This window comes from Desulfoconvexum algidum, assembly GCF_055382125.1.
The window spans coordinates 5,763,840-5,994,525 of sequence record NZ_AP042394.1 but is presented as its reverse complement, the minus strand read 5'-3'; the positions used below and the strand labels follow the sequence as shown (position 1 = coordinate 5,994,525).

Here is a 230,686-nt window from a genome sequence, read left to right as displayed (position 1 = left end):
TCAAATTATATTCAAAGCATGTTCGGAAGGCGGAGATTGAAGCCATTGCCGCTGAAACGAGCGCCCAGATCGTTTATCTGCCTGAGCATGGTACCGGTAAAAAGGATGGTTCCCGCTAACCGATACGATCCGGCAGGAGGTTATAACCTCCTGCCGGCCATGGGCATTCTATTTGTAAATAATCGTGCCGACGTGTTTTCCTTCCAAGGCATCCCGAATGAATTCCGGATGGTCCAGGGCATTTATGATCTGAAGTTCTTTCAAACATTTAGTTTGTTTAAACATTTTTAAAATGGGACGTTCTATTATCAGATCATCCAAGTCCAGTTCAATGAGCTCATCAACGGAAATTTTATCATAAAATTTCAAATCCTTGGCCTTGTCTCCCGCCTTTTTGGGATCACTCTCAAAAAGCCCTCGTTCATCTTTCAGATAAATAAGGGATCTGGCACCAATGTTTTCTGCTAAAAGGAAGGCGCCGCAATCTGTTCTATGGGGAGGAATGGAACCAAATTCAGCCGGATGTTCAAAAAAACCATAGGGTGGTATCCCAAAGGTGATGGGAAGATACCCTTCCTTGCAGAACATGGTTAATTGTTCAAGATGGTCCCCATGGCCGATTTTTACGCCCCCATGTTTTGCCAGAAGAACCGAAAGCATTTCTGCATTCTGCCAGGAAACCTTATCCCCTAATTTGGATAAAACACCAGTGGGCATGCCCAGGTCCACGCCGATATTATATACATGGCGGGCCCTTGTTCCACCGCCGGTCATCAACAGCAATTTATAGTCATCCTTGAGTTTGATCAGTTCATCTAAAATAGGAAAGATGGCTTTTGCACCTCGGTCCATGATGCTTTGCCCCCCTATTTTCAGGATATTGATATCCGGGTGCATTCTGAAATATTCTTTGGATTCGGTTGTTTTTAATAATTTTTTGCTCACAAGAGATTCCCCCATAAGAGGGGTATCAATATGCAATCTACCCTTGTCATCATCTTCTTTAATTAAGTTTCCCATGGATGGCTCCTTTGAAAATTATGTTGGACGGTTAACTGGTTTGATTTTAACGGGATTTATTCTTCAGTTTGCATTGTTATAGGATAATCGTCAAGGAAAGAATCCCCTCTGGAGCATTTTTTATCTCTCCCCATTTTCAAGTCCCTGAATTGATTTTTTCTCTTTTTGTGTTTTATTAAGGGGAAACCGATATTTTAATTGCCAAAAGATTGGTTTTATTTTAAAGGGTTCCCATGAAAGGCAGATCCCTGGAAAAGGGAACATTTAAATTGCAGATGGTGGTATGTGCGCTTGTCACGGCATCTTTTACCAATATCTATATCACTCAGCCCATTTTACCGGTTCTCCAGACGGAATTTGGGGTGACCACGGTCCAGGTTTCTTTGACCGTGTCTGCTGTCATCCTGGGCATCGTGATATCCAATCTGTTTTTCGGATATTTGTCGGACAAGGCCCCCCTTCACCCCATTTTGCTCACCGGCGGCATCTGTGTTGCCGCGGCAGGGATAGTTTGTGGGGTTACCCATGATTTCAGGGTGTTGGTGGGCGCCCGATTTGTCCAGGGCTTGTTCCTGCCGGCTTTGACCACTAGTCTTGCGGCCTGGCTGTCCAAAACCCTGCCCAAAAAACGATTGTCCGTGATCATGGGAACCTATGTGGCAGCAACGGTTTTAGGCGGGCTTGGGGGACGGCTGTTGGGGGGCTGGATCCATCCGCCGCTGCATTGGCGGTATGCCTTTTTTTCCGCCTCTTGTCTGATTTTGGTTACCACCCTTGTGGCAGTTTTCGTCCTGCCCGGTCAAACCCCTGAACAAAAAGCCGCTAATCATAAAACAGAATCTTTTTTGACCCTGGTGAAACGAAAAGATTTGTTTTTATTGTATTGCTGCGGGGCCTCTGGCCTGCTCATGTTTTCCCCTATTTTTAATTTTCTGCCCTTTCGTCTGGCAGGTCCGCCCTTTAATTTTTCCACGGAAATGATCACCTTGATTTACCTGGTCTATGTGATGGGGATTTTTCTGGGCCCGGTTTCAGGCCGGATCAGCAACCGGTTTGGCGGGGGCAATACCCTGGTGGCAGGAAGTTTCATCCTGGGGGTCTCTTTTCTTTTGCTGCTTATTCCCTCGGTGACGGCAGTCATTGCCGGACTTTTGGGGGTTTGTGCGGGATTTTTTACCATCCATTCAACGGCGGTGGGCCTGTTGAACCGGAAACTTGCCAACAGTCAGGGCCGGGCCAATTCCCTGTATGTGTTGTTTTATTATGCCGGCGGCTGGCTGGGGATTACCGGTGCCGGGTTCGGGTTTGAGTACGGCGGGTGGAATGGGGTGATCTATTGTGTGGCCGGGTTTTTGGCTGTCCCTATTTTTACGGGGATAGTTGAGCTTCGGGCAGCAAAAAAAAGATAAGGGGTCCTCAAAAAGCCGGGTGGGGTCAGAGTTGAATTTGATATTTGAAAAAATCTCGAAACTCATCCTGGCGGTGGCTGACATAGAGGAGGGTGCTGACCTTTTCCTGTGCCACCTGTTCCAGAAAATCCAGCACGGCCTTTCGGTTTAATTCGTCCAGTCCCTGGGTGGGTTCGTCCAGGATCAGCAGCCGGGGCATTTTGATCAGGGCACGGGCAATGAGGACCAGTCGCTGGTTGGCATAACTGAGCTGGCGAAACGGGGTTTGGGCTTCTTGAATAAGTCCTGTTCGCTCCAGCCATTTTATGGCCTGGTGTTCGTCTTGGCGGGTATATTTCTGGTAGATGCCAATGGAATCAAAGAGGCCTGAGATAATACAATGCAGGGTACTGCCCGGCACAAGGTAGTTCCGGTGAAGGTCCGGGCTGACAATACCCATCTCTCGTTTTAGCTCCCAGATGGATTCGCCGGTCCCCCTTTGGGTACCGAATATGCGCAGATCATTTTGATAGCAGGCCGGGTGGTCTCCGGTGATAAGCTGGAGCAGGGTGGATTTTCCGCAGCCATTGGGGCCTGTCACCAGGGTGTGGTCGTTGGTGTGGATCTTAAGATTTAAACCCGTGAAGATGGGCTTGCCCCCATACCCGGCAGACCCGTTTTTCAAACGAACCAGTTCAGTTGCGACGCTGGCCTTTTCTTTTGACCCGAACCCGGGGCTTTCACCGAGGGTTTGAGCAATATTCTGGTCCTGGATTAATTCTTTTACAGATACCTGAAAATCCGGGTCTTCCTGGCCTATACTTTTTTCCATGGCCGCCAGGGTATTTTCTCTGGGTCCCATGAGGTCCAGGCGGCCATGGGCAATCAGACCCACATGGGTGCAAAAGTTTGGGATGTCCCCTCTGTTATTCACGGTGATAAGAATCCCGATGCCTTGTTGGTGCAATAGGGCCAGTGCCCTGTTAAGTTCCCTGCAGCTGACTGGGTCCAGCCCTTCATAGGGGGCCTGGATTGCCAGATGGTCGACCCCCCGGGTGATCTGGGCCAGGAGCATGAGTTTTCTGGATTGGCCCGTGCTCAATTGTCGGTATCCCTTGTCCATGGAATCGGTCATGTTCAGGGCGTTGATCAGGTCGGCATGGCGTTCAGCATTTTTCAGGAATGAAGCAGCCGGGGTGCCGGGGTCTATTTTGTCCAGAAAATCGGTATCATTTTTTTTTAGCTCTTCCTCAAACACCTCCTGCTGGCGACTGAAAGAAATAATCCCTAAGGCTTGGGGCAGTTCCACCAGGTCGGCATGGATGTCCCGATTTTTCTCGTCCAGAAAGGTGAAAAAGTCTTCAATTCCGGAGCGGTTGCTTCCCACAAGACACCAGGCCTCCTGGGCCGTGGCCATAAACCGGTCAACACTGAGGTGCTTTGATCTTGCATTGATAATTTTCATGGCCCGCATTCAAACAGGTTGGGCTTGCTAAGGCAAGAAAAAAACGAAACAAACCCTTTTTTTACCGCGAATGGGAAGGCGTATGATACTGGAAAAAATTGGAATAAAACAATGAAAACCCTCGGCCGGGAGTTTATTCGTTTCATGAATGGGGTATCCTTTTAACAGGATGCCGTGTATCATTATACGTTCACTATAGGTTACGGCTGTTGCCAGGACATATCAGGATCGCTACTCGGTGATGGGTCAGGAAGCCTTTTGCTTCCCTCGCTAAAATAAAAATAGAGTGTGGATCAACCTGTTGGTATTTTTTAGGAGGTATGAATGAATAAGCGGTACGATTTTTCAGATCGCACGGATATTGTCATTGTTTTGTCCGGTGAGGCAGGGCAGGGCATTATGACATTGGAATATGTGCTTACCCGGCTTTTGAAAAAACAGGGTCTGAATGTTTTTAGCTGCAAAGAATTTATGTCCAGAGTTCGGGGAGGACTCAATTCCATTCAAATAAGGATATCACCCCGAAAAGTTGACGCGTGGGTGGATCGGATTGATATCCTGATTCCTATCAGCCCCGATCTTTCACGCCTTGATCATCGTATCAGCAGCAAAACTATGATTATCGGAGAAAAAGAGAAAATAATCACGAAACAGCCTGTTATTGATTTTTCGTTTCAGGCCGCTGCCGTGGCAGCCGGCAGTAAAAAATATTCCAATACGGTTGCATCCGGCCTGATTCTTTCGCTGTTGCATATCGATCCTTCCCTGCTTGATACCTATCTGGGCCAAAAATTTGTTCATAAATCGCAAGCGATTATTGATGGAAATATTGAGGCGGCCAAACGGGGGGTTGAAAAAGGCAGGGACCTGGTTGAAAAGGGTATCATCAAAATTGAGATGGACCCTGTTTCACCTCTTGTTGAAAAAATTTTGGTGGACGGTTCGGCAGCTGTTGGCATGGGAGCCATTGCCGGCGGATGTGATTTTGTAGGCAGTTATCCCATGTCTCCTGCCACTGGAGTCCTGGAATTTCTTGCGGAACAATCCAATGGGTTTTCTGTTGTCGTGGAACAGGCGGAAGATGAAATTGCGGCCCTGAATATGGTGCTGGGCGCCTGGTATGCAGGTGCGCGCGGCTTTGCAACCACTTCCGGCGGCGGCTTTGCCCTGATGGGGGAGGCCATGAGCCTGGCTGGGATAACCGAATCGCCTGCCGTCGTTCACATTGCACAGCGCCCGGGCCCGGCAACAGGGCTTCCCACCCGAACGGAGCAGGGGGATCTTAATCTGGCACTTTATTCGGGACACGGTGACTTTGTCAGGGCCATCTTTGCACCCGGCAATCTTGATCAGGCCTTTTATTTGACGGCAGACGCCTTCAACCTGGCGGATGCGTATCAGATTCCGGTGTTGATTCTGACCGATCAATATCTTATGGATTCTGCCTATACCATTCCGGCATGGGATCTGGGGCGTGTGTCTGTTAAAAAACGATTCGTAAAGACAGATTCGGATTACTGCCGCTACCGCTATACCCGGAATGGTATTTCTCCCCGCGGCGTTCCCGGATACGGTAAGGGACTTGTGTGTGTAGACAGTGACGAGCATGATGAACGAGGGCGGATAACCGAAGATTGGAAGACGCGTGAAAAAATGATGAAAAAGCGGATGAAGCGGCTTGATCTCCTGGAAAAAAAAGCGTTGATGCCTTCGGTACATGGTAACCCGGACGGTGATATTGTCGTCGTCGCCTGGGGTTCTTCGCATAATATGGTCTTGTCGGCTGTAGAGAATGCGGGCAATCCCCGTATTAAATATCTCCATTTTTCACAGGTTTATCCGCTGAATCCTTGTATCCGGGAGGTGATTGAAAGCGCTAAAAAACTGGTGCTGGTGGAAAATAATTATTCCGGACAGTTTGGTGATTTGCTGTTTAAAACCTTTGGACGCAGGATGAATGAAAAAATTTTATTGTCAAACGGATTTCCGTTCAGCACTGAATTCCTTACCCGTAAATTTGAAAAGATACAGGGGGATTAAATGAGTAAATATGAACTTCCTTTTGATATAGACATGGCCTGGTGCCCGGGGTGTGGCAATTTTCAGATCCGGAAAAGTATCATTTCTGCCCTGGACGAGCTAGGGCAGGTCCATCAAAAAGATGTTGTTTTTGTTTCCGGAATAGGGCAGGCAGCCAAGATGCCCCAGTATCTGAATGTCAATTATTTCAACGGCCTGCACGGCCGGGCGCTTCCGGTCGCCCTTGCCGTAAAGGCGGCAAACCCTTCTCTTACCGTCATTGCTGAAGGGGGGGATGGCGATATGTACGGCGAAGGCGGCAATCATTTTCTTCACAACATCCGCCGGAATATCGACATTACCCATATTGTGCATAATAATATGGTGTACGGCCTGACAAAGGGTCAGGCGTCTCCAACAAGCCAGCCGGGAATGAAAACAGGGGTGCAGGTAAACGGTGTTGCAAACGAACCCTTTAATCCGCTGGCCGTGGCAATCTCTCTGGGAGCCAGCTTTGTGGCACGGGCCTATTCCGGAGAAATGGAGCAGACAAAGGAAATCATCAAAATGGCGGTTAACCATAAGGGGTATGCCATGATTGATCTGCTTCACCCCTGTGTTTCCTTCAACAAGATAAACACCTTTAAATGGTATGAGCAGAACACATATACGATTGAGGCCCATGACGAAACAGACCGTAGTAAAGCATGGGAGCTGACCATGAAGCCTGGCAAACTGGGACTGGGCGTTTATTACAAAAAAGGAGGGGGCAAGACATTTACCGATTCTTTACCCTGCTATCAAAAGGATATGTCCCCCCTTCACACGCGGGAGCGGAAACAAAAAAAACTTGCCGAGCTTATTCATTCCCATGTATAGATGAGGAAGGGTTCACAGGCCAGTCAGTGACGACATCAATAGGGAGACAGCAACATGCAGCGAGATTTTCTTCTCAAACGACTCGAGCAAAAACCGGATAAGCAATGGGATATTGTTGTCATCGGAGGCGGGGCAACTGGCCTTGGTATTGCCGTTGATGCAGCATCCAGGGGATATAAAACCGTACTTTTCGAACAATCGGATTTTGCCAAAGGGACTTCCAGCAGGAGCACCAAGCTGGTTCACGGCGGTGTCCGCTACCTTGCCCAGGGAGATATCTCACTTGTGCTCGAAGCATTGCGCGAGCGGGGATTGCTGCGCCAGAACGCACCCCACCTTGTGAAAAACCAGGCCTTTATCATCCCGAATTACGACTGGTGGGAGGGACCCTTTTACAATGTCGGCATGAAGGTCTATGACATGATGGCCGGCCGGCTGGGGCTGGGGCCATCTGAGAAAATTTCCAGGGAAGAGACCCTGAAGGCTATTCCCAACCTGGATGAACATCAACTGAACGGCGGTATCATCTATTATGACGGTCAGTTTGATGACAGCCGGCTGGCCGTCAACCTCGCCCAGACAGCTGTGGAAAATGAGGCGATTGTGCTCAATTACATGCCGGTCACAGGACTTCTCAAAGACAGGGGAAATCTTGTCTGTGGTGTTGAAGTGACGGACACGGAATCCGGAGAAACTCACCGGGTCCACTCCCGTGTGGTCATTAATGCCACCGGTGTTTTTGTTGACACTATTCTTTCCATGGATGATGCCGGGACAGAGCCTCTGGTAAGGCCGAGCCAGGGCATCCACTTTGTCCTGGACAAGTCCTTTCTCCAGGGAGAGTCCGCCATTATGATTCCAAAAACATCGGACGGCAGGGTCCTGTTCGCCGTTCCCTGGCATGGCAAGGTGGTGGTCGGGACAACAGACACCCCTTTGGAAATAGCGGATATCCATCTTGAGCCCAGGGCCCTGGAAGAAGAAATCGAATTTATACTGACAACCGCAGCCCAGTATCTTAAAAAAGATCCCCAAAAAAAAGATGTGCTCAGCGTGTTTGCGGGACTTCGGCCCCTGGCGGCCCAGCAGGACAGCTCAAGCCGAAGTACCAAGGAAATTTCTCGAAGTCACCGGCTCATGGTTTCCCTGTCCGGCCTGATTACCATTACCGGGGGCAAGTGGACCACCTACCGGAAGATGGCCGAAGACACTGTCAACAAAGCCTGGATGGTGGGAGGGCTGCCGGAAAGAAAGTGTGTTACCGAAACCATGCCCATCCACGGGTATGTAAAAAACACCCGTTTTGATTCCCCGGGTTATTTTTACGGCGCTGACCGGACCGCCATCAACTCCCTGATCCAGGCCGAACCGGATCTCGGCCAACTGCTGCATCCGGATTACGAATATACCCGGGCCCAGGTGGTCTGGGCTGTCCGCCATGAAATGGCCCGGACCGTGGAAGATTTTTTGTCCAGAAGGATAAGGATGCTCCTGCTGGATGCCAGAATCAGCATGGTCATGGCAACCGAGGTGGCAACTATCATGGCCCGGGAACTCAAACGCGATCCTGGGTGGATACAATCCCAGGTGACAGACTACCAGACCCTGGCCAAAGGGTATATTTTAAGCTGAAATCTTGTGTTTGGGGATTAAACAGAGGCTGGCGATGAATTTAAAAACTTGCAGAGTCTTTATGGTATTAACAATGTTCCTTGTGATTCAAGGATGAGAGAAATAAACGATACCATTAACCCCAAAGAATACATAGCTCCGGTATTCAAAGCTATTTTTCGTCAACTGCAGCGTGGAAAGGCTCTTGAACCAATGGTTTTTTATAAAGGATGCTATATTTTAAATTTAGATGGTACAGGTATCTTTTCCTCTAAAAAGCTTACGGCACCTTTTTGTATGGAGAAAAAAAATAAAAAAACAGGGCAGATCACTTATTACACCCAGATGCTGGGAGCTTCAATTGTCCATCCAGATTTCAAAGAAGTTATTCCCTTGTGCCCTGAAATGATAATCAAACATTCAACACGCTTAAAAATCAAGGGTATCATTTTGAGCATAATTTTGGACTTGGAAAAGAATATTTAGCTGAAGTTTTTACAATGCTCATGATGTTAGCCTTTCTTGTAGATCAAACTCAACAACTTTGCTGTCCTTTATTTCAAGCCGTATTGGCTAAGTTGAAATATAAAAAAACATTTTGGCATAGAATTAGATCTATTTTTGATTGTGAATCTATGGAAATAATTTACAAAGCATTGCTTTGGGGATTCAAGGTCAACAAACCTATCATCCTTGATGATTCTGCATAAAAGCACACATAGTCGTTTGATTTATTTTAATAAAAATTTCGAACAAGGGGATCGATCAATAAAAATGTATCCAGCCTTAAGATCAAGGGATCCGTTTATGCTTTATTCTTTAATAAGGTTTTATAAAACGATAATTGATAGTTCCTCTTACATTTTATAGATAAAAAAAGCTATATCAGAGCAAAACTGTTCGTTAAAATGATTAATTTTGACGAACAAGACGATTACTATATTCTATATAAAATGGCGGCGGGAATTGCTGCTACTGGAGTATTAAATGACAGATTTTGATGCAGATACAATTGTTATTGGTTCTGGCTCAGGCGGTTTGACCTCAGCACTTGCTTTGGCACGGGCCGGGCAAAAGGTTATCGTTCTCGAGCAGCACTATGTCTTGGGCGGTTGGTGCCATAATTTTACCAGGGGGGGCTTTACTTTCAACCCTGGTGTCCACTATATGGGCCGGTTGGGTCCAGGCGGTGAAGCCAGGGGTATTTATGAAGGTCTTGGCACGGCCAACGACCTTATTTTTTTTGAACAAAATCCTGAGCACTATGAGCATTGCCATATTGGCGGGGTAAAATTTGACTACCATGCCCATCTTCCCTCAATGACACAGCGTCTTTTGGAAAGATTTCCCAAGGAACAAAAGGGCATCGGGAAGTATATGGAGCTTCTGCAAAATCTTGTCCACCAGTTTCCCTTGATATTTGAAATCAACACCATTAAAGATGTCATACTGATGCCATATCGGACCAGACATATCGGTCGCTATGGTCTCTACAGTTTAAAACGGATTCTTGAGGGCTGGATAGCAGATCCTGTTGTCCGTGGGATTCTCTCTGCGCAGTGTGGTGATCAGGGCCTACCCCCATCTAAAACAATGATGCTACTTCATGCTTCAGTGGTCCGGCACTATGAGCATGGCGGCTATTATCCCCATGGAGGGGGAGGGGCAATTGCCGAAGCCCTTGTTAAAGCCATTCGGCGCACTGGAAACGAAGTAAGGATGACAGCAAACGTTGATAAAATAATAACTGAATCAAACGGCAGAAGACGTCATGTTCTGGGTGTTAAGCTTTCAGATGGTCAAGAGCTCAGGGCAAGGCATGTCATATCAAATGCAGATCCGCACAAGACTTTTTATGGCATGGTGGGAGAAGAAAACCTGAGCAGGAAGCTTAAAAAACGGTTAAACAAAACCCGTTACTCGTTAACCTCTCTTATTTTATTTTTAGCGGTTGATATGGATATAAAGGCGGCTGGCCTGGATTCCGGAAATATTTGGTATTCAAAAGAACCTGATTTTGACAAAGTATTTATCAAGGCTCATGATCCCGGACTCTATAAAAAAGACTCTTTTGAGTCGCTGTTTATTTCAGCTCCGACTCAAAAGGATCCAACTCTTTATAACGGTAAGGGCCATACTCTAGAGGTTATTACGTATATCGGATATGAGGTTTTCAGAAAGTTTGAAGGTAGTGAATATGGCGCCAGAACAAAAGAATATGAAGCTCTAAAACAAAAAATTATTAAAATGTTTTTAACAACCCTGGAGAAAATCATTCCGGGTATTACCAAGCATATTCTATTTTGTGAGCTGGGAACGCCCCTTACTAACGCCCATTACATAAATTGTACAGATGGATCTGTATATGGTACAGAAAAAAATTACACACAAATTGGTCCCCTTGCATATCGGGTCAGAACCGAAATTGAGGGGTTAAGATTAGCGGGCGCAAGTACTGTATCCCATGGGGTTACAGGAGCAGCCCTATCAGGATTATACGCAGCAGCGTCTATCATGGATTGCAAGTTGCCTGAGCTGCTTAATCCCGAAGGCCAGCAATTAAGAACCTATCCGTCTGAGGATCAAAGCAGATGGCCTGAATGGCTTAAGGAAAAAATACGGTAAAAAGGTGCACTTATGAACCGACCCTGAATTTTAGGCTTTTTATAATTTTCTCAGCAACAATGACGCTTTTTATTAGTCTATTTTTCATTGCGTACTTCTATTTGCTGAAACAGCCGGCATACCCGACAAGCATGATGCCTTTAACGTTCCTGGATCGGCTTATCGGTTTTCAACCCACTATACCTCTCTTTGTGGATCTATGTTTCCCTTCCCCCGGCCTTGCTGGAGACGCGACGGGAGTTATCTGGCTATGCCCTATCCATGGCTGGCACCTGCCTTGCGGGGTTGCTGGTATTCTACGTCTGGCCCACAGTTATGCCTGTGGCGGACATTGACTGGGCGCAGTATCCGGATGTGAATTTCCTGATTCTCCTGCCTGATCCGTGTCGATTCAGCTGAATCTGTGCACTCGTCCACCCTTTATATGGGGTTGATTTTCAAGATTTTGGAATCTCTTTAAGTTTTAATTCCATCCTGGTTACGATCGGTACCCGGTAAAGATGAGGTCCGGATATTTGATTTGTGATTATGGCCGATGCCTGGTAAAGTTCAATATTCTCTCTGTCGGTAGAATTGGGCAGCTAAGAAACTTTGACGGTACTTTTAAATTATGTGGATTGTAACATGCTGAAAAAACATATCTATATTGATATAGATGATGTGGTATCAAAAACCACAGATACCTATGCGGGTATTGTTGAACGGGAATTCGGGAAACAGGTTTTGTTTGAACAGATTGTTACCTTTGATCTGAGGGTATCCTTTGGTCTGACCGAGAATGAGTTCCATTATTTTTTTGATTTGATTCACCAGCCCGACCATCTTCTCGGGTTTGAACCGGTGGAGGGATCTGTTGCGGTCCTTTTAAAATGGGCCCATGCTGGCCATTGCATTGAAATTGTCACCGGCCGTCCCACTTCCGCCCTGGAGGTCTCTCTGGAATGGCTTGAAAAACAAGGGGTCCCCTTTGATTCTTTTACCATGGTGGACAAGTACAATAGGCCGGGAAATGATCCTGCCATTGCCATATCAAAGGAAGAACTGTGCCGGCGAACCTATGATTTGGCCGTTGAAGATTCCTGGGAAATGGCCCTTTTTATAGCCAATACCATGGGGGTACCCGTTGCATTGTATGACCGGCCCTGGAACGCTCAACCCATCAACCATGAACGGGTGGTGCGGTGTGCCTCCTGGCAGGAAATCGGAGAACAGCTCCCCAGGGTTGGGCAGACCCCTGTTTGAATCTGTTTTTAAGGTACCAGGCGGATCAGGGCCCAGGCTCCAAAGCCCAGAAGAACCAACCCCGCAGCTCGATTTGTCCCTTCAAGGGCCCTTGCATTCAGTCGTTGTTTCAGTTGCCCCACTCCCAAGGTCAGTATCATCCACCAGAGGCATGACCCCAGGAAAACACCTATCACCAGGGAGAGTGCACCCGCATGCCCATTTGGGGCAGCACTAAGGCCCAGTTCTGCGAAAATGGCCATAAAGGCCATGATGGTCATGGGATTGGTCAGGGTTAGAAAAAAAGCGGATAAATAAGAGGGTATATATCCCTTGAACTTGGGAGTGTCCTTCGCTTGTTCAGGGGATTTTTGTTTCAGTGTTGAAATGCCTAAGCCGCATAAAAACAGGCCGCCTGCAAGGAGGAGCCAGGTTTGAAATCCCAGGAGTAGATTGGAAATAACAACTATGCCAAAGCCTGCCACACAGCCGTAAACCGCATCGGCCGTGGCGGCGCCCAGACCTGTGATAAATCCTGCCCCGGGGCCGTGATCAAGGCTTCTTTTGATGGTCAAGATGCCAATGGGCCCAACCGGGGCTGCAATGGAGAAGCCGATCACAATTCCTTTGATAAAAAAGTTGATTAAAAATTCAAATTCTATGTATAGTTCCTTGTGCTGCAATTGTGTTGTTTATAGGAGCCCTATTTTATCTGATCCGAGGGGGGAAAGTACATGGGGAAATCCTGTTTTTTAAGGGCAAAAAGTTTAAAAATAAAGGAAAATTTCCAATGGACTTTAAACTTGAAAAGTCGCTGGACAAAATCGGTCGCGCAATTGTCCGGGAGCTTGTGAAAAATGCACGGATTTCCTTTAGCGAATTGGGCCGGGTGGTGGGCCTTTCCACGCCGGCGGTGACAGAACGGGTGAGAAAGCTGGAAGCGGCCGGAATTATCACAGGGTACCACGCTGCCGTCAATGGGGATTTGCTGGGGGAAAAGGTGATTGCCTTTATCCAGCTGGATACCCAGGCTGCTTGTTACGATCGGGTGAAGGCGCGGGCAAGGCAATTGATCCAGGTGTTGGAGTGCCATCACATCAGTGGGGAAAGTGCCTTTATTCTCAAGGTCATGGTGGCATCTGTGGCCGATCTGGAAACCCTTGTGGCAAGGTTCAGCCCCTTTGGCCTTACCAAAACCACCATTGTGTTGTCTTCCTTAAATGAAAAAAGTCCCCTACCGGTTATTTTCCCCGGGGATCGGGTGCCGGGATAACCATTTTCCAGAACAGGATAAAAAAATCATCAAAGTTTGCCGTCAGCTTCCAGGTCATGCCTTGATAATACCAATTATGGATGTACCGGTGACAGACCATGTAATAGGCATCCATGATCTGGGAAAATGAGAGATTTGAATCAATTTTTCCCTGTTCAACAGCCCTTTTAATATGTTCTTTGAGCAGGATCAGGTCATCTTTTCGGCGATAGCTTTTGTCCTTCATCCAGGTGCGCATGGGGACCGTTATAAAAGCGGTTACCGCCAGCCCGGGATTCTTATCGTAAAAATCAAAGGTGACCCAGAATACTTTTCTGAAAATTTCTTTGATACTGTCCATGCCGGCAATGTGGCGTTCCATGGTCTGGCCGATCCGGGAGATTTTTTCATCCAGGATGGCAAAGATTAACTGCTCCTTGGACCTGAAATATTTGTAGAGGGTGCCAGAGCTGATGCCGCTTTTCAGGCTTATTTCCCGGATATTGACCCCGTGGAAATCGTGGCTTGAAAAAAGGTCGAGCACCACGGGGTAGAGTCGGTCCTTGAGTTTTTCCGGCATCACCGGTTTCGGCATCACCGTCACTGGCATTTGGGGATGGCCTGGAGTATTATTCGGTCTGGCCGCCATCCCATTTCCCCTGTTGTCTTAAGTTTTCTATGATGGCAGCAGCTTTTTCCATGAGGCGGATTTTATCCACCTTGGTACTCCGGGTCAAGGGAAATTCTTCGCCAATAGGCCAGATTTCCACATGCAAGGGGCGCTTATAGGCGGCAATGGACTTGCAATGGGCCAGGACAGCCTCCATGGTCAGGGCATGCCCGGGTTTGGGCCGGACAAAGGCAAAGATGGCTTCGTCAAACAGATAATGTTTCATGCCCACCACATCCACCAGATCCACCCCGTCCATGGCGGCAATATGGTCTTCCACCTCTCCGGGAAAGACATTATAGCCTTTTTGTTTGACCATGAATTTTTTCCGGCCGGATAAATACAATGCCCGATACCCGTCCATCTGTCGGAAATATCCCAGATCCCCGGTGTAGAGAATTCCTTCGGTGGAGACAGCTTTTCTTGTTTCTTCGGGCTGATTAAAATAACCCAGAAAAACAACCGGCGGGTGGTAGCAGATTTCACCGGCTTCGTTGTCCGGCAGTTCTTCGCCTGCGGATCCGTCTTCTCGCATGGGGGCTCGAACCGTGACACGGGCAAGGTCATCAAAGGCTTGGCCCACCTGTCCGGCCATCTCTTCCATGGAAATGCCCGGTGGGGTAAATGTGGCAAACCCGGCATTCTCCGTCATGCCGAGGCCGGTGCCGAATTTGGGAGCCATGGTGGCCAGTCGTTCAAGGAATTTTACGTCCACGGCAGCACCGGCATAGGCCACAAATTCAAGGCTGGACAGGTCAAAGGAATTGTATTCCGGTAGGTTCCAGAGCATCCGGAACATGGTGGGGATTTGCCCCATGACGGTCACCTTGTGGCGCTCCACGGCCTCAAGGCTGGTTTTGGCGTCAAATATCCGCAGCAGAACCGCCTTGCCGCCCAGGTACATGGTGGTCATAAAGGTTTCAGTGACGCATCCCACATGGCTGGGGGGCAAATTGACCAGGCAGGTAAAGGTGTCATTGGCAACATCAGAGCCAAACCCCTTTGCCAGTATCTGGTTCTGGACAATGATATTTTCATGGCAGAGAACGGCGGGTTTGGGTTCGCCCGTGGTACCCGTGGTGTATATGATCAGGGCCGGTGTTCTTGTTTCCACTTGGGCATAGGCTTTTTTCAGACCGCCTGTGAAAAAATCGGCAACCTTGAGCCAGAGCAATCGTTTTTTGTCCATGAGGGCGGTGATGCTCATAGCCTTGTCAATAATATCGCCGGCCTTGGGATCCGGTGTGAACTGGACCAGGTGTTCAACACAAGAGCATCCCTTTTGAACTGCCGTTCCCACTTTTCTGAAATCTTTTACCGGTGTATTGCCCAAAAAGAAAAAGGCCTTTGGCTCGATTTTGTCGATGTCCCGGACCACTTCGGTCTCTGTTAATCTTAGATCCAGAGGCGCGAAGATGGCGCCAATTTTAAAACAGGCATACATGAGCATGAGATGTTCCGGCACCAGAACCAGCTGGGTGGCCACCCGGTCCCCCTTTTGGATGCCCATGTCCAGCAGTTTCAGGGCAAAAAAGTCAATCAGGGAGTAAAATTTTTTGTAGGTAAAACTTCGGTTGTCCTCGTGCTGGATCATGGCCACATGGTCCGGCCTTTCTTTGGCCCATTTTTCAATATAATCGTTTACTGTTGCAAGTCGTGGGGTCATGCTGGCTCCTTTTTTATTTTAAGGTATCCGGATCGAAGGGCTTGTTTATTGTCTGCGTTGAGTACGTTAAAAAAGATATCCCTGTGATGGAAATGTTCCTTGTATCCAAGGCAATTGATTTCAATGCTTGTTCCCGGTTTTACCATGCCGGTAAAATTGCAGGCAATCTGAGAAATCCGATCGGGATCGCCGCCTGCTTCCCGGTTGACGAGCGCTTGGACTGCCAGGGCCAGGGTGGCGGTTCCTTGGAGGATAATTCCGGGCAGCCCCACTTCTCGGGCAAATTTAGGGGAGGTATGAATGGGAAATTCAATGTGGGTGCATCCGTCATAGACATAGGGGAGCCATCGCTCAATTTTGCGTTTACAATTCCATACCGGGGCGCCAGGAGGATCGGGTGGGTCAAATTTCGGCAGGGTGGGCAGTTGTTGTCTGCCCGTTTCCCCCAGGCATTCAACCCCCCGGAGCATGGCCCCGATATATTCGGTAAAAACCGGGTTTTTCTCCTTGTCTGTGGCGGTGAGTTCAATCACGGCGTGGGTTCCTGCCCGGTGGGGCAGGAGGGCTGCAATCTGACCGGTCAAGTCCAGGGAATCCCCGGGCCGGACCAATCGGTGGAGGATGAGGTGTTCGGTGTAGTGGACCTGGGTAAACAGAACCTCTTTTGGGAACTCCCTTGAATCAATATACCGGCCCAGGTTGCTCAGAATGGGCCAGGTCACGGCCACGGGAAAGGTGGGAGGGGCAACAAGTCCGCTTTTTTTTGTGTCATCGAAATAAAGGGGATTGTCATCCTGGATTGCTGCAGCAAAATTGGTGGTCTCCTGCCAGGTGATTTTGGCATTGTGGGGAGCCAGTCGAGTTCCGGCAAGCTTGCTGTCCAGTTTCATTGTTCATGTCTCCACTGCTGAAGTAAGCTTAAAAAAAATGTTTGTACTGATAGCTAAATCATAGTTTTAATTATATGTCAAAAAGAAAACGATGTTTTAATTGTGTCAGTAATAGATAAGAAATGTCCTGGTTTTTTTTGTTAAAACTGGTATCTTTTAAAAAAAGCAGATATAAATAAAATTTTTATGGAAAATTGTTCAATCGTTTTGGGAGGATAGAAAGATGAAAAAAGTTGGATTGGTCGGCTGGAGGGGAATGGTGGGGTCTGTTCTTATGGAAAGAATGATGGCGGAAGATGATTTTAAAAAATTTACTCCGATTTTCTTTACCACCTCCCAGGCAGGCCAGCGAGCACCCTCTGTGGGGGTGGATGCCCCAGCCCTGATTGATGCCCACAATGTGGATGCCCTCATGGAGATGGATATTATTCTCTCCTGCCAGGGCGGCTCCTATACCAAGACGGTGCGTCCCAAACTTGAAGAGAACGATTGGAAGGGATACTGGATTGATGCGGCCTCCACCCTGCGCATGGATAAACAGAGCATTATTGCCCTGGATCCGGTCAACAATGGCCTGATAGAAGAAGGCCTTGCCCGGGGGATTAAAAATTATATCGGGGGAAATTGTACGGTTTCCCTCATGCTCATGGCCCTGGGAGGCCTGTTTGAAAACGATGCAGTGGAGTGGCTTACCTCCATGACCTACCAGGCCGCTTCTGGGGCCGGTGCCAAAAATATGGAAGAACTGGTCGCCCAGATGCGATATATCGGGGACAAAGCCGCCGGTATCCTGGACAATCCTGCCTCGGCCATCCTGGATTTGGACAGAAATGTTACCGACACCATCCGATCCAAGGGATTTCCCGTGGACAATTGGGCTGTGCCCCTGGGGGCCAGCCTTATTCCCTGGATTGACCGGGCCATGGACAACGGCCAGACCCGGGAAGAATGGAAGGGGTTGGTGGAGACCAACAAAATTTTGGGCCGGTCCGACAATCCTGTGCCCATTGACGGACAATGCGTACGCATCAGCTCCATGCGCTGCCACAGCCAGGCCTTTACCATTAAGTTGAAAAAGAATCTGCCTTTAGATGAGATCAATGCCATGCTGGCAGACAATAATGACTGGGTAAAGGTAATCCCCAACCTTAAGGAAGAGACCATCCATCAACTGACGCCGGCTGCTGTCACCGGCACCCTCACCGTGCCCGTGGGCCGGATCCGGAAGATGAACCTGGGGGATGATTTTTTAACCGCATTTTCTGTGGGGGACCAGCTCCTGTGGGGAGCGGCAGAGCCTTTACGCCGGGTTCTAAACATCATTCTTTAACACGACTTAAGAGTACCGGATTGATATCCAACTCATTGATGTTTCCTTGTACCAGGGGGTGTGGAATGCCGCCACGGATATCTGTCTGTCCAAACGAAAATTTGACCAAAAGGGTATCCCCCAACCAGAGTATTTGGAACGGCTGGAAATTTTATAGGTCAGATTTTATAAATCAACTATTATCGTTCAGGGCAGGCGGATCTCAAAGGTCAGGCCTCTCTTGGTATTCCGGGCTATTATATTCCCCTTGCACCTTGTTACCTGTTTCTTTGTAATGGTCAGTCCAAGGCCCGAGCCGGGGGCTGTATTTCCCCGGGTCCTGTAAAAGGGTTTGAATATCATTTTAAGCTCTTTGTCGTCCAGGGGGGGGCAGGTATTGGCCACTGTGAAACCCACGCCCCGCCTATACCCAGGAAGGGGTTCGATTAAGATGGTTCCGTTTTCAGGAGTGTATTTTACGGCATTGTCCAACAGGTTGGAGAGAATGGATTTGAGAACGGACTTGTCCTGGTTTGCCCGCATTGTGTCAGGAAATTTATGGGCTATTCCAATGTTTTTTTGCAGGAGCAAGGAATGGTATTGGTTCAGCACTTTGTCCAGGAACTCTTTAAAATTAAAGCTTTCCAGGGCGAGGTCGGATTCCTGGTAATCAATTTTAGACAGCTTGAGTACCTGGTCAATCAGGGTGTCCAGACTCTGAATGTCAGATTCCATGTTTTGGAGATACCGGTGTATGTCTTGTTTGGCCATTTCTTTGTCCAATTTGTCTATTTTGTCAAAAATCAGTTCCCTGGATACCTGGATTCTGGTAAGGGGGCTGCGAAGTTCATGGGATACATTGGCGGACAATTCCTTGCTTCCCTGGATCATTTTTTCCATTTTGTCTGCCATGAAATTAAAGGAATGGCCCAGCTTGGCAATCTCGTCATTGCCTTTGATATCTGTCCTGTAGGACAGGTTGCCATTGGCAAATTCAAGGGCGGATCGATTCAGCTGATTGACCCTTCGTGTGATCCGCCTGGCAAGGGGAATGATTAAAAGGGCCACCAACCCGCCGATGATCAATATGCCGACAAAGAAAATGCCTTCCGGCTGATTTGGATTCCGGGTATCATAATAAAGATGCAGTCGCAACTCGTTGTTCCCCTCCTTTATGGGGAGAATGGCATAATATTGGTTCCGCTTCCGAATAAAATGATAGAGGGTAATGCCGTTTTGATGATGGATCTGGCGTTGAAATCCTTTTTGGGCAATATTGACAGGGTCTTTAAATGTTTTTATCTGGATTCCTTTTTCAGGATCACTGATCCAGATTTTTAAATCAAAAAGAGAGGAAAAGGTGTCCAGCTGTTTTTTCAAATCCAGGTTCCGGGCAACGGGCAGCAAGGGATGATCGTCGATTTTTTCCTGGACCATTTCCTGGAAAATCTCAAGCTTGGGAAAGGCTTTTCGATCAAGATAATCCCGAAAGGATCTCCCCCCCAGGGTAATAAACAGGATAAGGATCAGGGTCAGGGTAACAAAAAGGACCATCAAAAAGGAGAGAAGGATTTTTAGATACAGGCGCTTGATTTTCATGGAATGTCCACAAACATATAACCGGTTCCCCAGATGGTTTTGATCCTTTTGGGGGATCCGGGGGCTGTTTCAATTTTTGCCCGCAGCCTGCTGATATGAATATCGATGCTCCTGTCAAAGACCATGAAATCCCTTCCCTGGGCAAGATTCATGATCTGGTCCCGGCTGAGGACGGTATTGGGGCTTTTCATCAATACTTCCAGGATATTGAATTCTGTGGTGGACAGGTCAACCACTTTTTTGTCGACTTCAATGGTGTGAGCCGCTCGGTTTAAGATCATGTTATGGCACCGGATGAGAAGATCTTCGCAGGAATCCTGTGTTGTCAAAAGATCCTGGCGTCGGAGAATTGCCTTGATCCTGGCCAGAAGTTCCCTGGGGTTAAAGGGCTTGGGCAGGTAGTCGTCTGCTCCCAGTTCCAGGCCGATGATCTTGTCTGTGTCATCCCCTTTGGCTGTCAGCATGATCACAGGAAGAGAGTGAGCCTTGCGGATATCTTTTAATACTTCAAGGCCGTCTTTGCCCGGCAGCATGATATCCAGAATGATCAGATCCGGGGCGTTTGCTTTTATCTCATCCACGGCATGATCGCCTTCAAGTGCATGGGATACCCTAAAGTTATTTTCTTCCAGATATTCTTTCAGCAGGTGAATTAACTTGATATCATCATCAATGATCAAAATTTTACGGGTCATGGTCTTGTTTCTCTCTTTATTATTTTTGGGGTACAATAACACCCCTTTAGGCCCTGTGCAAGAAATGTCCATTGTCTTGCTTGACTTTTTCCAGGGGTTTGAATATCAATGATTTATGCAGTGTTTATCTTATTGGATGTTGAGACGGATTTATGAAATTTGACGTGCACGGGAAATATGAGTTTGAAGTACGGGGTGAGATTTTTATCCTTCGCTTTTATCAAAATTGGAATGAAGAGTGTGCCAGGGATTTTTTTGCGGCTTATAAATCCCTGGTTCTTGAAAAAAAAATAAAACAATTCGGGGTGCTGGCAGACTTTCGAAAATTTGAAGGGGGCACACCCAAAGCCATTCAATATTTTGAAAAAATTCTCCACTGGGCCATGGCCCAGGGGCAGATTGCCAGGGCCCAGATCATCAACTCCATCCTCAAAGAATATATTGTCAATAAACCTTCCCAGGGACAAGATGTCTTTCCCATCCAGACCTTTAAAGACGAATCATCAGCCCTGGCCTGGCTTGAAGATCAGGGCCTGGCAATAAAATAAAATTATTTGTTGGGCTCGGCCCCCTCCTATTGCTGCGGCCAGAGATCGTAAAAATGGTGGACCGGGCCATGGCCTCGTCCGGTCTGATACGCTGCCCCCGCTGAAAGCGCACCGATAATATAGGCTTTGGCATTTTTTACAGCCATTTCCAGCTCAATCCCCCTGGCCAGATTTGCTGCAATGGCTGAGGACAGGGTGCAGCCTGTGCCGTGGGTGTTGGGAGTATGGATCCGCTTTCCAAAAAATTCTGTCATGGTCTTGTTTTTGTTTTGATACAGGAGGTCGCAGCTGTCGTCACCCATGAGATGCCCTCCCTTCACAAGAACATTGGCAGATCCAAAATCGGCAAGGTCCCGGGCCGCTCTGTCCATGTCTTCCTTCTTCTCAACGGGCCGGCCCAATAACACAGAAGCCTCGGGAAGGTTGGGGGTGATAAGGGTGGCCAGGGGAAGAAGACACTCTTTGAGAGCCTGGACTGCATCGTCCTGGAGAAGTTTGTCCCCGCTTTTTGAAATCATCACCGGGTCCACCACAATATTGGGGCATTTCCAATCGGTCAGTTTTTGGGCCACGATTTCGATGACCGCCGGAGAATGGAGCATACCGATCTTTACAGCATCCACCCCAATGTCCTCCATGACAGCATCGATCTGTTGGCCGATAAATTCCGGTGGTGCTGGGAAAATACCGGTCACCACCCGGGTATTCTGTGCGGTAAGGGCGGTGATGGCGGACATGCCAAAGCAGCCCAGGGCTGAAAAAGTTTTTAGATCTGCCTGGATGCCGGCACCGCCGCTGCTGTCCGAGCCCGCTATGGTGAGTGCTCTGAAATAGGTTTTCATGATGGATCTCCTGTGAAGGCCTGGTGGTTTGTGGCCGGGTAAACGTCTTTCATCCTCATCCCTCCCCCCTAAAGCCGCAAATAATCTTGAATATGGGTTTCAGACAATTGGTACAGGGTGTCAATGAAATTGAGCTGGAGGCTGGCAGGCCCATGTGCATCTTCGGCGGCTATCTGCCCTGTAATACCCATGACGGCCATTGTATGGGCAGCTGCCAGGTGATAGTCGGGATTCACGGCGGCAAAGGCGCCGCAAAGGGCAGAGGCAGTGCATCCTAAGCCGGTTACCCTTGTCATCATGGCATCTCCGTTTTTTACACGGGTCATTTTTCCTTTGGAGACAATATAGTCGGTTTTTCCGGTGATGCAGACCACGGCACCAAATTCTTTGTTCAATGCCCTGGCAGATTCAATGGCCAGATCCGAGGCAGAGCTGGAGTCAACACCCTTGGTGGCCACTCCTACTTTGTCCAGGTTTGGTTCGCACAGGGCCATGATTTCAGATCCGTTCCCCCGGATGATGGACGGGGATGCCGTCTGGAGAAGTTCCCTTGCCGTGCGGGTCCTGTATTCGGTGGCGCCCGCGCCAACCGGATCCAGGATAATGGGGATGTTGCGTTCCTTTGCCCGGGCTCCTGCCGTTGCCATGGCCCGGATCCAGGGATCGCTCAGGGTGCCGATGTTGATGACCAGGGCATTGGCAATATTTACCATGTCGCAAACTTCCGCTTCGGCATGGGCCATGACAGGGGAGGCGCCCAGGGCCAGCAGGGCATTGGCGGTATTGTTCATTGCCACATAGTTGGTGATATTATGGACCAGGGGGCTTTTTTCCCGGATCTGCTCCAGATCTTTCCATATACCGGTTGGGGTGATAGTCATTGGGCTTCTCCTTATGGGTTTAGGGTTACCAGGTATGAATCAGGTCTTTTGCAACCACTTTATTCTTGATGAGTCCGTGTTCAAGGGCAAAGTCGGCAAAGGCCTGCCATTTGACAGGATCATGGGCCAAGGTTGAGGCAAAATAGGGCCGGGTCAGTTCAAAAGCCTGGGTTTCAATCGTTTTATCTGCCTGGGGCAGGGCTGCAAGATACAGGGCAAGGGCTCGTTCCGGGTGGGCCTTGGTAAAGACCTGGGCCTTTTCAACAGCCTTGACAAATCCGTGGATTGCCGAAGATTTTTCCTTTAACGCCTTTGGACCGCAGACAAAGATCAACTCTTCATAATCCGGGATCCCGTATTTTTCCAGCTCAAAAAATCGGGCTTTATACCCGTGCTGGGCCATGCCCACGGTTTCATAGGTTTTAAAGGGACCCATGACGGCATCCACCTGGTTGGAGACCAGGGCGGGTAAAATGGTAAACCCCACATTTACCGGGGTATAGTCTTGTATCTGGTTGATGGCGGCAAAGGCTTCCAGCATGACATCCATGAGTCCGGGCACGGTATACCCGATTTTTTTGCCGGAAAGGTCGGCAGGGGTCTGGATGTTTTTGGTGTCAAGAAAGAGCAGGGTGGTCAGGGGATGGACCACCAGCGGAGCGATGGCTTTGATATCAAGGCCCTGGTCTGCGGCAATAATGGTCTGGGGCTGGTAGGAAACGGCAATGTCCATGTTGCCGGAAGCTGCGAGTTTTAATGCATCCGAGGTTTCAGACGGACTGACGATATCCACTTCAATCTGGTTGTCGGCAAAATATCCCAACTCCTGTGCCACGTAAACGGGTAAATGGTCCACATTGGGGAACCAGTCCAGCATCAGGGTGAGTTTTTCCCCTGCCCACAAGGGGGAGACGAACAAAAGAGAGCTGGCCAGAAGCACATTGAGAATAAGTACAGAGAGAATACGTTTTTTCATGGTTTTTTCCTTGAAGAAATAATTGTTGTATTAGATTGGAGCCCCTTATGGGTTCCGATTATGGTTTCCATTTTATACTCTTTTTTTCCAGGATTCCGACGATAATCCACATACCAAGCCCCATGGCCGTCAGCCAGAGAATGGCGGCAAACACCAGGTCCACCTGGAGGCGGGCATTGGACTGGATCATGAGAAACCCAAGTCCCTGCTGGGCCCCCACCCATTCTCCTATGACCGCCCCGATGGTGGCCACGGTGACCCCCACTCGGAGCCCTGCAAAAAAATGGGGCAGAGCCCAGGGCCAGTAGAGCAGGATCAATGTGTCATAGAACGAGGCCCCCATAAGCTTGAACATGACCCGAAATTCAGGGTCACAGCTTTTAAGCCCTGCCAGCAGGCTGATGGTAATGGGGAAAAAAATAATGATCCAGGCCATGAATACCTTGGAGGCAATCCCGTATCCCATCCAGATCACCAGCAACGGTGCAATGGCAAACACCGGGATGGCCTGGGAGGCCACCAGAAACGGGGCCAGTCCTTTTTCCAGGCTGGGGTTTGCAAACATGGCAATGGCAAGGGGGATGGCGGTTGCCAGGGCCAAAATTATTCCCAGGATGATTTCAGACAGGGTGGTTGCAGCATGGGGCAGGATCAAAGGGGCCTTGAGGATGGCCGTAGCAAAGATACTCGATGGGGGCGGTAAAATGAAAACCGGTATCGCAAGCAGATGGGTGGCCGCCTCCCAGCAACCCAGGATCAGGATTACCAGGGCCGGGGCAATTAAGTTAGCCAGCTTCACAGGTGGGTTCTCCCTCAAGCTGTGCCAGCATATATTCTTTTATTTTCAACAGATCGGGATCATTGAAATGCCGGGGCTTTGGCTGGTTCAGGACAAACCGCTCCTTGATGGCCATGGGCTGGGGGCTGAGCAGGTATACTTCATCGGCCAACAGCAGTGCTTCTTCAATATCATGGGTGATCATGAGGATGGTTTTGTTGAATTCGGTCTGGAGTAGCAATAACAAAGATTGCAGGCGTCGTCTGGTAATGGCGTCCAGGGCGGATAAGGGTTCGTCCAGCAGGATCAGGTCCCGGTTGAACATAAGGGTCCTGACCAGGGCGCATCGCTGGCGCATGCCCCCGGAGACCTCATGGGGATGATGGGACTCATACCCTTTTAATCCCAGGCGGATAAAAAGTTTGTTTGCCCTTGATTTCATCCTGGTCATGTCCATTTTTCCGGTTCTGGCCGGCAACAGGGCGTTGTCCATCAGGGAAAACCAGGGAAGGAGCAGGTCCTTTTGCTGCATATAGGCGGCATGGCGCCCCAGGTGGGCGAGGGCGTGACCCTTCCATGATATTTCGCCCCGATCCAGGGCCATGACCCCTGTCAGCCCGTCAAACAGGGTGCTTTTGCCACATCCGGAAGGTCCCACCAGTACCTTAAACTGCCCCGGGGAAACCGACAGATCTAAATTGGAAAAGACTGTCTGGCCGTTATAAATTTTTGTGGCGCCTGATAACTGGAGCATATCCATACAACTCTTTGTTTAAATATTTAAGGTAGAATACTGCCTTAAACTTTATTTTTAATGCCAAGCAAAATAGATGGATACAATCGGCGGATAAACCCCTCAGGAAAAAAGACAGAATGACTTTCCTTCGCCAGAATTATCTGGGGCAGGTTCCAGGGGTCGAAACGTATTATAGTCTCCTCTCAGCCGATCCTTATCGACTCCCCCAGCCGACCACTGCATTTTGCACTGGTTTCTTGGGAGAAAGTACCATGGGGGGGAAGCGCTTGTCAATCATTGCCGCCGGAATCTTTAGGGTGAATCCCCTTTATTGGATGGTAATTTCAAAGGTATTCAACAAGGTCAAGGCTTCGGGCAAAGAAAGGGTTGCCCGTCTGATATTGTTTTTGAGCGGGTCGATATTGTAGTTGATGCAATTTGTTAAATCTGCCTTGAATAGATTTGTATTGTGGAAGAGTGACCCTGAAAAATCTGCTTTGGAAAGGTTGGTTTCTGAAAGATCGGTATTAACAAAATCGCATTCAATTAACGCTGATTTGCATAGGCTGGATTTCTTCAGGCAAAGACCCGAAAAAATGCAGCCCCTTATCTTGCACTCTTCCATGGAAAAATCGATCATAGGCGTGTCACATTTTGTAAAATCGATTCCCAGAATTTTGCAGCCGTTAAACAGACCCCCTATAATCTGTGTTTTGGACATTTTAGACAAAGAAAAGTTACAATTGAAAAATGAGCAGCCTTCAAAAAGGGTTGATTCAAAATCAGTATATGAAAAATTACAGTTTCGAAATTCGCAGTCAAAAAACAGGTTGTTGGCAATCTTTTGATTTTCCAAGTTTAGATGGCCGAACAGTTCATTCTGGAATTCATTTGCGTTGTCAAATTGTTTCATGCCGTTCTTTATATTAAAAAATCATCTCCAAGTAAATCTTTTGGGAAAAGACAATTAAACATACTTCCTTTTTATTGAGTTCAGTAGGTCAGCAAATAATTCATTATTGTTTCAGATATTAAATCAAGGTCGAGCGAGCTTTACTGGCTTTATGTTGCGAGTTGCCATAATTGGCTATAATAATGGCCTTCCACGATTAAAAAAGCCCCCCAGACTTTCTCTGTGATTCCGGACGCTTTTCAAACACACTATGTAGCAGATCTGACTTTTTTAATTTAAAAATAGGAGTTTTCCCTGTCCAAAATGCTTATAATTACAACAGATATTCTTGATACTTTAAAGTATAGGTTAAGGCCATGAATTGGATAAATACCTGATAATTTTCAATGAATCAAAAATTATATACAAAATTTGGCATATGAAAGCTCAAAACCCACCCATAAAGTCTTCTGGGGTCATAGCAAGCCTTTTTTGCTGAAAGTGGGTGCTGAGCCGAACCACTTGTGGAGGCAGTAATCTACAATGTGAAAGAATTTTATTGTCAGAAAAAAAATCCCAGGCGTTACCGTCAAAAACTTTTTCCCCGTTCTGAAGACAAAGGATGCGTGTTATGTTTTCCGCAACAAAATCCATGTCATGGGTAATGATCAGAACTGTTTTTTCTTCATTTTTCAATCTTTCCAAAACTGTGATAAAAAGTTTGATTTCATGTGAATCAAATCCTGCAGTTGGCTCGTCAAAAACGATAATGGGAGTATCCATTGCTACAATAGATGCCAGAGCAACTCTTTTACGTTCACTAAACCCTAAATCATGTGGATTCATTTTTTGGAAGGGCAATAAATCAAAATTTGATAGAGCCTTATTTACTAACTGGTCTATTTTTTTTTCAGGGTATCCTAAATTTTTGGGACCGAATGCAACCTCATCCCTGACAACGCGCCTGCAAATTTGATCATCCGGATTTTGAAACAATAAAGCTACTCTTTTCGCCAATTGGGAGACGCTTTGAGTTGATGAATCAATCCCTTGTATCCATGCTTTACCTGTGGACGGAATCAGCAGGCCGTTAAGGTGCTTGGCAAGAGTACTTTTACCTGAACCATTGTGCCCGACTAAAGCAACACGCTCTCCGGCAGTCAAATTGAGATATATTTTTTTTAACGCGGTTATATTTTCTGAATATTTAAATGTCAGGTTATCAGCACGAACTTGAAAGCCTTTTTTGTTCATTTGGTCACTATCCCTTCGACAGTGGCGGAAAAAGATGCGGATAACGGTTTCCCATCTGACCAAAGAGCCTTTTTTCTGGCTAAAATAGCCACCTGTGTATACCGTGTCCATTCCAGATTGATCTTTTTTAAAACTGATGAGGTTAAGATATCTTGAGGAATCCCGTCCAAAACCACCTTTCCGTTCTCGAGAGCGATTACCCGATCTGCATATTCTGCTATGAATTCCAGTCTTTGCTCTGCAATGACGATGGTTACACCTTGTTTGTTGAGTTTGCGCAAGAGTTTAAACACCTCTTTTGTCCCCATTGGATCAAGGAAGGTAGTGGGTTCATCCAGCACCAAAATGGATGGTTCCAAGGCGATAGCGGCTGCTAAAATCAATCGCTGCTGTTGCCCCCCGGACAGTTGGTAAGGGGATCGTTCTGCCAGGTCTTCTAACCCTGTCATCAGCAAAACCCATTTAACTCGCTCTATGATTTTATCCCTTTTCATTCCTTGATTTTCAAGCCCAAACGCCACTTCCTCAAATACGGTATAATGGAAACCGGATAATTGATTTCTGGGTATCTGCATGACCATTCCAACATCCCGGGCGATATCACTTACACCCATGGTGGAGATATCAGTTCCCTCAACCCTGATAATGCCTTGTATCCGGCCATGATACAAATGGGGGATGATACCGGATATTGCACAGCAAAGGGTTGACTTACCTGAATTATTTGCACCGATGATCGCAGTAAATTCCCCTTTTGGAATTTTAAGTGAGATATCTTTCAGCGAAGCATTGTCTGTGCCAGGATAATGATAGGTAAGTTTTTCGATCTTGATTCCGGTCATCATCACCCCACAACACTATAGCCGATAATACAGATTGTAAGGGCCAGCATCAATCGTCTCACACGTTTTTGCAGGATTGAATCAAAGACTGTCCTGACAAAGGTCTTCGGGCAAGCCGAATTAAATCCACGCAATTCAAGGGCAACCGACCGCTGTTCTATTTCGATGAGAGATCCAAGAACCAGGGGGATAAGCAGTGGAAACAATCCGTAAAACCGTTTGAGAAGATTTCCTTGTGTATCAAGTCCCCTTGATCGCTGGGCTGACTGAATGGTCACAATCCGTTCACGCATGGCCGGAAGTAAAAGCAGCGGGCTGCCGATAAGATAAGCGAGAGTCGGTGATCCGGCAGTCTGAGATATGGTGCTGATAAGATCTGCCGGGTGGGTTGTGAACACAAAAAGCAGCGAAGCAATCAATAAAATCAATAGTTGCAAAAGTGTATTAAATGCGAACAGCAATCCTTCCTGGTAGACATTGAACCATTGGAGGCTGATCAGTACCGTATGGTTCTCTGGATAAAGAATCCCGTGAATCGGTACCATGAAAAGTATCAGCGGCAGCATGGTTTTCCAGATAAGTTTCCAGGAAGATTTAAAAATGCCGGCGGTAATTAAAAATCCCAGGTTGATCAGAAGCAAAACAATATCAGTCAGCCATTTCCCGGGCAGTAAATAAACAGATACGCCAATGAAAAGGATATAGCATAGCTTATTAAACGGATGAATCCGGTGAAGCCATGAATCTTTTTCAATAAACAATGTGGGGTAGGATGTGCGGGTTTGCATATTTAAAGATCTGCTCCATTCCTTGCCATGGTTATATCAATAAGGTCGGATCGGAGCAGATTTTTCAATTGTGAAATTCCATTAATTCTTAAGCGTAACAGCATTGACGCGGGGCAATCGGCCAGCAGTCCTTTCCGGCAAGGCTTTGATAATTCCCCAGGACAATACAGCCGTCACAACCTTATCGATAAGATTGGATGTAAAAACACTGATAACCACAGACCCAAAAAGGCCTTTACCAAGGGCAAGCATATAGGATGTTATAAAATCAGCGCCCGAACCTGTAATTCCGCCGAACAGGTACAATTTGATTGGCACTGCAACAACAGCATTGAAAAAAGTGATAATCACACCACTGATGATTGCCAGCCACCAGGTTCTGAAAAGTCCGTATTTAGCGCACAAACCGGCTGCTATGCCTATGGCCATGGCTACGGGTGAAAAAGCCGCAGCTACAGGCGAGGAGATCATTCCCCAGATTAAATTGGTCAGCAATCCTGTCAGACCTCCTGCCCAGGGGCCGGCCATGATACCAACGAGAACAGTGCCTATAGAATCCAGAAAAATCGGAAGTTTAAGCATGGATACCAATTGACCGGCTGCAATATTTATAACAATGGCAACAGCCATGAGGACCATGACGGTGGTGGTAAAATCTTTTTTAATTTTTTCAGAAAAACTCATTATTATTTTCCTTTTCCTTCTTCTATTTTGAATAAACGATTTTAAGTTCAGGATATCCGGTCTGTGGATCAAACTTTCTCAAAAAGCTGTAATCAGGTATGATACCAATGACAACCTCAGCAGTTGTATATATGATACAGCCATCCATCAGGTGGGCTCCAAAAGTTGTGCCCCTTTTGTCTGCAATGGCTATATGGCAGTGAGAGCCATCTTTTGACAATATGCCTGTAAGCGAAACGATTTCGAAATGTCCTTTCAGCTCTTCAGGATTTTCCTGGTTGGCAAAACGCAGCATTGCCCGTGTTAAACTACCAACGCAGGTTAATATACATGCCGCTTTGATGCTCTGATTTTCTATAAGCCGATCAATTTCTTTTTTAAGATCCTGACCGGGATGCAACCGAACAACAATCTGATCCAATTTTTTATCCTTTGTTTTTAAAAATTGTATAAATGAGCTATCAATATGAGGAACCCATACCCATGTCAAAGTGATTATATGGATGGGTAATCCGTATCAGAATTGATATTTTCAATACTTAACGTCTTCCAGCGAATCATGTGTTTGGGAAAAGGAACCAGTGATTCGATCAAAGATAGAATTTATGACCTGACAAGGTGTTGAATAATGGTATCATGATTGACGAGTAAAATTTCGAGATTAAAAATCTGATTTTGCGGGTTAATTTTCAATCTGGTTGGTATGAAAATTTACATAATTGGACAATAATCATTCCCGGTAGAAAAAAGTAACAGGAGAACTTATTGCCATGATAAGGTTTCCGCGTAAGAATCAAAGCATAACTTGCATCCGTTAAAATTGTTCAAAGGTTTAACAATTCAAATTGTATCTATAAAAATTCCAAATTAGGTTGACAAGCGTCCTGGTCCATACTAGATTCTTGTCCATGACAATCCAGAATTTACATCATATCATGAATCCTGTGTCCATTGCCGTGGTCGGTGCCAGCGAAAAAAAAGGAAGTGTCGGGGCCTGTATCATGGACAACCTTGTATCCGGTGGGTTTAAGGGGGAACTTTTCCCGGTGAATCCAAAATACAGCCGGGTATCGGGCTTTGATGCCGTTGCCCGGGTGGAAGACCTTGAGGCCCCTGTGGATATGGCCGTGATTGCTGTTCCCATGCAAGATGTCCCCGGGGTTGTGGCTGAGTGCGGTCAAAAAAAAATGCAAGGGTGTGTGGTGATCTCTGCCGGCCCTGTAAGACCGGGAGATCCTGAAAATAAAATCTGGTCCTCCATACGACAGGTTGCACGGGATACGGGCATCAGAATTATCGGGCCGGATTCCGTGGGCATTATCAATACCCGGGCAGGTTTGAATGCAAGCTTCATGCACACCCTTCCCCTGCCCGGAAAAGTTGCATTTTTATCCCAGAGCGGGGCGGTTTCTACTGCGGTTTTGGACCTTGCCCTCCGGGAGAAGGTGGGCTTTAGTCATTTTGTTAATCTCGGGTCCGGGCTGGATGTGGATTTTGCAGATATGATCGATTATCTGGGGTCTTTAAGCGAGGTGGAGTCCATTGTCATGTATGTGGAATCCCTGACCAATGCCCGTAAATTTATGAGTGCTGCCCGGGCCGTTTCCAGGGTGAAACCCATTATCGTATTGAAGTCCAGCCGGGCAGGGGTTGGATTTGATCCCTGTGAAGATGAAGTCTATGATGCCATGTTCCAGCGGGCGGGGATTTTAAGGGTTCATGGCTTTGACGCCCTGTTTGATTGTGCCGAATTCCTGGCCAAGCAGAAACGCCCTCGGGGGGGGAGATTGGCAATTGTATCCAATGCCGGCGGGATAGGAATGATGGCCCTTGATTCCCTGGCCGGGAGTGGTATCAAACCGGCGGATTTAACCCCTTCCACCATTCATGCCCTGGATGGCCTGCTCGAGGATCGATGGCGGCGGACCAACCCCATCGAAGTATTACAGGAAACCTCTCCTGAAAAATATATTGAGGTGGTTAAAATCTGTATTAAGGCCGATGAAATAGACGGGCTGTTACTCCTGAGTTCTCCCGTGGGCACCTATGATTCCACAGCCCTTGCAAGCCCCCTGGTAAAATTGTTGAAAACCACTCCTTTTCCTGTATTTACGGCATGGATGGGGGGGGTGAATTCTGACAGATCCCGGGCGATTTTTAATCGGGAGGGGATTATTACCTATGAAACCCCGGAACGGGCTGTCCAGGCCTTTTTAAATCTCTACCAATATGGCCGCAATATTCAGATGCTCCAGGAGATTCCCGACAGGACCGATAAACGGCTGGATATCGACAGGTCAGCGGCCGCAGGGGCTGTCAAACGAGGGTTGGCTTCCCACCCCCCTTCTGATACCTGGCTTGCCGGAAAATTGTTGGCAGCCTATGGAATCGTGGTGGCACCGGACAAGGGATTTGCACGTCCTGATTATGAACTTCAGATTTCCATGGTGAACCATCCGCTTTTTGGCCCGGTGCTTCAATTTGGGATGGGGGGGGCTTTGAGTGAGGTGGTCCGGGATACGGCCATGGCCCTGCCGCCGCTGAACCGGATTCTGGCAGGAAGGGTCATGGAAGCCACAAGAATTTCAAGGGTTTTTGACGGGTATAAACAGATCTCCCCTGTGGACATTGCCCTGCTGGAAGAGATGCTGATCCGGATTAGCCGAATGGTTTCGGATTTTCCCGAGATCAAGAGCCTTACGGTCAATCCCATCCAGGTCAAAGAAGGTCGGGTGGTGGTGGCAAATGCCAGGGCTAAGGTGGAAAAAACATTGGTTCAAGCGGCCGGTCATTTGATCATCAGCCCCTATCCCTGGTGGCAGGAATCAGAGTTTGTCACCCGGGACAAAGAGAAAATTTTCATGCGACCGGTTCGCCCTGGTGATGCCGAGCAGATAATCGGTCTTTTTTCAGACCTGTCTCCTGAAACTGTTTATCTGCGGTTTTTTTCCCCCATCAAGCGCATCTCCAAGACCCTTCTCATTCGCCTGACCCAGATTGATTATGACCGGGAAATTGCCTTGATGGCCCTGGCGGGAAAAGGCGAACAAAAAAAGATAGTGGGGGTGGCCCGGATTATTTTCCACCCTGCCGGGGAACGAGGGGAATTTGCCCTGGTCCTGGCCGATGATTGGCAGGGCAAGGGGATTGGCAGGGTGTTGTTGAAGCGGGCCCTGGTGAGTGCTCAAAAATATGGGCTTAAACATATCTACGGTCCGGTCATTTCCAGCAACACAGCCATGCTGGCCCTGGGACAAAAGCTGGGTTTCGCTGTTAAACGGGACCCCGAATCCTCCGAATACAAACTGGAAATAAACCTTAAAGATCTGGATCAGGCAGGTAGATAAATCAATGAGAATCATACACACCAAAATAGATTTAATTTGCCTTGTTTGATTATGTTTTATATCCTATGAAAATTGTTGAAGAGAATTGGAAGGTTGTCTTCAGGCTTTTGAGCGTTTGGGAGTGAAACCAGGTTTGGAATAAACAGATGAGGTCGGTTATATGGGAATCCATCCATGATGCGGCTTAAAAGGGGGCTTGTTCCGCTCTTTTGCTTGACCGTTGCCGTCGCCCTGTTGTTTGGAAGAGGGTTTATCCCCTATGGGAGGGGCTTGCCTGCTTTTTCTGCCATGAAAAAACCTGCCGAGGGGGAGATGATTACCCTCCATTATCACGAGAGACCTCCCTATTATATGACGGGTCCTCTGGGGGTTTATGGGATTTGTGTTGATCCGGTTAAACTGGCATTTAGCCGGGCGAAAATCCCTTTCCGATGGGAAAAAACGCCGGCAAAGCGCCAGCTTGATATTGTAAAGAGCAACCAATCAAAAGATTGCCTCATTGGCTGGTTTAAAAATCCGGAACGGGAAAAATTTGCCAAGTACAGCCATTTTATTTACCAGGACAAACCCACCATTGCCTTGGCCCGGGCGGACAATGATAAGATCATTTCCAATGGACCCCTGGACAGGACCCTTTTAAATTCGGACCTGGTATTATTAAGAAAGAATGGTTACTCCTACGGTCCGTTCATCGATACAAAGATTACCCTGACCCCCCGGCAGGAAATGACAAATGCGGAAAATATTGGGATGCTCAAGATGATTCATTCCAAGGGAGCGGATTATTTCTTTATTTCAGAGGAAGAAGCCACTGCGCTGATCACCACCTCCGGGCTTTTGGAGACAGACTTCAAATTTATAAGATTTACCGATATCCCAAAGGGCAACAAACGGTATCTTCTTTTCAGTAAACAAGTGGCGGATGAAGTGATTGGAAAAATTAATTTTGCTTTAAAGCAATTGGCCACGACGACTCCTGGGTCTACGGAAAACTATGAATAAAAGTTTGAAGTATCAGAAAATTACATCCATCACAGCCGTCCTGTTTTTGGCCCTGTTTTGTGTGTTTGTGATTTTTTATGAACAATATACCCGCAAAAAAGCCCGGTTTCAAATTCAAAAACATGGGCAGATCATCTCAGACGCCCTTTGGAATTCCAATCCCCAGGGGGCATCAGAGTATCTGTCCCTTGCCTGCAAATCTCAAAGCTATCGACAGATAATTGTCACAGATACCCGGGGAACCGTATTTCAAAGTGCAATGGGGGATGCCTTGGATTGGTGGGCGCATATCCTTAAATCCCTTCATCTTATCCACGATGTGGGCCTGATCTCAGCGGTAACCCATGATGGGAAACCCATCGGTTTTATCGAGGCGATTTGGGAATGCGATACCATATATTTAGAGGGATTTGTCCTGCTTGCCCTGGTGATGACATATGTGATTTTTCTGCTGACCCTTCGCCTGTTGTTGGCCAAAAAAGTACTTGAGGACAGGGTTTTGGCGCGAACCAGCGAACTGTCCACCTTGAATGCCTCACTTCAACTTGAAGCTGAAGAACATCTCCGGGCAAGGCAGGCCCTGTTTAAAAGTGAAGAGCGGTATCGGTTGATCGCTGAAAATGTTGCAGATGTGATATGGGTTTTTGATATGGACTTTGTGTTTACCTATGTCAGTCCTTCGGTTTATCAACAACGGGGGTATACGGTTGAGGAGATGATGGCAAAATCTTTGGAGGAACTGATATCCCCTGGTGGGCTCGAAACACTAATGACGCTTTATGGTGAAAAATTAAGGCTTATCCAGGCGGGTGATCCAGATGGATGGGAGCCTGTTATGGTCGAGATAGAACAATATTGTAAAGACGGCAGTGTCGTCTGGACCAGCAACAATGCCAGAATGCTCAAAGGGCCAAACAATCAGCCCGAAGGGATTCTTGGGGTTACCCGCGACATTACGCGGCAAAAACGTGCAGAAAAAGAAAAATTAAAAGCGCAACGACATGCGGGCGAGCAGGAAAAACAGGCCCTGGTCGGTCAGATTGCCGGGAAGATGGCCCATGATTTTAATAATATTTTAGGGGTTATCATGGGAAATACCGAACTTTCGCTTTTAGACTGCAAGGATGGGGATATAAAAGAGACCCTTGAGTTGATATATGGACAAACCCTGCGGGGTAAAAATTTAACCAAAAATCTGGTTGCCTTTGCCAAGGACCAGGAACCCAAACAGGACTTTTTCAGTCTTGCAGAGAAAATTGATCTGGTGCTGTCTCTTTTGAAAAAGGATCTGGAAGGAATTGAACAGGTAAAGGAAGATGCTCCCGACATGCCTGATTTGTTGGCGGACCCCGGGATGATCGAACATGCACTGGTAAACTTTATCCAAAATTCAATCCATGCCTTGGGAATGGCGAAACATCCAAGAATCATTATCAGAACCTATTGTTCTGATGGAAATATTTGCTTTGAAATTGAGGATAACGGGTGTGGAATTCCCAAAGAACATTTGGACAATATCTATGAACCGGCGTTTACCTTGAAGGGAAGTCAGGATGTGACGGGGTCCTATAAACCCCATATCAAGGGAACCGGCTATGGAATGGCCAATATAAAAAAATATGTCGAACAGCACAAGGGGCGGATTATCGTTGACTCAAAATTTGGATCGGGTGCAAAATTTATCATCCGCCTGCCTGTCATTGAGAAAGAATTAACCCGGGAAGAGAAGATTGAAATTCTCAAATCAAAACCCCAGGTTGAAAAACAGATTCTCCATGTAGAGGATGAACGGGCAATATCAGATGTCCATTACAGAGTGTTGACCCAGGCGCCTTGCAACCATAAAGTTGACAGGGCTTATAACGGGCAGGAGGCCATGGCGTTGTTTGACAAGAATGAATATGATTTTGTGAGCCTGGATTATATCCTTCCCGGAGAGTTTAACGGGATGGATGTATATCATCATATCCGGAAAACAAACACAAGTGTTCCCATCTTGTTTGTCTCGGGCAATATAGAATTTTTAGAGTCAATAAAAGAGCTGAAACAAAAAGATCCCCTTATCGATCATTTGTCCAAGCCTTGTCAGAATAAAGAATATGTGAATCGCATCAACGGGTTATTGGGGAAGGGACGGTCGGGACACTAGGTTGTGAGCTATTGTTGGTTTGAATCTGGAATAAATTGGAGCGGGTATGAGATTATTAAAAATTTTAGGGGTTGCCGTGGTGGTCTTGGGGGTGTCGGCATTTGCCGGGTATAATGACCAATAAACCACTGCGAATCATACACACCTCGGACTGGCATTTGGGCCAGCATTTCATGGGAAAAAGCCGGGAAGAGGAGCACAGGGCGTTTCTGGACTGGTTGCGGTCCTATATTATCCAATCCAAGGCCGACGTTCTGGTGGTGGCCGGGGATATTTTTGATACCGGCACCCCGCCCAGCTATGCAAGAACCCTGTACAATGATTTTATTGTGTCCCTCCAAAACACCGGGTGCGCCATGACCGTTATCCTGGGGGGCAACCATGATTCCGCCGCCACCCTGAACGAGGCCCGGGAGCTTCTGGCCTGCCTCAATACCCGGGTAATCGGAAGTATTACCCCTGTTTTTAAAGACCATGTTCTGGTGTTAAAGGATGCGGATGGCCATGCTGGGGCCATTTTGTGTGCGATTCCCTTTATCCGGCCCAGGGATCTTGTCATGAGCCTTGCCGGTCAATCCGGCCAGGACAAAAAACAGGTTCTGGTTGAAGGGATTGCAGCATTTTACAAGGGGGTTTTCGAGGCTGCCTGTGATGTGCGGGATGAATTGGGCTGTGACATCCCTTTGCCCATCATTGCCACCGGCCATTTAACCATTGTGGGGGGTAAATCTTCAGAATCGGTGAGAGAGATTTATATCGGGTCTCTGGATGCATTTCCCGCCACTAAATTTCCCTTGGCCGATTATATTGCCCTGGGCCATCTTCATAAAGGCCAGACCCTTAAAGGGGCCGACCATATAAGGTATTCAGGCTCCCCCATTCCCCTGAGCTTTGACGAGGGGAAGCATGCCAAACAGATACTCCAGGTGGATTTTGATGAGGGTGAACTAAAGAAAATTGAGGCGGTGCCAATTCCCTGTTTCAGAACCCTTGCCTGCCTGGAGGGAAATCTGGAACAGATCGAAACGGGCATAAAAGAGCTGCCCCAGCCTGCCTGTGGGAGATCTCTCTGGCTTGAGGTGGCGGTGGTAACCGATGATTATCTGACAGACCTTGGGACTCGGATTCAGGCCATGATTGATGCTCGGGAGGAGAAAAACCCCATTGAACTGCTGCGCATCCGCAGGTGCCGGAAAACAGGTGATTCGGATCTGGCAACGGCAGCAAAGGAAAAACTCGAGGAGCTCAAACCCATTGATGTCTTTTTGCGGCGCCTGGGGCAAGAGGAGATGAATGATCCGGAAAAGGATGAATTAGCGGCCCTGTTTAAGGAAATCTTGGGTCAGGTGGAACAGGGGGAACCATGAAGATTTTAAGCCTTCGGTTCAAGAATATCAATTCCCTGAAAGGGGAATGGAAAATTGATTTTACCTCTCCGGAATTTGCGGACCAGGGTCTTTTTGCCATTACAGGCCCCACCGGTGCCGGCAAAACCTCCATTTTGGATGCCATCTGCCTGGCCCTCTACCACCGGACGCCACGGTTGGCTGTTTCTTCGGGGAGCAATGAACTCATGACCCGGCACACCGGGGACTGCCTGGCAGAGGTGGAATTTTCCGTGCAGGGAAAAAGTTACCGGGCCTTTTGGGCCCAGCGCCGGGCCTATAATCGACCGGACGGGAAACTGGGCAATCCCCAGGTCGAGCTGGCCCATGGATCCGGTGTCATTATTTCAAGTCAGAGCAAGGACAAACTCAAGCAGATCAAAGAGATTACCGGCCTTGATTTTGGCCGGTTTACCAAGTCTATTCTCCTGGCCCAGGGGGGATTTGCCGCCTTTTTAAATGCCACTGCCAATGACAGGGCAGAGCTTTTGGAAGAGCTGACTGAGACGAAAATTTACGGGGAGATTTCCCGGCAGGTTTATTTGCGCATGACCGAGGAGAAAAATCCCCTGGAAATTCTTTGTGCCAAGGCCGATGGGGTGGAATTGCTGGATACCAAAACCAAGGAAACCCTATCCTGTGAACTTGCAGCCCTTGAAGTCCGGGAACGAGAGGTTTTAGAGCAGGGCCAGGCCCTAAGGGAGAAACAGCAGTGGCTGACCCAGACGGCTGCCCTGGAACGAGAATCCATTGAAGCGGCAAAGGGGGTGGAAACGGCCCTGGCACAGATAGAAAAGCACCGGGAAAAACTGGACCGGCTGGCCGCTTCCCTGCCGGCCCTGGAGATCAAGCCGAAATTTGATGCCATTGAACAGGCCGCCAAGGATCACCGGGCCAGAATCCTTGACCTTGAGGGGTTGAAAGCAGATCTGAATGCCCGGGAAGTGCTGCTGGTAAAGGTTGAAGCAGCGCAAAAAAGTTGCCAGAAAAAAGCAGATGACCTGAAAGAAGAACAAAAAAAGAGTGAAACCCTGATCACAGACAGGGTGCTGCCCCTGGACAACCAGATTGTCGGGCATAAAGAACAGATAGCTCCCCTGGAAACACAGCAAAAGGGAATTATCCTCGGTCTGGAAAAAATTTTGCAGCAAGCCCGTGCCGGGGCAGCCCGGCAAAAACAGACCCAGATACTTCTGGAAACCGCCACTGCCTATATTGCCCGGCACAGCTCCCATGAAACTCTGGGGGAAAGGTTGCCGGTTCTTGGGGCCTTGTTTGACCAGCGCGCTGGTTTGGTAGGCAAATCAGCTGCAACCGGTATAAAATCCCGGGCGAACAGAGACCAGACCCTTGCCCTGGAAAAGCAGCTTGATACGCTTTCCAAAACAGGGGCAGACCAGCAAGATGGGGTAGGGCAGATGGAAGATCGCCTTGCCCTGTTTACTCTTTCACAACTTGATATCCTGGGGCCGGAAACCCAAGTGGCCTGGCAGGGGCGCCTTGAACGAATGCTGGCGGCCATTCCCCTGCGCTCGGATCTTCGGGGGATCTCCCAACAATTTGAAACAGCAAAGGGGAGCCGATCTGAGCTTGAAGATCAGTTCAAGCAGTTTTCAATCACCCTGGAACGAGAAAAAAAACAGGTGGATGAACTGACCTTGTCAGTGACCTTGGCCAGGGAGCAGGTGTCGGACATCGAAATTATTCTGGCCCAGGAAGAGCGAATCGTCAGCCTCGCCCGGCACAGGGACCGGCTGGTAAGAGGAGAGGCCTGTCCCTTGTGCGGGTCCGAGGAGCACCCGGCCATTGAGACCTACAAGGGCCTGGACGTTTCTGAAACCCGCTCTCGGAAATTAAAAAAAGAAAAAGAGACGGCAGGATTAACACTATTGCTGCAAAGGGCCGGCCAGGATATGGCCCGCACAGAAGCCCGGCTGACCTCTTGTGACCTTCAGCGGCAGGCATTTGAAAAGAGGATTGAAGCCTTTCAGGATGCCTGGAAAAAGGTCTGTGGTCAATTGAACATTGCCATGGAGCTGGACCATGTGGAAGAGATCAAAACCTGGCTCAATGGTGAAGAACGCCGTACCCTGGAGATCAAGGAGGTCCTTGCCCGTTTGGAAAAAAATCGCGGCCAAATTCAAATTTTGGAGACAAAATTGCAGCAGGCCCGGGAAAAGGAAAAAGAGACCCGCCATTTGATGGAGATGGGAAAAAAGCAACAAGAGCGTCTGGGTCAAACAGCCGGGGAGATCCAGGCGGCAAAAAGGGAGACAGACCAGGAGATCCAGACTTTGGAAGCAAGGTTAAAAAAAGTAGTGGACCCCCTGGGCAGCCCTCTGCCGGATCCGGACCAACAGATTCCCTGGCTTGACCGGCACAGGGCTCTCTGGGAGGCATGGAAAACAGCCCGTACCCAAAGGGAAGCGGCTGAAAAAGAAGAGGGACTCATCCGGGGGGAACTCTCGCTTCTTGAAAAGGAAAAGAGCCTGGTTCTGGTTCAGCAGTCAGAACTTGCCGATAAGATCCTGGGTCTGCAAACACGGGTGTCAGACCTTTTAACCCAGCGCAAACAGGTGTTTGGGGAAAAATCGGTTAAAAAAGAACGGGAGCGTCTTGCCCGGGATCTGGGCCTGGCTGAAGTTTCCCTGGCCAGGGCACAAAAAGAAAAAATGCAGGTCCAAAATGGGGTGAACCAGGTCCGTGGGGGGATTGAAGAACTGGAAAAAACAATCTTGAACCTGATCCTGGCAGAAGAAGGCGCAAAAAAAGCCTGGGCTGCCTGCCTGGGGGAAAGCGATTTTAAAGACCAGGAAGGGTTTGAGGCTGCCCTGATAACCCCCCTGGAACGAAAAGAACTTGAATCTCTGAAAGAGGCTATTTCCAAGGGCGAAACCCGTGCCCGTGCCCTGGCAGAAAAAATTACAAAAGAGCTGGCCCTGCTTCATGCATCTGCCTTGACACAAGAACCCATGGAGACACTCCTTAAGTCCCTCGGAAAAAATCAGGAAGAACTTAAGTCCATTGGCAAGCACCAGGGTGAGATTTCCCAGCGGATCCAGGATGACCGGGAAAAACGGGCGAGCCATGCTGCTTTGTGTGATGCGATTGATCAGCAAAGGGCGATTTATGACCGCTGGGTCCGCTTGTCCAGCCTGATCGGGTCAAGGGATGGGGATAAGTTCCGGCGGTTTGCCCAGGGCTTGACCCTGGATCATTTGCTTTTTCTTGCCAACAAGCGGCTGCACCATCTCCATGGCCGGTACCTGCTCCAGCGAAAAATGAATGAAGACCTGAGCCTTGAGGTGGTGGACACCTGGCAGGCCGATATCGTCCGGGATACCAAAACCCTGTCCGGCGGGGAAAGTTTTCTGGTGAGCCTGGCCCTGGCCCTGGCATTGTCAGACCTGGTCTCCAACCAGACCAGCATTGACTCCCTGTTTTTGGACGAAGGATTTGGCACCCTGGATAATGAGACACTTGAAACGGCTCTGGACGCCTTGGACAGCCTTAATTCCGCCGGGAAAATGATCGGGGTAATTTCCCACGTGGAGACATTTAAAGAACGGATTGCCACCCAGATCGCCGTGGAAAAAAAGAGCGGGCTGGGGATCAGCCAGCTGGATTCACGATTTCGCCTCTGAGAATCTGGATAAAAAATAAGCTTAAAAAAAGGATGACATCCGGGCTCTGGTGGTGGTATTACATATTTGAGTATTTTGAATAAATTCAATGTTTAAATGCTGTTGATCCAAACGAAATTAGCGATATTCCAAAACGTTTTCCCCAAATTTAAGGGAGTGCAGATGAATATTTTTACCCTGTTTACGCCGATAACCTATTGGGCCCTGATCGCCATGTGGTCTTTTATCCTGATCTTTTACCTGAAAAAACTCAGGTCGCCCCTGGTGAAAGATCGGCTGCTGTTTCTCCTGTTGATTATTTTAGCCATTGATGCCTTTCGGACCTTGTTTGAAAGTTTTTATTTCGGGGCTTGGTACACCGCTGTGGCCGGTTTTTTACCAGAAGGGGTTTATACATTTTTGGTTCGCCCGGAAATGGTGTTTATCCCTAAAATTTTAAATGTGGGTGCCGCTGTTCTAATCATCGTGCTCCTGCTGTTCCGGTGGCTGCCCAGGGAAGCAGCGGAAAAAGAGCACCTGGCAAGATTAATCGACCAGCAAACCCGGGACGTGAGGCAACAAAATGAGATGCTTGAAAAAGAAATACAGGAAAGAAAACTGTCGGAAACGGAATTGAAAAAAAGCGAACGCTGTCATCGGATTATCTTTGAAAATTCTCCCCTGGGGATGATTTTCTTTGATGCCCAGGGGACCATGGTCAATTTTAATGATCAGTTCGTCAACCTGATGGGATCCACCCGGGAAAAATTAATGGACTTTAATACGGCCCAACAGAGCACCCCGAAAATGCAGGCGACCATCAAGCAGGCTCTGGCCGGGAATGTCGCGGTGTTCGAAGATAAATATGAGTCTGTCACAGGCCAAAAGGAACGGTATATCCGTGTTGTTTTCAATCCGGTCAACCCGGGGCAATCTCCCACCGAAGTAATTGCCACCCTGGAAGATATCACCCAGCGAAAATTGATTGAAAAGCGGCTGCGGCATGCCCAGAAAATAGAAGCCATCGGGACGCTTTCCGGTGGGATTGCCCATGATTTTAACAATATTCTTTCCCCTTTGCTGGGATTTGCTGAATTGATGAAGGCGGATCTGCCGGCGGACAGCCCCTTGATGGAGAATGTTGATGAGATCCTTAGGGCTGCCATGCGGGCAAAGGAGTTGGTCAAGCAAATTTTAATTTTCAGCCGCCAGGACGACCAGAATAAAACGCCGATCTTGCTTCAGCCTGTCCTGGAAGACGCCTTAAAATTGCTCCGCGCCACCATTCCCACCACCATTGATATTCACCAGGAGATCTCTGTGGAGGGGATCACGGTATTTGCAGATCCCACTCAAATTCATCAGATTGTCGTGAATCTTGTCACCAACGCCTTTCATGCCATGGAAGATGCAGGCGGTGAGCTAAAACTTATGCTCGACACGGTCCATCTGGGGCCGGATATTATCGACTTTCAGGAATTACCCGCAGGTGAATATGCCCGGCTGATTGTTTCGGATACCGGCATCGGAATTCCTCTCCCCAATCTGGACAAGATATTTGATCCCTATTTTACGACAAAACAGGTGGGAAAGGGCACAGGACTCGGGCTGTCCGTGGTCCAGGGAATTGTGAAAAGCAATCAGGGGGCCATCAGGGTGTATAGTGAGCCCGGGCAGGGGACAATGGTCCATGTCTATATTCCCCTCGTTGAACAGCATCTCATGACACAAAACATCACAGAGCGGGGCCCCATTGCAGGGGGAAAGGAACATATCTTGCTGGTGGATGATGAAACAGCCATTGTCCGCATGGAAAAAAAGGTGCTTGAACGATTGGGGTATCATGTCACCGCACGGTCAGACAGTGTTGAAGCTTTTGAGCTGTTTAAAACCTCACCCCACTCCTTTGATCTTGTGATCAGTGACATGACCATGCCCGGCATGAACGGTATCCAGCTGGTCCGGGCGCTAAAGGAGATCAGGCCAGATGTTCCTGTGGTGATCTGCTCCGGATTCAGTGAACAGATTGATGAAGAAAAAAGTCGGGAACTGGGAATCCAGAGCTATATCATGAAACCCTTTGTCCATCGGGAGATGGCAGCAGCCATCCGTAGCGCTATTGACAAAACCTGATTTAATCTCATCATTGGTATTTAATTTGCCAGTATAGGGGAGATGGGATCAGAATGAATTTAACTGACCAGAAGGACAAAAAGGACACCAGCAGATCCTGGATCATTGGTGCTGCCCTTTTGGCATTGTTTCTGGGGGCCCTGGATGCCCTGGTCATGTCTGCTGCCATGCCCACCATCATCACAGAACTTGGCGGGCTTCACCTCTATGCCTGGGTGTATTCGGCCTATTTTCTCGCCCGGGCAGTCTCGTTGCCGGTATTTGGAAAGCTCTCGGATCTTTATCCCACCAAACGCTTGTTTTTGATCTCAATCGGCCTTTTTGTCGTCGCCTCGGTGGCTGCAGGGGCATCGCCTTCCATGGGATTTCTGGTGGTTGCACGGGTTTTCCAGGGAATCGGTGCCGGGGGAATTTTTGCCCTGGTCTATGTGGTATTGTCCGATGTTTCCCCTCTTGGCAAGCGGGCAAAGACCCTCTCCCTTGCAAGTTCTGTCTGGGGAATCTCAAGCCTCATCGGTCCTACCCTTGGGGGGTTTATTGTTACTTTTTTTTCCTGGCGCTGGATTTTTTTAATGAACCTGCCCCTGGGAATTTTTTCCCTTCTGGGCATCTTTTATTTTTTCAAGGAGTTTCGGGAAAAACCCGGCCAGGTCCACCTGGACTGGGCCGGGGTCTTTTGTCTGACCGGCTTTATCCTGGGACTTTTGATCCTGGTGATGGTGGGGGGGCGCGAGTTGCCCTGGGATTCGTTTCGGCTGATCCTTCTTGCTTTTTGTACCCTCCTTTTGGGGGTCGGGTTCTATCTGGCGGAAAAAAGTGCAAAGGATCCTATCTTAAATTTTAAATTTTTTAAAATTCCCGGGTTTGCCCTTGGCAACATCATTGGTTTTTGTGCCAGTTTTTCGACTTTTTCCCTGTTCGCCTATGCGCCTTTGTTTCTCCAGGGCGCCCTTGGCGCTACCCCCCTCCAGGTGGGATATGCCATGCTGTCCTTGAGTCTTGGCTGGTCCCTGGGGTCCCTTCTTATCGGCCGGGTTATGCATCTGGTGGGCCAGAAGCGGGCCACCCTGGCCGGGGTATTGCTCATGGTGCTGGGTACCGGCCTGACCCTTGGGTTTTCCCGGGAAACCTCCATGACCCAGTGTTTTCTGGTCTTCCAGGTGGTGGGATTCGGCATGGGGTTCATCATCCTTTCCACTCTGCTCATTGTCCAGGACAGCCTGAAACCGGAAAATTTGGGGGTTGCCACCTCCTTTCATCAATTTTCAAGAACCCTGGGGGGAACTATCGGGGTGGGTCTTTGCGGGGGAATGGTCACCTCCCGGTTAATGGATGGCCTTGAAGCCGCCGGCAGCCAATTGCCCCAAGCCATTGTGTATAGGTTAAACCAGAGCATGGAAAATCTGTTCCAGGCCGATTTCCAGGCCCTGATCCCCCAAGGGGCTGCCAAAATCCTCCAGGAAGCCGTTGCAAACGGGGTTTATTCAGCCTTTGCCATTGTTTTTACCGTTTCCCTGGTCAGTCTGTGCCTTGTGGCTTTTTTGCCCGGCAAATCCGCCTAATCCATATTCAGCATTTTTTTGCCCATGGCCAGACGTTCCGGGGTTTTGTCGTCTTCCAGGTCCTGGACCGCCATCTCCAGGAAATCGGGAATTGCAATTCCCTGGGGGCACTTGTCCAGGCACTCCCCGCATTGGACGCACTGGGAGGCATATCCGGTTTCTCCCCGGTTGAAAATTCCGCCGCAGCGGATGGCGTACATGAATTTGGCTTCGGCTTCATTTTTGAACAAATGGAGCTTGTTCAACACTTCAAAGACCGCTGATATATTGACGCCGGACGGACAGGGCTTGCAATATTCACATCCGGTGCAGTTGACCTTCATCAATCGTTTGTAGGTATCTGCGGCTCGTTTGATCAGGCCATGTTCCTGGGGGGTCAGGGAATTGGCCGGGGCAGCAGCTGCAATCTTCAGGTTTTCTTCAATGTGGGCCTCTTCATTCATGCCGGACAATACCACCGTGACCTGTGGGTGGTCCCAGACCCAGCGCAATGCCCACTCAACCGGTGTTCGGGTGACCGGGGCCTCCTGCCAGATCGCCTTCACCTCCGGAGGGGGCTCAGGCGCGCCCAGGTTTCCGCCCCGAAGCGGTTCCATGATGATGATGCCCAGGTTTTTTTGGGCGGCATACTCAAGTCCCTGGGTTCCGGCCTGGTGAAATTCATCCAGGTAGTTGTACTGGATCTGGCAAAATTCCCAAGGATAGTCATCCACAATGGTTTGAAAATCATCCACCCGGCCATGGAAGGAAAATCCGGCATATTTGATTTTGCCGCTTTGTTTGGCCCGGTCGAGAAATTCCAGGACCTGTATTTGTTTTAACCTGTCCCACATGGGGCCGGCCAGGTTGTGAATCAAATAATAGTCAATTTGATCTGTTTGCAGCAGTTTGAGCTGGGCATCGAGAAACTTGTCCATGTGGGCCCGATCTCGGACCATCCAGGATGGCAATTTGGTGGCAATATAGGCCTTGTCCCGGTATCCATCGCAAAGGGCTTTCCCTACAAGGGGTTCGCTCTGCCCGCCATGGTAGGGCCAGGCCGTATCAATATAATTAACCCCCTGGTCGATGGCGTGGCGAATCTGGGCAATGGCTCTTTTTTCATCTATCTTACCGTCGGTGAGCACGGGCAGGCGCATGCACCCAAATCCAAGGGCAGACAGTCGTTCATTTGTCTTTGGCATTTTTCTATAAAGCATGGAATTTCTCCGTCATATGATTTTGTAAGGTTTACAGGCAAGGATAAAAAAAGTTTGCTCCCAAGTCAATGCAGTATATATGACGCGGTACCCTCGATGGCATTATTTATGCATTTATTAATTTTGAAGGATGACAAGAATATTTGTAAAAATTTAACCTTTAAAAGGAGATTTTTCATGGAAAAAAGTGTTTACAAAATAATTGAAGTCGTAGGGTTTTCTGAAACTTCCTGGGAAGATGCTGCTAAGGTTGCTATTGCAACAGTTGACAAAACTGTTCATGATATTCGTGTGGCTGAGGTTGTCATGATGGATATGCGCCTGGAGGCTAACCGAATTATTGGTTACCGTACCAAATTAAAAGTCTCATTTAAACTTGAATAATGAATAAATCAGGTATTGCTTTTGGCAGTAGCACCTTTTATTTATCATCTTGTAAAAAAAGCTGTCACTTCTTGTAATCAAATAGTGATTGATCCGTCTTTGAAAAAAGCATCAACCCAAAACTTTTTGAATGCTTTTTTCAAGGCGGCTGTAAAAAATTTCAGCCTGGTCTTTATCCCGGGAGATAAAGGGCATCAATGCAGAGGGTGACATGGCCGGAAAAATTAATTGTGGAATGGGACAGACGCCGACAATCATGGAAAAAGCCACCCGCTCCTCCCATGTACTGAAAGACTGCTTTGTGTTCTGGGGAATAATTTGTGGCAGTGCACCGCCAAAACGCTGATAGGTATCAATGGATATGCCAGGGGGCAATGGTTCGTTTGCCTGTTTGATCCTTGTCCGTTCGTCCATCTTCTCTGCCAAAGCCAATGGATCCACCCCCATGGCCAAGGCTTTTTTCATCAGGATATGGGCATCTTTTGGATGGTTTTGAGCCAGAGTTGAAAAGCCCTGATGATCAAGGATAAAAACGCCCCGGGAATCAACCTGTTCAGTGCCAATTTTCGTGTCAGGCGTTTTTAAAAAATTAATACACCCCACAGGGCAATGAAAACAGGCATGGGAATGAAGGAAATATTTTTTTACCAATTTTCTGGCAGAATCACTGCCCATGATTTTTCCCAATACCGCCAAAGACCTTCTTCTGGGCAATTGGTTGTGAACCTGACCGGTTAAAACCAGATCCGTCTCAAGATCCTTGTCAGCAAAAGAAATCTCGCCCCCGCCGTTGATAACAATGGCTCGAATGTTTTTGGATGCCATATAACCGGCCAGGCCGCACCGGTCAAAGCCACCAAACACAGAAGTAAAAGCAGAATGATGCCTGCTGGAAGAATGGGCATCCGGCCCGGTCACCAGGACAATTTCTTTCATACCCCTGGCTTTTAATCGTTTCACCGTTGCGGGAATGCTCATTCCTGCAAGGTCATATGCTGTTTCAACCTGGATATTTCCCTTTGAAATGACCACCACACAGGGCCGGGGAGCCTTGCCTGTAAATACGACAAAATCTAGCCCGGAAAGCTTGAGCATCGGCCCGGATTTAATGACCACCGGAACATGGCAAATCCCCTTGTCCTTTGAAGGAAAAGATGCAGCCATCAGGCAGGATGCCGGTGCAAACCCGCCGGTAAGGGGACCGGTTCCCAGAACCAGGGGCATCTGCTTGCTGTATTTTTCCAGCAAAAGGGTATTCACCGCAGCCCCGCCTATGAAATCGGTCATTTCTGCTGTTAGTGTTGTCTGTAGGATGGATGTTTTTTCAAGATCCACAGTCGCAATACGTCTGTTCATAAGCCCGCCCGAAAGATTCATATTTTTCCTCCTGTGGGAGCACTCTTTTGCCACCTGAACCTGATCTTGGCACCCCCGTAGCTGCAGGCATCGATGCAGCGCATGCACATGATGCATTCGGACATGGGGATTATGGGTGAAATTCCCTGTCGCAAAGCCTCTTTGTCGATAATTCCCATGGGGCAGACATCCGCACATTTCATGCAGGAAAATTTTTTGCACTGCTGGGCTCCAATCACAATTTTGATAAACCCAATCTTTGCTGCAAAGGCCAGGACAGCCCCCACCGGACAAAAATATCGGCACCAGGACCTTTTTTCTCCTATTTCAAGAGCGGCAACAACCGGAATTATTCCCATCTGAAATCCTTTGAGCATGCCGTTGGGGCCATAGGACCGGCAAAGGCTTCCAATGGGACAGACCGTACAGAACGACTGGCCACCCAGACCCGCGCTGGTAGCTACTGCCCCGGCCAGAATACCGTATTTGATCAGCCGTCCCTTTAAAAATCGGGGCAGGCCCAACTTTGGTGTTATCTTTCCCACAAGATCCAGAACAAAACCGAAAGGGCAGATAAAGCCGCAGAAAATTCGCCCGAAAAAAAGGGTCAGCAAAATGAGCACCGATGCAGAAGCAAGGTTTGTCAGTATCAGCATCTTTGTTGAGGCAAGATTTTGTAAAAAGCCAGCAGGACATGCCAGAGACACATATCCGGCTTTAAAATAGCAAAAGGTGCCGGCCAGAACCATCACCAGCATAAAAAATGCCAGGGTCTGAACCGGCCATCGGATCCATCGAATCCAGCCCAGCCGTTTGCCCCGGGTAAAGGTAAGGGCACCTTCCGGGCAGTGTTTTACGCAAGCTGGATCACCGTCACACAGGTCACATTTTCTGACGGTTCCGTCAGGGGAGATCATGGGGGCAGCCTCCGGGCAAACCAGGGCACAGATACCGCATCCCGTGCACAGATCAGGGTTAATCCGGACAATCCCGTCTTCTCCCTTTTCAATGGCACGGACCGGACAGGCCGGAATACACAGGGGGTCCTTACAATGGAGGCACAGCAGGGTAAAATTATTGCCCCGCTCTTCAGAGCGAAGGTTTTTAACGGCTGCCGATGACGGCGCAATGGCATGAACCTGTCGTGCTGAACAGACCATTTCACAGGTCCCGCATCCGGTGCATAGAGAAGGGTTAAAAACAATTGTTGGCGGATGTTTTATGGATTTTACCTTGCCAGGCAAAGGCCGTATGTCATCGATACTCAACTGAATAGATTCCGGCATTTTAAATTCCAACTCACATTATGGTAAAAGGATAGGGCAAAAACGTTTCCCTGCATTATCCCAGCGTATTTCTTTCCATGTAGACCTGCTGCCGGCAGGCCGGACAAAGGTTCAGCATTATTTTTTTTCCGGTCAGTTTTTTTTGAATATAATCAGACACCGGCAGTGTGGTCACCATGGCGCCACAGCGACTGCACGACTGAATTTTGCCATTCAAATTTTGCTTTAGCGCTGCATTTCGAAGCCCTTTGATCAATTCTCTGCAATTGACGCCTTCCGGACAGACCTGGGCGCCTGCATTACACCCAACACAACACCACAGACCCGCATCCTCAAGGATATTTTCTCGCCTGAGCGCTTTTTGAATAATTCCCCGGGGTGAGATATCCACGGAAAAATCCTGATACATTTCAGCCATGGGGCACACGGCCACGCATTTTCCGCAATCCACACAAAAAACAGCTCCAGAGTCTTCAAGAATCTTGTTTATCAACATTTTTTTCCTTTTCAAGTCTTGCCGCACAAGCCTTGAACTCTGGAATCTTTGAGACCGGGTCCAGTGCTTCATGGGTCAGGGCATTGGCCGGGGCCTCTGCAAAATGGAACGGCACAAACAAGGACCCCGGCCTGACATCCTCTGTCAGCATTGCAAACAAAACAATGCTGCCCCTCCGGGTGGAGACCCGGACACTATCATCTTGTAATATGCCGAACACCTGCGCATCCTGTGGATGAATCTGTACAAATGGCGTTGCTGACTCCTGGCAGAGGGTCCTAGACCGACGGGTCATTGTACCGGTATGGTAATGGCAGAACATCCGTCCTGTTACCAGGGCAAACGGATAGTCCGGGTCAGGCATCTCCCTGGGCGGGTTGTAATCGGGCACCACAAAAAGCCCTCGGCCCCGGGAAAAAGTCTGTTTATGCAAATAGGGCGTACCGGGATGATCCTGGGACGGACAGGGCCATTGCAGTCCATGGGATGCCAGTCGGGAAAATGTTATTCCCCCGTAAATGGGGGTCAGACCGGCAAGCTCATCCATGACCTCGCCCGGATTTTTATAATTAAAATCAAGCCCCAGCCCATTGCCCATACGACAGAGAATGGAAAAATCATCCAGAGCCTCACCCGGGGGAGAAACCGCCTTTCTCAAAACCTGAACCCTACGTTCTGTATTGGTAAAGGTTCCTGTTTTTTCGGCAAAACAGGCGCCGGGTAGAACCAGATCCGCCAAACGGGCGGTTTCGGTCAAAAAAATATCCTGAACCATGAGAAAATCAAGTTTTCCCAGACGCTTTTTCACATGATGGATATCCGGGTCACTCATCATGGGATTTTCCCCCATAATGTAAAGCGCCCGCACCGTCTTTCCAGCGCTGGCCGTCATTTCTGTAACGGTCAGACCTGGCGTGGCAGATAAAGAAGATCCCCAGGCGGCCTGGAATTTTGACCTGACCCCAGGAGTTGTCACGCTCTGATAGCCGGGCAAAAAGTCCGGCAAAGCGCCCATATCACAGGCGCCCTGGACATTGTTCTGTCCTCTCAAAGGGTTGATCCCGCAAAACGGTCGACCCAATTGCCCACAGAGCATGGCCAGATTGCAGACGGCATGAACATTGGCCGTGCCACAGCTGTGCTGGGTAAGCCCCATACAAAAGACAATCGAGGCATTTTTGGCCCGTGCATAGCATTCTGCCGCCTTTGCGATTGTTTCCGGCGCAATACCCGATATTTGGGCTGCCCGTTCCATGGGCCATGATGCAAGTTCTTTCTTCATGACCTCAAAATCCTGGGTACGCTGGGAAATAAACGACCGGTCTTCAAGACCACAGTCCAGTATATGCCGCATCATTCCGTTAATCAGGGGAATATCCGCACCAAAATTTACAGGTAGATGAAAGTCTGCATTTTTTGCAGGCTCAGTGGTCCTGGGATCCACCACGATGAGGGCTGCATTATTTGCACAGGCTTTATAAATCTGGCCCATGATGATGGGATGGGTTTCGGCTGCATTGGAGCCGAACATGATGATGCAGTCCGCCCCGGCAAGATCATCAATGGAGTTGGTCATGGCACCGCTTCCAAAGGCCCGGGCCATGGCCGCAGCTGTGGGCCCGTGGCAGAGCCGGGCGCAATGATCGACATTATTGGTATGGAAACCCGCCCGGATCAATTTTTGAAAAAGATAATTTTCTTCATTGCTGCACCTTGCCGAACTCAACCCTGCCACAGCATCTGGCCCGTAGGTATCCGCCGCCGCTTGAAATTTTTCCATGGCAAGTGTTATGGCGTCATCCCAGGAAATTTTTTGAAATCCATTTTTCCCCTTTAAAAGGGGAGAGGTCAGCCGTTCCGGGTGATGGACAAATTCATGGGCGTTCCAGCCTTTCATACAAAGATGACCCTTTGAAACTGGATGATCCCTGTCTGGCCTGGTTTTTACGATAACGCCATCCGCCACCTCAAGGATCAGGCCGCAGCCGCATCCGCAATAGGGGCAAATGGTTTTTATAAATTCAATTTTCATGGTCTGTTTCCCGTGAATCTGTCCAGGCTGGCAGGTTTAAACCAACACTAGGTTCTTTGGTCAGGTTGGAAAAAAGGGGGGATCGCTGTTTCTTGTCTGAACCGGCACAATACCCATAATCCTCGTCAAGGGCTCTGCGCATGGGCAACTGCAGCAGTGTCAGGGGAATCCCCACAGGGCAGGCATCCTGGCATGCTCCGCAGCCCACGCAGATATCGGCTAGGTGAAACGCCCGGATCAGGTGAAAAGAAATAGGGTCTGCGGGTATCTTCCCCTGGCTGCCCCAGAGCGCATCTGCCAGTTTACAGTCCGAACAATTGCACAAAGGGCAGGCATTGCGGCAGCCATAACACTTGATGCATTTTGCAAATTCCTTTTGCCAAAGTGTTCTTCGCACCTGAATATCCCCTTCAATAAAGGCTCTGGCATGAGGATCCGCCCAGGGATCAACCCCTTTGACAGGGGTGCCGATATCCACAAAAGAGGGGGTAGGGGCAGTGCACAGGCAGGCTTTTGCCTGGTCCTCATCACAGGCCATGCCAATGATGTTCAGCCGTGTCCCATCCACCTGGTTGCGTTTAATCAGCTCGTTGAGTGCCCGCTCATCACATCCCCGACAAATCACCGAAAGTTTGTAATCATGGGGCAGCCGTTCAAGAAGTGAGGATGCAATTTTGGCCAAAATCCACTTTGGAGAAAGAACAAGAGAGTCAACATCTCGTTCATCTTCAAAAAGATGGGGACTAATCCCGCTTTCCGATTGGATCAGGCCGAGGATGCCATTGCTATTACCGGATTCAATAAGAGCGTTCACAATTTTTTTTGCATGTTCAAGCATATTCATACCTGTTGCCCGGCTTGACCGGGGTGTTCACATCGTTGACCGGATTGGCCATTCTTCTGGTCCGACCGGGCGGATAAAAGGCTTGGCAGCTTTTCCAGTACGGTTGCAAATCCATGGATCAGGCCGGCAAATTGATGTGCCTCGTGGGCCTTACCATAGCTTACCAAAAGCCTCTTGGAATCAATGCCCACCGTGTCAAGAAGGGTAGCAAGCAATTTCATCTGTTTTGCGCTTCTATGATTGGCATCATTATATCTGCATCCGCCCAGATGGCAGCCCAGTACAGCCACCCCGTCAATCCCCAGGGAAAATGCCCGGATCACTGCATCCGGTTCCACCCTGGAAATACATTCCACAGAAATCACCCTGAAATTTTCCTGGATATCAAGTTTTTGCCGGCCGGCTTCTTCTGCTCCGATTAAGGGGCAGTATCGGCAGGCAAAAATCAGGATCTTCGGGCCCAATTTTTCTCTGGTAATCTTGTCTGTTATTTTTTCCGGCGCTTGTCTGCTCATTTTTCAATTTTCCTGCCAGTTCCGGCGGCAGGCCTTTTCTGGTTTTTCAATATGTCGGTGCTGTTTTCTTTAACTCGTGTATTTTCTTCCCCAAAAGCCGTCAGAAGCATGGCGCCAATGGCCTGGGATGTCTGCTCGGGCAATTGAATACTGTTGTTGGGGCACACCGACACGCAGGTGCCGCACCCGGTGCAGCGAAATGGATTGACCCGGCAATGGAGCCGGCCTTCTTTGGGCTCAAGACTGCAGGCTTCAAACGGACAGGCCGCAACACAGTTCCCACACCCTGAACATCTGTCTGTGTTTACCCTGGCAATGGCAAACTTGGATTCTTGAAACCGACTCTCCACTCCTTTCCCGGCAAGAAATGTTAAGGCTTTCATGGCGGCCGCTTCCCCCTGGGTTGCTGCCGGGTCAGCCAGAACAGGCCACCGTGCAGACCCGCAGACCATGACCCCGGGCACATCTGTCTGTACAGGGTTCATGAGCGGTTTTACACTGAAAAAATCCTGGGAGCCTTCATCCTTTTGAGTCTGTCTGGCAAGGGTAATTTTATTAAATACCCCATTGGTATCTGGATGCGGGGCAAGACCTGTGCTCAACACGATGGTTTTTGCCGGAACCCTTATTCCCCGGCCCTTGGTATCAAGGCATTCAACTTGTTCAACCATTTTTTCCCCAAGGACAACAGGGGGCGCGCTTTCATCAAACCGGATAAAAACAATCCCAAGGCCCCTTGCCCTGCGATAATACTGCTCAAGTTCAACCCCGGGACACATCATATCCCTGTGGAAAACAATGACCCGGGTTTCAGGATGGTCTGTTTTAATTTGAATGGCGTTTTTCAAGGTCACAGGACAGCAGATGGCTGAACAATACGGCCGGGTTTCATTCCTGACCCCCACGCATTGAATAAACACCACAGGCCCCTGTATGGTGGCACCTTTTTTAAGATTACGCTCCAGTTCCATGGCCGAGATAACGCCGGCAAGTTCCCGGTATCGATACTCAGTTCGGGGCAGGATAGCCCTTGCACCCATGGCCAGAATCACAGCGCCGGCATTGACAGCAACCTCCTTCTGGTCAAGGGTCATCCGTGCGGTAAAGCATCCTGCATCGCCATCAATGGAAATCAGCTTTGCAGACAGATACACGGTAATCAACGGATTATTTTCAATGGCCTCAACATAGCCGGAAAGATAGGCTTCAGGGGAGACATTGCCCGGTCCCACTGTGTGAATCAACCTGAGCATGCCCCCGGTTTGACGGGTTTTTTCAACCAGATGAACCCGGATTCCGGATTCAGCCAGCGCTCTTGCTGCAGCAAGTCCGGCAGGCCCTGCCCCCACCACAAGCACCGAAGTTTGTAGGGGGGGGCCGGGAAAAGAAGAAATTTCCTGTTCAGCCAGGGATACAATGGCCATTTTAACCAGGTCACAGGCTTTTTCAAAGGCAAAATTATCGCCGGCCGGATGGATCCATGCACACCCCTCCCGGATATCTGCAAATTCAATTATGGCGTCCACCTGTTTTTTCAGTCCTGTCCTGATTTCATCAACTTTTGATGCACAGGCACAGATCAAAACCTTTGATACGCCGCAGTCTTGAATCTGCCTGGCCATCTCAAAAAAATCTTGATCCAGGCAAAGGGAGTCAAAAATTTTCACTTGTTTCACAAAGGGGTATCCGGCCAGAACCCTTGCTTTTACAAGTTCAAGATTAATTTGTTTTTCTGTTTGATTAAACTCTTTATACCCGGAATCAATCTCTCCATGACACCGGCATAAAAAGCAGATCATTTGTTTATTTTGTTCCATTGATCCCGTTCCCTATATATGCCTGCATGGCGGCAGAAGAGGCTTGAATAACCGACATCTCTACGTCTGCCGGTGCCTTGCAGAATCCACATGCCAGGGTCTGATTCTGATCCGGCATATTGCCGACAAACCCGTTATCATCTGTCAATGACGAGAAAAAAGGTCCTTTATCCTTTTTCTGGCAGGGCTCCAGTGCCCCGTTCAAGACAACCAGATCAAACTGCTGAATATCCAATTGTCCGGTAAGGGTATTTTCATACCGCACAGCAAGGCCAGCCCCCGACGGCAGCGGACAAATCAGCCCTGGCCTGCTCCGGATCAGGGTAATGGATTGTTCCTGAACTGCTTTCCGATAATAATCGTAATAATGACGGCCCTGGGTGCGCATGTCCGTGAAAAAAATTACGCAATCCATGTCAGGATCTCGTTGCTTAACCCATCGGGCCTGTTTAAGGGCATGCATGCAGCACACAGCAGAACAATACGCCAGGTTTCTTTGATCCCGTGCGCCGGCACATTGGACAAATGCGATACGGCAAGGAACCTTTCCTTCAGGTGTTAAAACATGTCCCCTGCCCGGGCCTGATTCAGACAGCAGGGCTTCAAATTCCAGGGCTGTCATGATGTTGGGGTGACTGCCATAGCCCAGTTCCGGCAGAGCCAAAATATTGGAATCCGTAAATCCCGTTGCCCAGATAATGTTTTGAGCTAAAATTTTTATTTTATCTTGTTTCCTTTCCATATCAATGGCATGGGTGGGACAGGCCGCTACGCATTTGCCGCATCCTGTACAGGCATCGACATCCACAAGAAAAGTTCTTGGCAGGGCATGGGCAATTGTGGGAGAGACAGCCCCTTCAGGACAGACTTTTTCACACCGGCTGCACAAGATACAACGCCCTGGATCAATCCGGTTCAAATCACGGCGGATAACGGCTTGAATCTGTTCTTGTCCCTGGGTCACAGCCTCGACACAAGAATGGGTATGCACGGTAATCAAAGGATGTCCAAGACAAAGCCTTGCCTGGGTCCACACCGGACAAAACCCACAATGATCCGTGGGATACAATTTATCAAGCCTTGCCACCTGACCGCCTAAAACCGCAGTTTTTTCGATCAGATGGACCGGGCGACCGGCACGGGCAAGATCAAGAGCTGCGGTGAGACCTGCTACGCCTCCCCCCACCACGATTACAGAAAAATGTTCATCTGTTTTTCCCTTCATTGATCTTCCTTTTCAGCCATTGTCAACCCATGGTTTTTACCAATTTTTGTAATTCGTTTTTTCAGCCAGGTACCAAAATCATCCGGAGCAAATTCATAGGGTGCCACACGATTTTCCAGACAAAGGGCAAAATGAGACGCGTCGGCAGGATACCGTTCGGCCTGATCATATTTTATTTCAAGTGTTCCAGCAACCGCCGGGCACCGTTGGACACAAAGCCCGCAGCCGTTGCATTTGTCTGCTATGATCTCAGGATACCGTCGTTTTTTTAATTTAATGGCTTTTGATTTGCACGCACGGTAGCAGTCCTTGCACCGTTTTTTTTTCTGCCAGGCCAGACAGGAGTCCGTATTGATAACCGCCTTGCCCAGAACAATTTCCTGTTTGGGAATTTTCTTAATAGCAGGGGTCGGACATATCCTGACACACTCCATGCACAAAATACATTTGGGACCGTCCAGAACCGGTGTTCCAATGTTGGTAATACCATCCAGAATCGAAGCCGGGTGAAGGGCATCGGCCGGGCAGACATCAATGCATTGATGACACCGGGTGCAGAATTTTAAGAAATCATCCTCTACAAGGGCTGCCGGTGGTCTTGCAAGCGCCCTGGCCGGACTGGCCTTGAACAGTGTAAACACTGACCCTGACACAAAAGCACCGACCAAAAATTGAATAAAATTCCTTCGGGAATTTTCCATTGGGATTCTCCAGGATATCGCAGATGGACAGAGATTAACTATTAGCTGAAAATCAAATCCCGGCTTATAGTTAATTTCTGTTTCATCATTTTTCTATCTGTCAGGCCATTGAACGTTTAACCGAGTCAATGGCAAATTCAAGCCCCAGGGATTTGAGGGTTGCTTCAGTGGGGATACCGTTTGCATCCCATCCAAAATAGGCATAATAATCATCTTGCACCTTTTTCATTTCTTCAGGTGAGAATAAAACCCCTTTTTTAGGTCCCTCGGGCAGTTTTTCCGTCAGCATCCGTTTGGGAAGGGTGTCATCCTTGCGGCTGATTCCTTCCCGGACGTTAAAACATCGCTCCAGAGTCCGGATTCGTTTGCCTGTGGTCCAGAAATCTGCCTCGGACATATTCCACCCGCACAGGGGATTGAGCAGATCCGTAAACATTTTTGGCGACCAGTATCCGCCAACAAAAGAACAGATAACAAGGGAATTGTGCATACACCTTGCCGCCTGACCTTTTGGGCTGCTGCCTTCATGGTGATCTCCGCCACAGGTTCCCATGGCATAACTGACACCCCGGGGCTTGTCTCCTCGTGGATCATGGGCGGCCATTTCCTTTCCCTTGACAATACAGGCATAGTCCATGGCGTCACCGCCGATTTCTTCGGCCATTTTTTTGACACCCTTGGATAGCAGTTGACCGACCTTGCCTTCTTTAAACGCAATCTTTTTGATGACTTCCACAACCGCTTCACCATCTCCCCATTCAAGGGTCATTCCGTCCAGGTCCCTGGCCGTGAGGATTTCCCGCTGGAAAAGCTCCATGGTAAACCCAATGGACCCGCCAGTGGATATGGCATCCAGGCCCATGGCATCACACATTTCTATGGCGGCCATCATGAGATCAAAGTCGGCAATACCCAGGTTGCTGCCCAGAAGACCACCGGTTTCGTATTCAGGACCTTCTGCAATGAGGCCGTCATACTTCCCGCCGCGGATTACCCCCAGTTTCATACAATGGTTCGGGCAATTGTAACAGGCCGTGTGCCGCTTCCAGAAACGCCGATTGGCTTCTTCGGCACCGATTTCTTCGATATCCGGATACCAGGTGGTTTGAAAATTCTTGGTAATCAACGAACCGGTCACATGATGTTTGAGTTCGAGCAGACCTGCGGTCCCCCAGCGCTTCATGCCCTGCCAGCCTTCGTGTTCAATTGAAAACTGCTTATTGGCGGCAGCATTCTTGTGAAAAAGTTCCCGGTCCGCCACTGGAACAAATTTGGTCCCCCGGACAGCAATGGCTTTGAGCTTTTTATTTCCCATGAGAGCCCCTGTACCGGTCCGGGCCGCCGCCCTGAACCGCTCGACCTGCACGCAGGCGTAGGGCACTTCATTTTCACCACCAGGCCCGATGCAGGCCACCTTGGTGCCGGAATCAAGACTGTCTTCAATAATGGTTTCCTCGGTTACATGGGTATCTTTTCCCCACAGCTTACCCGCATCTTTGAACGTGACCCTGTCATCCTGGATCAGCAGATAAACCGGTTTTTTTGATTTGCCCGTGATCATGATGCCGTCCCATCCGGTCCATTTAATTTCGTTGCCAAAAAATCCACCAACTTCGGCATGGCTTAACAAGCCCGTATAAGGACTTTTATTGACAAAACTGCACCGGGTGGAAGCGCAGGCTGTGCCGGTGAGAGGCCCTCCACCGATAAAGATAGGGCTATTTTCAGCAGTGGGATCCTGTTTTGTCTCAAGCTGGTTAAAAAGGAAGTGTGTCCCCAGGCCGCAACCGCCCATATATTGTTTACAGGTATCTGAATCAATATTTACAGTCTTGGTTTTCTGATGGGTCAGGTCGATTTCCAGTATTTTTCCGAAATGTCCGCCTTTTGAATTGGCCATGATTAATCTCTCCTTTCTCCGTCTTCATTAGGATAAAACATATTCTGGAGCAAATCAGCCCCAGCATCTTCCGGGGTGACATTTCGATATGCCATATTTACCCCGAATCCAACCTTTCCCGTCATCAGGCAGGGCCCCAGTGGATTGCCTGACTGTGCAATGCAGGCCTTTACACATTCAGGGTCTCCGTCACACAGATCACACATGAGCGGCATGCCGTTATCCGGGCTTCGCCGGATAAACTGACTCGGGCAGGCTTCAATGCATTTGTTGCACTTGGCACCAATACAAAGGTTTGCGTTAAGCTTGATCCCATTGGTTTTTGGATCTTTCTCAATGGCTTTGGGTGTGGTGGGACAGGCTTTGATACAGGGGGCATCATCACAATGCCAGCAAATCACCGGGACATCCACGACTCCCTTGTACCGGAGCACATGGATACGGGACATGGACGGGCGGACCACGCCTTCATGGTGAAGACTGCAGGCGTATTCACACGCCCTGCACCCGGTACAGTTTATCCGTTCTGCAAACAAATATTTCATGACCGGTTTGGCAGCAGGTTTTTCAGCCGCCGTTGCAGGCGCCGTCACCTTGCCGGTGGCAGCCACCACGGCAACACCCGCGGCTGCTGTACCTATTTTTTTTAGAAAACTGCGGCGAGACGTTTTTTCTTCCAGCAGATCTTGACTGATTTCATCGTCTTTTTTCTTCATTAATTTTCTCCTTGATTTTGATCATGGGAAGCCAAAGCCAGGATATCAGGCCAGGGAAATTCCCTTGTTTTTCAAATCTTCTGCCACCTCACCTAGACCCAGTTCTTTGAATCGTTTTTCCGACGGCAGTCCGGTTTTGCTGTCATAACCGGCAGCCTTATAATAGTCGCCCACGTCTTTCTCGACGTTGGCCACCTTTTTAATCTTTGATTTTCCTTTGCTAAATTGCTGCAGTTCCTTGGGCACATTGACCATGATAGGCTCCTTGGTAAACCGATCGGGCAACGTGTCATCCTTGGCAGTCAATCCGTTACGGGCGTTGAAGGCACGCATCAGTGTGATGAGCATCTCAGCCTTTTCAAGAAGTTTCTGGCCGCTCATTTCGATACCCGTGGCCGCTGAAAAAAGTTCCCCGGCCGTGCTGGGAAGGGTCTGGAGGTCAATGACCGTAAAGGCACAGGTGCCCAGAATATCCGCCAGCTTGGTATATTTTTTCAGCCGGAAGACATCCCCGGTGTCCCCGCTTTCATAGGGGTTGAGCTGCCGGGGCATGCCGGCCTCCTTGTTGGTATAGCCGTAGGCGTCAAGGGAGGGAGCATAGGGGTCCATGTGATGACCGCCGCGCTCATTCATGGCATACATAACGGAGACGCATTTTGAGGTACGCGGACTCGCTGCGCTGATCTCCAGGCCTTTTACCTGCATGGCATATGCTTGTGTTCCTTTACCGATCTTGTTTGATGCCCGCAGGGTCCCTTCCGCCAGAAGATCTCCCAGGCCTTCTCTGTTTCCGATTTTCTCCACAAGGTTCACCATCGCATCGATATTGCCGAAATACAGCTCCTCGCCATCGGTTTCCTCGACGGTCAGCAGTCCCCGTTCGGCACACTCCATGGCCCAGGCGATGGTGCTTCCGCATGAAATCGTATCGATGCCATACTGTGCGCACAGTTCTGTCGCCTTGGCCACCGCCTGGATATTACGGATGCCGCACCGGGCACCTAACCCTGCTGCGGTTTCATATTCCACTGCTCCGCTGCTGGTTCCGGCGTATTTCCCTTCCTGGAGGGTCGGCGTATAATGACTGCAGGTCAGCGGGCAGTTGAAACAAGCATAGGGCCTGATCTTGAGTTTTTTGACATAGGCCTTTTCATCGAGCCCGCTGGCAATGGAATCGCTGTGGTTTTCCTGGAAATTTTTTACCGGCAGCATGCCATAGTAATTAACCGCGCTCATCCAACCGGCGGTGCCCACCTTCGGCATGCTGTTCCACGACCATTCGTCTCTTTCCTTGAGATCTTTCATGTTCTGGGCAACGGCCCGTTTAAACCGTTTCGGATCGGCCACAGTAAGGCTTTTGCTGCCTCTTATGCCGACGGCCTTGAAGTTTTTGGAGCCCATGACCGCCCCAGGCCCGCCCCTTCCAAACACGCGGTCCACATTGCAGTTGATAGTGGCAATCCGTACTTTATTCTCACCGGCCGGGCCGATAATCATGGTTTCGATATCCTCATCGCCCACAATGCCCTTGATGGCTTCGTCAGTTTCCTCTACCAGCCGTCCCCAAAGATTCCTGGCATCCCTGAGTTCGACCTTGTCATCGTCGATCCATAACCAGACCGGTTTTTTCGCCTTGCCGGTAATCATGATATAATCATACCCGGCAAATTTGAGTTCCGGTCCCAGGTGCCCTCCGGCCCGTCCGGCGACAAAGGTGCTCAAAGGCGATTTGGTATGGCAGGTGATGCTCGCTGCCGTGGGAGCCGTGGTACCGGTCAGGGGACCCGTGCAGAAGATCAGGGGATTTCCCGGGTCAAAGGCATCGGTTCCTGGTTTGTAGTTATCATACAAGAGTTTCATGCCCAGAAGATAACCGCCCACATAGGATTTGGCAGCGCTTTTGCTGAATTTTTCCTTGATAATTTCACCGGTTGACAGGTTTATTCTCAACCCGGTTCCTGCATATGCTTTAGCCATTGTTTGCACCTCCTGATTCTCCCTGATACCAAATGGGTGCCTTCAGGTTCAACGCACCCATCGGGCATTCTGCTACACATTGAGGGTCTCCTCCGCACAGATCACACTTAAACGCCTTTTTGGTCACTTTGCGGATTTTTATCATGTTGAATGGACAGACTTTCACACAGTCGCCGCACCCGTCGCATTTTTTGGCATCAATCACCACCGCACCGGTTTTTTTGTCCCGATCCAGCGCGTCTTTGGGGCAGACGCTCAGGCATGGGGCCTCCGCGCACTGATGACAGGTATGGGTCTGTACCCAGGGGGCGGCACCGCCGTATTTACGTTCCACCCGGATGGCACTGAGCTTGGGATTGAATACACCAAAAAGGTGCTCGCTGCAGACCAACTCACAATGCCGGCAACCGGAACATTTTTCTGGATCCACGACAATATGGTTCAGCGTCTGGTTATAGGTTTTCCCCTCTACCTGTTTAAGCCTGGGATCTGCATTGCCGGTTTTTTGTGAGGTCACACACCCCGCAGTGGCTATTGCAAGCGCTCCACCGGCTGCCGCAACCGCAGTTTTTTTCAAAAATCCCCGCCGGGTGCTGCCCTTGTCCAGAGATTCAGGAATATTCTTTTTGACCCTTTCTTTTTCCATTCCCCCTCCTTATCTATTTCAGATATTTATCAAAAAATCTTTTATACGCCTTGGCAATTCTTTCTATTGTGCTATAGATTTTTTAACAGGATAAGAACGGTTAAACAATTGGGGGAAATACCCAATTTCATATGGGTATTTATACCTAATTTTGAAATCATCAGGGAGGAGAGGCTAATCTTGGAATACTGGGTATACCTTACTCGATGGGAATACCCTGAAATAAAATTTGCGGTTCTAAGATGGGGGAGGGGGTTATTCGTCTGAGGTATATCCTTCACGAATGGCGTATTTGATCAGATCTGCAAGTGTTCTCAAGCTAAGCCTTTTCATGATGCTGGCCCTATGGTGCTCAACGGTTCGGGTACTGATACACAGAATGTCGGCAATTTTTTTGTTGGATTCACCTTCGGCAAGGAGCGTGAGCACTTCTTCTTCCCGGGAAGAAAGTGGTTTACCTGGAGAATTAAACCCATTTTTAACAATATCGGTCAGGATATCAGGCATTTCCTTGATAAGAATAGAAGAAAGAAATGCCTTGCCCGCAAGGATGGTATCCATGGCAGTCAAAATTTCAGTATCGGTATCTTCCTTGAGCAAATACCCGTTGGCACCGGCGGAAAAAGCATGATAGAGATATTCCTTTCTTTTGTGCATGGAAAGAAACAAGATCTTGATATCTGGATAGGCCGTTCGTATCTCCCTTGCCGCTTCAATCCCTCTCATTCTGGGCATGGAAATGTCCAGAATCACAAGGTCAGCCGGCCGGGTGCTCAAAAGGTTCAGCAACTCAAGTCCGTCACCAGCCTCCCCCACCACAGATACCCCTTCCTTTGTTTCAATGATCTGGCAAATCCCCCTGCGCAGCATGGCATGATCATCTGCAATTACCACCCGGCAAGTGTTCATGGTTCAGGTTCCCCGTGACAATCTGGTATTTCAAACCAAAGCCGTGTGCCGCGGCTCCTGCGATTTTCAATTCGCAATTGCCCCCCCAGCATCCTGACCCGTTCATTCATGGCGGTCAGCCCCATGCCGGAATCTTTCAGGTTACCCTGCAGGCCATTGAGGTCAAATCCGGTTCCATTGTCTTGTATGTCGAACCGATACCGGTGATTGTGCTTGGCCACACAAACCCATATCTGGTCTGCCTTAGCATGTCTGACAATATTGGTAAACGCTTCCTGAAAGATCCGGTAAATAAGAATTTTTGACTCCTGGGCAAGCCACTTGTCCATATCTCCCATATCTATCTGGATGTGAACATTGAAATACCGGGAAAAATCTTCAAACAGGCATTGCAATGCAACCGACAGTCCCAGGTCCTTGAGGACTGACGGGGTCAGGCTGTGGGAAATTTCCCTGACAGTTTCAATGGTTTTTGAAATATTTTCCATGGCAAGCCGGCAGTCGGCCTTTGCCCCATTGCCATCCTTTTCGATTTTCATTTTAATGGCGCTGATCTGCAGTTTTAAAAGGGTCAGGGATTGCCCGAGATCGTCATGGAGCATATATGCCACTTTTTTGCGTTCCTCCTCCTGGGCGGTTAAAAGATGGGAGGATAAGAATTGCAATCTTTTTTCAGAATTTTTCAGCACCGTTCTTGCCGTTTCCTGTTCTACAACAGATGCAAGAATGTGGGCCACTGACTGAAGAAAAATAATATCATTTTTTTTGAATTTACGTGTTTTTGATGAATGCACCCCCAGGATTCCAAAGACCTTACCGGGTTTGCCGATCAAAACGCTTACCCCGCTGACGACACAATGGTTACACAGCCCGGGTAGAGGGCTTTTAAATCGGGTTTCCGTCTGAAGGGCTTCCACCAACACAGGTTTGCCTGAAAGCAGGGTAAAGCCGGACTGGGATTCAGTGCCCCCCTTGATCCGTTTCCGGCCCACCAGGCCTTTTTTCCAGCCCCGGGCAGACCGGATCGAAAATTGGCCGCAGTCGGGGAGCCATTCAAGGACCTCGCCTATCTCCAGTCTCAGGGTATCCAATACGCTTGCCAGGGCCTTATCCAACAAAGAGATGAATTTTTCACCCGCCAGGGCCAGTCGACCCAGTTCAGTGACAACCTGTTGCTGGGATTCACTGATTTCAAGGGCAGATTCTGTCCTCCGCCTTTGGGTAATATCCCACAGAGTGGTTCGAATCCGTCTGTCTTTGTTGGCTATTTCCGGTTCGGCAACACTTTCCAGCCGGCCGAAAAAACATTGGTTTTGGCAGGGCAAAAGCTTTAAATCACAGGTCTGCCGTGTTCCTCGTTCAATTACCCGTTTGCAATGATTCAAAAAAACAGATTTAAACTCCGGCAGGACAAATTTTATAAATTGCATCCCCGGCAAGTCTCTTTTGCGGGTATTCAGCAAATTTGCCCCGGTGGTATTGGACTCGTAGATGAACCCCTCGTCTGACAGGGTAAAATAACCCACCGGCGCATTTTCATAGATCTGGATGTATCGTTCCATGAGCACCCGGTTATTGGCGGACAAATTTTGAGGTGAGTCTATTCCTGAATTTAAAGGAAGCTTCAAGCTGGGACTCCAAAGGCTTTCAGGGTCCATTGTACCCGGCAGACACGTCAAATCTTGTATTTTTTCCACCTGAAATGGCATAGTTCAACCCATTGAAAAAAATATTATACGGTCCTTAGAGATATTCCACAGCCAAGGGCCGTAATAAAACTGTCACTATTATGGGACAAAAATCAAAGCAAAGACAACCCTTTATCTTTGAGTACAAAATAGGTACTTTTAATACCCGGTTTAAAGGGACTCAAGATAGGTTCTCAAGTTTATTTTTTTTTGGGTGATACCCAGTTTTTTTCTTATGTTGCGGCGCTGGGTTTCAATGGTTTTGCTGGACAAAAAAAGAAGGTCTGCCATCTCCTTGCTGGACTTGCCCTGTCGGATAAAATTGGCAATTTTTACCTGGGCCGGTGTCAGCTTCACAAGACTTGATGTTAATTTTCTGGAAAAAGGTGCAGTCATTTCCTGCAGATTGGACCGGATAATACCCAGGCAAGACCTTTGAAGATCGCTTAAAGGACTGGTTTCAATTTTATCAAGAAAGGGAAGAACCTGGACTTCGATATTGGTCAGAAGATTTTGCTGAAGTTCTTTTTTATCGACGTTATTTTTTTCCATCAACACCTGAAGTGCGTTATTGACCTCTTCCAGGTGAAGGGATTTATTTCTCAATTCCTGCTGAGACTTGATCAGGGATGACTCTTTCTTCTTGAGTTTCAGTGTTCTTTTTTCCACAAGCTTTTCCAGCTTTGAATTAAGATACTTGATCTCCTGTTCCATCGCCATTCTCCGGGTAATATCGGTCTTGGTGCCGATCATCCGAAGCGCTTTGCCATTGATGTCTCTTTCCACTACCTTGCCGGTATCCAGCAGCCATTTCCATTGTCCGGTTTTACACTTGAGCCGATGTTGGGTCTGATATCTTTGTGTAAGCCCGTGCAAATGATCATAAAATTGTTTCATCACCCGGTCTCGGTCATCCGGATGGATCAAATTTTCCCAGAAACTGATGCTAGAATCCACTTCATCGGGTGTATATCCCAATATTGCACACCATTCGTCACTGAGTAACAATTGGTCGCTGTCAATATTCCAGTCCCAGAGTCCGGCATCCGTGGCAAAAATAGCCAATTCCAATCTTTCTTTGCTTTTACGCAGTTCCGACTCCACAAGCCTGAATTCAGAAATATCCTGGACATGCATGACCAAAAACTTTTTTGATAACAGGGAAAAGGTGAACCTGAAATATTTTATCCTGCCATCAACCTGGGTGAAAAGAAGTTCTCTTTTTAAATTTCTTTCTTTTGAAAAACAGGTGTCAATATCCGTCACAATTTGTGGAATAGTTTTGAAAATTTCCCCGGTGGCCTGCCCCGGTTCACAGATAGCGATTTTTTTTGAAGCCTCATTTCGATCTGCAAGAACAATATCTCCCCTGTGGGCATGAAAAATAAACAGGGGGATGGAAATGGTCTCAAACAAATTTTCCATCATCTTGTCATCGTCCATACCCCGGTCCTCCTGATTCAATCCTTGAATTTATCGGTTCCCTTCAAAAAACGATGGCAGTACAAAAACATGAGTTTTTTATACTTTCCCTAAGGTTATAACAAAATCATTTGTATGACAATGACCCTATGTCGAAACCCGGGAAAGTATAATGGTTTTTTTTATAATTATTCCAATATGCCGCTATCCCTTTTGGGGACGCATATCCGCCTTGTCAATTCCTGCAACTGCAACAGGGGTTGTCATGGCATCCCGGCGGAAGGGTTCGCCCAGTTCCATATTGGTCAGCACCTCAATGAAAGTGGTCTTTCCTTCTTCCTGAGCCTTAACAGCCGCACAAAGTTTTTCGGTCAGATCCTCCATGGAGGTTGCCTGGACGCCTTCAATACCGCAGGCTTTTGCAATCTTTGCATAGTTAACATCCCGGTTCAGCTCTGTTCCAACAAAGTTGTCGGAATACCAGAGCGTGGTGTTTCGTTTTTCAGCCCCCCAATGGTAGTTGCGGAAGATGATCATGGTAATGGCAGGCCAATCGCCACGACCGCAGGAAACCATTTCATTCATTGAGATACCAAAGGCACCGTCACCGGCAAAGCCTACAACGGGAACATTGGGCTGGGCGATTTTAGCACCGCAGATGGCAGGGAAACTGTATCCGCAAGGCCCGAACATACCGGGAGCCAGATATTTACGACCCTCTTCAAAGGTGGGGTATGCAGCGCCCAGGGCACAAGAATTTCCGATGTCAGAAGAGATGATGGCGTTTTCCGGTAATGCCTTCTGTATGGCTCGCCATGCCATGCGGGAGGTGATTTTATCAGGATCTTGTTTGCGGGCACGTTCGTTCCATGTTGTGCCGGCATCATCTGCTTCATGATCCATGCCGGCAAGGTCTGTGGACCAGTGGGCTTTGATTTTTTCAATGGTTGCCTTGCGATCCTTGCGGTCTGCATCCCCGGCAGTGGCGGATAGCTTTGCCAGGATACCCTTGGCAACTTTTTTGGCGTCACCAACGATTCCTACGGTTACCGGTTTTGTCAGGCCGATGCGGTCGGTGTTGATGTCAACCTGGATGATGGATGCAGTTGTCGGCCAATAGTTAAGGCCGTAGCCGGGCAGGGTGGAAAAGGGGTTTAAGCGGGTTCCCAGGGCCAGAACAACATCGGCCTTGGCAATCAGCTCCATGCTGGCCCTTGAACCATTGTAACCCAGGGTTCCCGTGTACAGGGGATGGCTTCCGGGGAAGGCATCGTTGTGCTGGTAACCGCAGCAAACCGGGGCATCTAATTTTTCGGCCAACGCCATTGACTCTTTGATGGCACCACCGATCACAACACCGCCCCCATTAAGGATGACAGGAAATTTTGCATCTGACAAAAGCGCTGCTGCCTTGGCAATGGCTTGCTCACCACCGGCGGGCAGTTCAAACTCCACAATGGCCGGCAGTTCAATATCAATCACCTGGGTCCAGAAATCACGGGGTACATTGATTTGGGCCGGAGCAGATGCGCGTTTCGCGTGCATGATCACCCGGTTGAGAACTTCGGCAATGCGGGCCGGATGACGAACCTCTTCCTGGTAAGCCACCATGTCTTCGAAAACAGACATCTGGGGAACTTCCTGGAATCCGCCCTGACCCATGGCCATGTTTGTTGCCTGGGGGGTTACCAAAAGCAGGGGTGTGTGGTTCCAATATGCAGTTTTTACAGGGGTCACAAAGTTTGTGATACCGGGGCCGTTCTGGCCCACCATCATGGACATTTTGCCGGAAGCCCGGGTGTAACCGTCTGCCATCATGCCGGCATTGCCTTCATGGGCGCAATCCCAGAAAGTGATGCCTGCCTTGGGGAATAGATCGGAAATGGGCATCATCGCCGAACCAATAATACCGAATGCATGTTCGATCCCATGCATTTGGAGAACTTTTACAAAGGCTTCTTCTGTGGTCATTTTCATTGTACTACCTCCATTATTGATTGTTTTTTTCCCATATAAAGGGGATTCTGCAGTACTTCACAGACTAATATTGAGTATATCTATTGAGTTTGTTTTTATTTTTTCATTTTTTCGATTCTCCAAGGGGCTCTTCATTTTTATTTTTTTTGATTCGGGTGAAAATAAATACAGTTGTAAGCCCTGCTATAATATGCCAAATTCCCCACCAGGCGACTACAATGGCCATTCCACCGAGGCCATCGAAAAAATTAAAGACCAGTACCAACCCCAGGGCGGAATTTTGGATCCCTACCTCAATACAGACAGCCCGGCAATCCCTTTCCGGAAGCCCGACAATTCTGGCGGACCAATAGCCTAGGTTCAATGCCATGGCATTGTGTAGCAGGACGGCAAAGACCACAAATCCGATATATGTGAGAAAATTTTGCCAATTGGCAGCCAGGGCACCACAGACAATTATGATGAAAAAAACCAGAGAAAATATTTTAAAGGGTTTTCTCACCTTTTCGGCAAGAGCAGGATAATAATGGCCCAGGGTCATACCCACAATCAGGGGAATCCCAAGGATAAGAAAAACCGTTACAAACACATCTGCCGGGTTAAGACTGACCTGTTTCATAATAGCACTGGTGGCAGGTGTCATTCCTCCCCAAAAAGAAATATTCAAGGGCGTCATGACAATGGCGGCAACCGTTGAAATAGCCGTCATGCTGATGGAAACAGCCGAGTTTCCCTGGGCCAAGTAAGTAATAATATTGGATAGATTCCCTCCGGGACAGGCAGCCACCAACATCATGCCAAGAGCTATGGAGGGATAGGGCTTGATAATGAGCACCAGAAGAAAAGTAAAGGCCGGTAATAACAAGAACTGGGCAACCAGGCCTATCAATGGCGCTTTTGGGTTTGTGATTATTCGCTTAAAATCTTCCAGCTTCAAGTCAAGGGCGACACCCAGCATCATTAATCCAATGGCCACATTAATGATAGCAATTCCCGTTGGGTTGAAATTTAATCTCACCTGATCCAATGTGACAGGATTCATATGCGTGTCCCCCTTTCTTTATAAAATATTTTTTTAAAAGTTTTGAGTGGTGAGCGTTTCTCTCAAAACTCACCACTCAAAACTCACCACTCTATGCTTTGTATGCGCCAATATTGGCCAGAGCCATACTACCCGGGCTCACGGTGGTCGGATCCACCATCACATTGATGCAACAGACCTTACCCGAGGCAAAGGCCTTTTCCAGGGCAGGTTTTATATCCTTGGGATCTTCCACCAGGTATCCTTTCCCCCCGATGGCTTCCACCATTTTATGGTAATCCACACGACCGATAAAAGTGCCGCCCTCTATGGCATGTCCGATTCTGATTTCCTGACTGTGACGGATCATTCCCCAGCCAAGGTCATTGGAAATGACCACCACAATGGGTCTTTTTTTTCGGATAGCGGTTTCAAACTCCATGAAATTAAATCCCACAGACCCATCTCCGGTCATAAGAAGAACCCGGCTGTCCGGATACAATAACTTGGCGGCATTGGTATAGGGCAACCCAACCGCAAGGGATCCAAAAATCCCATAGTCCAGATAGGTGCCGCCAACTTTTAAGGTTCGTGTCATGCCAAGCCATGTGGTGGTATCCCCGCCGTCTGCCACCACCACATCGTCTTCTTTGTCCATGAATTCATTGATCTCCCGCGCAAGGCGCATGGGATGGATGGGGATATTCTCAGAGCCCCAGTCCTTTTGGGCAAGTGATTTGCCTTGTTCATGGGCAGTGTTTACTGTTTTAATCCAGGGTGAAAATTTTTGAGTTAAAGAATTGCTTAATTTTTTTGATTCAATAATCGCATTGCACTGGGTTAAAAACGCTTTGATATCACTGGCAATGGGCAGGTCGACTGTCCTGTTCCGGCCGATCTCTTCGGGCATAATATCCACCTGGGCAATCTTGGCGGCTGGATTGAAAACATCCCCGAACATAAAAAAAAGGGAGATACGGGTACCCAGAATAATAACAAGATCGGTTTCAATATAGGCGGCAAACCCGCCGCCGGGACGAATGGCCAAAGCCCCCTCAAAACAAAGGGGATGGGTATCAGATAAAATCCCCCGGCCGGACAGGGAAGTGAATAGAGGGATACCCGTGGCTTCAATAAAGGTTTTAAGTTCAGTTTCTGCATGGGATTGCCAGGCACCGGTTCCTGCGATCACCAGGGGTTTTTGGGCAGCCTGAATCATGTCCATCAATTCCTTTGCCTTGTCCGGATCTGACGGGTGGGAAACGACACAGGTCTTGGTTCGCCGCACCTTTTCCTTGTCAACCGACGCATTGAGCACATCAATGGGAAATTCCAGATACACAGGTCCCGGCCTGCCACTTTCTGCAATCCGAAAGGCCATATCCACGTATTCAATTACCCGCTCCGGCCGCTGACAAACCAGGGCTTTTTTTACCATGGGCTTGATAACCGCTTCCTGGGGCATGTCCTGGAGATCCAGTTTTTCCTTGTTGTCCATTCCCACACATCCTGCGATCAATACCAGAGGGGTGTTGGAAAAATGGGCACTGGCCACGCCAGTCAATGAATTGGTAAACCCGGGACCTGCCGTAACCATTGCAACACCGGCTGTTCGGGTCATCTTTCCCCATGCTTCTGCCATAAATAAGGCTGACTGCTCATGGCGGGTATCGTAAATTTTCACATCAGTGCCTTCAAGATGTTGATAAATCGGGGTAATATGCCCGCCGCTCAGAGAAAAAATATGCTTTATTTTTCTGTCAATTAATGCCTGTGCTACCAGTTCTGCACCTGTAATTGTTTCCATACCGACTCCTTTTTTTATACTTAAGCTTGTATCGTTTGATTTTTTTATTAAAGCTCCATGAGCTGTCCACCACAGATATTCAAAGCCTGCCCTGTGACATAGCTTGAGGCATCCGATGCCAGAAAAACAGCCATATCCGCCACCTCGGAAGGGGTGCCGATCCGTCCCAGGGGAATCGTCTGGCACATTTTTTCTTCCTGTTCCGCAACGGTGGTATTGAGAAACTGAGCTTCCAGGCCAAACCGCCATCGTTCAAGGTCGGTCGAGATCTGGCCGGGACAGATGGCATTAACCCGGATCTTAAATCCAGATAGTTCCTTGGCCATGACCTTGGTGAGCATGATGACACCGGCCTTGGATACGGCATAGGCCCCGTTAAATAAAGGCGGTACTTTGCCGGCTCTGGATGCGGTGTTGATAATACTGCCTCCTTTTTCAGACATCAGCGGTATAATGGCTTTGGAGACACGAAAAACCCCGTGGAGGTTTACATCTACCGTTTTTATCCAGGCGGTCTCATCATAGGTATTGACCCCGTTGGGCACACCGAAGGTGGCACCGGCATTGTTGCACAGGATATCAACCTGACCAAATTTTTCTTTAACCGTTTTGGCCATTGCTTCAACCAGATCCGTATTTGTCACATCCAGATTCACAGCCAGGGTTTTGATGCCGAACTCGGCGGCAAGCTCTGTAGCAATAGTATCCATCTCAGACATGGAACCTGTTCCCACATCCGCATTAAACCCCTGGGCATTTCCAAAATCTGCAATAATGATATGGGCGCCCATGGAAGCCATCTTTCTGGCCATGGCATATCCGATACCTGATTTTTTTCCTGAACCGGTAATCAATGCAATTTTCTTTTCCAATGAATTCAAATTTCCTCCTTTAGATGACAGAGATCACTCCCTGATGTCTCCTGTATCAATAGTAATATTGAAACTTGTTTGTTTTTAGAACACCATTCTATATATAATGATAATAAGCAATTAATATACCATTCAGCAAAATATTTTTCCTGCCCGGAAACCAGTCTGTCAGTCGCCCAAAATTTTCCTATAAACAGGCAACTAAAAACAAAACCCGGGCATCATATAAAAAACAACACGGCGATGAATAGTCACTGCACACAACCTTTAAGCTGATTTCTTGTTTTATTTAAGAAGGCTTTATGTTGAGGTGTCCCCCAACGAAACCAAACCGGATGAAATGATCCTGAATGAGCCGGAGCTAACAAGTAATCTGTTTACATATTGTAATAGATCCTGACATGGTTGCCCAAGTCTTTCAGTTTTACAGAAAAAAAATATATCTAATAAGTGTCGACATTGTTGTTCTTTCAACGGTTCCTCCTTTGGAGTTAAAGATAGTAATATTTATTATCGGTATTGGTATGATAATTGCCTTATAAAATCTTCAGATATCAGTTTTATGAAACTTATAATGTAACGCGGAGCAGTAAGAAAATGTAGGGATACTAATTGATTTTTTAAATCAATGGAGGGATATGTATGGGGACTAAAAAGATAAATTTTTTTTCATTTTTTTTCATTGGCCTGCTTTTGTTTTTTCCGGGGATGCATCCTCCTTCACTCGATGCAGGAGAAGCCCCCCCCGTGAATCTTATAAAAAATAATCTGTTTTCATCCGCCATCCTTTCTTCAGAAGAAATTGTACTCGTGGGAGAGGGCGGCAAGATTTTTCTGAGTAACGATGCCGGCCATAATTGGAAGGCTATTCGCAGTGGCACCAGCCCCCTATTCTCAGTCAGTTTTCCCACAGCCAAAAGTGGATGGGTTTCCGGCAGGAACGGAACCATACTGAACTCCAGAGATGGCGGAAACACTTGGCAACCCCAGAAAAGCGGGGTGGGCAAACACCTTTTCTCTATTGATTTTCTGGACCAGGACCATGGCGCTGCCGTGGGAGACTGGGGTAAAATTGTCATGACCGATGATGGTGGTGCTTTTTGGCAAGAACTGTCTTTGGAAGAGGACATCATTCTTTACGGAGTCGTCAGACTGACGACCCAAAGCGCATGTGTTGTGGGTGAAATGGGTCGGATTTTTAATACCAGGGACAAGGGGATAACCTGGCAGGAGGTTGCATCTCCGGTGGACTCAACACTTTTTTGTCTGTGCCATGAAGGGTCTACTCTTTGTGCCGCAGGCCTGGACGGCGTCATCATTTATTCAAAGGACAATGGGTTGAGTTGGCAACGTTCAAAAACCATTGGTACCGCAGCCATCTACGGTATTTCCATCTGTGGAGATACTGCCTTGGCCGTAGGAGATGCCGGTACCGTCCTTGGCTCCATGGATGCAGGTTTCAGTTGGAATGAACTTGGCAGGTCCCGGGAAATGCTGCCATTCTGGATGGGGACTGTATCCTGTAGCAGATCAGGGGATGGCAATCTTACCGGAATAATAGGCGGTGCAAGGGGTATGACGGCCTGGCTGGGAAATGACACCCTTCATTGGCAAAAAAAAATTATTAAAAATGGAGAGGAGGATCCCAGATGAATAAAATTATGAGATCCGAGTCCACCTGGACCCGGTTTATACTGCAGCACCGTATCTGGCTTCTGGCTGTTTTTTTACTCGCTACCGTATTTTTTGGGTACCAGCTTCCTAACCTTGGGATCAGCAAAGATGTCAGCGTATTATTTCCTCCCCACCATCCCAACATGGTGCTTACCAAAAAATTTAAAACCATGCTTGCGACGCCGGACAAGCTCATCTGCATCCTGGAGGTAAAAAACGGCGATATTTATACCCAGGAGGCAATTTCCATGATTCAGGGTCTAACCCAATCTGTCCTGCACCTTCCCGGCTGTGATGCGTCGGATATCAAATCCATTACCGAAACAAGTGTCAAGCACATGGAGGCAACGGCATGGGGGGTGGAAACCAATCCGGTGATTTTTCCGGACATGCCGAAAACCCCGGAAGATTTTGCCCGGCTGCGCAAACGTGTGGAAACAGATGTCGGTATCCGGGGGGTGTTTGTCTCCTATGACGGCACCGCTGCAACCATCATGGCAAAATGGAAAAAAGGCGACAACCTGGGACAATTATACAAGGATATCCAGGATCTTGCCCAAACAAACACCACTGAACAGTATAAGGTACACTTTGCCGGGGCACCTGCCCTTGGGGCCCATCTGATTCATCTCACAGGCCAGTTCAAAACCGCGGGGATATGGATGGTGGGGGCCCTGGTGGTCATTCTCACGATTTATCTGGGCAGCATTACCGGGGTTTTATTGTCCATGACAAGCGTAATCCTCAGCATTGTGTGGGCTTTTGGTCTGGCATCCATCCTGAAGATTCCCATCAGCTTTCTGGCCCTTGCCTGGGTGTTGTTTTCTTGTGGTGTCTCGGCTGGTTTTTCAGCTTTTTGTTTCAGCCGTTATCGCAGTGGGTATCTGGAGATTCCGGAAAAACATCGGGCAGTGGAACTGGCACTTGGAAATCTTCTGGCCCCTGTGGCAATCGGGCTTACCCTCCTTGGGCTTACCAGCCTTACCCTTTCAACTTCAGATCTGCCGCTGCTCTCCCAGACCGGATATCTGGGGGGGTGCTGGGCCGTGACAAGTTTTTTCATTGTAGGGGTGGCCAATCCCATTTTTCTGTGGTTTCTGCCGGTCCCCAAAGCGTGTACGCCCGGGAACAGATCCGTATCGGTCCTGGGGGTTTCCCCTGTTCTGGTTGTCTTGCTGATCCTTGCCCTGCTGATAGGCGGCGGCGTTGGTGTGAGCCGGCTCAATATTGGTGACAATGAGCCAGGATCTGCTTTTTTCTTTCCAGATGCCCCTTACAACCAGGCATTTTCCTTTTTTAATAAAAAATTTATCGGTGCCTATAACATGACCATTATGGTTGAGGGCCGGGAGAAAGGTGCATTAAACGATTTCAAAACCATGGAATTGATCAATGAATTTCAAAGGTATCTGGAAAATGAAACCGACGCCAGGGCCTGCATCTCCATTGCCATGATGATAAAGCTTCTGGCCCGGGTATACCATGAGGGAAATCCCAAATGGGCATTGATTCCTGTGGATGAGCAGGACCGATCTGCCCTGGGGGGGGCCATTAAAATGGGGGGAACCGCCGGCCAGTGGATAGATGACACATGGACCAACGGATCCATCCAGGCCATGTACGGCGACGACACAAACCAATTGATAAAAAAGCGGTTGTCCAAAGCCAAAGCCTTTATCCTTGACCATCCGTCGGACCGGGTCGACTTCAGACTTTTTGCTGGATTCCTGGGGGTTATTGCCGCCATGGACCATGCCGGTAACAAGGCCTATTGGGGCTGCCTTTGGGGCGCATTGATCCTTGTCTTTTTTGTGTGTCTCCTCGTGTTCCGGGCAGTGGGACCTGCCCTGGTCATTTTGCTCAGCACCATCATTGCCCAGGCAATGACATGGATGTTTATGGCCTTCCAGGGCATCTGTATCAGCATCCACAGCGCGCCGGCAGCCCCCCTTTCCATTGGGTTTGGCGCAGCACTGGGTATTTGTCTGGTGGTGTGCGCCCGGAAGCAGTTTCCTTTATTTCCCGAAACTATCAGGGGCCGAAAACTGGCTGTTAAGTCCCTGATTCGCCCCGTCGTCGGATTCGGCCTGATCCCAGCGGTCATGCTGCTGCCATGGGCCCTGTTGGATTTTAAGTTTATGGCAGACGCCTGCGCCTTGATTGCCTTTTCGGTTTTTGCACAAATATTCAGTATGATCATTATCCTCCCTTTCCTTGCAGATCTTTGTAAATGGAAACGGATTCAAAATCTAAATTCACCAAATTCATAAAGGAGACAAAATGAAACTTTATAAAACGATTAAATGGTTATGGCTTACTTTTGGCGTGTGTATATTTTATTCTGCCAATGTGTGGTCCATGGCGCTGAATGATTCCGGAACCCTGAATCTCAACGGAAAGTTGGAAACCAGAAATACCGTCAGAATAGAGGATTCGGATAACAACCGGTGGCCCCAGGCGGAAGCCGGGGACATGGTACAGCAGCGAAATACCCTGCAATTGGAGCTGGACCATGACCTGGGCGAAATAGGGGATTCAAAAATTTTAATTAAATACCACCTTGTGGGCAGGGCCTGGTACGACGGGATCTTTGATTATGGGCCATCGGTCTGGCAAGATGCCCGGGAAACCAGTCCTGCTGTCAAAGAGGGGATTGACGACTACAAATGGGATGTCGCTCTTCGGGAAGGTTATATGGATTTTTCAAAGGGGCCGGGATTTTTGAGAATAGGCCGCCAGAATCTGGCCTGGGGTGAAACCGATGCCAAACGTCTGCTGGACGGGATCAACCCTCTGGACGGTACAACCCCGTTTCTTAAGCTGGATGACCGGCGTATTCCTTTGTGGATGTTGCGCGGGAGCTACAACCTGGGTAATCACGGGTTTCTTTCCAGCCTCAATATCGAAAGTTTCGTCTCCCCTTGTTTTGGCAATAACGATGACAAAGTGGGGCCGGCCACACCGGTTGGTTCTCCCTATTCCTTTGCCGAAAACGAACCTTCTTCGGAATTGCTGGCCGGTTCAGGTATCCCCCTTAACTCGTATCGGGATACGCCCAGTTCCGATCTCAAAGACGCCCGCTGGGGATTTCGTCTGGGAGGCATCCTGGGTGACAATCTGGGCTTTACCCTGGCCCATTACAAAAGTTACCAGGACAATGCCCTGCCGGTACTCAAGCGCAATGACAAACGAACATTTGTAAATTCAAGCAATCAGGCAGCATATGCCAGTGTTATTTCAGGCTCCACAGACGCTGCTGTGGTGGGTGCCACAGCCACAGCCCTTGCCGGTGGTTCGCCTGCTGGCCTGTCCCCCCTCCAGACAGCCCAGCTCAATGCCATTGGCGGCATGAGTATTTTCCCGGAAAGTTTCAGTCAGGAGATGGTTTACAATGATATCCAGGTCACCGGCGGCAGCATCAACTATTGGGTGGAACCCCTGGACTTTGTTCTTCGCAGTGAAGTGGCCTATTTCCATGACGAGGCGTTTTTCACCGAGGATGACAACCTTAACATGATACTGGATGAGGAAAACCTGGTTTCAACCCTGTCCGAGGACGGCCAACTGCCCACCTCTGATGTGATTCGGTTTGCCGTGGGCATGGACAAGATGTTCTGGATTCGGGCGTTGAATCCCAATGTGAGGTTTACCCTCATTGCCCAATACTTCGGCGCCTATATACGAGATTATGACGATGATTTCTGCCTGCCGCTGACCAACCCGGACACCCTTGTCTATGATTCGGTCAAGCGGTATGAACAGGCCATGACGCTGAATCTGCAGACCACATACCGCAGCGGCACCGTGAAACCAGAGCTATCAATACAATACGATCCCAGGGGAAACTGGGCGATTCAACCTTCCTGTGAACTGGAAAAACAAATGTGGCGTTTCAAGCTTGAAGCCACCATTGGCACGGCCAATTCCATGACCGGTACGGGTGCTGCAAGGGATCGGGATGAAATTGCCTTTACCGTCAGCTATTTACTTCGATAGGCCGGGGCGCTGAAATCCTGGGCGAGTTGTAACATATTTTTGAGGAAACTTTATCAAACCTAAGGAGATAGACTTATGAAGCATTTGAAGAAAAACGTATGGATATTGGTACTGATTATGGGCCTTGCCCTGTTTCCGGGTCTTGCCATGACCGATGAAGTCATTACAGCCGAGAATTGGCAGAAAATAGAGGGCTTGGTTCCTGACAGGGTTCTGGCATGGGTAAAAAAAGGAGATACCACCATCACCATAGTGGACCAGCTGGGGTTTGACACAACAAAGATCATGAAAGTCCCTGGATTTGTGGCTGAAAACGAACAAAATAAGGGAAAATATGCCATAAAAGAGGGGGCCATCGTTGATGCCGGGACTACCCAGACCGCAGGCTTTATTTCGGGTCTCCCGTTTCCTGAAAAATTGGATCCCATGGATCCAGATGCATTTTATAAGCTCTGCTACAACCGGTATTACAACATTCACCGAATCGGCAGCATCCGTTTTGTTTTCCTGGGCGAACTGATTGGCCGGAAAACCGGATTGGAAAAAAAGGTGCTGGGCAATTTTCTTAATTATTCGTTTGACGGTTACGCACCGCAAAAAGCGGTTCCCAATCCCAATGATATCATGTTCATGTCCATCAACAACATCACCTCTCCCTATGATATGAAAGGCGTGGCATCCATGATGTGGCGTTACCGGGGAAGCAAAAAGGACATGTGTTACAATTACCTGCCCGGCATCCGGAGGGTTCGGCGCGGCAGCCCTGCCGGTCGGTCCGATTCTTTTGCCGGATCTGATCTGACTCTGGACGATCAGGGAGGATACCAGGGTCAGATGGCTGCCATGAAAACCCGGGTGATTCAAGAAAAAATAGCCCTGGTTCCCTGGATAGATGACAAGCCTGTTCCGGTTTATAAAAATGAAGCAGGCGAATGGGTTACGGGAAAAGATTCCCCCCTGTTGGACATTGGCTTTAGGAAATCCGGTTGGACGGGAGCGCCCTGGGCCATGCCCGGACTTAAATATGTTAAACGCATGGTATGGATCGGGGAAATGATTTCAAAGGATCCCAGTTACAACTATGGGCTTACCCATATGTGGTGTGACAAGGAAACTGGAATGGCCTGCTATAAAATTAATTATGACCGGAAAAAGGAATACTGGAAAACAATGGTCCTTGGCCTGGCTGCCTTTGCTGCAAAGGATGATCCTGAAAAGACCTGGTTTGAAAATGGATCCACCCTGATAGTGGACGACAGGGCAGACCATGGCACTGTCATCGAGCAGGTGACCCCGGAGTATCCCTTTGTCTTTTATGCGAAAAATGAACTCAACGATTTTTCCCTGGGAGGGTTTAATAAATATTGTAAATAAAGTATAGGAGCAGGTTCTGCGTCTTTCATCATGCCCAAAATCTTTGCGGTTGATGCGATGGCCAGGACCTGCGCTGTTTATGCCGTGGCGTTGCCAATTCACTTAAATTTTTTTATAGGGCCATGAATTTTAGCTCAAATTGTAGGTTTGTTCCAATTTTTTCGAAAAGATGGGTTAACCGATAATATTAAAAAAAAATCGTCGTCGGCGCAAATAAGTCTCGTCTTTGAGCAAACTTTCTATTATTGTGTGCTTTTTTACCTTTAGGCTTTGCCGCCTATATTTTCTGGCGACCAGGTTTAAAGGGGTATTGCTGTTGAGTCCATTGAGAAAAGGCTGATGGCAATTGCTATCAACAATATTTTCATGGAGAGGATGACCATGACCCAATATCAGCTGAACTTTGAAGAAAGCCGAGAGCTCTTAAACCGCTATCACATAGAACCCATGGGCAGGCAGGTTTACTCTGTTTCCCAGGCCCTTGGGGCTGCCACAAACCTGGGCTATCCCCTTGTTGTAAAACCCGTATCCCGGAAAATTATTCATAAATCCGACCAGGGTGCTGTGTTTTTGAATCTTAAAACTGCCGGGGATCTTGAATCCGCCTGCAATTCCATTGAAAAAATGATGGGCAGATTTTCCAAAGAAGAGGGAGAGGGACTGCTGATTCAGAAAATGGCAGACAAGGGATTTGAACTTCTTGTGGGGGCCAAGCAGGACCCTGGATTCGGCCCGGTGACAATGGTGGGAATCGGCGGTATTTTTGTGGAACTTTATTCCGATGCAGCCATGGGAATCGGTGTTTTGTCACGGCGTGATGTGGAACGGATGCTTGAGGATACCCGTGCCGGGAAGGTGCTCCAGGGTTTCAGGGGGCAGACCTATGACAGAGAGGCTGTGATTGATCTTGCCATGGGTATTTCAAAACTCATGGCAGAAAATCCGGATATTGTTGAGCTGGACCTGAACCCGGTCATTGTATATGAAAAGGGATTTGCTGTTGTGGATGCACGGCTGATCCGGGATACTGAGCATGTTGCCCCCCTGTCTGAAGCTGTCAGGGACTGGAAGAAAAAAAGTGTGGATGCCATTTTCAATGCCCAGTCTGTTGCTGTGATCGGCGCCTCAAGACCCGGAACCCAGGGCGGAGTTATCCTTAAAAACTGCATGGGAATCCAACGGCTCTATCCGGTTCATCCCAAACTTAAAACCATCCATGGTTTGACCTGTTATTCCTCCCTTGAAGAATTGCCGGAAGTCCCTGATGTCTGTGTCTTTGCCGTCAGTCCTGAACGGACCGTGACCATCTTTGAGACCTTCTGCAAACTGGGGGGAAAGGGGGCCATTATCTTTTCAGACGGGTTTGCAGAAATGGGACGTCAGGATCTTGAGGACCGGCTGGTGCAATTGAGTAATACTTACGAGGTGGGCTTTATCGGCCCTAACTGCATGGGGGTGATTGATAATTTTTCAGGTCTGAACACCAACTATATTCCGGTACAGCGGTCTGTTCCCCCCACCCCATCCAATTGCGTTGGCGTCATCACCCAGAGCGGGGGGATCGGTCTGGAACTTCTGGAAATGTTCGGGGCGGACAACCAGAACCTGGGCAAGTGGGTTTCCATTGGCAATGCTGCCACCACAGGGGTTCCTGAGGTGTTGGCCCATATGGGGGATGACCCCAGGATTAAAATCATTGCCATTTACCTGGAAGGGGTGGCAGATGGTCTCAAGCTCATGGGGGTGGGCAAAGAGGTGGCCAAAAAGAAACCGGTTCTTATCATCAAGGGGGGGATGGGCGGCGGTGCCCAGGCAGCGCTGTCCCACACGGCATCCCTTGCCGGTAGCCATGAGGCATTCAAAGCCTGCTGTGCCCAGGCCGGTTTTTATCTGGTGGAAGAGCTTACCGAAGATCCTAAAATCCTGGTCAATGTGCTTTCCATTCTCACCAGCCAGCCCAGAACCGACGGCAGCCGTATCGCCGTGGTCAGCGTTGGAGGCGGTGCCGGAATTCTTCTGGCTGACCAGGTTACCGAAGAGGGCATGACCCTTTCGGAATTTGCACCGGGAACCAAACAACAGATGCAACAACTCATCGAAAAAGACCTGAAGCCCGAACAGCTGGCCATCAAAGACAAGGTCCTTAAAAATGTGGGCAACAATCCCATTGATCTTTTCGGGAACTGCGGCGACGACCGGCTTCTGGAATCCCTTCGCATTGTGGACCAGGATCCCAATACAGATGTGATCATTGCGGCCATTTATCTCCAGGTGCCCCTTCTTTCTGAGTACCTTCCAGAACGGTTGGTGGAGCTGAATCAGGAGATGACCAAACCCCTGATTATTTCACCCAGAGGGTTTTCAGAATATGTGGATCGATGCAGGACCTATATGGCCCAAAAAAAGCTCCACACCTACACCGTTCCCATGATAAAGCCGTTGCGAATTGCCCTGAGCATCTGGAAAAAATATGATATTTCTTTTTTGGGGATAGCGTCTCCTGATTCTAAGTGACAATAAAAAGCGTTACAAGCTAAAGGGCCCATCCACTTGCAGAGTCCGGATGCGAAAAAAAGCGGCATAGAGAACAGGAACAGCCACCAGTGTCAAAACAGTGCCGAATGTCACCCCCCCCCATTATGGCAGAGCCAATGGGGGGGGCTGGTATCCCCTGCGGATGGTTTTTTCAAGGCTGTCAGTGACCTCCTGCTCCACCTCAAGTGCAGATGAACCTGGGTACTGGGTGACAACAAGGGGGGCTGGAACCTGAAACGCCAGTTTTATCTCCCTGGCAGGGTTCACCACGCCGGGATAAGCCCTGGTTTTAGAGATGGTTTTTTTTGATACGGTATACACCTTTACCGGCAGAACTGGGCACGCCTGATCCAGAAAGTGGATGCAGTTGATCTTTTGCTCTGTCCAAAATGCCAGGGCACCATGAAAAGCATCCGTTTTATTGAAGACCTGGACATCATCGAAATATTACGTCATCTGGATATTTGGGATCGCAATCATGATCCACCAGAACCTGAACCCGAGCATATCTCTGAATTATCTTAGGACTATTCAATTCTTGCAATCTTAAACAATACGGCGTAAACCTTCATTCTTATAAAATTTTTAAGCTGGAAGCAAAAATGAAACTGGAAAATAAAGTGGCCATTGTCACCGGGGCAGGCAAGGGGATTGGAAAGGCTGTGGCCATTGCCCTAGCAAAGGCCGGGGCAGATGTCCTGGTCAATGACCTGAATCTTGAAAATGCAAATAAGACCCTGGCAGAAATAGAGAGCCTGGGCCAAAAAGGCCTGGCTGTCAGTGCTGATATCAGCCAGCATGACCAGGCCAAAGCCATGGTGGAAGCGGCCAGGGATACCCTGGGAAGTGTGGATATTCTCATCAACAATGCCGGGGTGTCCAAACCCTCCATGCTGGTGAACATGAAAGAGGATGACTGGGATCTGGTGGTAAATGTTCATCTCAAGGGCATATTCAACACCTCCCAGGCCGCTGCCAGAATTATGAAATCCCAAGGCTGGGGCAGGATCATCAATGTGGTCTCCACCGCCGGGATTTTCGGCACCATAGGACAAATCAATTACGCCTCTGCCAAGGCAGGGGTGGTTGGGTTTACCAAATCTGCAGCCAGGGAACTGGGCAGAAACGGGATCAATGTCAATGCGGTGTGCCCGGGAATTACGAAAACAGATATGACCCAAAAACTCCAGGAAGACCAGGCACTTTGCGATCTGTATAAATCCAGAATTCAGCTGGGCCGATTTGCTGAAATAGAAGAGATTGTACCCATCTTTGTCTTCCTGGCTTCGGATAATGCCGGGTATATCACAGGGCAGGTCCTTGGGGTGGACGGCGGTTATATCGGGTAAATCATCGGAGAATCCGCCGGGTAACATGGGTTCAGGACCTGATTTCATCCACCACAAAGGGGGCGGATCGCCCCCCTCCACTGCGTTTTTTCATCCAGATTCGGGCCATGGGAACAGCCTTGCCGTCAATGTTCGTCATATTGGACAGTTCCTCGGCAAATCCGATATTCTTTATTTTGAATTCATAAGAGCCTCTTGCAGAGATAAAAAAAAATAATTTTTCAAATTAAGAGGCTCTTGCCGAACCATCTTTTTCATGGTTTTCTTGACAAAACCCCGTTCTTTCCCTACTGATGTATGAGGATGAATCATCATCTCTTGATGGAGGCGTTTATGCAGATGGAAACAGAAAGAAAAGCGGTTGTACATTTTGGACTTAAAATGGTTGAATCCGGTCTGACCACCGGCACTGGAGGCAATCTGAGTATAATTGACCGAAAATCCGGACGGGTGGCTGTCAGCCCCAGCGGCATTGAGTATGCTGCCTTACAGCCTGAAGATGTTGTCCTCACCGATCTGGACGGAAATATTCAGGAGGGAGACTGCAAGCCATCAAGTGAGCTGGGGTTTCATCTGTCCGTTTATCGTCAGCGGCAGGATGTTCAGGCCGTGGTGCACACCCATTCTCCCTATGCCACCACCATCGCCTGCCTGGGATGGGAAATCCCGGCGGTTCATTATTTGGTGGGCTTTGCAGGGAAAAAAGTGCCCATAGCACCCTATGCCACTTTCGGAACCCCGGAGCTGGCCCGGAATGTGGCGCAAAACATCGGGCAGTACAACGCGTTGCTTCTTGCCAACCATGGTCTGGTGGCTGTCGGCCAGAATATCGACGCCGCTTTTGCGGCTGCTGAAGAGATCGAATTTGTCGCCCGGATTTATTACCAGACCCAAAGTATCGGCAAACCGGTTATTCTGTCGGAGGGAGAGATGGAAACAGTGCTTGAAAAATTCAAGACCTACGGGCAAAAGAAAATGAGTTGAATCAACTGGTATACTGTTTTGCCATAAATCTACCGGGCATAAACTATGGTCGGCAGCCAGGTGGCGATTTTTGGCCAGAACACCACGATTAAAAGTCCCAGCAGCTGAATCAGCACAAAGGGAATAATTCCCCGATAAATATGCCCGGTTTTAATTTCGGGCGGCGTCACGGCTTTCAGGTAAAAAAGAGAGAAGCCAAACGGAGGCGTCATAAAGGATGTCTGGAGGTTTACAGCTAGTAACACACAGATCCAGAGAGGGTCAAATCCAAAATCTCTGACAAGGATCGGTACCAGGACCGGTACATGAATAAAAATTATCTCAATAAAATCAAGGACAAACCCGACAAGGAAAATAACGCCCATGACAATGGCCAATACCACCCATTTGTCATGTGTCTCGGCAATGGTAAATAAAAAATTTCGGACCAGTTCGTCTCCTTCCAGTTCGCGAAATGTAAGTCCAAATGCATTGGCCCCCACCAGGATAATAAAAACCATACAGGTCAACCGGGTTGTTGTAGAAGAAACCTCCTTGAGGATATCAAGATTGAATCTGCGGTTCCATGCTGCCAGTAATACAGCGCCCACACATCCGACAGACGCCGCCTCGGTTGGCGAGGCGATCCCGGCAAAAATCGATCCCAGAACGGCTATCATGAGAAAAAGCGGGGGGAATAACGCACGAAAAATTTTTTTAAACAATTGTTTTCTATCCAGGCCTTCGTCATCTTCCATGGTGACGGGAGGGGCGTTTTCAGGCTTGATCAGGGAAATAATGAAGATATAGCTGATATAAAGGGTTACGAGCATCAGTCCTGGCAGTAGGGCGGCCATGAACAGGTCCCCGACGGGAATCTGCACGATGGTGGCCAAAAGCACCAGTACGATGGAAGGCGGAATAATCTGCCCCAGGGTTCCGGACGCACATACTGTCCCTGTTGCAAGTTCAGGCTGGTATCCATGGCGCAGCATGGTGGGAACAGCCAAAAGTCCCATGGTGACAACAGTGGCACCCACAATGCCGGTGGATGCCCCAAGGAGGGCGCCGACAACAACCGTACTGATGGCAAGTCCTCCCCTGATGCGCCGAAACAGTTTTCCCATTGTTTCCAGCAATTCTTCAGCCAGGCCTGATTTTTCAAGGGTCACCCCCATAAACACAAACAATGGAACTGCAATCAGGACAACATTGTTCATCGCCCCCCATATTCGAAGGGGTAAGAGTTCAAAAAATTCCCACCCGGATCCGATTCCCCCGAAAATCATGGCCGTACCGATAAGGGTAAATGTGACAGGGAAACCCGCCATGAGAAGAATCGTCAATGCAAGAAACATCCATGCTGCCAGATATTCAGATCCCATCAGTTCACTGTCTCCTGCTTTTTATCGGGTTGAATCCCCAGGATGATATTCACGTTATGAATAAACATGGAAATCCCCTGCAAAAAGAACAATACAAATCCCACCGGAATGCATCCTTTTATAATAAATCGAAAAGGAATTCCGCCCGGATTAGGAGAACCTTCCAGAAATTTCATAGATTCCCAGGTAAAAACCGAAGAGGTATAGATAATTAAAATAATTCCCGGGAAAAGGAAAAAAACGCAGCCGAATAGATTGACCCATGCCTGTGCTTTTGTTGAAAGACGCTGATAAATCACGTCCACACGGACATGCTGATCGTATAAAAGGGTATAGCCGGCTCCCATCAAAAAAATAAATCCAAACAGATGCCATTCCAGTTCCTGGGCAAACACAAAACTTGTATTCAAGGCATACCGCATGACAACATCAATGAACACGACTGCAACAAGAAGCGTTACAACCCAGGAAACCAATCGCCCAACCCGTTCATTGAGTGCATCAATTTTGTCTGCAATTTTGTTAAAAAACGACCATACCCCCATACCATACTCCCTTTTCTTTCAAGCCATGACAAATCCATTGCCAAGGATCCGTCATGGCTTGAGTTGCAATTAAGACTTAAACGTATACGTATCGGCCAAGGTATTGTAATACGGCTTTTCTGATACTTCCCCCCAGGCTCCGATAATTTTCTTAAAGCGCTCAAAACTTTCATTCACCTTTTTAGCCATGGGGTCCTTGGCTGCAATATCGGCAACGGCATCTTTTGCATGGGATTTTAGTTCAGACAGCACGGAATCAGGAAATTTCATCAACTTGACGTTGTGCTGGTTGATCAATTCGTCAAGGGCCTGGCCGTTGCCGGCATTAAATCCTTGTGTTGTCCAGCTGCTGACCTGGGCACAGGCGGCATCTAAAATTGCCTGGTATTCAAGGGGCAGGGCTTCATATTCTTTTTTGTTAAAAATAAACTCTACAAACGGACCGGGTTCATGCCAACCGGGATAATAATAATATTTAGCAATTTTATAAAATCCCATTAATTTGTCATGGAGGGGGCCGATCCATTCCGTGGCATCAATAACACCACGTTCCAGGTTGGTAAAAATCTCACTGGCAGGGCAGAGGATAACGGTTGATCCCAGTTTCGCCATTACCTTCCCCCCCAGGCCGGGAATTCTCATTTTAAGGCCTTTAAAATCATCTATTGTTTCAATTTTTTTATTAAACCATCCTGCCATCTGGGGCCCAGTGGTACCGCCCGGGCGGGGGATCACATTAAATGGTGCATAGACCTCTTCCCAAAGCTTGAGTCCGCCGCCAAACTCATACCAGGCCGCCATGCCGGATCCGTTAAGCCCAAAGGGCACCGCTGCAAACCATTGGGCGGCAGGTGCTTTGCCTGCCTGGTAATACCCAACGCCTGACCCGGCCTGGACAGAGCCGCCCTTGCTGACCGAATCAAACGTCTGCAAGGGCGGTACCAGCTCACCGCCTGCGAAAACTTTGATTTTAAAAAGACCGCCGGTCATGAGCTCTACCTTTTTGGCAAGCAGTTCTGCCGCATCCTGCAAATAGGGAAGATTCGGCGGCCAGGTGGTGACCATTTTCCATTTAATTTTCTTTTGGGCATGTACTGCCGGGGCATTCATCATTCCGCTTGAGGCAACCGCTGCTACTGTACCGACTGCAGCTTTTTGTAAGAATTGTCTTCTTTCCATGGGATCTCCTTTCGTTTATGGTAAAATGAATTATACCGTACTATAGAAACGGGCATCCTGTGATTTGTTAAATATAGACCTATGATAGCTATATTTAAACTATTCTATAGCTATCGTAATTTTTCAAGTCAATGAAAAATTTAAAAAATTAACCGGGGAGGATGCAATGACGATTGAGTCAACCATCGTTTTTTTTTCTGGCCAATCCCGGCGGTTCATTACCTGGTGGGCTTTGCAGGGGAAAAATTACCCATAGCGCCCTATTCCACTTTTGCGGCTGCGGAAGAGATGGAAACGGTGCTTGAAAAATTCAAGACCTATGGGCAAAAAAAATGAGTTAAATCAGCTATTATACTGTTTTGCCATAAAAATACCGGGCAGGCTGAATTTTGTGAAATCATTACACAATTGTTTGTTGTTTGCAATGGCATCTGCTGCCATAATCCCGCTTTTAATGGCAGCATGGATACCTTCTCCCATATCCAGAGTGGATACCCCGGCAGCATCTCCGATGACAAACACATTGTCCCTGCGAAAGGCTGGATTTTTATGAAAAAGATAATAATTGTGCCCCCTGGGGTTGTGAGGCGCTTGTTTTATAAGGGAAAGGGTTATCAGCTTTTTAACAAAATCATGCCAGTGGTCCATGATGGTCCTGCCTTGGTTTTTTAATTTTAATAATTTACCACCGATCCCGATATTCAACCAGCCATTTCCCTTTGGCAGATACCAGGCATACCCCGGCAGCCGATTTTCAAAATACCAGATGTGGCATCTATCATCGGGTATATCGCATTGATATTCCTTTTCAACTGCACAAATCATAGCCGTTTCAGGCCTTTTATGGGGGGTGTTAAAAAAGTTTTTATACACCGGGCAATGGGTGCCGCCGGCACCCACCAGGTATCTGCATTGATAGGTATCATCGATGATGAATTCTTCCTTGTGTGCCCTGATATGCCTGACTATATGGGTGTGAACCGGGACATGGGCACGCAGGATCATCCACTCATCAAACTCATATCTTCTGATGGCATACTGGCAGGTTTTGACGGGAAATTCCATTCCGAACATATGGAAATGAATTCGCTCAAATCGGTTCAGGGTATGGGGATATGTTTTTGGATGGATATTCAGGGTATTGAATACGCCTGGAGTCACCCAGCCAGCACAGATTTTTTGGCGTGGAAAGGGTTTTTTGTCGAGAATTAAGGTCTCAAGGCCTGACCTTCTCAAGGCCCTTGCACATGCAGCCCCTGCTGGTCCTCCGCCAATGACAATTATTTTTGATCGTATCATTTTTATACGGCTTTATGAAATCCGGCAATCCGGCCTGGTCTTTCCGGGCTTGGTCATGACGATCTGCCACAACTGCATCTGTCTGGATCGAAATCCCCCGGCAGCGGTTAAAAGATAGTACTCCCACATCCTGAAAAACCTATTTCCGTATTTTTGTTTCAGTTCCGGCCATGCCTGTTTGAAATTTTTGTACCAGGCCATCAGGGTTTTATCATAATCTTCCCCAAAATTTTGCCAGTCTTCCATGACAAAGATCCCTTCCATGGCCTTTCCAATCTGGGCAATGGAAGGCAGCATTGAATTGGGAAAAATATATTTTGTGGTCCATGGATTACATATCCTGCAGCTGGTATTGCTTCCAATAGTATGAACAAAGGCGATCCCGTCATCTTTTAACAAGTGATTTGTCAGTTTCATATAGGTTCGGTAATTTTTATACCCCACATGTTCTATCATCCCGATGGAAACAATCCGGTCATAAAGGCCGGGTGCCTTTCTGTAATCATCGAGCCGAATGTTAACCGGCAGACCTTTGCACAGTTCTTTTGCAAATTTGGCCTGTTTTTCCGACACGGTAAACCCTGTTACACTGACACCATATTTTTGGGCTGCATATTTTGCAAATCCGCCAAACCCACACCCCAGCTCGAGAATCTCCATACCCGGTGTCAGGTCCAGTTTTTTGCAAATCATGTCAAGCTTGGCTTCCTGTGCCCTGTCAAGGCTCTGAGCATCCTCCCAAAACCCGCAGGTATACTGCATTCGTTTGTCCAACATTTTCAAATAAAGTTCATTGCCGATATCATAATGAATTTTACCAATCGTAAAAGCACGCCTGGTATTCTGTAAATTAAAAATTTTTGCTTTAAGAAGATTCCATGTTGTTGCCCAGTCCTGTTTGACCCTGCTCAACAGATCCACACGCAACACCTTTTCAATGAACCGGTCAAGCGCCCTGCAGTCCCACCACTTGTCCATATAGGATTCCCCTAATCCCAGCACGGTTTGCTGCACCACCCGTTCATAAAATTTGTCATTATGGATACAGATATCATAGGGTTTATCCCCGTTGACTGTAATCCCTGCCATCTCCATTAAATTTAAAACGGTTTCCTTTTCTTTCTTTTGATTCATACCCTCCACCTATCTTTGATCATAAATTGAATAAAAATAAGCTACATGTCCTCATTTTTTTAAAACCTATTATCTCATAGATAATTTTGCAATTTCCATACCTAAAAATAAAGAAAGTGTATTACCCGAAAAGCGGATTTGCAAAATATTGAATAAGCAATGCCTCCCTGTAAAAATGCTGTTTGGCTGTATCCTTTGACCCTTTAAAAGGGGGTGTTAAAAAAGACAATAGTGTCAGGGTTTTTTACAGGAAGGAAAAAGATTTGCTGACCTTCTGCCCAGGATAGGCGTTGTTTCTTAGAATTTGGTTAAGTGCATATTTTTATCAGGGTGTGATCCCACTAGAGGCTGCTTTATTGGTGGGTCAGTGCGTCGACGGCTGCCGTGCAGACCGCCACAGATGATTGCGGATCGTCGGCAAAAAATTTTTTTCCATCTTTGAGAAAAATAGCACGCCACCGGGTCTCGTACTGGCTTTTGGGGCAGAGGTCTTTAAGCTGAAAGGAAAATCCGCGGGCCTTCAGAATTTCAGATAGATCCAGAGCCGCGTGAATGTCATGGACGGCGTGAGCGGGAACTGCCTCGCCGAGGTGATGTTTGAGTTGTTTTTCCAGTATTTCGGGTATAGATTCGGACATTATAGTCTCCAATATGATGGTTTTGTGTGGGCGCACAAAGTCAACGCCCCCCGAGGACATTCAACCACTGAATGCGATCCGGGTCAATCCTTTTTAGACGATGGATATTATGGAGCCCTTGATGTTAGATTTATTGAAATGTAAACTTTTGGCGGGATCATCTGTAACAATTTGTATAAGCTTGAGAAATTTGTCGAATTTACGCAGGGACCAAACAACCGCTTTTTTTAGATTTGGTCCGGAACTAGTGCATCGTTGATCTGCATACTCTCTCAAAAACCCAGTTGATCTACCCTATTCGTTTTCATAATTTTGAAGAAGCTGAAAGAATTACCTTTAAATATATTGAAGTTTATTATAACCAAAGAAGTAAACATTCATCCAATGCCTGGAAAACGCCTGTTCACGTGAGCAGGAATGGTATAATATAAAAAAAGTGGCTTAACTCTGTTTCCAATTCTTTGGGAGAGGATCAACAATTCGTTATGAGAAGATTGACAACGTTAATAATGATAACTTTGTTACTGGCTATATTGGGCAGTTGCGGTTCACTGCCTGTCAAAACCGGAGAAGTCTCACTTCAAAGAGAGGACCATCCGGAAGGATCGAAATTGACCAGAATCTTCGACAGGGTTGCCGGGCCCGATTTTTCATACTCAGGTTTTATCCTTTTAAGAAACGGTGATCGCGCTTTGTACGAGCGTGTTGCTCTTGCCGATATGGCGGAGCATACGATAGATGCTCAATATTACATATGGAACGGCGACAAGAGCGGCAGATTTTTGACCCAGAAACTTGTTGACGCAGCAGATCGAGGCGTTTTGGTACGGATTCTCCTCGACGACTTCAATATCGGTGACCGCAATCAGCAGCTTCTGACACTAAACAGCCATCCGAACTTGGAGGTTCGTGTTAACAACCCGTTTATCAAGCGATCCGGAATAGCCAGATGGTTCAATTTTGCGGTTGATTTTAAGCGGCTCAACCGGCGCATGCACAATAAAACCTATACGGTAGATGGTATAGCTGCCATTGTCGGGGGCCGCAATATCGGAGACGAATATTTCAATCATAACGAGAATTTGAACTTCAGGGACCTTGATTTGTTCACCGTGGGGCCTGTTGTCGCAGAGGTTTCACGAGAGTTCCAGGAGTACTGGGATAGTCCGTGGTCGATCCCTATTGACCTGATCGTGAGTGCAGAACCGGATCAGACAAAGAGAGAATCGCTGGCCGAACTTGTGGGAAAAACCAGAGTGGCGTCTTTAGATTTCCTATTCCCTGGTAAGGCGGATTCATTGGAAACACATTTCAGCCGGATAGTTGATGAACTCGTTTGGGCACCGGCGATGTTTGTGTATGATCAACCGGGTGGCTATGGTGAGAAAGCATATACTGAAGGTCCCAAGCGGGTCGCCGCCCATCTCTTGCAGATGGCCGGTAACAGCGAGAAGGAAATTCTCATCGAATCTGCTTATTTTGTCCTTGATGATATTGGACTGGAACTGGCCGGGCAGTTGCGTGAAAAAGGGGTCAGTATGCGTGTATTCACCAACTCGATGGCGTCCAACGACGTGTTGCCCAACCATGCAAGTTATGCAATGGTCAGAAAAGCTATTCTTGAAAACGGGATCGAACTTTATGAACTGAGGCCGGATGCTTCATCATGCGTTGAGTCAGTCGGCAGAGAAGCATTTTGTGACGGGGACAGCTTATTCGGCTTGCACGCGAAGGCGGCAGTGTTCGATAGAAAAATTGTCTATGTCGGGTCCTGCAATTTGAATCTGCGTTCCGCCTATCTGAACACCGAAGTCGGTATGTTTGTGGATAGCCTGGCTCTGGCCCAAAAACTCATCGGGCAGATAGAGGTGAACCTGAAACCCGAGAATAGCTGGCAGCCGATAATTAAGGACCACAATGTTGTGTGGATCACAAAAAATAACGGTGCAGAAGAAATTGTGTCCAACGAACCCCAGACAAGCTTTGCTGAGCGTTTTAAGAAGGGCGTCCTGACGCTGGTGCCTGGATCTGAATATTATTGATGGCATTTTTCTCCACCCCTTCAGACCTGGGGGCTGAAAATAATCCATAGGCCTGGGGAGACAAGGAGGTAATCCTGACAAGGGCCTCATGGCCTGATACCGTCCCGGTCACCTGGACCACCTTCCCGTAAAATTCTCCCCCGTTCTTGTGATCCCATGAGAAATTTGAATCGGCCTTTTCAATGGAGTCGGGCAGATACACCCGAATATCCTCCCACTGGTCAATGGGTTTAGGGGATTCAGGAAACAGGATAACAGCAGATATCCGTGAGGTGTGGGTAATCATTGCCCGGACTCCCTCGGTGTTCACAATTTTCTGGCTGAGACGACGGATGGTAACCTTCATGGGTGGAACCATGGCAATGGGGATCTCATCTTGCTGGGGCAAAACAATGTTATGGTAACCTTTCATCCCCTGGATATCATAGAGATTCACCTTGCCGGGGATGCCCTTCATTTGAAGGTTCAGGATTTTTTTAACCATCACATGGGGGGTCACCTTTTCGTGGGTGGCCTCACTGATGAGCACCTGCCCACCCACGGTATAGGATTCCATCCGGCCGGTAAAGTTCACGTCTGACCCCACAACCCCATATTTAGACCGTTTTTCAGACCCGATATTGCCCACCACCACCGTACCTGTATGGACGGCCACTCCCATTTCCAGATGGGCAAGCCCGTCCATCTCATTCATTTTGTTGATTTCAGCCATGGCCGCCTGCATTTCCAGGGCACAGGCCACGGCCCTTAAGGCGTTATCCTCCATGGGTTCCGGCGCACCGAAAAACGCCAGGATGCCGTCTCCAATGATTTCATCAATCACCCCTCTGTGGGCCATGAGAATATCCACCATTCGGCCCAGATATCGGTTCAAGAAGGAAATCACAGCTTCCGGCGGCATATGGGCTGTCAGGGCAGTAAACCCCCTTAAATCAGACATCATCAGGGTGATTTCCCTGGCTTCTCCCCCAAGTTTCAACCCATCCTCGGATTCGAGCAGATTGGCCACCACCTCCTTGGTCAAATAGCGCCCAAAGGTGTCCCGGATAAACTCCTTTTGTTTCAACCCTTCCACCATTTCCCCCAGGGAAATAGCAAGTTGCCCCACCTCATCTGTCCGGTTGATATGGGACAGGTCCACGGACAAATCTCCCTTGGCAATCTGATCGGTAACACCGGCCATGGAAATAAGGGGTCGGGCCATGGATCTGGCCAGAAAAAAGCTCATGACAAGCAGTGCAATCATTCCGATCACGGCCAGCACAATTGTTTTCTGGTGAAGACGGTCCAATTGAGCAAACAATTCGCTTTTGACCAGCACCACCCCAAGGGACCACCCCGTGGAAGGAATTTTGGCATAGGCTATAAATGCCTCTTCTCCTGCCAATTGCAACCCGATGGGCAAAAAGCCTTCCTGGTTGCGAACCATTCTCCTGCCAATGGCCCGAAGCTCCTTGTGGTTGAGTTTATCAGCAATGGAAAATATGGATTCTTGCATGATCCGATCTTCATTGGGATGGGAGACAAAAATACCGGTATCGGAAATAATAAAACCAAACCCAAGGTTTCCCGCGTGAATCGTTGCCACAAGTTCGGTGAGCCATTTTAAAGAGATATCCGCCGTAACAACCCCCATGAAATCCGCCCCGTTCCCGGCGCCGGGACGGAAAAGGGGAACGGCATAGGTGACCATGAGAATATTCCCGCCACCGGTATCAAAATAGGGATCACTCCAATGGGGCTGGTTTATCCCCCGGGGAATATAATAAAAATCTTTTAAAAAATAATCATACGCCGGCGAGGCCAACTGACGATAATGGATATCATTGTCCCTCCGGTAATAAAAGGGTGCCCAGGCATCCCGTTTCTTTGAAAACCCACCGGGCTCAAAAAATATCCCGCTGCCAAATATTTCAAAATTTTTCGCCACACCGGTGCGAAGCAGGGAAAGCAAGATAGTCTCATCTGATGTGGGCCATGTATAAAGATAATTTGCCAGGCCCTGGGGCACTTTTTCAACAGCCCTGAATTCCTGTTCAATTCGCCGGGCAACCGAAATAGCCTCGGTTCTGGCATTTTTTTCCGCCGATTCCAGGATCATCCTGCGGGAGGAATTGTAATTAAAGACCTGGACCAGGGCCATGACCACCACGGTACTGCCCAGCACCAACAGGGTCATTTTAAAAACAATGCTCTTTTTTATGCGTGCCACCATGTTTATTCTCTCCTGTATTGGTGCTAGGTCTCCTGCTTCATGGAAAGGGAGATCCGTTTTCGGGTCACATCCACCTCAAGCACCCACACCCGCACCTGCTGCCGGACTGGAACAATCTGGCTGGGGCTTCGATGTCAAATCGGCCTTTTTTCTCATCCCCCGGGATTTGTTCGAATATCAGCCGTAATACCTCACCGTCTGTTTATACCGGCCGGGAAAAATGTGATCCCCATCGGCTTATATATAGTGCGGTTTCCCAATAAAATACTCTGTTGCACCAAAATCAGGTGCAACAGATATTTTAATTATGATAGACGGGTGAACTTACTCTGAGAGTGCGTTCAGTTCTACCAGCGTTTCAAATGCTGAGGGCCTTGTGCTTGAGAACTCGCTGAACCATTTATCATAGAGTGTCAGCATTTGTTCTGATCGGCACAGGCCTGATATGACGCGATCTGCAACCAGACGAAAGGCGGCATCATTTCTCCGTACCGCCAGTGCAAGCGGTTCATAGGAGAACAAAGCAGGCATTATCGAAAATTTGCCGGGATCATCCGAATTTAACGCCAGTCCGATCAGGATAATCTGATCTGCGGCAAAGGCATCTATTTTGTCCTCTTCCAGGGCCTTTCGTCCCTCAAGGGTCGATTTTACAAAGACAATGGTTGTGTCCATTTTTGTCTCTTTAAGCAGCTTTTTTAACTCGATTTCAGTGGTTGTCTCTTTTATCACCCCAATCTTTTTCCCGGCAAAATTTCCCCTGATGTCATTCCCGGCTTGGGTCATAAAAGAAGCCCCGGTGACAAATATAATTTGCGTAAAATCAACAACTTCACTGCGGGATAAGGTCTTGGTCGTTGCACCGCACAACAGATCAATCTTTTTGTTAACCAATGCAGGAAATCTTCCTTCAGACGTCACAGGAATATAGTCTATCTGTATAGTATGCCCTATTTTTTTTTGTATCCCTGATACAATTTCTTTACAAATATCAATGGAATAACCGGTCGGGATACCATTCTCATCCAAAAAAGACAGCGGCGGGTAAAACTGACGATACCCCACTTTTATTTTCCCAGACGTTTTAATCTGTTGAAGTGTTCCGGATAATTCCTGAGCTGACAGGGATGTGATGAAAAATGAAAAAAATAAAATGGCGGTGATGATACCTCTCATGTTGTGTCTCTCCAAAATAGGGGTTGGTTATTCCGGGGCTCTAAACTCAAACAGCGTGATGAATTTGACAGATACGTAGCAATATTTTCAGTGACTGTAAAGGGAATATAAATAAATAAATCATTTTGTAAATGACTGAAATGAAGCGGGTTTTGTCGCATTTATTTTGGTGAATATCAGTATTATTTACTCCATCTTCTCCCTGTCTTTTCTGGATAACATCCTGTACAAACATAGGAATAGAAAATTAATAAAGTCGTTTATTTGATATCCGGCAATTAAATTCCGGAATTGAAAGAAGTTGGGGGAAAGGGCTTTCATTAATCAAAATGAAGAATAGTGGGCTGCCTGTTCCCGATGGATTTGTATTAACCGTTGCTTTTTTTCAGCCATGGTTTGATGAATTGGAGAACACTGATGAATGGCGATTATTTCAATCGGCGGAACTATAGAGAAACCATCGGACAAAAAAGAAGAGATAAGTCTCTGTGAAAAACAGTTACGGGCCCTGACCCTGGGGATTCAGGGAATTCATGAACCCATATCCATTATGGGCAATGATTGGCTGAACTCTCTGTTTTCGACATTTCCCTGTGAAGTTTTCGGGGAAGATCTTATTACAGACCCGGAATCGTTGAAATGGGGTTAGCGATATACCAGCTTTCACGGATACTTCCGGCCAATGAATTGGATTCTTCAGAAAAACTGCTGGAAAAAATAGAGAGTCGTCAATTGCCGGAAGCGTTTCTTCATGCCTGGGATGAATTTATGGAGAACTATGGATTTGGAGGATACCGTGAATCACATAAATACAATCTGATTCTGGGAAACGATCTGATTCGCCGTGAAATTCTAAAGAGGGGTGAAAAATTAGTTTCTGACGGCCGTCTGGATGAGGTTGAGCAAATTTTTAACCTGAAGATTTCCGATGTGGATAAGGCGATTCAAAATTTATCTTTGGACTTGCAAAAACTTGTTAAAGACCGTACTCATTATTTTAATCAAATAAAAAATATCAAAAATTTTCCCCGTTTGATTGATTCACGGGGTACCATTTTTCGACCACACAGAAAAGAAAGCGGTCCCGGGGAAATTGTCGGGCAAGGTGTGTCCGCCGGAATTGCCAAAGGTCCGATTAAAGTTTTGCATATGCCGGATGAAAAAGATGTTTTATCCGGCGACATATTGGTGATCCGGACCACTGATCCCGGCTGGACGCCACTGTTTATAAATGTGGCGGCAGTGGTTCTGGAAGTTGGCGGGATGTCGTAGCATGGAGCTCTTGTTGCCCGGGAATACGGCAAACCATGTGTCGTGGGAATCGACACTGTGGCATCTTTCCTGGAAGACGATCAGTAAATTAAAGTGGACGGCAGCAACGGTATTATAAAGCTGTTATAAGGATTAAAAAATGCGACTTGAGACGCTTCTGAATGAAATTTCGACATTTTTCATCAATCTTCCCATTGAGCAACTCGATAGTGAAATTGCAGTTGCCCAGAACCGCGTCTGCGAGTTTCTCAACCTTGATCGTTCAGCGCTTTTTCAATTTTATGAACAAGATCCCCAGATGGTGTTGACACATATTTATCAGCCATCTGAAATCAGGACACCCCCTGAGCGGATGACGGGGATGGAGTTTTTCCCCTGGTCATTGCAAAAGGTTATGGGGGGTGAAACCCTTGTGATTTCCAAGATGACAGATCTTCCCCTCAAGAAAGGAGAGACAAAATGAATATAGTTAAGATTTTTGGTATTCTATTGATCACCGGCGTTATAATGACTTTCGGACCTGAGGTTGGAAATAGGCTTTCGGTCCCCGGGGCTGATTACCTGGTGCCAAAGGTCGAAGCCAGGGTCGGCCGTCCCCTGACCCCGGTGAGTGTTGCCGGGGTAGCGCGGCGCTCGGTGAGGCGTTGCGCAGCAGGTGTGTATAATTGTAACCTATCAGGTCCCCATCTGGACAATCTGCTCGTACAGCTCTGATTCGAATTTGTTTCAGTCAAGGAAACTTAACAATGACGGTCCACAGAACGAGTAAAAAAATAAACAACACTAAAGGAAAATAAATGGTTAAAAAATCTGTAGTTAAAAGTTTAATTTCAATCATGGCATTATTTTTTTTAATGGGGTGCACAGCAAAGGAGCATGTTCCAATTCCGTCATTCTCGGCTGCAACAATTGATGCCGGCATGTATCAGCCCAAGGTTGATAATTTTCTCATCATCCTTGATGCGTCTATTTCCATGAAGAATAAAATCAAAGAAGAAGTCAAATTGGATATTGCCAAGGCCCTTGTGGACCGGATGAATCAAACCATACCGGAGATGGGCCAAACAGCAGGGCTCAGATCCTTTGGCCATGCCCCTGAAGTGTCAACGGAGTACACTCAACTCATGTACGGCATGAAAACATATTCCAATCAGGATCTGGCCCAGCAATTTAATATTACCAAAGCCGGCGGGCTGAGCAAGCTTGAAACAGCTCTTGACGCAGCCCAGGCTGACTTTGGGGGACTTTCCGGAGCCCATAATGCTGTCATCATTATCAGTGATGGCCTTGACCTGGCACCGGCTGCCCTTGCCAGTGCCCAGAGCTTGAAAGATAAATATGGCCCGGCCATCTGTTTTTATACGATCCAGGTTGGAGATGCACCCGAAGGAAAAGAGGTTTTACAGCAAATTGCAAAAATAGGCGATTGCGGTTTTTATTCAGGATATGAAAGCCTTTTAACCAGTGCGGGTATGGCGGGTTTTGTTGAAAATGAATTTCTTATGGAAAAACCAAAAAAAGTTGTAAAAGCACCCGCCTCACCAGTGGTCGTTGCAGTGGTTAAAAAAGACACGGATAACGATGGTGTGTATGATGAGGAGGATCGATGTCCCAACACCCCGACAGGCGCCAGTGTCAATACGGTCGGCTGCTGGGCATTCACCAATGCGGCCCTTTTTGACTTTGATAAAGCAGAAATCAAATCAGAAGCCTATCCAATGCTGGACGAGGCGGTCATAATCCTTGAAAAAAATCCTGCCATGGCGGTGACCCTCCAGGGTCATACCGATAATGCTGGTAACGCCGAGTACAACATGGGCCTTTCCCTTAGAAGGGCAAATGCCGTTAAAGCGTATCTGGTTGGAAAAGGGATTACAAAAGACAGACTGACAACCCAAGGGCTTGGATCCACAAATCCGATGTCACCGAACAGCAATGAAATTGGGCGTTCTTTAAACAGAAGGGTTGTACTTCAGCCGCGATAGGTGATAAAACTACATTTATACGAATGGGGATGAGTGCATGATTATGCGGTCGACCACTAGAATGTCGTTGCCTCAGCAAAAATACAAAGAGGCATTGGAAATTCTCAGATCTATTGCCGAGCAGAGCCTTATCCAGCCCGGATGCCTCAGCTCACATCTTTATACGGATTTAGAAGAAAAGAACACCCTCTTGATGGAAAACTTGTGGTTGAACTGGGAAAGCCTGGAACGCCATCTTCGTTCAGAAGAATACCGCAACCTGCTCCTGGTTGTGGAAATGGCGATTGAATGCCCGGAGATCCGATTCGACACCATTTCAGACTCGGCGGGAATCGAGACCGTGGAAAAAGCAAGAGGCTGTGTGTGATGAATCCATTATCGTTTTAACCCGATATCCAGAGGTGCTTGGAGGCCTGGGGAAAAGGGATTCCAAGCACCTTTGTGATACACAAAAATTAAAAAAGGAAAAGAAAAAAATGAAGAAAAAAAATTTAGCAGGTTTGATTATGGCAATTATGGCAATGATGATTATTCTATCCGTTTCTCCAGCCGTGTCCGGGGATATGCCGGAAGACAACATGCAGATTCTGCTGGATAAGGTCAAGGCAGACAAGAAGCTGCTCGTGGCGGTCAATATGCAGCTGACAGAGTCTGAAGCAAAGGGTTTCTGGCCGGTCTATGAAAATTATCAGAAAGAGCTGATGGCGATCAATGAACGAATCGGCGGTCTCATCGGCAGCTACGCTGACAGCTACATGGCAGAGACATTCACCAACGGAAAAGCCAAGGCACTCACCGCTGAACTTGTCAGCATTCAAATACTTGAAACCGAGCTTCAGTCGTCCTATGTTCCAAAACTGAGCCAGGTGCTGTCGCCCAAGAAAGTTCTTCTTTATATGCAGATCGAAAACAAAATTCGGGCGGCCATAAAATACGGACTGGCAACTGAGATTCCCCTGGCCGAATAAATGCCCTGGAGGCTATGTATGAAAAAGACCTGGGACTGGATACTGAAAAAGAGGCTCAGAACATTGAGCTGTTCAATCCTGACAGCTCCTGGAAAAAGGTGGAAGAATAATTATGATTACAACACTAAATATTTATGGAGAAAGTATGAGACCCACAAAATTAATTTTTCTATCCATGGCGCTATTGATATTTTTGGTTTTTGCAGGCAATAGTATTGCCGGGGATTGGATTAAACCCGGCGAAGAAGTGTTCCGAATCGATGCAGGGGCTTTTTTTGCCTTCATTGATACCAGCGTACGGGTGGACAGCAAAAATCTGGAGTTAGGAACAGATATCGATCTTGAAGATGATCTTGGTTTCGATGATTCAAACACCTCGTTTCTTATGGGTGGATACTGGCGGTTTGCAAAGCGGCATCGGCTGTTTGCCAGTTATTTTGCCATCGACCGGGATACTTCCGGCGTATTGGACGAAAAATTAGAAATTGGTGGGGATATCTATCCCGTCGATGCCAATGTAACATCTGATTTCGATTTTCAAATTATCCCCATTGCCTATGGATATTCTTTTGTAAATAATGAAAAATATGAGTTCACCGGTATTGTGGGGCTTCACTGGTACCAGGTCGATTTCGCCATTAGTGCTGCTGCAGTCGGAGGGTCCGGCCCAGGAGTGCAAGCCGCGACTTCCGTGAATGCAGATGTTCCACTGCCCATGCTTGGATTCTCCTATGAATACCGCTTTAGCGACCGCTGGACCGCAGGTGCCTTGGTGCAGGCTTTTTATTTGGGTAACTCCAGTTCCCTTGATTTTTCCGGCAGTTTGCTGAATTTAGGGGTAAAGACAGAATACTGGATATTCAACAACATTGGCATCGGCGCAGCCCTGGATTATTTTAAGCTGGATGCGGATGTGGAGACTGATGACTGGAAAGGATCACTGGATTATGCGTATTACGGCCCCAAGGTATATGTGTGCATACGGTTTTAAAAAACAGGCGAAAAAAACTGAACCGGATATTTTTCATTTCCGGTATGCTTTTTGTCTGGCTGGTGGGCACGGTATGGTGTGCCCACGCAACTGACAGTAAAACAAAAAACCGTCCTAGAATCGGTGTGGTCTTAAGTGGTGGCGGTGCCCGGGGTGCTGCCCATATCGGTGTGCTAAAAGTGCTTGAAGAAATGCGCATCCCCATTGATTATCTTGCCGGAACCAGTATGGGATCAATCATCGGCGGGCTGTATGCTTCCGGGATGACAACGGCCGAGATTGAAGAGATCGTCACCCGCATCGATTGGGACACCACCCTTCTTGATGAGGTCCCCAGAAGTGATCGTTCTTTTCGCCGCAAAACCGATGACAAAAATTATCTGGTAAAGAGCAGGCCCGGGTTGAGTGACAACCTTGAAATTAAACTTCCGGCGGGACTCCAGCAGGGTCAGAACATTGATCTTCTTCTCAAGGACCTGGTGATGCCCACCACCCGGATCACCCGCTTTGATGATTTCAAAATTCCCTTTCGGGCTGTGGCAACGGATATTGTCACGGGCAATGCCGTGATACTTTCTTCAGGAGATCTGGCCATGGCCATGCGGGCCAGCATGAACATCCCGGCTTTTTTTGCCCCGGTTGAAATCGACGGTAAACTGCTGGTGGACGGGGGGGTAAGTAACAATCTGCCCATTGACGTTGTTCGGGCAATGGGGGCTGATATTGTGATTGCAGTGGACATCAGTACGCCTCTGGTTGGGCGGGAAAAGCTCAATTCAACTTTGGACATTACCGGGCAATTGACCGGGATCATGACACGCAAAAATACTGAAAAACAGATTGCCACCCTCACAGCAAAGGATGTGTTTATTGTGCCGGAACTGGGCGATATCACCACTTCATCCTTTAACCGGGCCGGTGAAGCCATTCCAAAGGGAGTTGCAGCGGCAGAAAAAAACAAACAAGCGCTTTCCCGGCTGTCCGTGTCCAAAACAGCCTATGCCGATTATCTGGCTTCCCAAGACCCAAGGTTTGCCAAAATAGACCCAAAACTCCCGGTCATTGATTTTATCCGGCTCAACAATCAATCAAAACTCAGTGACAAGATTTTCTATTCCCACCTGGAGATCGAAGCAGGTGTTCCCTTGGATGTTAAAAAACTTGAGGCCAATATCAGCAAACTATACGGCCTGGAACTGTTTGAGAATATTGGCTATGATATTGTTCAAGAAGAGGGGCTAACCGGCCTGGTGATCAATGTCAAGGCGGAATCCTGGGGACCCAATTATCTTCAGGCCGGCATCTCCTTGGGGGGGGATCCAGATGGGGACCACTTTTATGATCTGGCAATTGCCTATACACGGACCGCAATAAACACTTATAATGGTGAATGGCGAAGCGTGGTTCAAATAGGCAGTTCTCCCCTTGTCTACACGGAAATTTATCAGCCCCTGGATTACAAGTCCCACTATTTTATTCATCCCCGACTATTGTATCAAAAATATAATCTGGGTTTTTACACAAATGAGGGTGACCAGGCTGCACAATACCGGATGACCCAATATGGTATGGACCTTGCCCTTGGCAGGCAATTTGATACCTGGGGAGATGCCCGCATCGGTTTTAGGAGATTAAAAGGCGATGCAGAGGTCAAGGTGGGGTCCCCTCTTTTTCCGGAGTCTGATTTTGATCAAGGTGAAATTTACGCAAACCTTCAAACCGACACCCTGGATAATTTATATTTTCCCAATAAAGGATATTCGGGTTTAATAGAATATCTTGTCTCCGATGAAAAATTGGGGGCAGACAATGACTTTGATCAAGTTCGCCTGGAAGGAAGACTTGCAATGAGTTGGAAAAAACACACATTGATTACCAGTGCAAAAGTGTATTCCACTCTGGAGGACACTGCACCGCTTCAAAACAAATTCAAACTGGGCGGGCTTTTCAACCTTTCCGGATACAATGAGAATCAATTAAACGGTGATCAGCTGGGCCTGGTGAGTTTAATGTATCTGTATCAAATCAGTGATTTCAATTTTTTGCCAACCTATCTCGGCGGGACCCTGGAGACCGGCAATGTCTGGAAGGATCAAAGCCAGATGAGTTTTGGCGATGCCATTTTTGCCGGCAGTATCTTTTTGGGACTGGATACATTTTTAGGGCCCATCTACATTGGGTATGGACGGGCGGAAAATAACCACCAGGCAGTGTATTTTTATCTGGGTAAAAAATATTAACCTTTGCTGGGTGTAACTGGTAAAAAGGAATCAAGATGATGACAATATGGGAAAACAAGTTGGGTCCCGATACCCCCCCCACCGATAACAGGATTGAAACAATTATAAAAATAGCCATTCTGGGGATCTTGGTCCTGTGGACCTTTTTTTTACTAAAACCTTTTTTAGTGCCCATTATCTGGGGGATAATTCTGGCAATTGCCATTGAGCCTTTTTTTGGAAAAATTGTCAAACTGCTGGGGGGAAAAAGATCCCTGGCTGCCGTCCTTTTCCTGGTTGCAATTTTTGTCCTGTTGGTAATTCCGACCCTGTTCCTTGTCATGGATTCCATTGATACGGTTCAGTCCCTGACAGAACAGATGAAGGACAGACCATTGGTTATTCCTCCCCCCCCAAAAAGCATTGCCGACCTGCCCTTTGTGGGCGAGACCCTGTCCCAGGCATGGCACCTGGCTTCCACAAATCTGGAAGGGGCGGTGAAGCAATTTGCACCCCAGATTAAAATGGCGGGGGGCAAGGTGATTGGGTTTGTGATTACTTCCATCGGCGGGGGGCTTTCCGGGTTTTTCATGACCTTTATTTCCGTTTGCATTGCCGGTGTATTCCTGGCAACAGCTGAAAAGAGTGCCTTGGTTGCAAGACAGATCTTCATGCGCATCAGCAGCGACAACGGTCCTAAAATTGCCGATCTTGCGGTGGGTACCATCCGGGGGGTCATGCTGGGGGTTGTCGGGGTGGCTTTTATCCAGGCACTCCTTTCCCTGGGGGGAATGATGGCAATCAAGGTTCCGGCTGCGGGCTTCTGGGCAATTCTGGTGCTGGTCTGTGCGGTGAGCCAGTTGCCGATAATCCTTATTCTCGGACCAGTTGCCGCCTACGTCTTTTTTGTCCATGACACAACCCCGGCTGTGATTTTTCTGGTCTGGGTGGTGTTTGTCAGTGTCAGTGACGGATTTTTAAAACCCCTGCTCATGGGTCGGGGGGTGACGCTTCCCATGCTGGTCATCCTGCTGGGTGCCCTGGGGGGCATGATTTTGCACGGTATTATCGGCCTCTTTGTCGGTGCGGTGGTGCTTGCCATCATGTATACCCTGTTTATGACATGGCTGGATGAAAAAAATAAAGACCAAACCTTCAACGGGTGAAACAAATGCAATGAAATTTTTGCCGCAAGCTTGTCTGAACGCTGGTAATTTAACAATTGTAAATCTAACAGACAAGAGGAGAGGATGATGAAAAAAACAATCAGGACAATTTTAATCGGGTGCAGTTTCCCGCCATCCTGCCGGTAGGATGCACCACGGTTGTTGTTGAAGGTGTAACGCTTCAACAATGTGGGGGGACCTATTATCAGCCCTACCAAAACCAATATGTGGTTGTGGTTATTGAATGAGACCATGGGGTGTGAAATTTTCAGTCGACCTGTTTTGAAACCCGGTTTGAAAATAGTTCTAATTGCTGTGGTGGTTGTGTGCACAATGGGAATCAATATGGGATCGGCTGCTGCATCCTCAAAGGCCTTGTCCAAGTTTGTTTCATCCGATGACGGTTGGTTGGATCTAAGCGAATACATTGATCAGACCTATGGTTTTGTTCCCGTGGTAATGCCGATTACTGAACCTGCTGTCGGCTATGGCGCTGCCGGGGCACTTGTGTTTATCGACAAACCCACCACCGAGTCCGGGGCGGGGTCTGGACGTCCGAACATCACTGTGCTCGGTGGGATGGGTACGGAAAATGGAACAAAGGGTTTGGTCGCTGGTGACTTACGCTATTGGCTTGATGACCGGTTGATTACCCTTGTTGGGGCTGTCCATGCTTCTGTGAATTTGGATTTCTATGGGGTCGGTCAGGACGGTTTGTTGAAAAATAACCCGCTTTCTTACAATATTGAACCCCAGGGCGGTTTGGTACAGGCAAAGTATCGCATGGGTACTTCAAAAAGTTGGGCGGGGCTCGGCTATTCCCTGGCCACCACCCAGGTGAGCTTTGATGCCCCGGCTGCAACACCCGGGTTACCGGATTTCCAGAGAGAGTCCCGTGTGGGAGGGTTGATCCCATCCTTCACCTATGATTCCAGGGACAACAAGTGGCTCAGGTCGAGACAGAATTGCGGTGGCAATTATGGAAACGCTTCAGTCTGGTTGGTTTTGCCAGTATCGGAAATGCTTGGAATGATTTTAAGCGCTTTGATAATTCTCAAACCGTGGTAACCGGCGGTACGGGATTCCGTTATGAATTGGCGCGCAAATACGGATTGCACATGGGTGTGGACATTGCCTTTGGACCCGACGGTCCGGCAATATATGTGCAGTTCGGCATTGCCTGGATGCGGCCTTGATTTGGTTATTTAAGATCTTGTGCCTTTGTTTTAGGATATCGAGAGAAAAGTTCTACAAAGGAAAATTCAGTATTTCTGATGGTGGATTGGGGATGTCATGGTCGCCTTGACTTTTCTGATTATTTGTTAGACTGTGGTAATACCACCAGCCTAAAAAACAGACAACGAGCGGCGCAGGGAAGGTCAAATGATCGAACCGATTCAGTCAGACAGTTTGCGGGATATATTCATCCAGAAATTTGAGCGGCTGATATTCTCCGGCTATTTTAAAATAGGAGAACGCCTGCCCCCGGAAAGGCAGCTTGCCAAGATGCTGGGGGTGAGCCGGCCTGTGGTCCATGAGGGGCTGGTCAACCTGGTTTCAAAGGGCCTTGTCACCATGACCCCCCGGAAGGGGTCGGTCATAAATGATTACCGGAAGGAAGGTTCTCTTTTTATGCTCACCGCTTTGTTTGAGTATAGCGACGGCCAGGTGTCTGAACGACTGCTTGCCAGCATGTTGGACATGCGACTGCTGATGGAGGTTGAAACTGTCGGTCTTGCTGCAGCGAACAGGTCCCAAAGCCAGGTGGCACAGCTCCAGGAGATCGTTGACAGGGAAGGACAAGCGGATCCTGACGATTTAAAGGGGATTGCAGCCCTTGACTTTGAGTTCCATCATCTCCTCTCCATTGCATCGGATAATCTGGTCTATCCCCTGCTGCTTAATTCTCTTAAGCAATTTTATATCAGCCTGACGGAAAAATTTTTTGCAGATAGATCGGTGATCCCCTGGGTCCTTGAACACCATGGAAAAATTGTCGGGGCCATTCACGATCAATCCGTTGAAAAGGCCAGGGACTATACAAAAGAGTTACTCGCACATGGCGAACGACACCTCAGATCAATTTTAAAAACATAAGAGGGAGGCATCCATGAATCAGACGATGGACCCTAGGGACAAACAAAAAGATTCCGACCGGATCCAATGGCTTCGGGATTATTATTTTCTGGGAAATAAACGCGAATGGAATAACGAATACACGGTCTGGTCCACGGGAACCCCCTGGGATCTGCAGTACCATGAATTTACCTATTACATTGTTCCTGAAACCTATCTGATGTTTGACGTCATGCGGGGAGGGTACGCCCAGGCGGCAAGGACCGTCCCCATTGAACCGGATTTCTGGGACAAAAGCATTGCCGAGCGCCGGGCTTTTTTTGTGCGAGAGGTGATGGTAAATCACCTGCCCCAGGAAATTTTGCCAGGAGACCTCATTGCCGGTGGGCGGTTTAATATCCTCACTTCCATGTGCCTGGATGAGAAGGAACAGGCTGCCTATAACGGGAAAATCCTGGGTAAAAACGGGGTGAGGGCAAAGGTGAAAAGGTTCCATGACCATGGGTATGGAAATGCCGGCGCCACCAGCGGTCATCTCATCCCCGGCCATGAAAGGGTCTTGAAAATAGGCTGGAAGGGAGTTGCCAGTGAAATATCCGCCCGGTTTGATTCTTTAGACCAAACCGAACAATCGGGCCCCAAAGGATCCCAGCTCCGGGCCATGATGACCGCCAGCAAAATGGCAGGGGAACTGGCCGTTAAATACAGCCTCTTGTGCCGGTCGTTAATGGAGAAAGAAACAGACCCGGTCCGGCAAAAAGAGCTGGGCCGGATGGCACAAATCCTTGCTCGTGTGCCCTGGGAACCGGCTCAAGATTTCTGGGAGGCGGTTCAGGCGCTGTGGATCAACCACATGCTGGTCATGAGCGATGAGAATTATCCCGGCCCCGGGGTCTCTTTGGGAAGAATAGACCAATATCTGCTGCCCTATTGGGAGCGCTCAAAGGCTTCTGGCATGGACCGGGAATTTGCCAAGGAAATTTTGAAATGTTTCTGGATCCATTGCAATACCGCCTATGATGCCACCATCCGAGTCGGAAACCAGGGAATAACCGCCGGTTACGGCCAGCTGGTTACCCTTTCGGGCATGGGGCCCGGGGGGCAGGATTTGACCAATGAGCTGACCTATATGATTCTCGAGGTGATTGATGAGCTGTCTCCCATTCTGGAGCCCAAGCCCAATGTGAGGCTTCATCGAAATACCCCGGAAAAACTCTACGATTTTTGCGTTGAAATGATCAGCAGGGCAGACGGGGCGCCGTTTCTGCTGAATTTTGATGAGCGGTCCATGGCCGGGATGGTGGGCCAGGGCCAAAAAGGGGGTATAGGCGATCTTATCAATGATACCAATGTCCACGACTATGCCCCGGTGGGATGCCTGGAAAATACCATGGTGGGCAATGACCGGTCCGGCACCGTGGACAATAACCTCAATCTGTTAAAGGCGGTTGAACTGGCCCTGACCCGGGGGAAAGATCTGAATCCCCATGTGGACCCCATGACCGGAAAATCGGAAAAAATAGGGCAGGACGGGCCTGTCACAGGGGATCCCAACACCTTTCACTCCTTTGAAGATTTTCTGGACGCCTTTAAGGAGCAGACCGCCTTTATCGTTAAAAAGTGCGCAGATCTTTACGAATTGTCCGAATCCTTGCGAAATGATTATTTTGCAACGCCCTATCTGTCTTGCCTGGTGAAAGGGTGCCTGGAAAAGGGTAAGGATGTCACCCAAGGCGGGGCCGAGATCAGCTTTACCACCCTGGAGGCGGTGACCTATGCCACAACAGTGGATTCCCTTTTGGCCATACAGTACTTGGTGTTTGACGAAAAGGCCTGTTCCCTGGCCGAGTTGACCCGGGCCCTGAAGGACAATTGGGAGGGGCACGAAATTCTCCAGGCAAAGGCCAAAAACCGGGCGCCCAAATACGGCCGGGATGACGACCCGGCAGACGCGTTGGCACGGCAGGTGATGACAATCTTTTGTGATGAAACCTGGAAACATAAAACTATTTCCACCCTTCGGCAGTTCCGGCCGGGCATGCTCAGCTGGAATTATTGGGCAGCCGACGGCAGACAACGGGGGCAATTTCTTTCCAATGCCATTTGTCCCTCAAACGGGGCGGATATCAAAGGGCCGACTGCCAACTCAAATTCTGTGGGCAAGGTGTTGGGGGGGAAAACCAGGGAAACAACCGGGGATTTTAAGGAATTTATCAATGACCTTCCCAACGGGGCCAGCCACACCATCACCTTTAATCCCTCCATCCTAAAGGACCCCACCCACAAAGACAAGTTCAAGTCTTTTTTAAAGGGGTACAACGAGAACGGGGGAACCGCCCTGCAAATCAATATGCTGGATCCGGCGGTGCTCGTGGACGCCCAGAAAAATCCGAAAGATCACCGGCATCTTCTGGTCAGAATCACCGGTTATAATGCCTATTTCACCAGTATTGGAAAGGAGCTCCAGGATGAAGTCATCAAACGGATCAGCCATGGCAATTTTTAAGGCAGGTCCCGGGGGCGTGCAATGATGACCCCGGGGGGTGATCCCAAGGGGACTGATCCCAAGGGGCCTGACCCCAAGGGGACGGATCCCCGGGGGATTATCCTTGAAATTCAGCGGATGTCCACGGAAGACGGGCCGGGCTTGAGGACAACGGTTTTTCTCAAGGGATGTCCCTTGAAATGCAGGTGGTGTCATAACCCGGAAAGCATTTCCCCATTGCCCCAGCTGGTATGGAATGGAGTGGGGTGTATCGGATGCAATACCTGTGTGGACACTTGTCCTCTGGGGGCGCTTTCCGCCAAATCCAAGGCAATTGTCATTGACAGGGAACGCTGCAACGGGTGCGGGGCGTGTGCCCAGGAATGCCCCACGCTTTCCATGGTGCTTCTCGGGGAAACATGGCGGGCAAAGGATCTGGTGAATGAGCTTGCCAAGGACCAGGCCTATTTTCTAAAATCAAAGGGGGGCGTCACCCTTTCCGGGGGAGAAGCGACCCTGCAGCGCACTTTCACCCATGGGGTTTTAAAGGGACTAAAGGCGCGCGGGATTCATACGGCCCTGGATACCTGCGGGATGTGCTCCTTTGACTGCCTGGAAACGCTTGTACCCGTCACGGATCTGCTCCTCTTTGATATCAAGGAGATAGATGCCCGGCGCCATGAGAAATTTACGGGCGTCTCCAATGAACGCATCCTTGAAAATTTGAAACAATTACCAGGATTACTTGGGGCTTTAAAAACCGATCTCTGGATCCGAACCCCCATCATTCCCGGTGCAACCGACCGGGAAGAAATCATAGGGGCCATTGGTGAGTTTATTGTGAACAACTTGGACGGACGGGTGTCCCGGTGGGAGCTGTGTGCCTTTAATAACCTGGGAAAAGAAAAGTATACCCGGCTGGGTAGGCAGTGGGCCTATGGGTCCACCTTGCTCGTGGAAAGGAAAAAAATGGAAGCCTTGTCCCTTGAGGCGGTAAAAACCGGTGTGGGGGAGGGGATCGTTTTCTGGAGCGGTTCTGTGCGACCTAACTAAGGTTCGCTATAGCAAAGATTCGCTCTGGCAAAGGCCCGGCCACACCAAAAATTTCTAACTGCATTATGGGAGAGCAGATGAAAATAAAAACCAAATTTAATACCTTTGACGTTGAAAAGACAGCCCCCCTGGAAAAGATTGGCATCATTGCCACCCAAAACCTGGAAGGTCTTCCCCATATTACCTTTATTAATTCTTTGATGGCCTTAAACGACACCACCATGACCCTGGGGCAGTTTATCCGGGGAAACAGCAAGTATTTTATGCAGAAAAATCCAAAGGTGTCATTTTTTATTCTGTCGGCCCAATCAAAAAAAATATGGACGGGAAAAATTTTGTGGAGGGAACAGCAGTCCCAGGGACCTGAACTGGAAATTTACAAGGAAAAACCCCTGCAGCGGTATAATTCCTATTTTCCCATCCACAGGGTCCATTATTTCGATCTGGTTGAAACCACCCCTGCCAATGGGCTGCCCCTTGTTAATCTGATCCGTTTCACCCTGATGACCCTGATGGCAAGGGCGGGTGCAACCCCCTGGAAAACAAAAAACCGGCGACCAACGAACAGACCGGAATGCCCCGTCCTCAAGCCCTATGGGGAAAAATTATTCTCAAGCCCTTTTACCATGAAGTTTCTATCCTTTATGGCAACCGATGGATTTCCCTGTTTAATCCCCTTTGTCCAATGCATGACCCTTGATTCCCAGCGCATTGTTTTTTATGCCAACGCTCTGGGCGCCCACCGCCATGAGATCACAGCAAACATGGATCTATCCGTATTTTGTTTAAAGACCACCCTTGAATCTGTTCTTGTCCGGGGAAAATTTGCAGGGTATAAATCCATATATGGCATAAAGATGGGCCAGATCAATATCGACTGGGTCTATAATTCCATGCCCCCCAATTCAGATCAGATTTATCCGGAAAAACCCCTGACGCCCGTGACCTCATTTGATTCGCCCTAGGTGTTTATCGTCCGATGGGGGGGGGTGAACCTTAAACGTTACCGGTGCATGGATCTTGTCCCAGTGGCCCATGAGTTGGTATTTGAGCATGAGTATCGGGGTAACCGTGTATGCAAAAAATGAGGTTATCTCTTTTGAGAAACTTTTGGGTGCCGATGCAGCGTTGTATAAATTAAAAAATACTGGACCCAATCAGATGATAGTCTGGCATAAAATGGAGATATAGATGGGAAAAAGACCCGCAGTCGGGGTGGCAGCCATTGTCATTAAACATGGGAAAGTATTGCTGGGAAAACGCAAAGGTGCTCACGGTTCTGGCTCATGGGCGTTTCCCGGTGGGCACCTGGAGTTCAATGAATCTATTGAAGGGTGTGCCCAAAGGGAAGTTTTTGAAGAAACGGGTCTGTCTGTTAAAAATTCCCGGTTTGTAACAATTACCAATGATATTTTTTACCAAAACAACAAACACTATGTGACCTTGTTTGTTGTCTGTGATTATGAACATGGAACCCCCCGGATAAAAGAACCGGACAAGTGTGAAAAATGGGAATGGTTTTACTGGAATGAATTTCCTGAACCCATATTTTTATCTTTAAAAAATCTATTGGAACAAGGATTCACCCCTTTGGGCATAAAGAATGCGTTACCCCCTGAAATACTGCACGAAATGACAGCAGCGCAGGTGGTATCACTTAATATTTCCGGCAACCGTGAAAAAGGAATTGAAGATTACAGCCATAAGGAATTGATGGAAACCGCATTCATGTTTGAGAACCAGTTAATGGAAATGCTGGGGGATATAAACCCCATCTCCTATGAATCATATTCCGAGCTGTCCCATACACGATTGACAGACATTATAAAAAATTGTGCTGAACAGATCTGCAGGATAGAGAATGCCGGGTGAAACTCCATGACAAAAAGCTTCCAACAAATTTTTTTACAGCCCCTGACCCGTTTTTCGGGCATCCATTCATTATATTTGAAGAGTTGATTCTTATACCTGCGGAATTAAAAATTATGGCATACACATATCTTGTGTTTGGAAATTAAGTTGAAAAAACGTCACATACAATATGTGGGGTTGCCCAGAACTTTCCTAAAACCCAGACTATGAATACAAGTTATCGCTTTTGGGTGCCGTGTCCGGCCCCGGACTTATACCATTTATAAACGGTAGTGCTTCAAAAGAAATTAAGGAATTATCCAAGCTGGATATCTTTAACCTCAGCTTGTTATCCAGCAAGATATCCATATTTTGAACGATATGCAGAACGATACGATTACTTCTTAAATAGTCATTTCTAAATAGATAGAGACCTTGAGAGTCTAAAGTTCTCCAGTTTTAATTTATCAATAAGATGTACGTAAATCTATGTCTACTATAAGAACAAATTGACCGATTTGTTAGGATATAGCTATGTATTTCAAAAATTAATAATGTACGATAATATTATCATTGACGTACCTTTTATTGTGATATATACTCTTGGTTAGACCATAACCAAGGAGGATTTATCATGGATAATTTCACACGTTATCTGCAATACCAGAAAGAACTTACAGAGACCAAACTCAAAACCATCGACCGCTTTCTCAAGAGTTCCAAGCCAAAACCCATTATACGTACGTCAAATGCAAGTGTCGTTGAAAACGTACTTCGAATCGCTGGGCGACCACTGCATATTTCAAATATTATTGAGATAGCAGAGAGGGATTACGGAGTTCAACTTGTACGCGATTCTATCGTTTCCATTTTAATAAAAAAAATAAATGCTGGCCAAAAATTTATCAGAACAGCCCCAAATACATTCAGTTTAAAAGAGTAAAATAGTGCTTTGGCAAGTTTAAACCGAAATGTTTTTTGATTTCACTGGAGGATGTGATGATAAAAGAACTCAGCATAATTTTGTTGCAATTTAGAGATTGTTTCAGTCGAACCTCCTCATTTAACTGGTTCGTAATCACTGTCATGGGTTTTATTGTCAGGCTTGATCACCATGGTGTCTCGTCAGTTATAAGATGGTTAAATTTAGATCCTGACAAATACACATCCCTTTTGCTGTTCTTCAGGGCATCTTCATGGAATCTGAAGTGCATTCAGCAAAAATGGTGGCAAATTGTACTGACAAGGTGCCCGGTTATTACCATCAATGGACGTTATCTTATTGCCGGTGATGGCATTAAGATTTCAAAAGAAGCCAAGAAAATGCCCGGAGTAAAAAGACTTCATCAAGAGTCTGACAATTCCGGTAAATCACCATATATCTACGGGCATCATTTTGGGGCACTGGGTATTCTTGCTGGCTGGGTAAAAAAAAGATCTTTTGCATCCCTCTTTGTGCTGAACTTCATGAAGGGGCAGAACAGCTCCGGGAACTTCAGGGAAAACCTGTACCATCAGTTAACGGGAAAAGTAAAGTCAGCGTTACCACCCTGATGGCATCCTTGGCAGTAAGTTTAGTGAAAGGGCTCGATTCAAAATGCATTGTCGTTCTTGATGCATATTTTGCTGTTGGCCCTGTATTGGGAGCATTACCTGTTTCTCCCCAGAAATCTATGAAAATAGGAGGAAATTTTATAAATATTGGCAATAACTGCTGATAAAGCTTCTTCACGAAGAGTAGATCGATTAGACAACAACTGCGATCTGTAATATTGTACCATGGGTAATAGACCTTGATTTTTTAAAGGGAGGAAATCCCATGTTAGCAGAAATTCAAGCCACACCTATAGATTCAGAAAGCTGGAAATTAAACTTTTTATCATTCGTCAGTAATCGTTTGGATCAGATCGAAAAGGATGACTCAATGGAATCCATAACAGATATATCGAAAAGCCTTTTTACAAACCGTTCAGAAATAATGGGGCAAGCGGCTTTAGCAATCATCGAGAAAAAATATGGACATCTGCTTGAGCAACAATATTGTCAATGTCCGAAGTGCCATCAGCAAACTAAAGCTAAGTCCGAAAAAGTCAAACGTGACATTGATACGCTTGTTGGACCGGTGACTTTATATCGGCCTTATTTTTACTGTAAGCCCTGCGGCTTTGGATTTTATCCCTTGGATAATGTATTGGGGCTTTCTAATAGGAAAATACAGTCAGATATCCAAGAATTAGAGGCGTGGTTAGCAGCCGAAATGCCTTATGAAACATCCGTTGAAGCCCTTGAACGATGTGCGGGTATTAAAGTGAGTAACCACCATGCCCACGATGTTGTCAATGAAATTGCCGATGATATACATTTGCTGGATATTTGCCCTGATAAAGTCGAGATTCAGCATAAAATTGACGTACTTTCAGAAGGTAGATTTCGTCGTCCTGTTTTAATGATCGGTATAGACGGTGCCCATGCACCAACCCGTCGTGAACCAAGTCCAAGAAAGGGAAAAAGAGGTAAGGGCGAATGGAAAGAAGTTAAAGGTTTTCGCATATATCTGCTTGATAATAAAGATATGGTCCATTTAATCAGTTGGCATCAAATTAAAAGTGATAAAGAACTTGCGAACGATCTTTTAGAAATCAAGCAGGCCGGGTTGATTCCTGAAGACAAAGTCCGCATATGTTTTATTGGAGACGGTGCACCTTGGATTTGGAATCGAGCAAAGGAAATTTATCCTGATGCTAAAAAAGTATTGGATTATTATCATTGCAGCGAATACTTAAATGACTTGGCCAATGCTCAATACGGTAAAAGCAACCAGAAAGCACGGGAGTGGGTAGAGGCCACGCTTACTCGTCTTTTCCTGAACAAGGCAGATCGAATTATTTCCGGAATCAAACGAATGAAACCAAAATCAGATGCAGCCAAAGATCAAATTAAAAAAACCGTTCGATACCTCACCGAGCGTATAGAGATGATCAATTATGGCTCATTGAAGCGTGGAGGTTACCACATTGGCAGTGGTGGTATAGAAAGTTCAAATAAGTTTATCTCCAATGTCCGCCTCAAACGTTCAGGTGCTTGGTGGTATCCAACAAATGCAAATAATATTTTGAAGCTACGATGTGCAAAATACAATAAAACCTTCGATCGAATTATGGAAAACAGAACAAGACAGATTGAACAGGGTCGCATTCATAAACAACTACCTAAACTTCGTCTCATTGTAGACAATTCGTGAGAAACAGGTAATGCTCCCCCTGTATTTTTGATTCTCAAAGAGGCAACAAAAACAACTGGTCAGCGATTGGCACATATGATTACCCTCCACCCAAAACAGGTCGGCCCGGAGCTCCGAGGAAATATGGAGTCAAACTCAAATTAAAAGATCTTTTTGAGAAAAGACTGGGTTCATTCCAAAAAGCCACTATTGAAGTTTATGGCAATAATAGGACGATATTTTTTCTTTGCTGTGATCTACTGTGGAGACCGATAAAAGATAAGGTTCGCTTTGTTCTTGTTATCGACGGCAGTGCAACTTTTATTCTCATGTGTTCTGATTTGACGTTATCGCCTACGGATATTATTACAGCCTACAGCTACCGCTTTAAAATTGAAATTAATTTCAAGGTTGTAAAACACGTCATTGGGGCCTTCTTTTGTCATTTTTGGACAAGCGCCTGGCCAAACATTAAAAATGAAAACCAATGCGATCTATCTGCCTGCAATAGTCTACGTGAAAAAAAATTAATCACGGAAACGATGAACGCCATTGAAGGATTTGTTAATTTTGGTTGCATCGCCTCAGGTATATTACAAATATTATCCTTAAACTTTCACGTAACAATCTGGAAACAATATAACGGCTGGCTGAGAACGATTACTTCGATGATTCCATCTGAGGAAACAGTGAAGTTTGTAATCCAGGAAGAGTTCTTCCATAATTTCTGCTCTTTCAAGCATACCGCGATTTATCGAATAATTATGTCAAAGATCAAAAAGCCCAAAGATACCAAACTATCTATGGTAATTTAGCGGTAAAAACTTTAGACTCTCAAGATAGAGACTATCATTAAAATATTAAAAAGAGGGGTTCACTCCAATTGGCTAAATAGAAAAGATCAGAAAAAGACAATCTACCGGATTTAGATCGTCCTCCATTCAAATATTTTAAGAATTTAAATGGTTTGAACACTAAAATATGTTATTCTCATATTAATCGAACAATAAAAGATTATTAACAACGTGATTCTCAACGAATATCCATGGGTTGTGATGGCCAGTATTTGGAGAAATCTATTTATACCACATGAGGATTTATGAAATCTGATAATTTCAAAGATCTGCTTAAGAGCGATAAACTTTTTTTCAGTGCCTTTCAGTTTGCTTCCATAGGAATGGCTCTTGTGGCTCCGGATGGCAACTGGCTTATGGTTAACAAGGCTTTATGCGATCTGATCGGCTACAACGAAGAGGAACTGATGGAGTTGACGTTCCAGGATATAACTCACCCTGACGATCTTGAGCAAGATCTGCAATATGTAAACAAAATACTGTCCGGTGAGCTGGAAACCTACCAAATGGAAAAACGATATTTTCATAAGGGCGGCAACACCATATATAGTCTACTCAGTGTATCTCTTGTAAAGGATGAAAAGGCTTCTCCTTTGTTTTTCATTTCTCAGATCCAGGACATTACAGACAGAAAGCTTTTGGAAAAAGAACTTGTCCGGCAGGCCACGGAAGATATGTTAACCGGAATCAGTAACCGTCGACGGTTTTATGATCTCGCAGAAAGAGAAATTTTACGTGGCGGGCGCTATAATGAGCCCATGGTTCTTTTGATGATGGATATTGATTATTTCAAAAATATTAATGATACCTATGGCCACAGCATCGGCGATGAGGCACTCCGACAGATAACGGCAATTTGCAGTTCCAAGCTAAGATCATTTGATATCTTTGGACGGATCGGAGGCGAGGAATTCAGTATACTGCTGATCAAAACAGACGCAGTTATAGGTCACCAGATCGCTGAACGTTTGCGGCGATCTGTGGAAAATCATATCCTGACAACGGATAAAGGGGTGGTGAGATTAACTATAAGTATTGGTGGGGTCGCCTTTTCAAAAAACGAGCACTCGCTTGATTATCGGTTGAACCAATCAGACGAAGCCCTTTATAGGGCAAAATCAACAGGTCGAAACCGTATAGTGCTGGTTGACACCCTCACAGAGAGTGACACGCAAGAAAAGGCTCTTCATACAGGCTTTATCCGCCTTGAGTGGAATAAAGCCTATGAATGTGGGAACAAACAGATCGATGAACAGCACCGAAATTTATTTGACCGATCAAACAAATTGCTCACAGCTATGATCGACCGACAGGAAACAGCCATTTGTCAGCAGTATATCGAAGAACTGATTTGTGATGTTTCAGACCACTTTAAAGCTGAGGAACAAATTATTGAGCAATCCGCATATCCAAATGTTGAGGAACACCGGCATATACATCAGACACTGACTGATACAGCTTTGGCAATGGCTAAACGCCACAAGGAAGGGCAGTTGGAGATAACAGAAGTTTTCGATTATCTTGCCATTCAGGTGGTCAGTCAACACATGTTAATCGAAGACCGCAAATTTTTTTCTTATTTTCAGGATGGTAGCTCACAACTTTAGTAATTTTGAAATAGTAAAAAGGTTTTTAAGTCTATATTTAAACCGGTTTGACATTTTTTTAGGGCGATTATTTGAAGACAATATACCCTGTAAATTTTCAGATGCCTCAGCTCGCTTTTATAAAGGCTCACCATAATTTCTACTTTTTTTATGCAACGACAAGGTAACCTCTTTAAGGAAGGATAATGAGAACAGGCTACATCAGTGATCGTAAGTGGGTAAAAATTTTATCCGGTATATTCCTGCTTGTCGGATTGTATTTTTCAAGCCGATACAACTATCTACTCTTTCACAGTCTTTCAGAAATATTCAGCGTTGTTGTTGCCTGCGGCATATTCATCGTTGCCTGGAACTCACGCAGGTTTTTAGAAAATAATTACCTGTTGTTCCTCGGGATAGCCTATCTTTTTATCGCATTGATGGACCTGACACACACCCTTGCGTATAGCGGGATGGGGGTTTTTCCTGAATTTGGTACCAACCTGCCCACCCAGCTCTGGATTGGTGCCCGATACATGGAAAGCCTGTCTTTATTCTTTGCACCCTTATTTTTTTCCCGTCCGCTGAAGGCAAATAGTGTACTTTTTGTTTACCTGGGCATTTTTGTGATAGTTTTAATCTTCATTTTTAGCGGGAATTTTCCTGTCTGTTTTGTTGAAGGCACCGGGCTGACCCCTTTCAAAATAATCAGTGAGTACATTATCAGTTTGATCTTATCGGGTGCTGTTATTCGATTGTATCAACATCGAAATGAATTTGAAAACAGTATATTAAAATTACTGATCGCTTCCATTGTTACATCAATCGTTGCTGAACTGGCATTTACCTTCTATATCAGTGCCTATGGTTTCTCTAATCTGGTGGGCCATTACATGAAAATGGTTTCATTTTTTTTAATCTATAAAGCGCTCATCTATTCAGGATTGACACAGCCCTATGATTTGCTGTTCAGAAATTTAAAAAAGAGCGAGGAAGCACATCGGTCGATTATAGAAACAGCGATGGATGGTTTCTGGATTACGGATCATCGGGGTAAATTATTGGAAATTAACGAAGCCTATTGTCAGATGAGTGGTTACAGCAAAGAGGAACTGCTGAAAATGCAGATTTTGGATCTGGAAGCCGCTGAAATGGCCGATGATATTAATGCCCGAATCCAGGCTGCCATTGAAAAAAGAGAAGATCGGTTTCAGTCCAGACACCGTAAAAAGAATGGACTTGTTTTTGATGTTGAAATCAGTATCCAATACCGTGAAAATGAAGGCGGTCAATTTGTCTGTTTCCTTCGGGATATCACAGAACGTATAAAGACCGAGGATGCCTTGAGAAAAAGCCAGCAAAGGTATGAAAAGGCCCAGCAGATAGGCAAGGTCGGTAATTGGGAATACGATCTTGTAACTAAACAGTTTTGGGGGTCTGATGAGGCAAGGCGGATCTATGGTTTCAGTCCTGACAGCGACGACTTTACCACAGACCAGGTTGAAAACTGCATACTGGAGCGAGAACGGGTCCACCAGGCTCTTTTAGATCTGATAGAAAAAGACAGACCCTACAATATTGAGTTTGAAATTCAGCCTGTCACAGGGACGGATAAACGGTTTATTACATCCACGGCGGAAACTCTGAAAGATGACGCTGGAACCCCGGTAAAAGTTCTTGGTGTGATCCGGGACATTACAGAAAAAAAACAGATGGAAGATCGCCTTCAACAGGTACAGAAAATGGAAACTATTGGCACCTTAGCCGGTGGTATTGCCCACGATTTCAACAATATCCTTTCCCCCATTGTGGGGTATACGGAAATGCTATTAGAGGACTTTCCAAACGACAGCCCAACCCGGGAAAATCTTTCTGAAATATATACAGGGGCCTTGAGGGCACGAGACCTGGTCAAGCAGATCCTGACATTTTCCCGTCAGGAAAATATGGAATTGAAACTGATAAAAATGCAATCTATCGTTGAAGAAGCATTAAAACTTGTGCGCTCCACTGTTCCGGCAACAATTGATATTCAACAAGTTATCCAGGCAGACTGTGGGGTTATCAAGGCGGATCCGATTCAAATCCATCAGATAGTAATGAATCTTACAACCAATGCTTTTCACGCCATGGAAGATGATGGTGGGCAGTTGAAAGTATCTCTTCAAGAAGTAGAGTTGGGAGAGCTTGATCTGGTATCCCCCGACATAGAACCCGGTGCTTTTGCCTGTTTGATCGTGTCTGATACCGGCATTGGAATGAATAAAGAACTGACAGGTAAAGTGTTTGACCCGTTTTTTACCACAAAAGAACAAGGCAAGGGGACAGGAATGGGACTGTCGGTTATCCATGGTATCGTAAAAAGTTTGAAAGGAGCGATTCAAGTTTACAGCAAGGTTGGGAAGGGAACAGATTTCTACATTTATCTGCCAGTGGTTAGGCGATCATCTTGGGACAATGGCATTCAGATGGCAGAGGCCTTGCCTTTCGGGACTGAACGAATTCTGCTTGTGGATGATGAATCTGCAATCATCACCATGGAAAAACAGATGCTGGAAAGATTGGGTTACAAGGTGTTTCCTCAGACAAGCAGTGTTGAGGCGTTTGAGACATTTAAGGCAAATCCTGATACCTTTGATTTGATTGTTTCAGATATGACCATGCCGGATATGACCGGTATTCAGCTTGCCAAAGAGTTGATTTCTATAAGATCTGATATTCCGATCATCATTTGTACAGGGTACAGTGAGAAGATTAACAAAGAAAATGCTCAATTTTCTGGAATAAAAGGTTTTCTGATGAAACCAGTTGTAAAATATGAAATGGCTAAAATGATTAAACAGGTACTTGATGGGACCAAAAATTTGTAAATTTAAAGAACTGACTATATCGTCTATAAGTCCTTTGTCTTGGCATGGTGAGCACTTTAACGTGTAGGGCTCTCATCTTTAAAATTTCTTACAATACCACATTTTGTATAAACAAATCTTTCAGCTTTTAATGCGAAATTCATCTATATAACAAAATTGATTGCGAAAACGTATATCAAGACGTGTAAATTTGCCAGCGTAATGCTTCTGGGTGTGAGTCAAGATTCTTTTTTCAGTAATTTCCTTAGTCTTCTTCGGAATTTTAACTCCGCCGGAATGTGGATCGAAAATCCATGGCATTATGATTTTTCCTTTCACTCCCTTTTTTGTATTACAAGAATATAACTATAGTTCAGAGTACATGAATTGAAACCTTCCCCTTGAAAAGAAACAGATGACCACTGTATACTTGAGTTTTCGAAAAAAAAATATTGACAAATACAAATGATATTTTATTTGTCATGCACACAATAGTATTTTTTCGTCTTGATGCCGATCAAGAGTGACTAATTGATTGTTTTTCTTCCTTTTTCTTATAATATTTTTTTCTTCAACGGCTAACCACGTTGGAATAAAATTCTTATCCTGCTGAATTTTACCTAATATTGCCTTCAGATTTTCGTATTGTGCTTGACGGACTATTGAGGGAATCGTTAATGATTCTTTTGACAATTTCCCAGCAGTGCCTTGCTTGTAATTTTCAAAATGTAGGAGGGAGTCAATCCAGGACACCAGGCATAACGCTATTGCTACGCCTTGTTTACTCCTGATAGTGGCTCCCTCCATATCGGTAAGCTGTTTGGCATTCCTGAAAAATTCTTCAATAACCCATCTGTTGCTGTAAGTAAAGATAATCTTGGTGGCTTCCCAGGTAAGTTCATTGGTTCATTGGTAAGAAGATATTTCGTGGTTTTCTTGGCAGGATCTTTGCTCTCAATAAGGCGATGTTTGCCCGAAATCGAATTTAAACGAACTGTATCAGTTTTCGTATGGTAAAGGACTTTTACTTTTTTCCCGGATTTATCATCTGCATCAAACCCACATGCGATAACAGACGTAATGTCTCTAAAATATTCTGGCAAGCTTATTAACTCAGTTTGATTTTTTGCCTTTCTTCCAGATGGAGTAAGCTTGGTCTTCTTGCAGGGGACTTTGATTTTGTAACTACGTTTCACTTCAATAACATAACTGAGACAAAGTTTTTTAAGTCCGGTAATAAATGGTTCTATACCGAACCATGAATCTGTTAATACAATACATTTGGGTAACTCCATTTTTAGAGCCCATTCAAGCATTTCCAGGGCAAGATCATATTTTGCTTTGCATTCTTTAGGTTTTCCACGTTGCCAGGACATGCAGTCTGTATCTTTATGGTAAATTCGATAAGTTATTGGAAATTTAATAAAACCACCGTCACTGTAATATAAAAAAACAATACAGGTGGCCTTAAGGTTAGTTTTAGCGGCATGGTCAAATAATACAAAGACTCCATGAATCCATTTGCAAAAATTAGTATGATGCTTCATTGTATCGTCTATACAATAGTATCCACCAGTCAACTTATACATTTTTTGAAGCTGGGCTACATAAAGAATTTCCATTTCAGGGATATAAAATTTAGCATCTGATAACAAATATGAAAGGGTACTTACACTCTTTTCCTTCAACCACATACGGCTTATTTCAGTAAGATTGAACTTAGCTCCGAGTACCAATGCCGTCGCTATTAAAGTCAGATTACTAAATTGAATATTTGTAAGAGCTGGCTGTAGAAATGACAAACCGGTGACAATGAACGGGAGACGTTTGGCGCATGGAATTTTCATGGTCATACTTAACTCACAAGAAAAGATTTGATTATAGTACGCCACTTAATCATCTCATATTGCGTTTAGAATGTCTATAGCCATTTTTCGAAAACTCAAGTGTATAGAACCTGACAAAGACGCTGCCCTCTCCCATATTTAAGGTTTTTTTATCATTCACATAGAACTCACATCGCCGATGACCAGGGTCTGGTCCATAAAATCCACTGTCGTGAATCTGGGGGCGAATACGGGTTTGCGGCTGACAAGGCCTGTCTCCCTCAGCATATAGGTGATCACTTCGGTAGCCAGCAGGGTATTGGAGGCAAGTCCGCCCATGGCCGTGGTGGACTGAATCCCCGAAGCTTTACCCCGGACCATCCGGTCCATGACCGGCCGGTTGAAATAATTGCTCAGAAACGATGGTAATAAGCCGTTGGTGTCTGATTTTTCAGCCACTTTTTTCCAAAAATCCGCGGGCATCATACCCGAGGGTTCATGGGCCACCAGCAGGGCGCCGAACCCGATGGCCGCGCAGGTGAACATGGGAATATTAAAGCGTTCCAGAAGGGCAGGGGTCATGGCCTTTACCTCGGCCCCTTTTTCCATGTCAATGACACCCACGTGAACGTCTGCACCCTCCAGAAATGCTTCAATATTGTCCGGGTTGATGCCCTCGGGAAAAAGGGTCAGTTCCACATCGGGGTTGATGGACCGGGCCAGTTCCACATAGACATCCAGCTTGGGCCGGTCCATGGTGGTGCCAAAGGCGGCGGCCTGGCGGTTCATGTCCGGCGGATCAAACTCGCCGTTCTCAGCCAGGCGGAACCGGGTAACACCGCAGCGGACCAGTGCCAGAAACGCACCGCCCCCCACACCTCCTAGGCCGGCAAAGGAAACGAGCTGATTCTCCAAGGTCTTGAATCCTTGTTCTGTGAAAACGGGCAGGGCCCGGTTTAAAAATTCTTTTGACATCACTCCTCCTGAAATATTTGTTTAAAGGCCCGGCAGAATTCTGCCATCACTGGCAGCTGGACCAGGCTGATGCGGATCCAATTGGGGAAACGGAATCCGGTCATGGTGCGGATCATGATCCCCTTTGTCATAAGTTTCCTGTACATAAGGGTATCGGAAAACGGAAGGTGTACCATGAGATAGTTGCCTTGGTTGCACAGGTAGGTAAGGCCCAGTTCATCCAGCATTGTGCAGACCAGCAGCTTTGCCTCGGTCACCATTTTGCGGGTATCCTTGATAAAGGCCCCGTCATTGGACAAGGCAGCGGCGGCTGAGCGCTGGGCCATAGTGTTTACGGAATAGACCACATGGGTGCGCCGCACAATGTCCACAACTTCCGAAGTTCCGCATAGGTACCCGATGCGCAGGGAGGCCAGGGCGTACATCTTGGAAAAGGTGCGGAACACAATGAGGTTTGGATAGCGTTCCATGAGGGCCAGGCCGTCGGGAAAATTTTCTTTTTCCACATATTCGCAATAGGCTTCGTCAATGACCACCAGTGACCTGTTGTCCACCCTGTCCAGAAAATCAATCATGGTGGGGGTGTCCCAATAGGTGCCCGTGGGATTATTGGGATTGCACACAAATAAAATCTTGGTGCGGCCGTCCATAGCAGATAGCATGGCATCCGGGTCAAATGTATGCTCTTTCAGGGGAACAAGTTTTGCCTCAAACCCGGAAAATTCGGCCACCCATTCATACACGGCAAAGGTTTTGTCCGCCGTAATAATATTGTCACCCTCTTCGCAAAAGGCCTTGATCACCGAGGCGATGACCTCGCAGGAGCCGTTTCCCACTAAAAATTGCGCCGGATTCTTTTTGAATTTTTCCGCCAGAACCCGGCGCAGGTCAAAACAATCCCCGTTGGGATAGACCGGCACGGCACGAGGGGGGAATGCTTCCACAATCTGAAACACCTCGGGCGGCGGCCCAAGGGCATTCTCGTTATTGTTGAGGCGGTGGAGGTGGTTCACCCCATAAAGACGCATGAGTTCTGTGTCCGGCCTGCTGGGTGCATAGGCCTCAAAGGCCTGAATATGGGCAGGGACCAGGCGGTTAAAATCAAGCAGTGTCATGCTGAAACACCACCAGATCGGATTTGCCGCCGTGGGGGAGCAAAAGCCTTGGTTTAAACCCATTTTCCATGAGCGCTCCGCCCAGGGCCGCCTGCCAGCCAAAGGCAAGATCCAGTTTAAAAAAAATATTGGGAAAATTTTCTTGGCACAGGGTCTCCACATGGCGGGCCACGCAATCTTTGGCATCAGCGCCTGTTACCATGGGCAAGAGGGTTGCCTCTCCCCGTTCCGGCCTCAGCCGGGTTGAAAACACCGATCGCCTGGGCAGGGTTTCCCCCAGACCCTCGGTTACCTGTATGTTCCGCATGAGCACCAGGCGGCCATAGGCTGTCTCAAGAAATTTTACCATGGAAGGATGGGCCCAGACCGAGGCGCCCATATCTTCCCCCAGATGACGATACCAGACCTCCTCCCGGGAAGTTCGGCTGGCGGTCCTATAAGAAAGATGACCCAGGGACTCAAATTCCCTTGTGGCCAATTCCGGGGTGGCCAGTTCACTGAACAGACCCATGGCCTTTGTGCGGGCAACCCTTTGGATTAGATACTCGGTTAAAAGCGCGGCAGCCCGGTCATCCTGACAAAAAACATAGGGCCCGAAAAAACCAATCCCTCGTTCCGATAGGACGTGCCAGCAGATCATTCCGGCCAGGGCACCGGTCTCGTCCAGTGCCAGTGCCAGGTCCAGATCCTTTTGGGCCGCCATGTCCGCCACCTTGCCGGGCATGGAAAATGAGGAATGATTCTTGTGGGCCGGATATAAATTTAAGGCCCTGATACAGGCTGCTTTGATGAGTGCGGGTTCCGGTGTCGTGGCAATGGTCAGCTTTCCTTTGGCCCGGATGGGTTCTCCAGGTTCCGGCGTCACCAATGGGTAGGAACAGTCTTGGCGAAGGGTCAGGTGCACCACCTCCCCTTCCAGGTGCAGGGTAAACCCGTCCACCATGCGGGAAGCCAGCAGCAGACCCAGATGATCCAGGTCGTCGGGGTCGGACAGATTGGGTTTGGTCGCAAGGTTCATGGCCCAGAGACCGGACGGGTCGGCCTGGAAAGAAAAATTGGTCAGCACATGCCAACCGCGAGGTTTCAGGCTGAAATCAATTTTTGTGCCCGGAGCTGTCCGGGAAAGATGGCTGACAATCTCCTCAACCGCCATGGTCAGGCGTAGGGTTTTGCTGCGATCCAGCCCGAGCACGGGGGCACCATGTTCCACCACAGACTGGATCAGGGGGATCCAGGCCATGTCCGCATGCAGCTCCAATAAGACTGTTTGATTCAATTTTACCATGGTGTTCCCTTTATTTTGAAACATATTCTTCGGCAAACTATAGGTTCAATGGAAATGTGTCAACTTTATTTTTATATGGGATTCCCTGTATGACCTTATCAACGAAGCAGTCGAATCAGCCATAGCAGAGGATCTTTCAGCCTTTGAGGAAAGAGGTCATGAACCTGTGATCAGTTACGAAGAAATGGTATGGATGGATTTTTAAGTTTCAGATTTGAAATTACAATATATGGGATAGCCTCAATCCAAATTTCAAAAGGTTGCTATAAATTATATTGGAGTAGACAGTGCTCAGAACCTGGGAAATATTTTTTCAAAATTTCTTGAAATCAAATTCCTTTATAAAACAGTTATTCGAGTTCGTTCAAAGATTCATTTATCAAACAAAGGAGTCTGCCATCTTTAGTGAATCAATATAGAATCCGGGCAATTTTGACTCAAGTGATTTACCAGATATGGAATCAAAAATTCTATTTTTCCAATCCCCTTTTTCAAAAATATCAACAATGTTTAAAATTATTTTAAACTCTTTATTTTGACCAAGTAATGCCTTTTTCATTTTTTCTGAAAAAGCAATATGGCTAAGAATAGTTTCCATTCTACAATCCAGAATGGCATCCATAAATGAAAACAAACCAAGCGTAAATAATTCATCTGTTGAAAAATTTGTATTTAAAACCTTTCCGCAGCGTTCACACATTCTGGCACGAATAATTGAAGTACGAACCAGTTCATTTGGTTTATCGGAACTCAAATCGGATATTACAACAATGTTAATAAACCGTTTCAGCTCATCGGTTCCAAGAAAAGTTATTGCATCTTTAATAGTATCGATTGAATTTCGTCTGGTGAAATATGCAGAATTGATAAATCTTAAAAGCTTAAACGATACGGAGACATCTTTTTTGATCAGACCTTCAATTTTTTTTAGATCTAATTGTCTTTTTCCCACTTCATTAATGAGCCCCAGTTTTGTAATTTGACCTGAAGAGATACCTTTTGTTGATAAAACTTCAGGTCTGGAAAAAAAATATCCCTGGAATAAATCAAATCCCATTTCTTTTGCTTGCTCAAATTCGGCATACGTCTCAACCTTTTCTGCTAAAAAAAGGATTTCATAGTCTGACTTTAAATTGTGTAATATTTCATGAAGAGATTCCAAGGGAGTTGCCCTTATATCAAATTTGATAATTTTGCTGAGTTCTATCATGGGCCGAAATTTCTTGTGATATACAAAATCATCAAGTGCGATGGTAAAGCCCTTCTCTTTCAGAATAGAAAGAGATGATATGATCTTCTCATCAGGCTCAATGTTTTCCAAAACCTCAATTATAAAATTTTTTTTTGGAAGTAATAAAGGTACCATCTGAAGAATCAACTTTTCTGTAAAGTTGATTAGCCCAGGCTTTTCGCCCAGAATTTCTTTGAAATCAAATGGAAAAAAAATATTTGAAAGCAAATTCGAAGTAGCAACATCCCCATCGACATCAGGGAAATAATTTTCCAAGCCAAGCCTGAATAAAAGCTCATAACCAAAAATTTTTTTTAAAGCAGTAAAAACGGGTTGCCGGGCTACGAATACATCCATATCCTTCCCTTCTCTCAGAGCCAAAATATAAAAATAATGAACAATAATTCATTATCAAGCAAAAATCGTATTGTAAAGAGATATTAAAGTATATAGGAAAGGACAAAAGCAAAAGTATTCAAGATTCCATTCAATTTTATTGGAGACTTGAGTTGAATGAAAAACAGGGTTTTATAAAACAAAAAAAAAGCCGTCCCTTTTTGATCCGGGGTGGACTATGATTAAAAACACAAGACCTTTCAACTTTTCATGGCGTCATTTATTAAAACAGCTCTCTGAACAAAAATAAATCCCTACCGATACGATTAAATTTTAATGCACGATAAAAAGAGACGTGGATTTACCCGGCGGGTCTTTTTGCGAGTTAGGGGTGTGATGTTACCATCCCATCGCCCAGTTCCCTGAGGATATCATCTGTCAGTGCTCCGAATTTTGGATTGGCTCGGCTCCGGGGACGTTCCATGTCCACCTGAATTGTTTTACGGATCTGCCCAGGACGGCAGGACATGACCAGAATCTCATCGGCCAGGAACACGGCTTCCCCTTTTACAGCATCAATCATCAGGGGGTGTGGTGTTCATCTTTGGTTTTTCCTTTATCATAGTAATAAAATTATTTGTTACTCGGATAATTCAATCAAGGCTTCGATCCGGGTCTGAAGCTGTCCTTCATCGGATTCGGAATAGTCGGTTTCGATATGCAAAAAGTTCAGCTCGAGGGCGTCTTCGACAAACCTTTGGAGGGTAGTGGATTCAGCATTGTAGGTGTGACATCCCAGCCAGGTCATATCCAAAACGGCATCGACCTTGAAAAGGTCGGCTATTTCCTGGATGGATTCCAGCCGATTGGGGTTGGGTGTCATGCAGGAACAGGGGATCTTAAGGTATCGGCGGGCAATGGCTTCACGGGGATCCCCGGCTTCATCCACTGCCAATGTCATACCCTTTAGTCCCGAGCAGTTTTCCATGGCGACGATCCGGGCCCCAAGGTGCTGGGCAATCCGGATCACTTTGTCAGATCCTTTGCCCACCGGGCATCCGGTGAGCAGAATGCGAACCCCGCCCTGGTCCGGAAGGTCGGGCTGGTTTAAAAAGGTTTCCAACTCACTTTTCAGGGTTGTTAATTGCGCAAGGTAGGTTTCAGGGTGCACACAAAAACTTGTACTCTCCTGTACAGCCAGCATCTCCATTGCCGTCAGGGGAGAACGTCGGTCCGCGGCCAGAATGGATATGTCCCAAAGGGCTTTTCGGATTTCATTTTGCTGCCGGATCTGATGTTGCAGACTCTCTTCGGTGACGGCAACGCCTGAGTATTCAAACAAGAAGCGTTCAAGTTCTCTGAGACCTTCCATCCAATACGCAAGGGCGGCATCCCCTTCCTGGGTGTGGGGAAGATGCATCAAATGCAAAGGTTTGAGCTCTTTCATCAGCTCGTACATTTTCTTTTTACCGTCGCAGGTTGTTTCGGCAACAAGGATGTCTGAAAAACTGAAAAAGGGGCAGGTGTCGGTCACGGCATATCCGTAGCTTGATTTGATCAAGGGACATAAACTGGCAGGAAGTTCCCTTTCCGCATCTTTGATAGGCGCCTGCTTTTTACCACACAGGCCTACCGGGACAATACCGGCGGCACGGATGAGTTCATTGGGAGCATAAATGCAATAGATCCCTGCTATTTTTCCTCCTTGATTTTTCCATTCATCAAGCTCGGCAATGCTGATTTCTGAAAAAGAAAGAAACGGTTTAAGATTCATGGATTCACCCTATATCTGGATTAAATTTTAATAAAACAGCATACATAGGGTGGCTGCATAAAAATGTCAAAACGCTTATTTCAATAAGATTATAGAAGTGAATAGGGATTTTCTATGGGATACAAGGCAGGTATTTTTAAATAGACGGTTTTCAAAACCCCTTTATATAAAATTGCTTTTGTGCCGCTGTAATAATAAATTTTTTTTTTCCGGCCTGAGTAAGAAACGCATCTTTGCAGACAAACTCACCATCTTCACGATTTCTTCATATTTGTCATGCTATTTTACCCGCCATTATAATAGGCAGATTGTTTAACGACAGGTAAAAAAGCAACTGGGGAAGATTCTGTGTAATTTTTTCCCAAAAGATATGGAGATTATACCCTAAATGACAGATAAATTATTGATGCCAAAAACACGGTTTGCCCTGATTTTTCAAACAGCCGCGATTGTCTTGGCAAGTTTTACCGTCTTCAGAGCTGTCCTGCTGATAAGGGCCTGGAAGATGATTGATAAGAATTTTATTGAATGGATATATGTTTTTGGGCAGGGCCTGATTTATGACATCGCCTTTATAGGCTATTTTTATATTCCGTTTGTTCTCTTGCTACTGGTTTGGCCCAATAAATGGCTCGACCGTACTTTTTCCAGGCTGCTGGCCCAGGGAATCAACTTTTTAATCCTGTATGGCCTTTTCTTTGGTCTCGTTGCGGAATGGTTCTTCTGGGACGAATTCGGGGTCCGGTTTAATTTTATTTCCGTGGACTATCTTATCTACCGGTTTGAGGTCACCCATAATATCATGGAATCCTATCCCGTCTTCTGGATATTACCCATTTTATTCTTCCTGACGGTAGTTGTTTTCTTTAAGGTCCGGCCTTCTTTTATCGCCGCAATGACGGTCAGGGAGAAATTTTCCAAAAGAGTTGTCATTGCCATCTGCCTGCTGCTGGTTCCCTGTTCAGCTGGCCTTTTTTTGAATCAGTCCCAACGAAATTTTTCCAATAATAATTATGTAAATGAACTGGCATCAAACGGTCCCTATCAATTATTTGCCGCTTTCCGCAACAATAGGCTTGATTACCGGCAGTTTTATGAAACAGGTGAGGACACGGCCTTATCCCATATCCTTAAAGAAACGCTCAAGGGACAAAACAGCCGGTATGATCACCATGGCCTATACAACATTGAAAGACGCATTGAAGAAACAGAACCTCCCAGAAAACTAAATGTGATCCTTATCTCTGTGGAGAGTATGAACGCAAATTTTTTGACCCGGTTTGGTGCACGAAATAAGGTTACACCGTTTATGGATGAATGGTTTAAAAAAGGGAAACTCTTTACCCATTTTTATGCCACCGGCACCCGGACAACCCGGGGCCTTGAATCCATAACCCTTTCCATTCCGCCGACACCGGGCCGTTCAATTGTAAAAAGACCGGATAACGATCATATGTTCAGCCTGGGCAAAGTATTCAAGGAGGAAGGGTATGATACTGCCTTTCTCTATGGGGGGCGAGGATATTTTGATAATATGAATGCTTTTTTTTCAGAAAATGGGTATCGGGTTGTTGATCAAAACCGTATCAGCAACAAAGAGATCACCTTTAAAAATGCCTGGGGTGTCTGCGATGAAGATCTATACAACCGCGCCATTTATGAAGCAAACCAGGCCCATGATTTAAACAAGCCTTTTTTCTTTCATATCATGACAACCAGCAACCATAGCCCGTTTACCTATCCCGAAGGGAAAATTGATCTGCCTTCGGGCACCGGCAGATATGGCGGTGTAAAATATACAGACTATGCATTAAGCCAGTTGATTGCAAACGCAAAGGAACAGCCCTGGTTTGATGACACTGTCTTTGTAATCGTTGCAGATCATTGTGCCTCCAGTGCCGGTAAAATAGGACTGCCGGTTGAAAAATATCATATTCCCTTGTTTATCTATTCACCCAAACACATTGAGCCCGGAGAGGTGAATATCCTGTCAAGCCAGATCGATATCGCTCCGACATTGCTGTCTTTACTTCATTTTTCCTATGACAGCTTCTTTTTTGGGAAAAATATCCTGGCACCGGACTTCAAGGGAAGAGCATTCATTGCAAATTATCAGAAGCTGGGAATATTGAAAGACAAACGTCTTTTAATCTTGTCGCCGAGAAAGGAAATAAATTTGGTTGATATGAATTCCAAAGAACCTATCCTTAAAACAATCACATCTTCCTACCCGTTTGTTAAAGAGCTGATGGCCTTTTACCAGGGCGCAGATTATATTATTCAAAACAGGCTGAACCGATGGTTTGACAAGAAAAACTGATGTTTTCCAACCTAAAATTTGCACACGGAGAATGATATGACAGGAAAAAAGCCAACAGGCATTTCTCGCATCATAAAGGCGACAAGATATTCAGCGGAAGGGATAAAAGCCGCCTGGAAGCACGAGGCTGCTTTTCGCCAGGAATTATTGGCCCTGGCAGTTTTTCTGCCGCTTGGCCTCCTGCTGGGGCAGACCGGTCTTGAAAGAGCCGTATTGATTGTCTCCTTAATGATCGTCATTGTTACGGAACTTTTAAATTCTGCAGTAGAGGCGGTTGTTGACCGCATCGGGCAGGAGGTTCACCCGCTGTCAAAGCGGGCAAAGGATATGGGGTCTGCCGCCGTCTTTGTGAGTCTTGTCAGTGTTCTCATCACATGGGTCTTAATCCTTATTTAAGATTTGTTATTTCATAAAAAGAACGGTATCCTGTCGATACCATGGAATCAACCGAGCCGGGAATCCCCATATGAACATCCTCATTGTAGATGATGACACAGAATTGCTTGACCAGCTGAGCCATGCCCTGGAAAGAAAACAGTACCGGGTGGAAACCGCTGTGAATGGTGAGCAGGCACTGGATAAAATATTTGAAAGTGCCTATGATCTTATTTTGCTGGATATAATGCTGCCCCGCCTGGATGGGCTGAGTGTCCTCAAGGAAATACGGCAGGCCGGATTAAACATTCCCGTACTCATGCTCACCGCCCGGAGTGATATTGAAGACAAGGTTAAAGGGCTTGATTATGGTGCGGATGACTATCTGGCCAAACCGTTTTCCATGGCCGAACTGATGGCCAGGATAAGAGCAATGCTGAGACGTGACGGAAAGCGTGATCCGGTTCTTACGGCCGGGTCCATTGAACTGGATACCGTCAGCCGCCGGGTCACTCAAAACGGGGAACTGCTCAATTTAACATCAAAGGAATTTTCCATCCTTGAATTTTTGCTGCACAATAAGGGGAGTGTGGTTTCAAGGTTTAACATGGCCGAACACGTATGGGGAAATGATTTTGATCCGTTTTCCATGTCAAATTTTGTTGATGTACACATTAAGAACCTGCGAAAAAAAATTAGGTCCCATAAGGACAGCTCAATTATCAGAACGATCCGTGGCATCGGGTTTATCATTGATGATGCAATATGAAAATACGTAAAAAAATCACCTTATGGATTTCTGGGACAGCCCTGTTGTCAACCATCGCGTTTTCATCTTTTATTTTTTTTGAGCTCATGGAAGAGCCCTTCAGGTTTATCGATAAAGAGCTGCAGCTTGTAACACAAGCCCTTGTGGAACAAATGAAAAACTCGGGAATAAACAAGGGTCGGTATGACCTGTCGTCGGTGCCGTATAATCCGGATCATTATTGGATCAAGGTAACCCGCCCGAACGGTGAAACTGTATATCAATCAAAAATGACCCGGTATACGGATATCTCCGATGCCAGCCATAAAAATAAATACATGATCGAAAAAACCATTTCCAGATCTCAAATTAGACTGGGGCAGGATGATAATGATGATGTACTTTTTCGCGTGATGGTGACCCAGGCACAAATTGAGAATCTTCCGATTGTCGTTCGAATTGCTAAGCCCATTGAAACGCTTGAGGAAGAATTGCTTGATTTGGTCCGCGATATCATCATCAGTCTCACTCTATGTATCCTGATAATCATTGTTTTGAGCTATCAGCTGGCCGGGAAAATCCTGAATCCTGTCGTTTCCATCACCCATATGGTAAAAGACATCAGTGAAAAATCCTTAGACAAACGCATCCCGCTGAGCCGCAATAAAAATGAATTAAACGATCTCTCCATTTCTCTGAATAAAATGTTTGACCGGCTTCAATATTCTTTTAAACGGCAAAAAGAATTTATCGGCAATGCTTCCCATGAGTTAAAAAGCCCCATCACCCTTTTGATGCTGGCCCAGGAAGAAATGCTCATGAACGACAACCTATCGTTGCCTGCAAGCAAAGGGCTGATGAAACAACTGAATACCACACGCCGGATGAGCCACCTGGTCAAGAACCTGCTGGATCTCTCTCGGCTGGAGCAGCAGGAAACGCTTACCTGCAAACCGGTTAACCTTACAACTTTGATAAAAAGGGTTGTAAACGACTATTCAGAGCTATTGGCAGCAAAAAATATCAGGATCTGCAACGAAATGGCAGAAGATGTGTCACTCCAGGGTGATCCCGAGAAACTGTTCCGCCTCTTGATCAATCTTATCGATAACAGTATCCGATATAATTTAGAAAAAAACGGCAGGATCATCATAGACGGCGGTAAAACAAATGACGGCATACTGCTGGAAATTTCCAATACAGGCCAGCCGATTCCTGAACAGGATCTTGATTTTGTATTTGAACAGTTTTACCGGGTTGAAAAATCCCGTTCGACAACCCATGGCGGTTCCGGACTGGGACTGGCCATCGCTAAAAAAATAGTAGCCCTCCATGACGGCAAAATTCAAATCACCAATGAACCCGGGTCCATGATAAAAATTGCGGTAGTTTTTCCCTTGTCGTCTTAACCCTTTTATTGAGTGTCAATGGGTATGGTGTGAATAAAAAATGGCCGGATGGGTCAATATCTGGTATCCTGTGTTTTCTGGGTGGATGAATAATTGTCGACAGGATGATTCGTCCCAAGGGCAGAAAACGTATGATTATAACCAGGGCCGAATACTGAATACATGGATTTAACACATTGGTCTAAAAAAATATCAGCCGGGAGAGTCAGAAATGGAAAATATTGATTTTAAGGGAAGGGTAGCCATCGTAACCGGAGCCGGTCAGGGTATCGGGAGAATGTATGCCCTGGAACTTGGCCGCAGGGGCGCAAAGGTGGTGGTGAATGATCTGGGGGTCAGTCTGGCAGGGGCAGGATCTGACGATTCAGCCGCAGACAAGGTGGTCCAGGAAATTGTCACCGCCGGCGGCGAGGCAATTGCCAACCATGATTCCGTGGCCACCATGAAGGGGGGGCAACATATTGTACAAACCGCTCTGGATACCTATGGGCGAGTGGATATTTTGATCAATAATGCCGGTATTGTCAGGGATAAATCCTTCATGAAAATGACCGAAGAGGACTGGGACATGGTCATAAATGTTCATTTGAAAGGCGCCTTTTGTGTGACACAACCTGCTGTTCTTGCAATGAAGGAGAATGGCTATGGCAGAATCGTTTTCACGGCATCCACCTCGGGGCTCTACGGCAATTTTGGGCAGACAAATTATGGTGCGGCCAAGATGGGACTTGTGGGCATCATGAATACCTTGACCCTGGAAGTGTCCAAATATGACATTAAGATCAATACCATTGCCCCCACGGCCTGGTCCCGGATGACAGCCGATATTTTCCCGCCGGAGTTTGAAGATAAAATGAACCCCCAGTTCAATGAACCCATGGCCCTGTACCTGTGTTCCCAGGAGAACACCGTAACCGGACAGATTTTTACCACGGGGGCAGGATGGTATGGGCGCACCGCCATTGTTTCCGGAGACGGTCTTTGCCTGGGCAATGCAAAAAGAGCGATTTCAGTTGAAGAAATCCGGGATAATTTTGAAAAAATTTCAGATATGGAAAATAAGCGGGAACATGAAAGCGCCCTGGGGATGTTTGAATACATGGGGCCCCTGCTCAGTTAGATAGGAATAATACTTAAGAGATTAGGAAAATATGCTTAAAATTGGACAATATAATGAATTGGTGGTGGAAAGCCGGGTTGAATTCGGGCTCTATTTGGATTCTGATGCCGGGCGGATTTTGCTGCCGAATAAATATGTTTCAGAGGAGTTTAATATAGGGGATACCCTTGAGGTCTTCATCTATACCGATTCCGAAGACCGCCTGGTTGCAACCACTTTACAGCCCAAAGGAAGTGTCGGTGATTTTGTTTTCCTTCGAGCAAAAGAGATTGTATCCTTTGGAACCTTCATGGACTGGGGACTTGAAAAAGACCTGCTGGTTCCCAAGAGTGAGCAGCAAGAAAAAATGCTTCCCCCTCGAGAATATCTCATCAAAATCTGCTTTGACGAGGGGACCGGCAGAGTTTACGGCACAGCAAAAATTTCTACCCATTGTGACAAAAATACCCAGGATCTTGCGGCGGGACAGCAGGTGGATCTTTTGATCCATTCTCTTACCGAGATCGGGATTATGGCTGTGGTGGATAATCGATATTTTGGGATGTTATACAAAAGTGAGACCTACCAGGACCTTTCTGTCGGAGACAGGTGCAAAGGATATATCATGCGGCTTCGTGAAGACAGCAAAATTGACCTTACCCTCAAAGAACCGGGGTATAGTTCTGTAAAAGGTTCCGGCGAGACCATTGTTGATATTTTAACTGCAGCAGGCGGCTTTATCCCCTGCCATGACAAGAGTTCTCCACAAGAGATTAAAGAAATTTTTTCCATGAGCAAAAAAGAGTTTAAACGAGCTGTCGGGGGGCTGTTTAAACGAGGGGTTCTGACCTTGGAAAAAGACGGCATCCGGCTTAAACAAGGGGAAAAAGTGAAAAAAGTGGAAAAATTTAACCCATGGAATTCTAAATCCTAATGCGTAAATTAGCCTTTGGATACTCAACCCGATGTAATATCCGGTGCGAACACTGTGTGGCCGCGGGAGATATCCCTGACAGCCGGAAAATGGATCCTGCCAGGGCAAAAGAACTGATTGTCGAAATGGCCCGGGCCGGTGTCAAGGGTATCAGTTTTTCTGCGGGGGAACCTTTTTTGTACCTTGATGAAATCCTGGCCCTGGTGAACTTGTGCAAAGAAATGGGCATATATACCAGGATTGTTACCAACAGTTTCTGGGCAAAGACACCAGAGGCCTCGGACAAGCTTGTTTCCCAATTAAAGGAAAACGGGCTTTGCCAATTGAGATTGAGTTATTCAAAATGGCACCAGAAACACGTCCCCCCGAACAATGTGGTGAACGCGGCCGGCAGTTGCCAGCGGATCGGGTTGAATTGTTTTGTTTCATTTGTTACTGATTTTTCCATTGAGGATGATCCCCATGAACTGTTTTTGCGGAATCATGGGCTCCGGTTTTTTCCAGAACCGGTCATATACGCCGGTCGCGCCGCTGCTTTCAAACCCCGTAATATCCTCACCGATTACCAGGCAAACTGCTGCGACATGAACCCCTACCTCACCCCGGATCTTGATATGTACGCTTGCTGCGATGCCGGAAGCCATTTTTCAAAGACCCATTTTTTTTATCTGGGGAACCTGGAGGACAAGACAATAGAGCAGCTGTTTATTAAAACGGAAACAAATCGGCTGTACAATCTTATCAGAACCATGGGGATAACCACCATTGCATCCTTTGCCGGTATGAAGGCCCGTGAAATCATTACTTACAGCAAATGCGAGTTGTGCAAAAAATTGTTCGATTCCCCTGAAACCCTGACACGGCTGCAAGCTTGCCTGCCCCAGCTGGAAGCCTGGACCCGGTAGAATCGGTACCGAAATTAAGCCAAAATAATCGAGGGATTTTTTTACCATGACCTTTAAAATTAGGCCGTTTATATTCAGGATGTTTTTATCCAGGCCGCTTTTTTTCAGAGCGTGTTTTGTCCTTATCTTGGGGGGGGCTTTGATCGGGCGGTTCGCCGGGATGCCATCCATGGCCCGGGCAGAAGAGACCCATACCAAAATTTTATTCCTGGGGGATTCCATCACCGCAGGACTTGGGGTGGAATTGGAAAACGCTTATCCGGCTCTGATTGCTGATATGTTCAATGATATGCCCGAAGAAAAAGGGATCCGGGTCAGGATTACCAACGGCAGTATCAGTGGTTCTACGACTGCCGGGGCACTTTTCCGGCTTAAGTGGTTCCTTCGGTCAAAACCCGATATTCTGGTCCTGGCCCTGGGGGCCAACGACGGATTAAGGGGGTTATCCACCCAGGAAATGTCCCAAAATCTTGAACGGACAATCGTTCTGGCAAGGCAGAACGGCATCCGGGTCATTCTGGCAGGTATGCAAATCCCTCCCAATTACGGGCAGGTATATTCAAAGGCCTTTCGGGAGGTGTTTGCCTCGCTGGCGGATCGGTATGACCTGTCTTTTATCCCGTTTTTATTAAAAGATGTGGCCGGCAATCCTTTGCTGAACCAGGCAGACGGTATCCATCCCAACCGGGCAGGGCATAAAATAATCGCTGAAACCGTATTCCCCTATATCCAGGCGCAACTATGATACTTAAAGATAAGACAGGTGAAGGTAAACTAGGTGACAATAAGATCCTTGAGGTTAAAGAGATCTGCAAATCCTTTCACCAGCCCCAATCTGGAATCCTGGCGGTTTTAAACCGTGTGAGCTTTGAGCTTGGGGCCGGGGAAACCACTGCCGTTGTGGGTCAGTCCGGCAGCGGGAAAACCACTCTGCTTTCCCTGATCGCAGGCCTGGATAATCCCGATTCCGGCCAGGTGGTCCTTGCGGGGGAGGATTTGTGCACCATGAAGGAAAACAAGCTTGCCCGCTACCGGGCCCAGAAAATCGGAATCGTTTTTCAGCAGTTTCATTTAATGCCCCATTTGTCGGCCCGGGAGAATATCAGTCTGCCCCTGGAAATTCTCAAGCAGGACCAGATTCAAAGGCGGACCGATGCCATGCTGGAAAAGGTGGGGTTAGGCGACCGCCAGCATCATCTGCCCGGACAGCTCAGCGGTGGGGAGTGTCAACGGGTGGCCATTGCCCGGGCCCTTATCATCAAACCGGCCTTGCTTCTGGCAGACGAGCCCACGGGCAACCTGGACATGGAAACCGGGGAAAAGGTGTCTAAGCTTCTATTCGACCTGGTGGCAGGGGAAAATAAAACCCTGATTCTGGTGACCCACAATCTGGATCTTGCCAATAGATGCAACAGTATCCTCACCCTTGACCGGGGCCGGCTCGTCTGATGCTCTGGCTGGGACTTGGGGTGCGGCAGTTGTTGAAAAACAGGGGGTTTGCCTTTTTTTTCATATTAAACCTGTCCATGGGACTTGCCGGGTTTATTGCCATCCATTCCTTTGGCAGCTCCTTAAACCGTCATCTGGCGGATAATTTAAAGGAGATCCTGACGGCGGACCTGGTATTGTCGGCCAACAGCCCGTTGACTCAAGAAGAACTGGGCCTGGCAGACTCCGTGATGGGGCCGGACAAAATCCATGCCCGGCTGGTTCGGTTTTATACCATGGTCAAGGCCGGGGACAATGCCCGCCTGGTTCGGGTGATGGCCATGGATGATGCCTATCCCCTCTACGGTCAGTTTTCTTTGGAAGGCAAGGGCGGGTCAACCAATATCCAGGACAGTCCTGGCGTTCTCATGACCCGGGATACCGCCCATGCTCTGGGGCTGGGCGCCGATGCCCCTGTGAACGCTCCCCTGGTATTGGGGAATAAAACCTTCCATGTTCAAGATTTTTTTAAAAAAGACCCGGACAAGTCGTTGACGGCGGTTGAACTGGCCCCTAAAATTTATATGGGGTTAGGCCAATTGGAAGGGACCGGTCTAATACAGTTCGGGAGCCGGATCAGCTATCTATACTATTATCGGTTCAGCCCGGGAGTGGATGTCCCGGCATTGGCTGGAAAGCTGGAACAAGGGTTTTCTGAGATGTCTGGAGGACAGCCCCGGGTTAATGTCTATGACAGCCGGGATGTGAACCGGAGCCTGGGAAGGATCACCGGGCATTTTACCGGGTACCTGGGGCTGGTCAGTATTGTGGCCCTTTTTCTGGCGGGTATTGCCTCGGCATACCTCTTCCGGGGTTATTTGAACCTGAAACAGCGGGAAATGGCTATTTTGATGAGCATCGGTGCCAAGCAATGGGAGATCTATCTTCTGTTCAGCTTTCAGCTCGTTTTACTGGGCATCCTGGCCGCTGTCCTGGCCATTCTTATTTCCCTGTTCCTGGTGCCGGCGTTCCCCCTTCTTTTCAAGGGACTGATTCCTACCGATATACAGCTTTCCACAGATCCTGTTACGATTGTGCTGGCCCTTGGCATGGGCATGGGCAGCCTGGTTTTTTGCCTCCCTGTTTTTGTCCGCCTGTTCGGTGTGAAACCCCTTATTTTGCTCCGGGGCGAGGGTGGCAGGAGGATTCATGGGATGGTCTTCTGGCAGGTCTTAAGTTTTATCCCCGGGCTTGCGGCTTTCTTTTTGGTGTCTGTTGTGGTGGCAGGTTCCGTGAAAAACGGGAGTGTTTTTGCCGGTGGATTCCTGCTGGCCATGGCCTTTTTGTCCGGCATGGGCTGGCTTATATTTTCAGGGTGTAAGATCCTTTCCACCACCCGGTATCTGGTGGGAAAAATCGCCTTTCGGAATCTTTACCGGAACAAGTGGTCTTCCTTGTCGTGTTTTGTCACCATTGCCATGGGGGCATTTTTGATTTCCATGATACCCCAGATCCAAAAGGGCCTTCAAACCGAGATCATGCGACCCGAAGGCTTAAAAATTCCCACTTTTTTTCTGGTGGATATCCAGGAGGAGCAACGGCGTGACTTCGTTGATTTTATCGGGAAAGCACCTGGGGAACTGGTCAATATTTCTCCCATGGTCAGGGGCCGGATTCTTCGTGTGAATCAAAAGCCCTTTCATGGCGGGGAAGCAGCGTCTGGACCCGGACAATCTGGTTCCAAACAATCCAACGCCCGGCAGACCCGTCCCCGGGGCAGGCGGCTGGAGTTTAATTTTTCCTATCGCACTCACCTGGATGTTTCGGAAACCATTGTCCAGGGAAGACCTTTGTCCAAAACCCCCTGGTCTTTTGGGGCGGTTCCCTTTGAGATTTCTGTTGCAACCTCCTTTGCCGAACGATATGGCCTGGGCCTGGGGGATCTCATCGGGTTTGACATCCAGGGTATCCCTTTGGAAGGGCGGGTGGTGAATCTGCGAAAGGTCCGGTGGAACAGTTTTCAGCCCAATTTTTTTCTGCTCTTCCAGGACGGGGTCTTAAATGATGCCCCCAAAACCTATCTGGCTGCCATCTCCCGGGTGGCCCCGGAGGATCGCCAGGAGCTGAAAAACAAAATTGTCACAGCCTTCCCCAATATCTCCATCATTGATGTGACCCAGATGGCCGGCACCCTGCTTTCCATCACCGACCGGCTCTCCTTGTCCATTCGGTTCATGGCCTGGCTGGCCATTGCTGCAGGCCTGGTATCTATTTTTTCCATTGTCCGCCACGAGGCCCGAAAGAATGCGAACCAGGTCAACCTGTTAAAGGTGCTGGGGGCTGACTTTAAAATGATTCAGGCAATTACGCTGGTGGAATTCGGGTTCATCGGGTTTACGGCTTCCTTGTTTGCGGTTCTCCTGGGGTTTGGGTTTTCCCGGGCAATTTCCTGGTATTTTTTTGACAGCCTCTGGCAGTTTGACCTGAAGGCTTCCCTTGTGATTTTATGCTTGACAACCTTTGTTTGTATGGGTACTGCCATGGCCGCATCCAGGAAGGTCATGAATACAAAGCCTGTGACACTTCTGGCCAACTGATCAATTTTTTTGATCAAGTTTTTACCAGGTTTTTTATCCAGCGTTTGGATAAAAATCGGGGAATTCCCAGGCCCATCTTGTAGACCTCTTCGGTCAGGACCAGTGTCATGACCCAGTATACCGGCAGGTTCAGATAAAAAGCTGCAAAAAATGCCATGGGAACTCCGATACACCAGACCCCGGTGAGATCCAGGAAAAATCCGAATCGGGTATCGCCTCCTCCCCGCAAGACACTGACCACATTTGTGAAATTGGTGACCTTGACGCACAGGGCGATACCCGCCACCAACATCAGGTGGTAGGCGTTCATGTAGGCCCCGTCCGAAATATTATAAAAGGCGAGGATTCCCCCCCTTCCCAGGATCATAATTCCTCCGGCAACAAGGGCCATGGAAAATTGGACAGCCAGGAGAAACTTGCCGTATAAATAAGCCTCCTCGGGCTTGCCCGCCCCGATACTATTGCCGATGATGATGGATCCGGAGAAAAACATGCCGAAAAAGGGGATCATAATGAAATTTTCAATGGATGCCACAATATTCACCGCAGCAATGGATTGGGTCCCAATCCTTGCATAGACCAGATTGTAGAGGCTGACACCGGTCACCCAGACCAGTTCATTTAAAAACACGGGCCAGCAGGTGGCCAGCACTCGTTTTAAAAAAGCCCTGTCAAAATCAAGCATTTCAGCGATACTGGCCGCAATGGGATATTTCTTCCAATAGATCATGCCCATGAGGGCAAACCCCTCAACAAACCTTGAAATACAGGTGGCAATGGCAGCGCCGGTAACCCCCATTGCCGGAAATCCCAAGTGTCCGAATATCAGGATATAGTTGAGACCCAGGTTGAGGAGGACAGCGATTAAACTGGCGTACATGGGGGCCTTGACGATCTCCATGCTTCTCAGGTTGTTCATATAGGAAAGGGTGAATACCGATATCCCAAAACTGATCCCGACGATCCTCAGGTAGTCGGATCCGAGATCAATGACCAGGGGGTCCTTTGTGAACAGCGACATCAGGGCAGTGGGGGTGACGATTGCCGCAAATGTGAACAGGGAACCGACGGCAAGCCCTGCCACAAGCCCTATTCCCGCAAGCTTCTTGATATGGGCTAAATCTTTTTTCCCCCAGTATTGTGCGGTAAAAATGGCCACCCCGCTGTGGATCCCAAACTGGATGATGATGAAGATAAAGACAAATTGGTTGGCAACCCCTACGGCGGCAATGGCGGCTTCATTCAATTGTCCGATCATCAAGGTATCCATGAAGGTCATGGATGAACTTAAGAAATTTTGCAATGTAATGGGCAATGCCAGCTTGAACAGCAGACGGATAAAATTTTTATTTGTTTCGTTTAGATATTTTCCCATACATTCCTGATCCTTACAATAAAAAAAGTCCGCTTCCTGTTTGAAGTGGACCTTTTTTATTTATGACCGATTCCAAGGATGCTGTCAATCATTAGCCCATTTCTTTCGCGTGATTTGAAGAAGCCGGCTATAAATTTGGGTCAATTAGCCGTTTACAAACAAGATTAAAAGCAATACAATTTTGGTTTTAATTCCCATTGAGATCAGTGCCAGGGGCAATGGCGCTGACAAGTGCATTCAATGATTTTTTTTGCTCCAACTAAAGGCGAGGGTAGAATGGCATATGAAACATAAAATTATTGTAATTTTTTCGGTGTTTATCTTCTTTTCTATGGTGTCCTCCTGTTCACAAAAGAAGGCCGATCCTGCCCTTTCTTCCCCGGCCAATCCTAAGAATGTGATCATGATCATAGGAGATGGTATGGGGCCGGAACAGGTGGGGCTTTTGTTGACCTATGCCCGGCAGGCCCCCCATTCGGTGTTGGGTGATAAGACCACCTGTTTTGACAAAATCATGGAGAAAGACGGTTCTTTGGGGATTTCCTTGACCTATGCCCACGATGTTCTGGTGACAGATTCCGCAGCTTCCGGAAGCCAGCTTGCCACGGGTCAGCCTTCGGGATCTGAAATGATCGGGCTTGATTATAATGGGGATCCTGTCCCCACAGTTCTTGAAAAGGCTATCCTGGCGGGTAAATCCACTGGTCTTGTCACAGATACCCGGCTGACGGATGCCACCCCGGCCGCCTTTGCGGCTCACCAGCCCCACCGGAAGATGGGAGATGCTATTGCCCTGGACATGCTGACAGTGGGACCCGATGTCCTCCTGGGCGGGGGACTGGGCAACTGGATCCCCCGGGAGGCCAATGACAAGGCTTCCGGGGTTAGACAAGAACTCGAAGTGATAACCCAGGGATCTGTTGCCATCCGCTCAAAACGAAAAGACAGTCAAAACCTTTTGGTAATGGCCCGGGAAAAGGGATATGGGCTTGTCTTTAATCGATCCCAATTGGCAGCGGCTTCGGGAAAAGTGATCGGCTTGTTTGCCGCCTCTGCCATGCCCAATGCCATTGTGGTGTCCAACTCTCTGAATGATCCGGATAGATCCGTCCCCACCCTGGAAGAGATGTCCGTAAAGGCCATTGATATATTATCCCAAAATGACCAGGGTTTTTTCCTGATGATAGAAGCAGGCCAAATCGACTGGGCTGCCCATTCCAATGATGCCGGACTCATGCTTCACGAAATGATCCGACTCAATGACACTGTTAACGCTGTCCTGGACTGGGCAAAGAACAGGGAAGACACCCTGATTATTCTCACGGCCGACCATACCACCGGCGGGTTTGGGTTCAGCTACACGGCCAGGGATCTGCCCCGGGCAAAATCATTGCCGGGTATTATGTTTAAGGACCGGGACTACAAACCTGGATATAATTACGGGGATCCCCATGTGCTGGATAAACTTTATAACCAGAAGCTGAGCTATGGCGATATTTTTGATAAATTTTATCAATTGTCAAAAGAGGAACAGACGCCCGAGAATCTTGCCATGCTGGTGAATCAATATACCGCTTTTCCCATCACAATTGCCCAGGCCGAACGAATTCTTGAAACAGAGGATAACCCCATTTATATCGCCGATAACCGGAAACTTAACGCAAAGCGGGTCCCCAAACTGGACAATAAAGACGAATTTTATCCCTCTCAAAAATTTAGCAACATACATGCACTCCTGGCATTGGCTGTGGCCGGTGATCATTGTGTTGTCTGGAATACCGGAACCCATACCAACACACCGGTGCTGGTATTTACCAAGGGGAGTGCCAGGGCCAGGAAGCCCTTTGCCGGGGTGATCCACCATACCCAATTGGGTCAGTATACCATCGATGCAGTACTGGGGAGTGGCGCGGTGCTGGAGAGATAGGCGCCCGGTTACCCTGCCAATGCCCTTCGAATATTTTCTGCGGTGACGGCACTGACGCGAATATTTGATTCCATTGTAACGCCGGCTATGTGGGGTGTCAAAATTAAATTGGACAGGGTTTTGAATTGTTGGCCCCTCGCTGCAGTTAAGGGTTCATCCTCAAATACATCCATGGCAGCCCCACCGAGTTGACCCGATTCCAGAGCCTTAACCAGGGCCTTTTCATCCACCACCCCGCCCCGGGCGGTGTTAATCAAAAAGGCCCCCTTTTTCATGCCCGCAATGGCTTTGGTATCCATTAAATGTCGGGTGTGTTTTGTTAGGGGAACATGGAGGCTGATCACATCCGCCGTTGCCAATAGTTCGTTAAACCCCATGGCTTCGATTTCCTGCCCCAGGTCATTCCCGGGCCACCGGGGATGGTATGCAGCGACTTTCATGCCCATTGCCCTTGCCATTTTGCAAACCTTCCGGCCAATGGCCCCATAGCCAATCACGCCCAGAACTTTTCCTGCGATTTCATTCCCCATTAATGCTGTCCTCGGCCATTGCCCTGCTGCCATTTCTGGTCCCGATTGAAAGGCTCTCCGGAACAAGATGAAGATTGAGGAGATGACATATTCGGCAACGGCGGCATCATTTGCACCATGGGCCGGGAACACCTCAATCTGTCTGGACCTGCAGGCGGCCATATCGATATTATCCAATCCAACGCCCAGGCGGCCAACCGCTTTTAATCGTTTGGCACAGGTCAGCAAGTCACCCCGCACCTGGGTCCGATTCCTGACAATGATGGCTTGGGCCGTTTCCAGCTCTGCCGAAAGAAGATCCGGTTGATCCACCAATGCAGGATCATATACGACAATGAAGTCTCGTTTAAGCCCATCCACAGCGGCCTGGTCCATGAATTCACAAATGACTATTTTTTTCATCGGATCTGTCCTTAATATATTAGCAAATTGATGAATCGTATAACCCCGGTTTTTTTATGTCAATTGTCCATAAAAATAAAACCATTGATGAAAATACAATATACTGGCCATATCAATAATTTTAAGGCTTTGTGAGAATAAAGTTTCTTTTTGTTCTCCTGGACTTTATGAGACTTTAATAAGCCTATGAACAGGTCATATCCTTTATGATATAGAATACTTGCTGTCAGGTGCCTTATGCCATGGAAACCAAAGGGTTTAACTCCAGACCTTTTACAGATTTTTTTCATGAAGTGCTGCCGATTTTTATACGGCTTTCCAAAATACGCCTCACAAAAATTCTCTTTATTCAAGCAGACAAACACGGAAGGAGTGTCTTTGACAGGTCTTTCCTGCCACCACCCCATTAACGCCTTTTTCAATTCAGATGTCATGGGCAGCCAATCAAACTCTTTGGTTCTGTCTTTTCTCTTTTTGGTCCAGATACGAATCTGACTGTTGCCAAAATCAATATCCTCCCATATCAGATCGAACACTTCTTTTCTTCGGGCGGCCAGATGGAGATAGGTCAGCAGCAACACCTGGTCTTGACCTTCGGCTTAGGACAAGCTTAAACGGTACTGTAAAAAACCAGGCAAAGGCTATCGCCTCAAAACGAATGAAAAGAATAATGCATACCATGAACTTGGAAGATCAAAGGCTTTCATCTAAAAATCAGAAAGCGGCCTTTAAAAACATGATGGACGAAACAATCAATTCTCCCTCTACTTTATGGGAATCGAAAGAATAGTAATGATGTATATAGAGGATCCTGAAGGTGCGACACCTCTTGACTATGAAGAAAGTAAAGGGTTTTTGCTGACTCATATTGCGACCCAGGGCGAACTTGATTTTTGGGAGTGAAAAATATTGGAGTATCACCCCAAAAAATTACAGTCGATCTGCATGCATTGTGTTACGAGGCTGACGGATGGATAGAATACAACGTTTATCTTCCGGATGAATTTGCAGCGAGGTTTCATCACAGACTCATTAAAATCCATCCTTTTGCAAATGGGAACGGTAGGCTTTCAAGGCTTATGGCTGATTTGATTCTTGAAAAAATTTTTTCTACGGACCCTTTCTCCTGGGGCGGAGCCAACCTTAAATATTCAAATGAAACCAAACAAAGATATCTGTAGCTGTTACGGCTTGATTTCATCGTCAAGTCCCGACCAGAATTAATCGTTTCTATTCAATATCTCTGGCCAGGTTTAAATGTTTCTGACCGGATTTAATCGTTACTGGACCAGATTTAAATCTATTTTCATTAATCAGTGCCTTGGACAGGATTTCCACAAAATCAGGTGTTTCAGCGTTTACGGGGTGGTATTGAAGTTCTCTCACGCCGGAAACCCGGGTTTACTCAAAATTCTTTGACATCCTCCAGCAGGGAGAAGCTTACCACATGGAGAAGGTTAATATGGACAGTTTTCCGGTTGGATTTTATCCCCGTGGTTTTGCTTTCAAACACATAAATCTCTTTTGATGTGGCGGTATCGGCATTGTCGTGGGCATCCACATCTGACAGCACCACACAATGGTCGGTCACCCGTTCCAATATGCCGATGTAAATCCAGGAGGCCGTTGAATCGATCACAATTTTTTTGTTAAGGTACTCTTCCAGGTCGCGTTTCATTGTCCGTCCCATTAAATTATTTTCAGTACAGGGCCTGATTCCCGGATACCTGGCGCCAGCTATTCCATATGCCCGTTGGGGGTGGAATAGAGGATGTGATTCTTATTGACCAGAATCGTTTCATATTTGAGCTGGGGATCAAGGTTTTTTTCATAGAGGGTTGCATTGAAAATGGTGAGAAAATTTTCCTGGTAATCCCCCACAAGGTCACTTAACCGATCATACCCAGTCCCTCTGTTTAAATTGACCTCTCCGTTGATCTGGGTCCCATCCACTAATTTTATCCGGATGCTGCGGCTTTCTATTGTGTTCATGACATCTGTCCCCTTGTTTTGTCTGATTTGAGTGAAGGTGTCGATGAGAATAGGATAGAATCTGAATGAAAAATGTCAACAAGAGATTGATTTTAAACTGTTTTTTTTTGGGGGTCGGTCTGGTTAAGGGTGGTGATGAGCCAATCTTGAAAGATGGTTACATTCCCAGGTTTCTGGTTAAAATCGGGTCTGGAAAAATAATAGTTTCCTGTTTTGATGGGAATTAATCCAAAGGGGGCCACAAGCCGGCCTGTTTCCAACTCATCCCGGATGAGGAAGAGATCTCCCAGGGCTATCCCCAGGCCTGATGTTGCCGCCTGGAGGGCGGCATCGTCCACTTCAAAAACCTGGCCCCTTTCCATGGCTAGGTTTTTTATTTTTGCCTGGTCTGCAAAGATAGCCCATTCCTTTAGATCCGGGGTGTTGTGTAAAAGCATCCGGCCGGTTATATCTTCTGGCTTTTCAAGGGGAGATACCGTGGCAAGGAATTTGGGGGAACAGACCGGGATCAGTTGTTCTGTCAATATTTTTTCCCGGGTAATGCCGGGGATGTCATTTCCCTCATGGGTGATGCCGGCGTCAAAATTTTCATGGCTAAAATCCACATTTTCCCCCGAGGTGGTCAGCCGCACCTGGATTTCCGGGTGCAGGGCTTGGAAATGGTGGAGTCGTGGTATGAGCCAGCGGATGGCAAAGGTAGGGTGGACCTTGAGGCTGAAATCCTGCTGCTGGTTCTTTAATCTGTCCACGCCCTCTGCGATGATATTAAAGGCCCGGGTCAAAGGCGATGATAGAAGTATGCCCTGGTCCGTGAGCATCAGTTGTTTGTGGCGTCTATGGAAGAGAATCACCTTTAGCTGATCTTCAAGCTGTTTGATCTGCCGGCTGACCGCCCCCTGGGTCACGCAGAGCTCTTGGGCTGTCAGGGTGAAGCTTAGGTGACGGGCAGCTGCTTCAAAGGTTCTGAGGCCATTTAAGGAGGGCAGGTCAGGGTGTTTCCTTGGTTGCATGAGTTTCTCTCATTCATAGTGTGTGTTAAAATCGTTTGACGACATCTATTAATACTGGTTTATAATAAAAAATCAAGCCTTTACTTGGCTGGGTGTTTATGCATAAAATATCATGGATTAACCTGAAAAAGGAATATAATAATGAAATCAAAAGAGCTTATCGATCTTGAAGACCGGTTCGGGGCAAAGAATTATAAACCACTGGATGTTGTCTTAAATCGGGGACAAGGCATCTGGGTATGGGATGTGGAGGGGAATAAATATTTGGATTGCCTGTCTGCGTATTCAGCCGTTAACCAGGGCCATTGCCACCCAAAAATTCGTCAGGCCATGGTGGAGCAGGCGGATAAATTGACCCTGACCTCCCGGGCATTTCGCAATGACCAGCTACCGTTGTTGTATGAAGAACTCTGCACGCTGACAAATTCCCATAAAATGCTTCCCATGAATTCCGGGGCGGAAGCCGTGGAGACGGTTATTAAATGCGCCAGGAAATGGGGATATGAAACCAAGGGGGTGGCCGATGGCCAGGCTGAAATCATTGTCTGCAACGACAATTTTCACGGCAGAACCCTGTCCATCATCGGGTTTAGTACCGATGAGAATGCAAGGGGAGGTTTTGGCCCCTTTACTCCGGGCTTTAAAACTATTCCTTTTGGGGATGCCGATGCTCTGGAACAGTCCATTGGACCCAATACCGTGGCATTCATGGTGGAGCCGATCCAGGGGGAGGCAGGGGTGATTATTCCGCCCAAGGGCTATTTACAAAAGGTCCGTCAGATTTGTACTCAAAATAATGTGCTGCTGATTTTAGATGAGATCCAGACCGGCCTTGGCAGGACCGGAAAATTATTGGCCGAAGAACATGAGGGGATCCAGGCGGATCTCACCCTCATCGGCAAGGCCCTGTCCGGCGGTTTTTATCCCGTGTCAGCGGTTTTATCCAATGACGCGGTGCTGGGGCTACTTCAGCCGGGCCAGCACGGGAGCACCTTCGGCGGCAACCCCTTGGCCTGTGCCGTGGCAAGAGCGTCCCTCAAGGTGCTGGTGGAAGAGAACATGATTGAAAATGCCGAAAAAATGGGCGCTTATTTTTTGGCGGAATTGAAAAAAATCGGGCATCCTGCCATTAAAGAAGTTCGAGGAATCGGGCTTATGATTGCCATTGAACTGGTCGAGGGAACCCCGGGGGGCGCCCGGGCCATCTGTGAATCCCTGATGAAAATGGGGATTCTCTGCAAGGAAACCCATACCTATACCATCCGGTTTGCCCCGCCCCTGATCATTGAGCAAGAGGATATTGACTGGGCAGTGGATAAAATCAAAACAGCCGTTGAAGGGGTGCCCAAGGCATAAATCTTTTGGGATTATGCCAGACCCCATTGCAAGATTCCTTTTCCCAAAGGGATCTTGCAATTTTAAAAAAAATATTTGAATCGGAAAAAAATTCTGTCCATATCTTTGTAGGGATAAATGACGGTATCTGAAGTGTCGGCACTGTAGAAAGCCATGCCCAGCTGGACACTGACATCATCAAAAATATCGTATTCGCAGCTCAGCCTGAGAATATGACCCTGGCCCGGATTAAAATAAACCCAAAACAGATCCAGGGCCAGGGTTTCGTTGAGCATCGCATAGGTGGCCTGGAAATAGGTCCGGTATTCATATTTTGCCAGATTCAGGAAGGATTCATGGTCCAGGGTGTAAAGGACCTTGCCTTCCAATAAAATTCGAAGGTCTGATATCCCGGTGTATTCAAGGCCTGTGAGTGCTTCGACCTGATCTTTTTTGTCAAAGGTTTGGATGGATCCGGCTGGAATACCAGCGACAATCTGGGATAAAACATCATTGCGCTGGACTGCCCTGTCCTTGCGAAAAGCTGCCTCTACCTTGAACAGGGCAGAATCTTGGACCATGCTTGCCGAGATACCCATGGTGGCAAATCGTTCATATTCAGGGGTAAACACCAGTATCCCTTCGGAGGAGATACCCTGGTAGGAAAGAATTGGCAAATCGTCAAAGGTATTGGCCGCCACAAGGGAGATATCTCCCCCGTTAAAGGATCGGGTGGCCTTAAAGGCAAAACTTGTCTCCTTGAATCCAGCGTCCGGGATATTTTTATCCCGGATCCAGATATTGGTCTGCCTCAGGGAGGCATAATAGTCAAAATCAGACCCTATACCTGAAATCTTGCTGCCCGGGTGTTCGTGGATGCTCACCCCATCCAGACAAAGGGAACCATATTGGGCTGACAAGCGAAGTGCTGCAACGGGCAGCCGTGAATCTTCGAGTTCAATGAGGCCGGGACTTGTGTTATCCCGGGGATTGACAACATCCGTAATTTTGGCAAAATTCGAATCGCCCCAGGCAATAATCTGGCGTCCGGCTTTTATGGAAAAAGTGTCGCTGAGAGTTGAATCCAGGTAGAAATCCCGAAGTTCAATATCCGAGATTTCATCATCCAGACTCTGGCCGTCCGGCTGATCCTTTGCCGTCATCGCATAGGCCGCATCATAAGATGCCAGACCCGATGCCCTGAACTTATTGTTCTTGTTTATTCTGTATTCAGTTTCAACAAATAATATTGGCTTGAATTTGGAAAGTGTTTCATCTGGTTTTTCATATCCTATTTCTGTTTCCAATTCCATATACCCGCCCATATAAAGATCCGAATACTTTGCCCCGGGCAAAGTCATATCATCCTTTCCGGCCGCATCATTGGGGGATGCAAAGGGATCGATATCCTCAAACCCGTCTTCGAAGGAATCTTCTATCTGGCCTTCTAAGCTGTCTTGTGTGTTGGGCTGGGCCTCATCTGCTGCCAAGGCCTGTGAAACCAAAGGGTTCTGTAACCAAAGGGAGGACATCAGCTGAAAAACCAATAGAAAAACTAATAGAAAAACCAACAGGAACCGTTTCCTCAGGTTTGGCATTAGAGTCCCTGCTCCATGCTTCGGGTGGTAAAATAAGTGTCTTTGACAGGCAGGTTATACTGGACATTGGACACTTTAAGGATGGATGAGTGGGTCACCTTGCCCTTGGATGTGCTCACCATGGTCAGTTTCAGGGGGGTCCATATGTTGTTGATGTTTTGGATTTCTTCAGCCTTGAAATATTTAATTTTTTTACCCTTTTTTACCCAGTATTTTGCCTTGACCACCACCAGGGTTTCCTTTTGAACCCACATCATGGATTTTAAATACCCGGTTTCTGCCATTACCCTTTGTTTGGCTTGTTCTTTGGGAAGCCCCTGGATGACCCAGGTGTCTTTTCCTTCCAAGGAATAGCTCTCTTTGATAAAGGTATAATCCCAGTCTTCAATCTTGATGCCGTTTATGTCAGAATAGGTAAAATCGCTACCCATGAACGAGCCGGATTTGTCGCCGGTTGTAATGCGTTTGACCTTTCCAAGGGCAGGCAGGTAGAGCCATGAATCATCTTCTTTTGCGGCATCATCCCAGTCAAAGGACATATAGGCAGTATTTCGGACATCTGCAGGCGTTAGGAAAAAAATAATACCCTTGGTATCTTTTCCATACTCTTTGCGGATCGTTTTGATATTTCTGAGCCGTTTCTGGTTCCCTTTGTCCATAAGGATCATGAGGGTGTCCGATTTCATTGTTTCTCCGGTGTCCCGGTTGTCCACTTTTTCCATCACCCCGGAGGCGCTGGGACCGGCAAAGGATGTAGACATTGCCAGCCAGGGGCTTGCAAAGATAAAAGCAAAAATTAAAATATAAGGATTGAATTTCATTTTTTTCTCCTTGAATTATCCCTGTTCAATTATCTTTGTTCAGGGGTAAGGGGTAAACGGTTTAAGGATGGTGAAACCTTCGTTTGAACGGCTTTTGGCAGTGTAAAATAAAAAAACACCGGCAGCAGCACCAGGGCGCACAGAGCGCTGACCACCATGGTCAGGGAAATCAACCATCCCATGATGATCAAGGGGGTAAGCACGGAAAACCAAAGTGCCATAAACCCGCACCCCACTGTCACGGCATTGGAAATAATGGCTTTGCCGCTATGGAGAACTGTATTGTCCAGGGCTGCTGTAAAGGCCATTCCCTTGTCCAGATTTTTTTTCAGCCGGGACAGGTAGTGGATGCTGTAATCCACACCGATTCCAATCACCACACTGGAGATGATGGAGGTCCCGATATCCAGAGGAATCCCCAAAAATCCCATGACCCCGAAGTTGATGGTAATGGTCATGACCAGTGGGATCATGGCGATGAGGGTATACCCAATCCTTTGAAAGGTAATGCCAATCATCACCAGCACCACAAGGATTGAAACGGTCAGGCCTGTGATCTGGCCTTTGACGATTTCAGTTGTGGTGGCGGCCTCTATATTGGCAGGCCCGCTGATCTCAAGACCGAGGTAATCGGGAAAATTTTGATCTGCAAATGCCCTTATCCTGTCGGTCAGGGCCTTGGTTTCAAGGGATGAATTGGTCTGCAGCACCACGGGCAGGTTCAGCTGGGTGTAATCTTCAGTGACATAGTCAGAAAGAGCATCTCCTCCCCCGTTTTCATACAGGAGCAGCAATTGGGAAATGAGATGATTTGATGGGGAGTCCTTTTCTTGGGATATTGGTAATCGGTTAAATAACGGGTTTTCGTCATTGAGTACAAAATGAATCCGTCGGATCAGCTCGGTCATTCCCATGGCCTTCCCCACCTGGGGCTGGTCATTCAAAAACGCCATGAAATCCCTTATATACGCAAGGTTTTCAGGCTGCTTAAAGGGCTCAGTTTCCTGAGAATCTGCTGAAATTAAAAAATTGATCCGTGAGGATCCGGCACCTTGTCTGTTCAGGGCATGGGAAGAAATATAAATATCGGAATCTTCCATGAAAAAGTTAACGGTGTTGTTATCCACCTTTACCTTGGATGCACCAACGAGAAATACCAGAAAAATGATACCGGCAAGGGATGCAATGACAACAGAGTTTTCCAGGGCCCTGCGGGTGAGGGTGACCAGGAACTTTGAATAGATTTTTTCAATAGAAGACAGACGCTTTTTTTTGGGCCCGGTTTGTTTGTGATGGAATTTTTCCGGCAGCACCATCAGCAGGGCCGGGATAAAAAACAGGGAGAACACCATGGCAACCAGGGCACCCAGACAGACAAACAGTCCGCAATATTTGAGCTGAACAATCTTGGTTATGGAAATGGCATAAAAAGCGGCAGCCGTGGTCAAAGAGGTCATGATAACCGGCATGGTCAGATGGTCCAGGGTTTCTTCTACCGCTTTTTTTTTATCCAGACCCTTGAACAGGCAGTCCCGGTATTCGGAAAACATGTGAATACCGTCTGCCACTCCGATGGACAGGATGAATACGGGCAGAGAAATGGTGATAATATTCAAGGGAATGCCCAAAAAGGATTTCACTCCCAGGGTAACCACAAGGGAAAGGAGGACAACAGCCAGGGGAACCAAAAGCCCTTTGAGCATTCTAAAGGTGATGATAAGGCAGGTCATCACCAGAAGGATTACAATGGCAAACATTTTTTTGCTGTCATCTTCCATGGCTTTGCCAAGGGCGGCTGTCACGGCTGGCAACCCTGCAATATAATAGGTTTCCGGCCCTGGAATTTTATTTTCAACAATTTCTTTGACCTGCTCGTAAATGAGATACCGTTCTTTTATGGCATCTTCGGACAGATTCAGTTCAATATTGATGCTGGTGTTTTTACTGTTGTTGGAGATCAGAATATCTTGAAACATATCATTGGACGTTACCTCTTTTTCCATCTTTGCCAGGGCATCAGGGCCAGTGGGAATTGATTCGTATATGGGGCCGACTTCCAGACGGCCGTTTCGTACCAGGATATTATCGGTGCTGGAAAGGGAACTGACCTTTTTTATGGGGGATATCTTTTCAAGCCAGAGATCAAGTTCGGTTGTTAAATCTTTAATTGCAACAGGGGTGTCATCGGCAAGGAACTCCAGCGTCTGCTTTACCTCATCAATGCGCACCCAGGTATCTGAATCAATGGGGTCCTTGGCCAGGCGGGCTATTTGTTCGCCCAGGTCAGCCGGACAATTCGCACCCAGGGACATAAGGTATTCACGATCTTTTTGGGTGATCAGGTTTAAATTTTCAAATGCCCGGGTCAGGTTTTGTATTCGGGCAAGGGTCTTCTCCTTAAAAACCGTGTCCTTGGCAGCCAGCATGACAATGATCCCGCTGTTGGCGCCGGTATAGGTCTGCCGCAGCTTTCGAATGGCCACCCGGCTTTCATGGTCTGGTGCCAGAAGCATGGGCGACGGATCTGTTTCAAGGTAGGGCAGTTGGGTGGCCGCCAGAGCGGACAAGAGGAGAAGTGTTACCAGGGTTGTTCCTGGAAATTTAATCACCACCCAACGAATCATTCGACTGATATTCATGATTTTCCTTTATTGCTATTTTCATAACCGGCAGGGCCGGCGGTTTATATAAAAATTGTGACCGGTAGTCTATTTATGACTGTCGGTCATAAAAAATACAAAAAAATATTAATCCTCGGTGCTGTGCCTCACTTGAACCTAGGCCATAAATCCCTTAAAAACCATATTTTTCAGCAGCATATATAACTCTTCCGACGGTTGAACATCCTCTTTCAACGCCACATCCAGCATGCCGGTATACAGACCCATGGAAGCGATAATCAGGTTGTCAACATCCACCGCCATGAAAACCTCTTCATCAATGGCCTGCTGGAACAGGACCCTGGCAAATTCTTTTTTCATATCGTTGAGTTTGGTATATTCTGCAAGCACAGGGGGGGACAACTCTTCTAACACCATCAACTGGTCGCATTTTCGCCTGATTTGAAATTTTTTGATATCATGGGTATGAACTTCCCAGAAAATACGGATCATTATTTTGATCTGGGAAATGATGGGAACGGTTTTATCCAGGTGGTTCAGGGCATTCATCAATTCATGTCCCTGGTCAATAACCAGCGAGGCAAAGATCTCATTCTTTCCGATAAAATGTTTGTAAATGGTACCCTTACCCACCCCGGCTTTTTCAGCAATCATATCAATGGTGACAGACTCAATGCCGTTTTCTGCAAACAAATCAAAGGAGGCCGTAAGAATATCCTCTTCCCTGCGTCTGAACTCCCTTTCCCTTCTGTCTGAAATTCCCATTGTCATTCCTTTATATATTGTGACCAGCAGTCACAATATATAAATTTACAAAGAATCTGTCAAGGCAGCCATGGAAAAATTAAAAATTAAACATAATCAGATCAGATCCGCCAGAAGCGTTTCCTGTTCATCCAGGATTTCATCCAGAATCTCAGGGGTGGTGTAGGGGTTCATGATCACCGATCGAAGCACCACCACATCCTGGTTGTCCATGGGATTTATTCTTAGTCTTGTCCTGGACACAAAGCTTTTGCCCGCCTCCCTCTGGGTCCGCTGGAGGTTGGTGTTGAGCAGGTCAAGCCGGGCATTGAGCCGACATTGTTCCTTTTCATCGGCGGCATCAAGCTGTCGTTGGATAAAAGGTGGAACCGCTCTATAGGTGAGGATGTTCAGGCAGGGCGGGGTGACAAGCTGGAACATCGGGCGGGCATTTATTTTTTGGGCAAAGACCCTGGCCGTTTCAATGCCGTGATCGATCATCAGACCGTATCCCCTTGACCCCATGATTTTCAGGGCAGAGTCCAGGATCAGGGAGTTGGCTTCCCTGGATCCTTCCAATGTTTTGATGCCAAGGTCCACCGAGCCTTTCCTGTTGATATACCGGGCATGGTAGACAATCTGATTTAGGGCCTCGGGATCTTTGAAATAAACCATCCCGGCGGTCATGGGCATATAGAACTGCTTGTGGCAGTCAATGGTCACGGAGTCGGCCCGCTGGATCCCCTCCAGAAGCGGGGCATATTTTTCAGACAGGAGCACAGGTCCTCCCCAGGCCGCATCCACATGAAAGTGGATGCCGTGATCCCGGCAGATGTCAGCCAGCCGGGGCAAGGGATCAATGATACCGGTTTCCGTGGCCCCGGCAATCCCCACAATGGCCAGTATTTTTGTTTTTCCTTGGATCTTAAGGGCCTGGATGGTCTGCTCAAGTTTTTTAAGATCAATGCTGCGGTTTTCATCCTCTTCAATGGGAATGACGTTTTGGTTCCCGATCCCAAGGATGCCCCCGGCCTTTTTCAGGGAAAAATGGCCCCGACTGGAAACCAGAATTACCATTCGTTCCAGGTCATGGGCCTTGAGGGCCGCAAATATCCCGTCCTGTTCAATAGATGAAAAAGAGCCTTTGGGCAAAAGAGCCAGGTTACGGGCCACCCACAATGCCGTAATATTGGCCGTGGTGCCGTCGGTGGTAAACACGCCAAGAGTGGTTTCAATGTTCTGGACATGGGCATCATAAAAGGCCTGCTCCCGTTTAAAGATCATCCGATGCATTTTGCCCAGAACCTGTTTTTCCAGCACAGAGAGTATTTTTGAGGTTTCAAGCTTGATCATATTCTGGTTCAATGCCGCGGTAATTGCCTTGAGATGGACCATGAAAAAGGGAATGGCCGAGGTCATGTGTCCCACAAAATAGGGGGATGCCACATTGACGGCCCGGGGAGCGATCTCCTGGATGATGTCTTCAATCACATCGGCCAGTTTTTTCAAGGGCTCTTTGTTGATCCGGGTATCTGTGTGGTCCAGGGCCAGTTCTGCCAGGCTGATCTCTTGGGTGACCCCCACATGCTTATTTAAAAAATCATGGAGTCCAAAAAAAATCTGTTCCATATATTTGACCAGGGTTTGTCGGCTACTCTCGTCTTCGGGGCGGATAAATACCCGTTGCAGGGCATTCCAGTCAGCGATTAGATGCTGTGACTGCGGGTTTGCCGGGTCCACATTATTGTCCGGGATATTTTTATCCAGGATATTTTTATCCAGGATATTATTATCCGAAGCGTTTGGAGATGAAAATTTCATGGAGTCCAATTCCAATTATGGCCGGGTCTATCGCCGATCCGGCCAGATCCGGGTCGACATTTGTGTTAGTTTGTATTTCTGGATTTTTCCCGATGCGGTCATGGGGTAGTCCTCCACAAAATGGACATAACGGGGGATTTTATACCGGCTGATTTTTCCCCTGCAAAAATCGCTTACCTCACTGGGTTCTATTTGTGCCCCCTCTTTGAGAACAATAAAGGCCCCCACCTCTTCTCCATATTTTTCGCTGGGAACTGCTGCCACCTGGATATCCTTGACTTCATCCATTCGGTACAAAAATTCTTCGATTTCCCGGGGATAAATATTTTCTCCGGCCCGGATGATCATGTCCTTGTGGCGGCCGGTGATGGACAGGTTCCCTTGCTTGTCCATGATGCCAAGGTCTCCTGAATGAAGCCAGTCATCCTGATCAATGGCCTGGGTTGTGGCCTCAAGATTGTTGTAATATCCCTTCATGATGTTGTAACCCCGGCAGCAGACCTCTCCCTGGGTGCCTGGGGGGAGTGCTGCCCCTGTTTCCAGATCAATGATCTTGACCTCCATGTGGGGAAGGGCCCGGCCCACGGTTTCCACCCGAAGACGAAATGCGTCGCCAATACTTGTATAGGTCATCACGGGCGAGGCTTCGGTGAGACCATAGCAGATGGTGATATCCCGCATATTCATTCGGTCAATGACCTGTTCCATGGTGTGGACTGGGCAGTTGGAACCTGCCATGATACCGGTACGCAGGGAGGAATAATCAAACTTTGAGAACAGGGGATGGTCCAGGAGGGCGATGAACATGGTGGGAACTCCGTACAATGCCGTGCAGCGTTCCTGTTCAACAGAGGCCATCACCAGCAGGGGATCAAACCCTTCCAGAATAACCATGCAGGTGCCGTGGTTGACGGCTGCCAATACCCCCAGAACACACCCAAAACAATGGAACAAAGGAACCGGCAGGCAGACCCGGTCCGTTGCGGTAAATTTTTGGTTTTCCCCGATCCAGAACCCGTTGTTACCGATATTATAGTGGGTGAGCATCACCCCCTTGGGAAACCCGGTTGTACCCGAGGTATACTGCATATTGACCACATCGTGGGGGCTTAAACTCGTTTGTCGCTCCTGGTAATCTTCGCTGGAAACCATGACCGAGAGCGCCCGGATTTCCGGAATGGAATACATGCCCCGGTGTTTTTCCGGCCCCAGAAATCCCACCCGTTTGAGGTGGGGGAATTTGGGACTTTCAAGATGGCCCCGCTGACAGGTCTTAAGTTCCGGTACCAATTCATAGATGGTATTGATATAATCTGTGTCCTGGAACCCGTCAATGAGAAAGATATTTTCTGTTTCAGACTGGGTGAGAAGGTATTCCAGCTCAGCGGTTTTGTAGTTGGTGTTCACCGTCAGGAGAATCGCTCCGATTTTGGCCGTGGCAAATTGGAGGGTGACCCAGCCGGGGATATTGGTGGCCCAGATGGCAACTTTTTCGCCTTTTTTTATGCCCAGTGCCATGAGTCCCTTGGCGGTTTCATCCACCAGGTCTGAAAATTGCTGATAGGTTAACCGAAAACTTCTGTCCAGATATACAATGGCTTCGTTGTCGGGAAATTTTGCTACTGTCTGGTCCAAAATTTGCCCTAGGGTCAATTCTTTTAATCCGACCAGATTATTTAAACCGGCCTTATTTTTTAAACCGATATGGGGTTCCATTTTTTTTCCTTTACTCTGGTATATAAATGACCGCGTGAATTTCTGCCTTTTCATCCCCGCTGCAGCTGACATAATGGGGGACAATGGAGTTGTAGTAAACCGAATCGCCCTCATTTAAAATATGGATTTCCTGGCCATATCGGACCTCAATGCTGCCCTTGATCACTGCGATGAATTCTTCCCCCTCATGGGAGGATAAGGTTTTTTCCCGGGCAGACTCGGGCAGGATTTCTACGAAAAAGGGTTCCATGTGGCGATCGGTTTTTCCCTTGCCCAGGGCAAAAAAGTTTAAGGCAGCGGGTTTGTTCTTGCCGCCCAACACACTGAATTCTGCCTGCCTTTGGGCTTTGCGGACGATATAGGGGTCCGTACTTTCCTGATCATCCAGAAAGGTTCCCAGCCGGACACCCAGCGCCCTGGCGATTTTCATCAAAGGGCCCAGGGGCGGATACACATCTTCTGTGAGCATGGTATCCAGAAGGGCTGTGTCAAGGCCTGTCTTTTGGGAAAGGGACTCCAAGTCCATTTGCCGCTGTTCCATGAAATAGGTTATTCGCTGATTTATTTTTCCGGTCTGCATCATCCCTCCACACTTAATATAAAAAGGGTGTTGTATAATATATGGGTAAAGATTTGTCAAAAAAATCATTGAGATGCCTTAAAATTGTGTGTAGAGTTCTTCTTAATATAATTAGTACAATTAATATTTATCCGTTGGATATGGGAGAATCGGTTTCGCGATATTTTCGACTCATCATAGCCCTGATCTTTATATGGGGGTCTTTGGTCTGCAATGCCCTGGCCAAGGACCAGAAAAAGTTTCGAATATTGATTCTTCACTCTTACCATGCCGGCCTGACCTGGACCGAGGGAGAGGACAGCGGCATCCGGGAAGTTTTTGAAAATCGTCGGGATATAGAGATTTTCACCGAATACCTGGATTCCAAGCGGATTCCCCTCAATGAGATCATGATTCCATTTGCCGCATTTCTGGGGCAAAAATATTCCCCCCATTATTTTGATGCAGTGGTGGTGACCGATAACAGTGCACTTACCTTTATCTCCTACTATCGCAAAGAATTGTTTCCCAATACCTCTGTGGTTTTCTGCGGTGTCAATAATTACAGCCCGGATATGCTGACAGGTTTTGACGGGAAAATCACAGGGGTGGTGCAGGTTTCGGATCCCAAGGGGACAGTGGGGTTGATTCGTAAGTTTCAACCCAGGCTCAGGGAATTGATCATCGTTTCCGGGATTACCCCTACGGCCCGGGCCATCCGGGAAGAGGTCGCACTTGCATTGGCAGGTTTGGAACCGGAATTGAACCTGGTTTGGCTTGAAGCGCTTGAAACTAAACAGCTAGTGGACCGGTTGGCAGGGTTGTCCCTGGACCAGGCTGTTCTGCTCTGTAATTTCAACCGGGATGCAAAGGGTGTTTACTATTCCCATGAAGAGAGCGGGCAGATGATCAGCCGTGCCTCTGCCGCACCGGTTTATGCCATGGAAGACCATTATCTGGGCACCGGGGTAATGGGTGGCTCTATGAACTCTTCAAGGGGGCAGGGCAATGTGGCGGCTCGGCTTTGTCTTGAAATTCTTGAAGCAGGTAAGTTTCCCCACGTGGTCCTGGAGTGTCCTAATCTTATCATGATTGATTACCAGACCCTGGTTCGCTTTGGTCTGGATGGAAGCATTTTGCCTCCTTCGGCGGTTGTTCTTAATAAACCCTTTTCCCTCTACCAGGCCTATGGGAAGGAAATCTGGGGGATTGGACTGACAATGTTCTGCCTCTTGATTCTCGTGCTTTTCCTTGGCATAAATGTGATGTTGAGGCGGGAAAGTGAGGCCAATCTTCATGTGACCCTTCAGTCCATTGGAGATGGGGTGATTGCAACAGATTGTGATGGGAAAATAACCCGGATGAACCCTGTTGCCGAATCATTGACTGGCTGGAATATTTTGGAGGCAAGGGGCCAAAAGATTGACAGGGTTTTTAACATTATTCATTCCAAAACCCGGGGACGAGTAATAAATCCAGTTGAACGTGTAATGGTCACAGGTCAGATTGTGGGGCTCGCCAATCATACCTCCCTGGTATCAAAGACAGGGGCAGAGTATCAGATATCTGATTCCGGGGCGCCCATTGTCGATAAGGACGGGAAAATAAACGGGGTGGTTCTGGTGTTTCGGGATGTGACCGAGGCCTATCAAAAAGAAGCGCAATTGCGCCAGGCACAGAAGCATGAGGCCATCGGCACCCTGGCCGGGGGAATTGCCCATGATTTTAATAATATTTTGTCGGGGATTTTTGGATTCTGCCAGCTGGCCCAAAGACATATCAATGATCCGGAAAAGACAAAAGGCTATCTTGGCCACATAATGGAAAGCAGCCGCCGGGCTGCGGAACTGGTTCGACAGATTTTATCCTTCAGTCGACAGACGGACCAAAAAAAATATGTGATCCCTTTGACGCCGGTGGTGACAGAGGTGTTAAAATTGCTTCGATCCTCTTTGCCGGCGACCATTGAGATAGAAAATCAGTTTCATTCCACCTCTCTGGTTGAGGCAGACCCCACCCAGGTTCACCAGGTGCTGATGAATTTGGGTACCAATGCCTATCATGCCATGAAGAATGCCGGGGGGCGGTTAATCGTACTGGGAAAAGATATAGAGGTGCTGGATTCAGCTCCGACCTCCCTTCTTGAAATGATACCGGGAAAATATTTGATGCTGGAAGTTACGGATACGGGGGAGGGCATGAATCAGGAGATCCTGCAAAAAGCCTTTGACCCCTATTTTACCACCAAGGAAAAAGGGCAGGGAACCGGTATGGGACTGGCCCTGGTCCGGAGTATTGTGGAACAGCACAAAGGATACGTGGCCGTTGACAGTACCCGGGGGCAGGGGACAAGTGTGAGGGTGTATCTGCCCATATCCCATGGGAAAAGAATAGATAAAAAGGAAAATAAGGATTTCGCCTTAAAAGGGGGAACTGAAAACATAATGCTTGTGGATGATGAAGTTGATATCTGTCAGGTCACCCGGGAATTGCTGGTGGATTACGGGTACAAGGTATTTGTTTATCATGATGGCCCAGAGGCCCTGTCTGCGTTTCAAAGGGAGCCTGCCGCCTATGATATGCTTATCACGGATATGACCATGCCAAAGATGAGGGGCACTGAACTTGCACAAAAGATATTGGCAATCTGTCCCCATATACCTGTTTTGCTCTGCTCAGGATACTTTGATGGTGCGTTGGAACAGCAGGCCCTCAAGACAGGCATCCAAAAATGTCTTTTAAAGCCGGTATCAAGCCGGTATCTGCTGATACTTATTCGAAAAATATTCGATGCTAAAAACAGATAAAATCATCCTGTCTCGTGACCTGTCAGGGCGGTGGGTCCCTTAAATTTTTGTGATGTATCTTTCCGGATAAAACTGATATATCTCTATAAAACAAGGATAGGCTGATGTTTCCAAAAAATTATTTCCAAAAAATATTAGGGTCTGTTTGGGAGAATAAAAATGAAAACACTTGAAGTGAAAATAACCGCGGAATTCAAGATTCCGGATGAGTGGGAAATCATCGACCATGTGGCGGATGCTTCATTCCCGGATGATAAAATTACCGTATTGAAAATCAATGGTGAATATTATGATTTTTTCCCTGAATGCCTGATGAAAATTGAGGCGCCTGATACGGTCCTGTGGTCGGCGGATGAGGGCCAAACAGAAGATATCATTGATTGCATGAGCCAGTTCCGGGTCAAAATGCAGGAAAAAAAATAAATCCCATCCTATACCTCATATCCTTCCCCTGGTCTTTAAATTCGGATAATTTCAGGGCTCTTATGACAATGTTCTAAAAATTTGATCAGGTCCCTGGGCGCAATGGTGGTGGTGGCGGTGTTGACAAGGGGATGAAAATTGAGCAAATCGTTTTCCATCATCTCCTCATCTAATATAACCGTGACTTCGTGTGCCTTTATATTTGCGGCAGCAAAGGGGGTGACAGAGCCAGGGGTTATGCCCAAGGCCTCCATGAGCAGGTCTGGTTTTCCAAATGAAGGACTTTTGGCCCCGATTTTTTTAGCCAGTTCCTTTATTTTGATGGGCTTGTCCGCCAGGGTGACCACCAAAAATAGCTTTTTCTTTTTGTCTTTAAAAAACAGGTTTTTGCTGTGAACTCCCTCTATGCCATCAGAGTGGCGGGCCGCTTCTTCAACGGTAAAGACGGCCGGGTGCTCATGGGTGGTGTGTTCAATGCCAATGTCTGTCAATATTTTGAGCAGTTCTTCCTGGGTCTGTCGCATGGTTTCTCCTCTTTTGTGGTTTCTTTCTTTTGGCATTAAATATAATTTACAATCATAAGTCTGACAATGGTTAAAAAGACCATGGTCAAAAAGATGGGGCGAATAAAGGACGCGCCTCGTTTGATGGCCATGCTAGATCCTGCCCTGGCCCCGATGATCTGACCTGCTGCCATGCTGAACCCCGCTGAATACAGCACATTTTTGCCAATGATGAACAGGGACAGGGCCACAATATTGGAGGTGAAATTCATGATCCGGGTGGTGCCTGCTGCCTTTGTCATATCCATCCCCATGACAATGAGCAGGCCTCCTGTCCAAAAAGATCCGGTGCCCGGGCCGAAAAAGCCATCGTAAAATCCCAGGCCCAGACCAAAGAGGGTGAAAAAAAGAGGTTTGGCCATCTTTGGTTGGCTGGTATGGGTGCCCAAATTTTTGGCGAACAGGGTGTAAAAAAAGACAAACAAGAGCAGTACCGGGATGATATGCTGGATAAACCCGGCATCTATCTGCTGGATGGACCAGGATCCCAGCAGGGCGCCCATAAAAGTAAAAATAATGCCATGAATATTTTCATCCAGGCGTACCGTGCCTCTGCGAATAAAGGTTATGGACGAGGCCAGGGAGCCGAAACTACCCTGGAGTTTGTTGGTGCCAAGGGCCAGCTGGGGAGGTATCCCCAGGGACAAGAGGACCGGCAGGGAAATCAGGCCCCCGCCGCCGGCAATGGAGTCCACAAAACCCGCCACAAGGCCGGTGAGAAAAAGAAGTATAAGACTGAATACAGAAAGATCAAAATCCATTGAAAAAAGCCTCAATTATGCATCAGGGAATGTGGGACCATGGGCCTGGTTATGCCTTTTTTTATCGGATCTACTCTGGAATTTTGCACACGGGAATGGGCGCCATCTTGTGCTGGTTGGCCGCATTAAATTTATGGTAAATGGACAGCACTTCTTTTTGTCTATTATCCAGGTCCTTTCCCGGGGCTTCTCCCGGAATTTTTTGTGAGGCGTCATGGGTCATGGCCCATTCCAGTTCCCCATAGGTGGCCCCTATCTGGCTTTCATCGGTGCGGTCATCTTCCCACAGGCCATCGGTGGGGGGGGCGCTTAAAATATCCGGGTGGATGCCCAAAAATTTACCGATGGCATAGACTTGGGATTTCATCAGGTCGGCAACGGGGGAAATATCCACGCCTCCGTCCCCGTATTTGGTATAAAATCCCACCCCAAAATCTTCCACTTTGTTGCCGGTGCCGGCCACCAGCAGTCGGTGGTGGGATGCGAATGCGTAGAGTGTCGTCATGCGGAGGCGGGAACGGGTATTGGCCATGGTCAGACCATCCTGGATCTCTTTTGGGAAACTTTCCTGGATCTGTTCAAAGATCGGGGTCAGTTCCACATCGATTCCCGTGACATTGTCATGGGCGTTTTCCAGCCAGGCAATATGGTCAGCAGATCTGGATACCTGGTCTTTTGCCTGGAAAATGGGCATATTCAGTGCGATTACTTTTTTTCCGGTTCTGGCGCACAGGGTTGAAGTCACGGCAGAATCGATTCCGCCGGATACCCCGATGGTAAAGCCGTTTAACCCTGATTTTTCCACATAGGTTTTCAGCCAGTTGACAATATATTCTACTATATCAGGTGTTTGCATGGGGCTACCTTTAATTTATGTAAGCGGTGAGTATTTTCCATGGATCCTTTATAATGAAACAAGGTATTTGTTGTCAATGTTTTACAAGAATACGCCTGCCCCTTGTCTATTATCTGGTTCAGGCTGGCCTGGTTCAGACCGAGTTTTTGCCGTGCTGCCGCACATATTCATACAAAAGAATAGAGGCGGCCACGCTGACATTCAGGCTTTGGGACTTGCCATACTGGGGAATGGTCAGGCGCTTTATTTCTGGGAACAGGTCCGGTTCAAAACTGATCCCAAATTCTTCATGGCCAAAGATAAAGGCGCTTTTTTTTGGCAACGGCGTATCCATCACCGGGGGCCCCTGTCCAGGCTCAAGTAGATACGGGGTATACCCCTTGTTGATGAGGTCTGTATAACAGGCGAAAAATTCGGTGTGGAAGACAGCAGGAACCCACTTAAAAGCGCCCATGCCAGGTCCCGGATCAAAGAAATCGATGCCCACCAAATGTATTTCCCGGCAGCCAAAGGCCTCGGAACTTCTGAAAATTTTTCCGATATTATAGGTGGGCTTGAGGTGATCGAGCACAATGATGCAATCATGGATGCCGGGCTGCGCCAAATAATTTTTATTGCGCTGTCGTCGGAAACGCCTTTTGGCCGTTTCCCGTTCGGATTTCATCATCTGTCTGATTTTATGGGACCCCATGATTTAACTCGCTTATTTTACCAGGCAGGATGTAAATTTTTTAAACAATTCTTTGGAAAATTTTCCTTGCAAAGCTTCTTCTTTGATGAGGTTCAAGGCATCAAATGGTTTTTTTGCTTTTCTGAAGCGTTTACTCCTGTATGTTAGTGATTCATAGCTGTCGATAAGGCCGATGAGCTGACTGTAGGATGCCAATCGTTTTGAACCAGAGGGGTAGCCGGAGCCGTCAACGCGTTCATGGTGTTCCAATGCCACCTTTTGAATGGCCGTATTGAACTCTGTGTTCTGGACAATCATGTCATGGCCTATCTTCGGGTGGGTGGCATAGCTTTTAAATTGTTCGTCTGTGAGCCGGTTGTCTGTTTCGATGAGATCCTTGTCAAGTTTTGCACAGCCCACGTCGTGGAGCAGTGCAGCCATGGCCAATTGCCGGGTATCGGATTCAGAGAATTTGTGGAAAAAACAAAATTGCAGTGTAAGCGCTGTGACGTTGACTGTATGCTTAATCAATACGTGAGAATTGGAGTCTATTTTTCTCAGGTATTCCATGGCCTGGTTATCATTTTGATATCTGCCAAGAAGGATGTCAAGGGTTTGAGGAAGGGCATTCATGCCGTTTTCCTGTCCCGGAGCCAAGGCCTCTTCGACAATAAACTCTAATGCGTGCCGGACTTCTTTGAGTTTGCCCTCGGCTATTTTTTTTTCAAAATCTTTATTCAAGGCAGCAATGAGCTCTGTCAGGGCCTCTTTTTTGTCTGCATCACTAATGTATAAATCCGGATATCTGGTTTTATGAAGCCATGATTCATCAAGGTGATCGCCCTTTTTTTTGTAAAGGGCGTAGTTCCCAGTTTGGGTCTGATAGTAAAGCGGGATGATTTTGAATAAAGAGATTTGGGATTTTTTTACTATAATATATTCTGTCATAACCGGAAACCTTAAAGTCGTTGCATCAGAACTCCCAAGGCCGTGGAAGCTCACAGGTATTAGTGGCCACTACACACTGAGTATTCCAAAATTTAGTTTGAGATCCGACGTGCATTATATGCCTTGAATCAGTTTTCATGTCAACCCAAAACCTAGGAAACAAAACCTATCCCTCCCTGATATTGTGCCTGCCGGGCTGAGTTGTCTTTGGGGTAAATATTTAGAATGGCGTGCCATTTTTCTGGCTATTTTAAAATGAGGCGTGTAAACTTGGAAGATAATCCGGGGATTAAAATACAAGATAAGGAGTTAAGATATGAAGGTTATCATTGATTTATGTGTGATTCCTCTGGGAGTGGGACTTTCTGTTTCCAAATATGTGGCCGCCTGCCATAAAATTATCAGTGACGCCGGGCTTAAATCCGAGCTCCATGCCTATGGCACCAACATTGAAGGGGAGTGGGATGCTGTATTCGACGTGGTAAAAAAATGCCACGAAAAGATCCATGCCATGGGTGCTCCCAGGATTACCACCACTATTAAGGCCGGTACCCGCACTGATCGGGACCAGACCATGGCCGACAAGGTGGAAAGTGTAAAGGAAAAACTGTAGGCAGGTATCCTGCCCTCTAACCCATGTTCTTTTTAGCAGGCCGGGTCGTCTGAAACCTTTAGCACTGCCATGGTCAGGCGGGAAACGCAGATTAATTCGGCGGTTTCGTTTTCAATGGAAATATCCCATACCTGGGTTGTTCTTCCCAGGTGGACTGGCCTTGCTGTGCCTGTTACCGATCCTTTGGACACACTTTTTAAATGATTGGCCTTGACCTCAAGCCCCACACTATAGTGGGATTCATCCATTGTCATATAGGATGCGGCACTGCCCAGAGTTTCTGCCAAAACCACCGAGGCACCGCCGTGGAGGATACCCATGGGCTGCACTGTTTTTTTATCAACCGGCATGGTGGCAGATAAAAAATCATCTCCCTTTTTTAAAAATTCAATACCCAGATGGCCCACAATGGTATCTTTTCTAAATTGGTTCATGTCTTTTATTATAAATTCTTTTTTCCAAATCATTGTCATTTAACCTCTTCTGGCTCATTGGCCGTCATGACATCAAGGATACGGTCAATTTTTTCCTGGGCAGTTGCCGCTTCAAGACTGCATCCGCCAGCACCGGCATGGCCTCCGCCGCCAAATCTGGCAAGCAAATTTCCGATGTTCACCTGGCAGCCCTGGTTGAAAATGCTGCGGCCGATACTGAGCAATACCTGGTCCTTATCCGGTCCCAGGTATCGTATCTTTGCACTGGCAATGGTGTCTGGAAACAAGGAATAGGTCAAAAACCGATTGCCCGAAGGGACGACGTCAAGGGATCTGAAATCGGTGACGGATATTTTTTTTACAATGGTGGTGTGGGTGGTTAAAAAATGGCCGAATTGGGCATTTTCCTGGATTACGGCGTCACATCTCTCCCGGACGTCAGAATCCTCAAGCACCTGTTCGATGGGCAGTTTCCCCAGCATGTCGACTAGTTTGTTCCAATAGGCTTGGTCACCATCCCCCCTGTTTTGTATGGTCATGGACAACAGCAGGTAGGGGTAGCGTTCCGGGAATTGCACCTGGTCTCGGTTCAGGTCTGCGGAATCAATCATATCGGTTTGTTGAATCAATTCATCAAACCGGTCCTTGAATTTGCCCTGTTTCCTATAATAGTGAAAAATAACACCGGCGGCAGACGGGGCAATGCCAAAAGCTCCTTTTACCGCCAGGTCCGGTTTGTTGGAAACATGGTGGTCAAACCAGAGGGAACAATTGGCATCAAAGGGAAGGTTGGCAATGATATCCCCTTGTTGGATTATGGCCTTTTTGTTCTGGATTTCACTGGGTTCAACCCAGTAGATATCCGCGTCAATGTTTTCAGCTTCATGGAGAAGAACGGCACAGACAATGCCGTCAAAATCTGGACGTGTAACGATTCTCATATATTAACCCCAAGCTATATTGTATAGATAAAAAAGTGATAAAAATATTGTATTTTAACCCTAGTATAGCATTCTTTGATAAAACATAGCCATACTCTTTTTAAGAATCTCTTTGTCAAAAAAATGTTTATATGGTTGAATTCGCATTCGGCGATGGTCGTTGCGTTTGCCTGTTTTTACTTGACCCCATCGGGGTGAGTGTGTTTTATTTGGGGTGAAATTTTTTGTTTTACGTGGGGCCATCTTCTTTTCGTACACTAGCTTTCGGGTAATAGGAGATAATGAAAAAACTTAATCTTGATACAATTGAACGCTCATTTTTCAAGGGGGGTAACCCCTGGAGAAAGCTGCTGGCCATATCCCTTGACCTGGTTGATGCCAAGCAGAGCGGGATCCTATACGGCACCAATGAAAGCAAAATAAAATTTTTACCCACCGGTATGTGGGACCGCGGCGTCATGGATAAATTGAATGGGCGAGGCGTAAGCGGTTTCCTTTTAAGGCTTTTTGGCACATACATCGTCGCAGCCAGAAACCTGAGCCCTGTCTTTTTCTATAAAACCATACCGGGCGGTGACCTCCAGGATAATGACGGCATCATTGCCTATGTATTGAGACATGGTGCCGATTATTACAAAAAAGGGATCAACATCATCATTTGCCCGGATACGAGCAGGTTTATTCATGAAACAGATGATAAAGACGGTTATAACTACATTCCCTTTTTTATCTATGACGGTATCCAAATGAGTATGCCTGAAAATGGAATTAAGGTGGATACCCGGATTGTAAAGCATTTCAAATCAAGCAATTCCATTTATATCATCCTGCCCGATTATGGTATTCTTGTTCTTAATACGGCCGATGTTGGGTTGATGGAAGTTTGTGACAACAAGTTTGTGAAAGAAGAAACGCTTCGGGAACGACTTGACCTGCTGATCAAACTGGTTGAGACATCTTCTCTTGCCTATCTTGGACAATTGAAGGGCAAAAAAGGGGCAGAACTCCTTTGGCGAAAAGAAGTCCATCTTCGCAAGACCTATTTGAATCTGGCCCAAAAAGAACGAGAATACAGAGACCTCTATGAAAACGCCCCCATTCCTTACCTTTCCATGGACCGGGATGGCAAAATTTACCGCTGTAACCAGGAAGCCTGTCTTTTGTCGGGATATGATAAACTCGAATTAATCGGCCTAAATGTTCTTGGTTTGTTTGCCAATAAAAAGCAGATCGATGAAAATTTCAATTCGATCCGGCAGACCCTTGAAAACGGTGGGGCGGTCAAGGACAGGGAACTTGAAATGGTTTGTAAAAATGGGGACAGGGTGTGGATCAGCCTGGCCATTGATGCCATAAAAAATAAAAAGGATGAAATTGTTGAAATTCGGGCCATGGGAATTGATATCTCCCAGAGGAAGACCCTTGAAAAACAATTATTCCATGCCCAGAAAATGGAAGCCATCGGAACCCTTGCCCGGGGAATTGCCCATGATTTTAACAACGTGCTGTCCCCCATCTCTGGGTATGCCCAGATGCTGTTGATGAATGATACAAAAAAAGAGGTGCAAAAAGAACAGGTCAGCATTATTCTAGATTGTGCCAGGCATGCCAAGGACCTGGTGAATCAGATCCTTACCTTCAGCCGTCAGAAAGAACATAAGCGGGTGCTGGTGAAAGCAGGGAATGCATTGACAGACGCCATGGACCTTGTCAAAAACTTTCTGCCTTCAAGCATAAAAATTCAGACAGTCATTGCTCAACACTGCGGGTATATAATGGCAGACCCTATTCAAATCAACCAAGTGATTATGAATCTTGTGACAAATGCCTGTCATGCCATGGAAAAAGACGGGGGGCTCCTGGAGGTCTCCTTGGAAAAGGTCAAAATTGCTCGTTCAACCCTGGGTACGGAGGAAATTAAGCCCGGGGAATATGTGCTTTTGTCCGTGAAAGACAACGGTTATGGGATCGAAGAGGAGGTCGTCACGAATATATTCGAGCCCTATTTTTCTACCAAAGAGGAAGGAAAGGGGTCGGGTATAGGACTTTCTGTTGTCCATGGCATTGTTGAAACCCATGGGGGCTATATCCAGGTTGAAAGCTGCAAAGGGGATGGGGCGAAGTTCTTAATATACTTTCCGGTCTGTCGGAGTCAAGGGGAGGCCTGGGAAGAGACCCGGCCGGATCTGGCAGTGGAGTTTGGTACGGAGCAGGTTCTTTTGGTGGATGACGATAAAAAGGTTGCGGTTATGCATACCCACATGCTTGAACGTCTGGGGTATGGGGTCACCTGCTTTACAGACAGCCCAACGGCTCTGGCAGTTTATGCTGAAAATCCGAAAAGATTTGATGTGGTCATCACCGACCTGACCATGCCGGATTTGAGCGGATTTGATCTGGCAAATAAAATGGTCGAAATGAATCCCACACTGCCCATAATTCTTTGCACCGGCCTGGGAGATTCAATTGAAAGGGGCCAGGATACCAGTGTCAAAGGTTTTTTAAGTAAGCCCGTTGAAATAAAGGCCCTTTCATCCACTCTCAGACGGCTTCTGGATAAGGATTGCCTTTGATTATAGTGTTTTAAAAACCTGTTTTTTAAGGCATCTGGGATATCATATCACACAGCAGGAGATTCATTTTTCCCGATGCTCGTTGGGCAGTTTCCACAACAGCTTTCAGGGTGGTCTGTTCCGGGGCATCGGGATTGTTGATATTGGTAATCAGGGAAAGTCCCAGGATTTTCATACCGGCCTGGACCCCGGCAATGGCTTCCATGATGGTTGAAAAACCAACTGCATCACCACAGATACCCTTTAAAAATCTGGTTTCTGCCGGTGTTTCCAGGCTGGGACCCAATAACCCGGCATAGACTCCCTCTCTTAAGATAATATCATTGTCTGCTGCGCATTTTCTGGCAAGAGCGCCAAGGCCCTTGTCATAGACCCGGGTCATGTCTGGAAACCGGATTCCCCAGGCAGGTTCTTCAGGGCCTATCAAGGGATTTTGCCCGGTCAGATTGATGTGGTCTTGGATGAGCATGATGTCTCCGGAAGAAAAATTCAAATTAATGCCGCCTGCGGCATTACTCAAAATCAGGTTTTTAATGTTCAGTTCCTGCATGAGCCTTACGGGATAGGTTACCTGTCGGGGCGTATAGCCTTCATACAGGTGGAAACGCCCTTGCATGACCAGTATTGACTTGTCGGCAATCCTACCATAGACCAGTTTTCCCCTATGACTTTCAACCGTGGTTTGGGGAAAATTGGGAAGATCGGCGTAGTCGATTTCCCAAATAACCTTCAGGGAAGACAGGGTCTGGGACAGACCGGTACCCGTTAAAAAACCAATATCCACTGAGCCCTTGATGCGAGGTTCTATAAAGGCAACGGTTTCCATTACCTGTTGGCGAAGGGGTTTCATCTGCGATCCTCTTGAAAGAGAGCTGCCCCCGGGACGAAGTGGTCGCCGGGGGCAGCCTTGTTTTTAATCAGGCCCTATGTTCAGGTCCTAAATTTCAGGTCCTATGCTTAAGGCCATTGGCCGTTTTATTTTTTGATCCATTTGGGGACCTGAAAGGTATAGTTTTTATAGGGCTTTGTCGGCGGATCCGTGAAAATGGCAATCATTTCTCCGTTTTGAACCTGGTAATGGGCAATGGGAACATCCCCGCCTGCTCTCATGACATGGTCCTCGTCCCACTTCCACCATCCGGTTTCACCCTTGTATCCGTTGGCCGCAATATAGTTGCTGACCTCTTCGTGTTTTTTCTCATCCCCGATGGCTGTCACGGCTGTGGCCCATGCTTTAACACCGCTGTAAGCCGCCCATGAACCTGCCTGGGGCAGGTGGTCCCAGATCCCTTGAAATTTATCCAGCCAGGCCTGGGCTTCGGGGGTCGGGGCCTTGGGGGTGGGCATGGCTGTGGGTACTTCGCCGATGAGGCCGTCGGCCTCTTTGCCCATGGTGTCCACAACTTCCCTGGGAACCAGGGAGTATCCATAGCTTAAAATGGAATTGGTGGGTTTGCGCATGAACTGCCGGAAAAAGGTGATGACCTCCTGGGCAGAAACGATTTCCACATGGATGATGGCTGGTTTGATCTTGCGGATTTTGGTGAGCAGAGGTCCCCACTGGTTGGTGCCGTAGGGAACCAGTTCGTGCATGGCTACTTTCCAGCCCTTTTCTTTAAAGTTTTTGGCCAGGGTATCTCCGACTTCTGTGCCCCAGGCATCGTCTGCCGTGATGATTACCACTTTTTTATTGGGATATTCATAGGGCAGGGCCATGAGAACATTGAACATGCTCTGGCCTTGGTTGATGCCGGTATCGGTGAGCTGAAAGATATTATTGTATAGTTTTTTATCCTGCCGAAAAACATCCACAGCTGTCTGGGACCCGTCATCGGCAAAAAAGGGGGCTGTGTATTTTCCGTAGGCACGAACATCCTGTCCCCAGCCGGCCCAGCCCGCATGGACCGAATCTACCTTGATCTTTCCGCACAGATAATCCGCCCCTTGCATCACGCGTTCCGGTGCAAATTCCTGGGCATCAAACCGGACCGATTCCACCTGTTTTCCAAGCAGCCCGCCGGCTTCATTTATTTCATCAACGGCCATTTTAATGCCTTTCCAATAATTATCCCCTGTATCGGTATAGGGTCCTGTCATGGAGAGGGGTACGCCGATTTTAATGGTATCGGCTGCCCATGCCTGACTTCCGATTAAAAGACTGAAAAATAGAATCGAGATTATTGCCAATGTTTTTTTCATCTTACCTCCTAAAATTTTTGTTTAACGGGTTATGTTTAACGGGTTAATGGGTGAATCTGTGTTTCTTTTTAGAAAAAATCTTTTCGACAAGTCCGACAATACCGTCGGGGAGAACCAGGACCAGTATCACCACCATGGCCCCCATAATAATGGGGCGATAGGCCCCGATGGGAGAGAGTATCTCATTTAAGGCAATGGTGATAAAGGCGCCGATAATGGCACCGGGGAATTTGCCCACCCCGCCGATGACCAGGACGACCATGAGGGTTACAAACAGGTCTATTCCCAGCATCCGGGTGGAGAGCATACTCACGTAATGGGCATAGAATCCGCCGATCATGCCGGTTAAAAATGAGGTCAGGGCAAAGACCATGAGTTTGTATTTAAAGGCACTGACCCCCAGGCAGGTGGCAAACTCCTCTGAATCTTTCAAGGCCAGAAATGCAGTTCCCCAATGGGATCTGATGACCAGAAAAATAATGGCCGAACAGATGATTGCCACCAGCAAAATCAGATAAAAATAGGGAACCGGGTTTGAACTGGAAAAGGTGTACCCAAAGATGTTCATGGGGGCGATGGTCAAAATTCCTCGGGAGCCCCCTGTGCCCAGAGCCTTGCCGATGTCTCCTTTTAGAACAGGTTCCAGGATCATGTGCACGGCAAAGGTGACAAGGGCAATATAGGCTCCCTTGAGCTTGAGGCAGGGAAGTCCCACCAGTATCCCGAAAATGGCGGCAATGCCGCCTGCAATGAAAACGGCAAAAATAGGGGGGATGCCAAACCGGGCCGAAACAATGGCCGAAGAATAGGCACCGATGACAAAAAAGGCCACTTGACCAAAGGAAAAGATACCGGCAAACCCCATGATCAGATCCCAGCAGGAGGCCACCACCGACCAGATCAGGCACATGATCAGAATGTGCATGATAAAATGGGTCGAACCGAAAAACAACGGCAGAATGGCGACAATTGCCCAGATACAGGTTAACAAAATTGCGATGCGTTTGTGTTCCATTGATTTATCCCCATTTCCCCATAAGTCCCTGGGGTCTTACCGCCAGGGTTGTCAACAATACTGCAAATAAAGCGATGAGCGTCCAAGTCATTCCAAAATACCATCCCACAAAGGCTTCCAACAATCCCACGATAAAGGCAGCATACAGACTTCCCTTGATGCTGCCCATGCCGCCGAAGGCGGTTATCACCCACGCCTTGACCAGGATATCCCACCCGCCTGTCGGGGTGATAAAATATTTTTGTGCCAGCAAAATACCGCCCATGCCCACCATGACCGTGGAGATGGCAAAGGTGGCGGCAAAGACAAATTCTTTGGGAATCCCCACAATCTGGGCGCCGGCCGGATTCTGGGCCACGGCCCGGACCGACATGCCGGTCCGGGTGTTGTTGAGAAACCAGCGAAATAAAAGGATACCGCCGATGGAAAGGATAAAGATGGCCACATCCTGGTAGGGAAGGATAAATTCCCCGGCCTCAAAGGTGCCTTCCAGAAGGGAGGGCAATGACTTCATCCGGGAGCCGAAGACCACTTGAAAGGAATTGTCCAGGAACAGGGCCAGCCCCAGGGTGATCATCATGACCTTTATTTCCCAGTCATCCCGTTTCCTTAAAGGCGCCACCAGCAGTTTCTCAATGAAAAAACCAAAGAGCAGCAGCAGTGGGATGGCCAGGCAGAAGACCAGCAGATAGTGGTTGATCAGGGTCGTACTAAACAGCAGAAAGGCGATATAACCGCCCATGCTGTAAAAGGATCCATAGGCAAAATTAAAGGCCTTGGATACCCCGTAAATCAGGGTGAGTCCCACTGCCATGAGGGCGTATACCGAGCCGTTTATCAATCCGCTGATGAGGACGTCTATTATTTCAATGAGCATTTGTATTCTCCTCTTACATGCCTAGAAAAATTTCTTTTAAATGATCATTGGAAAGGGCGTCTTCCCTGCTGCCCTCAAAGGAGACTTGGCCTTCTTCGAGTACATAGATCGTGTCGGCAAGCTTAATAATCTGGGGAATGTTCTGCTCCACCACCAGGATTGTCATGCCATCAGAGTTGATCTGACGGATGATGTTGGCCACCTCATCCCGAAGATTGGGCTGGAGCCCAAGGGAGGGCTCGTCTATGGCCAGAAAGGAAGCATTGGACATAAGGCCCCGGGCAATGGCCAGCATCCTTGCTTCCCCCCCGCTCAGGGTGGAGGCAAGCTGGGGGCGGCGGTCCTTGAGTCTGGGGAACAGGGAAAAAACCTTTTCCAGGTTTTCTTTCTCAAAGGGTCTGGCAGACCGGGAATAAGCTCCCAGCTTCAGGTTTTCAAGCACGGTCATCTCCCCGAAGAGTTCCCGGTTTTCTGCAATATAGGTAATCCCCTGGTTGACCAGTTTTTCAGCTTTCAGGCCGGCGATATCCTTTCCGTTATATAAAATACTGCCCGTGACCCTGTCCCCCAGGCCGCAGATCGATTTTAAAAGGGTGGATTTTCCGTGGCCATTGGGGCCGAGCATGACCACCACCTTGCCTTTTCCCACCTTAAGGCAGACATCCTTTAATACATGGAAGTCACTGTAATAAGCGTTCAGCCCTTCTATTTTAATCAAGGTTGTCCCCCAGGTAGCTTTCAATCACCCGGGAATCGCAGGTTACCTCAGCCGGGTCCCCGCAGCAGATCTGGGAGCCGGTTTCGATGATCAGTAATTGCTCCGTCAACTCCGTGAGGACCTTCATGAAATGCTCAATGATGATAATGGTGACATTCAGTTCCCGGTTGATTCGCTGGATCAGGTCCATCAGCTTTAAAATCTCTTTGGCGTTGGACCCTGCCATGGGTTCGTCCAGCATCAGGATTTCGGGTTTAGTGGCAAGGGCGGCACCGATCATGAGCATTTTTTTGTCCAGAAGATTGAGCTGGCCTGCCATGGCATCCTGTTTGTCCGCAAGATCGGTGAATTCTAAGATATGATCCACATAGTCTTGTTCAAACCCGTCCTTGGAACCAAAATGGTTCCCCACGCCCACGCTTTTGGCAACACTCAGGCTGGGAAAGGTCTGGGGAATCTGGAAGGTTCTGGCAATGCCCATATTTGCAATTTTGTGGGGGGCAAGATTGCTGATTTCCCGTTTATTGAACAAGATAGAGCCTTCAAAAGAGTAAAGGCCTGTTATCAGATTGTAGAGGGTGGATTTTCCGGCGCCGTTGGGACCGGCGATTCCAAACACCTGTCCCTTGGCAACCTCAAAGCTCAGATCGTCTACTGCGGTGAGCTCTCCAAATTTTTTTGTGACATTTGTGACATTAAGCATAGGGGAAGGTTCCTTCCTTCAAATTGAAGTTGAACACAAGGCGTGTGCAACATAATATGTAATAGGTAATAGGTGACATGTAATCTGAAACATAGCACAAAAAAAATTCAAAAACAAGGGTTTGCATAACGCCTAATATGTGATATTTATATGCCATAAACTCGAAATTGTTTCCAGGAGACGACCATCAAATCCTTTATCCATATACATTTTGATAAATGCACCGGGTGCGGCATCTGCCAGCTGGCCTGCTCCTTTGACCTGTTCAAGGGGTACAACCCAAGACTTGCCCGTCTGGTCATAGAGAATAAGACAGAGAACCTTTATCATCTGCCCAGGGTCTGCAACCAGTGTGAGAATGCCTATTGCATGACGGTCTGCCCGGTCGAGGCGATCCACAGAAATGACGAGGGGATCGTGTGCATAGATCAAGATCGTTGCATCGGCTGCGGTACCTGTGTCCGTTACTGCCCCATTGGGATGATCTTTTTGAATCCTGAAACCCGGAAAGCCTATAAATGCGAGTTGTGCCAGGGAGATCCTCTCTGTGTTGCCGCCTGTCCCACAGGAGCTCTTGAACTGGTCCGAAAGGAACTGCCCCGGGGGGAAAGTTTCCCGGCAAAAGAAATCTGTAAGGAGGATGTCTGATGACAGGTGCTTACACAAACCGGTTTCTGGTGATTGATTTGTCCTGTGAATCCGTTGATATTATTCCAGTCCCCGAGGATCTGAAACAGGCCTATATCGGCGGCAAGGGATTTGGCGCAAAGCTTCTTTCGGAAAATGTCCCCCCCGGCACAGACCCCCTGGGGCCTGACAATCATCTTATGTTCATGACAGGACCCCTCACCGGAACCCTGGCCCCGGCCATGCGCGGATGCGTGGTCACAAAATCTCCTTTGACTGGTATTTTCCTAGATTCCTATTTCGGGGGCAGTTTTTCTCCGGAAATCAAGTATGCCGGTTATGATGGCATCGTGATCAAAGGGGTGGCCAAAAAACCGTCCTATATCTGGATCGATGATGACCGGGTGGAAATCCGGGATGCACGAGGTATCTGGGGGACGGATACCCTTGCGTCCAACCGGATGATCAAAGCGCAGCTGGGGGATGAGAGTATCAAAATTGCCGGTATCGGCCAGGCAGGGGAAAATCTTGTGGATTTTGCCCTGATCTGCTGTGAATTTAACCGCCAGGCAGGACGGGGGGGGGCAGGGGCCGTCATGGGGTCCAAAAACTTGAAAGCCGTTGCCATCAGGGGGACACGCTCTGTAAGTGTCCATGACCCAGAAAGGTTTAAGCAGGCCTGTGAAACAGCCTTCCAGGAATTGGCCCAAAGCCCGGATGTAGCCGCTTTTCGCGAGGTCGGCACGGCTGGCTCTGTTGAGTTTGCCAATGAAACCGGTCTTTTGCCCCATAAAAATTATCAGAACGGCACTTTTTCAAAGGCGTCCGAGTTGGGGGACAAGGGCCAGTCCAAACATCTGTGGCTGGGAAGCAATGCCTGCATGGGGTGCCCCATCCACTGCAGCAAGATAGGGGCTGTCCGGACCGGCCGATATAAAGGGATCGTTACGGATATTGTGGAGTATGAATCCGCGGGTCTCATGGGATCCAACCTGGATATTTCCGACGTCCGGGCCGTGGCCCACCTGGTAAAACTATGTGATTGCTACGGCATGGACTCCATGTCCACGGGGGGGGTGATCGGATTTGCCATGGAGGCCTGTGAACGAGGAATGATCGACTCTCCCGACGGCATTGAGATAAAATTTGGCAGTGTGGAAGCAGCCGAGTATCTGATCCATGCCATTGCCCAAAGACGCGAGGGCTTGGGAACCCTCCTGTCCCGGGGGGTACAGTCGGCCGCTCAAAAGATCGGAAAAAAAGCCGAAGCCATTGCGGTTCACACCAAGGGGCTTGAAACTCCTGCCTGGGGACCCCGGGGGGTATCGGGCATGGGGCTTGCCTATATGACAACGGACCGGGGCGGCTGCCACCAGCGCGGCTTTCCCGCCGGCTACGAACTTGAAGGCGAGTGGGAGGGTAAGAAAATAGATCCCCTGTCACCAGAGGGCAAGGCTTCCATGGTGATTGACCTGCAAAATTATTCCGCCGGTACCGACACCCTGGTAAAATGTGATTTCGGCAGCTACGGGATTTCGGCTTCCACTTACGCAGCCCTTTTCTTTGCAGCCACGGGCAGGCAGGTTACCCGGAAAACCTTCATGGAAACAGGGGAGAGGATCTGGAATCTTACTCGGTTGTTCAATATAGCAGAAGGGATGGATGCCTCACAGGACACGCTTCCCCGGCGGTTTGTGGAAGAGCCCCTGCCGGACGGGCCGGCAAAAGGTCACAGGATTACAAAAAAAGATATGACATATATGAAACAGGAATATTATAAAATAAGGGGATGGGATACCCATGGTGTTCCCCTTGATAAAACCCTGAAACAATTGAGGATAGAATATGGCAAATCCAGTTGAACATCAGGATCTCACGAAAAAAGATGCCATTCAAAAAAAAGAGGCCACTAACAAGAAAGAGGCCAAACGGATTGCCACAAGAAAAAAGATACTGGAAACCGCCACCCATTTATTTGCAAGAACAGGGTATCACAAAACAACCATCCAGGACATTGCCTATCACATCGGCATGACCACGGGGGCCGTCTTTCACCACTATAGTTCCAAGGCGGATATTCTCGCGGACGTAATGGCACAGCTCAACCAGAGTTTTGATCAGTATATCGAGTACCTGGAAAAGGCGAGTACCGATTATAAAACAATGATCAACGGCATGGTGGAAATATTTCTGGACAGGGTTCAAAATCGACCAGATACCATCATTGCCCTGGCCTCCCTGACCGTGGAGTTCAGCGGTATGAGGGGACCTAAAATTGTAAAAAGCCAGGCCGCTTATGACAAATTTGTGGAAGCCTTTGAAAAGGCCCTGGACCGGATATCAACCAAGAAAACAAATAGGGCGGCAGCCATCTGCTTTATCGCAGGGCTCCAGAGTGTGGCCCTCAACGCCCTGGTCCGGGATGAAGAAATGGATATTGAGGATCTGGTAGAAGGATTTATCAGCCTGATTGCTGAAAACAGATAATTGCTGTCACTCCTTTTCCATCACGTATGAATAACAAGAATCACTAATTCAAAACCCTGGCCATGACCGTAAATATCAGGCCGGTGCAGCTCGTATTGAAAAGGAGAACATGAACATGAAAATGAAACAAACCTATGACTATGTCATTATCGGGGGCGGATCCGCCGGGTGTGTGCTTGCCAACCGGCTCAGCCAGGACCCTTCAACCCAGGTGCTGGTTCTGGAAGCCGGTCGGCCCGATTATATCTGGGACGTTTTTATCCACATGCCCGCAGGATTAACCTATCCTTTGGGTAATAAATTTTATGACTGGTGTTATGAAAGCGAACCCGAACCCCATATGCAGAACAGGAAAGTTTTTCACGGCCGGGGCAAGGTTCTGGGGGGGTCTTCTTCCATCAACGGCATGATCTACATCCGGGGCAATGCCATGGATTATGAAAAATGGGCAACGGCTCCGGGCATGGAAAACTGGGATTACGCCCACAACCTTCCCTATTTTATGCGGGCGGAGAACAGACTCAAAGGGCCCAATGACTACCATGACACAAAAGGGCCTTTGACCCTGGAAGAAGGCCCCTGCAAGAATCCCTTGTTTAATGCCTTTCTGACTGCTGCCAAAGCCGCCGGCTACCCCCTTACCGATGATGTCAACGGATATCGCCAGGAAGGATTCGGACCCTTTGAACGGAACATCAGCCGGGGCCGCCGGCTTAGTGCTGCAAGGGCCTATGTTCACCCTGTTTTGAAAAAACGGCCAAACCTGACCGTAATCTGCCGGGCCTTTACCAACAAGATTTTGTTTGAGGGCAAACGAGCCGTTGGCGTTGAATTTGTCAAAGGGAAAAAAGGACGTGCCCAGACGGTTTCGGCAGGAGAAGTCATCTGCTGCGCCGGGGCCATAAACTCCCCCCAGACCCTGATGGTTTCAGGTGTGGGCCCTGCACAAGAACTCAAAGACCTTGGGATTCCCGTGGTCCAGGACCTGCCAGGGGTAGGCGAAAACATGCAGGATCATCTGGAGGTCTATGTCCAGTACAAAAGCAAAAAACCCGTCTCCATGAACCCTTCCCTGAAATGGTGGAAAAAGCCATTTATCGGATACCAGTGGCTCTTCCACAGATCAGGGGCGGCCGCCACAAACCATTTTGAGGCTGGCGGGTTTATCAGAGGCAACGATGAGGTTGAATACCCCAATATCCAGTTTCATTTTCTGCCCCTGGCCATCCGGTACGACGGAAGCCAGCCCAGTACCGACCATGGCTACCAGGTCCATGTGGGCCCCATGTACTCCAATACCAGGGGGTCTGTGAAACTCAAATCTGCCGACCCCAGGCAATACCCGGCCCTGCGTTTTAATTACCTGTCCACAGACCAGGACCGAAAGGAATGGGTGGAAACCATCCGCTGTGCCCGAAAAATCATGAACCAGCCCTGCTTTGATGAATTCAACGACGGAGAAATCTCGCCTGGCAACCATATCCAGACAGACAAAGATATTCTGGACTGGGTGGCAAAGGATGCGGAAACCGCATTGCACCCCTCTTGCACCTGTAAAATGGGAACAGACGATATGGCAGTGGTGGATCCTAATTCCATGAAAGTTCACGGGATTGAGAATCTGCGGGTGGTGGATGCCTCGGTCATGCCCATTGTGACCAACGGTAATATATATGCACCCACCATGATGGTGGCGGAAAAAGCGGCGGACCTAATTTTGGGCAACACCCTGGAACCGCCGTCAACGGCAAAGTTCTACCGGCATCAACGAGTCTGATATTGTAAACAAGGGCATGGTATTTAATGCAGGGGAAAAAATATTACTATTCTGTGGGGACTGCAACGACAGATCCTGTCCGCGTTGCCCAGATTAAAATCAAGCGGTCTGTGTTTACCTGTTCCCTGGCCTTTGCCGCCTCAATTGAGGCGGCAAAGGCTTTTATTACAAAGGTTTCAAAGGAGAATAAAACCGCCACCCATAATTGTTGGGCCTATATTGTGGGGGAAACCGGAGAAATTTTTCATAGTTCAGATGCCGGGGAGCCCGGGGGCACGGCCGGCAAACCCATGCTCAACACCTTGCACAGCCATGGGATGTCCCAAATCACAGCGGTGGTGACCCGGCAATACGGCGGGGTGAAGCTTGGGATCCGGGGATTGATCCAGGCCTATTCCGAAGCTGTGACCGCAGCCATTGAACTGGAACCGCTGGTCAAGCTGGTCAAGACGGCCTCAATTTGTGTGACCCTCGCCTATGGTCTCAATGACCCCTTTTTAAATCAGCTCAATCGGTTCCAGGCAGTTATAGTGCACACGGATTATACAGAGGTGGTTGTCCATGAAATTGAAGTGGAGGATGACCAGATGACGGCATTTAAGGCGTTTCTCGCAGAATATCAGCATCAGGGGGCACTTGCTTACACGGTTCTTCCAACCGGTTAGCATCTGGTGGAAAACTTTAATCCCCGGAAAAATCGGTTGACAAGCCTTAAAATTTAAGTATACTTAAAATTTAATTAAGTATACTTAAATTGGTGGATTATGAAAACAAAACTGGGAGCCCTGTTACGGGCCATACGAAACTCGAAACGTTTGACCATCAAGGAAGTTGTCGGCAAAGCGGGGGTCAGTTCCAGTTTACTCTCCCAGATTGAAAGAAACAGAATATCTCCTTCCCTGGACACGCTGCTTCAATTATTGGAAGTATACGGGGTCTCGCCCGCTAAATTTTTCAAGGATTATGAAATCCACTCACGGGTTGAAATTATCAAGCGAGATGAAAGAAAAATTTACCAGCGAAAGGGCTTTAAATATGAGAAACTTTGCGGTGAAAGCCAGGAAAAGGGGAACCATTCCTTCAGCGCTTTTTTTCTGGAGCTGGCCCCGGGTCAAAAACGGGGGGACGCAGTTGACGGGCATTTGGGCAGGGAACTGGGAATTGTTGTATCAGGGAGTGCTCAATTGATTTACGGGGAAGAAACCTACGATATCACTGCCGGGGATTCCATCTCCTTTTTTTCCCAGATTCCCCATGTGATCGAAAATGTGTCAGACCTTCTTTTTCAGGCCTATTGGGTTGTTACCCCAGCAGACGGCGAAGATTATTTTGATGGAAAAATAACATAATAGCGGAGTAAATGATGGGAAAAACAATTGCGGAAAAAATTTTTGAAACCCACCTTGTGGATGAACCCTTCGGTGATGTCTGTGTATTAAAATTGGACAGGGTTTTCTGCCATGAAATTACAACCCCCACGGCCATCCAGGACCTTGTGAGCCGGGGCAAAGACCGGGTGTTTGACCCGGACAAGATCAAGGCGGTAATTGACCATGTCACCCCTGCCAAGGATTCTAAAACTGCCCTGCAGGGGAAGATTCTCCGGCAATGGGCTAGTCGCCATGGCATCAAGGATTTTTTTGACATCGGCAACAACGGGGTCTGTCATGCGATATTTCCGGAAAAAGGCTTTGTCCGCCCCGGGTTTACCATTATTATGGGGGATTCACATACCTGTACCCATGGTGCTTTTGGTGCCTTTGCCGCAGGGGTTGGCACCACGGATCTTGAAGTGGGGATTTTAAAAGGGGTTGCCACCTTTAAACGACCGGAAACTTTCAGGATTGAAATTGTGGGGTCCCTCAAGCAAGGGGTCTATGCCAAGGATATCATCCTGGAGGTGATCCGTCAGATTTCCGTGGACGGTGCCACCAACATGGTGATTGAATTTGCCGGAAGTGTGGTCGATGCCATGACCATGGACCAGCGAATGACTATTTCCAACATGGCAGTGGAGGCAGGTGCCACCAGCGGGATCTGTCTGCCTGATGAAACCACGGTTGAGTATTTGTGGCCCTTTATTAAAGACGAGTACGAGGACAGGGAAGCAGCCCTTGCCGCTTTTACCCAATTTTCATCCGATAAGGATGCCGTGTATGCACGGCGAAAAACCATTGATGTGAGTGAGCTTGAACCTCTGACCACCTTTGGTTTTAAACCCGATAACGTACGCCCGGTTTCCCAGATGGGCGATACCCCTGTGGATCAGGTTTATATCGGGTCCTGCACCAATGGACGCATTGAAGATTTGCGGGTGGCAGCCCAGGTGCTCAAGGGGAAAAAAGTCAAAGACAGTGTTCGGGCCATTGTTTCCCCGGCAACCCCCAAGATATTTTCCATGGCACTTGAGGAGGGGTTGATCAAAATATTTATGGAGGCGGGGTTTTGTGTGACCAATCCCACCTGCGGCGCCTGCCTGGGCATGAGTAACGGTGTTTTGGCCCAGGGAGAGGTGGCAGCTGCCACCACCAACAGAAATTTCAATGGCCGCATGGGCAAAGGGGGAATGGTTCATTTGATGAGTCCAGCCACCGCCGCTGCCACCGCTATCCAGGGAAAAATCGCAAATTCCAGTCTTTTTGTCAATTAGGAGAGCCCCATGAAAGAATTTAAAGGAAAAATATTGTGCCTGGACCGGTCTGACATTAATACCGATGAAATTATACCGGCCAAATATCTGACGGAGATCGAAAAAAAAGCCATGCAGCCCCATCTGCTGGAAGACCTTGTGCTTGACGGCTTTAATGTAAAACGAGACCTGAAAGATGTTGCCATCATCGTCACCCGGGAAAATTTCGGGTGTGGTTCTTCCCGGGAGCATGCCCCCTGGGCCCTTGAGGTCAACGGAATTTATGTGGTGATTGCCCAGAGTTTTGCCCGGATTTTTAGGCAGAATATGTTCAACTGCGGTATGCTGGCCATTACACTCAAAAAACAAGAGATTGATATCCTTTTTGATTGCTGCAAGGCCGGTGATACATTCCTTTCGGTGGATGTTGAAACCTCCCTGATCCAGGTGACCGCACCAGACAAGAATCTGACCCTTGGCTTTGCTATTTCTGAATTTGATAAAACCCTTGTTCAGACAGGCGGCTGGCTTGAATATGCAGACAAAAACTATTAAATAAACCCCGAAAGGAAGAGCCGTGTCATCTGGGATGACACGGCTCTTATTTATTAATGACGGCGATACGGATTCCCCATGATCAATTAAGCAAAGAAGCTCTCCAGGGGGTGATAGAGGAATTTATAACCCGGGAAAGCACAGACTACGGTGCAGTTGAAGTATCCCTGGAAACAAAGGTGCGTCAGGTCCATCAGAACCTAAACTCGGGCAATGCCATCCTGGTGTTTGATAGCAAAACTCAGACCTGCAATATTTTTCACAGGGATGACCCTTTGTTAAAGGAGTTGGCGCCCTGAAGGATTGGTACCCTAAAGGATTGGTACCCTAAAGGATTGGTACCCTAAAGGATTGGTGCCCTAAAGGATTGACGCCCCAGGGATCAGGCCCTGGACATGAATTTTTTTGTTTCGGTATTGACCTTGATCATTTCTCCGGGCTCCAGGTATTCCGGGATCTGAATTTCAACACCATTTGAAAGGGTTGCAGGCTTGGTTCTTGCTGTTGCGCTGGCCCCTTTGAGACCGGGCGCTGTTTCAGATATTTCAAAAACAAGGGCAATGGGTATTTCAATGGCCACCATGTTTTCATCAATGATAAGTCCTACCAGGCCTTCCATTTCGTCTGTAATCCAGACGAGTTCATCCTGGATGGCATCCTCTTCTATCATATACTGGGAATACTCCTGGGTGTCCATGAACACATGGAGGGCACCGTCGGGGTATAAATATTGTACAGTCCTTTTGGTCAGGGCGACGTCATTGAGCATATCATTGCCCTTGAAGGTCTCTTCATATTTTTGTTTGGTCCTGATGTTGTTGAACCTTACCTTGTAAAGGGTCACAGCCCCCCTTGCAGAGGGTGATCTTACATCAATATCTTTCACAATATAGGCGTTATCATTTATCTCCACAACATTGCCTTTTTTTAAATCACAGGCCTTGGGCATTTTATACTCCTAACTATTTATCTATTATAAAAAAGGTATCCATACCATTGAAAAGAGAAATTTAAAAGCACAAGGACAAAATAATGAAGGGAAATAAATAGTTATGGCTGTTGTTCCGGCAATTGTCGGTCACCGGTTTTTAAAAATCAGAACTATTTGGAACTGCTGAGACACAGATCGCCAGGACCTGTTCCGGCCAGGTCACCTTGCACGCTCTGGACTTGGATCTGTTTTACAACTTCTAAATTCGCCTCACTAAACAGACAAACTCCGGGCAAGTGTGTCCTCAAACAGTTGTAAGGATAGCTTCTCTACGAGCGCTGTTTTACGTTCCGCTTCATTAAGAATTTGTAAAAACAGATCCAAAATCCGCAGCTTTGCAAGGCTACCTGACTTCCACTGGATATCAAAGATTATTTGAGCCATAAATTATTTTATAAAGTACCGGTTTATTTTCCTATCAGCGGGATTGACGATTGTGGCATACCAGATCTTGTGGTTTTGAAATTTTAAAGAAAGCGATCAATCACAGAGTCCACAGGATTTCCCCATGCCTGAAAAGCTTGATTTATAGCCAGAATGGCTCAGCCTTAAATTTGATTTTTTATAATGGTGGAATTTTGAATAATTCGGTTTGATGCAGTCTCAGGTTCATATAGTTTAACCCCCAAACCCCGCGGTTTATCCGTCAGCATTTTCTTTGTTTGAAAATTCTTCCATTTTTTTAACAGTGGGTGCAAGAATTTGCTTGGTCCAACCCTCTTTTCTTTTTTAAATCATGGCCGGGGCCAGGAACAATAATTTTTGGTTTTCCAACGATTATGGACCCAGAAGTATTGATCGGGATATTCCCGAATGACCGACTCCAGAATATTGGTGATGTTCTGGGTATTGACCTCAATATCTCCAATGGGATCCTGGGTATACTGAAGCGGTAGCTCTGGCAAAAATTCAATTAAATATTTGCGGTTGGACCGAATGGTGTACAGTGGAATCACAGTGGTCTGGGCCTTCATGGCCAGCTTGATCACCCCTTTACTGGTGCAGGCAGGCCGACCGAAAAAATTCACAAAAACACCTCTGGACCAGTCCACACTCTGGTCCAGCATGGTCCCTAGCACCCCGCCTGATGCAAGGCTGTCTATTACTTTTGGGGCGGCATTGCGCATGGGGATCAAGGTCACATTAAACCGCTCCCTCAACGGGGTTAAAAATCGCTCCAACGGTTCAAAGTCCAGGGGCCGATAGATGGCATATCCCTTCATCCCTGTACCGTAAAGGCCTGGCATCAGCATCTCAAAATTGCCCATATGCCCTGAGATCACAAGCACGCCCCGACCTTTGGCATGGGCCTTTCGAATATGCTCAAGTCCTTTGATCTCAACATGGGATAATAGCTGGTCCCGGGACAGGCAGGCTGACCAGGTCATCTCAAAAAGCATACTGGCAAGGTTTTTAAACACCTGTTTGGCCAGGATTTCGATCTGGTCAGGGGGTATCTCTTTGCCAAATGCATGGGTAAGATTATTAAGGGTGACCCGCCGGTGTCGCTTGTCAAACCGGAACCAGAGCAGGCCCAGAAGACGGGACAAAAACTCAGCAAACCCAATGGGAATTTTACCTATAATACGGACAAGGAGCCTAATGCATCTATAAATCAGATCATCATTCATGGTATCAATTGCCTTCTGATAAAAGAGTTAAACCTTGATTCGGCACTGAAATCTCAATGTCGATCACAACAACATCCATCCTGTTCCAATCGGACCTGGATCTGTGTCTGCCTATCATCGGTCTGGTATATTTCAATCTGTTCCTAATCGTTCAATGCGTATCAATCCCAACAAGGACTTCTACAATTTTTTTCTGTGGAACATACAAAAATAACAAATCGAGTAACATACAGATTGCTATCAAAGAGACGTGGGAATTACAACAAAGTTTCTTGAAACATTTTAATTTCTAACAGCATAACACTCAAATTAGCGGGATAAACAGAAAACCGTATAATTCCATAGTCTCATGGGAAAGCTTATTACCAAAGAGTCAAAAACTCATTACGGTATATTGGAGTTGTCTGATAGGCCGTTCCGATTTGAATCGGTATTTTAAACATTGCGACTGCGGAGTTTGTCCAGAGGTCGGTGAGGGGTCTGGCTGTTCATTATATAGATCAAATCTTTATGTCCGTTGAAGCGGGTCATGGTGCTTAGTTTTAAGGAATCACAATCCTCGGTAAGTCATATAAACTTGCCCAAAAGTCATCATAAAGCTGGTAAGGCGAACCGACTGAAGGGGATTATTGGGATATGGTTTGATCGCATATTTAAATATTTATCCTGGCGAGGTTTTCTGGGTACATGGTTACTGAAGAATTGTTGGACCGCTTGGCATCGCCTTGACACAGATAAGGGCCTAATCTACTATATAGAGGGATCAGCTGTTTTTTTCTATACCATGGTAACAAGAGGATGTTTTTATGACCCGACCCATTCAACAGGTAATTAGATTCCTTTATCCGGCCAGTCTACAGGGACAGATGTTTATTTTGGTATTTCTGGTTGTGTTTGGGGCGCTGTTTGTCAGCGGTGCTATTTTTACCACTTTTATCGGCAATCTTTCAAAGGCAGAAATTGGAAGACGCGCCCTGGATATAGGTCACACGGTTGCCATGATGCCGCTCGTGCATACAGTTCTTAAGAAAGGAAACGACCCCCAAGGAGAGCTTGCACAGCTGGCGGGCCAGGTTCGCAAAAGAACAGGTGCCCAATTTGTGGTCATTGCTGACCGTGGGAGCCGTCGGTTCTCCCATCCCGATCCTGAAAAAATAGGTAAACGGTTTGTGGGAGGGGATGAAACAGCCGCCCTTGATCAGGGTAAGGCCTATGTATCCGAAGCCGTTGGCACACTGGGGCCGTCACTTCGCAGTATTGTGCCGGTATTTAACGAACGAGATAAGGTCATTGGGTTTGTTTCTGTGGGGTATCTGCAGACAAAAGTGTTGGAAACCGTTAAGGATCATCAGCGGGAGCCGGCAACCCTTATTTTTATGCTCTTTGTGGTGGTGTTGCTGGGGGCTACCGGAATCGCCCGGTATGTAAAAAAACAGACCCTGGGGCTGGAACCCCGGGAGATTTCAGCCCTTTACCTGGAGCGCCAGGCTATTTTGGAATCCATCCGGGACGGGATCATTGCCGTGGGCGAACAACAGGATATCCGCCTGATCAACCCGGCGGCATTGGAATTTTGCGGGTTTGAATCAGATAAAAATATTATCGGGAAATCTGTCAATGAGGTGTTTGGTACCAGTGATTTTAAAGGGCTCTTACACCCCCATCCCCAAGAGTCATTTTGTGAGGTAATTGTGGACGGCCAGGCGCTTTTGTTGACCAGTGTTCCCATTAAAGACCACGGACGGGTACAGGGAATGGTGGCCAGCTTTCGTCGCCTGGAGGATTTTCACAGGCTCCAGGCAAAATTGCGCCAGACCCAGCAGTTTTCCGAGATGCTCAGGGTTCAGGCCCACGAATATTCAAACAAACTGCACACCCTGGCCGGTCTGCTTCAGATGGCCGCCTACCAGGAAGCCCTCGAACTTGTGAGCCGGGAGTCTTCCGGTTTGCAGAGCCTGATTCAGTTTTTGAACCGGGCAGTGCCCCATCCGGGCCTTGCGGCCATTATCATGGGTAAATACAATAGGGCCTTGGAAATGAAAGTGGATTTTTTGCTCAATCCGGACAGCACCATGGTCCAAATCCCCGAGGCCTATGACCAGGACAAGCTGGTAAGTATTCTGGGCAATTTGCTGGACAATGCACTGGAGGCTGCCCTGGATGGTTGTCGGCCTGCCTGCATTCAGTTGTTCATGACCGATATGGGCCATGATTTGATTTTTGAGGTGGAGGATTCCGGCCCCGGTGTTTCCATTGAGCTCCAGGAAAAAATTTTTTCCAAGGGATATTCCAGCAAAAAATTCAAGGGTCTTAAGGGGGATTTTCATGGGGTGGGGCTTTATCTGGTCGACAGATTATTGACAGATTTAAACGGTCAATTAACGGTTTCAACCGGTGATCTTGGAGGTGCTCTGTTTACCCTGAGCCTCCCCAAACACCCGGATAAAAAAGGATAATATGGACAAAAAAGGATACTATGAACGCCATACGCGTATTAATTATTGAGGATGATACAAGAATTGCAGAGATGCACCGGTTTTTTGTCGAAAAAGTTAGGGGCTTTACGGTGGCGGGTATTGCCCAGAACCTGGGGCAGGCCCGTGAACTGGTGAAACTGCTGGCACCCGACCTGCTGCTGCTGGATCTTTATATGCCCGATGGAAACGGCATGGATATTTTGCATCAATTGCGGGGGGAGGGCCAGGCCGTTGACGTCATTCTCATCACGGCGGCCAGGCATGTGGTGGATGTACAGCAGGCCATGCGGGCCGGTGCCTTTGATTATCTGGTTAAACCGGTTATTTTTTCCCGGTTTGAACAGGCTCTGGACCGTTTTCGCCAGTACCATGGGCAGCTGCAGCAGACAGATACGCTGGAACAAAGGGATATTGATGCGTTAACCCATCCCCTCCAGGTGTCGTCGTCTGCCCAGGCAGACAGTGTCCCCAAGGGAATTGATGTCCTGACCCTGGGCAAGGTGCAAAAGGCCTTTCAAAAAAATAATCCCAATGGCCTCTCTGCGGAAGAGGCGGGGGAACGAATCGGGGCCAGCCGTTCAACCGCCAGGCGTTATCTGGAGTACATGATTACCACGGGTGAATTGCGGGCAGATTTGATTTATGGCAGTGTCGGCCGGCCCGAGCGCCGGTATTTCCCCCAGGCACCCCATGAAAGATAGAACCCGTCTTTGTCAGCGATTTTTTTGACAAAGACGGGTTGGAAGTTTAGGTTGAAGGATTTAGATAAACACCTGGGCCAGGGGGTATCCCACGCAGCAGGCAACGATGACGCCAATTAAACCCGGCACCATAAAACTGTGGTTAAAATAGTATTTACCTATTTTAGTCGTTTCGGTGACGTCAAAGTTAACCGTGGCAATATCCGAAGGGTAGTTGGGAATAAAGAAATATCCGTAACAAGAGGGCATGATGCCAATTACCAGGGCCGGTGAGAGGCCCATGCCCAGCGCCACTGGCAGCATCATCCGGCAGGTGGCAGCCTGGCTGTTCACCACAACAGATACAAGAAACATGGCCAGAGCAAATGTCCAGGGGTAGTTTTGTACCATTTCAATGATTCCGGCTTTAAAACTGGGCAGGGCAAACTTAAAGTAGGTATCACTCATCCAGGCAATGCCGAAGATGGCAATGGCCGCTACCATACCGGATTTAAACACAACGCCCTCGGGCACCTTGGCTGTCTTTGTTTTCGTGACAAGAAGGATCAGTCCACCAAAGGCCAGCATCATCATCTGGATGATCACAGACATCTTGATGGCCTTTTCACTGCCGCTGATGGTTCTGATTTCAGGGAACATGGCGATGATGACAATGGTGATAAGGGCCAGGACAAACAAGATAACAGACTGGCGGGCTGCCTTGGGCAGTGTTTCATTGAGGGTTGTGGCGGTGGTTTCTTCCACCTTTTTACGAAATAGGGGATCTTCCATGCGTTTCTGGTATTCAGGGTCATCTGCAAGTTCTGCCCCCCTTCTCATGGAGTAAAGGGACATGGCAAGAACGCCTGCAAGGGTGGCCGGGATGGTTACGCTGAGGATGGAGAACAGGGTCAGATCGGGCGCAATATCTGATAATTGTGACAGATAATAGACCACTGCCGCAGAAATGGGGCTGGCGGTAATTCCCATCTGGGAAGCAACAGAAGCTGCTGCCATGGGCCGTTCCGGCCGAATATTATTTTTCAGGGCAACATCACCGATAATGGGCATGACCGAGTAAACGGCGTGGCCGGTCCCCAGCATGAATGTCATGATATAGGTGACCAAAGGGCCGAGCAGGGTGACCATTTTGGGGTTGGACCGGAGTACCCGTTCTGCTATCTGGAGCATGTATTTCAACCCGCCTGCCGCTTCCAGGATGGAGGCGCAGGTCACCACAGCCATGATGATCAGCATCACCGTAATGGGGGGGGAGGTAGGGGGCATCTGGAAAACAAAGACTTCAACCACAAGGCCGATACCGGAAACAACGCCAAGGCCAATGCCGCCATACCGGCTGCCCATATAAAGGATCAACAATAGAAACAAAAATTGGACATACAACATATTTAAATTCCTTTTTTCGGATTAAATTTTCTGCAATCTGTGTGTGTTTGCAGCATATGAAACACAGGATAAAGGATCCTTTAAATATCGTAAAGTTTCTGAAATTAAAGAGTATTTTGTTTTTTATGCGTATTTTGTTCATTTTGGTCACAAGGAAATGTGGTTTTTCAATTTTTGTAGAATGTCATACCCGGCAACGGCTGATTTCTTCTTGACTTTAAAGCTGTTTTTGTGAGAAACGATGTGAACATTGTTTTGTTAGCGCTTTTTATGTTTCTAATAACGAAGGGAGGTTTTTCATGGGAAAAGCGGTCGATTCAAAATTAATTGCAAGGTATAAAAAAGAACAGGTACTGGCCCTTGCCAGCCGGTCGTTGACCTCTGTGGTTGCCCATTTTGCATTGTTTGTCTTTGTCGCAGTGATCACTCCCATGAAAACAGATCATCCCCTGGTTATGACAGTTTTTGGAGCGCTTATCTTTGTGATTTCCGGCATTAGAATCCTAATGGCAAAAAAGGTTGTAAAGGGGTTTGACCTGGCCCCCCAGGCCTGGATCAAAACGATTTTAGGGTTTAATCTATTGTCCGGTATTTTATGGGGAATACTGGGGCTGATGATGGCAATTTATTACCCGTTAGAATGGCCTTTGTTTTTTACCCTTGTGATCATCTGCGGATTGGCGGCCGGTGCCACCAGTTCGTTAGGGCCTCATTTTTCTCTTTCCATGAATTTTACATTGCTCATGATGGTGCCTGTCTGTCTCTGGGGGTTCTTCAATGGCTCCTCCCTGGGGATCGGGGTGGGCGTTTTGTGTGCCTTCTCCATGTTTATGTTCATTCGCATGGCCAAGGACAATTACCTCTGGTATTGGGAAAGCATGGTCAACACAGAAAAAATCCAGTCCGCCACTACAACCATGGAAGGTGTTTTTAAAGGGGTGCACGATAATGCCGACCTCCTGAATCAGACTTCCATAAATTTATCTGAATTCTCGGGTGATATGGCCCTAGATGCTCAAAAGATGACGGCCAAATTATCCAGCGTGGCTGGGATTGCAGAAAAGGTGAATGCCAATTCGTCTTCCATGGTTTCTTTTATGGCAAAGACCACGAATAATTTTACCAATATTGCAGCTGCCACAGAAGAAATGACCGCCACCATCACCGATATTGCCCAAAGCACGGAGAAAACCAGTGAGATAACCACCCGGGCCGTTGATCAAAGTGAATCTGCTGTTGCCCAGATGGCCCTTTTGGGGAAATCTGCCACTGCCATCAATAAAATAACTGATGCCATCGGCGATATTTCTGAGCAGATCAATCTATTGGCATTGAATGCCACCATAGAGGCGGCAAGGGCGGGGGAGGCAGGGAAAGGATTTGCTGTTGTGGCCACGGAAATCAAGGTGTTGGCGGTTCAGACGTCTGAATCCGCCAGTGAGATCAACCGCCAGGTAAAGGAGATCCAGGAAGCCACCCATCGCTCCACAAGAGAAATGGATGCCATTACCGGAGTTGTTCAGGAAGCAAATACCCGGGTTGCGGGAATTGCAAGGGCTGTGGAAGAACAGTCCGCCGCCACCAATGAGGTGGCCAAAAATATTAACGAAGCCTCTGATGGGTTTTTGTCGGTAAATCAGATGATGGAAGAAAATGATGAAGGCCTTAAACAGGTGTCCCATGATATTTCCCAATTGGAAGAGACAGCAAAAGGGGTTGAATCCGGAGCAGCCCGGGTGGATCAGAATGCCGGCACCCTTTTAACCCTGGCCCGGGAAATGGTCAAAATGGTGGACAGCCCGGCTTAAAAAAAACGTGTTTGGCTGTCAGCTGGACCCTCTGTGTTGGGTCATCAGGGAAAAATCAGCTTCTGCCGCCGCTCCATTTGAGCCGGGTTTTTAATACCTTGAAATAGGATTGATCTTCCAGGGAGATCATTTTGACGGCATTTCGGCTTTTTTTGATAAATATTTTATCCCTTGGGTCCATTTCAAAACCCTCCTGGCCGTCCAGGGTCAGGATCATATCTTCGGGACTGCCCTCAAGCCGGATTTCTACCCGGGTGGTGTCGGGAATAATCAAAGGTCGGTTGGTCAGGGTAAAGGGGCAGATGGGGGTTAAAATGATGGAGGGAACTTCCGGATGCACCACAGGTCCTCCGGCCGCCAGGGAATAGGCGGTGGAGCCGGTGGGGGTCGCCACAATAAGGCCGTCGGCCCGGTAGGTGGTCAGATAGGTATCATCCAGATAGACGGCACAGGAAGCAAGCCTAGACAGGGCGGCCTTGTTGATAACGGCATCATTGAGAACATTCACATCAATGATCTGCTCTCCTTTGCGCATCACTTTGATATTGAGCCTGGCCCGCTCCCGGATAATATAATCTCCTTTGAATACGGCCTCAATGGCCTCATGGAGATTCTCCTCCGTGGTCTCAGCCAGGAATCCGACCTCCCCGAATTTTACGCCCATCAGGGGAATATTTTTGTCTTCAATGAATCGAGCGACACTTAAAAAGGTGCCATCTCCTCCCAATACAATGATACAGACGAGATTTTCGGGTAGATGACTAACCGTTTCCCCTTGGGTATCAATCACCACGCATTTATCTCCAAGCCTCTGGATCAGTCCCCGGGCTTTGTCCTGGGCATAGAGTTCATTCTTGATGACAATCCCGACGCGTTGGTTTTCCATATTTTGGTGCAATCCTTTTGTGTCCATTTGTCTTTGGTTGATTTGTTTATAGGGGTTGCCGGATTTTAGTGTGCCAGGGCCCAGTTTTCTCCAGATCCGAAATTAACCTTTAACGGGACCTTGAGGGGATATACATTTTCCATGACTTCCCGGGCAAGTCGTATCAATTGGTCTTTTTCTTCCAAAGGGGTTTCAAATATGATTTCATCATGGACCGACAGCAGCATCCTGGAGGCCATCTCATTTTTCACCAGGGCCGCTTCCATTTTGATCATGGCAAGTTTGATCAGGTCGGCGGCACTTCCCTGGATGGGGGTATTAATGGCGGCTCGCTGGGCAAAGTTCCTCAGATTGGCATTGGAGGACCGGATATCATCCAGGCGCCGTCTTCGGCCAAAAATAGTCTTTACCTCGCAGGTTTCTTTTGTTCGTTCAATGGTCTTGTCAATAAATTGTTTCACACCGGCATATCGCTTGAAATAGTTGTCAATATAGGCCGTGGCCATTTTCCGGCTGATATTTAATTCATTGGAGAGTCTGAAGGCACTCATGCCGTATACGATCCCGAAGTTAATGGCCTTGGCCTGGCTTCTCAATTCATCGGTGATAAATGCTTCCATCACCTGGAAGACCTCAAGGGCGGTCCGGGTATGGATATCCTCATCGTTGTTAAAGGCCTCAATCAGAATTTTGTCTTCGGCGCAATGGGCCAGGACGCGAAGTTCAATCTGGGAATAATCCGCTGAAATCAGGGTATGCCCTTCCTCCGGGATAAAGGCTTCCCTAATGAGTTTGCCCTCTTTTTTCCGGATGGGAATATTCTGGAGGTTGGGTTTTGAACTGGAAAGTCGGCCGGTCACCGTGATGGTCTGGTTAAAGGAGGTATGGATACGCCCGGTATCCGGATGAATTAATTGGATAAGCGATTCCACATAGGTTGATTTGAGCTTGCCCAGGGTCCGGTATCGGAGCAGTTTGTCCGGCAGTTCATGGGTTTTGGCAAGCAGGGTCAGCACGTGTACATCCGTGGAATATCCGGTTTTCTTTTTGGTTTTTTTGCTGGTTTTAAGCTGGAGCTTTTCAAAGAGAATCACCCCCAGCTGTTGGGAAGAATTGATATTAAATTCCTCGCCTGCCAGATCATATATTTCTTGTTCAAGAATTTTCATCTCAGCTGTAAAGGTGACAGACAATTGGGCCAGGGCGTTTGCATCCACTCGTATGCCTGCCATTTCCATGTTGGCAAGCACGGTAATCAGCGGCACTTCAATGGTTTCCATGAGGGGCAGCAGCTCTTTTTCCTGGAGTTGCTGTTTAAATTCCCCATAGGCCATGAAGGTGAGATCGGCATCTTCTGCTGCATAATCAACGGCGTTTTCAATGGGGGTCTCTTCAAATCCGATCTGGTTTTTGCCTTTTCCGGCAATTTCCTCATAGGAAATGGTCTTGTACCCGAAAAGATTCATGGCAATGCCGTCAAGGCTGTGGCCCCGTGTGGCCGGGTTGAGCAGGTGGGATGCTATCATGGTGTCAAAGACAATGCCGGCAAGGCGGATGCCGTAATTTGCCAGAACAATATAATCATATTTAATGTTCTGGCCAACTTTGTGGATTTCCGGGTTTTCCAGGATGGGCTTGAAGATGCGGAGAATCTCTTTTTTTTCCGGTTGCTCAATATCATTTGGATGGGTATGGCCGATGGGAATATAAAACCCCGTGTCGTCCATATAGGAAAAGGAAAGTCCCACTAGTTTGGCTTCCATGGGGTGTTTGGAAGTGGTCTCGGTGTCAATGGCAAAGACCCCTTTGTTTTCAAGGACCTTTACCAGTTTTTCCATTTCCTGGGTGGAGGTGATCAGCTTATAGACTTTTTTTGATTTATCGGCTTTCTGGGCAAATTCAGCGGCCAGATTTTTAAATTCAAGTTCTTGGAACAGTTCAAAGGCCTTGTGGGTGTCAAAATCAGGAAGTTTGAAATCCTCAATTTTGTCTTTGACTCGTATTTTTCTGTCAATGGTGGCAAGATCCCGGCTTAAGAGCACGATTTCATGGCTTTCGGCAAGACTCGCATAAAGTTTTTTCTTGCCCTTAAGCTGGTCCAGGTTTTCATAGACACCATCAATGGAACCAAACTGTGCAATGAGCTTAATGGCAGTTTTTGGGCCCACTCCTTTGACCCCTGGAATATTGTCGGCCGTATCCCCGGCAAGCCCCAGTACATCGATAAATTGAATGGGGGTTATTCCCATATCATCTTTTACCTTGGCCACATCGGTGATGGTATCTTTCATGGGATCCCATAGCACGCAGTGTTCTGTGACAAGTTGGATAAAATCCTTGTCCCCGGTGACCATGACCACTTCAAACCCCTGTTTTTCGGCCAGGCGGGCATAGGTACCCACCAGGTCATCTGCTTCAAATCCGATTTTCTGGATAATGGGAATGTTCAAGGCCGATATCATCCGTTTTACGTCGGGGATCTGAACGGCCAATTCTTCGGGCATGGGTGGTCTGTTGGCCTTGTATTGGTCATACAGGACGTGGCGAAAGGTGGGTCCTTTGACATCAAAAAAGACCACGGCATACTCCGGGGTATTTTCCTTTAACAATTTGAGTAAAATACGGGTGAATCCAAAGGTGGCATTGGTGGGGTGACCATTGGCGGTGCTAAGCGATCGAATGGCATGGAATGCCCGGTATAAAAATGCACTGCCGTCGATGAGAAATATTTTTTTCACTGCCATTTTATTATAACCCTTTTTGGATATTGAATTTTTCTTAAATTAAGGGCATATATACTATCTTTTTAAAAAAAGGAGAAGTATATTTATATGATGAAGGAAAACGGCCGTGCCCGCCGGGATAAACGCAGGCAAAAAAATAATAAAATTTGCCATTGCTGCCAGAAAGAATTTATGTTCTGCTGGCAGTGCCGGTGTGGGTTTGCCATTTGCCAGGCATGTATGTATGAGAACCAGTGGGGCATGACCTGCAACGGGATCACCTGGGCGTGCCCGGATTGCGGCGCCCAGAATGGATTCGGAAATCAATAAAAGTTTATCAATAGATTTTTAGCAATATATTTTTATAAACAGGAGAAAATACCATGGCCAAAACCATCCATGTGGGAACCTTGATATCCGGAGGCGGAACCAATCTCCAGGCCATTATTGATGCCTGCACGGCCGGCAGCATTGATGCCAGGATTCTTTTTACCGGCTCTGACACCCCAAAGGTTAAAGGGCTTGAACGGGCTGAACGATCGGGTATCGACACCTTTGTGGTGGATTACGCCAAAATTATCCGATCCTGTAAACAAGGTATTGAGGATTCAGATCTTCCCCCTGATTTTGACCTGGCTAAGATTCTTGAAAAACAGCAATTGGTAACACCTGATACTTCAACGGATACTTCAGGTAGCGCATCAGGTGGTTCGTTAAGTGGCGCGTCAATGGACCTCACCTTTTTTTTGAAATCCAGAGCCATTGCGGAAAAAATATTGTTAGACCAAATTCTTGCCTATGATATCGACCTTTTGGTTCTGGCCGGATTCATGCGGGTGTTGACCCCCTATTTTATTGACCGGATCAATACAATTTCCGGCCAGTACAAGGTTATGAATATCCATCCGGCCCTGCTGCCTTCCTTCCCGGGTACCGACGGATATGGGGATACCTTCCGGTATGGGTGTAAAGTCGGTGGATGCACGGTTCATTTTGTTGATTACGGAGAAGATACAGGGCCCATCATCGGCCAGCGATCCTTTGATATCGAAGAAAACGATACCCTGGAGGATGTCAAAAGAAAAGGACTTGAGCGAGAGTGGGAACTCTATCCCGCCTGTATTCAGAAATTTGCGGAATCCATTGGCTGAAATTGACCTATCATCCGTCGATAATCAGGACCCGATGAACTTAAGGTCAGGCGAAAAAAGAGTCTGCCAGTAGGATGGCGTCTCGATAAAATTCTGGCAGTTTTTTCATTATCGCTTTGCCCTCTATCAACCTGAAGAACTTTTGATCCCATTGGCCTTTTTCAAAACTGGTCACAAGGGTGTGAAGCTGGCTGAACTGCTTGTCCTTTCCCAGAAGGGCATCCTTGATTTTGTCTGAAAAGGTGATATGGCTCAAAATATCTGTCATGGGCCTGTCCAGAATGGCATCCATGGCTGAAAACAGACCGATGGTGAATAATTCCTCCGTGGTAAAATGGGTTTTCAGCAGCCCCCCGCATTGCTCGCACATCCTGGCACGGATCATGGAAGATCGGATCAATTCATTGGGTTTGTGTTCGGCCATATCCGAGACCACCACCACGTTGATGAATTTTTTTAATTCATCAATCCCCATGAATGTCATGGCCTCCTTGATGGTGTCAATGGCCATTGAACGTTTGAAATAGGCCGAGTTTATGAATTTGAGCAATTTAAACGAGACGGAAAGATCGTTTTTGATGAGGGTTTCTATCTTTCCAAGATTTAAATTATTTTGGTTAACTTCGCTGATCAGTTTCATCTTTGTAATCTGGCCGGAAGAGATATCTTTTTCAGAGAGGATCTCAGGTTTGGCGAAAAAATAGCCCTGGAACAGGCCAAAACCCATTTTTTTGGCTTGTTCAAATTCATGGTGGGTCTCTACTTTTTCAGCCAGAAGTGTGAGATGATGATTGGCCCTGATGTCTGAAATGACAGATTCAAGGGTGTCCAAAGGGGTGACCATAAGGTCAAATTTGATCATGGCGCAAAGGGATATCATGGTGTCAAATTTGGGATCATATACAAAATCATCCAGGGCAATTTTATATCCCTGTTGATTGAATTCCCTTAAGGATTCAATCACCGCAGGTTCAGGCTCTATGTCTTCCAATACTTCGATGATAATATGCTCCTTTGGAAAAAGCAGGGGCGTTTTCTGGAGGACAAGATCCCTGGTGAAATTAATCAGCCCTGGTTTTCCTCCCAGTATTTTATTGAGCCCAAAGGAGAAAAAGGTATTGGACAGCACCGTTGATGTGGCCTTGTTTCCGTCAGTATCCGGGAAGATATTTTCAAGGCTGTTTCTGAACAAGAGTTCATATCCAAATACTTTTTTTTTTGCAGTAAAAACAGGTTGTCGTGCGACAAATATATCCATGGTGGAAAGTTCCCCCCAACCTTATTCGTAGGAATAAAAAATTTATTGTGAACTATGATGTACGTCTATTTCCCAAGTATAACCTGAGTCAAAGCGCAAAATCAAGGGGATCCTGATAAGGATCAGGAAAGCAGTTTGAGCATCAGGGGAACCGCCGTCATGGTGCCGATGGAAGATCCCAGATTGGTGAAAATAACCACCAATAGAATTCGGGTGACATTGTTTCGCCAGAACCCTTTTATGGAGACAATATCATTGGGGATGGCTTCCAGGTCCCGAACCTTGGGTTTCCGGGCAAAGGCTTCCACGAGCCCTGATACCCATCCGGCAGCTATCATGGGGTTCAGGGAGGTTAAGGGGGCTGCAATGATCGAGGATATGATGGTATATGGGTGGGCCATGGCCAGCATGGCGCCGAGTCCTGCGAAAATACCATTGGCCGCAATCCATATCCATATCATGTCAGTGCCGGCATTTTTCCCTTCCATCATAAACCCAACAGCAAACAGGAGGAAAATAAGGCCGGGAATCAGCCATTTTAATATTTCGCCCATATTCCCCGCCGGCGGGATCTGGTTAAGATCCGCCAGATCAATGGGGGTGTCATCTGCCATATAGCGTTTAATTCCTGGAACATGGGCCGCTCCCACCACGGCCACAATTTTTTCCCCCGGAGCTGACCGGATACTTTGGGCCAGGTACTGGTCCCTTTCATCAATCAGGGCCTTCTCAATTATAGGGTGGGCTTCTTTTACATCTGCCAGCAGGGTTTGGAGGATATCTTCCTGCTTCATCCTTTCAATATCTTCTTCCTGGATACCATCGGACTCCCCAAAGGAAAAGACAATGGACATCATTAATTTAAGCTTTTCCCAGAATCCCATGCCCCGCCAGACCCTCGAAAGGGTGATTTGTATTTCCCGGTCAGCCGGTACAATAAGGGCATCTGTTTTTTTCGCCGATTCAATGGCATTGATCATTTCCTGGCCGGGTTTGATATCAAATTTATCGGCAATCTTTTTTTGGAAGGATGCCAGAAGCAGGTTCATGAAGAGCATCAGGGCTTTTTTTTGTTTGATCACCTTTACGATGTCCATGTTTCTCCACCGGTCTGAGTCCTGGATGGAGGCAAGTCTGGTGGAACACAGCTCAACACATACCGTGTCGGGGTTTTGCTCCAGGATGGTATCTGTCACCAATTGGGCGCTATGTCTGGATACATGGGCGGTGCCGATTAAAATAATCTGCTTCCCCTGAACGGATAATCTGTGAATATCTGATTTTTCTGCTGGTTCCAACGTGTTTTCCATGCCCTATTGCCCTTTATTTCAATTAAAATAGAAAATTGATTATAAGCATTATATCTTCCCTGGCAAGATGGGAACAGGGTACTATTTAAAGATAAAACATTGCAAATTCTTGACCTTGTCTGCTTCTTTTGGTATTCAGGTCTCTATGAAATCCATAGACGAACAAATACTTCGAACCAGTAAGGAAATAATTGTCAAATTTATCGAACTGGGCCGATTGTCTCCCGCAAGCGTTCATGAATCCTTCCGGGATATCTATGCAACCGTGAACGAAACCGTTAAAAAAAATATCAATAAAGAGCCCCCTTCTGATGACACACAGCCCTGAGTTGGTTCTTCCCCGGGTTCAGGCCGGTACAAAAGCAGGCCTGAAAAAGGGATGGAGTGGATTGATCTGGTTGTTGAAAATCCTTGTGCCCATTTCATTCTTAACGGCATTGCTGGTTCATTTTGGCATTATTTATCGTCTTGATTTCTTGCTGACACCGGTGATGAACTGGCTTGGCCTGCCCGCATCTGCAGCCCTTGTACTGATCATAGGTCTTTTTACCGGAATTTACGGAACAGTGGCTGCTCTTTCTGTCATGGCATTTTCCATGGATCACATGATCCTCATGGCCATTTTTACCCTTATCTCTCATAACTTGATCCAGGAGAGTATTGTCCAGGGAAATTCCGGGATCAATCCCTTTGTGGTGGCTTCCTTTCGGCTGATCATGGCCTTTGTGGTGACCTTTGTCTGTGCAAAAATCATAGGGGTGACCCCTGACCAGGGAATTGTCCTATCCCTGGACAGTCTTGATAAAAGTCCGGGACCTTTTTTTCCCATGCTCCAGGAATGGGGGGCGGGAACGGCAAAGCTTTGCCTTCAGATTTTTTGTATCATCATGCCCTTGATGGTATTGCTTGAGTTGGCCAAAATTTTTAATATTATTCAAATGATCACCCGGATTTTTTCCCCTTTAGTAGTATCGCTGGGGTTGGACCGGTCCTGCGGCATGCTCTGGCTGACGGCTGCTATTTTTGGCCTGGCCTTTGGTTCTGCCGTGATTGTAGAAGAAACACGGGCCAATGAATATGATCCAGAGGCATTAACAAAACTTCACCTTTCCATTGGGGTTAACCATGCCATGATCGAGGACCCGATCTTGTTTTTACCCCTGGGAATTCCCGCTTTCTGGCTTTGGATTCCGAGATTGATTGCTGCGGTTGCAGTGACCTATCTGTTCTCAGCCCTTTTGTTTGCAAGGAGGCTTTATGCTAAGCGAGCTTGCCATAAAAAAATTCGCAATAATTGACGACATTAGAATTCCCTTTAAAAATGGTCTTTCCGTACTGACCGGCGAGACCGGGGCCGGAAAATCCATCATCATAGAAGCGGTGAACCTGCTCCTGGGATCAAGGGCTTCGTCAGACCTTGTCCGGACCGGTGAAGAGATGGCCGAGTTGGAGGCATCCTTTGACATTGAGCCCGATTCCCATGCCGCAATAATTTTGGCAGAACAGGGCATGGACGGATCCGAAGGGCTGATGATTCGAAGGCTTATATCAAGCACAGGCAAAAGCCGGGTTTTTATCAATTCCAGACAAGCCACCCTGGATCTTCTGAAACAGGTCACCTGGAACCTGGCCGGGATTTCCAGCCAGCATGCCCACCAGGGATTGCTCAAGGAGGAAAACCACCTGGATATCCTGGATGAGTTTGCAGGAACCTGTTCCCTGCGGCAGGAGGTCACTGCTCTTTATGGAAAAATTTTACCCATCGCCAAAAAAATCGCCTCCCTGAAATCCCAAAGGGAAGACAAAATAAGGGAACAGGATCTGCTCCAATTCCAGGTGGATGAGATTGAGGCGGCTGGTATTTTGCCCAATGAGGATGAGGAACTTGATATCCAGCGGGATCGGCTCGAAAATGCCAGTAAGATTTTTGAAGTTGTTAACGGCGGAATTCATGAAATCTATGACAGGGAAAGGTCCCTTATTGAGCGGATTTCAGCCCTGAGAAATCAGATTGAAAAATTTTCCCGGGTGGATGATGCCCTGGACAATGTGACAGAGCGTCTGGGGTCCATGGGGTTTGAGCTCCAGGATCTGGCAGAGACCCTGAGAACCTATTCTGCCACTATCGACCTGGATCCTGAATCCCTGGAGCTGTTAAATCAGCGCCTGGATTTGATCGCAAAACTCAAAAGAAAATATGGGGGCAGCCTTGCCGCTTTGTTTGAAGAATATGAAACCATGCGATCAGATCTGGCAGGCACCAAGGAGTTGGAAAATAGTATACGGGAACTGGCAGAGGACAAAGAGGGCTTTGAACAGCAGATTCGTTTAAAGGCAAACGCCTTGTCCCTGGCACGGCAAAAGGCCGGGGTGGTTTTGGCAGATCTTGCCCAGCGAGAACTGGCTGCCCTTGAAATGGGAAAGGCCCGGTTTGAGGTCGTTATCTCCCATCAGGCATCGGAAAATCCTGAAGATCTCCAGACCCAGACCCAAAAAAAGATTTTCTCCACGGGCATGGATAAAATTTGTTTTTACCTGAGCCCCAACCCCGGGGAATCTGCAAAGCCCCTTGTTAAGATTGCTTCCGGCGGAGAACTGTCACGGATTGTCCTGGCCCTTAAGGCGGTGCTGTCCACCACCCAATCCCTTGAAACCCTGATTTTTGATGAAGTGGATGCCGGAATCGGCGGGGCAACCTCGGAAAAAGTGGGGCTGAAATTAAAGGAACTGGGCGCTAAACACCAGGTGATCTGCATCACCCACCTGGCCCAGATTGCCAAATATGGTGCCAGCCAGTTCAGGATTTCCAAGCAGGTGGTCAATGACCGTACCTGCACCTCTATTATTCCCCTTGAAACCCAACGAGAACGGGTGGAAGAAATCGCCAGAATGATTGGCGGGCAAGAAATTACACCTGCTACACTGATCCATGCACAAGAACTTCTTCTCCAGGGATCGTCTTGAAAGACTGTCTTGAGAGACTGTCTTGACAAATTCAAAATTGTGTTTATATTAGTGAGCTATTGTAAATTTAAAGCCAAGGAGTCAAAATGCCAATATTCGAGTTTAAATGTTCAAAATGTGAAGAATTTTTTGAGGTGATTGTCATGGGATCCGATGATGATACTTCTGTGTGTTGCCCCAAGTGTAAGTCCAAGGAGTTTCAACGGGTGGTGTCCACCATAAACTATGCCATGGGCAATTCGAGCAGCAGTGGTGGCGGTGCCAAGGGTGTGCAGACACAGGAGAGGGAATGCTCCACTGGAACCTGTAAAACCTATACTGTCCCGGGGGCAACCAGGGATTAGCATCCGCACCATTGGTTACACCTAAAATTAGTAGCGGTTTGACTTTTCTTTTAAACCGGTTTTCCCTTTCATTATTTGTTTGTTCTCAGGCCTGGTGCCAAAGGAGGTTGTATGGAAAAAGTTGCAAAATTGATCATTGACGGACGTGAAATTACCCTGCCGCTTATCGCCGGATCTGAAGGCGAACGCGCCATTGATATCAGGGCCCTGCGCGAGCAAACCGGACTTATTACCTTTGATCCGGGGTATGGGAATACCGGAGCCTGTAGAAGTGCCATCACCTATATGGATGGAGAAAAAGGTATTTTACGGTATAGAGGAGTTCCCATTGAGCAGCTGGCCAAGTCTTCTTCCTTTGTTGAAACCGCCTTTTTGCTCATCACGGGCAAATTGCCCACCCGGTCTGAATTGACCCGGACCTCTGTCTATTTAAATGATTTTTCCATCCTCCATGAAAATATGAAGGCCTTTTACCAGAATTATCCGTCCAAGGCCCATCCCATGGGAATTTTGTCTGCCATGGTCAATGCCATGAGAAGTTTTTATCCGGAATTGATTGATATTGAAGAGGAAATGAACAAGACCTATTTGCGGATCATCTCCAAAATCAGAACCATGGCCGCCATGGCCTATAAGATATCCATCGGCCAGCGGGTGGTCTACCCCCGGCCGGATTTGTGCTATTGCGCCAATTTTTTAAATATGATGTTTGATTCGGTGGTGGTGCCCTATCGCATTGATGATGATCTGGTTCAGGCGCTTAATGTGTTCTGGATTCTCCATGCCGACCATGAGCAGAATTGTTCCACAACCGCCGTCCGGGTGGTGGGGTCTGGGAAAGTTAATATTTATTCTACTATTTCCGCGGGGATCTCTGCCCTGTGGGGTCCCCTGCACGGCGGTGCCAACCAGGCGGTTATCCAGATGCTTGAGAGAATTGAAAAAGACGGCCTGTCCATTGCAACCTGTATCAATAGGGCAAAAGATCCAGAAGATGATTTCAGGCTCATGGGATTTGGGCATCGGGTGTATAAAACCTATGACCCCCGGGCTACCATTATGAAAGAGATGTGTGATATTGTTCTCAAGAAGGTTAAACAAAAAGATCCCCTGCTGGACATTGCCCGAAAACTGGAAGAGGCAGCCCTCAACGATTCTTATTTTAAAGAGAAAAATCTTTATCCCAATGTGGATTTTTATTCAGGGATCGTTCTGCGGGCCATGGGGATTCCCACCAATATGTTTACGGTCATGTTTGCCATTGGACGGTTGCCCGGCTGGATTGCCCAGTGGAAAGAGGACGTGTCTGATCCGGAAATGAAGATCTGCAGACCCCGGCAGATTTATACCGGTAATCGGTTAAACGAGTATATTCCCATTGGTCAGCGCAAAGAGGATGATTCTGTCTGTTAATTCCAGGAAAGAACTGTGTTATAAACTTATTGCAGGAGAGTATTAAATATGTTATTTGCCATTCATTTTAATAGTAGCGATTAAAAAAAATGTGGTTGAAAAATAATAATAAAATATAGAGTGGATTGAGTTTGCCATGATTAAATTATTTGCCCATCGCGGATCACCTGAAAAAGAACCAGAAAATACTATTGTATCCTTTAAAAGGGCAATTCGTGAGAAGGCTGAGTGGATTGAGTTTGATGTCCGGAAAGGAAAGAAAAAGCATCTCTATGTAGTTCACGATGACAATCTTCAGCGGATAGCCGGGCATGATATTTCACTGAAGAAAGCTAATTTTACAGAAGTAAGAAAAGTTAGGCTTGGTTCCAAGGATGAGCGGGTTCCTCTACTAGAAGAAGTGCTTCTTCTGGCAAAGGATGCCGATATTAAGCTCAATATTGAGTTGAAGGAAAAGCACCTGGAAAGAGAAATCGTTGATATGATAGAACATTATGAAATGTCGTCACAGATTATCATTTCATCGTTTTTTCATCTGCCTCTTCTTGTTCTTGCTGACTACAGGCCAAAATTGAAGACAGCTCTTCTTATAGATGAACCATCGGCAGACCTGAAAGCCTGGCTTGTCGAAACAAAGGTTAATTATCTTCATCCCAATATTAAGTATCTTAATGATGAAACTGTGAATGTTGCTCGTTCTTTAAGAAAAAAGATAAATCCTTTTACTGTCAACAGTAAAAAGGATCTTAAGAAAGCGCTTCACTATAAAGTACATGGGATTTTCACGAACAGGGTACCTTATATGCGTAAGGTGTTAAAAGAAATGGTTGGTGAAGATTAAAAGCCATCACATAAAAAAAGCCATCACATAAAAAAAGAGTGGAAAGCCCCAATGGTATGTTCAATATCCTGGCGGTCAATATCCAGGTGGGTTACCAGGCGCAAATGATTGGATGGGTCGATGAGGATTCTTTGGGCCCTTAAATGCTGGTACAGTTTGGAGATATCCCCTTTAATATCCGTAAAAAGAATATTGGTTTGAACCCCGCCGGGATCAAGGCCTATTCCATTGATTTGCGATAGGCCTGTGGCCAGGTGCCTGGCATTTTCATGATCTTGCCCAAGCCGGTTTATATGGTGTTCCAGGGCATGAAGACCTGCTGCCGCCAGAATGCCTGCCTGGCGCATGCCGCCCCCTATAACTTTCCGCCATCGCCGGGCTGTTTGAATAAAGTTTTTCGGGCCGCAGAGCACAGAACCCACCGGTGCACCAAGCCCCTTGGACAGGCAGCAGGACACCGTATCAAAATGGCGGGTGATCTTTTCCACCTCAACATTTAATTTTACGGCGGCATTAAAGACCCTTGCTCCGTCCAGGTGGAGCAAAAGATTGTGAGCGTTTACAAAGGTGCGGGCCTGTGCAAGATAGTCCATTGGCAACACCTTGCCGCCCTGGGTGTTTTCGAGGCATAACAACCTGGTTTTGGCAAAATGGAAATCATCTGGCTTGATAAATCGGGCAACCTTTTCAAGGTCCAGGGTGCCGTCGGGTTCAAGGTCCAGGGGTTGGGGCTGGATGCTGCCCAGGACGGCTGCTCCTCCACCTTCGTAGCGATAGGTGTGGGCCAGTTGTCCCACAATGTATTCATCCCCTCGGTTGCAATGGGCCATCAAGGCCAGCAAATTGCTCTGGGTACCGCTGGCACAAAAAAGCCCGGCTTCCATGCCGGTCATTTGTGCTGTTGTTTTTTCCAGCAGGTTAACCGTTGGGTCTTCCCCATAGACGTCATCTCCCACTTCAGCCTCGGCCATGGCCCGTCTCATGGAATCTGTCGGTTTTGTAACGGTATCGCTTCTCAGATCAATCCATTTCATTTTTATATTTCCTTTTGTTTCGCAGGTGACAGGTTCAAATGAACATTTTCATATCATAGTTTGGCGCAAGTTTGCAATTAGATTGAAAAACCGGGTAAAACCTGTCAATAATGGTTTTTTATACAATTATGATCATGATGGAAGGGGGAATATATGGAAATAAAAAGGGAAAAGACAATTGTCGGATTTATTGGACTTGGGGTGATGGGGCACAGCATGGCCGGCCACATCCTTGCGGCAGGCTTTGGACTGCACCTCTACAATAGAACCTCTTCAAAGGCCGATGATCTGGTGGAAAAAGGGGCTGTCCTGGAAGCCAGTGTTGCAGATCTTGCGAAAAAATCAGATTTTATCATTGCCATTGTGGGCTTTCCCGCGGATGTTGAAGAGGTGTTTTTGGGGGCTGACGGTGTGCTGGAAAATGCAAAGGCGGGCAGCATTGCCATTGATATGACCACATCGGAACCCGCCCTTGCCGTGACCCTTTATGATGAGGGGAAACAAAGGGGAATCCATGTGCTGGATGCCCCGGTTTCCGGCGGAGATCTGGGGGCCCAAAATGCCACGCTCTCCATCATGGTGGGGGGGGATCATCAAACCTTTGAGGATGCACTGCCTATATTTGAAATCATGGGAAAAAATATTGTATACCAGGGAAAAGCAGGGGCGGGTCAGCATACCAAAATGGCCAATCAAATTGCCATTGCCGCCGGGATGGTAGCGGTTTGTGAGTCCCTGGCCTATGCGGTGAAGGCCGGACTGAATCCCCAAACCGTTCTTGAGAGCATCGGCCAGGGGGCGGCCGGGTCCTGGTCCCTGAACAATATGGGGCCCCGGATTATTAATAAGGATGACCAGCCCGGTTTTTTTATCAAGCATTTTATCAAAGACATGGGAATTGCCACAGCCGCTTCAAAGCGTATGGGGCTATCGACACCGGGGCTTGACCTTGCCCTGTCCCTGTACCAAAAAATGGCGGACAAGGGATTGGAAAACAATGGGACCCAGGCCCTTTATAAATTGTTCCAATAAACTATTTTAAGCCGTGGGAATGGAATTTCTGACCGGCTATGGCCTGGTGGGGCTGTTTATTGCCTCTTTTCTTGCCGCCACCATTTTGCCCTTGAGTTCTGAATTGGTGCTGGGTTATCTGCTCCTCCACCATTACACGGTTCCGGGGGTGTTGGCTGTTGCCACCTTGGGCAATGTTCTGGGGGCACTTACGAATTATGGGGTGGGCCGCGCCGGTGGAGGGCCTATGCTGGAGAAAATATTTAAGGTATCCCCAAAAGAGATGGAGACGGCCCGGCACCGGTTTAAAACCCATGGCACCATCAGTCTCTTGCTGGCATGGGTTCCTGTTATCGGGGACCCCTTGACCGTGGTGGCTGGGATGTTGAAAATACGCCTCTGGGTTTTTTTGACCCTGGTTTCCATTGGGAAATTCACCCGTTATGCCGTCCTGTCCTGGGCAGTTCTCTCTTATTAATCCTTTGTTTTGTCAGGACAAAAAGCAAGATATTATACTAATACTCAGGAGAAAATGGATGCAGAACAGATTCGCTCAACCTACCTCAAAAGCCATGAATTTATTCTTCATAATTTTTCTTGCCGTTGGTTCGTTGCTGGCAGGTTCGGTCGCTTTACTCTATCGGGCGGAGTTCAATACATTCCTTTCCGAAATAAAGGTGCAGGAAAGAAATTCCCTGGGTCTTCAAAGTATTGCTATTGGAGATAAGTTCGATACCATCGTTGGAGATCTTTTGTTCCTGTCACGTCAAAACGAACTGCTTACATACCTGGCGTCGGGAGATCCCCAGGAGAAGAAGGCCATTCAAGCCGAATACACAGAAATGTTGGTGGCCAAAAAGAGTTATGACCAAATCCGCTATCTGGACACCAACGGTATGGAGAGAGTTCGGGTCAATTTCGCTGGCGGAAAGCCCGAAATTGTGCCCGAGGAAAAACTGCAGAGCAAGTCCAGGCGTTATTATTTCATGGATACTTTTGTGTTGGGGGAAAGGGAGGTTTTTGTTTCTCCCCTGGATTTGAATATGGAGCAAGGCCGGGTGGAACAGCCTCTCAAACCCATGATTCGCTTTGGTACGCCCGTATTTGACAATAAGGGGGTGAAACGGGGCATCGTGCTGCTCAATTACCTTGCTGCTAACCTATTGGAGCTCATTAAGGCAGAACAGGCAGAAAAGAAGAGTGCGAACATGCTGGTCAACACAGAAGGGTACTGGTTGTTGAACCCGGAAAATGAAAAGGAATGGGGGTTCATGTTTGAAGACCGGGCCAAGATCTCGTTTGCTGTGGTGTATCCCGAAGAATGGCGCATGATTCGGCAGCAGGGGGTTGGGCAAATGCAGACGAAAAATGGATTGTTTACATTCACCACCATTTATCCATTGCAAGAAGGTTTCCGATTCCGTTCAGGCTCGGGTGAACCTCATAGACCCTTTGCGATAGGTTTGGGCCCCTCTAAGTATTCCTGGGTACTGGTGTCCCAAATCCCTCCTGAGGTCATGACCAACCACACACGGGCATTGATGGGTAGGCTGTTCAAGATTGGTGCAGGGCTTTTTGTCCTTATCTCTTATGGTGCGTGGCAATTGGCCTTGGCGATAACCAAACGCCGAATATCTCAAGCCCAACTTGTCGAACTGGCCCTGTATGATCCGCTGACCGGCCTTCCCAATAGAAAATTTTTTTTCGACAGGCTGGAAGAGGGAATCTCCCATTCGGTCAGGCATGGACGAAGGCTTGGTTTGTTGTATATCGACCTGGATGGCTTTAAAGCCGTCAATGACACCATGGGCCACGGTGCAGGAGATGAGCTGCTGATAAAGGTGGGTGTAACTTTGAAGAAAATTTTACGCAAACCCGATACTGTTGCACGTCTTGGTGGGGACGAATTCGCCGTAATCCTATTTGAAATTAAAGGGATGGAAGATGCCAGGCGGGTTGGAGAGAAGGTTGTGGAGGCGTTGTGCCAACCCTTCCAGCTCAAAGCAGGAACTGCCCGGATTGGAGGCAGCGTGGGAGCCGCCATTTTTCCGGATCACGAAGATACAGCGGATGCCCTGATCAAACAAGCCGATGCTGCCATGTACGCGGCCAAGGCAAAGGGAAAGAGCACTTGCGTCATGGCTTTTGATAGTGGCCTGTCAAAAATTCACTAAATCCATTCTTGAATATTAACAAAGGGGCCTTGCGGAAATTATTGATTTGGTATAGTCATGATGGCTTTTCCGAATGGACAGATGAATTCGGAAAAATTTCACTTTTAGTCAAATAGTCAAAATTTTAAAAGGAAAATATTAGTGAAAGTATTTGTAATTGCAGTTGTTACGATCTTTATCATGAGTTTTTGTGCCAACGGTGTCCTGGCCGCTGACAAGAGTACCCAGGGAGAGGACCAAGACCTTCATGAGACATTTAGTGATGCCGGCCTTAAATTTCGCGATCAGGTCAAGGTGGTGATGGACCAGTACAAAGGTCTTGCCCAGGCCAACCAACAGCTTAAAGGGGCGGGTGCTTCCTATCAAAAATTTTTGACAGCGGATACCCAAAACCTTTTGCGCTATACCACTGACGAGCAATTGGCGGGTATGGCCGGTATCTACACATTTGATGCCGGTTATGCCGGGCTGTTTCTCCAGAAAAAGGATCTGGGCAAATTTCTTGCTGCCCGGAAAACCTTGTATGAAAAAATCGGGTTAACCATGCCCTTGTCTCCGAAAATGAAAGCCTTGGTTGAAAATCCCGATACGATCCAGGATTTTGCAGCCTGGACAGATGCATTGAATGAAGGGGCATCAAATTTTTTGGCCAACGGGATCACAACGGACGCACACCTTGATATGCTGGTGGATATGATTTACGGCATGATGATTGAAGGCATGTACATCGTTACCGAATCCATTGCCCTGGCAGATTATACCCCGGAAATGCTGGCATTGTTAAACACCCAGCAAGACCGGATCGAGTTTCTGATCAAAACCCTCAATGTATTTCGGGGAGACGAAGCCTTTGAACGAGCAGTCGAGTTTAACGGGCGGATGGCTTTTATCGGAGAGGTTCATAATCTGCTGTTGGTGTCGCAATTTACCCAGCGGGACGTCGATGGTCTGCGCAAACTTATCGCTCCTGAGCGTCAGGCCATACTGGATGGAGAGACAAGGGGACTTGTTTCCAAATAGTTAATCTATTGAATTAGTTAGGTGCCCGGATGGTTATTTCAGAGTTGACCTTAAATGGTATTTTGCATCTTTTTGCACTGTTGTCCTCCTGTTATGACCCATCCGGGCGTGCAAACGCCCGTGAAGTCGTGGGGGCCTATCTGTCCGATTATCTGTGTATTGTTAATATTGAACCATACATGGGGTTGTTCGACGGATTTCTTGACTTTTACGATGAGGCGCCTGATCCGGAATTTATTATTTCTCGGACCACGGCTATCTGCGGCAATCTTGCGGGACATATCCCCCGTTCTGAACAATACGCGGTTTTACTTCGGTTCTTTGAACTTGCAAAAACCTTCCAGGCGGATCAAGGTGATATGCTGTCGAACCTTGCCGATGCCGCCGGCAAAGCTTTTGTAATTGAAGCGCCTATTCTTCGCGATATGCTGGCCTTGCTCTATCAGACCGAAGAAATGGAGTCCCTCGGCCCCAATCTGCTCTTTGTTCATTCAAAAAAAGATTTGGTCAAGACAGCCTGTAAATCCCTGGTGTGCGACCATTTTACAGGGGGGGCCACCGTTCTTCATATTGATGATATTGATACCTTGTTTTTGGCCGCCCACAGAGACTGTAAATTGACCTTAAACGGTATTCCGATAAAACCCGGGGCCTTTTGTCTGCTGCCTACGGGGGCGATATTACGCGATGTTCATTCCGTCCCTGTTTATTTTGCCGATATCGTTGCCGCCTTTAAGCCCCTTGACCCAAAAGAGGCCATGGTGTTTGCCGCCCAACATGTGGATTTTCGTTTTCCGGGCAGTGACAATGGTCTTCACGATTTTTGTTTTAATGCCCTTGGCGGTCAGATGGTCGGGGTGATGGGGGGCAGCGGTGTGGGCAAGTCAACCCTTATCAGTATCCTTAACGGTTCCATGGCACCCCAGCGAGGTCAAATCCTTATAAACGGCCTGGATCTTTATGGCGACAAACAAAAACTTGAGGGCGTGATTGGGTTTGTCCCCCAGGATGATTTGCTCTTTGATGAGTTGACCGTCTATGAAAACCTTTTTTACAGCAGCCGGCTCTGTCTTGCGGATTTGGATGAAAAGGCCATCAAAGAAAGGGTGGTAGGTCTTCTGGATGAATTGAATCAATTGGAAACCTCCGAGCTTACCGTGGGATCACCTCTTGAGAAAACCATCAGCGGGGGCCAGCGAAAACGGCTCAATATTGCCCTGGAACTGATTCGGGAACCCTCTATTCTTTTTGTGGATGAGCCTACTTCTGGGCTCTCCTCTGCTGATTCCCTGAATGTTATCTCCCTGCTCAAAGAGCAAAGCAATAAGGGCAAATTGATCATTATCATTATCCATCAGCCCTCTTCGGATATTTTCAAGATGTTTGACCAGCTATGGATCCTGGATAAGGGGGGCCGGCCCATTTACACGGGCAACCCCATTGACGCCGTTGTGTATTTTCGAAAGGCCGTCTGGCAGGCCGGCACCGAAGAGTGCCTCTGTCCCCAATGCGGGAATGTCAACCCGGAACAGATCTTTGATATTATCGAGATGAAAGAATTGGACAGCCAGGGTTATGCCATCGCCCAGCGCCGTTTTTCACCCGCGGATTGGCATGGCCGGCATCAAGAAACAAGATCGGATGAAAAATTTGTTTTTCCCCGGGAAATGGCACCGCCTGCCAAAGCCCTTCAACGTCCCGGTCTTGCTGGGCAGCTGGCCATTTTTTTTAAACGCAACCTTCTGGCCCGGTTGGCAAACCGGCAGTACCTGGCCATCAATCTGCTGGAAGCCCCTTTTCTGGCCTGGGTTATCGCTTCTATTTCACGGGTTGAAACGGCCCAGGGCTATTCGTTTGGCGACAATCATAATATTCCGGTATATTTTTTTATGAGTGTGATTGTGGCCTTGTTCATGGGGCTATCGGTGAGTGCTGAAGAAATTATCCGGGACCGCAAAATTTTAAGCCGGGAGCGGTTTCTCCATTTGAGCTGGTTCAGCTATATCAATGCCAAGGTGATGTACCTGTGCATGGTGGGGGCTGTCCAGATGGGGCTTTATGTTCTGGTGGGCAACACCCTGCTGGCGATCCCCGAGTACACCCTCCAATTTTGGCTGGTGCTTTTTTCCTGCTCGGTCTGCGCCAGCATGATCGGACTCAACATATCCGCCGCCTTTAAAACAGCGGTGACCATCTATATCATGATTCCGCTGCTGCTGGTGCCCCAGATTATCATCGGTGGCATGGTGGTCTCCTTTGATGATCTGATCCCTTCCCATACCCTTGATAACCGGGTGCCGGTCATCGGGAATATCATGCCCTCCCGCTGGGGGTTTGAAGCAGCGGTTGTGGGTCAGTTTTGCGGCAATCGTTTCCAGGCCCCCTACACCGAACTGGATGGCAGGATCAATCGAGCCGATTATATGATCAATTATTATGTGCCTGAGCTTCGTTCCCAGATCGATTTTCCCTTTTTAGCATCTGGATCCCAAGATTCAGAATCTATAAAAACAGCCCTGGGGCTGCTGAAAAATGAATTTGCGACGCTGGCCGTTAAAGAGGGTCTGGACCTTTCTTTGCCGGCAAATGCCTTTGAACCGGAAGCTTACTCGCGCCTGGTTGCAAAGCAATTGAAGGCGGGGTTGGCAGTCGTGGTGAAATCTTTTCGCAAGCGAAGAAAGATTGCAGATAAGGAGCGTCGCTCCCTGGAAGCGGGTCGTATCAAAGAAATGGGCGAAGTAGGATACCAGGCCCTGGAAAAAAAATATCAGAACAAGAGTCTGGTGGACCTGGTGAGAAATCGTGATAATCTTGATGATTATCGTATTACCCCTCTTAAAATTGTCCGTCTATCCGACCCGATTTTTACACGAGAATCGTCACCATGGGGAGGGGCGCCTTTTTTTGCCGGCCAAAAGCGGGTGGGCAATGGGGTGGTCTCTACCTACCTGTTCAATCTTGGGGTTTTATGGATGGCCTCGTTTCTGCTCTATGCTGCTCTGTACTGGAATTTTTTGACGCACTTTATGGGCCTTGGTTCCTCTTTTGTCCTGTATTTGTATCAAAACCCGTTTAAAAGCCCACAAAAATAAGGGTGTCAGATGTCTGTCCGGATGAGCAGTCCGGTCAGGTAGGTGCAGGTTAGCATGAGGCTTTCCAGGTCCAGGTAGGCGTCTGCATTGTCATGGTACAAGAAGGAGGCATTGGCCGGCAGCATCTCCTCCCTGTCATTGAAGTTGAGGATGATGGGGATGCGGTGCAGCGCTCTGAACCGAACGCTTAAATCATGGGCGGCGGTTTCCACAATGGTGCCGCCAAGTCTGACGCATTGGGCTTCCAATTTAGCCAGATTCCCTGAAAATGTGGTTTCAATAATCTTGGCGGTATTGGTGGTGAAGCTTGAGAAAAGGGGACTGGCATTTGAAAATTCCCTAAATGTCACCAGTTTATGGGTGGTCTCATGGATACGATCCGGGCACAAAAGCAAGTATTTTAACAGCAACACCTTCACTGCGGGCGTGAGATCCCGGCCTTCTGTATCCAATAAACTTTGCTTGGAAACAATAATTTTCCGGTTGAAAAAATTAATAATAAAGGACTGCCCCGTTATTTGGGCGCCCAGAATTTTTGCTTTTTCAGGGGAAAAAACAAATTCCTGGAAGGCTAGCATACACACCTTTAATTTTTCGTCAAAGACCTGAAGGTATTCCATATTCATCCCTTGGATTTAATGGCGCCCAGTTGTTTTGTGAGGGCTTCATATTCATCTTCATAGTCTAAAAGTTCCATCATGACCGGCGGCTTTGTTGAGTGGGCCGGCAGCCGGTCGCGGGTTTCTTTGATCAAGATTTCAAGGGCTTCCATTCGTTTTTTTATGGTATCTATTTCAGACATATTAATAATTGACTCCGGCGGCTTTTGCAAATTCTGAACTATGGGAATGGCAGGGAGTAACGCCGTAAACCATCCCGCACAAGGGGCATTGGGATTCCATGATTTCCATGTGAAAGTGATTATGACAGTTACTACAGTCAATTTCAAGGGCGCTTGCCAAACAAAACAAAACAAAGGCCCATGAGACCCAAGTGCTGGTTTCATGGGCCCTTGTATAGGACCTAATGATTATCTTTTTTAAAAGTGGCTTATTTGGTCCCGAAAATTTTATCGCCGGCATCTCCTAACCCTGGCAGAATATAGCCGATATCATTGAGGCATTCATCCACACTTGCCGTATAAATATCCACATCCGGATGCTTTTCCTCTACTTTGGCAATTCCTTCCGGGGCTGCCACCAGGAACAACCCCTTGATTTCTTTACATCCCGCCTCTTTTAGCAGGTCAATGGTGGCAATGAGGGTACCGCCGGTGGCCAGCATGGGATCAAGGATCAAGGCGGTTCTTTCTTCCATTGCACTGGCTGTCTTGACATAATACTGAACCGGCTTAAGTGTTTCTTCATTTCGGTAAAAACCCACCACGCTGACCTTGGCCGAAGGGATCAGGTCGAGAACCCCGTCCATCATGCCCAATCCTGCCCTTAAAATGGGGACAATGGTAATTTTTTTACCTTTGATGCCTTCGATTTCAACCTTGCCGGCCCAGCCTTCGATGACCTTTTTTTCAGTGGCAAGGTTTTTGGTGGCCTCATAGGTCAAAAGCCTTGCCACCTCAGATGCCAATTCTCTGAAGTCCTTGGTGCTGATGTCTTTTTGCCGCATGAGTCCTAATTTATGTTTAATGAGAGGATGGTCCTCTACAAATACAGCCATGGTGCCTCCTATATCGCTTTATAGTGTCTGTTATTAATTTATTTTCTTGTATTGCTTTGACGAAAATATATATCTTATTCATAATTATAAAACACAGGTTTTTTAGTCAAGAAAATAAGTCTGATGTTGAAATTAATCTTTTTTTGTGCACAATAGACCCCATGATCCAAACAGATTACATAGACGTCAGCGTGACACTGCCCCTGGATATTACCTTTGTTTATAAGGTGCCGGATCATCTGCGGGAACAATGTGCCATAGGCATGAGGGTTCTGGTCCCTTTCGGCAGGCGGCGGGTGACAGGTTATATCCTTGGGGAACAGGAAAGTTGCGGCCCTTACAAAGCCAAAAATATTTTGGATGTGTTGGATGACCATCCTTTGTTTCCGGTGAATGAGATCCCTTTTTTTAAATGGGTGGCTCAATATTATATTTATCCCCTGGGAGAGGTGATTAAAACAGCCCTTCCCGCAGGCCTTGACCGGCAGGATGTCTCCTGCGTTTTTGTAACGACTTCGGGGATAACTGCCTTTTCTACAGGGGGTCTTGCCCCTGGTGAGGCCGGGGTGATCCAATTTTTAAAGAAACGAGAGGGGTGTACCCTCAAGCAATTGATAAAAAGCAGCTCAAACCCTTCCATTGCCGCCCTGGTCCGCAAGATGGAAAAAAATGACCTGCTGACGGTTTCTGCTATTTTGAAAAAAGAAATAGCCAATATCAAACGAGAAAAATTTATTCAGGATTTGGGCAAAGTACCCCCAGATACGATTCGGATTTCCCAGAAACGCCAACAGATTTTGAGCATTGTCCGGGAACGGCAAGAAGTTTCCATGACAAGCCTCAAGGCCCATGTCCCTACTGCAGCAAGGTTGATTGGCCCCCTTGCCGAACTAGGCTATATCGGAATCGTCCAGCGCCAGGTTTTTCGGGACCCCCTGGGGGATCCGGTGGAGCCGGATACCCCGCCCACCCTCACCGACGAGCAGGCAATTTTGATTGAAACCGTAAGGGTAAATCGATCCAAAGGGTTTATTCCCTATCTGTTGACAGGGGTCACTGGATCGGGCAAGACCGAGGTTTATATGCGCCTTACGGCAGATGCGGTTGAATCGGGTAAAACCGCCATTGTTTTGGTGCCGGAGATTGCCCTGATTTCTCAAACCGAGCGGCGGTTCCGGGCCCGGTTTGGGGAGAAGATCGCCGTGATCCATTCCATGCTCACCCATGGGGAGCGTCTGGACCAGTGGCGCAAGCTGGCCCTTGGCAAGGTCAGTATTGTTATCGGAGCACGGTCCGCCATCTTTTCCCCCGTTGAAAATATCGGGGTGATTATTGTGGATGAAGAACATGACACCTCGTATAAACAGGAAACAGGGTTGCGATACAATGCCAGGGACTTGGCTGTTGTCCGGGGAAAAATGCAGGATTGTCCGGTTATCCTGGGATCTGCCACTCCCTCGGTTCAATCTTATCAGAATGTGAAGGACCATAAATTTACCCAGCTCACCCTTGAACGCCGGGTCAACCAAAATCCGCTGCCAAAAATTACCCTGGTGGATTTAAAAAAATATAAGGATTTCAGGGGGACAGAACGAATTATTACGCCTGAGTTGGCAATTGAGATTCGGGCCTGCCTTGAACGGGGCAACCAGGCATTGATTTTTTTAAACAGAAGGGGTTTTGCCACTTTCCCGGCCTGCAAAGAGTGCGGCAAATCCCTTAATTGTAAGTTCTGTGATGTGACCATGACCTTTCATAAGGGGCAAGACATCTATAAATGTCATCTTTGCGGGCACACCCTGCCGGCCTCGGTCTCTTGTCCCGAGTGCAATTCCAAAAAAATTCAAAATTTTGGGTTTGGTACGGAAAAAATAGAGACCATGCTCAAGTCCATGTTTCCAGATGCAAGGCTGACAAGGATGGATCAGGATACCACTTCCAAAAAGGGGAGTATTTTAAAGCTGCTGAAAAGTATCCGGAACAGGACCGTTGATATTATTGTGGGAACCCAGATGCTGGCCAAGGGTCATGATTTTCCTTCGATCACCCTGGTGGGGGTGGTCTGTGCGGATCTTAGCTTAAGTCTGCCGGATTTTCGGGCCAGTGAGCGGACCTTTCAGCTGCTGGCCCAGGTGGCGGGAAGGGCGGGCCGCGGCGAGGAGCCGGGGAAGGTGATCATGCAAACCTATAATCCCGAGCATTTTTCCATTGAGGCGGCCAGACAACAAGATTATATGGACTTTTTTAACCATGAAGTGCCTTTCCGGAAGGCGTTGATGTATCCGCCCTTTACCCGGATGATCCAATTGAAAATATCGGGCAGGGATGAACAAAAGGTTGCAAAGACAGTTGAACAGGTGGCTGATATTTTAAAGCAATTGTTATCTGCCGCTCCAAAAATAAGAGAGACCGTGCAGATCCTTGGGCCCATAGAGGCATCCATCCACAGAATTTCTTCAAGGTTCCGATGGCAGATTCTGATCAAAAGCATTTCTTCCATCCATATCAGCCGCCTGGTAAATGCCATGCGGGTTCATCCTTCCATAAAAGGCATCAAACAGGTGACCATTGCCATTGATGTGGACCCCTATTCGTTGATGTAGGGGTGTCGCTTAAACATATAGTTTGTTGAAAAACAGATAGGGCCCCAGATTGTCATCATGTTCTTCTTCGGTGAATTCAGCCGTCAGGTACCTGCCATTCCTGGCCAGAACCCGGACTTGTTTTTTAACAATGGATTGTTTGCCATCGTCCAGGACAAATTCCAGAACCAGGTTGATGCCCGGTAAAATTTTTTGATCCATATTGGTTTTCAGGGTAATCCCCTTGCTGTTGAGTCTTTTGATGATCATCCTGCCGGAACATTTGCTATCTTCTGTTGACAGAAAGGTACCCGCCAGCATGGTGTCTTGTTGGGGGTCAGATTTGTTCTCAAGAATGACCATATAGGTGTGGCCGCAGCTGCATTTGTATTTAACCCGGGTGTGGCGCTTGGTCAATTTGTATTCGGACAATTGCAGGGTTTCGGTCCGATGGCATTCAGGACAGACAAGCCGGGCCGTGTCAAGATTGTCAATCCTCACTTTTTGTTCCATGCGCTACTCCTTTGATTCCAGTTGAAACCGGTTTTGGTGAGGTTTCTTAAATGGTTGCTCAAACCTTTACTTAAACGCCTAATTAAACTTCATTGTTTCATGTTTTGTGCCAGATTGCAAAAATATTGTTTGATCTTATTGAATTTATTCGATATATTTTATTGAAGTTTAAGATACGCAATGTGTTGATGGGGATACTGGTTGTATTTGACATGTGGTATTCTTATATAGTTATAATGCTTAAATATAGTTAGTAACAAGAGGTGCCAATGCCCAGACCTGAGATTGAATTGTTTAAGGAACTTGATCCACAAGCCCTCCAGAAAAAATTTTTAAATTCCCTGATAAAGATACAGAATGTAGGAAGGGGATCCATCTGGATACAAAAAAAAGAGTCCTATGTCTGTGTGGAAGCCGCCGGGGCCGAAAGTGAAAACATAAAAGGCGTGGTATTGGAAAGCCTAGTTCCCAGTATCGTGGGATGGGTGATAGAAAATAAACAGATGACCATTGCAGAAACCAGGAGTGACCGGCGTCATCACAGGGAAGTAGAAGAGGCCTTTGCAGTGAAGAGCAGTCAAATACTTTGTTTCCCTCTGTTTTTGAGTGAGACTGAGGTCTATGGCGCCGTACAAATTATTGACACCACACCGGGTAAAACCCGGTTGAATCTGGACCGGGAATATCTGGAAACCCTGCAAAACCTTGTGGATATCTGTTCCATTGCCATGGGGAATGCCATTTTGTTTTCCACTGAAAAAAAGAAGGCCCTTTATCTGAAATCTGCCCTTTCCCGGATGCAAACGGAGAACCTTATTATTGGCCAGAGCGAGAGTTTTCAAAAAAGCATGGGCCTTGTTAAAAGTTATGCAGACACGGATTTTCATGTATTGATAACAGGAGACAGCGGTACGGGAAAAGAGTTGGTTGCCGAAAGGCTGCACAAGCGAAGTTCCCGCAGGAAAAAACCTTTTTTGGTCCAGAATTGCTCTGCCATCCCGGAAACCCTCCTGGAAAGTGAATTGTTCGGTTATAAAAAAGGGGCATTTACCGGTGCCACCCGGGATCGGGCCGGCCTGTTTGAGGCTGCGGACGGGGGGACGGTATTTCTAGATGAGATAGGGGACATGCCCATGAGCACCCAGGCAGGATTGCTCCGGGTACTGCAGAAAAATGAGATCAAACCCCTGGGGGAGACAAAGGCCCGGCATATTGATGTGAGAATTGTTGCTGCCACCAATAAGGATATCAAGGCAATGATTGCAGACAATAGTTTCCGCCAGGACCTGTATTATCGCCTGTCTGTTTTGCCGGTTCATTTGCCGCCTTTGCGGGAGCGGCGGGAAGATATCCCCTTGCTGGTCAAGCATTTTCTTGAAACAGAATCCACCAAGGCCAATACAAAAGAAAAAAAGATGATGCCCGGTGCCATGCAGTATCTGGTGGCCTATCACTGGCCGGGAAATATCCGGGAATTGGAAAATTTGATCCGATATCTGATGGTGACCACCCCGGAGGAGTCTATTCAGGCGGCCAATCTTCCTCCCCATTTCCGGGAGCAACTTCCTCTGACAGATGACCCCTATGCCGTTGCCGGCATTCCTTTGTCCCCGTCGGACAATGAGTTCATGGTGGATCTCACCGGATTGACCTGGCCGGGGCTGGAAAAAACCTATGTGAACTCCCTGTTGAAAAAACATAATTGGAATATCACCTGGGCTGCCAAGGCCTCGGGCATCAACCGGTCCACCTTTGCCTCCAGGATGAGAAAACTTAAGATTAACCGGCATCCGACAGAGTAACGATTTCCCGGGTATGGGTCTTCCCATGAAGCCCAGGCCCATAAAAGAGGCCATAAAACTAAAAAGGATGGACCGTTTTTTGCTTATTTAGAATGAATAGCAGCGGTGCTTAAAATATGGAATGACGAAGCAACTCCTTATCGTGATGTAAAGAACTGATCGGACTTCAGGTTTCCAGCGGTATACGAAATTTTGGCACTCCATGTGACAATAGGTCAACCCCCAAAGGAGTATCTAATGCCCCTTGATCAAAAAAATGCCAACAAGCGGATCCTTGAACTGGAAGAGATGAATACGCATCTTAGATGCCAGGTACAGGAAAATAAAGAGAGTAACAAATTTAAACGGGCCGCCAGAAAGGATTGGGAAAAAACAGTGGATGCCATTGAGGATTGGATATCCATCATTGATCTGGATTCCATCATCCTAAGGTCAAACCGTACAGTGGAAAAATATTTTCAATTGAAGGTACAAGACGCCATCGGGCTTAAATGCTGCAAATTACTCCATGGAACAGATCATCCCGTTGCGGCCTGTCCCCTTCCCAAAATGCTCAAAACAAAAAAAAGAGAGAGCGTTGAGATTGAGACGAGTGACGAGCGCTGGATGCTCATAAGCGTTGATCCCATATTCAATGATGCCGGACAAATTATCAGCGCCGTTCATATCACCCGGGATATCACCCAGAGAATATTGATCCAAAATGAGAGAGAGATACTGGTCAGGGATCTGAAAGATGCGTTGACCCAGATTAAAACCCTGAACGGCCTTATCCCCATTTGCTCAACCTGTAAAAAAATCAGGGATGATAAAGGGTATTGGAATCTGATTGAATCCTATATTGAAAGCCATGCCGATGTCGCATTCAGCCATGGCATCTGCCCGGAATGTTCGGACAGGCTTTATGGTAAAGAGGAGTGGTATATTGATATGAAGAAGAAAAAAAACCAAAAAAAATAATGCCCCCTGAATTTAGTTCCTCCCAGTGTTTATCAAAATGGGGGAGGTTCAATTGCCCGGGGGTAAATTAAAAAAAAGCGGGAAACCCGATGAGTTGTAATCGATTTCCCCGCTTTTTTTTCGTTATTTTTTTTAAGGATTCATTTCATAGGTATCAATTAAAGCGTAAACTTGCTCTTTTAGAATTCGTTCAAACTTTTCATCGTCCACCACCGGTCGTTTGATCATTTTCAGACAGGCATCCTGCTGGGGCTTAGTGGATATCCCATTACCATAAAGTTCAAGGCCGAATTGGGAAAAGTCCCTGACCATAAAATCAAAAATTTGATCCAGCAGGTCATCGTCGATTTTTTCAATGGCAGCGCTTTCGATGATGAGCTGTCCGTAGGCAACCAGGGTAAAAATCTCCCCCACACACAGAAGATAATCAAAAGCGTTCATCATCTGGTCTTTTAATTCCATCCCAGACACCATTAAATACTCTTCATAGGCTTTAATCTGCTCCTTGAATATTTCGATATTGGGCAGATTCTTTGTGGCATATGTCGTTCTAAAATCATGGAATTGAATTTTTGCATACCCTCTGGTGCGTCCCTGTTCGAAAAGATAGTCGTCATTTTGGGCTCCGTTCATTTTGGGTATTTCCGGAAACTCACCGGGATTGAACATATAGCTGGGGATCAATTTGACGATGAGGGCCATGTTCACATGCCGGGTTCCTTCAAGCTTGGGAAATCCCCTTAAATCAAACACGGCCTGATTGAAATAGTTGTCCTTTTCAAATCCCTTTGCGGCGATGATATCCCAGATCATCTCATGGACAACTTCACCCTGGATGGCAACTTTCATCTTCATGATCGGGTTATAAAGCAGGTAGCGCTTGTCGTCCTTTGATGCACATCTCATATAATCGGTCGCCCTCAGGCCGAATAATTTCATGGCGGCAAGGCGGCAGTAAGAATCCAGGAAAAGCCGTTTGACATGGGGGAACTCGGTGACAGCCTTCCCATAAAGAGTACGGTGGGCTGCATGGTTCAAGGATTCGTACAGGGAATGGGTGACGATACCGATGGCGCCGGAACCGATATTAAATTTACAGATATTAATGGTATTGAGCATGTCATCCCATGCTTTTGGGCCCCGGGATAGAATCAGATCATCTGTAATGGGATAATCATGGAGGGCAAACTCCGCCACATAGTTCTGGGCATCAATAACATTTTGAATGCATTCATATTTTTCATGTTTTGAATCAACAGCAAAAAAAACATACTCTTCTGAACCATCAATTTTTCCAAAAACAGTGACAATTCCGGCTTCATTTCCATTGCCGATGTAATATTTAGTTCCCCTTGCCACATAGGTTCCGTCTTCACAGGGATAAAGTTTCATGGAGGATGAGTAGATATCGGCACCATGGTCTTTTTCCGAAAGGCCGAAGGCACATAGGGGATTTTCTTTCAGTTTTTCCACGGCCTTGTGCTTAAACGCTTCGTTGTCGCCCAGGAATACCGGGTCCAGACCCAATGTGGACACATGGTACAGATACCAGTATGCCATACCGTAGAACCCGCATATTTCTGAAAATTCAAACATTCTGTAGGTGCTGTAGTACTGACCTTTATCCCCATATCCCTCGGGCAGAAAAAGGGTTTCAAAAATTTTTTCTCGCTTGATAAATTCTGCAAAATCATAGGTGAACTCACGGGCATGGTAATCTTCATTCAGTTTTTTAAGCCCTTTGTTTTCAAACCATTCAATGGTTTTTACCATAATTTCTTTGGAGCGTTCATCGGGATAATTTCTATCCTGGTATTTTTTTGGATTAAAAAGCAACATGTTTGCCCTCCTTTTTAAGTCAGTATGCGAACTATTAATTTAGATAATTTTGCCCTGTCCATCTGTCCTAAGTTAATCCTTTAAAAACAGGCTTCGCAGCAGGCGTTTAAAAATTATCGTCTCTTCCATGGTAAAATCTGACAATAAGCTGTTATTGCCTTTTTTTCTCACCTCAATCAACTCATCTTTAAGGGAATCGGCCTTGCCCGATGGATAGAGTCTGAAAACACGTTTATCTGTTTTGTCCGGGCGTTTTTCGATCCAGCCCCCCTCATCCAGGCGATCAATGATGCCTGATAATGTGGCTTTATCGAGGATCAAAAGCTTTCCCAGCTCAGCAGCCGTGGCCCCTTCCTGGTACCAGATCCCCTCAAGAATAAGGTGCTGCATATTGGTCAGTCCATAGGGGGCCAATTTTTTTTTTAACAGGCCATGGGCCTTTTGATGGGCTTTGGCCAGGAAAAAAAAGGTACAATCGGGGATACTGCCTGGCAAATGATTCATATAAAACTCCTTTGTATACGAACAAATAATGCAACGGGCTCAATTTGTCAATATTATTTATAGGTATTCAACCCATTCCCTGGTGATCAATAGCCAGAGTCTTGCCTTTAGTGTATTAACCTAGTATCAGAAACACGGCCCTCTTTAATAAACGATGTTCAGTAAATATTGCTAAAATGAAATGGAACTGGTAACGATAAGGCATCAGAAGCATGGTATTCTCTATGAATTGTTTGAAAATTTAGAGGGTGTACTTGCTTGGGGCGCTGTGCCTTCGTCCGGCACATTGGTGAAAATGATACAAAAATAAAGGGGTGCGTTCATGCTGAACAACGATATCTTGAATTTACCATGGAAGGATAAGTGGACCTGTGAGAGTGAACCGCTAAAAACTGTCACCGCCCACTTTGTTGATACGACTAAAACCTTTGCCAATGAAGAGGGACAGCTCTTCAATGAACAACTTTATAATGGTGATAGTAATGGCAAACTTTTATGGGGTGAGGTTTATGAAAGGGTTGAAGATTATGCCTGCGGGTTAATGGGTATCGGTCTTGGCAAGCAGGAAATGGCTGGTATTATGGCAGCGAGCAGTCCTTACTGGACGCATGTGGACATGGCCCTGGCCTGTGTAAATACCGTCAGTGTCACTATTTATTCCACCCTTTCATTAAAAGAGGCTTCCTATATTGTAAATGATTCCGGGAGCAGGTTTTTGTTTTTAAGGGGGGATGATGTTTTAGAAAGGATCGCAGCCGGTTTTGATGACATGCCGAAGCTGGAAAAGATTATTGTCATGGACCGTGAATACACAAGCCGCGATGAGCGGGTCATGGGCCTGGGTGAATTGCAGGCAAAAGGTATCGAGTGGAAAAAAGACAGTAAAAATTACGCGGACTATATTGCCAGAAGAGATGGCGTAACCTTAGAGGACATCTACACCATACTTTACACCTCTGGCACAACGGGTCAGGGAAAGGGCGTTATCCTTACGCATCATAATGCTTCTTCAAGGATGCATGGCGTAAGCGAGTTCTTTAACTATTTTGGCATGGGCTTCAAACAGGAATATACAACTCTGTGTTTCCTGCCGCTTTCACATATATTTGATCGGGGCTCATGTCAGTTGGCTGCGATACTTTGCGGCGCAACGATTGCTTATGCAGACAGCCCCGGAACCCTTCTCGATGACTTGCAAAAATACAATCCGCACTGGATCAACTGTGTGCCGAGGCTGTATGAAAAAATTTATATAAAGCTTAACCAGTCAATGGGCGAGAGCGGCCTGAAAAGGAAAATGTTCGACTGGGCCCTTAAGGTTGGCGAAGAAGTTTTCGAATATCGCAAAGATCCGGAAACCGGCGCATACAACATGGGACATGCGTTTGATATAATGAGTAAACTCCCTGTGGGACTGAAGCTTAAATACAAACTTGCCGACAAACTCTTTGCAAAGGTCAGGGCCTTGTTCGGGAAAAATTTTATGCATTCATTCTCGGCAAGTGCCTCAATATCAGAAGATTTGCTCAAATTTTTCTATATTATTGGGATACGGGTAAGCGAGGGGTACGGTTCTACCGAAAGTTTTAATGCCTGCGCCAATACACCCTTAACTGCCTGTAAGCCGGGATATGTAGGGCTTGAGTCCAATGGCAGCAGGGTCAGGATGTCAGCCTTCGGTGAACTGGAGATCTCCGGCGCCGGTATTTTTAGCAACTATCTGAATAAACCGGAAGAGACTGCCGACTCTTTCACTGAGGATGGCTGGTTTAGAACGGGGGATAAGGTGGAGATAGATGAGTTCGGCTATATAAAAATAGTTGACCGCATTAAGTCAATTATTTGCCTTTCCAATGGTAAAAATATCGCTCCTGCAAAAATAGAGGCGCGCTTTGCAACCAGTGCTTATATTGAACAATTTTTTAGTATTGGAAATGAACGCAGCGTCATATCCGGCTTGATTGTACCAAACCTTACTTACTTTAAAGAACTGTTTGATGCTCAAGGCATTGATTATGATAATAGTAAAGTTGAAATTGATGAATCTTCAGGTGTGCCAATTGTTTATAAAGTCGGTGACGACTTTCTTGAGAAGGGCAACTTAAAAGCACTTATGGCCCAGGAAGTTGAAAATGCCAATAAAGAGCTTGAACGTTTTGAGCGGGTAAAACAGTATACCGTACTTACTGAGAGATTTACCGAGCAGAATGGAATGATAACACCAACTCAAAAAACCAAGCAAAAGATTATCGTTGAAACATATTCTGATCAAATTGAAAAGATGTACGACCGATAGCGGTGCAGGCCTATTAAAGGGGGAATTGAAGAAGTTCAGGAATTTTTTTGGTGCCAGTCAACCACATCCCGGTAGGCGATGCTTCCCCCGAATATATCCAAGGCACTGCCAATGGTGAGGTCCACCCGGTTTTGTCCCAGAGCTTTAACGGTTTCAAGGTCGGCAAAGCGGCTTGCCCCGCCGGCATAGGTGACGGGAATGGGGGCATTGCCCAGCAGTTCCACAAGATCTGTCTGGATTCCCTGCATCTTGCCTTCCACATCCACTCCATGGACCAGGAATTCATCACAGGAGGTGGCCAGATGGGTAATGGTTTCCTCGTTGACGGCAACATCGGTGAATTTTTGCCATCTGTCGGTGACGATCCAAAATTTCCCCTGTCTTTGCCGGCAGCTCAGGTCCAGCACAAGATTCTCGCGTCCAACGCAGCGGACCAGGGTGTCAAGTTTAGCAAGATCAATTTTCCCATTTGAAAACACATAGGAGGTAACAATCACATGACTGGCGCCTGCGTTCAGGTAGGTTTGTGCATTTTCAGGGGTGATGCCGCCGCCGATCTGCAGCCCTTGGGGGTAAGCCTTTAATGCCGATAAGGCCGCCTTTGTATTCCCAGGGCCCAGGGAGATGACATGGCCGCCGGTGAGTTTGTCTCGTCGGTACATCCGGGCATATTGGGCAGGCGATTTTTCGGTTTCAAAATTGGTGACGGGAAGCGAGCTGTCTGAATTTTTAAGAGTGCCGCCGATAATTTGAACCACTCGTCCGTTGCGAAGATCGATGCAGGGTCTGAATTTCAAGAGTTGTTTTCCTTTCCTATTTTTCTGTTAGTCCGGCTTTTTCAATATCACTATAAAATGCATCCAGAATTTCATTGATGCCCTTGCCCAGTCCATCTGCCAACAATCCCGGGTCCGGTGCATCTAACAGGATTTGAGCCCCATAGGTTTTCTGGATTACCGGGGTAAAACCGTCTCCTGTGTTCTTTTCAAGGATCAACCGGATGGTGACAATGGCTTTGGGATGCTTTGTGTCCTGGATATCCCCATGGAACGCCATGACCTTTCCCCAAAGCTGGAAATGGATATCTGCCATGGTCTGGGCCGGGACCGGGGAAAAAAAAGGAGAGGCCCAGAGGTCTTCCTGGATGACTTCTGTGATCATCCGGGCAGGAGAGGTCACGAAGTTGTTGTAAAAATCGGTGGTAAACCGGGTGGGGCTGAGTCTGTAGACAAATGAATTGGTTTCAAATTCAGGGGAGATGGAGAATCTTTTGACCAGCAGACCTTCTCCTGTCTCAGGGGTTTTGGAAGCCGCCATGCAAGATTGTGCCTGGACCCTGTAAATATTCTTTTCCTGGAATTTGTTCCGGATGTTGGTACATCCCATGAGATACAAACACAGGAATATGAGTACCCATCGGCCTTTAGTTTTCATCTGTTTTGAGTTTCTCCTTGATCTTTTCCGGGGTGTTTTTTTCCGGAGGACTTTCAAAAAGTAATCGTCCGGGATATTGTTTTAATTCAATGCTCAGTTGTTTTAAATTTTCCGATGTGTCTTCAAAGTTTTCAACCGCCCGTTGGACGGCGTCCGAATTGAGCCAGATCATGTGTTCCATCATTTTTGAGGTTTTGTTCAGGCTGTCCAGCATGGTGCCTATATTTGCTTCAAGATCGGTTGCCATGCTTTTTGTGCTGCCGGCAGTTTTTTCAAAATCTTTTAAGGTGTTGTCAATGGGTTGTTTGGCATTGTTTACGATGGCTTTCAACCCGGTAAAAGAACCCTGGGCATCTGCAATGAGCCGGGTGAAGCGTTCAGAGGTAAGGGTAGTGGCGAGTATCTGGTTGGTTTGCCTGATTTCCTTTAACAGGTTTTCGGTCTGAATGGAAATTTGGGCCATGCTCAGGGCATTTGCTTTCTGGTTCAGGGTTTGAAGAAGACTTTTAAGCTCCGCTGTAATGTCGGACAGTTTCACCACGGACAGGTTATCCAAGATTTCGTTAAGGGCATCCCCCATGCGTTTTATGTTGCTTTTGCTGGAAGGGACATAAATATTTGTCGGATGCCAGTTGATATCAAGGGGTATTTCCCGTTTGCCGGAATAATCGGTTTCAAGGTAGGCTGCGCCTGTCAGTCCTTTGAAGGACAGATGGATACTGAGACCTTCAGCAATGGCCTTTTTTATTCGAAGGGTGCTGGTTTCTCCGGTTTGTCCCACATAGCAGTCATCGGAAAGGGAAAAGGTGACCAACACATAATTGGATTGGATATTGTAAAGTTTGGTCGGGGTGGTAATGGCTTTGACGGTCCCGATTTTAACCCCCTTGTATTTCACCTCGGATCCAATGTCCAGTCCCTGGACCGATTCGTCAAAACAGGTTTCCCCAAGGGTTTCCGTTTTGAAAAATTCGCCGGCACCAAATGCGATGAGAAAGGCAGCGCCAAGGCTAAAGGCAATGATGACAAACAGGCCGAGTTTGAAAAAATTTGCTTGTTGGGTCATTTTTTAGTTTCCAAGTTTTCAGGTTTCCGGGTTTCGGGTTTCCGGGTTTCGGGTTCTGGGTTCCGGTTAAAAAAATTATAGACATAGGGGTTTGATTTGTCTTGTTTGAGCTCTTTTGGGGGGCCCATGGCAATAATTCCCTTGGTCTCTCGTTCCAGCATGATGGTGCGGTCTGCAATGGCTATAATGCTTTCCAGTTCATGGGTAACAATGACAAAGGTGATACCCAAGGATGCGGAAAGTTCGAGGATCAGCTTGTCCAGGCCGGCAGAGGTCAGGGGGTCGAGACCTGCCGAGGGTTCATCCAGAAAAAGGATGGACGGGTCCAGGGCCATTGCCCTGGCAATGGCCGCTCTTTTGCGCATCCCGCCGGATAGCTCATCGGGTAAAAGAAAAGCGCCCTGGGCAAGATCCACAAGGCCAAGTTTTACCATGGCAATGGTCTCAATGGCATCCTGGGGAAGATCGGTATATTCCTGTAAGGGGAGCATGATGTTTTCCAGGACCGTCATTGAGCCGAAGAGAGCTCCATTTTGAAAGGCTACGCCAATCGTTTGGAGCAGATTGTTTCTGGCAGTTCCCCTGGCCGTTACCATATCTTCACCATGGATAAAAACCTGTCCTGCCACCGGGGGGATAAGCCCGATCATATGTTTTAACACCGTGCTTTTCCCGCATCCGGATCCGCCCAGAATCACAAAAATCTCTCCGCTCTGGATGTCAAAGCAAAGATTTTCCATGATGGCCTGGTTGTTATAGCCGGCGGATAGGTTTTTAACCTTGATGGCTGTTTTTTTCATACGCCCATATAATAGTAAATAATGGAAAAAATGCCGTCAAATACGGCAATGAGAACAATGGAGGACACAACGGCCCGGGTGGTGGCCTCCCCGACGGCTGCGGGTCCCCTGGCAGTTTGGTATCCCCGGATGCAGCCGGTGGCGGCAATGAGGATGCCAAATACAAAACATTTGATGATACCACCGGTGAAATCCTGCCAGGTGACAAAATTGACCACCTGGTTATAATACGCAACAATAGGGTATCCAAGGGAGACAATGACCACGGCTCCACCGGCAATTCCCACCAGATTGGCAAATATGGTCAAAAGAGGTGTGATCAGGGTCGAGGCAATCACCCGGGGAAGGATTAAAAATTTTACAGGGTCCATGCCCATGACGGTGAGTGCATCTAATTCTTCATTGATTTTCATGGTGCCGATTTCAGCTGCAAAGGCCGATGCTGACCTGCCAGCCAGGACAATGGCCGTCATCAGGGGGCCCAATTCCCGGACCGTTGCAATCCCGATGAGGTTGGCCACATAAATTTCCGCTCCAAACATTTTCATGGGCATGGCTGCCTGGAATGCCATGACAAGGCCGACAATAAAACTGATCAGGGCAACAATGGGAAGTGCATCCACACCAGCCCGTTCCGCTATCACAAGGGTATCTGCCCATCGGATATGGCCGGGGTTTTTCAGGCTTGTGATCATGGCCCAGGTAATTTCCCCAATAAAACCGATAAAAACCTTTGCATCGGAGAAAATATTCCCAATGTTTTTTCCCGTCTGTTCAACAAAGGAGGGGGGTGGGCCAGGATTTTTAAAGTCTGAATTCATATCGGTTTTTTCTGCCAGGCTGAGCATGGGCGCGTATTCTGATTTCAGACCAACAACCTGGGGGGGGACAGGGGGGACAGGGCTAGGTTTTTTTCCCAGGGTTTTCAGGTGGGAAATAAAGGCGGCACCGGCCATATCCAGATAGTCAACCCCCTCAAGATTGATGACAAGGACGGCGCTTCCGACTTGCCCAATGGCAAGGCAGGCCTGCGTCCATACCCCGGCGAGCCCTCGGGCATCCAGTCTGCCGCTAAGGAACAGGGTGGTGGTATCCGGGGTGGTTGTGATGGCAAGTTGCGGCGGTTTAGTCATATATTTATTTTTAAAAGAGGTCGTTGGGTTAAATTTTAAACTTAGATGCCATTTCCTTGAGGCTATTGGCAATTTCAGCCAGTTCCCTGGCATTTTGATTTACTTTTGTGCTGTTGTCAAAGAGACCGTCGGACATGTCATTGATTTCGGAAACATCTTTGGCCACCCCTTCGGCCACATCAGAGCTTTGTCCAATATGGGTGCTGATATCCTGCCCAGCTCCTGAGGCCATGTTAATGTTGGCCGATATTTCCCGGGTGGTGGCCGATTGTTCTTCAATG

198 protein-coding genes, 2 pseudogenes and 1 riboswitch (2 of these 201 only partly in view) are annotated in these 230,686 nt (G+C 47.4%); of the genes and pseudogenes, 96 read left to right on the top strand and 104 right to left on the bottom strand.

The annotated features are described in order from the left end of the window. A protein-coding gene (locus ACZ45G_RS26990) for a hypothetical protein (RefSeq protein ID WP_464173681.1) crosses the window boundary here: on the top strand, positions 1 to 119 show its 3' portion. It extends 91 nt beyond the left edge of the window; 119 of the gene's 210 nt are visible here — the last part of the coding sequence; its start codon lies beyond the left edge, outside the window; it ends in the stop codon at positions 117 to 119. Positions 120 to 168: 49 nt separating this feature from the next. Here ACZ45G_RS26990 and ACZ45G_RS26985 read toward each other — a convergent pair whose 3' ends face one another. Beyond that, on the bottom strand, positions 169 to 1,020 hold the full coding sequence (locus tag ACZ45G_RS26985; RefSeq protein ID WP_464173680.1) for an amino acid kinase family protein: 852 nt from the start codon (positions 1,018 to 1,020) through the stop codon (positions 169 to 171). Positions 1,021 to 1,253: 233 nt separating this feature from the next. Here ACZ45G_RS26985 and ACZ45G_RS26980 point away from each other — a divergent pair, with 233 nt between their 5' ends. Then, positions 1,254 to 2,429 carry an MFS transporter gene (locus ACZ45G_RS26980; RefSeq protein WP_464173679.1) on the top strand — a complete coding sequence of 392 codons (1,176 nt, stop codon included), beginning with the start codon at positions 1,254 to 1,256 and terminating at the stop codon, positions 2,427 to 2,429. A gap of 25 nt (positions 2,430 to 2,454) precedes the next feature. Here ACZ45G_RS26980 and ACZ45G_RS26975 read toward each other — a convergent pair whose 3' ends face one another. After that, positions 2,455 to 3,873 (bottom strand): ATP-binding cassette domain-containing protein, encoded by a 1,419-nt coding sequence (locus ACZ45G_RS26975; protein WP_464173677.1) that lies wholly within the window; start codon positions 3,871 to 3,873, stop codon positions 2,455 to 2,457. Positions 3,874 to 4,197: 324 nt separating this feature from the next. Here ACZ45G_RS26975 and ACZ45G_RS26970 point away from each other — a divergent pair, with 324 nt between their 5' ends. The 6 genes from ACZ45G_RS26970 to ACZ45G_RS26945 all read left to right on the top strand — a co-directional run bounded on the left by ACZ45G_RS26970 (position 4,198) and on the right by ACZ45G_RS26945 (position 12,249). Next, positions 4,198 to 5,913, top strand: coding sequence for a 2-oxoacid:acceptor oxidoreductase subunit alpha (locus tag ACZ45G_RS26970; protein ID WP_464173676.1), 1,716 nt, complete (start codon positions 4,198 to 4,200; stop codon positions 5,911 to 5,913). Then, complete coding sequence (locus ACZ45G_RS26965) at positions 5,914 to 6,771, top strand: thiamine pyrophosphate-dependent enzyme (RefSeq protein ID WP_464173675.1); 858 nt, start codon at positions 5,914 to 5,916, stop codon at positions 6,769 to 6,771. A gap of 54 nt (positions 6,772 to 6,825) precedes the next feature. Continuing rightward, positions 6,826 to 8,403, top strand: a complete 1,578-nt coding sequence (locus ACZ45G_RS26960) for a glycerol-3-phosphate dehydrogenase/oxidase (RefSeq protein WP_464173674.1) — start codon at positions 6,826 to 6,828, stop codon at positions 8,401 to 8,403. A gap of 93 nt (positions 8,404 to 8,496) precedes the next feature. Further along, positions 8,497 to 8,868 carry a hypothetical protein gene (locus ACZ45G_RS26955; protein WP_464173673.1) on the top strand — a complete coding sequence of 124 codons (372 nt, stop codon included), beginning with the start codon at positions 8,497 to 8,499 and terminating at the stop codon, positions 8,866 to 8,868. A 501-nt stretch (positions 8,869 to 9,369) separates the two neighbouring features. Then, on the top strand, positions 9,370 to 11,007 hold the full coding sequence (locus ACZ45G_RS26950; protein ID WP_464173672.1) for a phytoene desaturase family protein: 1,638 nt from the start codon (positions 9,370 to 9,372) through the stop codon (positions 11,005 to 11,007). A gap of 624 nt (positions 11,008 to 11,631) precedes the next feature. Then, on the top strand, positions 11,632 to 12,249 hold the full coding sequence (locus ACZ45G_RS26945) for a 5' nucleotidase, NT5C type (RefSeq protein WP_464173671.1): 618 nt from the start codon (positions 11,632 to 11,634) through the stop codon (positions 12,247 to 12,249). Between the two features lie 8 nt (positions 12,250 to 12,257). On the opposite strand, the gene ACZ45G_RS26940 is transcribed toward ACZ45G_RS26945, so the two are convergent. Next, a complete protein-coding gene (locus ACZ45G_RS26940) occupies positions 12,258 to 12,848 on the bottom strand; it encodes a LysE family translocator (RefSeq protein WP_464173670.1) in 591 nt (196 codons plus the stop codon). Between the two features lie 170 nt (positions 12,849 to 13,018). Between ACZ45G_RS26940 and ACZ45G_RS26935 the strand changes: the two genes are divergently transcribed. Continuing rightward, positions 13,019 to 13,501, top strand: coding sequence for an Lrp/AsnC family transcriptional regulator (locus ACZ45G_RS26935; protein ID WP_464173669.1), 483 nt, complete (start codon positions 13,019 to 13,021; stop codon positions 13,499 to 13,501). On the opposite strand, the gene ACZ45G_RS26930 is transcribed toward ACZ45G_RS26935, so the two are convergent. The 3 genes from ACZ45G_RS26930 to ACZ45G_RS26920 are packed head-to-tail and all read right to left on the bottom strand — an operon-like array spanning position 13,470 to position 16,706. After that, positions 13,470 to 14,129 (bottom strand): TetR/AcrR family transcriptional regulator, encoded by a 660-nt coding sequence (locus tag ACZ45G_RS26930; protein WP_464173668.1) that lies wholly within the window; start codon positions 14,127 to 14,129, stop codon positions 13,470 to 13,472. The two genes, ACZ45G_RS26935 and ACZ45G_RS26930, sit on opposite strands and share 32 nt — an antisense overlap. After that, the gene (locus tag ACZ45G_RS26925) at positions 14,110 to 15,816 is read right to left on the bottom strand and encodes a class I adenylate-forming enzyme family protein (protein ID WP_464173667.1); all 1,707 of its coding nucleotides are present in this window, start codon (positions 15,814 to 15,816) and stop codon (positions 14,110 to 14,112) included. The genes ACZ45G_RS26930 and ACZ45G_RS26925 overlap by 20 nt, the downstream gene beginning before the upstream one ends. Then, positions 15,813 to 16,706 carry a MaoC/PaaZ C-terminal domain-containing protein gene (locus tag ACZ45G_RS26920; protein WP_464173666.1) on the bottom strand — a complete coding sequence of 298 codons (894 nt, stop codon included), beginning with the start codon at positions 16,704 to 16,706 and terminating at the stop codon, positions 15,813 to 15,815. Before ACZ45G_RS26920 ends, ACZ45G_RS26925 begins: the two co-directional genes overlap by 4 nt. A gap of 223 nt (positions 16,707 to 16,929) precedes the next feature. On the opposite strand from ACZ45G_RS26920, the gene asd reads away from it, so the two are divergent. After that, complete coding sequence (gene asd, locus ACZ45G_RS26915) at positions 16,930 to 18,036, top strand: aspartate-semialdehyde dehydrogenase (RefSeq protein ID WP_464173665.1); 1,107 nt, start codon at positions 16,930 to 16,932, stop codon at positions 18,034 to 18,036. Between the two features lie 186 nt (positions 18,037 to 18,222). Here asd and ACZ45G_RS26910 read toward each other — a convergent pair whose 3' ends face one another. Next, positions 18,223 to 19,614, bottom strand: a complete 1,392-nt coding sequence (locus tag ACZ45G_RS26910) for a HAMP domain-containing sensor histidine kinase (protein ID WP_464173664.1) — start codon at positions 19,612 to 19,614, stop codon at positions 18,223 to 18,225. Further along, the gene (locus tag ACZ45G_RS26905) at positions 19,611 to 20,309 is read right to left on the bottom strand and encodes a response regulator (protein ID WP_464173663.1); all 699 of its coding nucleotides are present in this window, start codon (positions 20,307 to 20,309) and stop codon (positions 19,611 to 19,613) included. The genes ACZ45G_RS26910 and ACZ45G_RS26905 overlap by 4 nt, the downstream gene beginning before the upstream one ends. A 152-nt stretch (positions 20,310 to 20,461) precedes the next feature. Between ACZ45G_RS26905 and ACZ45G_RS26900 the strand changes: the two genes are divergently transcribed. Beyond that, entirely contained in the window at positions 20,462 to 20,857 is a 396-nt protein-coding gene (locus tag ACZ45G_RS26900; RefSeq protein ID WP_464173662.1) for a hypothetical protein, read from the top strand. 26 nt (positions 20,858 to 20,883) lie between these two features. On the opposite strand, the gene thiD is transcribed toward ACZ45G_RS26900, so the two are convergent. From thiD to ACZ45G_RS26845, 11 genes are all read right to left on the bottom strand, one after another. Then, positions 20,884 to 21,699: a bifunctional hydroxymethylpyrimidine kinase/phosphomethylpyrimidine kinase gene (thiD, locus tag ACZ45G_RS26895; protein ID WP_464173661.1), complete on the bottom strand. Its 816-nt coding sequence runs from the start codon at positions 21,697 to 21,699 to the stop codon at positions 20,884 to 20,886. Positions 21,700 to 21,767: 68 nt separating this feature from the next. Then, complete coding sequence (gene thiM / locus ACZ45G_RS26890; protein ID WP_464173660.1) at positions 21,768 to 22,580, bottom strand: hydroxyethylthiazole kinase; 813 nt, start codon at positions 22,578 to 22,580, stop codon at positions 21,768 to 21,770. 25 nt (positions 22,581 to 22,605) lie between these two features. Continuing rightward, entirely contained in the window at positions 22,606 to 23,556 is a 951-nt protein-coding gene (locus ACZ45G_RS26885; protein ID WP_464173659.1) for an ABC transporter substrate-binding protein, read from the bottom strand. Positions 23,557 to 23,614: 58 nt separating this feature from the next. After that, the gene (locus ACZ45G_RS26880; protein WP_464173658.1) at positions 23,615 to 24,355 is read right to left on the bottom strand and encodes an ABC transporter permease; all 741 of its coding nucleotides are present in this window, start codon (positions 24,353 to 24,355) and stop codon (positions 23,615 to 23,617) included. After that, on the bottom strand, positions 24,342 to 25,088 hold the full coding sequence (locus tag ACZ45G_RS26875) for an ABC transporter ATP-binding protein (protein WP_464173657.1): 747 nt from the start codon (positions 25,086 to 25,088) through the stop codon (positions 24,342 to 24,344). Before ACZ45G_RS26875 ends, ACZ45G_RS26880 begins: the two co-directional genes overlap by 14 nt. Positions 25,089 to 25,196: 108 nt before the next feature. Continuing rightward, positions 25,197 to 25,308, bottom strand: a riboswitch (TPP riboswitch). A gap of 90 nt (positions 25,309 to 25,398) precedes the next feature. Then, positions 25,399 to 25,983: a pentapeptide repeat-containing protein gene (locus ACZ45G_RS26870; RefSeq protein ID WP_464173656.1), complete on the bottom strand. Its 585-nt coding sequence runs from the start codon at positions 25,981 to 25,983 to the stop codon at positions 25,399 to 25,401. Positions 25,984 to 26,409: 426 nt separating this feature from the next. Continuing rightward, a complete protein-coding gene (locus tag ACZ45G_RS26865; protein WP_464173655.1) occupies positions 26,410 to 27,216 on the bottom strand; it encodes an energy-coupling factor ABC transporter ATP-binding protein in 807 nt (268 codons plus the stop codon). Beyond that, positions 27,213 to 28,061, bottom strand: a complete 849-nt coding sequence (locus tag ACZ45G_RS26860; RefSeq protein WP_464173654.1) for an energy-coupling factor ABC transporter ATP-binding protein — start codon at positions 28,059 to 28,061, stop codon at positions 27,213 to 27,215. Before ACZ45G_RS26860 ends, ACZ45G_RS26865 begins: the two co-directional genes overlap by 4 nt. Further along, entirely contained in the window at positions 28,061 to 28,846 is a 786-nt protein-coding gene (locus tag ACZ45G_RS26855; RefSeq protein WP_464173653.1) for an energy-coupling factor transporter transmembrane component T family protein, read from the bottom strand. The genes ACZ45G_RS26860 and ACZ45G_RS26855 overlap by 1 nt, the downstream gene beginning before the upstream one ends. 81 nt (positions 28,847 to 28,927) lie before the next feature. Then, on the bottom strand, positions 28,928 to 29,530 hold the full coding sequence (locus ACZ45G_RS26850) for an ECF transporter S component (protein WP_464173652.1): 603 nt from the start codon (positions 29,528 to 29,530) through the stop codon (positions 28,928 to 28,930). A 22-nt stretch (positions 29,531 to 29,552) separates the two neighbouring features. After that, on the bottom strand, positions 29,553 to 29,951 hold the full coding sequence (locus ACZ45G_RS26845; RefSeq protein ID WP_464173651.1) for a PPC domain-containing DNA-binding protein: 399 nt from the start codon (positions 29,949 to 29,951) through the stop codon (positions 29,553 to 29,555). Positions 29,952 to 30,438: 487 nt separating this feature from the next. On the opposite strand from ACZ45G_RS26845, the gene ACZ45G_RS26840 reads away from it, so the two are divergent. The 7 genes from ACZ45G_RS26840 to ACZ45G_RS26810 all read left to right on the top strand — a co-directional run bounded on the left by ACZ45G_RS26840 (position 30,439) and on the right by ACZ45G_RS26810 (position 44,731). Further along, complete coding sequence (locus ACZ45G_RS26840) at positions 30,439 to 32,877, top strand: bifunctional acetate--CoA ligase family protein/GNAT family N-acetyltransferase (protein WP_464173650.1); 2,439 nt, start codon at positions 30,439 to 30,441, stop codon at positions 32,875 to 32,877. Between the two features lie 174 nt (positions 32,878 to 33,051). After that, a complete protein-coding gene (locus tag ACZ45G_RS26835; RefSeq protein ID WP_464173649.1) occupies positions 33,052 to 33,879 on the top strand; it encodes a hypothetical protein in 828 nt (275 codons plus the stop codon). Next, the gene (locus ACZ45G_RS26830) at positions 33,872 to 36,028 is read left to right on the top strand and encodes an ATP-binding response regulator (RefSeq protein WP_464173648.1); all 2,157 of its coding nucleotides are present in this window, start codon (positions 33,872 to 33,874) and stop codon (positions 36,026 to 36,028) included. Before ACZ45G_RS26835 ends, ACZ45G_RS26830 begins: the two co-directional genes overlap by 8 nt. Positions 36,029 to 36,141: 113 nt before the next feature. After that, positions 36,142 to 37,395, top strand: a complete 1,254-nt coding sequence (gene sbcD, locus ACZ45G_RS26825; protein ID WP_464173647.1) for an exonuclease subunit SbcD — start codon at positions 36,142 to 36,144, stop codon at positions 37,393 to 37,395. Next, the gene (locus ACZ45G_RS26820; RefSeq protein WP_464173646.1) at positions 37,392 to 41,057 is read left to right on the top strand and encodes an AAA family ATPase; all 3,666 of its coding nucleotides are present in this window, start codon (positions 37,392 to 37,394) and stop codon (positions 41,055 to 41,057) included. Before sbcD ends, ACZ45G_RS26820 begins: the two co-directional genes overlap by 4 nt. 162 nt (positions 41,058 to 41,219) lie before the next feature. Then, positions 41,220 to 43,169 carry a hybrid sensor histidine kinase/response regulator gene (locus ACZ45G_RS26815; RefSeq protein WP_464173645.1) on the top strand — a complete coding sequence of 650 codons (1,950 nt, stop codon included), beginning with the start codon at positions 41,220 to 41,222 and terminating at the stop codon, positions 43,167 to 43,169. Between the two features lie 53 nt (positions 43,170 to 43,222). Next, positions 43,223 to 44,731 (top strand): DHA2 family efflux MFS transporter permease subunit, encoded by a 1,509-nt coding sequence (locus ACZ45G_RS26810; RefSeq protein ID WP_464173644.1) that lies wholly within the window; start codon positions 43,223 to 43,225, stop codon positions 44,729 to 44,731. Here the strand turns inward: ACZ45G_RS26810 and ACZ45G_RS26805 are convergent. Beyond that, the gene (locus tag ACZ45G_RS26805; protein WP_464173643.1) at positions 44,728 to 45,930 is read right to left on the bottom strand and encodes an aldo/keto reductase; all 1,203 of its coding nucleotides are present in this window, start codon (positions 45,928 to 45,930) and stop codon (positions 44,728 to 44,730) included. The two genes, ACZ45G_RS26810 and ACZ45G_RS26805, sit on opposite strands and share 4 nt — an antisense overlap. A gap of 177 nt (positions 45,931 to 46,107) precedes the next feature. Between ACZ45G_RS26805 and ACZ45G_RS26800 the strand changes: the two genes are divergently transcribed. Next, a complete protein-coding gene (locus ACZ45G_RS26800) occupies positions 46,108 to 46,314 on the top strand; it encodes a dodecin family protein (RefSeq protein WP_464173642.1) in 207 nt (68 codons plus the stop codon). A 111-nt stretch (positions 46,315 to 46,425) separates the two neighbouring features. Here the strand turns inward: ACZ45G_RS26800 and ACZ45G_RS26795 are convergent, their stop codons facing one another. From ACZ45G_RS26795 to ACZ45G_RS26700, 20 genes are all read right to left on the bottom strand, one after another. After that, positions 46,426 to 47,691 carry an aldehyde ferredoxin oxidoreductase N-terminal domain-containing protein gene (locus ACZ45G_RS26795; protein WP_464173641.1) on the bottom strand — a complete coding sequence of 422 codons (1,266 nt, stop codon included), beginning with the start codon at positions 47,689 to 47,691 and terminating at the stop codon, positions 46,426 to 46,428. Next, entirely contained in the window at positions 47,688 to 48,956 is a 1,269-nt protein-coding gene (locus ACZ45G_RS26790) for a 4Fe-4S binding protein (RefSeq protein ID WP_464173640.1), read from the bottom strand. The genes ACZ45G_RS26795 and ACZ45G_RS26790 overlap by 4 nt, the downstream gene beginning before the upstream one ends. A 55-nt stretch (positions 48,957 to 49,011) precedes the next feature. Further along, complete coding sequence (locus ACZ45G_RS26785) at positions 49,012 to 49,452, bottom strand: 4Fe-4S dicluster domain-containing protein (protein ID WP_464173639.1); 441 nt, start codon at positions 49,450 to 49,452, stop codon at positions 49,012 to 49,014. Then, entirely contained in the window at positions 49,430 to 51,484 is a 2,055-nt protein-coding gene (gene fdhF / locus ACZ45G_RS26780) for a formate dehydrogenase subunit alpha (RefSeq protein WP_464173638.1), read from the bottom strand. Before fdhF ends, ACZ45G_RS26785 begins: the two co-directional genes overlap by 23 nt. Next, the gene (locus ACZ45G_RS26775; RefSeq protein ID WP_464173637.1) at positions 51,474 to 52,328 is read right to left on the bottom strand and encodes a 4Fe-4S binding protein; all 855 of its coding nucleotides are present in this window, start codon (positions 52,326 to 52,328) and stop codon (positions 51,474 to 51,476) included. The genes fdhF and ACZ45G_RS26775 overlap by 11 nt, the downstream gene beginning before the upstream one ends. Next, complete coding sequence (locus ACZ45G_RS26770) at positions 52,325 to 52,843, bottom strand: hydrogenase iron-sulfur subunit (protein ID WP_464173636.1); 519 nt, start codon at positions 52,841 to 52,843, stop codon at positions 52,325 to 52,327. Before ACZ45G_RS26770 ends, ACZ45G_RS26775 begins: the two co-directional genes overlap by 4 nt. Beyond that, positions 52,840 to 54,660 carry a CoB--CoM heterodisulfide reductase iron-sulfur subunit A family protein gene (locus ACZ45G_RS26765; protein WP_464173635.1) on the bottom strand — a complete coding sequence of 607 codons (1,821 nt, stop codon included), beginning with the start codon at positions 54,658 to 54,660 and terminating at the stop codon, positions 52,840 to 52,842. Before ACZ45G_RS26765 ends, ACZ45G_RS26770 begins: the two co-directional genes overlap by 4 nt. Further along, a complete protein-coding gene (locus ACZ45G_RS26760; RefSeq protein ID WP_464173634.1) occupies positions 54,647 to 55,885 on the bottom strand; it encodes an FAD-dependent oxidoreductase in 1,239 nt (412 codons plus the stop codon). The genes ACZ45G_RS26765 and ACZ45G_RS26760 overlap by 14 nt, the downstream gene beginning before the upstream one ends. Continuing rightward, positions 55,882 to 56,586 carry a 4Fe-4S dicluster domain-containing protein gene (locus ACZ45G_RS26755; protein WP_464173633.1) on the bottom strand — a complete coding sequence of 235 codons (705 nt, stop codon included), beginning with the start codon at positions 56,584 to 56,586 and terminating at the stop codon, positions 55,882 to 55,884. Before ACZ45G_RS26755 ends, ACZ45G_RS26760 begins: the two co-directional genes overlap by 4 nt. A 100-nt stretch (positions 56,587 to 56,686) precedes the next feature. Continuing rightward, the gene (locus ACZ45G_RS26750) at positions 56,687 to 58,486 is read right to left on the bottom strand and encodes an aldehyde ferredoxin oxidoreductase family protein (protein WP_464173632.1); all 1,800 of its coding nucleotides are present in this window, start codon (positions 58,484 to 58,486) and stop codon (positions 56,687 to 56,689) included. 2 nt (positions 58,487 to 58,488) lie between these two features. After that, complete coding sequence (locus ACZ45G_RS26745; protein ID WP_464173631.1) at positions 58,489 to 59,202, bottom strand: 4Fe-4S dicluster domain-containing protein; 714 nt, start codon at positions 59,200 to 59,202, stop codon at positions 58,489 to 58,491. Between the two features lie 45 nt (positions 59,203 to 59,247). Beyond that, complete coding sequence (locus tag ACZ45G_RS26740) at positions 59,248 to 61,179, bottom strand: aldehyde ferredoxin oxidoreductase family protein (RefSeq protein WP_464173630.1); 1,932 nt, start codon at positions 61,177 to 61,179, stop codon at positions 59,248 to 59,250. Next, complete coding sequence (locus tag ACZ45G_RS26735; protein ID WP_464173629.1) at positions 61,172 to 61,825, bottom strand: 4Fe-4S dicluster domain-containing protein; 654 nt, start codon at positions 61,823 to 61,825, stop codon at positions 61,172 to 61,174. Before ACZ45G_RS26735 ends, ACZ45G_RS26740 begins: the two co-directional genes overlap by 8 nt. Before the next feature lie 255 nt (positions 61,826 to 62,080). Next, a complete protein-coding gene (locus ACZ45G_RS26730; RefSeq protein WP_464173628.1) occupies positions 62,081 to 62,734 on the bottom strand; it encodes a response regulator transcription factor in 654 nt (217 codons plus the stop codon). Next, entirely contained in the window at positions 62,731 to 64,362 is a 1,632-nt protein-coding gene (locus ACZ45G_RS26725; protein WP_464173627.1) for an ATP-binding protein, read from the bottom strand. Before ACZ45G_RS26725 ends, ACZ45G_RS26730 begins: the two co-directional genes overlap by 4 nt. A gap of 231 nt (positions 64,363 to 64,593) precedes the next feature. Then, positions 64,594 to 65,865: a PAS domain-containing protein gene (locus ACZ45G_RS26720; RefSeq protein ID WP_464173626.1), complete on the bottom strand. Its 1,272-nt coding sequence runs from the start codon at positions 65,863 to 65,865 to the stop codon at positions 64,594 to 64,596. Between the two features lie 183 nt (positions 65,866 to 66,048). Beyond that, a complete protein-coding gene (gene xsc, locus ACZ45G_RS26715; protein WP_464173625.1) occupies positions 66,049 to 67,821 on the bottom strand; it encodes a sulfoacetaldehyde acetyltransferase in 1,773 nt (590 codons plus the stop codon). A 103-nt stretch (positions 67,822 to 67,924) separates the two neighbouring features. Beyond that, positions 67,925 to 68,863, bottom strand: coding sequence for a bile acid:sodium symporter family protein (locus tag ACZ45G_RS26710; RefSeq protein WP_464173624.1), 939 nt, complete (start codon positions 68,861 to 68,863; stop codon positions 67,925 to 67,927). Positions 68,864 to 68,954: 91 nt separating this feature from the next. After that, positions 68,955 to 70,649 carry a thiamine pyrophosphate-binding protein gene (locus ACZ45G_RS26705; protein ID WP_464173623.1) on the bottom strand — a complete coding sequence of 565 codons (1,695 nt, stop codon included), beginning with the start codon at positions 70,647 to 70,649 and terminating at the stop codon, positions 68,955 to 68,957. A gap of 47 nt (positions 70,650 to 70,696) precedes the next feature. Next, complete coding sequence (locus tag ACZ45G_RS26700; RefSeq protein ID WP_464173622.1) at positions 70,697 to 71,530, bottom strand: SDR family NAD(P)-dependent oxidoreductase; 834 nt, start codon at positions 71,528 to 71,530, stop codon at positions 70,697 to 70,699. A gap of 738 nt (positions 71,531 to 72,268) precedes the next feature. On the opposite strand from ACZ45G_RS26700, the gene ACZ45G_RS26695 reads away from it, so the two are divergent. The 5 genes from ACZ45G_RS26695 (at position 72,269) to ACZ45G_RS26675 (ending at position 81,079) form a co-directional block, all read left to right on the top strand. Continuing rightward, positions 72,269 to 73,174, top strand: a complete 906-nt coding sequence (locus tag ACZ45G_RS26695; RefSeq protein ID WP_464173621.1) for a WD40/YVTN/BNR-like repeat-containing protein — start codon at positions 72,269 to 72,271, stop codon at positions 73,172 to 73,174. After that, positions 73,171 to 75,465 carry an efflux RND transporter permease subunit gene (locus ACZ45G_RS26690; protein ID WP_464173620.1) on the top strand — a complete coding sequence of 765 codons (2,295 nt, stop codon included), beginning with the start codon at positions 73,171 to 73,173 and terminating at the stop codon, positions 75,463 to 75,465. The genes ACZ45G_RS26695 and ACZ45G_RS26690 overlap by 4 nt, the downstream gene beginning before the upstream one ends. A 10-nt stretch (positions 75,466 to 75,475) precedes the next feature. Then, positions 75,476 to 77,191: a DUF1302 family protein gene (locus ACZ45G_RS26685; protein WP_464173619.1), complete on the top strand. Its 1,716-nt coding sequence runs from the start codon at positions 75,476 to 75,478 to the stop codon at positions 77,189 to 77,191. A gap of 75 nt (positions 77,192 to 77,266) precedes the next feature. Next, positions 77,267 to 78,565, top strand: coding sequence for a DUF1329 domain-containing protein (locus ACZ45G_RS26680; protein WP_464173618.1), 1,299 nt, complete (start codon positions 77,267 to 77,269; stop codon positions 78,563 to 78,565). Positions 78,566 to 78,946: 381 nt separating this feature from the next. Beyond that, on the top strand, positions 78,947 to 81,079 hold the full coding sequence (locus ACZ45G_RS26675) for an acetate--CoA ligase family protein (protein WP_464173617.1): 2,133 nt from the start codon (positions 78,947 to 78,949) through the stop codon (positions 81,077 to 81,079). 123 nt (positions 81,080 to 81,202) lie between these two features. On the opposite strand, the gene ACZ45G_RS26670 is transcribed toward ACZ45G_RS26675, so the two are convergent. After that, the gene (locus ACZ45G_RS26670) at positions 81,203 to 81,421 is read right to left on the bottom strand and encodes a hypothetical protein (RefSeq protein ID WP_464173616.1); all 219 of its coding nucleotides are present in this window, start codon (positions 81,419 to 81,421) and stop codon (positions 81,203 to 81,205) included. 281 nt (positions 81,422 to 81,702) lie between these two features. Between ACZ45G_RS26670 and ACZ45G_RS26665 the strand changes: the two genes are divergently transcribed. Together ACZ45G_RS26665 and ACZ45G_RS26660 are read left to right on the top strand one after the other, a co-directional pair. Then, positions 81,703 to 82,449 (top strand): SDR family NAD(P)-dependent oxidoreductase, encoded by a 747-nt coding sequence (locus ACZ45G_RS26665; protein WP_464173615.1) that lies wholly within the window; start codon positions 81,703 to 81,705, stop codon positions 82,447 to 82,449. Positions 82,450 to 82,782: 333 nt separating this feature from the next. Next, positions 82,783 to 83,433, top strand: a complete 651-nt coding sequence (locus ACZ45G_RS26660) for an L-fuculose-phosphate aldolase (protein WP_464173614.1) — start codon at positions 82,783 to 82,785, stop codon at positions 83,431 to 83,433. A 29-nt stretch (positions 83,434 to 83,462) separates the two neighbouring features. Here the strand turns inward: ACZ45G_RS26660 and ACZ45G_RS26655 are convergent, their stop codons facing one another. The 6 genes from ACZ45G_RS26655 to ACZ45G_RS26630 form a co-directional block, all read right to left on the bottom strand. Continuing rightward, the gene (locus ACZ45G_RS26655; RefSeq protein WP_464173613.1) at positions 83,463 to 84,797 is read right to left on the bottom strand and encodes a TRAP transporter large permease; all 1,335 of its coding nucleotides are present in this window, start codon (positions 84,795 to 84,797) and stop codon (positions 83,463 to 83,465) included. Next, the gene (locus tag ACZ45G_RS26650) at positions 84,797 to 85,342 is read right to left on the bottom strand and encodes a TRAP transporter small permease subunit (protein ID WP_464173612.1); all 546 of its coding nucleotides are present in this window, start codon (positions 85,340 to 85,342) and stop codon (positions 84,797 to 84,799) included. Before ACZ45G_RS26650 ends, ACZ45G_RS26655 begins: the two co-directional genes overlap by 1 nt. A 69-nt stretch (positions 85,343 to 85,411) precedes the next feature. Then, complete coding sequence (locus ACZ45G_RS26645; protein WP_464173611.1) at positions 85,412 to 86,521, bottom strand: TRAP transporter substrate-binding protein; 1,110 nt, start codon at positions 86,519 to 86,521, stop codon at positions 85,412 to 85,414. Positions 86,522 to 86,863: 342 nt separating this feature from the next. Next, positions 86,864 to 87,820 (bottom strand): NAD(P)/FAD-dependent oxidoreductase, encoded by a 957-nt coding sequence (locus ACZ45G_RS26640; RefSeq protein ID WP_464173610.1) that lies wholly within the window; start codon positions 87,818 to 87,820, stop codon positions 86,864 to 86,866. A gap of 12 nt (positions 87,821 to 87,832) precedes the next feature. After that, positions 87,833 to 88,954: a cyclopropane fatty acyl phospholipid synthase gene (cfa, locus tag ACZ45G_RS26635; protein ID WP_464173609.1), complete on the bottom strand. Its 1,122-nt coding sequence runs from the start codon at positions 88,952 to 88,954 to the stop codon at positions 87,833 to 87,835. Positions 88,955 to 89,307: 353 nt separating this feature from the next. Then, a complete protein-coding gene (locus ACZ45G_RS26630; protein WP_464173608.1) occupies positions 89,308 to 89,592 on the bottom strand; it encodes a hypothetical protein in 285 nt (94 codons plus the stop codon). Positions 89,593 to 90,203: 611 nt separating this feature from the next. Between ACZ45G_RS26630 and ACZ45G_RS26625 the strand changes: the two genes are divergently transcribed. Then, positions 90,204 to 91,634, top strand: coding sequence for a phospholipase D family protein (locus ACZ45G_RS26625; protein WP_464173607.1), 1,431 nt, complete (start codon positions 90,204 to 90,206; stop codon positions 91,632 to 91,634). Here ACZ45G_RS26625 and ACZ45G_RS26620 read toward each other — a convergent pair. The 3 genes and pseudogenes from ACZ45G_RS26620 to ACZ45G_RS26610 form a co-directional block, all read right to left on the bottom strand. Further along, positions 91,588 to 93,849: an adenylate/guanylate cyclase domain-containing protein gene (locus tag ACZ45G_RS26620; RefSeq protein ID WP_464173606.1), complete on the bottom strand. Its 2,262-nt coding sequence runs from the start codon at positions 93,847 to 93,849 to the stop codon at positions 91,588 to 91,590. The genes ACZ45G_RS26625 and ACZ45G_RS26620 overlap by 47 nt on opposite strands. 23 nt (positions 93,850 to 93,872) lie before the next feature. Continuing rightward, a pseudogene (locus ACZ45G_RS26615) lies at positions 93,873 to 93,968 on the bottom strand (S1 RNA-binding domain-containing protein); the annotation flags it as partial. 205 nt (positions 93,969 to 94,173) lie between these two features. Next, a complete protein-coding gene (locus ACZ45G_RS26610) occupies positions 94,174 to 95,025 on the bottom strand; it encodes an amino acid ABC transporter substrate-binding protein (protein ID WP_464173605.1) in 852 nt (283 codons plus the stop codon). 421 nt (positions 95,026 to 95,446) lie between these two features. Here ACZ45G_RS26610 and ACZ45G_RS26605 point away from each other — a divergent pair, with 421 nt between their 5' ends. The 23 genes and pseudogenes from ACZ45G_RS26605 (at position 95,447) to ACZ45G_RS26495 (ending at position 119,621) form a co-directional block, all read left to right on the top strand. Then, positions 95,447 to 95,674: a hypothetical protein gene (locus tag ACZ45G_RS26605; protein ID WP_464173604.1), complete on the top strand. Its 228-nt coding sequence runs from the start codon at positions 95,447 to 95,449 to the stop codon at positions 95,672 to 95,674. Beyond that, positions 95,665 to 96,384, top strand: a pseudogene (locus ACZ45G_RS26600) (PEP-utilizing enzyme). The gene ACZ45G_RS26605 and the pseudogene ACZ45G_RS26600 overlap by 10 nt, the downstream one beginning before the upstream one ends. Before the next feature lie 52 nt (positions 96,385 to 96,436). Next, a complete protein-coding gene (locus ACZ45G_RS26595) occupies positions 96,437 to 96,760 on the top strand; it encodes a hypothetical protein (RefSeq protein ID WP_464173603.1) in 324 nt (107 codons plus the stop codon). Then, positions 96,757 to 97,011, top strand: a complete 255-nt coding sequence (locus ACZ45G_RS26590; RefSeq protein WP_464173602.1) for a hypothetical protein — start codon at positions 96,757 to 96,759, stop codon at positions 97,009 to 97,011. Before ACZ45G_RS26595 ends, ACZ45G_RS26590 begins: the two co-directional genes overlap by 4 nt. Positions 97,012 to 97,094: 83 nt before the next feature. Continuing rightward, complete coding sequence (locus tag ACZ45G_RS26585) at positions 97,095 to 98,282, top strand: OmpA family protein (protein ID WP_464173601.1); 1,188 nt, start codon at positions 97,095 to 97,097, stop codon at positions 98,280 to 98,282. A gap of 37 nt (positions 98,283 to 98,319) precedes the next feature. Further along, the gene (locus ACZ45G_RS26580; protein ID WP_464173600.1) at positions 98,320 to 98,649 is read left to right on the top strand and encodes a putative quinol monooxygenase; all 330 of its coding nucleotides are present in this window, start codon (positions 98,320 to 98,322) and stop codon (positions 98,647 to 98,649) included. 109 nt (positions 98,650 to 98,758) lie between these two features. After that, positions 98,759 to 99,250 (top strand): hypothetical protein, encoded by a 492-nt coding sequence (locus tag ACZ45G_RS26575; protein WP_464173599.1) that lies wholly within the window; start codon positions 98,759 to 98,761, stop codon positions 99,248 to 99,250. Next, on the top strand, positions 99,247 to 99,360 hold the full coding sequence (locus tag ACZ45G_RS26570) for a DUF2950 family protein (protein WP_464180029.1): 114 nt from the start codon (positions 99,247 to 99,249) through the stop codon (positions 99,358 to 99,360). The genes ACZ45G_RS26575 and ACZ45G_RS26570 overlap by 4 nt, the downstream gene beginning before the upstream one ends. Positions 99,361 to 99,395: 35 nt before the next feature. Beyond that, a complete protein-coding gene (locus ACZ45G_RS26565) occupies positions 99,396 to 100,241 on the top strand; it encodes a hypothetical protein (protein WP_464173598.1) in 846 nt (281 codons plus the stop codon). After that, positions 100,226 to 102,481 carry a patatin-like phospholipase family protein gene (locus ACZ45G_RS26560; protein ID WP_464173597.1) on the top strand — a complete coding sequence of 752 codons (2,256 nt, stop codon included), beginning with the start codon at positions 100,226 to 100,228 and terminating at the stop codon, positions 102,479 to 102,481. Before ACZ45G_RS26565 ends, ACZ45G_RS26560 begins: the two co-directional genes overlap by 16 nt. Positions 102,482 to 102,516: 35 nt before the next feature. Next, positions 102,517 to 103,626 carry an AI-2E family transporter gene (locus ACZ45G_RS26555; RefSeq protein WP_464173596.1) on the top strand — a complete coding sequence of 370 codons (1,110 nt, stop codon included), beginning with the start codon at positions 102,517 to 102,519 and terminating at the stop codon, positions 103,624 to 103,626. A 252-nt stretch (positions 103,627 to 103,878) separates the two neighbouring features. Then, a complete protein-coding gene (locus tag ACZ45G_RS26550) occupies positions 103,879 to 104,694 on the top strand; it encodes a hypothetical protein (RefSeq protein WP_464173595.1) in 816 nt (271 codons plus the stop codon). Positions 104,695 to 105,009: 315 nt separating this feature from the next. Further along, positions 105,010 to 105,723, top strand: a complete 714-nt coding sequence (locus ACZ45G_RS26545) for a FadR/GntR family transcriptional regulator (protein WP_464173594.1) — start codon at positions 105,010 to 105,012, stop codon at positions 105,721 to 105,723. Between the two features lie 13 nt (positions 105,724 to 105,736). Beyond that, positions 105,737 to 108,208 carry a pyruvate formate lyase family protein gene (locus tag ACZ45G_RS26540; protein ID WP_464173593.1) on the top strand — a complete coding sequence of 824 codons (2,472 nt, stop codon included), beginning with the start codon at positions 105,737 to 105,739 and terminating at the stop codon, positions 108,206 to 108,208. Between the two features lie 21 nt (positions 108,209 to 108,229). Continuing rightward, positions 108,230 to 109,240, top strand: coding sequence for a glycyl-radical enzyme activating protein (locus tag ACZ45G_RS26535; protein WP_464173592.1), 1,011 nt, complete (start codon positions 108,230 to 108,232; stop codon positions 109,238 to 109,240). Between the two features lie 77 nt (positions 109,241 to 109,317). Next, on the top strand, positions 109,318 to 110,205 hold the full coding sequence (locus ACZ45G_RS26530) for a hypothetical protein (RefSeq protein ID WP_464173591.1): 888 nt from the start codon (positions 109,318 to 109,320) through the stop codon (positions 110,203 to 110,205). Positions 110,206 to 110,431: 226 nt separating this feature from the next. Beyond that, positions 110,432 to 111,112 (top strand): nucleotide triphosphate diphosphatase NUDT15, encoded by a 681-nt coding sequence (locus tag ACZ45G_RS26525; RefSeq protein ID WP_464173590.1) that lies wholly within the window; start codon positions 110,432 to 110,434, stop codon positions 111,110 to 111,112. Positions 111,113 to 111,725: 613 nt separating this feature from the next. Then, the gene (locus tag ACZ45G_RS26520; protein WP_464173589.1) at positions 111,726 to 112,034 is read left to right on the top strand and encodes an HTH domain-containing protein; all 309 of its coding nucleotides are present in this window, start codon (positions 111,726 to 111,728) and stop codon (positions 112,032 to 112,034) included. 56 nt (positions 112,035 to 112,090) lie between these two features. Beyond that, complete coding sequence (locus tag ACZ45G_RS26515; protein ID WP_464173588.1) at positions 112,091 to 112,645, top strand: hypothetical protein; 555 nt, start codon at positions 112,091 to 112,093, stop codon at positions 112,643 to 112,645. A gap of 370 nt (positions 112,646 to 113,015) precedes the next feature. Continuing rightward, positions 113,016 to 114,332, top strand: a complete 1,317-nt coding sequence (locus ACZ45G_RS26510; protein WP_464179935.1) for an ISKra4 family transposase — start codon at positions 113,016 to 113,018, stop codon at positions 114,330 to 114,332. A gap of 320 nt (positions 114,333 to 114,652) precedes the next feature. Further along, positions 114,653 to 115,126, top strand: a complete 474-nt coding sequence (locus ACZ45G_RS26505; RefSeq protein ID WP_464172777.1) for a hypothetical protein — start codon at positions 114,653 to 114,655, stop codon at positions 115,124 to 115,126. A gap of 284 nt (positions 115,127 to 115,410) precedes the next feature. Then, positions 115,411 to 116,772: a bacteriohemerythrin gene (locus tag ACZ45G_RS26500; protein WP_464172778.1), complete on the top strand. Its 1,362-nt coding sequence runs from the start codon at positions 115,411 to 115,413 to the stop codon at positions 116,770 to 116,772. Positions 116,773 to 116,957: 185 nt separating this feature from the next. Beyond that, on the top strand, positions 116,958 to 119,621 hold the full coding sequence (locus ACZ45G_RS26495) for an MASE3 domain-containing protein (protein WP_464172779.1): 2,664 nt from the start codon (positions 116,958 to 116,960) through the stop codon (positions 119,619 to 119,621). Positions 119,622 to 120,080: 459 nt separating this feature from the next. Here the strand turns inward: ACZ45G_RS26495 and ACZ45G_RS26490 are convergent, their stop codons facing one another. From ACZ45G_RS26490 to ACZ45G_RS26455, 8 genes are all read right to left on the bottom strand, one after another. Next, positions 120,081 to 120,293, bottom strand: a complete 213-nt coding sequence (locus ACZ45G_RS26490; protein ID WP_464173587.1) for a hypothetical protein — start codon at positions 120,291 to 120,293, stop codon at positions 120,081 to 120,083. Between the two features lie 77 nt (positions 120,294 to 120,370). Next, a complete protein-coding gene (locus ACZ45G_RS26485) occupies positions 120,371 to 121,453 on the bottom strand; it encodes a transposase (RefSeq protein ID WP_464173586.1) in 1,083 nt (360 codons plus the stop codon). 150 nt (positions 121,454 to 121,603) lie between these two features. Beyond that, on the bottom strand, positions 121,604 to 122,401 hold the full coding sequence (locus ACZ45G_RS26480; protein WP_464173585.1) for a ThiF family adenylyltransferase: 798 nt from the start codon (positions 122,399 to 122,401) through the stop codon (positions 121,604 to 121,606). Then, a complete protein-coding gene (locus ACZ45G_RS26475; protein WP_464173584.1) occupies positions 122,401 to 123,516 on the bottom strand; it encodes a pyridoxal phosphate-dependent aminotransferase in 1,116 nt (371 codons plus the stop codon). The genes ACZ45G_RS26480 and ACZ45G_RS26475 overlap by 1 nt, the downstream gene beginning before the upstream one ends. After that, positions 123,503 to 124,801: a hypothetical protein gene (locus tag ACZ45G_RS26470; protein ID WP_464173583.1), complete on the bottom strand. Its 1,299-nt coding sequence runs from the start codon at positions 124,799 to 124,801 to the stop codon at positions 123,503 to 123,505. Before ACZ45G_RS26470 ends, ACZ45G_RS26475 begins: the two co-directional genes overlap by 14 nt. 379 nt (positions 124,802 to 125,180) lie before the next feature. Beyond that, positions 125,181 to 126,389 (bottom strand): EAL and HDOD domain-containing protein, encoded by a 1,209-nt coding sequence (locus ACZ45G_RS26465; RefSeq protein ID WP_464173582.1) that lies wholly within the window; start codon positions 126,387 to 126,389, stop codon positions 125,181 to 125,183. A gap of 364 nt (positions 126,390 to 126,753) precedes the next feature. Then, positions 126,754 to 126,951 (bottom strand): hypothetical protein, encoded by a 198-nt coding sequence (locus ACZ45G_RS26460; protein ID WP_464173581.1) that lies wholly within the window; start codon positions 126,949 to 126,951, stop codon positions 126,754 to 126,756. A 57-nt stretch (positions 126,952 to 127,008) separates the two neighbouring features. Next, positions 127,009 to 128,142, bottom strand: a complete 1,134-nt coding sequence (locus ACZ45G_RS26455) for a double-cubane-cluster-containing anaerobic reductase (RefSeq protein ID WP_464173580.1) — start codon at positions 128,140 to 128,142, stop codon at positions 127,009 to 127,011. A 388-nt stretch (positions 128,143 to 128,530) separates the two neighbouring features. Between ACZ45G_RS26455 and ACZ45G_RS26450 the strand changes: the two genes are divergently transcribed. The 10 genes from ACZ45G_RS26450 to ACZ45G_RS26405 all read left to right on the top strand — a co-directional run bounded on the left by ACZ45G_RS26450 (position 128,531) and on the right by ACZ45G_RS26405 (position 139,957). Beyond that, a complete protein-coding gene (locus tag ACZ45G_RS26450; RefSeq protein ID WP_464173579.1) occupies positions 128,531 to 130,462 on the top strand; it encodes an LTA synthase family protein in 1,932 nt (643 codons plus the stop codon). Positions 130,463 to 130,498: 36 nt separating this feature from the next. Then, positions 130,499 to 130,858 (top strand): diacylglycerol kinase, encoded by a 360-nt coding sequence (locus tag ACZ45G_RS26445; protein ID WP_464173578.1) that lies wholly within the window; start codon positions 130,499 to 130,501, stop codon positions 130,856 to 130,858. 70 nt (positions 130,859 to 130,928) lie between these two features. Next, complete coding sequence (locus ACZ45G_RS26440) at positions 130,929 to 131,606, top strand: response regulator transcription factor (protein WP_464173577.1); 678 nt, start codon at positions 130,929 to 130,931, stop codon at positions 131,604 to 131,606. After that, positions 131,603 to 132,994 carry a sensor histidine kinase gene (locus ACZ45G_RS26435; RefSeq protein WP_464173576.1) on the top strand — a complete coding sequence of 464 codons (1,392 nt, stop codon included), beginning with the start codon at positions 131,603 to 131,605 and terminating at the stop codon, positions 132,992 to 132,994. The genes ACZ45G_RS26440 and ACZ45G_RS26435 overlap by 4 nt, the downstream gene beginning before the upstream one ends. 211 nt (positions 132,995 to 133,205) lie before the next feature. Continuing rightward, on the top strand, positions 133,206 to 134,114 hold the full coding sequence (locus ACZ45G_RS26430) for an SDR family oxidoreductase (RefSeq protein WP_464173575.1): 909 nt from the start codon (positions 133,206 to 133,208) through the stop codon (positions 134,112 to 134,114). Positions 134,115 to 134,145: 31 nt separating this feature from the next. Continuing rightward, positions 134,146 to 135,027: a CvfB family protein gene (locus ACZ45G_RS26425; RefSeq protein WP_464173574.1), complete on the top strand. Its 882-nt coding sequence runs from the start codon at positions 134,146 to 134,148 to the stop codon at positions 135,025 to 135,027. Continuing rightward, positions 135,027 to 135,932: a radical SAM protein gene (locus ACZ45G_RS26420; RefSeq protein WP_464173573.1), complete on the top strand. Its 906-nt coding sequence runs from the start codon at positions 135,027 to 135,029 to the stop codon at positions 135,930 to 135,932. The genes ACZ45G_RS26425 and ACZ45G_RS26420 overlap by 1 nt, the downstream gene beginning before the upstream one ends. 46 nt (positions 135,933 to 135,978) lie before the next feature. Continuing rightward, positions 135,979 to 136,677: an arylesterase gene (locus tag ACZ45G_RS26415; RefSeq protein ID WP_464173572.1), complete on the top strand. Its 699-nt coding sequence runs from the start codon at positions 135,979 to 135,981 to the stop codon at positions 136,675 to 136,677. Further along, positions 136,674 to 137,381, top strand: a complete 708-nt coding sequence (locus ACZ45G_RS26410) for an ABC transporter ATP-binding protein (protein ID WP_464173571.1) — start codon at positions 136,674 to 136,676, stop codon at positions 137,379 to 137,381. Before ACZ45G_RS26415 ends, ACZ45G_RS26410 begins: the two co-directional genes overlap by 4 nt. Then, on the top strand, positions 137,381 to 139,957 hold the full coding sequence (locus ACZ45G_RS26405) for an ABC transporter permease (RefSeq protein ID WP_464173570.1): 2,577 nt from the start codon (positions 137,381 to 137,383) through the stop codon (positions 139,955 to 139,957). The genes ACZ45G_RS26410 and ACZ45G_RS26405 overlap by 1 nt, the downstream gene beginning before the upstream one ends. A gap of 13 nt (positions 139,958 to 139,970) precedes the next feature. On the opposite strand, the gene ACZ45G_RS26400 is transcribed toward ACZ45G_RS26405, so the two are convergent. Then, the gene (locus ACZ45G_RS26400; protein WP_464173569.1) at positions 139,971 to 141,332 is read right to left on the bottom strand and encodes an MATE family efflux transporter; all 1,362 of its coding nucleotides are present in this window, start codon (positions 141,330 to 141,332) and stop codon (positions 139,971 to 139,973) included. 283 nt (positions 141,333 to 141,615) lie between these two features. Here ACZ45G_RS26400 and ACZ45G_RS26395 point away from each other — a divergent pair, with 283 nt between their 5' ends. Then, a complete protein-coding gene (locus ACZ45G_RS26395; RefSeq protein WP_464173568.1) occupies positions 141,616 to 143,259 on the top strand; it encodes an alkaline phosphatase in 1,644 nt (547 codons plus the stop codon). An 8-nt stretch (positions 143,260 to 143,267) separates the two neighbouring features. On the opposite strand, the gene ACZ45G_RS26390 is transcribed toward ACZ45G_RS26395, so the two are convergent. Further along, entirely contained in the window at positions 143,268 to 144,191 is a 924-nt protein-coding gene (locus ACZ45G_RS26390; RefSeq protein ID WP_464173567.1) for a hydroxyacid dehydrogenase, read from the bottom strand. 59 nt (positions 144,192 to 144,250) lie between these two features. Next, the gene (locus tag ACZ45G_RS26385; RefSeq protein ID WP_464173566.1) at positions 144,251 to 144,772 is read right to left on the bottom strand and encodes a tyrosine-type recombinase/integrase; all 522 of its coding nucleotides are present in this window, start codon (positions 144,770 to 144,772) and stop codon (positions 144,251 to 144,253) included. 318 nt (positions 144,773 to 145,090) lie between these two features. Here ACZ45G_RS26385 and ACZ45G_RS26380 point away from each other — a divergent pair, with 318 nt between their 5' ends. Next, positions 145,091 to 145,372 carry a Fic family protein gene (locus tag ACZ45G_RS26380; protein WP_464180027.1) on the top strand — a complete coding sequence of 94 codons (282 nt, stop codon included), beginning with the start codon at positions 145,091 to 145,093 and terminating at the stop codon, positions 145,370 to 145,372. 224 nt (positions 145,373 to 145,596) lie between these two features. Here the strand turns inward: ACZ45G_RS26380 and ACZ45G_RS26375 are convergent, their stop codons facing one another. The 3 genes from ACZ45G_RS26375 to gcvA all read right to left on the bottom strand — a co-directional run bounded on the left by ACZ45G_RS26375 (position 145,597) and on the right by gcvA (position 147,193). Continuing rightward, positions 145,597 to 145,869: a hypothetical protein gene (locus tag ACZ45G_RS26375; protein ID WP_464173565.1), complete on the bottom strand. Its 273-nt coding sequence runs from the start codon at positions 145,867 to 145,869 to the stop codon at positions 145,597 to 145,599. A 59-nt stretch (positions 145,870 to 145,928) separates the two neighbouring features. After that, positions 145,929 to 146,183, bottom strand: coding sequence for a DUF6812 domain-containing protein (locus tag ACZ45G_RS26370; protein ID WP_464173564.1), 255 nt, complete (start codon positions 146,181 to 146,183; stop codon positions 145,929 to 145,931). A 92-nt stretch (positions 146,184 to 146,275) separates the two neighbouring features. Then, on the bottom strand, positions 146,276 to 147,193 hold the full coding sequence (gene gcvA, locus ACZ45G_RS26365; protein WP_464173563.1) for a transcriptional regulator GcvA: 918 nt from the start codon (positions 147,191 to 147,193) through the stop codon (positions 146,276 to 146,278). Between the two features lie 141 nt (positions 147,194 to 147,334). Between gcvA and rocD the strand changes: the two genes are divergently transcribed. Continuing rightward, positions 147,335 to 148,549 carry an ornithine--oxo-acid transaminase gene (gene rocD, locus ACZ45G_RS26360; RefSeq protein ID WP_464173562.1) on the top strand — a complete coding sequence of 405 codons (1,215 nt, stop codon included), beginning with the start codon at positions 147,335 to 147,337 and terminating at the stop codon, positions 148,547 to 148,549. Positions 148,550 to 148,611: 62 nt separating this feature from the next. On the opposite strand, the gene ACZ45G_RS26355 is transcribed toward rocD, so the two are convergent. From ACZ45G_RS26355 to ACZ45G_RS26325, 7 genes are all read right to left on the bottom strand, one after another. Beyond that, positions 148,612 to 150,099 (bottom strand): DUF1302 family protein, encoded by a 1,488-nt coding sequence (locus ACZ45G_RS26355; protein WP_464173561.1) that lies wholly within the window; start codon positions 150,097 to 150,099, stop codon positions 148,612 to 148,614. 26 nt (positions 150,100 to 150,125) lie between these two features. Then, the gene (locus tag ACZ45G_RS26350) at positions 150,126 to 150,947 is read right to left on the bottom strand and encodes an outer membrane lipoprotein-sorting protein (RefSeq protein ID WP_464173560.1); all 822 of its coding nucleotides are present in this window, start codon (positions 150,945 to 150,947) and stop codon (positions 150,126 to 150,128) included. A 29-nt stretch (positions 150,948 to 150,976) separates the two neighbouring features. After that, on the bottom strand, positions 150,977 to 153,586 hold the full coding sequence (locus ACZ45G_RS26345; RefSeq protein WP_464173559.1) for an efflux RND transporter permease subunit: 2,610 nt from the start codon (positions 153,584 to 153,586) through the stop codon (positions 150,977 to 150,979). 138 nt (positions 153,587 to 153,724) lie between these two features. Beyond that, on the bottom strand, positions 153,725 to 154,333 hold the full coding sequence (locus ACZ45G_RS26340) for a TetR/AcrR family transcriptional regulator (RefSeq protein ID WP_464173558.1): 609 nt from the start codon (positions 154,331 to 154,333) through the stop codon (positions 153,725 to 153,727). Between the two features lie 96 nt (positions 154,334 to 154,429). Beyond that, entirely contained in the window at positions 154,430 to 156,133 is a 1,704-nt protein-coding gene (panP, locus tag ACZ45G_RS26335; protein ID WP_464173557.1) for a pyridoxal-dependent aspartate 1-decarboxylase PanP, read from the bottom strand. Between the two features lie 27 nt (positions 156,134 to 156,160). Beyond that, entirely contained in the window at positions 156,161 to 157,849 is a 1,689-nt protein-coding gene (locus tag ACZ45G_RS26330) for an AMP-binding protein (protein WP_464173556.1), read from the bottom strand. Between the two features lie 10 nt (positions 157,850 to 157,859). Continuing rightward, positions 157,860 to 158,429 (bottom strand): cupin domain-containing protein, encoded by a 570-nt coding sequence (locus ACZ45G_RS26325; protein ID WP_464180025.1) that lies wholly within the window; start codon positions 158,427 to 158,429, stop codon positions 157,860 to 157,862. A gap of 41 nt (positions 158,430 to 158,470) precedes the next feature. Between ACZ45G_RS26325 and ACZ45G_RS26320 the strand changes: the two genes are divergently transcribed. Continuing rightward, positions 158,471 to 161,215 carry a hybrid sensor histidine kinase/response regulator gene (locus ACZ45G_RS26320; protein ID WP_464173555.1) on the top strand — a complete coding sequence of 915 codons (2,745 nt, stop codon included), beginning with the start codon at positions 158,471 to 158,473 and terminating at the stop codon, positions 161,213 to 161,215. A 159-nt stretch (positions 161,216 to 161,374) separates the two neighbouring features. Continuing rightward, a complete protein-coding gene (locus tag ACZ45G_RS26315; protein ID WP_464173554.1) occupies positions 161,375 to 161,638 on the top strand; it encodes a hypothetical protein in 264 nt (87 codons plus the stop codon). A gap of 35 nt (positions 161,639 to 161,673) precedes the next feature. Here ACZ45G_RS26315 and ACZ45G_RS26310 read toward each other — a convergent pair whose 3' ends face one another. From ACZ45G_RS26310 to ACZ45G_RS26290, 5 genes are all read right to left on the bottom strand, one after another. Then, positions 161,674 to 162,162 (bottom strand): prolyl-tRNA synthetase associated domain-containing protein, encoded by a 489-nt coding sequence (locus ACZ45G_RS26310; RefSeq protein ID WP_464173553.1) that lies wholly within the window; start codon positions 162,160 to 162,162, stop codon positions 161,674 to 161,676. Between the two features lie 35 nt (positions 162,163 to 162,197). After that, positions 162,198 to 162,962, bottom strand: coding sequence for a TSUP family transporter (locus ACZ45G_RS26305; protein ID WP_464173552.1), 765 nt, complete (start codon positions 162,960 to 162,962; stop codon positions 162,198 to 162,200). Positions 162,963 to 163,032: 70 nt separating this feature from the next. Next, positions 163,033 to 163,818: an NAD(+) synthase gene (gene nadE, locus ACZ45G_RS26300; RefSeq protein WP_464173551.1), complete on the bottom strand. Its 786-nt coding sequence runs from the start codon at positions 163,816 to 163,818 to the stop codon at positions 163,033 to 163,035. Positions 163,819 to 163,951: 133 nt separating this feature from the next. After that, positions 163,952 to 164,509 (bottom strand): TrmH family RNA methyltransferase, encoded by a 558-nt coding sequence (locus tag ACZ45G_RS26295; protein WP_464173550.1) that lies wholly within the window; start codon positions 164,507 to 164,509, stop codon positions 163,952 to 163,954. Positions 164,510 to 164,521: 12 nt separating this feature from the next. Next, on the bottom strand, positions 164,522 to 165,436 hold the full coding sequence (locus ACZ45G_RS26290) for an HD-GYP domain-containing protein (RefSeq protein WP_464173549.1): 915 nt from the start codon (positions 165,434 to 165,436) through the stop codon (positions 164,522 to 164,524). A 316-nt stretch (positions 165,437 to 165,752) separates the two neighbouring features. Between ACZ45G_RS26290 and ACZ45G_RS26285 the strand changes: the two genes are divergently transcribed. Continuing rightward, positions 165,753 to 166,049 (top strand): MTH1187 family thiamine-binding protein, encoded by a 297-nt coding sequence (locus ACZ45G_RS26285; RefSeq protein ID WP_464173548.1) that lies wholly within the window; start codon positions 165,753 to 165,755, stop codon positions 166,047 to 166,049. 32 nt (positions 166,050 to 166,081) lie between these two features. Here the strand turns inward: ACZ45G_RS26285 and ACZ45G_RS26280 are convergent, their stop codons facing one another. Then, positions 166,082 to 166,522 carry a hotdog fold thioesterase gene (locus ACZ45G_RS26280; protein ID WP_464173547.1) on the bottom strand — a complete coding sequence of 147 codons (441 nt, stop codon included), beginning with the start codon at positions 166,520 to 166,522 and terminating at the stop codon, positions 166,082 to 166,084. After that, the gene (locus ACZ45G_RS26275; protein ID WP_464173546.1) at positions 166,519 to 167,424 is read right to left on the bottom strand and encodes an exopolyphosphatase; all 906 of its coding nucleotides are present in this window, start codon (positions 167,422 to 167,424) and stop codon (positions 166,519 to 166,521) included. Before ACZ45G_RS26275 ends, ACZ45G_RS26280 begins: the two co-directional genes overlap by 4 nt. Before the next feature lie 281 nt (positions 167,425 to 167,705). On the opposite strand from ACZ45G_RS26275, the gene ACZ45G_RS26270 reads away from it, so the two are divergent. Beyond that, positions 167,706 to 169,997 (top strand): hybrid sensor histidine kinase/response regulator, encoded by a 2,292-nt coding sequence (locus ACZ45G_RS26270; RefSeq protein ID WP_464173545.1) that lies wholly within the window; start codon positions 167,706 to 167,708, stop codon positions 169,995 to 169,997. A gap of 25 nt (positions 169,998 to 170,022) precedes the next feature. Here the strand turns inward: ACZ45G_RS26270 and ACZ45G_RS26265 are convergent, their stop codons facing one another. The 6 genes from ACZ45G_RS26265 to ACZ45G_RS26240 form a co-directional block, all read right to left on the bottom strand. Beyond that, positions 170,023 to 170,847: a purine-nucleoside phosphorylase gene (locus ACZ45G_RS26265; protein ID WP_464173544.1), complete on the bottom strand. Its 825-nt coding sequence runs from the start codon at positions 170,845 to 170,847 to the stop codon at positions 170,023 to 170,025. Between the two features lie 125 nt (positions 170,848 to 170,972). Next, complete coding sequence (locus ACZ45G_RS26260) at positions 170,973 to 172,196, bottom strand: ABC transporter substrate-binding protein (RefSeq protein ID WP_464173543.1); 1,224 nt, start codon at positions 172,194 to 172,196, stop codon at positions 170,973 to 170,975. Positions 172,197 to 172,239: 43 nt separating this feature from the next. After that, entirely contained in the window at positions 172,240 to 173,211 is a 972-nt protein-coding gene (locus ACZ45G_RS26255; protein WP_464173542.1) for a branched-chain amino acid ABC transporter permease, read from the bottom strand. Positions 173,212 to 173,215: 4 nt separating this feature from the next. Then, the gene (locus ACZ45G_RS26250) at positions 173,216 to 174,088 is read right to left on the bottom strand and encodes a branched-chain amino acid ABC transporter permease (RefSeq protein ID WP_464173541.1); all 873 of its coding nucleotides are present in this window, start codon (positions 174,086 to 174,088) and stop codon (positions 173,216 to 173,218) included. Positions 174,089 to 174,101: 13 nt separating this feature from the next. After that, positions 174,102 to 174,806, bottom strand: a complete 705-nt coding sequence (locus ACZ45G_RS26245; protein ID WP_464173540.1) for an ABC transporter ATP-binding protein — start codon at positions 174,804 to 174,806, stop codon at positions 174,102 to 174,104. Next, complete coding sequence (locus ACZ45G_RS26240) at positions 174,799 to 175,509, bottom strand: ABC transporter ATP-binding protein (RefSeq protein WP_464173539.1); 711 nt, start codon at positions 175,507 to 175,509, stop codon at positions 174,799 to 174,801. Before ACZ45G_RS26240 ends, ACZ45G_RS26245 begins: the two co-directional genes overlap by 8 nt. Before the next feature lie 186 nt (positions 175,510 to 175,695). On the opposite strand from ACZ45G_RS26240, the gene ACZ45G_RS26235 reads away from it, so the two are divergent. The 9 genes from ACZ45G_RS26235 (at position 175,696) to ACZ45G_RS26195 (ending at position 183,883) form a co-directional block, all read left to right on the top strand. Next, positions 175,696 to 176,157 carry a 4Fe-4S dicluster domain-containing protein gene (locus ACZ45G_RS26235; protein WP_464180023.1) on the top strand — a complete coding sequence of 154 codons (462 nt, stop codon included), beginning with the start codon at positions 175,696 to 175,698 and terminating at the stop codon, positions 176,155 to 176,157. Continuing rightward, positions 176,157 to 177,998: an aldehyde ferredoxin oxidoreductase family protein gene (locus tag ACZ45G_RS26230; protein WP_464173538.1), complete on the top strand. Its 1,842-nt coding sequence runs from the start codon at positions 176,157 to 176,159 to the stop codon at positions 177,996 to 177,998. Before ACZ45G_RS26235 ends, ACZ45G_RS26230 begins: the two co-directional genes overlap by 1 nt. Next, on the top strand, positions 177,982 to 178,623 hold the full coding sequence (locus ACZ45G_RS26225; RefSeq protein WP_464173537.1) for a TetR/AcrR family transcriptional regulator: 642 nt from the start codon (positions 177,982 to 177,984) through the stop codon (positions 178,621 to 178,623). Before ACZ45G_RS26230 ends, ACZ45G_RS26225 begins: the two co-directional genes overlap by 17 nt. Before the next feature lie 115 nt (positions 178,624 to 178,738). Continuing rightward, positions 178,739 to 180,400: a choline dehydrogenase gene (betA, locus tag ACZ45G_RS26220; protein WP_464173536.1), complete on the top strand. Its 1,662-nt coding sequence runs from the start codon at positions 178,739 to 178,741 to the stop codon at positions 180,398 to 180,400. A 26-nt stretch (positions 180,401 to 180,426) separates the two neighbouring features. After that, positions 180,427 to 181,065 (top strand): IMPACT family protein, encoded by a 639-nt coding sequence (locus ACZ45G_RS26215; RefSeq protein WP_464173535.1) that lies wholly within the window; start codon positions 180,427 to 180,429, stop codon positions 181,063 to 181,065. Between the two features lie 99 nt (positions 181,066 to 181,164). Continuing rightward, complete coding sequence (locus tag ACZ45G_RS26210) at positions 181,165 to 181,749, top strand: helix-turn-helix domain-containing protein (RefSeq protein WP_464173534.1); 585 nt, start codon at positions 181,165 to 181,167, stop codon at positions 181,747 to 181,749. A gap of 14 nt (positions 181,750 to 181,763) precedes the next feature. Then, positions 181,764 to 183,050 (top strand): 3-isopropylmalate dehydratase large subunit, encoded by a 1,287-nt coding sequence (locus ACZ45G_RS26205; RefSeq protein WP_464180021.1) that lies wholly within the window; start codon positions 181,764 to 181,766, stop codon positions 183,048 to 183,050. Positions 183,051 to 183,059: 9 nt separating this feature from the next. Next, the gene (locus ACZ45G_RS26200; protein ID WP_464173533.1) at positions 183,060 to 183,584 is read left to right on the top strand and encodes a 3-isopropylmalate dehydratase small subunit; all 525 of its coding nucleotides are present in this window, start codon (positions 183,060 to 183,062) and stop codon (positions 183,582 to 183,584) included. Between the two features lie 56 nt (positions 183,585 to 183,640). Further along, entirely contained in the window at positions 183,641 to 183,883 is a 243-nt protein-coding gene (locus tag ACZ45G_RS26195; RefSeq protein WP_464173532.1) for a YheU family protein, read from the top strand. A gap of 83 nt (positions 183,884 to 183,966) precedes the next feature. Here the strand turns inward: ACZ45G_RS26195 and efpL are convergent, their stop codons facing one another. Together efpL and ACZ45G_RS26185 are read right to left on the bottom strand one after the other, a co-directional pair. Beyond that, complete coding sequence (gene efpL / locus ACZ45G_RS26190; protein WP_464173531.1) at positions 183,967 to 184,533, bottom strand: elongation factor P-like protein EfpL; 567 nt, start codon at positions 184,531 to 184,533, stop codon at positions 183,967 to 183,969. A gap of 776 nt (positions 184,534 to 185,309) precedes the next feature. After that, the gene (locus ACZ45G_RS26185) at positions 185,310 to 186,206 is read right to left on the bottom strand and encodes a lysophospholipid acyltransferase family protein (protein ID WP_464173530.1); all 897 of its coding nucleotides are present in this window, start codon (positions 186,204 to 186,206) and stop codon (positions 185,310 to 185,312) included. A gap of 806 nt (positions 186,207 to 187,012) precedes the next feature. Here ACZ45G_RS26185 and ACZ45G_RS26180 point away from each other — a divergent pair. After that, the gene (locus ACZ45G_RS26180) at positions 187,013 to 188,662 is read left to right on the top strand and encodes an ATP-binding protein (protein ID WP_464173529.1); all 1,650 of its coding nucleotides are present in this window, start codon (positions 187,013 to 187,015) and stop codon (positions 188,660 to 188,662) included. Positions 188,663 to 188,682: 20 nt separating this feature from the next. Next, positions 188,683 to 189,384 carry a response regulator gene (locus ACZ45G_RS26175; RefSeq protein WP_464173528.1) on the top strand — a complete coding sequence of 234 codons (702 nt, stop codon included), beginning with the start codon at positions 188,683 to 188,685 and terminating at the stop codon, positions 189,382 to 189,384. Positions 189,385 to 189,444: 60 nt separating this feature from the next. On the opposite strand, the gene ACZ45G_RS26170 is transcribed toward ACZ45G_RS26175, so the two are convergent. Beyond that, complete coding sequence (locus ACZ45G_RS26170; protein ID WP_464173527.1) at positions 189,445 to 190,770, bottom strand: anaerobic C4-dicarboxylate transporter; 1,326 nt, start codon at positions 190,768 to 190,770, stop codon at positions 189,445 to 189,447. Between the two features lie 299 nt (positions 190,771 to 191,069). On the opposite strand from ACZ45G_RS26170, the gene ACZ45G_RS26165 reads away from it, so the two are divergent. Further along, positions 191,070 to 192,578, top strand: a complete 1,509-nt coding sequence (locus tag ACZ45G_RS26165; RefSeq protein ID WP_464173526.1) for a methyl-accepting chemotaxis protein — start codon at positions 191,070 to 191,072, stop codon at positions 192,576 to 192,578. Between the two features lie 55 nt (positions 192,579 to 192,633). Here the strand turns inward: ACZ45G_RS26165 and ACZ45G_RS26160 are convergent, their stop codons facing one another. Next, positions 192,634 to 193,464, bottom strand: coding sequence for an NAD(+)/NADH kinase (locus ACZ45G_RS26160; protein ID WP_464173525.1), 831 nt, complete (start codon positions 193,462 to 193,464; stop codon positions 192,634 to 192,636). Positions 193,465 to 193,529: 65 nt separating this feature from the next. Further along, positions 193,530 to 196,208: a DNA polymerase I gene (polA, locus tag ACZ45G_RS26155; RefSeq protein ID WP_464173524.1), complete on the bottom strand. Its 2,679-nt coding sequence runs from the start codon at positions 196,206 to 196,208 to the stop codon at positions 193,530 to 193,532. An 87-nt stretch (positions 196,209 to 196,295) separates the two neighbouring features. Between polA and ACZ45G_RS26150 the strand changes: the two genes are divergently transcribed. Together ACZ45G_RS26150 and purN are read left to right on the top strand one after the other, a co-directional pair. Continuing rightward, positions 196,296 to 196,517, top strand: a complete 222-nt coding sequence (locus ACZ45G_RS26150) for a hypothetical protein (protein ID WP_464173523.1) — start codon at positions 196,296 to 196,298, stop codon at positions 196,515 to 196,517. Between the two features lie 53 nt (positions 196,518 to 196,570). Then, entirely contained in the window at positions 196,571 to 197,338 is a 768-nt protein-coding gene (purN, locus tag ACZ45G_RS26145) for a phosphoribosylglycinamide formyltransferase (RefSeq protein ID WP_464173522.1), read from the top strand. A gap of 46 nt (positions 197,339 to 197,384) precedes the next feature. On the opposite strand, the gene ACZ45G_RS26140 is transcribed toward purN, so the two are convergent. After that, positions 197,385 to 198,596 (bottom strand): EAL and HDOD domain-containing protein, encoded by a 1,212-nt coding sequence (locus tag ACZ45G_RS26140; RefSeq protein ID WP_464173521.1) that lies wholly within the window; start codon positions 198,594 to 198,596, stop codon positions 197,385 to 197,387. Positions 198,597 to 198,718: 122 nt separating this feature from the next. Beyond that, positions 198,719 to 199,906: a TraB/GumN family protein gene (locus ACZ45G_RS26135; protein ID WP_464173520.1), complete on the bottom strand. Its 1,188-nt coding sequence runs from the start codon at positions 199,904 to 199,906 to the stop codon at positions 198,719 to 198,721. A 145-nt stretch (positions 199,907 to 200,051) separates the two neighbouring features. Here ACZ45G_RS26135 and ACZ45G_RS26130 point away from each other — a divergent pair, with 145 nt between their 5' ends. The 6 genes from ACZ45G_RS26130 to ACZ45G_RS26105 all read left to right on the top strand — a co-directional run bounded on the left by ACZ45G_RS26130 (position 200,052) and on the right by ACZ45G_RS26105 (position 205,468). Next, positions 200,052 to 200,234 (top strand): conjugal transfer protein TraB, encoded by a 183-nt coding sequence (locus ACZ45G_RS26130; RefSeq protein WP_464173519.1) that lies wholly within the window; start codon positions 200,052 to 200,054, stop codon positions 200,232 to 200,234. Further along, positions 200,218 to 201,204, top strand: coding sequence for a nucleoside recognition domain-containing protein (locus ACZ45G_RS26125; protein WP_464173518.1), 987 nt, complete (start codon positions 200,218 to 200,220; stop codon positions 201,202 to 201,204). The genes ACZ45G_RS26130 and ACZ45G_RS26125 overlap by 17 nt, the downstream gene beginning before the upstream one ends. Further along, the gene (gene recN, locus ACZ45G_RS26120) at positions 201,164 to 202,870 is read left to right on the top strand and encodes a DNA repair protein RecN (protein ID WP_464173517.1); all 1,707 of its coding nucleotides are present in this window, start codon (positions 201,164 to 201,166) and stop codon (positions 202,868 to 202,870) included. Before ACZ45G_RS26125 ends, recN begins: the two co-directional genes overlap by 41 nt. Positions 202,871 to 202,956: 86 nt before the next feature. Continuing rightward, positions 202,957 to 203,214 carry an FmdB family zinc ribbon protein gene (locus tag ACZ45G_RS26115; RefSeq protein ID WP_464173516.1) on the top strand — a complete coding sequence of 86 codons (258 nt, stop codon included), beginning with the start codon at positions 202,957 to 202,959 and terminating at the stop codon, positions 203,212 to 203,214. A gap of 111 nt (positions 203,215 to 203,325) precedes the next feature. Further along, positions 203,326 to 204,627: a citrate synthase gene (locus ACZ45G_RS26110; RefSeq protein ID WP_464173515.1), complete on the top strand. Its 1,302-nt coding sequence runs from the start codon at positions 203,326 to 203,328 to the stop codon at positions 204,625 to 204,627. 136 nt (positions 204,628 to 204,763) lie between these two features. Beyond that, on the top strand, positions 204,764 to 205,468 hold the full coding sequence (locus ACZ45G_RS26105; protein ID WP_464173514.1) for a glycerophosphodiester phosphodiesterase: 705 nt from the start codon (positions 204,764 to 204,766) through the stop codon (positions 205,466 to 205,468). Positions 205,469 to 205,491: 23 nt separating this feature from the next. Here the strand turns inward: ACZ45G_RS26105 and ltaE are convergent, their stop codons facing one another. Next, positions 205,492 to 206,502, bottom strand: coding sequence for a low-specificity L-threonine aldolase (ltaE, locus tag ACZ45G_RS26100; protein ID WP_464173513.1), 1,011 nt, complete (start codon positions 206,500 to 206,502; stop codon positions 205,492 to 205,494). Positions 206,503 to 206,655: 153 nt separating this feature from the next. On the opposite strand from ltaE, the gene ACZ45G_RS26095 reads away from it, so the two are divergent. The 5 genes from ACZ45G_RS26095 (at position 206,656) to ACZ45G_RS26075 (ending at position 213,799) form a co-directional block, all read left to right on the top strand. Next, a complete protein-coding gene (locus ACZ45G_RS26095) occupies positions 206,656 to 207,534 on the top strand; it encodes an NAD(P)-dependent oxidoreductase (protein ID WP_464173512.1) in 879 nt (292 codons plus the stop codon). A 19-nt stretch (positions 207,535 to 207,553) separates the two neighbouring features. Continuing rightward, positions 207,554 to 207,991 (top strand): YqaA family protein, encoded by a 438-nt coding sequence (locus ACZ45G_RS26090; protein ID WP_464173511.1) that lies wholly within the window; start codon positions 207,554 to 207,556, stop codon positions 207,989 to 207,991. Between the two features lie 58 nt (positions 207,992 to 208,049). Next, positions 208,050 to 209,687 (top strand): diguanylate cyclase domain-containing protein, encoded by a 1,638-nt coding sequence (locus ACZ45G_RS26085; RefSeq protein ID WP_464173510.1) that lies wholly within the window; start codon positions 208,050 to 208,052, stop codon positions 209,685 to 209,687. Positions 209,688 to 209,828: 141 nt separating this feature from the next. Next, positions 209,829 to 210,707, top strand: a complete 879-nt coding sequence (locus tag ACZ45G_RS26080; protein ID WP_464173509.1) for a hypothetical protein — start codon at positions 209,829 to 209,831, stop codon at positions 210,705 to 210,707. 29 nt (positions 210,708 to 210,736) lie between these two features. Further along, the gene (locus ACZ45G_RS26075; protein ID WP_464173508.1) at positions 210,737 to 213,799 is read left to right on the top strand and encodes an ATP-binding cassette domain-containing protein; all 3,063 of its coding nucleotides are present in this window, start codon (positions 210,737 to 210,739) and stop codon (positions 213,797 to 213,799) included. A 5-nt stretch (positions 213,800 to 213,804) separates the two neighbouring features. Here the strand turns inward: ACZ45G_RS26075 and ACZ45G_RS26070 are convergent, their stop codons facing one another. From ACZ45G_RS26070 to upp, 3 genes are all read right to left on the bottom strand, one after another. After that, positions 213,805 to 214,419, bottom strand: coding sequence for a DUF3786 domain-containing protein (locus ACZ45G_RS26070; protein WP_464173507.1), 615 nt, complete (start codon positions 214,417 to 214,419; stop codon positions 213,805 to 213,807). Between the two features lie 2 nt (positions 214,420 to 214,421). Continuing rightward, entirely contained in the window at positions 214,422 to 214,601 is a 180-nt protein-coding gene (locus ACZ45G_RS26065) for a hypothetical protein (protein ID WP_464173506.1), read from the bottom strand. Positions 214,602 to 214,849: 248 nt separating this feature from the next. Continuing rightward, positions 214,850 to 215,476, bottom strand: a complete 627-nt coding sequence (upp, locus tag ACZ45G_RS26060) for a uracil phosphoribosyltransferase (protein WP_464173505.1) — start codon at positions 215,474 to 215,476, stop codon at positions 214,850 to 214,852. Between the two features lie 161 nt (positions 215,477 to 215,637). Between upp and priA the strand changes: the two genes are divergently transcribed. Then, on the top strand, positions 215,638 to 218,079 hold the full coding sequence (priA, locus tag ACZ45G_RS26055) for a primosomal protein N' (protein WP_464173504.1): 2,442 nt from the start codon (positions 215,638 to 215,640) through the stop codon (positions 218,077 to 218,079). A gap of 9 nt (positions 218,080 to 218,088) precedes the next feature. Here priA and ACZ45G_RS26050 read toward each other — a convergent pair whose 3' ends face one another. Continuing rightward, a complete protein-coding gene (locus tag ACZ45G_RS26050; RefSeq protein WP_464173503.1) occupies positions 218,089 to 218,571 on the bottom strand; it encodes a hypothetical protein in 483 nt (160 codons plus the stop codon). A gap of 269 nt (positions 218,572 to 218,840) precedes the next feature. Between ACZ45G_RS26050 and ACZ45G_RS26045 the strand changes: the two genes are divergently transcribed. Further along, entirely contained in the window at positions 218,841 to 220,373 is a 1,533-nt protein-coding gene (locus ACZ45G_RS26045; protein ID WP_464173502.1) for a sigma-54 interaction domain-containing protein, read from the top strand. Between the two features lie 237 nt (positions 220,374 to 220,610). After that, complete coding sequence (locus ACZ45G_RS26040) at positions 220,611 to 221,333, top strand: PAS domain-containing protein (protein WP_464173501.1); 723 nt, start codon at positions 220,611 to 220,613, stop codon at positions 221,331 to 221,333. Positions 221,334 to 221,465: 132 nt separating this feature from the next. Here ACZ45G_RS26040 and ACZ45G_RS26035 read toward each other — a convergent pair whose 3' ends face one another. Together ACZ45G_RS26035 and ACZ45G_RS26030 are read right to left on the bottom strand one after the other, a co-directional pair. Further along, complete coding sequence (locus ACZ45G_RS26035; protein ID WP_464173500.1) at positions 221,466 to 223,172, bottom strand: acyl-CoA dehydrogenase family protein; 1,707 nt, start codon at positions 223,170 to 223,172, stop codon at positions 221,466 to 221,468. Positions 223,173 to 223,244: 72 nt separating this feature from the next. Beyond that, complete coding sequence (locus ACZ45G_RS26030; protein ID WP_464173499.1) at positions 223,245 to 223,676, bottom strand: MarR family winged helix-turn-helix transcriptional regulator; 432 nt, start codon at positions 223,674 to 223,676, stop codon at positions 223,245 to 223,247. A gap of 322 nt (positions 223,677 to 223,998) precedes the next feature. Between ACZ45G_RS26030 and ACZ45G_RS26025 the strand changes: the two genes are divergently transcribed. Next, the gene (locus ACZ45G_RS26025; RefSeq protein WP_464173498.1) at positions 223,999 to 225,972 is read left to right on the top strand and encodes an AMP-dependent synthetase/ligase; all 1,974 of its coding nucleotides are present in this window, start codon (positions 223,999 to 224,001) and stop codon (positions 225,970 to 225,972) included. Positions 225,973 to 226,007: 35 nt separating this feature from the next. On the opposite strand, the gene hisA is transcribed toward ACZ45G_RS26025, so the two are convergent. The 6 genes in view from hisA to ACZ45G_RS25995 are tightly spaced (at most 28 nt apart) and all read right to left on the bottom strand, a layout consistent with a single transcriptional unit that may run on beyond the window. Continuing rightward, positions 226,008 to 226,769, bottom strand: coding sequence for a phosphoribosylformimino-5-aminoimidazole carboxamide ribotide isomerase (gene hisA / locus ACZ45G_RS26020; protein WP_464173497.1), 762 nt, complete (start codon positions 226,767 to 226,769; stop codon positions 226,008 to 226,010). A gap of 16 nt (positions 226,770 to 226,785) precedes the next feature. After that, positions 226,786 to 227,406 (bottom strand): ABC-type transport auxiliary lipoprotein family protein, encoded by a 621-nt coding sequence (locus ACZ45G_RS26015; RefSeq protein ID WP_464173496.1) that lies wholly within the window; start codon positions 227,404 to 227,406, stop codon positions 226,786 to 226,788. Beyond that, positions 227,396 to 228,472, bottom strand: a complete 1,077-nt coding sequence (locus ACZ45G_RS26010) for an MlaD family protein (protein WP_464173495.1) — start codon at positions 228,470 to 228,472, stop codon at positions 227,396 to 227,398. The genes ACZ45G_RS26015 and ACZ45G_RS26010 overlap by 11 nt, the downstream gene beginning before the upstream one ends. Then, complete coding sequence (locus ACZ45G_RS26005; protein WP_464173494.1) at positions 228,469 to 229,272, bottom strand: ABC transporter ATP-binding protein; 804 nt, start codon at positions 229,270 to 229,272, stop codon at positions 228,469 to 228,471. The genes ACZ45G_RS26010 and ACZ45G_RS26005 overlap by 4 nt, the downstream gene beginning before the upstream one ends. Next, on the bottom strand, positions 229,269 to 230,405 hold the full coding sequence (locus ACZ45G_RS26000) for an ABC transporter permease (protein ID WP_464173493.1): 1,137 nt from the start codon (positions 230,403 to 230,405) through the stop codon (positions 229,269 to 229,271). The genes ACZ45G_RS26005 and ACZ45G_RS26000 overlap by 4 nt, the downstream gene beginning before the upstream one ends. Positions 230,406 to 230,433: 28 nt before the next feature. Continuing rightward, positions 230,434 to 230,686, bottom strand: partial view of a HAMP domain-containing methyl-accepting chemotaxis protein gene (locus ACZ45G_RS25995; protein WP_464173492.1) — the final stretch only. Its footprint extends 1,838 nt past the window's final position; the window shows 253 of its 2,091 coding nt (coding positions 1,839–2,091); its start codon lies beyond the right edge, outside the window; the stop codon is at positions 230,434 to 230,436.

Bases quoted from the DNA above. Each gene is read 5' to 3' on its own strand.
- ACZ45G_RS26910 (WP_464173664.1), bottom strand. From the start codon at position 19,614: ATGAAAATCAAGCGCCTGTATCTAAAAATCCTTCTCTCCTTTTTGATG.
- ACZ45G_RS26135 (WP_464173520.1), bottom strand. From the start codon at position 199,906: ATGGAAAACACGTTGGAACCAGCAGAAAAATCAGATATTCACAGATTA.
- ACZ45G_RS26050 (WP_464173503.1), bottom strand. From the start codon at position 218,571: ATGGAACAAAAAGTGAGGATTGACAATCTTGACACGGCCCGGCTTGTC.
- ACZ45G_RS26400 (WP_464173569.1), bottom strand. From the start codon at position 141,332: ATGGGAAAATATCTAAACGAAACAAATAAAAATTTTATCCGTCTGCTG.
- ACZ45G_RS26965 (WP_464173675.1), top strand. From the start codon at position 5,914: ATGAGTAAATATGAACTTCCTTTTGATATAGACATGGCCTGGTGCCCG.
- ACZ45G_RS26410 (WP_464173571.1), top strand. From the start codon at position 136,674: ATGATACTTAAAGATAAGACAGGTGAAGGTAAACTAGGTGACAATAAG.
- ACZ45G_RS26750 (WP_464173632.1), bottom strand. From the start codon at position 58,486: ATGGCCAATTCAAAAGGCGGACATTTCGGAAAAATACTGGAAATCGAC.
- rocD (WP_464173562.1), top strand. From the start codon at position 147,335: ATGAAATCAAAAGAGCTTATCGATCTTGAAGACCGGTTCGGGGCAAAG.
- ACZ45G_RS26955 (WP_464173673.1), top strand. From the start codon at position 8,497: ATGAGAGAAATAAACGATACCATTAACCCCAAAGAATACATAGCTCCG.
- ACZ45G_RS26090 (WP_464173511.1), top strand. From the start codon at position 207,554: ATGGAATTTCTGACCGGCTATGGCCTGGTGGGGCTGTTTATTGCCTCT.
- ACZ45G_RS26130 (WP_464173519.1), top strand. From the start codon at position 200,052: ATGAAATCCATAGACGAACAAATACTTCGAACCAGTAAGGAAATAATT.
- ACZ45G_RS26495 (WP_464172779.1), top strand. From the start codon at position 116,958: ATGAGAACAGGCTACATCAGTGATCGTAAGTGGGTAAAAATTTTATCC.
- ACZ45G_RS26215 (WP_464173535.1), top strand. From the start codon at position 180,427: ATGCAGGGGAAAAAATATTACTATTCTGTGGGGACTGCAACGACAGAT.
- ACZ45G_RS26285 (WP_464173548.1), top strand. From the start codon at position 165,753: ATGAAGGTTATCATTGATTTATGTGTGATTCCTCTGGGAGTGGGACTT.
- ACZ45G_RS26900 (WP_464173662.1), top strand. From the start codon at position 20,462: ATGAAATTTGACGTGCACGGGAAATATGAGTTTGAAGTACGGGGTGAG.
- ACZ45G_RS26205 (WP_464180021.1), top strand. From the start codon at position 181,764: ATGGGAAAAACAATTGCGGAAAAAATTTTTGAAACCCACCTTGTGGAT.
- purN (WP_464173522.1), top strand. From the start codon at position 196,571: ATGGCCAAAACCATCCATGTGGGAACCTTGATATCCGGAGGCGGAACC.
- ACZ45G_RS26045 (WP_464173502.1), top strand. From the start codon at position 218,841: ATGCCCAGACCTGAGATTGAATTGTTTAAGGAACTTGATCCACAAGCC.
- ACZ45G_RS26960 (WP_464173674.1), top strand. From the start codon at position 6,826: ATGCAGCGAGATTTTCTTCTCAAACGACTCGAGCAAAAACCGGATAAG.
- ACZ45G_RS26290 (WP_464173549.1), bottom strand. From the start codon at position 165,436: ATGACAGAATATATTATAGTAAAAAAATCCCAAATCTCTTTATTCAAA.
- ACZ45G_RS26435 (WP_464173576.1), top strand. From the start codon at position 131,603: ATGAAAATACGTAAAAAAATCACCTTATGGATTTCTGGGACAGCCCTG.
- ACZ45G_RS26545 (WP_464173594.1), top strand. From the start codon at position 105,010: ATGATCGAACCGATTCAGTCAGACAGTTTGCGGGATATATTCATCCAG.
- ACZ45G_RS26855 (WP_464173653.1), bottom strand. From the start codon at position 28,846: ATGCAAACCCGCACATCCTACCCCACATTGTTTATTGAAAAAGATTCA.
- ACZ45G_RS26270 (WP_464173545.1), top strand. From the start codon at position 167,706: ATGAAAAAACTTAATCTTGATACAATTGAACGCTCATTTTTCAAGGGG.
- ACZ45G_RS26730 (WP_464173628.1), bottom strand. From the start codon at position 62,734: ATGAACACTTGCCGGGTGGTAATTGCAGATGATCATGCCATGCTGCGC.
- ACZ45G_RS26340 (WP_464173558.1), bottom strand. From the start codon at position 154,333: ATGGGAATTTCAGACAGAAGGGAAAGGGAGTTCAGACGCAGGGAAGAG.
- ACZ45G_RS26660 (WP_464173614.1), top strand. From the start codon at position 82,783: ATGCAGATGGAAACAGAAAGAAAAGCGGTTGTACATTTTGGACTTAAA.
- ACZ45G_RS26240 (WP_464173539.1), bottom strand. From the start codon at position 175,509: ATGCTTAATGTCACAAATGTCACAAAAAAATTTGGAGAGCTCACCGCA.
- ACZ45G_RS26945 (WP_464173671.1), top strand. From the start codon at position 11,632: ATGCTGAAAAAACATATCTATATTGATATAGATGATGTGGTATCAAAA.
- ACZ45G_RS26450 (WP_464173579.1), top strand. From the start codon at position 128,531: ATGACAGATAAATTATTGATGCCAAAAACACGGTTTGCCCTGATTTTT.
- ACZ45G_RS26405 (WP_464173570.1), top strand. From the start codon at position 137,381: ATGCTCTGGCTGGGACTTGGGGTGCGGCAGTTGTTGAAAAACAGGGGG.
- ACZ45G_RS26650 (WP_464173612.1), bottom strand. From the start codon at position 85,342: ATGGGGGTATGGTCGTTTTTTAACAAAATTGCAGACAAAATTGATGCA.
- ACZ45G_RS26005 (WP_464173494.1), bottom strand. From the start codon at position 229,272: ATGAAAAAAACAGCCATCAAGGTTAAAAACCTATCCGCCGGCTATAAC.
- ACZ45G_RS26430 (WP_464173575.1), top strand. From the start codon at position 133,206: ATGGAAAATATTGATTTTAAGGGAAGGGTAGCCATCGTAACCGGAGCC.
- asd (WP_464173665.1), top strand. From the start codon at position 16,930: ATGAAAAAAGTTGGATTGGTCGGCTGGAGGGGAATGGTGGGGTCTGTT.
- ACZ45G_RS26620 (WP_464173606.1), bottom strand. From the start codon at position 93,849: ATGGTGGCACGCATAAAAAAGAGCATTGTTTTTAAAATGACCCTGTTG.
- ACZ45G_RS26040 (WP_464173501.1), top strand. From the start codon at position 220,611: ATGCCCCTTGATCAAAAAAATGCCAACAAGCGGATCCTTGAACTGGAA.
- ACZ45G_RS26325 (WP_464180025.1), bottom strand. From the start codon at position 158,429: ATGCAGACCGGAAAAATAAATCAGCGAATAACCTATTTCATGGAACAG.
- ACZ45G_RS26540 (WP_464173593.1), top strand. From the start codon at position 105,737: ATGAATCAGACGATGGACCCTAGGGACAAACAAAAAGATTCCGACCGG.
- ACZ45G_RS26765 (WP_464173635.1), bottom strand. From the start codon at position 54,660: ATGGAACAAAATAAACAAATGATCTGCTTTTTATGCCGGTGTCATGGA.
- ACZ45G_RS26665 (WP_464173615.1), top strand. From the start codon at position 81,703: ATGAAACTGGAAAATAAAGTGGCCATTGTCACCGGGGCAGGCAAGGGG.
- ACZ45G_RS26575 (WP_464173599.1), top strand. From the start codon at position 98,759: ATGAAGAAAAAAAATTTAGCAGGTTTGATTATGGCAATTATGGCAATG.
- ACZ45G_RS26420 (WP_464173573.1), top strand. From the start codon at position 135,027: ATGCGTAAATTAGCCTTTGGATACTCAACCCGATGTAATATCCGGTGC.
- ACZ45G_RS26860 (WP_464173654.1), bottom strand. From the start codon at position 28,061: ATGATGACCGGAATCAAGATCGAAAAACTTACCTATCATTATCCTGGC.
- ACZ45G_RS26520 (WP_464173589.1), top strand. From the start codon at position 111,726: ATGGATAATTTCACACGTTATCTGCAATACCAGAAAGAACTTACAGAG.
- ACZ45G_RS26165 (WP_464173526.1), top strand. From the start codon at position 191,070: ATGGGAAAAGCGGTCGATTCAAAATTAATTGCAAGGTATAAAAAAGAA.
- ACZ45G_RS26150 (WP_464173523.1), top strand. From the start codon at position 196,296: ATGATGAAGGAAAACGGCCGTGCCCGCCGGGATAAACGCAGGCAAAAA.
- ACZ45G_RS26035 (WP_464173500.1), bottom strand. From the start codon at position 223,172: ATGTTGCTTTTTAATCCAAAAAAATACCAGGATAGAAATTATCCCGAT.
- ACZ45G_RS26415 (WP_464173572.1), top strand. From the start codon at position 135,979: ATGACCTTTAAAATTAGGCCGTTTATATTCAGGATGTTTTTATCCAGG.
- ACZ45G_RS26460 (WP_464173581.1), bottom strand. From the start codon at position 126,951: ATGATTGATGCTGTAAAAGGGGAAGCCGTGTTCCTGGCCGATGAGATT.
- ACZ45G_RS26565 (WP_464173598.1), top strand. From the start codon at position 99,396: ATGAGACCCACAAAATTAATTTTTCTATCCATGGCGCTATTGATATTT.
- ACZ45G_RS26530 (WP_464173591.1), top strand. From the start codon at position 109,318: ATGAAAATAAAAACCAAATTTAATACCTTTGACGTTGAAAAGACAGCC.
- xsc (WP_464173625.1), bottom strand. From the start codon at position 67,821: ATGAAAATGACCACAGAAGAAGCCTTTGTAAAAGTTCTCCAAATGCAT.
- fdhF (WP_464173638.1), bottom strand. From the start codon at position 51,484: ATGAAAATTGAATTTATAAAAACCATTTGCCCCTATTGCGGATGCGGC.
- ACZ45G_RS26800 (WP_464173642.1), top strand. From the start codon at position 46,108: ATGGAAAAAAGTGTTTACAAAATAATTGAAGTCGTAGGGTTTTCTGAA.
- ACZ45G_RS26485 (WP_464173586.1), bottom strand. From the start codon at position 121,453: ATGACCATGAAAATTCCATGCGCCAAACGTCTCCCGTTCATTGTCACC.
- panP (WP_464173557.1), bottom strand. From the start codon at position 156,133: ATGAAATTTTCATCTCCAAACGCTTCGGATAATAATATCCTGGATAAA.
- nadE (WP_464173551.1), bottom strand. From the start codon at position 163,818: ATGCAAACACCTGATATAGTAGAATATATTGTCAACTGGCTGAAAACC.
- ACZ45G_RS26370 (WP_464173564.1), bottom strand. From the start codon at position 146,183: ATGAACACAATAGAAAGCCGCAGCATCCGGATAAAATTAGTGGATGGG.
- ACZ45G_RS26785 (WP_464173639.1), bottom strand. From the start codon at position 49,452: ATGTTGATAAACAAGATTCTTGAAGACTCTGGAGCTGTTTTTTGTGTG.
- ACZ45G_RS26550 (WP_464173595.1), top strand. From the start codon at position 103,879: ATGGGGTGTGAAATTTTCAGTCGACCTGTTTTGAAACCCGGTTTGAAA.
- ACZ45G_RS26705 (WP_464173623.1), bottom strand. From the start codon at position 70,649: ATGGAAACAATTACAGGTGCAGAACTGGTAGCACAGGCATTAATTGAC.
- ACZ45G_RS26515 (WP_464173588.1), top strand. From the start codon at position 112,091: ATGATAAAAGAACTCAGCATAATTTTGTTGCAATTTAGAGATTGTTTC.
- ACZ45G_RS26375 (WP_464173565.1), bottom strand. From the start codon at position 145,869: ATGAAACGCGACCTGGAAGAGTACCTTAACAAAAAAATTGTGATCGAT.
- ACZ45G_RS26820 (WP_464173646.1), top strand. From the start codon at position 37,392: ATGAAGATTTTAAGCCTTCGGTTCAAGAATATCAATTCCCTGAAAGGG.
- ACZ45G_RS26920 (WP_464173666.1), bottom strand. From the start codon at position 16,706: ATGAAACTGGACAGCAAGCTTGCCGGAACTCGACTGGCTCCCCACAAT.
- ACZ45G_RS26065 (WP_464173506.1), bottom strand. From the start codon at position 214,601: ATGTCTGAAATAGATACCATAAAAAAACGAATGGAAGCCCTTGAAATC.
- ACZ45G_RS26180 (WP_464173529.1), top strand. From the start codon at position 187,013: ATGACCCGACCCATTCAACAGGTAATTAGATTCCTTTATCCGGCCAGT.
- ACZ45G_RS26595 (WP_464173603.1), top strand. From the start codon at position 96,437: ATGCGACTTGAGACGCTTCTGAATGAAATTTCGACATTTTTCATCAAT.
- ACZ45G_RS26160 (WP_464173525.1), bottom strand. From the start codon at position 193,464: ATGGAAAACCAACGCGTCGGGATTGTCATCAAGAATGAACTCTATGCC.
- ACZ45G_RS26535 (WP_464173592.1), top strand. From the start codon at position 108,230: ATGATGACCCCGGGGGGTGATCCCAAGGGGACTGATCCCAAGGGGCCT.
- betA (WP_464173536.1), top strand. From the start codon at position 178,739: ATGAAAATGAAACAAACCTATGACTATGTCATTATCGGGGGCGGATCC.
- ACZ45G_RS26085 (WP_464173510.1), top strand. From the start codon at position 208,050: ATGCAGAACAGATTCGCTCAACCTACCTCAAAAGCCATGAATTTATTC.
- ACZ45G_RS26810 (WP_464173644.1), top strand. From the start codon at position 43,223: ATGAATTTAACTGACCAGAAGGACAAAAAGGACACCAGCAGATCCTGG.
- ACZ45G_RS26830 (WP_464173648.1), top strand. From the start codon at position 33,872: ATGAATAAAAGTTTGAAGTATCAGAAAATTACATCCATCACAGCCGTC.
- ACZ45G_RS26555 (WP_464173596.1), top strand. From the start codon at position 102,517: ATGATGACAATATGGGAAAACAAGTTGGGTCCCGATACCCCCCCCACC.
- ACZ45G_RS26310 (WP_464173553.1), bottom strand. From the start codon at position 162,162: ATGCGACAGACCCAGGAAGAACTGCTCAAAATATTGACAGACATTGGC.
- ACZ45G_RS26875 (WP_464173657.1), bottom strand. From the start codon at position 25,088: ATGCTCCAGTTATCAGGCGCCACAAAAATTTATAACGGCCAGACAGTC.
- ACZ45G_RS26175 (WP_464173528.1), top strand. From the start codon at position 188,683: ATGAACGCCATACGCGTATTAATTATTGAGGATGATACAAGAATTGCA.
- ACZ45G_RS26710 (WP_464173624.1), bottom strand. From the start codon at position 68,863: ATGAATCCTGTCACATTGGATCAGGTGAGATTAAATTTCAACCCAACG.
- ACZ45G_RS26470 (WP_464173583.1), bottom strand. From the start codon at position 124,801: ATGGTAAAATTGAATCAAACAGTCTTATTGGAGCTGCATGCGGACATG.
- ACZ45G_RS26655 (WP_464173613.1), bottom strand. From the start codon at position 84,797: ATGGGATCTGAATATCTGGCAGCATGGATGTTTCTTGCATTGACGATT.
- ACZ45G_RS26280 (WP_464173547.1), bottom strand. From the start codon at position 166,522: ATGACAATGATTTGGAAAAAAGAATTTATAATAAAAGACATGAACCAA.
- ACZ45G_RS26770 (WP_464173636.1), bottom strand. From the start codon at position 52,843: ATGAGCAGACAAGCGCCGGAAAAAATAACAGACAAGATTACCAGAGAA.
- ACZ45G_RS26675 (WP_464173617.1), top strand. From the start codon at position 78,947: ATGACCCAATATCAGCTGAACTTTGAAGAAAGCCGAGAGCTCTTAAAC.
- ACZ45G_RS26510 (WP_464179935.1), top strand. From the start codon at position 113,016: ATGGAATCCATAACAGATATATCGAAAAGCCTTTTTACAAACCGTTCA.
- ACZ45G_RS26455 (WP_464173580.1), bottom strand. From the start codon at position 128,142: ATGAATCTTAAACCGTTTCTTTCTTTTTCAGAAATCAGCATTGCCGAG.
- ACZ45G_RS26885 (WP_464173659.1), bottom strand. From the start codon at position 23,556: ATGAAAAAACGTATTCTCTCTGTACTTATTCTCAATGTGCTTCTGGCC.
- ACZ45G_RS26740 (WP_464173630.1), bottom strand. From the start codon at position 61,179: ATGGCTAAAGCATATGCAGGAACCGGGTTGAGAATAAACCTGTCAACC.
- ACZ45G_RS26330 (WP_464173556.1), bottom strand. From the start codon at position 157,849: ATGGAACCCCATATCGGTTTAAAAAATAAGGCCGGTTTAAATAATCTG.
- thiD (WP_464173661.1), bottom strand. From the start codon at position 21,699: ATGAAAACCTATTTCAGAGCACTCACCATAGCGGGCTCGGACAGCAGC.
- ACZ45G_RS26275 (WP_464173546.1), bottom strand. From the start codon at position 167,424: ATGAGAATCGTTACACGTCCAGATTTTGACGGCATTGTCTGTGCCGTT.
- ACZ45G_RS26980 (WP_464173679.1), top strand. From the start codon at position 1,254: ATGAAAGGCAGATCCCTGGAAAAGGGAACATTTAAATTGCAGATGGTG.
- ACZ45G_RS26865 (WP_464173655.1), bottom strand. From the start codon at position 27,216: ATGAACAAAAAAGGCTTTCAAGTTCGTGCTGATAACCTGACATTTAAA.
- ACZ45G_RS26265 (WP_464173544.1), bottom strand. From the start codon at position 170,847: ATGAAACCCCTTCGCCAACAGGTAATGGAAACCGTTGCCTTTATAGAA.
- ACZ45G_RS26395 (WP_464173568.1), top strand. From the start codon at position 141,616: ATGAAACATAAAATTATTGTAATTTTTTCGGTGTTTATCTTCTTTTCT.
- ACZ45G_RS26230 (WP_464173538.1), top strand. From the start codon at position 176,157: ATGACAGGTGCTTACACAAACCGGTTTCTGGTGATTGATTTGTCCTGT.
- ACZ45G_RS26790 (WP_464173640.1), bottom strand. From the start codon at position 48,956: ATGCCGGAATCTATTCAGTTGAGTATCGATGACATACGGCCTTTGCCT.
- ACZ45G_RS26105 (WP_464173514.1), top strand. From the start codon at position 204,764: ATGATTAAATTATTTGCCCATCGCGGATCACCTGAAAAAGAACCAGAA.
- ACZ45G_RS26580 (WP_464173600.1), top strand. From the start codon at position 98,320: ATGATTATGCGGTCGACCACTAGAATGTCGTTGCCTCAGCAAAAATAC.
- priA (WP_464173504.1), top strand. From the start codon at position 215,638: ATGATCCAAACAGATTACATAGACGTCAGCGTGACACTGCCCCTGGAT.
- ACZ45G_RS26170 (WP_464173527.1), bottom strand. From the start codon at position 190,770: ATGTTGTATGTCCAATTTTTGTTTCTATTGTTGATCCTTTATATGGGC.
- ACZ45G_RS26840 (WP_464173650.1), top strand. From the start codon at position 30,439: ATGACAATCCAGAATTTACATCATATCATGAATCCTGTGTCCATTGCC.
- ACZ45G_RS26850 (WP_464173652.1), bottom strand. From the start codon at position 29,530: ATGAGTTTTTCTGAAAAAATTAAAAAAGATTTTACCACCACCGTCATG.
- ACZ45G_RS26425 (WP_464173574.1), top strand. From the start codon at position 134,146: ATGCTTAAAATTGGACAATATAATGAATTGGTGGTGGAAAGCCGGGTT.
- ACZ45G_RS26610 (WP_464173605.1), bottom strand. From the start codon at position 95,025: ATGAGAGGTATCATCACCGCCATTTTATTTTTTTCATTTTTCATCACA.
- ACZ45G_RS26030 (WP_464173499.1), bottom strand. From the start codon at position 223,676: ATGAATCATTTGCCAGGCAGTATCCCCGATTGTACCTTTTTTTTCCTG.
- ACZ45G_RS26025 (WP_464173498.1), top strand. From the start codon at position 223,999: ATGCTGAACAACGATATCTTGAATTTACCATGGAAGGATAAGTGGACC.
- ACZ45G_RS26930 (WP_464173668.1), bottom strand. From the start codon at position 14,129: ATGGCGGCCAGACCGAATAATACTCCAGGCCATCCCCAAATGCCAGTG.
- ACZ45G_RS26585 (WP_464173601.1), top strand. From the start codon at position 97,095: ATGGTTAAAAAATCTGTAGTTAAAAGTTTAATTTCAATCATGGCATTA.
- ACZ45G_RS26735 (WP_464173629.1), bottom strand. From the start codon at position 61,825: ATGGAAAAAGAAAGGGTCAAAAAGAATATTCCTGAATCTCTGGACAAG.
- efpL (WP_464173531.1), bottom strand. From the start codon at position 184,533: ATGCCCAAGGCCTGTGATTTAAAAAAAGGCAATGTTGTGGAGATAAAT.
- cfa (WP_464173609.1), bottom strand. From the start codon at position 88,954: ATGAATCAAAAGAAAGAAAAGGAAACCGTTTTAAATTTAATGGAGATG.
- ACZ45G_RS26925 (WP_464173667.1), bottom strand. From the start codon at position 15,816: ATGACCCCACGACTTGCAACAGTAAACGATTATATTGAAAAATGGGCC.
- ACZ45G_RS26195 (WP_464173532.1), top strand. From the start codon at position 183,641: ATGACGGCGATACGGATTCCCCATGATCAATTAAGCAAAGAAGCTCTC.
- ACZ45G_RS26605 (WP_464173604.1), top strand. From the start codon at position 95,447: ATGGCGATTATTTCAATCGGCGGAACTATAGAGAAACCATCGGACAAA.
- ACZ45G_RS26125 (WP_464173518.1), top strand. From the start codon at position 200,218: ATGACACACAGCCCTGAGTTGGTTCTTCCCCGGGTTCAGGCCGGTACA.
- ACZ45G_RS26970 (WP_464173676.1), top strand. From the start codon at position 4,198: ATGAATAAGCGGTACGATTTTTCAGATCGCACGGATATTGTCATTGTT.
- gcvA (WP_464173563.1), bottom strand. From the start codon at position 147,193: ATGCAACCAAGGAAACACCCTGACCTGCCCTCCTTAAATGGCCTCAGA.
- ACZ45G_RS26480 (WP_464173585.1), bottom strand. From the start codon at position 122,401: ATGTCAAAAGAATTTTTAAACCGGGCCCTGCCCGTTTTCACAGAACAA.
- ACZ45G_RS26640 (WP_464173610.1), bottom strand. From the start codon at position 87,820: ATGATACGATCAAAAATAATTGTCATTGGCGGAGGACCAGCAGGGGCT.
- ACZ45G_RS26010 (WP_464173495.1), bottom strand. From the start codon at position 228,472: ATGACCCAACAAGCAAATTTTTTCAAACTCGGCCTGTTTGTCATCATT.
- ACZ45G_RS26250 (WP_464173541.1), bottom strand. From the start codon at position 174,088: ATGCTCATTGAAATAATAGACGTCCTCATCAGCGGATTGATAAACGGC.
- ACZ45G_RS26685 (WP_464173619.1), top strand. From the start codon at position 75,476: ATGAAACTTTATAAAACGATTAAATGGTTATGGCTTACTTTTGGCGTG.
- ACZ45G_RS26200 (WP_464173533.1), top strand. From the start codon at position 183,060: ATGAAAGAATTTAAAGGAAAAATATTGTGCCTGGACCGGTCTGACATT.
- ACZ45G_RS26210 (WP_464173534.1), top strand. From the start codon at position 181,165: ATGAAAACAAAACTGGGAGCCCTGTTACGGGCCATACGAAACTCGAAA.
- polA (WP_464173524.1), bottom strand. From the start codon at position 196,208: ATGGCAGTGAAAAAAATATTTCTCATCGACGGCAGTGCATTTTTATAC.
- ACZ45G_RS26390 (WP_464173567.1), bottom strand. From the start codon at position 144,191: ATGAAAAAAATAGTCATTTGTGAATTCATGGACCAGGCCGCTGTGGAT.
- ACZ45G_RS26985 (WP_464173680.1), bottom strand. From the start codon at position 1,020: ATGGGAAACTTAATTAAAGAAGATGATGACAAGGGTAGATTGCATATT.
- ACZ45G_RS26815 (WP_464173645.1), top strand. From the start codon at position 41,220: ATGAATATTTTTACCCTGTTTACGCCGATAACCTATTGGGCCCTGATC.
- ACZ45G_RS26755 (WP_464173633.1), bottom strand. From the start codon at position 56,586: ATGGAAAATTCCCGAAGGAATTTTATTCAATTTTTGGTCGGTGCTTTT.
- ACZ45G_RS26070 (WP_464173507.1), bottom strand. From the start codon at position 214,419: ATGGAATACCTTCAGGTCTTTGACGAAAAATTAAAGGTGTGTATGCTA.
- ltaE (WP_464173513.1), bottom strand. From the start codon at position 206,502: ATGAAATGGATTGATCTGAGAAGCGATACCGTTACAAAACCGACAGAT.
- ACZ45G_RS26260 (WP_464173543.1), bottom strand. From the start codon at position 172,196: ATGAAAAAAACATTGGCAATAATCTCGATTCTATTTTTCAGTCTTTTA.
- ACZ45G_RS26720 (WP_464173626.1), bottom strand. From the start codon at position 65,865: ATGGACGATGACAAGATGATGGAAAATTTGTTTGAGACCATTTCCATC.
- ACZ45G_RS26255 (WP_464173542.1), bottom strand. From the start codon at position 173,211: ATGGAACACAAACGCATCGCAATTTTGTTAACCTGTATCTGGGCAATT.
- ACZ45G_RS26465 (WP_464173582.1), bottom strand. From the start codon at position 126,389: ATGGATGTATTCGTAGCCCGGCAACCCGTTTTTACTGCTTTAAAAAAA.
- ACZ45G_RS26225 (WP_464173537.1), top strand. From the start codon at position 177,982: ATGGCAAATCCAGTTGAACATCAGGATCTCACGAAAAAAGATGCCATT.
- ACZ45G_RS26760 (WP_464173634.1), bottom strand. From the start codon at position 55,885: ATGAAGGGAAAAACAGATGAACATTTTTCTGTAATCGTGGTGGGGGGA.
- ACZ45G_RS26110 (WP_464173515.1), top strand. From the start codon at position 203,326: ATGGAAAAAGTTGCAAAATTGATCATTGACGGACGTGAAATTACCCTG.
- ACZ45G_RS26015 (WP_464173496.1), bottom strand. From the start codon at position 227,406: ATGAAAACTAAAGGCCGATGGGTACTCATATTCCTGTGTTTGTATCTC.
- recN (WP_464173517.1), top strand. From the start codon at position 201,164: ATGCTAAGCGAGCTTGCCATAAAAAAATTCGCAATAATTGACGACATT.
- ACZ45G_RS26690 (WP_464173620.1), top strand. From the start codon at position 73,171: ATGAATAAAATTATGAGATCCGAGTCCACCTGGACCCGGTTTATACTG.
- ACZ45G_RS26870 (WP_464173656.1), bottom strand. From the start codon at position 25,983: ATGAAACAATTTGACAACGCAAATGAATTCCAGAATGAACTGTTCGGC.
- thiM (WP_464173660.1), bottom strand. From the start codon at position 22,580: ATGACTATCACCCCAACCGGTATATGGAAAGATCTGGAGCAGATCCGG.
- ACZ45G_RS26075 (WP_464173508.1), top strand. From the start codon at position 210,737: ATGGTTATTTCAGAGTTGACCTTAAATGGTATTTTGCATCTTTTTGCA.
- ACZ45G_RS26350 (WP_464173560.1), bottom strand. From the start codon at position 150,947: ATGAAATTCAATCCTTATATTTTAATTTTTGCTTTTATCTTTGCAAGC.
- ACZ45G_RS26185 (WP_464173530.1), bottom strand. From the start codon at position 186,206: ATGAATGATGATCTGATTTATAGATGCATTAGGCTCCTTGTCCGTATT.
- ACZ45G_RS26775 (WP_464173637.1), bottom strand. From the start codon at position 52,328: ATGAATATGCTTGAACATGCAAAAAAAATTGTGAACGCTCTTATTGAA.
- ACZ45G_RS26795 (WP_464173641.1), bottom strand. From the start codon at position 47,691: ATGAATCTTTCGGGCGGGCTTATGAACAGACGTATTGCGACTGTGGAT.
- ACZ45G_RS26295 (WP_464173550.1), bottom strand. From the start codon at position 164,509: ATGGGGTCCCATAAAATCAGACAGATGATGAAATCCGAACGGGAAACG.
- ACZ45G_RS26590 (WP_464173602.1), top strand. From the start codon at position 96,757: ATGAATATAGTTAAGATTTTTGGTATTCTATTGATCACCGGCGTTATA.
- ACZ45G_RS26525 (WP_464173590.1), top strand. From the start codon at position 110,432: ATGGGAAAAAGACCCGCAGTCGGGGTGGCAGCCATTGTCATTAAACAT.
- ACZ45G_RS26950 (WP_464173672.1), top strand. From the start codon at position 9,370: ATGACAGATTTTGATGCAGATACAATTGTTATTGGTTCTGGCTCAGGC.
- upp (WP_464173505.1), bottom strand. From the start codon at position 215,476: ATGGCTGTATTTGTAGAGGACCATCCTCTCATTAAACATAAATTAGGA.
- sbcD (WP_464173647.1), top strand. From the start codon at position 36,142: ATGACCAATAAACCACTGCGAATCATACACACCTCGGACTGGCATTTG.
- ACZ45G_RS26140 (WP_464173521.1), bottom strand. From the start codon at position 198,596: ATGGATATATTTGTCGCACGACAACCTGTTTTTACTGCAAAAAAAAAA.
- ACZ45G_RS26315 (WP_464173554.1), top strand. From the start codon at position 161,375: ATGAAAACACTTGAAGTGAAAATAACCGCGGAATTCAAGATTCCGGAT.
- ACZ45G_RS26935 (WP_464173669.1), top strand. From the start codon at position 13,019: ATGGACTTTAAACTTGAAAAGTCGCTGGACAAAATCGGTCGCGCAATT.
- ACZ45G_RS26445 (WP_464173578.1), top strand. From the start codon at position 130,499: ATGACAGGAAAAAAGCCAACAGGCATTTCTCGCATCATAAAGGCGACA.
- ACZ45G_RS26305 (WP_464173552.1), bottom strand. From the start codon at position 162,962: ATGGATTTTGATCTTTCTGTATTCAGTCTTATACTTCTTTTTCTCACC.
- ACZ45G_RS26835 (WP_464173649.1), top strand. From the start codon at position 33,052: ATGATGCGGCTTAAAAGGGGGCTTGTTCCGCTCTTTTGCTTGACCGTT.
- ACZ45G_RS26975 (WP_464173677.1), bottom strand. From the start codon at position 3,873: ATGAAAATTATCAATGCAAGATCAAAGCACCTCAGTGTTGACCGGTTT.
- ACZ45G_RS26320 (WP_464173555.1), top strand. From the start codon at position 158,471: ATGGGTAAAGATTTGTCAAAAAAATCATTGAGATGCCTTAAAATTGTG.
- ACZ45G_RS26475 (WP_464173584.1), bottom strand. From the start codon at position 123,516: ATGACACTGCTTGATTTTAACCGCCTGGTCCCTGCCCATATTCAGGCC.
- ACZ45G_RS26745 (WP_464173631.1), bottom strand. From the start codon at position 59,202: ATGAAGAAAAAAGACGATGAAATCAGTCAAGATCTGCTGGAAGAAAAA.
- ACZ45G_RS26115 (WP_464173516.1), top strand. From the start codon at position 202,957: ATGCCAATATTCGAGTTTAAATGTTCAAAATGTGAAGAATTTTTTGAG.
- ACZ45G_RS26805 (WP_464173643.1), bottom strand. From the start codon at position 45,930: ATGCTTTATAGAAAAATGCCAAAGACAAATGAACGACTGTCTGCCCTT.
- ACZ45G_RS26645 (WP_464173611.1), bottom strand. From the start codon at position 86,521: ATGGAAAGAAGACAATTCTTACAAAAAGCTGCAGTCGGTACAGTAGCA.
- ACZ45G_RS26905 (WP_464173663.1), bottom strand. From the start codon at position 20,309: ATGACCCGTAAAATTTTGATCATTGATGATGATATCAAGTTAATTCAC.
- ACZ45G_RS26680 (WP_464173618.1), top strand. From the start codon at position 77,267: ATGAAGCATTTGAAGAAAAACGTATGGATATTGGTACTGATTATGGGC.
- ACZ45G_RS26000 (WP_464173493.1), bottom strand. From the start codon at position 230,405: ATGACTAAACCGCCGCAACTTGCCATCACAACCACCCCGGATACCACC.
- ACZ45G_RS26345 (WP_464173559.1), bottom strand. From the start codon at position 153,586: ATGAATATCAGTCGAATGATTCGTTGGGTGGTGATTAAATTTCCAGGA.
- ACZ45G_RS26440 (WP_464173577.1), top strand. From the start codon at position 130,929: ATGAACATCCTCATTGTAGATGATGACACAGAATTGCTTGACCAGCTG.
- ACZ45G_RS26095 (WP_464173512.1), top strand. From the start codon at position 206,656: ATGGAAATAAAAAGGGAAAAGACAATTGTCGGATTTATTGGACTTGGG.
- ACZ45G_RS26630 (WP_464173608.1), bottom strand. From the start codon at position 89,592: ATGTCCGAATCTATACCCGAAATACTGGAAAAACAACTCAAACATCAC.
- ACZ45G_RS26500 (WP_464172778.1), top strand. From the start codon at position 115,411: ATGAAATCTGATAATTTCAAAGATCTGCTTAAGAGCGATAAACTTTTT.